General features: G+C 67.5%; 213 protein-coding genes, 6 tRNA genes and 1 other RNA gene. 77 read left to right on the top strand and 143 right to left on the bottom strand.

The annotated features are described in order from the left end of the window. The 32 genes from C5E07_RS06215 to C5E07_RS06060 all read right to left on the bottom strand — a co-directional run. A partial coding sequence (locus tag C5E07_RS06215) for a pyruvate kinase (protein WP_258063785.1) occupies positions 1–342 on the bottom strand: 342 nt, incomplete at its 3' end. Between the two features lie 56 nt (positions 343–398). Beyond that, positions 399–1,859 carry a glutamate synthase subunit beta gene (locus C5E07_RS06210; protein WP_104241252.1) on the bottom strand — a complete coding sequence of 487 codons (1,461 nt, stop codon included), beginning with the start codon at positions 1,857–1,859 and terminating at the stop codon, positions 399–401. Next, positions 1,852–6,420: a glutamate synthase large subunit gene (gene gltB / locus C5E07_RS06205; protein WP_219820061.1), complete on the bottom strand. Its 4,569-nt coding sequence runs from the start codon at positions 6,418–6,420 to the stop codon at positions 1,852–1,854. Before gltB ends, C5E07_RS06210 begins: the two co-directional genes overlap by 8 nt. Positions 6,421–6,608: 188 nt before the next feature. Next, entirely contained in the window at positions 6,609–7,667 is a 1,059-nt protein-coding gene (gene lgt, locus C5E07_RS06200; RefSeq protein WP_104298792.1) for a prolipoprotein diacylglyceryl transferase, read from the bottom strand. Further along, positions 7,664–8,518: a tryptophan synthase subunit alpha gene (gene trpA, locus C5E07_RS06195; protein WP_374953191.1), complete on the bottom strand. Its 855-nt coding sequence runs from the start codon at positions 8,516–8,518 to the stop codon at positions 7,664–7,666. The genes lgt and trpA overlap by 4 nt, the downstream gene beginning before the upstream one ends. Next, positions 8,515–9,759, bottom strand: a complete 1,245-nt coding sequence (gene trpB, locus C5E07_RS06190; protein WP_104298791.1) for a tryptophan synthase subunit beta — start codon at positions 9,757–9,759, stop codon at positions 8,515–8,517. Before trpB ends, trpA begins: the two co-directional genes overlap by 4 nt. After that, positions 9,756–10,529 (bottom strand): indole-3-glycerol phosphate synthase TrpC, encoded by a 774-nt coding sequence (gene trpC / locus C5E07_RS06185; RefSeq protein WP_104298790.1) that lies wholly within the window; start codon positions 10,527–10,529, stop codon positions 9,756–9,758. The genes trpB and trpC overlap by 4 nt, the downstream gene beginning before the upstream one ends. 1 nt (position 10,530) lies before the next feature. Continuing rightward, a complete protein-coding gene (locus C5E07_RS06180) occupies positions 10,531–10,809 on the bottom strand; it encodes an HGxxPAAW family protein (RefSeq protein WP_146080203.1) in 279 nt (92 codons plus the stop codon). Between the two features lie 34 nt (positions 10,810–10,843). After that, entirely contained in the window at positions 10,844–11,527 is a 684-nt protein-coding gene (locus C5E07_RS06175) for a Trp biosynthesis-associated membrane protein (RefSeq protein ID WP_181057840.1), read from the bottom strand. Beyond that, a complete protein-coding gene (gene hisI, locus C5E07_RS06170; RefSeq protein ID WP_104298818.1) occupies positions 11,514–11,903 on the bottom strand; it encodes a phosphoribosyl-AMP cyclohydrolase in 390 nt (129 codons plus the stop codon). The genes C5E07_RS06175 and hisI overlap by 14 nt, the downstream gene beginning before the upstream one ends. Further along, positions 11,900–12,703 carry an imidazole glycerol phosphate synthase subunit HisF gene (gene hisF, locus C5E07_RS06165; protein WP_104298788.1) on the bottom strand — a complete coding sequence of 268 codons (804 nt, stop codon included), beginning with the start codon at positions 12,701–12,703 and terminating at the stop codon, positions 11,900–11,902. Before hisF ends, hisI begins: the two co-directional genes overlap by 4 nt. Before the next feature lie 2 nt (positions 12,704–12,705). Next, positions 12,706–13,545 (bottom strand): ATP phosphoribosyltransferase, encoded by an 840-nt coding sequence (gene hisG / locus C5E07_RS06160; RefSeq protein WP_104241259.1) that lies wholly within the window; start codon positions 13,543–13,545, stop codon positions 12,706–12,708. Positions 13,546–13,665: 120 nt separating this feature from the next. Continuing rightward, a complete protein-coding gene (locus tag C5E07_RS06155; RefSeq protein ID WP_104241260.1) occupies positions 13,666–13,929 on the bottom strand; it encodes a phosphoribosyl-ATP diphosphatase in 264 nt (87 codons plus the stop codon). A gap of 24 nt (positions 13,930–13,953) precedes the next feature. Continuing rightward, positions 13,954–14,619, bottom strand: a complete 666-nt coding sequence (gene rpe / locus C5E07_RS06150) for a ribulose-phosphate 3-epimerase (protein ID WP_104241261.1) — start codon at positions 14,617–14,619, stop codon at positions 13,954–13,956. A gap of 9 nt (positions 14,620–14,628) precedes the next feature. After that, positions 14,629–16,005, bottom strand: a complete 1,377-nt coding sequence (locus tag C5E07_RS06145) for an RsmB/NOP family class I SAM-dependent RNA methyltransferase (protein ID WP_374953190.1) — start codon at positions 16,003–16,005, stop codon at positions 14,629–14,631. Between the two features lie 113 nt (positions 16,006–16,118). Then, positions 16,119–17,048: a methionyl-tRNA formyltransferase gene (locus C5E07_RS06140; RefSeq protein WP_104298786.1), complete on the bottom strand. Its 930-nt coding sequence runs from the start codon at positions 17,046–17,048 to the stop codon at positions 16,119–16,121. 47 nt (positions 17,049–17,095) lie between these two features. Continuing rightward, positions 17,096–19,147 carry a hypothetical protein gene (locus tag C5E07_RS06135; protein WP_104298785.1) on the bottom strand — a complete coding sequence of 684 codons (2,052 nt, stop codon included), beginning with the start codon at positions 19,145–19,147 and terminating at the stop codon, positions 17,096–17,098. Between the two features lie 14 nt (positions 19,148–19,161). Then, the gene (metK, locus tag C5E07_RS06130) at positions 19,162–20,355 is read right to left on the bottom strand and encodes a methionine adenosyltransferase (RefSeq protein WP_104241265.1); all 1,194 of its coding nucleotides are present in this window, start codon (positions 20,353–20,355) and stop codon (positions 19,162–19,164) included. A gap of 53 nt (positions 20,356–20,408) precedes the next feature. Continuing rightward, on the bottom strand, positions 20,409–21,626 hold the full coding sequence (coaBC, locus tag C5E07_RS06125) for a bifunctional phosphopantothenoylcysteine decarboxylase/phosphopantothenate--cysteine ligase CoaBC (RefSeq protein ID WP_104242053.1): 1,218 nt from the start codon (positions 21,624–21,626) through the stop codon (positions 20,409–20,411). A gap of 73 nt (positions 21,627–21,699) precedes the next feature. Next, entirely contained in the window at positions 21,700–22,026 is a 327-nt protein-coding gene (rpoZ, locus tag C5E07_RS06120; RefSeq protein WP_068484449.1) for a DNA-directed RNA polymerase subunit omega, read from the bottom strand. Next, positions 22,023–22,922, bottom strand: a complete 900-nt coding sequence (gmk, locus tag C5E07_RS06115; RefSeq protein WP_104298784.1) for a guanylate kinase — start codon at positions 22,920–22,922, stop codon at positions 22,023–22,025. Before gmk ends, rpoZ begins: the two co-directional genes overlap by 4 nt. Beyond that, entirely contained in the window at positions 22,919–23,797 is an 879-nt protein-coding gene (gene pyrF / locus C5E07_RS06110; protein ID WP_104241267.1) for an orotidine-5'-phosphate decarboxylase, read from the bottom strand. The genes gmk and pyrF overlap by 4 nt, the downstream gene beginning before the upstream one ends. A gap of 12 nt (positions 23,798–23,809) precedes the next feature. Next, positions 23,810–27,109 carry a carbamoyl-phosphate synthase large subunit gene (gene carB, locus C5E07_RS06105; RefSeq protein WP_104298783.1) on the bottom strand — a complete coding sequence of 1,100 codons (3,300 nt, stop codon included), beginning with the start codon at positions 27,107–27,109 and terminating at the stop codon, positions 23,810–23,812. A 2-nt stretch (positions 27,110–27,111) separates the two neighbouring features. Beyond that, positions 27,112–28,284, bottom strand: coding sequence for a glutamine-hydrolyzing carbamoyl-phosphate synthase small subunit (carA, locus tag C5E07_RS06100; protein WP_104241269.1), 1,173 nt, complete (start codon positions 28,282–28,284; stop codon positions 27,112–27,114). After that, entirely contained in the window at positions 28,281–28,823 is a 543-nt protein-coding gene (locus C5E07_RS06095; protein WP_104241270.1) for a hypothetical protein, read from the bottom strand. The genes carA and C5E07_RS06095 overlap by 4 nt, the downstream gene beginning before the upstream one ends. After that, positions 28,823–30,166 (bottom strand): dihydroorotase, encoded by a 1,344-nt coding sequence (locus tag C5E07_RS06090; protein WP_104298782.1) that lies wholly within the window; start codon positions 30,164–30,166, stop codon positions 28,823–28,825. The genes C5E07_RS06095 and C5E07_RS06090 overlap by 1 nt, the downstream gene beginning before the upstream one ends. Before the next feature lie 29 nt (positions 30,167–30,195). Next, on the bottom strand, positions 30,196–31,155 hold the full coding sequence (locus C5E07_RS06085) for an aspartate carbamoyltransferase catalytic subunit (RefSeq protein WP_104298781.1): 960 nt from the start codon (positions 31,153–31,155) through the stop codon (positions 30,196–30,198). Then, positions 31,152–31,715 (bottom strand): bifunctional pyr operon transcriptional regulator/uracil phosphoribosyltransferase PyrR, encoded by a 564-nt coding sequence (gene pyrR / locus C5E07_RS06080; protein ID WP_104241273.1) that lies wholly within the window; start codon positions 31,713–31,715, stop codon positions 31,152–31,154. The genes C5E07_RS06085 and pyrR overlap by 4 nt, the downstream gene beginning before the upstream one ends. 165 nt (positions 31,716–31,880) lie before the next feature. Beyond that, entirely contained in the window at positions 31,881–32,288 is a 408-nt protein-coding gene (gene nusB, locus C5E07_RS06075; protein ID WP_068484434.1) for a transcription antitermination factor NusB, read from the bottom strand. Further along, positions 32,288–32,851 (bottom strand): elongation factor P, encoded by a 564-nt coding sequence (gene efp / locus C5E07_RS06070; RefSeq protein WP_104241274.1) that lies wholly within the window; start codon positions 32,849–32,851, stop codon positions 32,288–32,290. Before efp ends, nusB begins: the two co-directional genes overlap by 1 nt. Positions 32,852–32,967: 116 nt before the next feature. Next, positions 32,968–33,435, bottom strand: a complete 468-nt coding sequence (gene aroQ / locus C5E07_RS06065) for a type II 3-dehydroquinate dehydratase (RefSeq protein ID WP_104298780.1) — start codon at positions 33,433–33,435, stop codon at positions 32,968–32,970. Positions 33,436–33,458: 23 nt separating this feature from the next. Next, positions 33,459–34,361, bottom strand: coding sequence for an HAD family hydrolase (locus C5E07_RS06060; RefSeq protein ID WP_104298779.1), 903 nt, complete (start codon positions 34,359–34,361; stop codon positions 33,459–33,461). A gap of 123 nt (positions 34,362–34,484) precedes the next feature. On the opposite strand from C5E07_RS06060, the gene C5E07_RS06055 reads away from it, so the two are divergent. Then, complete coding sequence (locus C5E07_RS06055; protein ID WP_181057838.1) at positions 34,485–35,303, top strand: GNAT family N-acetyltransferase; 819 nt, start codon at positions 34,485–34,487, stop codon at positions 35,301–35,303. 18 nt (positions 35,304–35,321) lie between these two features. Here C5E07_RS06055 and aroB read toward each other — a convergent pair whose 3' ends face one another. The 11 genes from aroB to C5E07_RS06000 form a co-directional block, all read right to left on the bottom strand. Further along, complete coding sequence (gene aroB, locus C5E07_RS06050; RefSeq protein ID WP_374953189.1) at positions 35,322–36,404, bottom strand: 3-dehydroquinate synthase; 1,083 nt, start codon at positions 36,402–36,404, stop codon at positions 35,322–35,324. After that, positions 36,397–36,912, bottom strand: coding sequence for a shikimate kinase (locus tag C5E07_RS06045; RefSeq protein ID WP_104241279.1), 516 nt, complete (start codon positions 36,910–36,912; stop codon positions 36,397–36,399). The genes aroB and C5E07_RS06045 overlap by 8 nt, the downstream gene beginning before the upstream one ends. Continuing rightward, positions 36,909–38,180 (bottom strand): chorismate synthase, encoded by a 1,272-nt coding sequence (gene aroC / locus C5E07_RS06040; RefSeq protein ID WP_104241280.1) that lies wholly within the window; start codon positions 38,178–38,180, stop codon positions 36,909–36,911. The genes C5E07_RS06045 and aroC overlap by 4 nt, the downstream gene beginning before the upstream one ends. 4 nt (positions 38,181–38,184) lie before the next feature. Further along, a complete protein-coding gene (locus C5E07_RS06035) occupies positions 38,185–39,051 on the bottom strand; it encodes a shikimate dehydrogenase (protein ID WP_104298777.1) in 867 nt (288 codons plus the stop codon). Then, positions 39,044–40,084, bottom strand: a complete 1,041-nt coding sequence (gene mltG / locus C5E07_RS06030; protein ID WP_181057852.1) for an endolytic transglycosylase MltG — start codon at positions 40,082–40,084, stop codon at positions 39,044–39,046. Before mltG ends, C5E07_RS06035 begins: the two co-directional genes overlap by 8 nt. Before the next feature lie 157 nt (positions 40,085–40,241). Next, positions 40,242–40,748 (bottom strand): Holliday junction resolvase RuvX, encoded by a 507-nt coding sequence (gene ruvX / locus C5E07_RS06025; protein WP_104298776.1) that lies wholly within the window; start codon positions 40,746–40,748, stop codon positions 40,242–40,244. Next, entirely contained in the window at positions 40,741–43,410 is a 2,670-nt protein-coding gene (gene alaS / locus C5E07_RS06020; protein ID WP_104298775.1) for an alanine--tRNA ligase, read from the bottom strand. The genes ruvX and alaS overlap by 8 nt, the downstream gene beginning before the upstream one ends. Positions 43,411–43,482: 72 nt before the next feature. After that, positions 43,483–43,677 carry a Na+ dependent nucleoside transporter N-terminal domain-containing protein gene (locus tag C5E07_RS06015; RefSeq protein WP_104241284.1) on the bottom strand — a complete coding sequence of 65 codons (195 nt, stop codon included), beginning with the start codon at positions 43,675–43,677 and terminating at the stop codon, positions 43,483–43,485. Between the two features lie 38 nt (positions 43,678–43,715). Then, positions 43,716–44,141: a DUF948 domain-containing protein gene (locus C5E07_RS06010; protein WP_104241285.1), complete on the bottom strand. Its 426-nt coding sequence runs from the start codon at positions 44,139–44,141 to the stop codon at positions 43,716–43,718. A 222-nt stretch (positions 44,142–44,363) separates the two neighbouring features. After that, complete coding sequence (gene rpsD, locus C5E07_RS06005) at positions 44,364–44,993, bottom strand: 30S ribosomal protein S4 (protein ID WP_104241286.1); 630 nt, start codon at positions 44,991–44,993, stop codon at positions 44,364–44,366. A 198-nt stretch (positions 44,994–45,191) separates the two neighbouring features. After that, positions 45,192–46,517 (bottom strand): replication-associated recombination protein A, encoded by a 1,326-nt coding sequence (locus C5E07_RS06000; protein WP_104241287.1) that lies wholly within the window; start codon positions 46,515–46,517, stop codon positions 45,192–45,194. A gap of 69 nt (positions 46,518–46,586) precedes the next feature. Here C5E07_RS06000 and C5E07_RS05995 point away from each other — a divergent pair, with 69 nt between their 5' ends. The 3 genes from C5E07_RS05995 to C5E07_RS05985 all read left to right on the top strand — a co-directional run bounded on the left by C5E07_RS05995 (position 46,587) and on the right by C5E07_RS05985 (position 49,351). Then, entirely contained in the window at positions 46,587–47,366 is a 780-nt protein-coding gene (locus C5E07_RS05995; RefSeq protein WP_104298774.1) for a peptidylprolyl isomerase, read from the top strand. Positions 47,367–47,502: 136 nt separating this feature from the next. Continuing rightward, the gene (locus C5E07_RS05990) at positions 47,503–48,735 is read left to right on the top strand and encodes a DUF349 domain-containing protein (RefSeq protein ID WP_104298773.1); all 1,233 of its coding nucleotides are present in this window, start codon (positions 47,503–47,505) and stop codon (positions 48,733–48,735) included. 70 nt (positions 48,736–48,805) lie between these two features. After that, positions 48,806–49,351: a hypothetical protein gene (locus tag C5E07_RS05985; protein ID WP_146080531.1), complete on the top strand. Its 546-nt coding sequence runs from the start codon at positions 48,806–48,808 to the stop codon at positions 49,349–49,351. Here C5E07_RS05985 and C5E07_RS05980 read toward each other — a convergent pair. From C5E07_RS05980 to C5E07_RS05915, 14 genes are all read right to left on the bottom strand, one after another. Then, positions 49,338–51,572, bottom strand: coding sequence for a bifunctional (p)ppGpp synthetase/guanosine-3',5'-bis(diphosphate) 3'-pyrophosphohydrolase (locus C5E07_RS05980; RefSeq protein WP_104241291.1), 2,235 nt, complete (start codon positions 51,570–51,572; stop codon positions 49,338–49,340). The genes C5E07_RS05985 and C5E07_RS05980 overlap by 14 nt on opposite strands. Before the next feature lie 85 nt (positions 51,573–51,657). Then, positions 51,658–52,728, bottom strand: coding sequence for a protein translocase subunit SecF (secF, locus tag C5E07_RS05975; protein ID WP_104241292.1), 1,071 nt, complete (start codon positions 52,726–52,728; stop codon positions 51,658–51,660). After that, positions 52,728–54,491: a protein translocase subunit SecD gene (secD, locus tag C5E07_RS05970; RefSeq protein WP_258063784.1), complete on the bottom strand. Its 1,764-nt coding sequence runs from the start codon at positions 54,489–54,491 to the stop codon at positions 52,728–52,730. The genes secF and secD overlap by 1 nt, the downstream gene beginning before the upstream one ends. Before the next feature lie 58 nt (positions 54,492–54,549). Continuing rightward, positions 54,550–54,945: a preprotein translocase subunit YajC gene (yajC, locus tag C5E07_RS05965; RefSeq protein WP_181057836.1), complete on the bottom strand. Its 396-nt coding sequence runs from the start codon at positions 54,943–54,945 to the stop codon at positions 54,550–54,552. Between the two features lie 125 nt (positions 54,946–55,070). Further along, on the bottom strand, positions 55,071–56,105 hold the full coding sequence (gene ruvB, locus C5E07_RS05960) for a Holliday junction branch migration DNA helicase RuvB (RefSeq protein ID WP_104298771.1): 1,035 nt from the start codon (positions 56,103–56,105) through the stop codon (positions 55,071–55,073). After that, the gene (gene ruvA / locus C5E07_RS05955; RefSeq protein ID WP_104298770.1) at positions 56,102–56,725 is read right to left on the bottom strand and encodes a Holliday junction branch migration protein RuvA; all 624 of its coding nucleotides are present in this window, start codon (positions 56,723–56,725) and stop codon (positions 56,102–56,104) included. Before ruvA ends, ruvB begins: the two co-directional genes overlap by 4 nt. 4 nt (positions 56,726–56,729) lie before the next feature. Beyond that, complete coding sequence (gene ruvC, locus C5E07_RS05950) at positions 56,730–57,356, bottom strand: crossover junction endodeoxyribonuclease RuvC (protein ID WP_104298769.1); 627 nt, start codon at positions 57,354–57,356, stop codon at positions 56,730–56,732. 5 nt (positions 57,357–57,361) lie between these two features. Then, a complete protein-coding gene (locus C5E07_RS05945) occupies positions 57,362–58,126 on the bottom strand; it encodes a YebC/PmpR family DNA-binding transcriptional regulator (protein ID WP_104241297.1) in 765 nt (254 codons plus the stop codon). A 128-nt stretch (positions 58,127–58,254) separates the two neighbouring features. Further along, positions 58,255–59,559 (bottom strand): M18 family aminopeptidase, encoded by a 1,305-nt coding sequence (locus C5E07_RS05940; RefSeq protein ID WP_104298768.1) that lies wholly within the window; start codon positions 59,557–59,559, stop codon positions 58,255–58,257. 46 nt (positions 59,560–59,605) lie between these two features. Further along, the gene (gene pdxT, locus C5E07_RS05935) at positions 59,606–60,202 is read right to left on the bottom strand and encodes a pyridoxal 5'-phosphate synthase glutaminase subunit PdxT (RefSeq protein ID WP_104298767.1); all 597 of its coding nucleotides are present in this window, start codon (positions 60,200–60,202) and stop codon (positions 59,606–59,608) included. A gap of 7 nt (positions 60,203–60,209) precedes the next feature. Continuing rightward, entirely contained in the window at positions 60,210–61,127 is a 918-nt protein-coding gene (gene pdxS / locus C5E07_RS05930) for a pyridoxal 5'-phosphate synthase lyase subunit PdxS (protein WP_104241300.1), read from the bottom strand. A gap of 118 nt (positions 61,128–61,245) precedes the next feature. Continuing rightward, positions 61,246–61,818, bottom strand: coding sequence for an HIT domain-containing protein (locus C5E07_RS05925; protein WP_104298766.1), 573 nt, complete (start codon positions 61,816–61,818; stop codon positions 61,246–61,248). Continuing rightward, the gene (gene thrS, locus C5E07_RS05920; protein WP_104298815.1) at positions 61,815–63,737 is read right to left on the bottom strand and encodes a threonine--tRNA ligase; all 1,923 of its coding nucleotides are present in this window, start codon (positions 63,735–63,737) and stop codon (positions 61,815–61,817) included. Before thrS ends, C5E07_RS05925 begins: the two co-directional genes overlap by 4 nt. A 200-nt stretch (positions 63,738–63,937) precedes the next feature. After that, positions 63,938–64,354 (bottom strand): hypothetical protein, encoded by a 417-nt coding sequence (locus C5E07_RS05915; RefSeq protein ID WP_104308677.1) that lies wholly within the window; start codon positions 64,352–64,354, stop codon positions 63,938–63,940. A 241-nt stretch (positions 64,355–64,595) separates the two neighbouring features. Here C5E07_RS05915 and C5E07_RS05910 point away from each other — a divergent pair, with 241 nt between their 5' ends. From C5E07_RS05910 to C5E07_RS05895, 4 genes are all read left to right on the top strand, one after another. Then, on the top strand, positions 64,596–65,675 hold the full coding sequence (locus tag C5E07_RS05910) for an acyl-CoA desaturase (RefSeq protein WP_258063790.1): 1,080 nt from the start codon (positions 64,596–64,598) through the stop codon (positions 65,673–65,675). A 115-nt stretch (positions 65,676–65,790) separates the two neighbouring features. Beyond that, entirely contained in the window at positions 65,791–66,633 is an 843-nt protein-coding gene (locus tag C5E07_RS05905) for a phosphoribosyltransferase family protein (protein WP_104298764.1), read from the top strand. 51 nt (positions 66,634–66,684) lie between these two features. Then, positions 66,685–68,166 (top strand): nicotinate phosphoribosyltransferase, encoded by a 1,482-nt coding sequence (locus tag C5E07_RS05900; protein WP_104298763.1) that lies wholly within the window; start codon positions 66,685–66,687, stop codon positions 68,164–68,166. Then, positions 68,163–68,792, top strand: coding sequence for an NUDIX hydrolase (locus C5E07_RS05895; protein WP_104298762.1), 630 nt, complete (start codon positions 68,163–68,165; stop codon positions 68,790–68,792). The genes C5E07_RS05900 and C5E07_RS05895 overlap by 4 nt, the downstream gene beginning before the upstream one ends. Before the next feature lie 88 nt (positions 68,793–68,880). On the opposite strand, the gene C5E07_RS05890 is transcribed toward C5E07_RS05895, so the two are convergent. The 4 genes from C5E07_RS05890 to C5E07_RS05875 form a co-directional block, all read right to left on the bottom strand. After that, the gene (locus tag C5E07_RS05890) at positions 68,881–69,798 is read right to left on the bottom strand and encodes a methyltransferase domain-containing protein (protein WP_146080530.1); all 918 of its coding nucleotides are present in this window, start codon (positions 69,796–69,798) and stop codon (positions 68,881–68,883) included. A 76-nt stretch (positions 69,799–69,874) separates the two neighbouring features. Further along, positions 69,875–69,949: transfer RNA gene (locus tag C5E07_RS05885), tRNA-Val, on the bottom strand. Between the two features lie 6 nt (positions 69,950–69,955). After that, positions 69,956–70,026: transfer RNA gene (locus C5E07_RS05880), tRNA-Cys, on the bottom strand. Between the two features lie 64 nt (positions 70,027–70,090). Further along, a tRNA-Gly gene (locus C5E07_RS05875) sits at positions 70,091–70,162 on the bottom strand. Between the two features lie 308 nt (positions 70,163–70,470). Here C5E07_RS05875 and C5E07_RS05870 point away from each other — a divergent pair. The 3 genes from C5E07_RS05870 to C5E07_RS05860 all read left to right on the top strand — a co-directional run bounded on the left by C5E07_RS05870 (position 70,471) and on the right by C5E07_RS05860 (position 73,026). After that, positions 70,471–70,543, top strand: a tRNA-Val gene (locus tag C5E07_RS05870). Between the two features lie 311 nt (positions 70,544–70,854). After that, entirely contained in the window at positions 70,855–71,208 is a 354-nt protein-coding gene (locus tag C5E07_RS05865) for a hypothetical protein (RefSeq protein WP_146080529.1), read from the top strand. A gap of 84 nt (positions 71,209–71,292) precedes the next feature. Further along, positions 71,293–73,026, top strand: coding sequence for a hypothetical protein (locus C5E07_RS05860; protein WP_104298760.1), 1,734 nt, complete (start codon positions 71,293–71,295; stop codon positions 73,024–73,026). 112 nt (positions 73,027–73,138) lie between these two features. On the opposite strand, the gene C5E07_RS05855 is transcribed toward C5E07_RS05860, so the two are convergent. From C5E07_RS05855 to C5E07_RS05830, 7 genes are all read right to left on the bottom strand, one after another. Continuing rightward, the gene (locus tag C5E07_RS05855; protein WP_258063124.1) at positions 73,139–73,621 is read right to left on the bottom strand and encodes a hypothetical protein; all 483 of its coding nucleotides are present in this window, start codon (positions 73,619–73,621) and stop codon (positions 73,139–73,141) included. Positions 73,622–73,626: 5 nt separating this feature from the next. Continuing rightward, complete coding sequence (locus C5E07_RS05850; protein WP_104298759.1) at positions 73,627–73,986, bottom strand: hypothetical protein; 360 nt, start codon at positions 73,984–73,986, stop codon at positions 73,627–73,629. Next, a complete protein-coding gene (locus C5E07_RS05845) occupies positions 73,976–74,431 on the bottom strand; it encodes a hypothetical protein (protein WP_146080528.1) in 456 nt (151 codons plus the stop codon). The genes C5E07_RS05850 and C5E07_RS05845 overlap by 11 nt, the downstream gene beginning before the upstream one ends. Before the next feature lie 5 nt (positions 74,432–74,436). Further along, positions 74,437–75,246 (bottom strand): N-acetylmuramoyl-L-alanine amidase, encoded by an 810-nt coding sequence (locus tag C5E07_RS05840; protein ID WP_104241311.1) that lies wholly within the window; start codon positions 75,244–75,246, stop codon positions 74,437–74,439. Positions 75,247–75,327: 81 nt separating this feature from the next. Beyond that, a complete protein-coding gene (locus tag C5E07_RS05835; RefSeq protein WP_146080527.1) occupies positions 75,328–77,481 on the bottom strand; it encodes a hypothetical protein in 2,154 nt (717 codons plus the stop codon). Positions 77,482–77,750: 269 nt separating this feature from the next. Next, complete coding sequence (locus C5E07_RS19450) at positions 77,751–77,912, bottom strand: hypothetical protein (RefSeq protein ID WP_181057834.1); 162 nt, start codon at positions 77,910–77,912, stop codon at positions 77,751–77,753. A gap of 8 nt (positions 77,913–77,920) precedes the next feature. Continuing rightward, positions 77,921–78,883 (bottom strand): hypothetical protein, encoded by a 963-nt coding sequence (locus C5E07_RS05830; RefSeq protein ID WP_104298758.1) that lies wholly within the window; start codon positions 78,881–78,883, stop codon positions 77,921–77,923. Between the two features lie 508 nt (positions 78,884–79,391). On the opposite strand from C5E07_RS05830, the gene C5E07_RS05825 reads away from it, so the two are divergent. Continuing rightward, positions 79,392–79,988: a hypothetical protein gene (locus tag C5E07_RS05825; protein ID WP_146080526.1), complete on the top strand. Its 597-nt coding sequence runs from the start codon at positions 79,392–79,394 to the stop codon at positions 79,986–79,988. Positions 79,989–80,370: 382 nt separating this feature from the next. Here the strand turns inward: C5E07_RS05825 and C5E07_RS05815 are convergent, their stop codons facing one another. Both C5E07_RS05815 and C5E07_RS19445 read right to left on the bottom strand, forming a co-directional pair. Further along, positions 80,371–81,039 carry an alpha/beta fold hydrolase gene (locus tag C5E07_RS05815; protein WP_146080525.1) on the bottom strand — a complete coding sequence of 223 codons (669 nt, stop codon included), beginning with the start codon at positions 81,037–81,039 and terminating at the stop codon, positions 80,371–80,373. A 48-nt stretch (positions 81,040–81,087) separates the two neighbouring features. After that, the gene (locus C5E07_RS19445; protein ID WP_181057833.1) at positions 81,088–81,228 is read right to left on the bottom strand and encodes a hypothetical protein; all 141 of its coding nucleotides are present in this window, start codon (positions 81,226–81,228) and stop codon (positions 81,088–81,090) included. Between the two features lie 9 nt (positions 81,229–81,237). Between C5E07_RS19445 and C5E07_RS05810 the strand changes: the two genes are divergently transcribed. Beyond that, on the top strand, positions 81,238–81,867 hold the full coding sequence (locus tag C5E07_RS05810) for a site-specific integrase (RefSeq protein ID WP_104298755.1): 630 nt from the start codon (positions 81,238–81,240) through the stop codon (positions 81,865–81,867). Between the two features lie 620 nt (positions 81,868–82,487). On the opposite strand, the gene C5E07_RS19975 is transcribed toward C5E07_RS05810, so the two are convergent. From C5E07_RS19975 to C5E07_RS19165, 4 genes are all read right to left on the bottom strand, one after another. Continuing rightward, complete coding sequence (locus tag C5E07_RS19975; protein ID WP_181057831.1) at positions 82,488–82,733, bottom strand: helix-turn-helix domain-containing protein; 246 nt, start codon at positions 82,731–82,733, stop codon at positions 82,488–82,490. After that, positions 82,634–83,416 (bottom strand): hypothetical protein, encoded by a 783-nt coding sequence (locus C5E07_RS19435; protein ID WP_181057850.1) that lies wholly within the window; start codon positions 83,414–83,416, stop codon positions 82,634–82,636. Before C5E07_RS19435 ends, C5E07_RS19975 begins: the two co-directional genes overlap by 100 nt. Before the next feature lie 300 nt (positions 83,417–83,716). After that, entirely contained in the window at positions 83,717–85,516 is a 1,800-nt protein-coding gene (locus C5E07_RS05800; RefSeq protein ID WP_104298753.1) for an HSP90 family protein, read from the bottom strand. Next, the gene (locus tag C5E07_RS19165; protein ID WP_146080524.1) at positions 85,513–86,373 is read right to left on the bottom strand and encodes a hypothetical protein; all 861 of its coding nucleotides are present in this window, start codon (positions 86,371–86,373) and stop codon (positions 85,513–85,515) included. Before C5E07_RS19165 ends, C5E07_RS05800 begins: the two co-directional genes overlap by 4 nt. Before the next feature lie 339 nt (positions 86,374–86,712). Here C5E07_RS19165 and C5E07_RS19160 point away from each other — a divergent pair, with 339 nt between their 5' ends. The 4 genes from C5E07_RS19160 (at position 86,713) to C5E07_RS05780 (ending at position 90,797) form a co-directional block, all read left to right on the top strand. Next, a complete protein-coding gene (locus C5E07_RS19160) occupies positions 86,713–87,945 on the top strand; it encodes a hypothetical protein (protein WP_146080523.1) in 1,233 nt (410 codons plus the stop codon). 247 nt (positions 87,946–88,192) lie between these two features. Beyond that, the gene (locus C5E07_RS05790) at positions 88,193–89,311 is read left to right on the top strand and encodes an MFS transporter (protein WP_181057829.1); all 1,119 of its coding nucleotides are present in this window, start codon (positions 88,193–88,195) and stop codon (positions 89,309–89,311) included. A gap of 171 nt (positions 89,312–89,482) precedes the next feature. Further along, complete coding sequence (locus C5E07_RS05785) at positions 89,483–90,466, top strand: HNH endonuclease family protein (RefSeq protein WP_104298750.1); 984 nt, start codon at positions 89,483–89,485, stop codon at positions 90,464–90,466. 79 nt (positions 90,467–90,545) lie between these two features. After that, positions 90,546–90,797 carry a hypothetical protein gene (locus C5E07_RS05780; RefSeq protein ID WP_104298749.1) on the top strand — a complete coding sequence of 84 codons (252 nt, stop codon included), beginning with the start codon at positions 90,546–90,548 and terminating at the stop codon, positions 90,795–90,797. A 220-nt stretch (positions 90,798–91,017) separates the two neighbouring features. Here the strand turns inward: C5E07_RS05780 and C5E07_RS19155 are convergent, their stop codons facing one another. Both C5E07_RS19155 and C5E07_RS05770 read right to left on the bottom strand, forming a co-directional pair. Next, a complete protein-coding gene (locus C5E07_RS19155) occupies positions 91,018–91,602 on the bottom strand; it encodes a hypothetical protein (protein WP_146080522.1) in 585 nt (194 codons plus the stop codon). A 550-nt stretch (positions 91,603–92,152) separates the two neighbouring features. After that, the gene (locus tag C5E07_RS05770) at positions 92,153–92,842 is read right to left on the bottom strand and encodes a hypothetical protein (RefSeq protein WP_104298747.1); all 690 of its coding nucleotides are present in this window, start codon (positions 92,840–92,842) and stop codon (positions 92,153–92,155) included. 87 nt (positions 92,843–92,929) lie between these two features. On the opposite strand from C5E07_RS05770, the gene C5E07_RS05765 reads away from it, so the two are divergent. Further along, positions 92,930–93,136, top strand: coding sequence for a hypothetical protein (locus C5E07_RS05765; protein WP_104298746.1), 207 nt, complete (start codon positions 92,930–92,932; stop codon positions 93,134–93,136). A gap of 19 nt (positions 93,137–93,155) precedes the next feature. Here the strand turns inward: C5E07_RS05765 and C5E07_RS05760 are convergent, their stop codons facing one another. Continuing rightward, entirely contained in the window at positions 93,156–93,482 is a 327-nt protein-coding gene (locus tag C5E07_RS05760; RefSeq protein WP_104298745.1) for a hypothetical protein, read from the bottom strand. A 68-nt stretch (positions 93,483–93,550) separates the two neighbouring features. Further along, on the bottom strand, positions 93,551–93,793 hold the full coding sequence (locus tag C5E07_RS05755; RefSeq protein WP_104298744.1) for a hypothetical protein: 243 nt from the start codon (positions 93,791–93,793) through the stop codon (positions 93,551–93,553). Here C5E07_RS05755 and C5E07_RS19635 point away from each other — a divergent pair. Further along, positions 93,708–94,157, top strand: a complete 450-nt coding sequence (locus tag C5E07_RS19635; protein ID WP_308471353.1) for a DUF5996 family protein — start codon at positions 93,708–93,710, stop codon at positions 94,155–94,157. The two genes, C5E07_RS05755 and C5E07_RS19635, sit on opposite strands and share 86 nt — an antisense overlap. 42 nt (positions 94,158–94,199) lie before the next feature. On the opposite strand, the gene C5E07_RS05750 is transcribed toward C5E07_RS19635, so the two are convergent. Together C5E07_RS05750 and C5E07_RS05745 are read right to left on the bottom strand one after the other, a co-directional pair. Next, the gene (locus tag C5E07_RS05750; RefSeq protein ID WP_181057827.1) at positions 94,200–94,418 is read right to left on the bottom strand and encodes a DUF3263 domain-containing protein; all 219 of its coding nucleotides are present in this window, start codon (positions 94,416–94,418) and stop codon (positions 94,200–94,202) included. 87 nt (positions 94,419–94,505) lie between these two features. Continuing rightward, positions 94,506–95,069, bottom strand: coding sequence for a hypothetical protein (locus C5E07_RS05745; protein ID WP_104298742.1), 564 nt, complete (start codon positions 95,067–95,069; stop codon positions 94,506–94,508). A gap of 143 nt (positions 95,070–95,212) precedes the next feature. Here C5E07_RS05745 and C5E07_RS05740 point away from each other — a divergent pair, with 143 nt between their 5' ends. Then, entirely contained in the window at positions 95,213–95,416 is a 204-nt protein-coding gene (locus C5E07_RS05740) for a hypothetical protein (protein ID WP_104328134.1), read from the top strand. 77 nt (positions 95,417–95,493) lie between these two features. On the opposite strand, the gene C5E07_RS05735 is transcribed toward C5E07_RS05740, so the two are convergent. Continuing rightward, positions 95,494–97,908: an ATP-dependent DNA ligase gene (locus C5E07_RS05735; RefSeq protein ID WP_104298740.1), complete on the bottom strand. Its 2,415-nt coding sequence runs from the start codon at positions 97,906–97,908 to the stop codon at positions 95,494–95,496. A 93-nt stretch (positions 97,909–98,001) separates the two neighbouring features. On the opposite strand from C5E07_RS05735, the gene C5E07_RS05730 reads away from it, so the two are divergent. Both C5E07_RS05730 and C5E07_RS05725 read left to right on the top strand, forming a co-directional pair. Beyond that, positions 98,002–99,009: a Ku protein gene (locus C5E07_RS05730; protein WP_104298739.1), complete on the top strand. Its 1,008-nt coding sequence runs from the start codon at positions 98,002–98,004 to the stop codon at positions 99,007–99,009. Between the two features lie 106 nt (positions 99,010–99,115). Next, the gene (locus C5E07_RS05725) at positions 99,116–101,974 is read left to right on the top strand and encodes an ExeM/NucH family extracellular endonuclease (protein WP_181057825.1); all 2,859 of its coding nucleotides are present in this window, start codon (positions 99,116–99,118) and stop codon (positions 101,972–101,974) included. Between the two features lie 104 nt (positions 101,975–102,078). Here C5E07_RS05725 and C5E07_RS05720 read toward each other — a convergent pair whose 3' ends face one another. The 4 genes from C5E07_RS05720 to zapE form a co-directional block, all read right to left on the bottom strand. Next, the gene (locus C5E07_RS05720; protein WP_104298737.1) at positions 102,079–102,957 is read right to left on the bottom strand and encodes a hypothetical protein; all 879 of its coding nucleotides are present in this window, start codon (positions 102,955–102,957) and stop codon (positions 102,079–102,081) included. Positions 102,958–103,069: 112 nt separating this feature from the next. Beyond that, positions 103,070–103,570: a DUF456 domain-containing protein gene (locus C5E07_RS05715; RefSeq protein ID WP_104298736.1), complete on the bottom strand. Its 501-nt coding sequence runs from the start codon at positions 103,568–103,570 to the stop codon at positions 103,070–103,072. A 123-nt stretch (positions 103,571–103,693) separates the two neighbouring features. Further along, the gene (locus C5E07_RS05710) at positions 103,694–104,926 is read right to left on the bottom strand and encodes an ammonium transporter (RefSeq protein ID WP_104298735.1); all 1,233 of its coding nucleotides are present in this window, start codon (positions 104,924–104,926) and stop codon (positions 103,694–103,696) included. A gap of 205 nt (positions 104,927–105,131) precedes the next feature. Continuing rightward, a complete protein-coding gene (zapE, locus tag C5E07_RS05705) occupies positions 105,132–106,118 on the bottom strand; it encodes a cell division protein ZapE (protein WP_104298813.1) in 987 nt (328 codons plus the stop codon). A 169-nt stretch (positions 106,119–106,287) separates the two neighbouring features. Between zapE and C5E07_RS05700 the strand changes: the two genes are divergently transcribed. After that, positions 106,288–106,731, top strand: a complete 444-nt coding sequence (locus tag C5E07_RS05700; RefSeq protein WP_104241337.1) for a SufE family protein — start codon at positions 106,288–106,290, stop codon at positions 106,729–106,731. Here the strand turns inward: C5E07_RS05700 and C5E07_RS05695 are convergent. Beyond that, positions 106,728–107,909, bottom strand: a complete 1,182-nt coding sequence (locus C5E07_RS05695) for an alpha/beta hydrolase (protein WP_104298734.1) — start codon at positions 107,907–107,909, stop codon at positions 106,728–106,730. The genes C5E07_RS05700 and C5E07_RS05695 overlap by 4 nt on opposite strands. A 104-nt stretch (positions 107,910–108,013) precedes the next feature. Here C5E07_RS05695 and C5E07_RS05690 point away from each other — a divergent pair, with 104 nt between their 5' ends. From C5E07_RS05690 to C5E07_RS05675, 4 genes are all read left to right on the top strand, one after another. After that, positions 108,014–108,619 (top strand): DUF3000 domain-containing protein, encoded by a 606-nt coding sequence (locus C5E07_RS05690; protein ID WP_104241339.1) that lies wholly within the window; start codon positions 108,014–108,016, stop codon positions 108,617–108,619. After that, a complete protein-coding gene (locus C5E07_RS05685; RefSeq protein WP_104298733.1) occupies positions 108,609–109,835 on the top strand; it encodes an HRDC domain-containing protein in 1,227 nt (408 codons plus the stop codon). The genes C5E07_RS05690 and C5E07_RS05685 overlap by 11 nt, the downstream gene beginning before the upstream one ends. Before the next feature lie 75 nt (positions 109,836–109,910). Beyond that, on the top strand, positions 109,911–111,137 hold the full coding sequence (locus C5E07_RS05680; protein WP_258063782.1) for a thiolase family protein: 1,227 nt from the start codon (positions 109,911–109,913) through the stop codon (positions 111,135–111,137). 5 nt (positions 111,138–111,142) lie between these two features. Further along, on the top strand, positions 111,143–113,284 hold the full coding sequence (locus tag C5E07_RS05675; protein WP_104298732.1) for a 3-hydroxyacyl-CoA dehydrogenase NAD-binding domain-containing protein: 2,142 nt from the start codon (positions 111,143–111,145) through the stop codon (positions 113,282–113,284). A 77-nt stretch (positions 113,285–113,361) separates the two neighbouring features. On the opposite strand, the gene C5E07_RS05670 is transcribed toward C5E07_RS05675, so the two are convergent. From C5E07_RS05670 to dut, 5 genes are all read right to left on the bottom strand, one after another. Then, on the bottom strand, positions 113,362–114,513 hold the full coding sequence (locus tag C5E07_RS05670; RefSeq protein ID WP_104298731.1) for a glycerol dehydrogenase: 1,152 nt from the start codon (positions 114,511–114,513) through the stop codon (positions 113,362–113,364). 153 nt (positions 114,514–114,666) lie between these two features. After that, positions 114,667–117,483 carry an aconitate hydratase AcnA gene (gene acnA, locus C5E07_RS05665; protein WP_104241344.1) on the bottom strand — a complete coding sequence of 939 codons (2,817 nt, stop codon included), beginning with the start codon at positions 117,481–117,483 and terminating at the stop codon, positions 114,667–114,669. Between the two features lie 119 nt (positions 117,484–117,602). Next, positions 117,603–118,352 (bottom strand): DUF3159 domain-containing protein, encoded by a 750-nt coding sequence (locus tag C5E07_RS05660; RefSeq protein WP_104241345.1) that lies wholly within the window; start codon positions 118,350–118,352, stop codon positions 117,603–117,605. Continuing rightward, positions 118,349–119,104, bottom strand: a complete 756-nt coding sequence (locus tag C5E07_RS05655; protein WP_104298730.1) for a DUF3710 domain-containing protein — start codon at positions 119,102–119,104, stop codon at positions 118,349–118,351. Before C5E07_RS05655 ends, C5E07_RS05660 begins: the two co-directional genes overlap by 4 nt. After that, positions 119,091–119,552, bottom strand: a complete 462-nt coding sequence (gene dut, locus C5E07_RS05650) for a dUTP diphosphatase (protein ID WP_201297641.1) — start codon at positions 119,550–119,552, stop codon at positions 119,091–119,093. The genes C5E07_RS05655 and dut overlap by 14 nt, the downstream gene beginning before the upstream one ends. Positions 119,553–119,627: 75 nt before the next feature. Between dut and C5E07_RS05645 the strand changes: the two genes are divergently transcribed. After that, on the top strand, positions 119,628–120,092 hold the full coding sequence (locus C5E07_RS05645; protein WP_104241347.1) for a DUF3093 domain-containing protein: 465 nt from the start codon (positions 119,628–119,630) through the stop codon (positions 120,090–120,092). 113 nt (positions 120,093–120,205) lie between these two features. Here the strand turns inward: C5E07_RS05645 and C5E07_RS05640 are convergent, their stop codons facing one another. Further along, positions 120,206–120,502, bottom strand: coding sequence for a DUF4193 domain-containing protein (locus C5E07_RS05640; protein ID WP_104241348.1), 297 nt, complete (start codon positions 120,500–120,502; stop codon positions 120,206–120,208). Positions 120,503–120,716: 214 nt separating this feature from the next. Between C5E07_RS05640 and sepH the strand changes: the two genes are divergently transcribed. Then, positions 120,717–121,817 carry a septation protein SepH gene (gene sepH / locus C5E07_RS05635; protein WP_104298729.1) on the top strand — a complete coding sequence of 367 codons (1,101 nt, stop codon included), beginning with the start codon at positions 120,717–120,719 and terminating at the stop codon, positions 121,815–121,817. A gap of 9 nt (positions 121,818–121,826) precedes the next feature. On the opposite strand, the gene C5E07_RS05630 is transcribed toward sepH, so the two are convergent. Continuing rightward, positions 121,827–122,975 carry an alkaline phosphatase family protein gene (locus C5E07_RS05630; RefSeq protein WP_104298728.1) on the bottom strand — a complete coding sequence of 383 codons (1,149 nt, stop codon included), beginning with the start codon at positions 122,973–122,975 and terminating at the stop codon, positions 121,827–121,829. 51 nt (positions 122,976–123,026) lie between these two features. Between C5E07_RS05630 and C5E07_RS05625 the strand changes: the two genes are divergently transcribed. Further along, positions 123,027–125,564 (top strand): DNA topoisomerase (ATP-hydrolyzing) subunit A, encoded by a 2,538-nt coding sequence (locus C5E07_RS05625; protein WP_258063781.1) that lies wholly within the window; start codon positions 123,027–123,029, stop codon positions 125,562–125,564. 85 nt (positions 125,565–125,649) lie between these two features. On the opposite strand, the gene C5E07_RS05620 is transcribed toward C5E07_RS05625, so the two are convergent. Continuing rightward, a complete protein-coding gene (locus tag C5E07_RS05620) occupies positions 125,650–127,749 on the bottom strand; it encodes a type IIA DNA topoisomerase subunit B (protein WP_104298727.1) in 2,100 nt (699 codons plus the stop codon). 218 nt (positions 127,750–127,967) lie between these two features. Here C5E07_RS05620 and C5E07_RS19630 point away from each other — a divergent pair, with 218 nt between their 5' ends. Next, entirely contained in the window at positions 127,968–128,648 is a 681-nt protein-coding gene (locus C5E07_RS19630; RefSeq protein ID WP_219819482.1) for an alanine racemase C-terminal domain-containing protein, read from the top strand. Beyond that, the gene (locus C5E07_RS05610; RefSeq protein WP_104298726.1) at positions 128,645–129,697 is read left to right on the top strand and encodes an alanine racemase; all 1,053 of its coding nucleotides are present in this window, start codon (positions 128,645–128,647) and stop codon (positions 129,695–129,697) included. Before C5E07_RS19630 ends, C5E07_RS05610 begins: the two co-directional genes overlap by 4 nt. 69 nt (positions 129,698–129,766) lie before the next feature. Here C5E07_RS05610 and C5E07_RS05605 read toward each other — a convergent pair whose 3' ends face one another. Both C5E07_RS05605 and C5E07_RS05600 read right to left on the bottom strand, forming a co-directional pair. Continuing rightward, positions 129,767–130,525, bottom strand: a complete 759-nt coding sequence (locus C5E07_RS05605; protein WP_104298725.1) for a type 1 glutamine amidotransferase — start codon at positions 130,523–130,525, stop codon at positions 129,767–129,769. Further along, entirely contained in the window at positions 130,522–131,805 is a 1,284-nt protein-coding gene (locus C5E07_RS05600; protein WP_228496586.1) for a Mur ligase family protein, read from the bottom strand. Before C5E07_RS05600 ends, C5E07_RS05605 begins: the two co-directional genes overlap by 4 nt. A gap of 228 nt (positions 131,806–132,033) precedes the next feature. Here C5E07_RS05600 and C5E07_RS05595 point away from each other — a divergent pair, with 228 nt between their 5' ends. Beyond that, positions 132,034–132,273 carry a hypothetical protein gene (locus tag C5E07_RS05595; RefSeq protein WP_104241354.1) on the top strand — a complete coding sequence of 80 codons (240 nt, stop codon included), beginning with the start codon at positions 132,034–132,036 and terminating at the stop codon, positions 132,271–132,273. An 87-nt stretch (positions 132,274–132,360) separates the two neighbouring features. Here C5E07_RS05595 and C5E07_RS05590 read toward each other — a convergent pair whose 3' ends face one another. The 3 genes from C5E07_RS05590 to C5E07_RS05580 all read right to left on the bottom strand — a co-directional run bounded on the left by C5E07_RS05590 (position 132,361) and on the right by C5E07_RS05580 (position 136,231). Continuing rightward, on the bottom strand, positions 132,361–133,767 hold the full coding sequence (locus C5E07_RS05590) for an RNA polymerase sigma factor (protein WP_104298724.1): 1,407 nt from the start codon (positions 133,765–133,767) through the stop codon (positions 132,361–132,363). 131 nt (positions 133,768–133,898) lie between these two features. Continuing rightward, a complete protein-coding gene (locus tag C5E07_RS05585) occupies positions 133,899–135,215 on the bottom strand; it encodes a nitrate/nitrite transporter (protein ID WP_104298723.1) in 1,317 nt (438 codons plus the stop codon). A gap of 101 nt (positions 135,216–135,316) precedes the next feature. Beyond that, complete coding sequence (locus C5E07_RS05580; RefSeq protein ID WP_104298722.1) at positions 135,317–136,231, bottom strand: proteasome assembly chaperone family protein; 915 nt, start codon at positions 136,229–136,231, stop codon at positions 135,317–135,319. 102 nt (positions 136,232–136,333) lie between these two features. On the opposite strand from C5E07_RS05580, the gene C5E07_RS05575 reads away from it, so the two are divergent. The 3 genes from C5E07_RS05575 (at position 136,334) to sucB (ending at position 140,806) form a co-directional block, all read left to right on the top strand. Then, positions 136,334–137,800 carry a leucyl aminopeptidase gene (locus C5E07_RS05575; RefSeq protein ID WP_104298811.1) on the top strand — a complete coding sequence of 489 codons (1,467 nt, stop codon included), beginning with the start codon at positions 136,334–136,336 and terminating at the stop codon, positions 137,798–137,800. A gap of 118 nt (positions 137,801–137,918) precedes the next feature. Further along, on the top strand, positions 137,919–139,292 hold the full coding sequence (lpdA, locus tag C5E07_RS05570; protein ID WP_104298721.1) for a dihydrolipoyl dehydrogenase: 1,374 nt from the start codon (positions 137,919–137,921) through the stop codon (positions 139,290–139,292). A gap of 32 nt (positions 139,293–139,324) precedes the next feature. Next, a complete protein-coding gene (gene sucB / locus C5E07_RS05565; protein ID WP_104241359.1) occupies positions 139,325–140,806 on the top strand; it encodes a 2-oxoglutarate dehydrogenase, E2 component, dihydrolipoamide succinyltransferase in 1,482 nt (493 codons plus the stop codon). 5 nt (positions 140,807–140,811) lie between these two features. Here the strand turns inward: sucB and C5E07_RS05560 are convergent, their stop codons facing one another. Then, the gene (locus tag C5E07_RS05560; RefSeq protein WP_104298720.1) at positions 140,812–142,539 is read right to left on the bottom strand and encodes a hypothetical protein; all 1,728 of its coding nucleotides are present in this window, start codon (positions 142,537–142,539) and stop codon (positions 140,812–140,814) included. Between the two features lie 116 nt (positions 142,540–142,655). On the opposite strand from C5E07_RS05560, the gene C5E07_RS05555 reads away from it, so the two are divergent. Beyond that, entirely contained in the window at positions 142,656–143,375 is a 720-nt protein-coding gene (locus tag C5E07_RS05555; protein ID WP_104298719.1) for a DUF4191 domain-containing protein, read from the top strand. Between the two features lie 36 nt (positions 143,376–143,411). On the opposite strand, the gene C5E07_RS05550 is transcribed toward C5E07_RS05555, so the two are convergent. Further along, positions 143,412–143,837 (bottom strand): RDD family protein, encoded by a 426-nt coding sequence (locus C5E07_RS05550; RefSeq protein WP_104241362.1) that lies wholly within the window; start codon positions 143,835–143,837, stop codon positions 143,412–143,414. Positions 143,838–144,006: 169 nt separating this feature from the next. Between C5E07_RS05550 and glnA (C5E07_RS05545) the strand changes: the two genes are divergently transcribed. Then, positions 144,007–145,431: a type I glutamate--ammonia ligase gene (gene glnA / locus C5E07_RS05545; RefSeq protein WP_068492563.1), complete on the top strand. Its 1,425-nt coding sequence runs from the start codon at positions 144,007–144,009 to the stop codon at positions 145,429–145,431. 134 nt (positions 145,432–145,565) lie between these two features. Further along, positions 145,566–145,892: a hypothetical protein gene (locus C5E07_RS05540; protein WP_104298718.1), complete on the top strand. Its 327-nt coding sequence runs from the start codon at positions 145,566–145,568 to the stop codon at positions 145,890–145,892. 58 nt (positions 145,893–145,950) lie between these two features. On the opposite strand, the gene C5E07_RS05535 is transcribed toward C5E07_RS05540, so the two are convergent. Next, a complete protein-coding gene (locus tag C5E07_RS05535) occupies positions 145,951–148,968 on the bottom strand; it encodes a bifunctional [glutamine synthetase] adenylyltransferase/[glutamine synthetase]-adenylyl-L-tyrosine phosphorylase (RefSeq protein WP_104298717.1) in 3,018 nt (1,005 codons plus the stop codon). Positions 148,969–148,971: 3 nt separating this feature from the next. Beyond that, positions 148,972–150,309, bottom strand: a complete 1,338-nt coding sequence (gene glnA / locus C5E07_RS05530) for a type I glutamate--ammonia ligase (protein WP_104241365.1) — start codon at positions 150,307–150,309, stop codon at positions 148,972–148,974. A gap of 75 nt (positions 150,310–150,384) precedes the next feature. Between glnA (C5E07_RS05530) and panB the strand changes: the two genes are divergently transcribed. After that, on the top strand, positions 150,385–151,212 hold the full coding sequence (gene panB, locus C5E07_RS05525) for a 3-methyl-2-oxobutanoate hydroxymethyltransferase (protein ID WP_228496594.1): 828 nt from the start codon (positions 150,385–150,387) through the stop codon (positions 151,210–151,212). Between the two features lie 33 nt (positions 151,213–151,245). Here panB and C5E07_RS05520 read toward each other — a convergent pair whose 3' ends face one another. Beyond that, positions 151,246–151,434: a hypothetical protein gene (locus C5E07_RS05520; protein ID WP_104241367.1), complete on the bottom strand. Its 189-nt coding sequence runs from the start codon at positions 151,432–151,434 to the stop codon at positions 151,246–151,248. A 12-nt stretch (positions 151,435–151,446) separates the two neighbouring features. Here C5E07_RS05520 and map (C5E07_RS05515) point away from each other — a divergent pair, with 12 nt between their 5' ends. Together map (C5E07_RS05515) and ppgK are read left to right on the top strand one after the other, a co-directional pair. Beyond that, positions 151,447–152,319 carry a type I methionyl aminopeptidase gene (gene map, locus C5E07_RS05515; protein WP_104298716.1) on the top strand — a complete coding sequence of 291 codons (873 nt, stop codon included), beginning with the start codon at positions 151,447–151,449 and terminating at the stop codon, positions 152,317–152,319. A 40-nt stretch (positions 152,320–152,359) separates the two neighbouring features. After that, on the top strand, positions 152,360–153,142 hold the full coding sequence (ppgK, locus tag C5E07_RS05510) for a polyphosphate--glucose phosphotransferase (protein ID WP_104242077.1): 783 nt from the start codon (positions 152,360–152,362) through the stop codon (positions 153,140–153,142). Positions 153,143–153,231: 89 nt separating this feature from the next. Here the strand turns inward: ppgK and rnpB are convergent. Further along, positions 153,232–153,598, bottom strand: an RNA gene (rnpB, locus tag C5E07_RS05505) — RNase P RNA component class A. Between the two features lie 322 nt (positions 153,599–153,920). On the opposite strand from rnpB, the gene C5E07_RS05500 reads away from it, so the two are divergent. The 3 genes from C5E07_RS05500 (at position 153,921) to C5E07_RS05490 (ending at position 157,438) form a co-directional block, all read left to right on the top strand. Beyond that, positions 153,921–155,237, top strand: a complete 1,317-nt coding sequence (locus C5E07_RS05500; RefSeq protein ID WP_104241369.1) for an ABC transporter substrate-binding protein — start codon at positions 153,921–153,923, stop codon at positions 155,235–155,237. 111 nt (positions 155,238–155,348) lie between these two features. Next, positions 155,349–156,479 carry a carbohydrate ABC transporter permease gene (locus tag C5E07_RS05495; RefSeq protein WP_104241370.1) on the top strand — a complete coding sequence of 377 codons (1,131 nt, stop codon included), beginning with the start codon at positions 155,349–155,351 and terminating at the stop codon, positions 156,477–156,479. Further along, complete coding sequence (locus tag C5E07_RS05490; RefSeq protein WP_104241371.1) at positions 156,476–157,438, top strand: carbohydrate ABC transporter permease; 963 nt, start codon at positions 156,476–156,478, stop codon at positions 157,436–157,438. The genes C5E07_RS05495 and C5E07_RS05490 overlap by 4 nt, the downstream gene beginning before the upstream one ends. 199 nt (positions 157,439–157,637) lie before the next feature. Here the strand turns inward: C5E07_RS05490 and C5E07_RS05485 are convergent, their stop codons facing one another. From C5E07_RS05485 to C5E07_RS05475, 3 genes are all read right to left on the bottom strand, one after another. After that, complete coding sequence (locus C5E07_RS05485) at positions 157,638–158,786, bottom strand: ABC transporter ATP-binding protein (protein WP_104241372.1); 1,149 nt, start codon at positions 158,784–158,786, stop codon at positions 157,638–157,640. Positions 158,787–158,935: 149 nt separating this feature from the next. Continuing rightward, positions 158,936–159,670 carry a zinc ribbon domain-containing protein gene (locus tag C5E07_RS05480; protein ID WP_104298715.1) on the bottom strand — a complete coding sequence of 245 codons (735 nt, stop codon included), beginning with the start codon at positions 159,668–159,670 and terminating at the stop codon, positions 158,936–158,938. A 101-nt stretch (positions 159,671–159,771) separates the two neighbouring features. Further along, complete coding sequence (locus tag C5E07_RS05475; RefSeq protein WP_104298714.1) at positions 159,772–160,596, bottom strand: Nif3-like dinuclear metal center hexameric protein; 825 nt, start codon at positions 160,594–160,596, stop codon at positions 159,772–159,774. A gap of 174 nt (positions 160,597–160,770) precedes the next feature. On the opposite strand from C5E07_RS05475, the gene C5E07_RS05470 reads away from it, so the two are divergent. Further along, complete coding sequence (locus tag C5E07_RS05470) at positions 160,771–161,757, top strand: LacI family DNA-binding transcriptional regulator (protein ID WP_181057823.1); 987 nt, start codon at positions 160,771–160,773, stop codon at positions 161,755–161,757. Positions 161,758–161,759: 2 nt separating this feature from the next. Here the strand turns inward: C5E07_RS05470 and C5E07_RS05465 are convergent, their stop codons facing one another. From C5E07_RS05465 to C5E07_RS05440, 6 genes are read right to left on the bottom strand one after another with little or no spacing between them, the layout of a single operon-like run. Continuing rightward, positions 161,760–162,698 carry an aldose 1-epimerase family protein gene (locus tag C5E07_RS05465; protein ID WP_104298712.1) on the bottom strand — a complete coding sequence of 313 codons (939 nt, stop codon included), beginning with the start codon at positions 162,696–162,698 and terminating at the stop codon, positions 161,760–161,762. A gap of 30 nt (positions 162,699–162,728) precedes the next feature. After that, positions 162,729–164,156 (bottom strand): NAD(P)/FAD-dependent oxidoreductase, encoded by a 1,428-nt coding sequence (locus tag C5E07_RS05460; RefSeq protein ID WP_104298711.1) that lies wholly within the window; start codon positions 164,154–164,156, stop codon positions 162,729–162,731. Further along, entirely contained in the window at positions 164,153–164,680 is a 528-nt protein-coding gene (locus C5E07_RS05455) for a hypothetical protein (protein WP_104298710.1), read from the bottom strand. The genes C5E07_RS05460 and C5E07_RS05455 overlap by 4 nt, the downstream gene beginning before the upstream one ends. Then, a complete protein-coding gene (locus C5E07_RS05450) occupies positions 164,677–165,507 on the bottom strand; it encodes a glycosyltransferase family 2 protein (RefSeq protein WP_104298709.1) in 831 nt (276 codons plus the stop codon). The genes C5E07_RS05455 and C5E07_RS05450 overlap by 4 nt, the downstream gene beginning before the upstream one ends. After that, complete coding sequence (locus C5E07_RS05445; protein ID WP_104298708.1) at positions 165,504–166,991, bottom strand: bifunctional PIG-L family deacetylase/class I SAM-dependent methyltransferase; 1,488 nt, start codon at positions 166,989–166,991, stop codon at positions 165,504–165,506. Before C5E07_RS05445 ends, C5E07_RS05450 begins: the two co-directional genes overlap by 4 nt. Then, positions 166,988–168,058 (bottom strand): acyl-CoA dehydrogenase family protein, encoded by a 1,071-nt coding sequence (locus tag C5E07_RS05440; RefSeq protein WP_104298707.1) that lies wholly within the window; start codon positions 168,056–168,058, stop codon positions 166,988–166,990. Before C5E07_RS05440 ends, C5E07_RS05445 begins: the two co-directional genes overlap by 4 nt. Positions 168,059–168,268: 210 nt before the next feature. On the opposite strand from C5E07_RS05440, the gene C5E07_RS05435 reads away from it, so the two are divergent. From C5E07_RS05435 to C5E07_RS05420, 4 genes are all read left to right on the top strand, one after another. Continuing rightward, positions 168,269–170,077 carry a glycoside hydrolase family 15 protein gene (locus C5E07_RS05435; RefSeq protein ID WP_104298810.1) on the top strand — a complete coding sequence of 603 codons (1,809 nt, stop codon included), beginning with the start codon at positions 168,269–168,271 and terminating at the stop codon, positions 170,075–170,077. After that, a complete protein-coding gene (locus C5E07_RS05430; protein WP_104298706.1) occupies positions 170,067–170,957 on the top strand; it encodes an SMP-30/gluconolactonase/LRE family protein in 891 nt (296 codons plus the stop codon). The genes C5E07_RS05435 and C5E07_RS05430 overlap by 11 nt, the downstream gene beginning before the upstream one ends. Before the next feature lie 61 nt (positions 170,958–171,018). Beyond that, complete coding sequence (locus tag C5E07_RS05425) at positions 171,019–171,819, top strand: SDR family NAD(P)-dependent oxidoreductase (protein WP_104298705.1); 801 nt, start codon at positions 171,019–171,021, stop codon at positions 171,817–171,819. 52 nt (positions 171,820–171,871) lie between these two features. After that, positions 171,872–172,765: an SDR family oxidoreductase gene (locus C5E07_RS05420; RefSeq protein WP_104298704.1), complete on the top strand. Its 894-nt coding sequence runs from the start codon at positions 171,872–171,874 to the stop codon at positions 172,763–172,765. Positions 172,766–172,800: 35 nt separating this feature from the next. Here the strand turns inward: C5E07_RS05420 and C5E07_RS05415 are convergent, their stop codons facing one another. Further along, entirely contained in the window at positions 172,801–173,832 is a 1,032-nt protein-coding gene (locus C5E07_RS05415) for a sensor histidine kinase (RefSeq protein WP_104298703.1), read from the bottom strand. Between the two features lie 64 nt (positions 173,833–173,896). On the opposite strand from C5E07_RS05415, the gene C5E07_RS05410 reads away from it, so the two are divergent. Continuing rightward, positions 173,897–174,547, top strand: a complete 651-nt coding sequence (locus C5E07_RS05410; RefSeq protein WP_104298702.1) for a Pr6Pr family membrane protein — start codon at positions 173,897–173,899, stop codon at positions 174,545–174,547. A gap of 149 nt (positions 174,548–174,696) precedes the next feature. After that, positions 174,697–175,926: a hypothetical protein gene (locus C5E07_RS05405; protein WP_104298701.1), complete on the top strand. Its 1,230-nt coding sequence runs from the start codon at positions 174,697–174,699 to the stop codon at positions 175,924–175,926. Positions 175,927–175,948: 22 nt separating this feature from the next. On the opposite strand, the gene C5E07_RS19145 is transcribed toward C5E07_RS05405, so the two are convergent. Further along, positions 175,949–176,155, bottom strand: a complete 207-nt coding sequence (locus C5E07_RS19145) for a hypothetical protein (RefSeq protein WP_146080214.1) — start codon at positions 176,153–176,155, stop codon at positions 175,949–175,951. 480 nt (positions 176,156–176,635) lie between these two features. Between C5E07_RS19145 and C5E07_RS05395 the strand changes: the two genes are divergently transcribed. From C5E07_RS05395 to C5E07_RS05370, 6 genes are all read left to right on the top strand, one after another. Continuing rightward, on the top strand, positions 176,636–177,094 hold the full coding sequence (locus C5E07_RS05395; RefSeq protein ID WP_181057819.1) for a MarR family winged helix-turn-helix transcriptional regulator: 459 nt from the start codon (positions 176,636–176,638) through the stop codon (positions 177,092–177,094). Between the two features lie 2 nt (positions 177,095–177,096). After that, positions 177,097–177,519 (top strand): organic hydroperoxide resistance protein, encoded by a 423-nt coding sequence (locus C5E07_RS05390; RefSeq protein WP_104298698.1) that lies wholly within the window; start codon positions 177,097–177,099, stop codon positions 177,517–177,519. Between the two features lie 2 nt (positions 177,520–177,521). Further along, on the top strand, positions 177,522–178,499 hold the full coding sequence (locus C5E07_RS05385; RefSeq protein WP_104298697.1) for a zinc-binding dehydrogenase: 978 nt from the start codon (positions 177,522–177,524) through the stop codon (positions 178,497–178,499). 109 nt (positions 178,500–178,608) lie between these two features. Further along, the gene (locus tag C5E07_RS19425; RefSeq protein WP_181057818.1) at positions 178,609–179,655 is read left to right on the top strand and encodes a hypothetical protein; all 1,047 of its coding nucleotides are present in this window, start codon (positions 178,609–178,611) and stop codon (positions 179,653–179,655) included. A 6-nt stretch (positions 179,656–179,661) separates the two neighbouring features. Further along, positions 179,662–180,162 carry a DUF1990 family protein gene (locus C5E07_RS05375; RefSeq protein WP_104298696.1) on the top strand — a complete coding sequence of 167 codons (501 nt, stop codon included), beginning with the start codon at positions 179,662–179,664 and terminating at the stop codon, positions 180,160–180,162. Between the two features lie 12 nt (positions 180,163–180,174). Continuing rightward, positions 180,175–180,594 carry a hypothetical protein gene (locus C5E07_RS05370; RefSeq protein WP_104298695.1) on the top strand — a complete coding sequence of 140 codons (420 nt, stop codon included), beginning with the start codon at positions 180,175–180,177 and terminating at the stop codon, positions 180,592–180,594. Positions 180,595–180,679: 85 nt separating this feature from the next. On the opposite strand, the gene C5E07_RS05365 is transcribed toward C5E07_RS05370, so the two are convergent. Next, the gene (locus C5E07_RS05365; RefSeq protein WP_104298694.1) at positions 180,680–181,219 is read right to left on the bottom strand and encodes a hypothetical protein; all 540 of its coding nucleotides are present in this window, start codon (positions 181,217–181,219) and stop codon (positions 180,680–180,682) included. Positions 181,220–181,530: 311 nt separating this feature from the next. Between C5E07_RS05365 and C5E07_RS05360 the strand changes: the two genes are divergently transcribed. After that, positions 181,531–182,145 (top strand): hypothetical protein, encoded by a 615-nt coding sequence (locus tag C5E07_RS05360; protein WP_104298693.1) that lies wholly within the window; start codon positions 181,531–181,533, stop codon positions 182,143–182,145. A gap of 23 nt (positions 182,146–182,168) precedes the next feature. Continuing rightward, a complete protein-coding gene (locus C5E07_RS05355; protein WP_104298692.1) occupies positions 182,169–182,639 on the top strand; it encodes a GNAT family N-acetyltransferase in 471 nt (156 codons plus the stop codon). Positions 182,640–182,665: 26 nt separating this feature from the next. On the opposite strand, the gene C5E07_RS05350 is transcribed toward C5E07_RS05355, so the two are convergent. Together C5E07_RS05350 and C5E07_RS05345 are read right to left on the bottom strand one after the other, a co-directional pair. After that, a complete protein-coding gene (locus C5E07_RS05350; RefSeq protein WP_104298691.1) occupies positions 182,666–183,187 on the bottom strand; it encodes a hypothetical protein in 522 nt (173 codons plus the stop codon). Positions 183,188–183,239: 52 nt separating this feature from the next. After that, complete coding sequence (locus C5E07_RS05345; protein WP_146080520.1) at positions 183,240–183,770, bottom strand: hypothetical protein; 531 nt, start codon at positions 183,768–183,770, stop codon at positions 183,240–183,242. 158 nt (positions 183,771–183,928) lie between these two features. Here C5E07_RS05345 and C5E07_RS05340 point away from each other — a divergent pair, with 158 nt between their 5' ends. Together C5E07_RS05340 and C5E07_RS05335 are read left to right on the top strand one after the other, a co-directional pair. Then, entirely contained in the window at positions 183,929–184,075 is a 147-nt protein-coding gene (locus C5E07_RS05340) for a hypothetical protein (protein ID WP_181057814.1), read from the top strand. A gap of 172 nt (positions 184,076–184,247) precedes the next feature. Next, positions 184,248–185,372, top strand: coding sequence for a hypothetical protein (locus tag C5E07_RS05335; protein ID WP_146080519.1), 1,125 nt, complete (start codon positions 184,248–184,250; stop codon positions 185,370–185,372). Positions 185,373–185,465: 93 nt separating this feature from the next. Here the strand turns inward: C5E07_RS05335 and C5E07_RS05330 are convergent, their stop codons facing one another. Further along, a complete protein-coding gene (locus C5E07_RS05330; protein WP_104298688.1) occupies positions 185,466–186,149 on the bottom strand; it encodes a hypothetical protein in 684 nt (227 codons plus the stop codon). Positions 186,150–186,749: 600 nt separating this feature from the next. After that, a complete protein-coding gene (locus C5E07_RS19140) occupies positions 186,750–187,109 on the bottom strand; it encodes a hypothetical protein (RefSeq protein WP_146080518.1) in 360 nt (119 codons plus the stop codon). Positions 187,110–187,342: 233 nt separating this feature from the next. On the opposite strand from C5E07_RS19140, the gene C5E07_RS05320 reads away from it, so the two are divergent. Next, on the top strand, positions 187,343–187,600 hold the full coding sequence (locus C5E07_RS05320; protein WP_104298686.1) for a hypothetical protein: 258 nt from the start codon (positions 187,343–187,345) through the stop codon (positions 187,598–187,600). A 214-nt stretch (positions 187,601–187,814) separates the two neighbouring features. On the opposite strand, the gene C5E07_RS05315 is transcribed toward C5E07_RS05320, so the two are convergent. Both C5E07_RS05315 and C5E07_RS05310 read right to left on the bottom strand, forming a co-directional pair. Beyond that, a tRNA-Val gene (locus tag C5E07_RS05315) sits at positions 187,815–187,890 on the bottom strand. Next, a complete protein-coding gene (locus C5E07_RS05310; RefSeq protein WP_146080517.1) occupies positions 187,881–188,423 on the bottom strand; it encodes a redoxin domain-containing protein in 543 nt (180 codons plus the stop codon). Before C5E07_RS05310 ends, C5E07_RS05315 begins: the two co-directional genes overlap by 10 nt. A gap of 120 nt (positions 188,424–188,543) precedes the next feature. On the opposite strand from C5E07_RS05310, the gene aceE reads away from it, so the two are divergent. The 6 genes from aceE (at position 188,544) to C5E07_RS05280 (ending at position 196,292) form a co-directional block, all read left to right on the top strand. Beyond that, on the top strand, positions 188,544–191,288 hold the full coding sequence (aceE, locus tag C5E07_RS05305; RefSeq protein ID WP_104242081.1) for a pyruvate dehydrogenase (acetyl-transferring), homodimeric type: 2,745 nt from the start codon (positions 188,544–188,546) through the stop codon (positions 191,286–191,288). Between the two features lie 40 nt (positions 191,289–191,328). Next, the gene (locus C5E07_RS05300; RefSeq protein ID WP_104241405.1) at positions 191,329–192,573 is read left to right on the top strand and encodes a CdaR family transcriptional regulator; all 1,245 of its coding nucleotides are present in this window, start codon (positions 191,329–191,331) and stop codon (positions 192,571–192,573) included. A gap of 78 nt (positions 192,574–192,651) precedes the next feature. Further along, on the top strand, positions 192,652–193,575 hold the full coding sequence (locus tag C5E07_RS05295) for an ACP S-malonyltransferase (RefSeq protein WP_104298684.1): 924 nt from the start codon (positions 192,652–192,654) through the stop codon (positions 193,573–193,575). Positions 193,576–193,614: 39 nt separating this feature from the next. Continuing rightward, positions 193,615–194,625, top strand: coding sequence for a beta-ketoacyl-ACP synthase III (locus C5E07_RS05290; RefSeq protein ID WP_104241407.1), 1,011 nt, complete (start codon positions 193,615–193,617; stop codon positions 194,623–194,625). An 89-nt stretch (positions 194,626–194,714) separates the two neighbouring features. Then, positions 194,715–194,960 carry an acyl carrier protein gene (locus tag C5E07_RS05285; RefSeq protein ID WP_068479114.1) on the top strand — a complete coding sequence of 82 codons (246 nt, stop codon included), beginning with the start codon at positions 194,715–194,717 and terminating at the stop codon, positions 194,958–194,960. Positions 194,961–195,050: 90 nt separating this feature from the next. Continuing rightward, positions 195,051–196,292 carry a beta-ketoacyl synthase gene (locus tag C5E07_RS05280; protein WP_104241408.1) on the top strand — a complete coding sequence of 414 codons (1,242 nt, stop codon included), beginning with the start codon at positions 195,051–195,053 and terminating at the stop codon, positions 196,290–196,292. A gap of 140 nt (positions 196,293–196,432) precedes the next feature. Here the strand turns inward: C5E07_RS05280 and C5E07_RS05275 are convergent, their stop codons facing one another. The 7 genes from C5E07_RS05275 to C5E07_RS05245 form a co-directional block, all read right to left on the bottom strand. Continuing rightward, positions 196,433–196,939 carry a DUF3145 domain-containing protein gene (locus C5E07_RS05275; protein ID WP_104241409.1) on the bottom strand — a complete coding sequence of 169 codons (507 nt, stop codon included), beginning with the start codon at positions 196,937–196,939 and terminating at the stop codon, positions 196,433–196,435. 177 nt (positions 196,940–197,116) lie between these two features. Beyond that, positions 197,117–199,666, bottom strand: a complete 2,550-nt coding sequence (gene glgP / locus C5E07_RS05270) for an alpha-glucan family phosphorylase (protein WP_104298683.1) — start codon at positions 199,664–199,666, stop codon at positions 197,117–197,119. A gap of 52 nt (positions 199,667–199,718) precedes the next feature. Beyond that, positions 199,719–200,189 (bottom strand): hypothetical protein, encoded by a 471-nt coding sequence (locus tag C5E07_RS05265; RefSeq protein WP_104241411.1) that lies wholly within the window; start codon positions 200,187–200,189, stop codon positions 199,719–199,721. Positions 200,190–200,283: 94 nt separating this feature from the next. Continuing rightward, complete coding sequence (locus tag C5E07_RS05260; RefSeq protein WP_104298682.1) at positions 200,284–201,603, bottom strand: glutamate-5-semialdehyde dehydrogenase; 1,320 nt, start codon at positions 201,601–201,603, stop codon at positions 200,284–200,286. Between the two features lie 32 nt (positions 201,604–201,635). Continuing rightward, complete coding sequence (gene proB, locus C5E07_RS05255; RefSeq protein WP_104241413.1) at positions 201,636–202,781, bottom strand: glutamate 5-kinase; 1,146 nt, start codon at positions 202,779–202,781, stop codon at positions 201,636–201,638. Between the two features lie 103 nt (positions 202,782–202,884). Next, on the bottom strand, positions 202,885–206,610 hold the full coding sequence (locus C5E07_RS05250; RefSeq protein ID WP_258063780.1) for an efflux RND transporter permease subunit: 3,726 nt from the start codon (positions 206,608–206,610) through the stop codon (positions 202,885–202,887). A 188-nt stretch (positions 206,611–206,798) separates the two neighbouring features. Next, the gene (locus tag C5E07_RS05245; RefSeq protein ID WP_181057812.1) at positions 206,799–207,410 is read right to left on the bottom strand and encodes a ScbR family autoregulator-binding transcription factor; all 612 of its coding nucleotides are present in this window, start codon (positions 207,408–207,410) and stop codon (positions 206,799–206,801) included. A 130-nt stretch (positions 207,411–207,540) separates the two neighbouring features. Between C5E07_RS05245 and C5E07_RS05240 the strand changes: the two genes are divergently transcribed. Further along, positions 207,541–207,615: transfer RNA gene (locus C5E07_RS05240), tRNA-Ile, on the top strand. 54 nt (positions 207,616–207,669) lie between these two features. Next, positions 207,670–208,014 carry a thiamine-binding protein gene (locus tag C5E07_RS05235; protein ID WP_104298809.1) on the top strand — a complete coding sequence of 115 codons (345 nt, stop codon included), beginning with the start codon at positions 207,670–207,672 and terminating at the stop codon, positions 208,012–208,014. A gap of 6 nt (positions 208,015–208,020) precedes the next feature. On the opposite strand, the gene C5E07_RS05230 is transcribed toward C5E07_RS05235, so the two are convergent. Next, positions 208,021–208,317 (bottom strand): helix-turn-helix transcriptional regulator, encoded by a 297-nt coding sequence (locus C5E07_RS05230; RefSeq protein WP_104241421.1) that lies wholly within the window; start codon positions 208,315–208,317, stop codon positions 208,021–208,023. Between the two features lie 76 nt (positions 208,318–208,393). Here C5E07_RS05230 and map (C5E07_RS05225) point away from each other — a divergent pair, with 76 nt between their 5' ends. Beyond that, positions 208,394–209,194, top strand: a complete 801-nt coding sequence (gene map, locus C5E07_RS05225; protein WP_104298679.1) for a type I methionyl aminopeptidase — start codon at positions 208,394–208,396, stop codon at positions 209,192–209,194. A 39-nt stretch (positions 209,195–209,233) separates the two neighbouring features. Here the strand turns inward: map (C5E07_RS05225) and C5E07_RS05220 are convergent, their stop codons facing one another. Both C5E07_RS05220 and C5E07_RS05215 read right to left on the bottom strand, forming a co-directional pair. Then, positions 209,234–210,487, bottom strand: coding sequence for a glycosyltransferase (locus tag C5E07_RS05220; protein WP_258063130.1), 1,254 nt, complete (start codon positions 210,485–210,487; stop codon positions 209,234–209,236). Positions 210,488–210,606: 119 nt separating this feature from the next. Then, a complete protein-coding gene (locus C5E07_RS05215; RefSeq protein WP_104298678.1) occupies positions 210,607–211,710 on the bottom strand; it encodes a DMT family transporter in 1,104 nt (367 codons plus the stop codon). Between the two features lie 65 nt (positions 211,711–211,775). On the opposite strand from C5E07_RS05215, the gene def reads away from it, so the two are divergent. Further along, complete coding sequence (gene def / locus C5E07_RS05210; protein ID WP_104298677.1) at positions 211,776–212,351, top strand: peptide deformylase; 576 nt, start codon at positions 211,776–211,778, stop codon at positions 212,349–212,351. 41 nt (positions 212,352–212,392) lie between these two features. Further along, entirely contained in the window at positions 212,393–212,671 is a 279-nt protein-coding gene (locus C5E07_RS05205) for a hypothetical protein (protein WP_104298676.1), read from the top strand. Between the two features lie 32 nt (positions 212,672–212,703). Here C5E07_RS05205 and hutI read toward each other — a convergent pair whose 3' ends face one another. From hutI to C5E07_RS05160, 9 genes are all read right to left on the bottom strand, one after another. Next, a complete protein-coding gene (gene hutI, locus C5E07_RS05200) occupies positions 212,704–213,861 on the bottom strand; it encodes an imidazolonepropionase (protein ID WP_104298675.1) in 1,158 nt (385 codons plus the stop codon). Next, the gene (locus tag C5E07_RS05195) at positions 213,858–215,216 is read right to left on the bottom strand and encodes a formimidoylglutamate deiminase (protein ID WP_104298674.1); all 1,359 of its coding nucleotides are present in this window, start codon (positions 215,214–215,216) and stop codon (positions 213,858–213,860) included. The genes hutI and C5E07_RS05195 overlap by 4 nt, the downstream gene beginning before the upstream one ends. A 67-nt stretch (positions 215,217–215,283) precedes the next feature. Next, complete coding sequence (gene hutU / locus C5E07_RS05190) at positions 215,284–216,942, bottom strand: urocanate hydratase (RefSeq protein WP_104298673.1); 1,659 nt, start codon at positions 216,940–216,942, stop codon at positions 215,284–215,286. Between the two features lie 63 nt (positions 216,943–217,005). Beyond that, positions 217,006–217,680 (bottom strand): IclR family transcriptional regulator, encoded by a 675-nt coding sequence (locus tag C5E07_RS05185; protein ID WP_104298672.1) that lies wholly within the window; start codon positions 217,678–217,680, stop codon positions 217,006–217,008. Positions 217,681–217,787: 107 nt separating this feature from the next. Continuing rightward, entirely contained in the window at positions 217,788–218,321 is a 534-nt protein-coding gene (locus C5E07_RS05180; protein WP_104298671.1) for a HutD family protein, read from the bottom strand. Between the two features lie 38 nt (positions 218,322–218,359). Then, a complete protein-coding gene (locus tag C5E07_RS05175) occupies positions 218,360–218,962 on the bottom strand; it encodes a hypothetical protein (RefSeq protein ID WP_104298670.1) in 603 nt (200 codons plus the stop codon). Further along, positions 218,959–220,164: a glutathionylspermidine synthase family protein gene (locus C5E07_RS05170; protein ID WP_219819630.1), complete on the bottom strand. Its 1,206-nt coding sequence runs from the start codon at positions 220,162–220,164 to the stop codon at positions 218,959–218,961. Before C5E07_RS05170 ends, C5E07_RS05175 begins: the two co-directional genes overlap by 4 nt. Positions 220,165–220,319: 155 nt before the next feature. Next, on the bottom strand, positions 220,320–221,420 hold the full coding sequence (locus tag C5E07_RS05165) for a M23 family metallopeptidase (RefSeq protein ID WP_104241432.1): 1,101 nt from the start codon (positions 221,418–221,420) through the stop codon (positions 220,320–220,322). A 152-nt stretch (positions 221,421–221,572) separates the two neighbouring features. Further along, the gene (locus tag C5E07_RS05160; protein ID WP_181057810.1) at positions 221,573–222,799 is read right to left on the bottom strand and encodes a D-arabinono-1,4-lactone oxidase; all 1,227 of its coding nucleotides are present in this window, start codon (positions 222,797–222,799) and stop codon (positions 221,573–221,575) included. A gap of 1,058 nt (positions 222,800–223,857) precedes the next feature. Here C5E07_RS05160 and C5E07_RS05150 point away from each other — a divergent pair. Both C5E07_RS05150 and C5E07_RS19135 read left to right on the top strand, forming a co-directional pair. Further along, positions 223,858–224,091 (top strand): hypothetical protein, encoded by a 234-nt coding sequence (locus C5E07_RS05150; protein WP_104298668.1) that lies wholly within the window; start codon positions 223,858–223,860, stop codon positions 224,089–224,091. 86 nt (positions 224,092–224,177) lie between these two features. Next, the gene (locus C5E07_RS19135; protein WP_146080516.1) at positions 224,178–224,813 is read left to right on the top strand and encodes an AraC family transcriptional regulator; all 636 of its coding nucleotides are present in this window, start codon (positions 224,178–224,180) and stop codon (positions 224,811–224,813) included. Between the two features lie 316 nt (positions 224,814–225,129). Here C5E07_RS19135 and C5E07_RS05145 read toward each other — a convergent pair whose 3' ends face one another. After that, positions 225,130–225,972, bottom strand: a complete 843-nt coding sequence (locus C5E07_RS05145) for a hypothetical protein (protein WP_146080515.1) — start codon at positions 225,970–225,972, stop codon at positions 225,130–225,132. Positions 225,973–226,499: 527 nt separating this feature from the next. Here C5E07_RS05145 and C5E07_RS19715 point away from each other — a divergent pair. After that, the gene (locus C5E07_RS19715; protein ID WP_258063779.1) at positions 226,500–226,631 is read left to right on the top strand and encodes a hypothetical protein; all 132 of its coding nucleotides are present in this window, start codon (positions 226,500–226,502) and stop codon (positions 226,629–226,631) included. The last annotated feature ends 129 nt before the right edge of the window (positions 226,632–226,760 follow it).

Below are 226,760 nucleotides of genomic sequence, written 5' to 3'. Positions count from 1 at the left end.
GGTGGGCAGGCCCTTGTAGGTCGTGCCGACGAGGTCCTTCGTGCCGGGTACGTCCTGGGAGGTGATCTTGAAGATGTCCCCGACCGCGAGGTGGTGGGGGCCGTCCTCGAACTTCTCGAGACGGATCTTCGGTCCCTGCAGGTCGACCAGGATCGCGACGGGAACGCCGAGCTCCTCGGCGGCGTCCCGGACGAGGGTGTAGTTCTCGGTGTGCACGGCGTGGTCGCCGTGGCTGAGGTTGAAGCGCGTGACGTTGACGCCGGCGCCGATGAGGGCGCGGATCCCTTCAGGGGTGTTGACGGCTGGACCGAGGGTGGCGACGATCTTCGCTCTACGGCTCATGCATTAACTCCGGTTCGTCGAAACTGTGGTGCGCCGAGAGGCGCGTGGTGGCGGATTCAGAGGGAGATCGCGCGCTCGGTGGCGAGGATCGGCTCCGGAAGCTCCGTCGACTGTTCAAGATACCGGTCGACGGAGGCGGCTGCCGCACGTCCCTCGGCGATCGCCCAGACGATGAGCGACTGGCCGCGGCCCGCGTCGCCCGCGACGAACACTCCAGGAAGCTCCGTCTCGTACTCGGCGGTGCGGTCGAGGGCCCCCCGTGAGGTGAACGGGAGCTGCAGCTGAGGTTCGATCGTGTGCCGCTCCGGGCCCGTGAAGCCCATGGCCAGCAGCACCAGGTCGGCGGGAAGCTCGCGCTCCGTGCCCGCCTTCGGGCCGCGGGAGCCGTCGGCGCGGAACTCGGTCTCAGCGAGGCGGATCGCGCGGACTCGACCGGACTCGTCGCCGATGAACTCGACCGTGGACGCCTGGAAGGCGCGCTCGCCGCCCTCCTCGTGCGAGGTCGAGACCTCGAAGAGGGTCGGCGTCGTCGGCCACGGCTGATGCGCGGGACGCTCGGTCGGCGGCTCCTTGCCGATGGCGAGGTTCGTCACCGAGGCTGCGCCCTGGCGGTGCGAGGTGCCGATGCAGTCTGCACCGGTGTCTCCACCGCCGATGACGATGACGTGCTTGTCCTCGGCGTGGATCTGCGAGGCGAGGTCGTCGCCCGCGACCACGCGGTTCGACTGCGTCAGGAAGTCCATCGCGTAGTGGACGCCCTTGAGCTCGCGGCCCGGCACGGGGAGATCGCGCGGGACCAGCGCTCCGGTGGCGACCACGACGGCGTCGTAGCGCTGTCGGAGGTTGTCCCACGTGATGTCGCGACCGATCTCGATGCCGGTGCGGAAGCGAGTGCCCTCGGCGCGCATCTGCGAGAGACGAGCATCGAGTACGGACTTCTCCATCTTGAAGTCCGGGATGCCGTAGCGCAGCAGCCCGCCGATGCGGTCGTCACGCTCGAACACCGCGACCGTGTGGCCGGCGCGGGTCAGCTGCTGGGCGGCGGCGAGGCCCGCTGGCCCCGATCCGACGACGGCGACCGTCTTGCCCGTGAGGCGCTCTGGCGGGTGCGGACGGACGTTGCCCTCGGCGAAGGCGGTGTCCGCGATGGACTGCTCGACGCGCTTGATCGTGACGGCCGGCTGGTTGATGCCGAGCACGCACGACGACTCGCACGGGGCCGGGCACAGGCGTCCCGTGAACTCCGGGAAGTTGTTCGTGGCGTGCAGGCGCTCGCTCGCGCCCGCCATGTCACCGCGGAACGTCAGGTCGTTCCACTCGGGGATGATGTTGCCGAGCGGGCAGCCCTGGTGACAGAACGGAACACCGCAGTCCATGCAGCGTCCGGCCTGCCGGCGCAGCTGGGTGGGCTCCTGCGGGTCGTAGACCTCGCTGAAGTCCATGATGCGCACGGGAACGGGCCGACGCTTGGGGAGCTCGCGTTCGCGATTGGTGAGGAATCCTCTCGGGTCAGCCACGGGTTGCCTCCAGAATCTCGTGCCAGGTCGTGCTGTCATCGGGGTCGCCACCGCGTTCGATGGCGGCGTTGCGGATCTCGGTGACCTTGGCGTAGTCACGCGGGAGCACCTTCGTGAACTCCTTCGACACCGCGTCGAAGTCCTCGAGCATCTCGCGAGCGAGCTGCGAGTCGGTCTCCGCGTAGTGGCGTTCGAGGATGTCGCGCAGGATGTCGGCATCGGCGCTGGTCAGCGTCGTCAGGCCGAGCTCCCCCGTCGAGACCATGTCGGGGTTGACGAGCTTCGGGTCGAGCTTGTGCACGTAGGCGATGCCACCGGACATGCCCGCACCGAAGTTCTTGCCCGTCTCCCCCAGGATCACGGCGAGTCCGCCGGTCATGTACTCGAGCGCGTGGTCGCCGACGGCCTCCGCCACCGCAGTGGCGCCGGAGTTGCGGACGAGGAAGCGCTCGCCGACGACGCCGCTCAGGAACATGGTTCCGCTCGTCGCGCCGTAGCCGATGACGTTGCCCGCGATGACGTTCTCGTGCGACTTGAACGGCGCACGCTCGTCGGGCCTGAGGATGATCTCGCCACCGCTGAGTCCCTTGCCGACGTAGTCGTTCGAGTCGCCGACGAGCCGGATGCGGATGCCGTTCGGCAGGAACGCGCCAAGCGACTGCCCTGCGGTCCCCCGCAGTTCGATGTCGATCGTGCCTGCTGGCAGGCCGTGCTCACCGTGCTTGAGGGTCACGTGGTGCCCGAGCATCGTGCCGACGGCGCGATCGGTGTTGATGACGTCCATCGACACCTTGACGGACTCGCCGCGCTCGAGCGCCTGCTCGGCGAGCGTGAGCAGCTGCTGGTCGAAGTGCTGGTCGAGCTCGTGCTCCTGGGTGACAAGGCTCCGAGTCGGCGCATCGCCGAACTCGTGGCCGGTGAGCACGCGCGAGAGGTCGAGCCCCTCGGTCTTCCAGTGATGCATCGCCTCGTCGACTTCGAGGAGCTCGCGCTTCCCGATGATCTCGTCCAGTGAGCGCACGCCGAGCTCCGCGAGGTACTCGCGGACCTCCTGCGCGACGAACTCGAAGAAGTTCACGACGTGGTCGGCCTGGCCCGTGTAGCGGGCGCGCAGCTCAGGGTTCTGCGTGGCGACGCCGACCGGGCACGTGTCGAGGTGGCAGACGCGCATCATGATGCAGCCGGAGACGACGAGCGCCGCGGTAGCGAAGCCGAACTCCTCGGCGCCGAGCAGGGCGCCGACGATGACGTCGCGGCCCGTCTTGAGCTGACCGTCCACCTGCACGACCACGCGGTCGCGCAGCCCGTTGAGCATGAGCGTCTGCTGCGTCTCGGCAAGGCCGAGCTCCCACGGGGTTCCCGCGTGCTTGAGGGAGTTGAGGGGCGAGGCGCCGGTGCCGCCGTCGTGGCCTGAGACCAGGACGACGTCGGCAAGCGCCTTCGTCACACCGGCCGCGACTGCGCCGATGCCGTTCTCGCTCACGAGCTTCACGTGGATGCGCGCCGACGGGTTCGCGCGCTTGAGGTCGAAGATCAGCTGCTTGAGATCCTCGATGGAGTAGATGTCGTGGTGAGGGGGCGGGGAGATCAGTCCGACGCCGGGTGTCGCGTGGCGCGTCCGAGCCACCCAGGGGTAGACCTTCGTCGGAGGCAGCTGCCCGCCCTCGCCCGGCTTCGCGCCCTGCGCCAGCTTGATCTGGATGTCATCCGCGTGGGTCAGGTACATGCTCGTGACGCCGAACCGGCCCGAGGCGACCTGCTTGATGGCGCTGCGTCGCTCGGGATCGAGGAGGCGCTCGACGTCCTCGCCACCCTCGCCCGTGTTCGACTTGCCGCCGATGCGGTTCATCGCGATGGCGAGCGTCTCGTGCGCTTCCTTCGAGATGGAGCCGTAGCTCATGGCACCGGTCTGGAAGCGCTTGAGAATCTCGGAAGCCGGCTCGACCTCGTCGATCGGGATCGGAGTCCGGTCGCCCACCTTGAGCTTGAAGAGCCCACGCAGCGTCATCGTCTCCGCGGCCTGGTCGTCGACGAGCTTCGTGTACTCCTTGAAGATGTCGTAGCGGCCCTCGCGCGTCGAGTGCTGCAGACGGAAGATCGTGTTCGGGTTGAAGAGGTGCGGTGGCCCCTCACGGCGCCACTGGTACTCGCCGCCGATGTCGAGGGGGCGGTGCGACGCGGGAGCAGCCTGGGCCGGGTACGCGTGGCGGTGGCGGAGCTGGTTCTCGCGGGCGATGCCCTCCAGCCCCATTCCGGAGATCTTGCTCGCCGTGCCCGTGAAGTACTCGCTGACGAGCTCGTTCGAGAGGCCGACGGCCTCGAAGCACTGCGCGCCCGCGTAGGAGGAGACCGCGGAGATGCCCATCTTCGACATGATCTTCAGGACGCCCTTGCCGAGCGCCTTGATGAGGTTGGCGACCGCCTTCTCCTCGGAGACTCCGGTGAGCTTGCCCTGACGGACCATGTCCTCGCAGGATTCCATCGCCAGGTACGGGTTGACGGCGGAAGCGCCGTAGCCGAGCAGCACTGCGACGTGGTGCACCTCGCGGACATCGCCCGCCTCGATGACCAGGCCGACGCGCATCCTGCGTTCCGTGCGGATCAGGTGGTGGTGCACGGCACTCGTCATGAGCAGCGAGGGGATGGGCGCGTAGTCGCGGTTCGAGTCGCGGTCGGAGAGCACGATGAAGCCGGCGCCGGCGTCGATCGCGCGGTCGGCCTCCTCGCACAGCTCCTCGAGCCGCTTGCGCAGCCCCTCGACGCCGTCGTCGACCCGGTAGCAGCCGCGGAGCGTCTCCGCCGCGTCGATACCGGGGCGCTGCTCGATGTGCTGGATCTTCGCGAGCTGGTCGTTGTCGATGACCGGGAAGTCCAGCACGACCTGACGCGCGTGCTCAGGGCCGGCGCTGAGGAGGTTCTCCTGCGGCCCGATGCTCGTCGTGAGGCTCGTCACGACCTCCTCGCGGATCGAGTCGAGCGGCGGGTTCGTCACCTGCGCGAAGTTCTGCGTGAAGTAGTCGAAGACGAGCCGCGGTCGGTCCGTGAGGATCGCGATGGGCGTGTCCGTGCCCATGGCTCCGATCGGCTCAGCACCGTTCTTCGCCATCGGAGCGAGCAGGATGCGCAGCTCCTCCTCGGTGTAGCCGAAGGTGCGCTGGCGGCGTTCGACGGAGGCCGGAGTGTGCGTGACGTGCTCGCGCTCCGGGAGCTCGGCGAGGTTGATGCGACCCTCGTCGAGCCAGTCCCCCCACGGCTGCAGCTCCGCGAGGTCGTGCTTGACCTCATCGTCTTCGATGAGGCGGCCGACCTCGGTGTCCACGAGGAGCACCTGTCCTGGGCGCAGACGCCCCTTGCGGATGACGGTCGCGGGGTCGAGGCTGGCGACCCCGACCTCGGAGCCCAGCACGATGAGGCCGTCGGCTGTCTGCACGAAGCGGCCGGGGCGAAGTCCGTTCCGGTCGAGCGTCGCGCACACGTAGCGGCCGTCGGTGAAGGCCATCGCCGCGGGCCCGTCCCAGGGCTCCATGATGAGCGAGTGGTACTCGTAGAAGTCACGCACCTCGGCGCTCAGGTCCTCTGCGGTCTCCCACGCTGCCGGCACCATCATGTGCACGGCGTGCGCGAGGGAGCGGCCCGAGAGGGTGAGCAGCTCCAGCACCTCGTCGAAGGATGCCGAGTCGCTGGCGCCCTCGGTCACGATCGGGAACAGGTCTGCGACGTCGCCGAGGATCTCGGAGCGCAGCTGCGACTGCCGGGCGCGCATCCAGTTGCGGTTGCCGCGAACCGTGTTGATCTCGCCGTTGTGCGCCATCATGCGCATCGGCTGCGCGAGCTGCCACGACGGGAACGTGTTCGTCGAGTAGCGCGAGTGCACGATCGCGAGCTTGGAGGCGAAGCGCTCATCGCTCAGGTCCGGGTAGAACGGCTCCAGCTGCAGGGTCGTGACCATGCCCTTGTAGGTGATCGAGCGGCACGAGAGCGACATGAAGTACACGCCGAGCGAATGCTCGGCGCGCTTGCGCATCCGGTAGCACTGCCGGTCGAGGGACGCGCCCTTGCGCGGATTCCCTCGGAAGTTCTGGCGCTCGCTGCGCACGAAGAGCTGCTCGATGACGGGCATCGCGGCCCGAGCCAGCTTGCCGAGCTCGTCCGGCTGCACGGGAACCTCGCGCCAGCCGATGACGCGGAGGTCCTCTTCTGCCGCGAGCTTGGCGATGCCAGCCTTGACCCTGGCCCGCTCGTCGGCGTCCACGGGAAGGTAGGCGTTGCCGACCGCGTAGCGGCCATCGGCAGGCAGGTCGAAGCCACTGACCGCGCGGAAGAAGTCGTCCGGGATCGCCGTCAGGATGCCAGCGCCGTCTCCGGTGCCCGCATCCGAGCCGACAGCGCCGCGGTGCTCCATGTGGCGGAGCGCGTCGAGCGCGTGGTCGATGATGTCGTGACCCGGCGTGCCACGCAGGGTGGCGACCATCGCGAGCCCACAGGCATCGCGTTCGTTGGCAGGGTCGTACAGACCGGCTGCTGCTGGGTAGCCATTCGTTGGAAAGGCGGCGGAGGTCATAACTCGTCCCCTCGTCGGTGGTGCCATGGGTCGCTTGGCGGACTCGACAGAAGACTGATGTTGACGGAGCCCGTTCGGGGCGGGTGCCTACAGGCGTCCGTCGGTCCATTCAGCAGATTACGACCGCTGTGTTACTTCTGTGTTTCGAGGTGCACGAGCAAGCCCCGAGAGGGGTGGGCTGTTTCGCCTCAGCTCTTCGAGGGCGTGGAGACTTCTTCGCTCTCATCAGGGGTATTTTCCACGTCGCCCGAGTTAGGCTTGGCTTCGGAAGTTTCCTCGTCGTGAACCGAAGATTGCGTGGAGGTTTCCTCCTCGGCGTCGAGCTCGTCGTCGCCGTCGAGTTCGTCGGCCTCAGCACCATCAGCGCCCTCAGTGGCCCTGGCTGCCTCGGACTCCGGATCGCGCCCGGGAAGGTAGATGCTCGTGCTCAGCTGCGAGACCGGCAGGCGTGAGACGTAGATGAAGAGCGCGATGCCGACGATGACGAGGCACAGGGCCCCGAAGACGTTCGAGCGCATCCCGAGGATCACCTCGGAGTAGTCGACGCGAATGGACTCGATCCAGATGCGTCCCGTTCCGTACCAGATGAGGTAGGCGGCGAGCGTCTTGCCCGTGCGCCACCGGAACATGCGCTCGAGGAGCACGATGAGGGCGATGCCCGCGAGGTTCCAGAGCATCTCGTACAGGAACGTCGGGTGGAAGAGCGTGCCCTCAGGCAAGCCGACGGGGAAGGCTGGATTGCTCGCCTCGATCTGCAGGCCCCACGGCAGGTCGGTGGGCCAGCCGTAGAGCTCATGGTTGAAGTAGTTGCCGAGGCGCCCGACGGCCTGTGCCAGGAGGAGGCCGGGGATGAGCGCGTCCGAGAACGCGAGCATGCGGATGCCCGTCATCCGGCTCGCGATGAAGATGCCGATCGCTCCGCCGATGAGGGAGCCGATGATGGCGTTGCCGCCCTCCCAGATGAAGAAGATGCGCCAGAAGTTGGCGCCCTCGAAGAAGTAGTCGGCGGGATGCGTGAAGACGTGGTACAGACGCGCGCCAAGCAGCCCGAGCAGCACGGCCCAGATGGCGAAGTCGACCGTGATCCACTTCTCACCGCCACGCGCGGTGAGCCGTCGGTCCGTCCACAGCACGGCGAGGATCATGCCCGCCACGATGAAGAGCGCGTAGAGGTGCACCGTGAGCGGCCCGACCTCGAAGCTCGCCCACTCGAGGGGCGGGCTGGGGATTCCGGTCAGTGGCGTCATGCCTGTTCCTTCGAAGATGAAGCGTCGAGAGCGGTTCCGGTCGCGAGCTGGGCGGCGACCTCGGCGACAGCGGGCACGCCGCCGGCGGCGAGGGCCTTGACCAGCGCGGATCCGACGATGGCGCCCTCCGCATACGCGAGCACCTCGCGGACCTGCTCTGCGGTCGAGATGCCGAGGCCGACGCAGGCTCGTGTGCAGCCGTGCGCGTGGAGTCGGTCCGCGAGCGAGCGAGCGGCCTGGTCGACGTCCGCCCGGGCTCCCGTGATGCCCATGGTCGAGACCGTGTACACGAAGCCGCTGCTGGAGTTGATGACCAGGTCGAGGCGCGCGTCGCTCGAGCTGGGGGCCGCGAGGAAGACGCGGTCAAGCTCGTGCGCCTGCGAGGCGGCAATCCACTCCCCACCCTCGTCGGGGACGAGGTCGGGGGTGATGAGTCCGTTGCCACCCGCTGCCGCGAGGTCGCGGGCGAACGCGTCGACGCCGTACTGCATGACGAGGTTCCAGTAGGTCATGACGACGATCGGCGCATCCACCTCGGCGCGGATCTGGCGGATGGCCTCGAAGACGTGCTCCGTGCGGAAGCCGCCCTCGAGCGCCTGAACAGCTGCGGCCTGGATGACGGGGCCGTCCATGACAGGGTCCGAGTACGGCATGCCGAGCTCGATGACGTCGACGCCCGCCTTGACGACCTCGATAGCCGCGGCCACTGACGTGTCGAAGTCGGGGAATCCGACAGGCAGGTAGGCGACGAGCGCGCCCCTGCGGTCCCGATTCGCCGTGTCGATGACCTGCTCGAGGGCGGATGTCGCGGACGGGATCGGGGAAGCCGCGGTGGTCGATGCTGAGGTCACTTGACTTCTCCCTCGGTGCGGTCCGGGTTGCCGAGGCCGAAGTACTCGGCTGCGGTCTCCATGTCCTTGTCGCCGCGCCCCGAGAGCGAGACGAGGATCGTCGCGTCCGGACCGAGCTCCTTGCCGAGCTCGAGCGCGCCGGCGAGGCCGTGGCTGGACTCGATGGCCGGGATGATGCCCTCGGTGCGCGAGAGCAGCCGGAAGGCCTCCATCGCCGCCGCATCCGTCACTGGGAGGTACGTTGCGCGGCCGATGGCGGCGAGGTGGGCGTGCTCTGGTCCGACGCCGGGATAGTCGAGGCCCGCCGAGATCGAGTGCGACTCGATGGTCTGCCCGTCGACGTCCTGCAGGAGCAGGGTGCGAGCGCCGTGGAGCACGCCAGGGCGACCGGCGCCGATCGTCGCCGCGTGACGTGGCGTTTCGACGCCGTCGCCAGCGGCTTCGTAGCCGTAGAGCGCCACCGAGGGGTCATCGAGGAACGCGCTGAAGATGCCGATCGCGTTGGAGCCGCCGCCGACGCACGCGACGACGGCGTCGGGCAGAGCACCGGTCAGGTCGAGCACCTGCTGGCGCGCCTCCTCGCCGATGATGGCCTGGAGGTCGCGCACCAGCGCGGGGAACGGGTGCGGGCCCGCCGCAGTGCCGAACACGTAGTTCGTCGTGTCGACGGACGCGACCCAGTCGCGCATGGCGTCGTTGATCGCATCCTTGAGCGTCGCCGAGCCGGACTCGACGGCCACGACCTCTGCGCCCAGGAGTCGCATCCGCGCGACGTTGAGTGCCTGGCGAGCCGTGTCGACGGCACCCATGTAGATCGTGCAGTCGAGCCCGAAGAGCGCCGCAGCAGTCGCGGTCGCGACGCCGTGCTGGCCTGCGCCGGTCTCGGCGATGACTCGCGTCTTTCCGATGCGCTTCGTCAGCAGGGCCTGACCGAGCACGTTGTTGATCTTGTGCGAACCCGTGTGGTTGAGGTCTTCGCGCTTGAGGATGATGCGGGCGCCGCCAGCGTGCGCTGCGAACCGCGCCGCCTCGGTGATGATCGAGGGGCGACCGGAGTAGTCGCGGTGCAGCCGGGAGAGCTCAGCCCAGAATTCATCGTCGGCTTTCGCCGCCTCCCAGGCGCTCGACAGCTCGTCGAGAGCCGCCATGAGGCTCTCCGGGACGAAACGGCCGCCGAACTCCCCGTAGTAGGGGCCAGAGGCGTTCCGCAGCGATGTGGTGTCTGGGGGCAAGGTGCTCATGCGAGGTGGAAAGTCTCCAAAATAGATTCCGGGTTGCCGCCCGTCACGAGCGCCTCCCCGATGAGAACGGCGTCTGCGCCAGCGTCGCGGTAGCGACGCACGTGAGCTGGCTCGAGGACCGCCGATTCGGCGACCTTGACGACATCGTTCGGGTAGAGGGGAGCAAGCTCCCCGAAGAGCTCCGGGTGGAGCTCGAAGGTCGCGAGGTTGCGAGCGTTGACGCCGAGGATCCTTGCGCCGGCGTCGAGACCGCGCAGCAGCTCGTCCTTCGAATGCGCCTCGACGAGCGCCGTCATGCCGAGCTGCTCGGTGAACTCGGCGAGGCGGACGAGCGTCGACTGGTCGAGCCCCGCGACGATGAGCAGGGCCAGGTCGGCCCCGCACGCGCGGGCCTCCAGCAGCTGGTACTCCTCTGCGATGAACTCCTTGCGGAGCACGGGGACGGCGACCGTGTCGCGCACCGCGCGGAGGTCGTCGAGCGAACCGAGGAACTTGCGCTGCTCGGTGAGCACGGAGATCGCGGCTGCACCCCCACGTTCGTAGGATGCCGCCAGCACAGCGGGGTCGGGGATGTCGGCGAGGCGACCCCGAGAGGGGCTGGCTCGCTTGACCTCCGCGATGATGTTGACGCGCTCCGAGCGGGCGAGCGCCCCGTACGCATCGAGCGCAGGGGCGACGTCGGAGATTCGAGCCTCGAGAACGCTCGAGGGAGTGCGCTCCCGCCGTTCAGCCGCGTCCTCGAGAGCGCCGTGGTACAGCGACTCGAGCAAGCTAGTGCGCCTTCGGACCGAAGCCGAGACGAGCGAGCAGCGGCCAGGCGATGGCCCCGATCACGATCGCGACGACGCCGACCCAGGTGACGATGTTCTGGTCGAACCAGATGCCGAGCGTGCCGACGGTGAAGCCGACGAGCATGATGAGGACTCCGGTCCACGCGGCAACCGAGTGGCCGTGGCTCTCGTGAGGCTCCTGCAGCGGCGCCTCCTGGACCTCTTCGGCCTCTTCGATGCTCGTGGGTTCGTGGGACGTCTTCGCGGCCAGTTCAGTCATGAGGGTGCTCCTTGTCACGTGCGCTGGGGTAAGTCTAGCTGGATGCTCGCGAGCCACCCGCGTCGGTGGGGTCGTCGCCGTGGCTCAGCGCATCCCACTGCTCGACACGCTGATCGCTGCCCGCCGGGGCGTCCGCACGAACGTCACCCGACGGCTGTCCATTCTCGGGCATCTCGTCGGCCGCTTCCAGTGAAGTCGTCGAGAAGCGCCGTCCACTCGTCGGCCACCGGCGGGCCGTGACGATCGCGAGCACGCCGGCGAAGGCGAGGACGGCGCCGGCGACGACGGCCAGCCATGGCCAGAATCCGACGGAGACCGCTCCGGCGGCGACCGCATCCGCGATCGTCTGCTCGCCCGCGAGTCCCGATGCTGCCGTCACCTCCGGTGCGATGGCCGGGGCCGGGTTGCCGACCGCGACGAAGGACTGCAGCACCAGGACCGCGCCGACGAGCGTGAGCAGCCCGCCGAGCACGTATCTGAACACGACTCCCGCCAGGGCCAGCGCCGCGAGGACGGCGAGGGCAGCCAGAGCGAGCGCCATGACGGCCGGGGCTGCGACGTCTCCGCGGACCTCGCCCGCGAACGTCTGCGCCCCGAGGGACACCTCGAACGAGAACCACACCTGCGACCAGGCGAGGATCGCCAGACCCGCGCCGACGACGATTGCGAGGAGCGTGCCGCGCTTGCCGCGCTTGCCCGCAGCGTCAGGCGACGTCATGGGCCGGGAACTCGAGCGCGAGGTCGTCGCCGTCGAAGCAGGTTCTGGTACCGGTGTGGCAGGCGGGGCCGTGCTGGTCGACGCCCAGGAGGATCGTGTCGGCATCGCAGTCGAGCGCGAAGCTCACGAGGCGCTGCGTATTGCCGGAGGTGTCGCCCTTGCGCCACAGCTCCGAACGAGAGCGCGACCAGTAGACGACCCGCCCCCCGGTCAGGGTCATGCGCAGCGACTCCGCGTTCAACCAGGCGAGCATGAGCACCTCGCGGGTGTCGTGCTGGGTCACGACTGCCGGAACCAGGCCGCGGTCGTCGAACGAGACGCGCGAGAGGATGTCGTCGATCTGCCGAGCGGCAACGGGGAACGTGGATGCCGTCATCGGACGCTCCGCCTGACGGTGACTCCTGCTTCGGCCAGGGAGTCCTTCACCTGGCCGATCGTGAACTGCCGGTGGTGGAAGACGCTCGCGGCCAGCACGGCGTCCGCGCCGGCCTCGACGGCGGGAGCGAAGTGCTCGAGCGCACCCGCTCCGCCGGACGCGATGACGGGGACCGTCGCCAGCTCGCGGACGAGGCGGGTCAGCTCCAGATCGAAGCCGGCCTTCGTGCCATCAGCGTCCATGGAGTTGACGAGGAGCTCCCCCGCGCCGCGCTCGATGGCATCGCGGGCCCAGCTGAGCGCGTCGATCCCAGTGTCTGTTCGCCCACCGTGGGACGTCACGACGAACCCGGACTCGGTCGATGCCGAGCGCTTCACATCCAGCGAGAGGACGAGGACCTGGTTGCCGAACGTCGACGAGATCTCATCGAGCAGCGCCGGCCGTGCGATCGCCGCAGAGTTCACGCCGACCTTGTCGGCGCCGCACGCGAGCAGCACGCGAACGTCCTCGATGCTGCGCACCCCACCGCCGACGGTGAGCGGGATGAAGACCTGCTCCGCCGTCCGCGTAACGAGGTCGTAGGTGGTCCCCCGTCCCTCGCTCGAGGCGGTCACGTCGAGGAAGGTGAGCTCGTCCGCACCCTGCTCGGCGTAGAGCGCCGCGAGCTCGACGGGGTCGCCCGCATCCTGCAGATCCAGGAAGTTGACGCCCTTGACGACACGCCCCTCGGCCACATCGAGGCAGGGGATGACGCGCATTGCGAGCCCCGTGGACTTCGGGGCGGATGAGGAGACGGTCATCATCACACCCGGACGGCTTGCAGCGCCGTCACGATGATGGCCTTGGCCCCGGCATCCTGGAGCTGGTCCATGACCTGGTTGAGCTCGTTCTGCGGGACCATGGAGCGCACCGCGACCCACTCCGAGTCGCGCAACGGGGAGATCGTCGGCGACTGGAAGCCGGGTGTGATCGCCAGAGCCGCGTCGAGCTTCGACGACTCGATGTCGTAGTCCATGATCGCGTAGCGTCGCGCGACGAGCACACCGTCGAGGCGGCCGAGGAGGCGACGCGCAGCGTGCTCCTTCTCCGGCGTCGAGATGAGGACCGCCGTGGATTCGAGGATGACCGGCCCGAAGACCTCGAGGCCCGCCTTGCGCAGCGTGCCACCCGTGGAGACGACGTCGGCCACGGCATCCGCGACGCCGAGCCTGATGGCCGACTCGACCGCCCCCTCCAGGGGCACCAGCTCAGCTTCGATGCCCGCCCGGGCGAACCAGGAGCCGAGCAGGCCCGTGTAGCTCGTCGCCACGCGCTTGCCCTGCAACTGGCTGACATCGGTGAACTCGCCGGCGGGGCCCGCGAATCGGAAGGTGGAGTCGCCGAAGTCCAGCGCACGGACCTCCTTGGCGGCCGACTCGGTGTTCAAGAGGAAGTCGCGGCCCGTGATGCCAGCGTCGAGGACACCCGAGCCCACGTAGGTCGCGATGTCACGAGGCCGGAGGTAGAAGAACTCGACGTCGTTGATCGGGTCGATGGCGACGAGCTCACGGCTGTCGCCGCGGCCGCGGTAGCCGGCCTCCTGCAGCATTTCGTTGGCCGTCTCGGCGAGCATGCCCTTATTTGGCACGGCGATGCGAAGCATTGTTGGAACGTCCTTGGTTCTGGGAGTCGTGAATCGGGGTGGGTGCGCGCTGACCGGTGAGGTCACCGGCGTCTGCGCACGTCTCGCGCGGGGCAGTCGAGAGCGGCGAGCTCGTGCCTGCTAGAGGTTGCGGTAGACGTCGTCGAGCGTGAGGCCCTTGGCGAGCATGAGGACCTGCAGATGGTAGAGCAGCTGCGAGATCTCCTCAGCCGTCTCCTCGTCGCTCTCGTATTCGGCGGCCATCCAGACCTCAGCGGCCTCCTCGACGATCTTCTTCCCGATCGTATGCACGCCCGCGTCGAACTCTCGGACCGTGCCTGAACCCTCTGGTCGGGAGGCGATCTTCTCGGAGAGCTCTGCGAACAGCGTGTCGAAGGATTTCACAGGCACAGCGTAGTCGCTTGGCGCCTAGTGCGCGTGCCGGGCATCCGCTGCAGCGGCGCGCAGCGCCGCGATCTGCTCACCGGGATCACCGCGGAACACGGCCGATCCGGCGACGAAGGTATCGGCGCCGTTCGCTGCCGCGAGCTCGATCGTGTCGAGCGAGATCCCGCCGTCGACCTGGAGCCAGGTCTCGAGGCCGTGCGACTTCCTGAGCCTGTCGGCCCTCGCCAGCTTCGGCATCATGTCCGCCATGAAGGACTGACCGCCGAAGCCGGGCTCGACAGTCATGATGAGCAGCTGGTCGAAGTGGGGCAGGATCTCCTCGACGGCGCTGAGGGGCGTCGCCGGGTTGATGGCGATGCCAGCGCGCGCGCCTCGCTCCTTCAACCGCTTGGCGAGGGTCACGGGACTCGTCGCGGCCTCCGCATGGAAGGTCACCGAGAACACGCCCATCTCCGCGAACTGGGGAGCCCAGCGGTCCGGGTCCTCGATCATGAGGTGCAGGTCGAGCGGCACGGGGCTGATCTCCTGCAGACGCTCCACCATCGGCTGCCCGAACGTGAGGTTCGGCACGAAGTGGTTGTCCATGACGTCGACGTGCGCCGCATCGGCTGAGGCGATGCGTCCGAGATCTCGCTCGAAGTTGGCGAAGTCGGCGGCCAGGATGCTGGGGTTGATGCGCGCGTTCACGGGGCGATCCTACGGGGTCGGGGTCTCCTGCTGAGCGGGTGCTCGGCGCAGGAGTGCGAGGAACATGGCGTCGGTGCCGTGGCGGTGGGGCCAGAGCTGCACGAGCGTGCCGTCGCCGAGGAGGCGTTCGCCGAGGTCCAGTTCACCGGTCGTCGAGGCACGGCTCACGATCGCGGCCGCGTCCAGCACCTCAGCGCCCGACAGCCGAACCGCGCGGCGCACGACGCCGGTCGTCTCGGCCTGGTGGGGCGAGCAGGTGACGTAGGCCACGATGCCGCCTGGCTTCACGGTGGCGAGCGCCGCCTCGAGCAGCTGCTCCTGCAGCTGGACGAGCTCGCTCACGTCGCTGCTCTGCTTCCGCCAGCGAGCCTCCGGCCTGCGCCGCAGCGCGCCGAGGCCCGTGCAGGGGGCGTCGAGGAGGACTCGATCGAACTCCCCAGGGTGGCTCTCGGCGAATGAGCGTCCGTCCTCGTTGGTGACGGAGACGGGAGCCGCGAGCGGGGCGAGCGCCGTGCGGACGAGCCCGGCGCGAGCCGGCACGAGCTCGTTGGCGGTGAGCTTGGCGCCGAGCTCGGTAGCGCTGGCGGCGAGCAGCGCAGCCTTGCCCCCGGGGCCGGCGCACATGTCGAGCCAGCGCTCGCCGGCGAGGACCGGCGCCGCCTCGAGCAGCGCGAGCGTGACCAGCTGCGAGCCCTCGTCCTGGACGCGTGCCCTGCCCGCCTTGACCTGAGGGACCCAGGACGGGTCGCCAGAGGCGAGCGTCAGCCCGCGAGGCGAGACTCGGCCTGGCCCGAGGAGATCGGGGTTCGTCTCGATGAGCTCGCCGGGCGTGTCGAAGCCGGGGAGGGACACGATGCTGACGGCTGGCGACACATTGTCGGCGGCGAGTGTCGCGGCGAGCTCGTCGCCGCGCTCTTCCGCCGCGAGCGAGTCGCGCAGTGCGCGCACGATCCAGTCCGGATGCGAGTGGCGCACCGCGAGAGCCTGCTCCTCGCTCTGCCCAGTCGTGATCTCGTCGAGCCACTCGTCGAGTCCGGTGCGCGAGATCTTCCGAAGGATGGCGTTGACGAACCCGGAGGCGCCTCGGGACGCGATGCGGGCGGCCTGCTCGACCGACTCGTTGACCGCAGCGTGCCTCGGCGTGCGCATGCTCAGCAGCTGGTGCGCGCCCAGCCGGAGGACATCGAGGATCGGCGGGTCGATATCGCGGACGTCGCGTCCGGAGGCCTCGGCGATGATCGCGTCGTACGTGCCTCGACGACGCAGCGTGCCGTAGGTCAGCTCGGTCGCAAGGCCCGCATCCGACGGGGAGAGCCGTGCCGCCGAGATCCGGTGCGGAAGCAGGAGGTTGGCGTAGGCGTCGTCCTCGTCGACAGCTCTGAGCACCTCGAACGCCACCTGGCGTGAGCGAGTGACCGAGCGACCGGCGGTCGGCTGATCAGGGCGCCGCCTGCCCTCCGAGGGGCGGTTCCCGCGGCGTCCCCCTGCACCGGCCGGGCTCATACGAGCACCAGCGTCTCGGCATCGCGCCTGCCGCGGAGCCAGTCTCGCGCTGGCATCGACTTTTTCCCGGCGGGCTGGACCGTGACGAGCTGGAGGGGCTGCGTTCCCGTGCCGACGAAGACGTCCTGGCCGACGACGGCGAGCTGCCCCGGTGCAAGCGGCGGCACGTCGATGGCCTCGCTCGGGCGTGCGATGCGCAGGATGCGCAACGGCTGTCCGTCGACGTGCGCCACCGCGCCCGGCTCCGGAGTCACGCCGCGGATGTGCGCATCCACGCTCACGAGCGGAGCCGCCCAGTCGACCGCGGAATCCTGCTTCCGCAGCTTCGCCGCGGTGGTGGGTTCGCCGACCTGCGGCTTGGCGATCAGCGCGTCTTCGCTGATCCCCTGCACCGTCTCCGCGAGGAAGGCCGCTCCCTCCCCCGCCAGGCGCTCGAGGAGCTCCCCCGAGGTCTCGGTCTCGCCGATCGGCGAAGCCTTGGTCGCGAAGACCGGCCCCTCGTCGAGGCCGACCGTCAGCTGGAAGATGGTCATGCCCGTCGACGAGTCGCCACGCATGACGGCACGCTGGGCCGGGGCGGCGCCGCGCAGGTCGGGGAGCAACGAGAAGTGCAGGTTGATCCAGCCGCGCCCGGGCGCATCGAGCGTCGCGGCGTCGATGAGCGCCCCGTAGGCGACGATGACGCCGAGCTCGGCGTCGAGGCTCGCGAGCTCAGCGGTCACGTCCGGGGACATGCGGTTGCTCTTGATCACCCGAAGGCCGAGCTCCGCCGCGCGGGCCGCCACCGGGGATGGCGTGAGCGCCCTCGCGCGACCCACCTTGGCATCGTCGCGAGTGAGGACCGCCGCGATCTCGTGACCGTCGTCCACGAGCGCCTCAAGGCTGGGGACGGCGGTGGATGGGGTGCCGGCGAAGACGAGCCGCATAGCTGGTGCCTCTCGAGGTTGGTGCGAGTGTGGTGCTGGAGCGCGGGTCAGAAGATGCCCGGCGGGTCAAATCGTACGCGCAGGGTCGAGGCGTGCCCGCCGCCGCGACCCGCGACGCGCGGGCGCCGGCTTGTTGCTGCTCGGACGAGCTCGCTCTTCAGCAGCTTCGCCAGCGGGGCGCCGAGCGAGTAGCTGAACTTCAGAACTGCTCGGCTTCCGACCTCCTGGGGCGTCGGTCCGAGGATCTGCATGGCCCCAGCCTGCTTGAGCTCGGCGGAGGCCTCGACGGTCGCGATGGCGTGGCGGACTTCCTCGTCGCTCCCGGAGATGGCGGCGACGCGAATCGCCGGTGGAAAGTGGAGATCGCGCCGTTCCTCGAGCTCGCGCGTCGAGAAGGCTGGCTGCTGCCAGGTGCGGAGCGCGTGCGCTGCCGGATTGTGGGCTCCGACGATGACGACCTTGGCGCCGCCCGACGCCAGCGCCGCGGCGTTCGACCATCCGCGGAGCGCGTCGACGCCAGCGTCGAGGCGCTCCTGAGCGAGCGAGCGCTCCGTGTCGAGCAGGACGATGCCGGCGTAGCCGGAGCTCGGAACCGGCTCGGCGCCGCGCGTTGCCACGACGAGACAGGGGCGGTCGTCGATCGTCACGGTCTCTGAGGCTCCATCGGCCACGACGACACGAGTGCCGGGGAAGGCGCGTCCGAGCTCCTCTGCGGTCCGCTCCGCGCCGAGTGACGTGTTCCGGAGGCGCCGGTCGCCGCACTCGGGACACTGCCACTCGGGATGCAGGGCGTCGCACACCCTGCAGGAAGGGGGCGCTCCCGGACGCGAGTACTCGAGGGCTCCGCCGCAGACCGTGCAGCGAGCTGGCGTGCGACACCTGGCGCAGCTGAGGCTCGGGATGTAGCCGGCACGCACGACCTGGAGCAGCACCGGCCCGTGCTCGAGCGCGCGCCTCGCCTCCTGCCAGGCGAGCGCTGGGATGCGCGCGTGCGCCGCCGGCGTCTCCGCGGCGAGAGCCTGGCTGCCCGAGATGACCTTGGGAGCCTCCGGTCGCGCGAGCGGCACCGGAGTGAGCCACCGCATGCCCACGAGGCGGGCGACCTCCAGGCTCGGGGTGTGCGCCGCGAAGATGAGCGTGAGCGACTCGCGCTCAGCGCGGAGCAGGGCGACATCGCGGGTGCTGGCGTATGGCGCGAGCTGCTCGGTGAAGCTCTCGTCGCCGTCGTCCCAGACGAGTACGGCCCCGAGGTTCGAGGCTGGAGCGTAGATGACGCTCCTCGTGCCGACGACGACACCCGGTGTCTCGTCGAGGCAGGCGAGGAACGCCGCGTAGCGGTCGGCGGGCTTGGCGCGGGTGTCGAGGCGGCGGACCCGCCCGGCATCGAGGAACCTGCCGAGCGCGCGCAGGGCCAGCTCGACGTCGCGGTAGTCGGGGACCGCCAGGATGACGGACTGCCCGGCGGCGACGCGAACCGCTGAGATCGCTGCGAGGGCGAGGAGCGAGCGGGGAACTCCCCCGTCGACGCCGACCGGGGCGTCGACCGCGAACCTCGCCGCCGGACCCCGTCCGAGCAGTTCGGCTGCCTCTGCCCCGTACATGGGAGCGAGCGTCGCCTCCGGGGCATCGTGGAGCTCGTCCGCTATGGACGCGGGCTCGTCGGCATCGCTCGACGGCGCGTCCTCGCCGCCAGGAGCTTCCGCCGTCGCTGGAGCTGCCTGGGCGCGTGCCTCCAGCCAGCGCTGCTCGACGCGCACGGACCTCGCCGGGATGGCGAGGCGCAGCACGTCCGCCGCGCATCCGGCCTGCCGGTCGGCGACGGCCCGGGCGAGGCCGGCGATCTCGGGCGTGAGTACCCTGGCAGTCGAGACGAGCTCGATGATCGGCGCGAGCTTGCCCGTGTACTCGGCGACTCGCTCGACGGCCACGACGAACCCCTGCAACTGGCGGTTCGAGGTGCGAAGCGGAACCGCAACCCGCATTCCGACGCCGATGCTCCCGCGCAGCTCGACGGGGATCTCGTACTCGAGCTCCCGGTCGAGCTGCGGAAGCGGGGAGGCGACGACGACGCGCGCGACCCTCGGCAGGGTGTCGTCCACAGCTGGCTCTGCGATCAGAGACCAGCGGCTCGGCGGAGCTCCTCGGCCCGGTCGGTGCGCTCCCACGTGAAGTCGGGCAGCTCGCGACCGAAGTGGCCGTAGGCGGAGGTCTGGGCGTAGATCGGGCGACGCAGGTCGAGGTCCTCGACGAGCGCACCTGGGCGGAGATCGAACGTCGAGAGGATCGCCTCGATGATCGTGGCGTCCGCCACCGTGCCGGTGCCGAAGCTCTCGACGTAGAGGCCGACCGGCTCAGCCTTGCCGATGGCGTACGCGATCTGCACTTCGAGGCGATCGGCGAGTCCAGCCGCGACGGCGTTCTTCGCCACCCATCGCATGGCGTACGCGGCCGAGCGGTCGACCTTCGAGGGGTCCTTGCCGCTGAAGGCGCCGCCACCGTGGCGCGCCATGCCGCCGTACGTGTCGACGATGATCTTGCGTCCGGTCAGGCCAGCGTCGGCGCGGGGCCCTCCGTCGATGAAGCTGCCTGACGGGTTGACGAGGAAGGTGGGCTCGGCGTCAGCGAAGCCGTTGCGCTCCAGTACCGGGCGGACGACGTGCCTGATGACGTCTTCGCGGATCTGCGCCTGCTCGAGACCAGGGTCGTGCTGCGTGGAGACCACGACGGTCTCGATGGAGCGGGGCACACTCCCCTCGTAGCCGACGGTGACCTGCGTCTTGCCGTCTGGGCGCAGGTAGGCGACCTCGCCGGACTTCCGGACGGCCGCGAGCTGCTGCGCGAGCTGGTGCGCGAGGTGGATCGGCAACGGCATGAGGGCTTCGGTCTCTCGGGTCGCGTAGCCGAACATGATGCCCTGGTCTCCCGCGCCCTGCTTGGCGATCGCGTCTTCCGAGCTCTCGGAGCGGTGCTCCAACGAGGTCGTCACGCCCTCGCCGATCTCGGGAGACTGCTCTCCGACCGAGATCGAGACGCCGCACGAGGAGCCGTCGAAGCCGACGTCGCTCGACGTGTAGCCGATCTCGCTGATGGTGCGTCTGACGATGCCGGCGATGTCGGAGTACGCCTTGGTCGTGACCTCACCGGCGACGTGCACCTGGCCCGTCGTCACGAGCGTCTCGACGGCGACGCGGGACGCCGGGTCCTGGGTCAGGAGGTCGTCGAGGATGCGGTCGGAGATCTGGTCGCAGATCTTGTCGGGGTGACCCTCGGTGACCGACTCAGAGGTGAACAGGCGAAGAGAAGACAAGAAGAACCCCTTGCGGTGAGTGTTGCGGCTGCTGGTTGGCGACGCCGGCGTGACTAGACGTTGGCGAGCAGATCCAGGATGACATCGGCCACCGACATCTTGTCGCCAGTGTGACGCGAGACAACGTCGCCAGACGCTGCGAGGATGAAGACCGAGTTGTCGTCCGACTGGAAGCCGAGGCTCCAGCCGACCCTGTTGACGACGAGGTAGTCGCATCCCTTCCTCGCGATCTTGGCCCGACCGAGCTCGAGGAGCGCAGCGTCGTCGGTCTCCGTCTCGGCCGCGAAGCCGATGATGACCTGATCGGCACCACGTGACGCGGACAGATCCTGCAGGATGTCGGGATTGCGGGTGAAGGTGAGCGTCAGCTCCTCGCCCGCCTGCTCCTTCTTGATCTTGCCCTCGGCGACGGTCAGTGGCCGGTAGTCCGCGACCGCCGCGGCCATGATGACGACATCGTGACGTGGGGCGATCTCGGCGCAGGCCTGCGCGAGCTGCTGCGCGCTCGAGACGGTGACGAGCTTGACCCCGTCGGGTGGCCGGACCTCCGCGTTGGCGGCGACGAGGGTGACCTCAGCGCCACGCGCGAGGGCACGCTCAGCGAGAGCGAAGCCCTGCCTCCCGCTCGATCGGTTGCCGATGAACCGCACGGGGTCGAGCGGCTCGCGGGTGCCTCCTGCAGTGATGAGGACGCGCCTCCCGCGGAGGTCGCTCACCAGTTCCGCCTCGCGGCGGCGTCGACGTTCGCCGCGTCCGGCGCTCAGGATCGTCGCAACGATCTCGGAGGGCTCCGCCAGGCGACCTGGCCCGGAGTCGTTGCCGGTCAGCTGTCCGTCGGCCGGACCGACGAGCACCACTCCACGTGCGTCGAGACGGGCCGCGTTGGCCTGCGTCGCCGGGTTGAGCCACATCTCCGTGTGCATGGCTGGCGCGAGGATGAGCGGGGCCGTCGACGCCAGGATCGTCGTGCCGAGCAGATCGTCGGAGAGACCGGCGGCGATCTTCGCCATGGAGTTCGCGGTCGTCGGCACGACGGCGATGACATCAGCCTGCTGGCCGAGCGCGACGTGCCGAACCTCAGCGACGTCGTCGAAGACGTCGGTTCGAACGGGATTGCGCGAGATGGCCTCGAACGTCGGACGGCCCACGAACCGCAGCGCGGACTCCGTGGGCACGACGTCGACGTGATGGCCGAGGAGAACGAGATCGCGGATGACCTGCACCGCCTTGTAGGCGGCGATGCCGCCCGTCACGCCGATGACGACGCGCATCGGCTGCCCGTCAGACGCATCGGTCTGGCGGGCGGCAGCCGGATGCGCGCCAGCGATCTCGCTCACGGTCGTGCTAGGCCTGCGGTGCGTCGTCTTCGAAGTTGATCTCGTCGTCGAAGACGATGACGTCGTCCGGCGTCTCGAGCGGACGCGCCTCGACCATGACGATCTTCTGCTCGTTGATCTCGTGCAGCGCGATCGAGAGCGGCTTGTCGTCGATCGAGGAGTCGATCAGCGGGCCGACGTTCTGGTAGATCGCACCGTCGTGCAGGTCGGAGTAGTAGTCGTTGATCTGACGCGCGCGACGCGATGCGAAGATGACCAGCTGGTACTTGTTGTCGACGCGCTGCAGCAGCTCGTCCATGGGCGGGTCAATGATGCCCTTGGGCTTCTCAATCATGCGTGCTCCTTGTTCAGTCCCAGATGTTCGACTACGCGTGCCGCAGCCTCAGGCACGGAGTCGTTGACGACCAGTGCATCGAACTCGTCCTGGGCGGCGAGTTCGATCTTCGCGGTTTCGAGGCGCCGAGCCTGTTCTTCGGGTGATTCCGTGCCGCGCCCCACGAGGCGCCGCACGAGCTCGTCCCAGCTCGGAGGCAACAAAAATACCAGTCTAGCCTCAGGCATGCGCGATCTGACCTGTCTGGCGCCCTGAATGTCGATTTCGAGGAGGACGGATCGGCCGGAGGAGATGGCTTCGTCGATGGGGCCGCGCGGAGTGCCGTACCTGAAGGCGTTGTGGACGGTCGCGTACTCGAGCAGCTGCTCCTGGTCGACGAGCCGGTCGAAGCCGGCGTCGTCGGTGAAGTGGTAGTTGACGCCGTCGACCTCGCCGGGCCGGGGTGAGCGCGTCGTGGCGGAGACGGAGAGCTCCACTTCTGGGTAGTGCTCGCGGATGTAGTTGGCGACCGTGCCCTTGCCGACTGCCGTGGGGCCAGCCAGGACCACGAGGCGATTCCCGGTGCTCTGCGCACCGAGTCGTTCCTCCAGGAAGGCGCGGAGGCGGATGCGCTGGTTGCGGCCGAGCCCCCCGAGGCGCTTGGACGGCGAGATGGCCAGCTCCTCGAGGATGCGGGCCTGCTTGGTGGCTCCGATGTGCGGGATGCTCAGCAGGAACTGGGTCACGCGCAGCGAGTGCTCGGCTGCGTGTTCCGGGGACTGGCTCGCGTCGAGCACCGAGATGGGGCTGCGAGCGCCGGTCGCGAGCGCTCGCTTGACCTCCGCCCGGGCCTGGCGGGCGAGGACCGCGGCCCTGGAAGCGGCGACGCGGTCGACGGGGGGTGGCACCTGGGTCATGAGAGGGCGTTCTCCAGCTCTGCGGTCTGCTGGTCGATGGCGCCGGCGATGCCATCGGGTCCTGCAGCCAGGACGCTCCGGGAGACGTTCACGATGAGTGATTCGGTGGCTGCACCGAACGTGCTTCTGATCTGCGCGAACTCGGCCCCCTGGTGCCCGAAGCCCGGAGCGAGGATCGGGGTACGGGGTGCGCCGCCGAGGGCGGGGAGGTCGACGCCGAGGGTGTCGAAGTCGACGGTGCCGCCGAGGACGACCCCGACCGAGCCGAGGTCACCGCTCGCGTGCTGCGCGTTCCAGGCGACCGCACGATTGGCGATGCCTCCCGCGACGGTCTCACCGCGCTGCGTTCCACGATCACGGCGAGCCGTCTGGATCGAGGTCGACTCTGGGTTCGACGTCGCAGCGAGCACGAACAGCCCCTTCCCGAGCCGCTCGGCGAGCTCGAGCGCCGCGGCGAGCGAGTCGAAGCCCTGGTAGGGGTTCACCGTCATCGCGTCGGCCTCGAGCGGAGACCCCGCTTCGAGCCAGGCCTTCGCGTAGGCCTCGAGGGTCGTGCCGACGTCGCCGCGCTTGACGTCGGCGATCACGAGCAGGCCCGCGTCCCGAGCCGCCGCGAGGACGGACTCGAGCGCCGAGAACCCCGCAGAGCCGAAGCGCTCGAAGAAGGCGATCTGCGGTTTGACGACGCCGACGCGTCCGGCAGCGGCCTCGACGACGCGAAGGCCGAACTCCTCCGCTCCGGTCGCGGTGTCGGGCAGCCCCCACGAGGCGAGCAGGAACTCATGCGGATCGATGCCGACGCAGAGTCGGCCCCGCTCCTCCACGGCGTGCTGGAGTCGCGGGCCGAACCCGCCCACTCCAGCACGCGACGCCATCGCTGCAGTCAACTAGCTTTCCCCCCTCTGGGTGTTGTACTCCTGCAGGCTCGTGACGGTGAATCCGCTGCGGAGAGCGGAGAGGGAGCCGACGGCGGCGGAGAGCTCCGAGATCGTCGTGAAGATCGGCAGGTCGGCGGAGACCGCAGCCATGCGGATCTCGTAGCCATCGGCTCGAGACGCCCGGCCGGATGGGGTGTTGATGACCATGTCGACCTCTCCCCCGTGGATCATGTCCACGATGTTGCGGTCCTGGCCCGGCGTCGTTCCATCCGGAGAGTCCGGGGTGAACTTGCCGACGACCTTCGCCGAGATGCCGTGGCGGGCGAGGACCGCTGCGGTGCCCTCGGTGGCGGCGATCGAGAACCCGAGTTCCACGAACTTCGCGACGGGCAGGACGATGGCGCGCTTGTCGCGGTCGGAGACGGATACGAAGACCGTGCCCGACTTCGGGAGGCCACCGTAGGCGGCGAGCTGGCTCTTCGCGAAGGCGGTCGGGAAGTCCGTGTCGATGCCCATGACCTCGCCGGTCGAGCGCATCTCCGGGGAGAGTAGCGAGTCGACGATGCGGCCGTCCTTCGTGCGGAAGCGCTTGAACGGGAGCACTGCTTCCTTCACCGCGACGGGACTCGACGCAGGCTGGTGCGTGCCGTCCTGCTCGCGCAGGAGGCCTTCCGCCTTGAGCTCCGCGATGCTCACGCCGGTCATGACGCGTGCGGCGGCCTTGGCGAGCTGGGTTCCGAGCGCCTTGGAGACGAAGGGCACGGTCCGGGAGGCACGCGGGTTGGCCTCGAGCACGTAGAGCTTTCCTCCGGAGAGGGCGAACTGGACGTTGAGCAGGCCGCGCACCCCGACGCCCTCCGCGATGGCCAGTGTCGCGTCGCGGACGTTGTTGAGGACGGCGCTCGAGAGCGTGACGGGAGGCAGCGTGCAGGCCGAGTCGCCCGAGTGGATGCCCGCCTCCTCGATGTGCTCCATGATGCCGCCGATGTACAGCTCGTCGCCGTCGAACAGCGCGTCGACGTCGATCTCGGTCGCCTCGTCGAGGAAGCGGTCGACGAGCAGCGGGTGGGCGGGACCGACGATCGCCTGGCCCTCGATGCGCGAGAAGTAGTCACGCATCTGCTCGGCGTCGTAGACGATCTCCATGCCTCGGCCACCGAGCACGAAGCTCGGGCGGACGAGGACCGGGTAGCCGATGCCGGTGGCCACTTCGAGCGCGCCCTCGAGGTCGGTCGCCGTGCCGTTCTCCGGGGAGATCAGGCCAGCGCGGTCGAGGACACCCGAGAACAGGCCGCGTTCCTCCGCGAGGTCGATGGCGGCGGGGCTGGTGCCGAGGATCGGCACGCCAGCGGCCTCGAGGCCCTTCGCGAGGCCGAGTGCCGTCTGACCGCCGAGCTGCACGACGACGCCGAGCAGCTCGCCTGCTCCGCGCTCGACCTCGACGATCTCCAGCACATCCTCGAGCGTGAGCGGCTCGAAGTACAGCCGGTCGCTCGTGTCGTAGTCGGTTGAGACCGTCTCCGGGTTGCAGTTGATCATGATGGTCTCGAAGCCGGCGTCCGAGAGTGCGAACGACGCGTGCACACACGAGTAGTCGAACTCGATGCCCTGGCCGATCCGGTTCGGGCCGGAGCCGAGGATGATGACCTTCCGACGGTCGCTCGGGGTGACCTCCGACTCCTGGTCGTAGCTGGAGTAGTGGTAGGGCGTGAATGCGGGGAACTCGCCGGCGCACGTGTCGACCGTCTTGAAGACCGGGCGCACGCCGAAGTTGTGGCGGATGGCGCGGACCTCGTCCTCGCTGAGCCCGCGAAGCTCGGCGATCTGCGCGTCCGAGAACCCGTGTCGCTTGGCGTTGCGGAGGAGCCGCGCGTCGACGACGTCGGCGGAGGCGATCTGATCGGCCACCTCGTTGATGAGCACGATCTGGTCGATGAACCAGGGGTCGATCGCCGTGGACTCGAAGACCTGCTCCGGCGTCGCACCCTTCCAGAGCGCGCGCTGGACGTTGACGATTCGGCCGTCGGTCGGGACCTTGATGATCTCGAGCAGTTCCTCGACGGAGGCCTCGTCGGCAGTCCAGGTGAAGGAGGACCCTCGCTTCTCCAGCGACCGCAGCGCCTTCTGCAGCGCCGTCGAGAAGTTGCGGCCGATGGCCATGGCCTCGCCGACCGACTTCATGGTCGTCGTCAGCGTCGTGTCGGCGGCGGGGAACTTCTCGAAGTTGAAGCGGGGCACCTTGACGACCACGTAGTCGAGCGTCGGCTCGAAGCTGGCGGGCGTCACCTTCGTGATGTCGTTCGGGATCTCGTCGAGGCGGTAGCCGATCGCCAGCTTGGCGGCGATCTTCGCGATCGGGAAGCCCGTGGCCTTCGAGGCGAGCGCCGACGAGCGGGAGACGCGCGGGTTCATCTCGATGACGATGATGCGGCCGTTCGAGGGGTCGATGGCGAACTGGATGTTGCATCCGCCCGTGTCGACGCCGACGAGGCGGATGATCGCGATGCCGATGTCGCGAAGGCGCTGGTACTCGCGGTCGGTGAGCGTGAGCGCCGGGGCGACCGTGATGGAGTCGCCCGTGTGGACGCCCACCGGGTCGACGTTCTCGATGGAGCAGACGACGACCGTGTTGTCGGCCGTGTCGCGCATGAGCTCGAGCTCGTATTCCTTCCAGCCGAGGATCGACTCCTCGAGGAGCACCTCGCCGGTCGGGCTCGACTGGACTCCGTCGGCGACGAAGCGGATCAGGTCCTCTTCGTTGTAGGCGAAGCCCGAACCGAGGCCGCCCATCGTGAAGGACGGCCGTACGACGAGCGGGTAGCCGAGGTCCTCGGCGAAGCCGATGGCCTGCTCGACGCTCGTCGCGATGTGCGAGCGCGCGACCTCTGCGCCGGCCTCGATGACGAGGTCCTTGAAGATCTGGCGGTCCTCGCCGCGGCGGATGGCCTCGACCTTGGCGCCGATGAGCTCGACACCGTGGCGCTCGAGGATGCCCTGCTCGTGGAGGGCGATGGCGGCGTTGAGCGCCGTCTGTCCGCCGAGGGTGGGGAGGATCGCGTCGGGGCGTTCCTTGATGATGATCGACTCGATGATGTCGGGGGTGATCGGCTCGACGTAGGTGGCGTCTGCGAAGTCCGGGTCGGTCATGATCGTCGCGGGGTTCGAGTTCACGAGGATGACGCGGACGCCCTCCTCGCGGAGCACTCGGCAGGCCTGCGTGCCCGAGTAGTCGAACTCGGCAGCCTGGCCGATGACGATGGGGCCGGAGCCGATGACGAGGACGCTTGAGATATCTGAGCGCTTTGGCATGCTTACGCGTTCTCCTGGCCGTTGGTGTGGGTGGATGGGGAGGCGAGGTGCTCGAGCACCATCTCCCTGAACTGGTCGAAGAGCGGCGCGGAGTCGTGGGGGCCCGCCGCCGCCTCTGGGTGGAACTGCACGCTGAACGCCGGGATGTCGAGGCAGCGGAGGCCTTCGACGACCTGGTCGTTCAGTCCGATGTGGCTCACCTGGGCGCGCCCGAAGCCTGCTGGCGTCTCGACGGGCCCGTCGAGGGGCGCCTGGACTGCGAAGCCGTGGTTCTGCGCGGTGATCTCGATGCGTCCCGAGAACGTGTCCACGACGGGCTGGTTGATGCCGCGGTGCCCGAAGGGGAGCTTGTAGGTGTCGAACCCGAGTGCGCGGCCGAGCAGCTGGTTGCCGAAGCAGATGCCGAAGAAGGGCGTCCCGTCGCGGAGGACGTTGCGGAGCAGCTCGACGTGAGCCTCGCTCGAGGCAGGGTCTCCCGGTCCGTTCGAGTAGAAGACGGCGGTCGGTGCGAGCTCGCGGAGCTGCTCGATCGTCGTGGCGTGCGGGAGCACGTGCACGTCGAAGCCGCGTTCGGCGAGCGCTTTGATCGTCGCGGTCTTGATGCCGAGGTCGATGATCGCGACGGATCCGATGCGCTCGGCTCCCGTGGAGGGGTGCACGACGGCCTTCGGCGTGGAGACGAGGTCGCTGAGGTTGCGTCCCGCCATGGTCGGCTGGGAGCGCACCTTCTCGAGCAGGGTGTCGTCGTCGGTCGCGGCCGCGTCTCCCGAGAAGATGCCGCCTCGCATCGAGCCTTCGCTGCGGATGCGGCGCGTGAGCGCCCGAGTGTCGACACCGGAGATGCCGACGATGCTCGTCGACGTCAGCGCGTTCTCGAGGGTGTCCTCTGCGCGCCAGTTGGAGACGACGCGGGAGGGGTCGCGCACGACGTAGCCGTCGACCCAGATCTGGCGCGACTCCATGTCCTCGTCGTTGACGCCGGTGTTGCCGATGTGCGGAGCCGTCTGCACGACGATCTGGCCCGCGTAGCTCGGGTCGGTCAGGGTCTCCTGGTAGCCGGTCATGCCTGTCGAGAAGACGACCTCGCCAAGCGTCTCGCCGACGGCGCCGTAGGCGTCGCCCTCGTATCGCGTGCCGTCCTCCAGAACGAGCACGGCGGGAATTGGTGGCGTCATGAGGACTCCTCGGTCGTGGGGGCTGGTGTCAGCTGCAGCGAGTGCAGCGCGGTCTTGAGCTGTTCGCGCGCCGTGGCGTCGACAACTCGGAGTGAAGTCTCGACGCTCACGCGCGGGTTCGCGTGCTCGTCGGCGGGCAGGAGCCATCGGATGATCGTCAGGCCGCCGTTCTCGACCACGCGGTCGATCGTGACGGTGCCGTCGATCGTCGCCTCGATGTCTCCCGCTGGGATGAAGAAGGCGCGTTCGCCGGCGATCCGGACGACTGGCCCCTCACGGAGCACGGTGACCTCCGCTCGTCCTCGGAAGCCGAGCGGGGGCACGACGATCCGGTCAAGCGCATCGCCAGTGCGGCTTGTCGAGACGTAGTGGACGTCGTGCCAGTGTCCGAGCGGCTGCTGCGTCGAGTGCGGCGCCTCGAGGGGCGACGAGATGCCGGCCTGCCCTCGCACGCGGCGTCGCCAGCCGAGCCACATGAGCACGACGATGATGAGGAAGGCGACGATCGTCAGCGTCGCTGGGAGTACGCGATCGTCCATCAGGCGAGGTCCTTCGCTCTGGCCTTGGCGGCGTCAGCGGCACCCTCGGCCGACAGCAGCGCGCCATCGTCCAAGGTGCGTGTGCCCCGGTAGACCGTGTGCACGACCCGGCCGGGCAGCGGCATGCCGAGGAAGGGCGAGTTGATGCTCTTCCCGCCGAGCGAGTCCGTCGTGAAGTCGGCGGTGGGAGCGGGGTCGTAGAAGACGAGGTTGGCGAGCTCGCCGGCCGCGACGGGGCGGCCTGAGATGGCATCGCCGCCGATTCGGGCTGGGGTCTCCGACATGATCCGGGCGACGTCCGCCCACGTGAGCGCGCCGGTGTCGAGCATGGTGTGCTGCACGACGCGCAGGGCTGACTCGAGGCCCACCATGCCCATCGCAGCCTGATCCCACTCAGTCTCCTTGGCGTCAACCGGGTGCGGTGCGTGGTCGGTTGCGACGATGTCGATCGTGCCGTCGGCGAGCGCCTCGCGCACGGCGATCACGTCATCCTGGGTGCGCAGCGGCGGGTTGACCTTGAACCTCGCGTCGTAGCCGCGGACGAGCTCCTCGGTCAGCAGGAGGTGGTGAGGCGTGACCTCCGCAGTGATGTCGATGCCTCGTGACTTGGCCCAGCGGACGACGTCGACGCCCTCCCTGGTCGAGACGTGGCAGACGTGGAGGCGCGACCCGACGTGGTCGGCGAGGAGCGCGTCGCGCGCGATGATCGACGATTCGGCGACGGCGGGCCACCCGCCGAGACCGAGCTCTGCGGAGAGGGCGCCCTCGTTCATCTGCGCGCCGGCCGTGAGGCGCGGGTCCTGCGCGTGCTGTGCGACGACGCCGCCGAAGGCCTTCACGTATTCGAGTGCGCGGCGCATGATCAGGGGGTCGAAGACGCACTTGCCGTCGTCCGAGAACACCCGGACCTCGGCGTTCGACTGGGCCATCGCCCCGATCTCCGAGAGCTGCTCTCCCCCGAGCCCGACCGTGACGGCGCCGATCGGTCGCACGTCGGCGTAGCCGGCGGATCGGCCGAGCGCCGCTACCGCCTCGACGACGCCGGCGGTGTCCTGCACCGGTGAGGTGTTCGCCATTGCGAACACCGTCGTGTAGCCGCCGAAGGCCGCTGCGCGTGTGCCGGTCAGGACGGTCTCGCTCGACTCGAAGCCCGGCTCGCGCAGGTGGGTGTGGAGGTCGACGAGCCCGGGGAGCAGGACGAGTCCCTCGACATCGATCACGCTCTCCACGCTCTCGACGCCGATCGTGCCGGCCGGCGCGACCTCGGTGATCGTCGTCCCGCTGACGAGGACGTCGACGGGGTCGACGCCAAGCAGCTGGGCGCCTCGGTACAGCGTGGTCATGGTGCCTCTCTCGTTTCCTTGGCCCTGGTTCACGAGCCGCTCCCCGCACGTTCGCCTGAGCAGAGCACGTAGAGCGCTGCCATGCGGACGGCGACGCCGTTCGCGACCTGCTCGAGCACTGTCGACTGCGGTGAGTCGGCGGCGATGGAGGATATCTCCAGGCCTCGGTTCATCGGGCCCGGATGCATGACCATCGTAGTCTCGGGCAGGCCTCGGAAGCGGGCCTCGCCGAGGCCCCAATTCTTCGCGTACTCCCTGGTGTTCGGGAAGAACGCGTCGTGCATCCGCTCAGCCTGGATGCGCAGGAGCATGACCGCGGTTGGCTTGGTCGCGAGCGCGCCGTCGAGGTCGCTCGTGATGGTCGCTGGCCAGGCCTCCGTGCGGACCGGGACGAGCGTCGGGGGTCCGACGAGCGTGACCTCGGCGCCGAGCGTGGTCAGGAGCCAGACATTCGACCTGGCGACACGGGAGTGCAGGATGTCGCCGACGATCACGACGTGGCAGCCGTCGAGGCCCTTGCCGCGTGCCGCAGCGCGCCCGTGGACACGTCGGCGCAGCGTGAAGGCGTCGAGCAGGGCCTGCGTCGGATGCTCGTGCATGCCGTCGCCGGCGTTGAGGATGGGGGCGTCGATCCAGTCGCGCTCGGCCAGCAGCTGCGGGGCCCCGCTCGAGGGGTGCCGGATGACGACGGCGTCGGCGCCGATGGCCTTGAGGGTCTGGGCCGTGTCCTTGAGCGATTCTCCCTTCGAGACGCTCGAGCCCTTGGCCCCGAAGTTGATGACATCGGCGGACAGGCGCTTCTCGGCTGCCTCGAAGGAGATCCGCGTGCGCGTCGAGTCCTCGTAGAACAGGTTGACGACGGTGATACCGCGCAGGGCGGGGAGCTTCTTCACCTCGCGGTCGCCGACGTCGGACATGTCCTCGGCCATGTCGAGGAGCATGATGGCGTCGTCGCGCGACATGCCCTTCGTGGAGAGCAGGTGCTTCATGCGCGAGCTCCGTCCGTGATGACCACGCGGTCGCCGCCGTCGAGCTCGGTGAGCTCCACGCCGATTCGCTCGCTCCGTGCGGAGGGCAGGTTCTTGCCCACGTAGTCGGCGCGGATGGGCAGCTCCCGGTGGCCTCGGTCGACGAGCACGGCCAGCTGCACGGCGCGCGGGCGGCCTGTATCGCTCAGCGCGTCGAGCGCAGCGCGCACGGTCCGACCCGAGAAGAGCACGTCGTCGACGAGCACGATCGTCTTGCCGTCGATGCCGCCGACGGGGATGTGCGTCGGCTGCGAGACGCGCGCCGGGCCCCTCCGCAGGTCGTCGCGGTACATCGTGACGTCGAGAGCACCGGCGATATCGCCGGCTTCGACGTGGGTTCCGTTCGAGGCCTCGAAGCCAGCGATGAGGCTGGCGAGGCGCTTCGCGAGAGGAACTCCGCGGCTCGGGATGCCGAGCAGGAGCAGGTCCTTCGACCCGCGGTTCTGCTCGAGGATCTGGTGCGCGATGCGCACGAGGGCTCTGTGAACGTCGTCGTGATTCAGCACGGTTCGCTGGGACACGTCGACCTCCTTCCCCGCCTCACTGGACGGTGTTAAAGGATGTCTGGACTGGAGCCACCGGGACTGCAGGCGAGCTGCAGGGGATCCGGTCGGCCGGAACCCGACTGGGGCCTGGGCCTCCACCGCTCTCGCGGCATCGACCCAGGCCACCAGCCTATCACCGGGCTACTGCTCGCTGATGCGGCCGAGCACTCCGTGGATGAACTTGCCCGAGGCATCCGTCGAGTACTCGCCAGCTGCGCTGACCGCCTCGGTGATGGCGACCGCAGCGGGGATCTCGTCGTTGTACTTGAGCTCCCAGATGGCGACCCTGAGGATCGACCTGTCGAGGGCCGGCATGCGCTCGAGCGTCCAGTCTCGGGCCGTCTCGACGATGTAGCCGTCGATCTCGTCGGCGTGCTCGATGACGCCGAGCACGATCTCCCTGGCGTAGCGCCAGCTCGCGGCGCGGTCGGGCTCGTCTGCTGCCCGTTCTGCTTCTTGTCCGAGGAGCTCCGGAATCGGGGTCCCCCGCACATCCGACGCGAACAGGATGTCCATGGCGCGCTTGCGCGCCTTCGTGCGCGCGCTCACTAGTCGTTGACGCGGCCCAGGTAGTCGCCCGTGCGGGTGTCGATCTTGACCTTGGTGCCGGCGTTCAGGAAGAGCGGGACCTGGATCTCGGCACCCGTCTCGACGGTCGCAGGCTTGGTGCCGGCGTTCGAGCGGTCGCCCTGGAGGCCCGGCTCCGTGTACGTGATCTCGAGGACCACGGACGGCGGGAGCTCGATGTAGAGCGGCTCGCCCTCGTTGAGCGCGATCTGCACGCTCTGCTGCTCGAGCATGTACTTCGCGGCGTCGCCCACGATCTTCTCGTCGAGCGTGATCTGGTCGTAGTCGCTCTGGTCCATGAAGACGTAGCCGTCTCCGTCGCGGTAGAGGTACTGGAAGTCGCGCCGGTCGACGGTCGCGGTCTCGATCTTGGCGCCAGCGTTGAACGTGCGGTCGACGGTCTTGCCGCTGACGACCTGCTTGAGCTTGGTGCGCACGAACGCACCACCCTTGCCGGGCTTCACGTGCTGGAAGTCGATGACCTGCCAGAGCTGTTTCTCGATGAGGAGTACAACGCCGTTCTTGATGTCTGCCGTAGTTGCCATGGAAGTTTCTCCGTGTCCATCCCGCGGTGCTGCGGGATTCTTCAGTTATTGGCACCTGGTTGAGGTACGCGCGAGCTGTCGGCGCGAGGCGTTTGCCCCAGCGGCCCCGGAGAAGTCTAGTGCAGGGTCTCTGGAGAGGGCCTCGTCGCCTCGCTCATCGCCCGAATGCCCTCGAGCGCGGCGAGGTACGAACCTGCGCCGAGCCCTGCGACGACGCCGGTCGCGACCGGCGAGATGACACTCCTGTGACGGAAGACCTCACGAGCGTGGGGGTTCGAGAGGTGCACCTCGATGAGCGGGGTGCCGGTCTCCGTCACGATGGAGACCGCATCGCGCAACGCGATCGAGTAGTGCGTGAGGGCTGCGGGATTCAGGATGACCGGGGTGCGTGCGTCGGCCGCCTCGTGCAGCCACTCGACGAGCTGCCCCTCGAAGTTCGACTGGCGGGCATCGATCTCGACGCCGCTCCCCGCTCGCTCGCGGAGGAGTTCGATGATGTCGTCCAGGGTCTGGGTGCCGTAGGTCTGGGGCTCGCGGGTGCCGAGCCGGTTGAGGTTCGGGCCGCCGAGGACGAGGATGCGCATGCCGGCCAGTCTAGCGATCGGCCTCAGGCGTACGCGGCGGTCGGCGCCACCGAGGCGTCTGCGGTGATCAGGCCGTTGCTGACGAACGCGTTCCACACCCCGTTGTCGTCGACGCCCGTCGTGACCTGGTCGGCGTGGGCCTTGATGGCGTCCGGGGCGTTGCCCATGGCGATGCCGATGCCCGTGACCTGGAGCATCTCGACGTCATTGATGCTGTCGCCGATGCCGATCGTGTCAGCCGGGTCGAGATCCAGGATCCTGCAGACCTCGAGAATCGCGCTCCCCTTGTTGACGCCGAGCTGCAGGAGCTCCCCGCTTTGGGGACCGAGAGCCGGCACGGTGGCGTTGATGACGTCGAAGCGCCCCGCGAAAGCGGCGCGGATCTCGGCGATCGACGTGGCCGCGCTCAGGAAGCACATCTTGCCGATGTCGTCGCGCAGCACCTCGCCTCCATCGTCGAAGAACTTCTCGAACTGCAGCTCGCCGTCAGACTCGACGCGGTTCGAGTCGGCGACCTCGGCCGCGAGGAGTTGGCGCAGATGTGCGCGGAACCCCGGGCTGGCGACGACGGCGGCGTCGCTCTGCACGTAGAAGTCGATGCCGGCGCCCGTGAAGAAGTCGATGGCGAACGCGGCGTCATCGAGGGACATGGTCCGCGAGACGCGGGTCTCGCCGTCGAGCCAGACGAAGCTCCCGCCGGCGCTCACGATCCCATCGAAGCCGAGGTCGAGGATCTGCGGGTAGATCTCGCCGCGGGACCGGCCGGTGCAGATGAAGAGCAGGTGTCCCGCGTCCCGGGCTCGGGACACGGCTTCGACGGTCGAGGGCTGGATGTGCTCCCGCTCGTCGATGAGCGTGCCGTCGATGTCGAGGAAGACGATGCGCCTGGTCAACTGTGGATCCTCCTGCTCGATGGATGCGGTCACTGCGTCTGCGTCCCGCGCGAGCGCGGCATGCCGTCAGGTCCGCCGTTCAGGCTAGACGATGTCGCGAGCGGTCCCGGCCGAGCATGCTGGCGCGGCTGCTCGCCTGCCCGTAGCCTCGAATCCATGACCGCGGAACCTGGACCAGCCACCGAGGAGCCGGCGCTGCTGCCGACGGTCGCGCAGGCCACCTCCGCGCTGATGGCGAGCTGGCCCGCTCTGGATGAGCGGCGAATCGGCGGATGGCGCCTCGGATTCGCAGAGGGATTCACGAGGCGCGCGAACAGCGTGTGGATGCTCGGCCCCGCCGAGGAGACGCAGCTCGCGCTCGGCGCCGTCGAGGAGGCATACCGCGTTCGTGGGCTCCCCAGCCAGTTCCTCGCGACGGGGTCGGCGGATCCCCGCGACGTCGCCGCCCTCGAGGCGTTCGGCTACTCCCCCACGCTGACGGGCAGGATCCTCTGCCGCTCGCTTCGCGGTGGAGAACCGGCAGCTCTCGAGGGCGGGTCGGGCGGCGACCTCATCCCGGTCACGCGGGCTGGTCCCGAACTCCCTCCGGACTGGCTCGACGCCTGGCTCAGCTGGAGCGACCGCAGACTGGCGCGCGACCGGCGCCTCGCCCCGCGCATCCTCAGCTCAGGAGCGTCGAGCTTCCTCGGCGTCCGGCAGGAGGGAACGCTCGTGGCGCTCGCTCGGGTCACCGTGGTCGACGGCACCGGGGTCATCGACTGCCTGGTCACTCAGAGCGCACACCGAGGGCGAGGCCACGGTCGGCTGCTCCTGCGCCTTGCCCAGCAGGAAGCGGCTCAGCGCGGCGCGACTTCCTGCCTCGCGATGGTGGTCGAGAGCAACGCCGTCTCCCGGCGGCTGTTCCACCGAGCAGGCTTCACAGCCCTGAGCTCCTTCACCTACCTGCAGGCGCCGGAGCGCGTGAGCTGCTGCTGACCGGTGGCTGGCGCCGATCTAGCTGGCGATCTCCTGGTACGCGGCGAACAGCAGGCTCTCGTCCGGCGCCTGCATGATCGTGGGACGGCCGAGCCCGTCGAGCACGACGAAGCGCAGCATGGCTCCGCGAGCCTTCTTGTCCCGACGCATCGTCGCGAGGAGCGTCTTCCAGCGGCCGGCCGGGTAGCTCGTGGGCAGGCCGAGCAATTCGAGGATGGACTTGTGTCGATCCGCCGTGGCGTCGTCGAGGCGCCCCGAGAGGCGGGCCAGCTCGGCGACGAACGCCATGCCGATGGAGATGGCGGCGCCATGACGCCATTGGTACCGTTCCGCGTTCTCGATGGCGTGGCCGAGCGTGTGCCCGTAGTTGAGGATCTCGCGCAGGCCCTGCTCGGTGAAGTCCTCGCCGACGACCCTCGCCTTGACGCGGATCGCGAGCTCGAGCACCCGCAGGAACTCGGGCGTGGTCGGGTCGGTCGCGCGCTCCGGGTCGCGCTCGATGATGTCGAGGATCTCGGGCTCGGCGATGAAGCCGGCCTTCACGACCTCGGCGAAGCCGGCCAGCAGCTCGTTGCGAGGGAGTCCGGCCAGGATCTCCGGGTCGATGACGACCCCCGCCGGCGGGTGGAAGGAGCCGACGAGGTTCTTGCCCTCGTTGGTGTTGAGGCCCGTCTTGCCGCCGATGGCCGCGTCGACCATGGCGAGCACCGTCGTCGGCATGTGCACGACCTTGACACCCCGGAGCCACGTCGCGGCGATGAAGCCGCCGATGTCGCTCGTCGCTCCCCCGCCGATCGTGATGACCGCGTCGGACCTCGTGAAGTCGGCCTGGCCCAGGATCTGCCAGCAGAACGCCGCGACCTCGATGCGCTTCGCTCCCTCGGCATCCGGGATCTCCGCGATGAGCACCTGGTTGTACTCGCCGACAAGCTGCTCGCGCACCCGCTCGGCGACATCCGCCAGGTGGGGCGCGTGCACGATCAGGACCTTGGCGACGCCCTCCCCGAGGAGGCCGGGGATGACCGCAGCCGCCTCGCGGAACTGACCAGCCCCGATGATGATGTCGCCGTGGGCGCCGGGAACCTCGATGATCTCAGGCAACGTCGCTTGGTCCTTCCTTGGTCTGCTGCTCCAGCCACTCCGCGATGTCTTCGACGACGCGGACCATGGGCCGGAATGAAGTGTCGAACGTCGCATCCGCGAGACGTTCGTAGGTCTCGCGGCGTGCTTCGTAGATCTGGGTCCAGCTCTCGATGCCCGTGATGAGCGGGCGCTTCGCGTTGCCGGTGATGCGCTCGGCGATAGCGGCGGGAGTCGCCGTCAGGAGGATGACGGTGTGCCCGCCGAGGCGGGACTGGGTCTGCGCATCCATCACGGCACCACCACCGAGCGACAGGACCTCGGTGGTCTCGAGGTGCTCGGCGATGACGTCCCGCTCGAGACGCCGGAACTCGGCCTCCCCGTGCTCGACGAAGATCTCGGGGATCGCGCCGTGGCGCGCGACGATCACCTTGTCGGTGTCGACGTAGCTCACGTCCAGCACCTTGGCCAGGCGTCGGCCCGCCCTCGACTTGCCCGCGGCAGGCGGGCCGATGAGCACGACGCTCATACGCGCCACTCGCTGAGCGAGTCCCCCATCGGCGTCTCGTCGACGGGACCGGCCTGCAGCTCGGCCTCGGAGACGGACTCGCTCGACGTGCGCAGCAGCGGCGGGATGCTCGCGAGGTAGCTCTCGATGTTTCGCTTCGTCTCGCCGACGGAGTCGCCCCCGAACTTCTCGAGGATGGAGTCGGCGATCGTGAGGGCCACCATCGCCTCGACGACGACACCGGACGCTGGGACCGCGCAGACGTCGGAACGCTGGTGGTGCGCAGCCGCATCCGCGCCCGTCGCCACGTCGACGGTGTGGAGGGCCTTCGGGACGGTCGCGATCGGCTTCATGCCGGCCCGGACTCGGAGCACCGTGCCGGTCGCCATGCCGCCCTCGATGCCACCCGCACGGTCGCTGGAGCGGACGATGGAGCCGTCGCGGACGTACAGCGGGTCGTGCGCCGCGGTGCCTGGACGACGTGTGGTCTCGAAGCCGTCGCCGACCTCAACCCCCTTGATCGCCTGAACGCTCATGAGCGCCTTCGCGAGTCGCGCGTCGAGGCGGCGATCCCAGTGCACGTAGGAGCCGATGCCTGGCGGCAGGCCCCAGACGAGCACCTCGGTCACGCCACCGAGCGTGTCGCCGCTCTTGCGGACCTCATCGATGAGGGCGACTGCGGCAGCGGAGGTCTCCTCGTCGAACACGCGAACCGGATCCGCGTCGATGGCGGCCAGGTCGCCGTAGGCGGGCAGCGGCGCGTCCTCGGGCACACGGACCGTCCCGATGGCGAGTGTGTGGCTCAACGTCGTGATCCCGAGCTCCGAGAGGAAGCGCTTCGCGATCGCGCCGAGCGCGACACGCGCCGCCGTCTCGCGTGCACTCGCGCGCTCGAGGACCGGGCGCGCCTCGTCGAAGCCGTGCTTCTGCATGCCGATGAGGTCGGCGTGCCCCGGTCGCGGGCGCGTGAGCTTCGCACCGCGTCCCGTGTCGAACACAGCCGCGTCGACCGGCTCGGGGCTCATGACCTCGACCCACTTGGGCCACTCGGTGTTGCCGATGCGGATGCCGATCGGCGACCCCATCGTGAAACCGTGCCTGACGCCGGCGGACAGCGTGAGCTCGTCCTGCTCGAACTTCATTCGTGCGCCTCTGCCGTGGCCGAGCTTTCGGCGGGCGAGGTCGGTGCGGAGATCGTCGAGGGAAAGCGGGACGCCAGCTGGGAGTCCCTCGAGGATCGCAAGGAGTTCTGGGCCGTGGGATTCCCCGGCCGTGAGCCATCGAAGCATTGGACTATTCTGACACGCGCAGCGCGGCGGTTCGCATCGCCGAGCGAACCTCGGCCTCCCTGGGGAGGACTTCCGACTCATCGCGGCCGGTGAAGAGCCGAACCTGCACGAGTGCCTGGGCCAGGAGGAGCTCGAGTCCCGAGACCACCTGACCACCGGCGGACTGCCAGCGCGTCGCGAGCTTCGTGGGCCACGGGTCGTAGAGCACGTCGAAGAGCACCGCCCTCTGCACCCACGATGCGTCGATGCCGACGTGGTCCCGGTCCCCCGGCACGGTGTTGACGACGAGCTCCGCGGCGCGCGCCTCGGGGGGAAGCGCGTCGAATTCAGCGAAGGTCAGCACCTCGACCTCGACCCCCAGCGAGCGGGCGAGCGCCGCCATGCCCTGCGCTCGTTCCGGCGCTCGGACGACGATGGAGAGCTCGGTCGCCGCCAGCGAGGGCAGCGCTGCGATGACGGCGGCCGCCGTGCCGCCAGCGCCGAGCAGCCGCACCCGAGGAGCCGAGAGGACACCCGCCTCGTTGAGCGCCGCGACGAAGCCCGTCACATCCGTGTTCCACCCTCGAGCCGGGGCGCCCGCGTCCGCAGCGTCGAAGACCAGCGTGTTGACGGCGCCGATCTCCGATGCGGGGGGCGCGAGCGTCGAGGCGAACGCGCGAGCCTCGTGCTTCAGGGGCATGGTCACGGAGAACCCGCGCCATCCCTGCCCCCTCGACGCAAGGAAACCCGCCAGCCCACCCTGCGGCACGTCGAAGCGCTCGTAGCTCCAGTCGAGACCGAGGACCTCGTACGCTGCCGAGTGGATCGCTGGAGACTTCGAGTGCCCGATGGGAGACCCCAGGACGGCGAGCCTCGTCGAAGCCTCACCCATATTCGGGGTGCTCGGCCATCCACGCCAGCCACTTGGCGACCGCGACCTCGTGCTCCTCGAACGTCTCGGAGAAGATGGTCTCCCCCGTGTCGAGGTTCCAGGTCACGAAGTACACCCAGGGGCCGTCCGCAGGGTTCACCGCCGCGTCGATCGCGATGTCGCCGGGGTTCGAGATGGGGCCGACCACCATCCCGGGATGCACATAGGTGTTGTAGGCGTTCGCCGCGTCGGCGCGCTCGGCATCGCTCGTCGAGACCCGGTGCGTGTTGCCCGTTCCGTAGGCCACCGTGGCGTCCGACTGGAGGAGCATGCCCATGTCGAGTCGGTTCAGGAAGACCCTCGAGACCTTGTAGTAGTCCTCTCTGAGCCCGGCTTCCTTCTGGATGAGCGAGGCGAGGCGCACCGTGTCCCAGCGGGCTTCCGGAGCGACTCCGTGCTCGTCGAGCGACTGGAACATGCGGTCCACCAGGGTCTTGAGCACCGTCGTGGCGTCGACGCCAGGATCGAAGCTGTAGGTCGCCGGGAACAGGAAACCCTCGAGGGTCGTGGCTTCGGCAGGGAGGCCGAAGTTCGCGGGAACCGCGGCGGCCTCGAGGTCGGCGACGGGGATGCCGACGCCGCCCTCGATGAGGGCGTAGACGTCCTGGAGGGCGGTCCCTTCCGGGATCACGACCGTCGACTCCTGACGGTTCGCGGGGTCGAGGAGCGACACGAGCGCTGATTCTGCGCTCATCTCCTCCTGCATGCCGTAGCTGCCCGGGATGAACACCGGGTCCTCGGGCTGAGCCAGCACCTCATCCACGAAGGCACCGGAGGTCTTCACGATGCCCACGTCGGCGAGGCGCTCTCCGATCGAGGTCCCGGTGTCGCCGGACTCGATCGTGAAGGCGAGCTCCGTGCCGTTTCCCGACCCCTCGAAGTCGGCGGAGGCGGCGCCGCCGCCGAAGATGCTGCGCAGCTGCGAGCCGAACCCGAACCACACGACCGCCGCGCTCACGGCGACGACGACCACGAGCACGAGGATGACGAGCAAACTCCGCTTGCCACGGCGTGCCGCGGTCGACTCGCGGCGTCGGCTGCCGCCTGCCCTCCGCGGGCTGGCAGCACCGGTATCCGTTGCCGGGGCCGCCTCGTCGGAGAAGAGATCGCCGAATGGGTCGTCAGGTGTGAAGCGCTTTCGTCCGTCGTGGCTACTGGGGGTCTGGTTGTCCGACAGAGTCCTGATCCTTTCGGGAGAGGAGCTCACCCGGTGCACGTCCGGATTGGCGCTCCGCGTCGAGCGAGGTTTGCAAGATGACCACCGCGGCCATCTGATCGATGATGTGCCGAGACCTGGAGGCCTTCCGGCCGACGTCTCGGAGCTGGCGGCTTGCACTCACCGTCGTCAGACGCTCGTCCACCAACCTGAGTGGCACCGGAGAGCTCGACGCGATCTGCTCTGCGACGGCCCTCGCGTCGGCGGTCGAGGCGGTCTCCGCACCTGACAGCGACAGGGGCAGCCCGACGATGATCTCGATGGCGTCGTACTCGGCGACGAGTTCCGCGATGCGCCTGGCGTGCGCGTCGCCCTTGGCGCCGTCGCGCGGCACGGTCTCGAGAGGGGTGGCGAGCATGCCGTGCGGATCACTCCGGCTGACGCCGACGCGGGCCTTGCCCACGTCGACGCCGAGTCGGGTGCCGATCCGGAACTCAGTCATTCGCCAGTGCTGAGCGGATGGCGGCAAGCGCGTCGTCGAGCCGTTCGACGTCGGTGCCGCCGCCCTGGGCGACATCCGGCTTGCCGCCGCCGCCGCCACCGAGGATCGGGGCGGCGATACGGACCAGAGCGCCTGCCGCTGCACCGGTGTCCCGGGCGGCGGCGTTGGTCGCGACGAGCACGATCGGCTTGCCGTTCGAGGCGGCCCCGAGGGCGACGACGGCCGGGCGCTCACCGAGCTGCTCGCGGACGGCGAGCGCCAGCGAGCGGAGCTCATCGGCACTCCGAACCTCACCGAGGTGCTTCGCGACGAGCACGACGCCCCCCGCGGTGCTCGCCTCGGCGGCAAGAGCCGGTACGCGCTGCATGGCTTCCGCCGCCTCGAGCTCCGCGATGCGCTTCTGCGCGGTCTTGAGGCTCGCGGCGAGGTCCTGCACGCGATCGGCAAGCTGCTCCCGCGGCGCCTTCAGGCTGCTCGTGAGCTGCGAGACGATGGCGCGCTCGACGGCGAAGTCCGCGAAGGCGTCGCGGCCGACGAGTGATTCGATGCGCCGGTTGCTGGAACCGACGGATGACTCGCCGATGAGGTTCACGATCCCCACCTCGGAAGAGCTGCCCACGTGGGTGCCGCCGCAGAGCTCGCGCGACCACGGTCCGCCGATGTCCACCATCCGCACGCGGCTGCCGTACTTCTCGCCGAACAGGGCGCGAGCCCCCAGAGATTTCGCTTCGTCGAGGTCCATCTCCCGGGTCGAGACGACATGGTTGGCGCGGATGGCGTCGTTCACGATGCCCTCGAGCTCGGCTCTCGTGACGACCGTGAGCGCCTGGCTCCAGGAGAAGTCGAGCCGCAGGTAGCCGGCCTTGTTGTAGGAGCCGGACTGGTGGGCGTCTGGCCCGAGGACGTCGCGCAGCGCGGCGTGCAGCAGGTGCGTCGCCGTGTGAGCCTGGTTGGCGCTGCGTCGGTAGGCGGGGTCGACGATCGTCTCCACTCGGTCGCCGACCGCGACCTCGCCGGAGACGACGGCGACGGTGTGGCTGACGAGTCCGGCGATGGGCCGCTGGACGTCGACGACGTCGGCAACGAGTCCGCGGGCCGCGGAGGTGATCTGGCCGGAGTCGGCCTCCTGTCCCCCGGACTCCGCGTAGAGCGCGGTGCTCGCGAGGATGATCTCCACCTGCTGACCGGCGCCTGCGCTGGCGGCGGGGACGCCGTTGACGATGAGACCGAGGACCTCGCTCTCGTGGGCGAGATCGGTGTAGCCCACGAATGTCGTCTCGCCGAGCGAGCGGAACTCGCTGTAGACCGAGACGTCGGCGAGGGCCGAGCGCTTGGACTTGGCATCCGCCTTCGCCCGCGTGCGCTGCTCGCTCATGAGGCGCTCGAAGGCCTCGCGGTTGACGCTGACCCCTGCCTCCTCGGCGATCTCGACGGTCAGGTCGATGGGGAAGCCGAAGGTGTCGTGCAGCTTGAACGCGGTCTCACCGGAGAGGTGCTGCACGCCGCTGGCCCGCGTCTCGGTGACCGCGGTGTCGAGGATCGCGGTGCCAGCCGTGAGCGTCCGGAGGAAGGTCTCCTCCTCGGCGTACGCGAGGCGCGAGATGCGCGGGAACTCATCGACGAGCTCCGGGTAGGCGTCCTGCATGGCGTCCTTGGACGCTGGGAGCAGCTGCGGCAGGCTCGCCCCCTCGAACCCGAGGAGGCGCATGGCGCGAACGACTCGACGGAGCAGGCGACGCAGGATGTAGCCACGTCCTTCGTTGCCCGGCTCCACGCGGTCGGCCATGAGCATGAGCGACGAGCGCACGTGGTCGGCGACGACGCGCATCCGCACATCGTCGGTGTGCACCGCGCCGTATCGCTTGCCGGAGATCTCGGCGGCCTTGTCGAGCACGGGCCGAACCTGGTCGATCTCGTACATGTTGTCGACGCCCTGCTTGATGAACGCGATGCGCTCGAGACCCATGCCCGTGTCGATGTTCTGCTTGGGGAGGTCGGCGACGATCTCGTAGTCGTCCTTCGTCGTGCCTGCGCCTCGCTCGTACTGCATGAAGACGAGGTTCCAGATCTCGACGTAGCGGTCGTCATCGGTGGCGGGGCCGCCGTCGACGCCGTACTCGGGGCCACGGTCGAAGAAGATCTCCGAGCAGGGGCCAGCGGGGCTGCCTGGGCCTCCGGCCGACCAGAAGTTGTCCTTCATCCCGAGGCCCTGGATGCGGTCGTCGCTGAAGCCCGTCACCTCGCGCCAGATGCCGCGAGCGACGTCGTCCTTCTCGTACACTGTGATCCAGAGGTCTTCCGGCTTGAAGCCGAGACCGCCGGAGCTCTCCGGGGAGGTGAGGAGCTCCCAGGCGAACTCGATCGCGCCCTGCTTGAAGTAGTCGCCGAACGAGAAGTTGCCGCACATCTGGAAGAAGGTTCCGTGCCGAGGCGTCTTCCCGACCTCTTCGATGTCGTTGGTCCTGATGCACTTCTGCACGCTGACGGCGCGATCGAACGGAGGCGGCACGATCCCGGTGAAGTACGGGATGAACGGCACCATGCCGGCGATCGTGAACATGATCGTCGGGTCGTCGCTGACGAGGGGCGCGGAAGGGACGACGGTGTGCCCGCGCTTCTCGAAGAAGTCGAGGTAGCGGCGACGGATCTCAGCGGTTTGCATCGTGCGGTGTGGCTCTTTCTCTGGCGACGGGCGACGAAGGTCGCCCAGGCGACGGGGGATGTGCTGGTCGCGCTACTTGATGTCGGCGATGGCCGCGGAGAGGTCCTGCGTGCGGGCCCGGTAGCCCTCGGCGACGGCCTCGGTGAACTCGTCGACGCGACCGTTCACGCCGGCGAAGAACTTGCGCCCTGCCGGAGTCGAGTTGACGAGGTGAGCGAGGGCGAACCCTGCGGCGATGCCGCCGATGATGCTGAGTGCTGTGCGCATGCGAACTCCTGTGAAGAGGGGTGAGGGGGTCGGACTGGTCAGCGCGTAGCGCGCGGCTTCGGCTTCTTCGGGGTGCTCTTCGGCGTGGACTTGACCTTGGACTTGGTCGGCCCGTCGCTCTTGAAGCTCGAGATGCCGGCGCGGACTGCCGCGGAGAACCCGGCGAGCTTGATGAGGGGGCCGCCGACGCTGGCGGCGGTGAGCGCGACGAGGCTGGAGACGTTGCTCGTCGTCTCGGACACGTGGGTGGTGATGCTGTCGATCTTCGCGAGCTGCTTGTTGGCCTCGAGGACGGTGACCTGCGTCTCGGCGAGCGTCGGGGTGATCGCATCGACGGACTCGCGGATGCCGCTGCGCACCTCGTCGAGGACGCCGCCGAGCTTCAGCAGAGGTACCGCGAGCAGAAGGACGAGGACGAGGAAGACTCCGGCCGCGATGAGGCCGGCGATGTCGCCACCAGACATGGTGCTCCTTACTGAGTGCAGCGAGCTGCCGCACGGATAGACGAACGGGGCTGCCGCACGGATAGACGAACGGGGCTGCCGCACGCGTAGACGAGCGGCACAGTGCCGCAGGACAGACAAAGGGGCGGGCCATCTTGCGATGACCCGCCCCTATGCTAGTTGGCTCTCGCGGCTCGGACTGTCCCGAACTGCCAGTTCCGGCGAACCGGAGCGCCTGCTTGGCTAGCGAGCAGCGTAGTACTCGACGACGAGCTGGACTTCACACGTCACCGGCACCTCGACGCGCTTCGGACGGCGCACGAGGCGCGCCTGGAGCGTTGCGAGGTCGACATCGAGGTACGCGGGGACCTTGGGGAGGACGTCCGCGTGGCCACCGGCTGCGGCGACCTGGAAGACCTCGAGGGCCTCCGAGCGCTGCTTGACCTGGACGAGCTGTCCCGGCTTCACGCGGAAGCTGGGGCGGTCGACGAGCTTGCCGTCGACGAGGATGTGGCGGTGCACGACGAGCTGACGAGCCTGTGCCGTGGTGCGGGCGAAGCCCGAACGCAGGACAAGCGCGTCGAGGCGCATCTCGAGCAGCTCGACGAGGTTCTCACCCGTCAGGCCTGCCGCGCGACGCGACTCTTCGAAGACGATGCGAAGCTGCTTCTCGCGGAGCCCGTACTGGGCGCGCAGACGCTGCTTCTCGCGCAGACGGACGGCGTAGTCGCTGTCGGTCTTGCGACGCGTGCGGCCGTGCTCTCCCGGTGCGTACGGGCGCTTCTCGAGCGCGCGCTCTGCCTTCGGGGTGAGTGCGATGCCGAGTGCGCGGCTGAGGCGCACCTTGCTGCGTGAACGTGAGGTCTTGGACACAATTGCCTTTCGAGCGAAGTTTGGCGCGCGTGAGCGCGCAGAAATGAAGTTGCTCTCCGCCAAGGCCATGCCCCGGCGTCAAACTTGAGCAGTGTCGCGCGTGCGTCGGCTACAAACTGCACGCCTTGCTCTCGGACGCGCAGCCGCACGCAACCCCGGGAGGTAGACCGAGAAAGACTAGCACAGCCGCAGCCGCACTCAGAGTCCTGGCTTCGTGATGGCCCGCAGCTTCTCGAGCCTCGCGGCGATCTCCCGCTCTTCTCCGAACCGGGTCGGCGAGTAGTACTCGCGCTGGCTCAGCTCGTCGGGGAGGTACTGCTGCTCGGAGACCCCCCGTGCGTCGTCATGCGGATACCGGTAGCCCTTGCCGTGGCCGAGGCGCTTCGCCCCGGCGTAGTGCGCGTCCCTGAGGTGCTTCGGCACGCGGCCGATGCCGCCCGCCTTGACGTCGGCGATCGCCGCGTTGATCCCCGAGTAGGCAGCGTTCGACTTCGGGGCAGTCGCCAGGAAGACGGTCGCCTGCGCGAGCGGGATGCGTCCCTCCGGCATGCCGATGAGCTGGACGGCGTCGGCCGCGGCCACGGCCATCTCGAGCCCCCGCGGCTCTGCGAGGCCGATATCCTCGCTCGCGAGCACGATGAGCCTGCGGGCGATGAAACGCGGGTCCTCCCCCGCGACGATCATGCGAGCCAGGTAGTGGAGTGCCGCATCAGGATCGCTGCCTCGCACCGACTTGATGAAGGCGCTGATGACGTCGTAGTGCTCATCGCCGTCCCGGTCGTAGCGGAGCAGCGCCTGGTCAGAGGCACTCGAGACGATCTCGGCATCGATCGTCGTCTGCTCGGAGGCCTGAGCGGCGGCCGCCGCCGCTTCCAAGGTCGTGAGCGCTCGTCGTGCGTCGCCGGAGGAGAACTGCACGATCGCGCGCTTGGCGTCATCCGCCACCTCGAAGGCGCCGCCGAGGCCGCGCTTGTCAGTGGTCGCGCGGTCGAGCAGCTCGATGAGGTCTGCCTCGTCGAGCGGCTGCAGGGTGAGCAGCAGGCTCCTGGAGAGCAGCGGACTGATGACCGAGAACGAGGGGTTCTCCGTGGTCGCCGCGACGAGCGTGACCCAGCCGTTCTCCACGCCGGGAAGCAGCGCATCCTGCTGCGCCTTGGTGAACCTGTGGATCTCGTCGAGGAACAGCACCGACTGGATGCCGTACAGGTCACGTTGGGTGAGGGCCTCATCCATCACCTGCCGCACGTCCTTCACGCCGGCGGAGATGGCGGAGAGCTGCGTGAATCGCTTGCCGGAGGTGTGCGCGATGGCCTGGGCGAGGGTCGTCTTGCCCGTGCCGGGTGGCCCCCAGAGGATCACGGACGTTCCCGCACGCGTGTCCTGCTCGGGTGAGGCGAGGGCGCGCAGGGGTGAGCCGGGGCGCAGCAGGTGCCGCTGACCCACGACCTCGTCGAGGGATCTCGGGCGCATCCGCACCGCGAGGGGCGCAGTTGTGCCCGCAAGGCTTGGCGCGTCACCTGTCATGAAGCCCGATGTTAGTAAACTCCCCTCTGGTGCCTGCACGGCATGCTGAAGACAAGCGAATGAGGCACAGTGGCAACTTCGGACAAGAACTCCCGCGAACAGCGTCGACGGACCCGCGAGTACGAGGCGCGCGTCGCCGTCCACGAGCGCGGCGTCCGGCGCCGCAGCCGAGACAACCGCACATGGACGATCGCTCTTGTCGTGGTCGCCCTCGTCGTCGGCGCACTGCAGGTCTTCTACTTCACGGGCGGTCCAGGAGCCCCAGCCCCCGCCGCGGACGAGACGACGTCCCCTGCGGCCACGCCGTCCGGCGAGGTACCGGACCCGGCCCTGGCCGAGGGACGCACCTGGACGGGCGAGATGACCTTCAACGGCGACCTCACGCTGGGCATCGAGCTCGATGGCGCAGCCGCCCCGCAGGCAGTGGCGAACATGGTCTCGCTCAACGGCCAGAACTACTTCACCGACACCTCCTGCCACCGACTCACGACCGAGGGGCTCTTCGTCCTGCAGTGCGGCGACCCGACTGGATCGGGGACCGGCGGGCCCGGCTACAGCTGGGGTCCCATTGAGAATGCGCCGGAAGACGGCGTCTACCCCGCAGGCACGATCGCCATGGCTCGCCAGGGCGGCAACGCCGAGAGCATGGGCAGCCAGTTCTTCATCGTCTACGAGGACACCATCCTCCCGGGCGACGCCGCAGGCGGCTACACCGTCATGGGAAAGGTCACGGGCGGCCTGGACGAGTTCATCGCGGGGATCGTCGAGCCGGGTGTCGACCCGGCTTCCGGCGGCGGCGACGGCGCTCCCGTGGCGCCCGCCGTCATCACCTCCCTCTCCCTGCAGTAGCGGATCGAGCGGGCCGCCTGCCGGAGCGGGACGGCGAGACTGGGCATGCCCTGGTGAACGAAGCGCCCGCAGTGTCCTAGCATGGGGAGTCAGTCGCGCAAGCTGCGCAAACGCCTACCGTGAGGGAATACTCGCCATGTCTGCACTCCCCCAGAATCCGTGGGGCCGCGTCGAAGAAGACGGCACCGTGTACGTGATCGAAGATGGAACTGAGCGCAAGGTCGGCCAGTACCCCGATGGCACGACAGAGGAAGCCCTCGCGTACTTCGTTCGCAAGTTCTCCGACCTCGAAGGCCAGGTGTCTCTCCTCGAGCAGCGCGTCAAGAACGGAGCCCCGGCCTCTGACATCGCCAAGTCCGCCAAGCACCTCAGCGCACAGCTGAGCGACGCGAACGCGGTCGGCGACCTCGCCGCCCTCCGTTCGCGCCTCGAAGCGCTCGGCGGCACCGTCAGCGAGCTCACCGAGCAGCAGCGCGAGGCGCAGCAGGAAGAGATCGCCGGGGCGCTCCAGGAGCGCGAGGCGATCGTGGTCGAGGCTGAGCGCCTCGCCGCCCAGCCTCCTGCTTCCATCCAGTGGAAGCAGACGACGGCCAGCATCGACGAGCTCTTCGCGAAGTGGAAGACCCACCAGCAGGACGGCCCCCGGCTCCCGAAGGCCGAGGCCAACGCGCTCTGGAAGCGATTCCGTGGCGCGCGCAGCACGCTCGAGCGCGAGCGCCGGGCCTTCTTCGCGGAGCTCGACGCGAGCCACAAGACGGCTCGCGATGCCAAGACGAAGATCCTGGAGCGGGCTGAGGCGCTTGCCCCCCGCGGCGCCGACGGTGTCGCTGAGTACCGCAGGCTCCTCGACGAGTGGAAGGCAGCGGGCCGTGCGGGCCGCAAGTACGACGACGCGCTCTGGAACCAGTTCAAGGCAGCCGGAGATGTGCTCTTCCAGGCCAAGGGCGAGGTCGACGCAGCAGAGAGCGTCGAGTACTCCGCCAACTTCGAGGCCAAGGCTGCTCTTCTCGAAGAGGCGACCCCGATCCTCCAGCTGACCGACCGCCGGGCGGCGCGAGAGAAGCTCGCCGACATCCAGCGTCGGTGGGATGAGATCGGGCGTGTGCCCCGCGAGAACTTCAAGGCCACGGAAGACCGCCTTCGTGCCATCGAGCAGCATGTGCGCAAGCTCGACGACGATCACTGGCAGAAGTCCAACCCCGAGCGTCAGGCCCGGAGCCAGGGCATGCACAGCCAGCTCACCGAGGCCATCGAGAAGCTCGAGGCCGAGCGCGCCGACGCTGAGGCGCGGGGAGACAAGCGGGCGGTCAAGGAGGCCGAAGAGGCCCTTGAAGCCCGCCGCGTCTGGCTCGCCGCCATCGGCAGCTGAGGCTGAGCGTCACTCCACGGCAGTCGAGACCGTCTGCCGTGTGAACCATGAAGTGGGGCAGGATGCGAGCGTGCATCCTGCCCCACTTCGTCTTCTGCCCTTCGCCGAGCTCCAGGTCATGGAGCGGGACGGTGAGATCTTCCGCTTCGGCCACGCGTGTGCCGTGGGGTACGCGTCGATCGCCGGGCAGCTCACCTCGGCGGACCGGGCTTCGACGCTCGCGCGCCTCGTGACCGGCAGCTGCGCCGTGGGTGGCGCGTCAGCGATCTGGGTGCATGCGGGCGGCCCTGCGCCGCAGCAGGTCACGCTGGCGTCCCCGCGTGGTGCGCGACCGCCGAGGCGGCAACGTGCGGGTGTGAGGTACAGGTCCACTGCTCCGCCGCCGGAGGCCGTTGTGCTCGTCGGTGGCGTCCGGGTCGTCCGAACCGATCTCGCGCTCCTGGATCTCCTGCACGACCCGGAGAGCAGCCAGGCGTCGATCGATCACGCGGTGCGGCTGCTCGCCAGGGACCCGGTGGAGCTCCTCGCTGACTATCCCAGCCACCGGAGGCCGTTCGTCTCCCTCGCGAGGGACCGCGCGACGCTGGCCCGCTGTGCGAGCGCTACTGCGTCTTGACCCGGTACACGTCGTAGACGCCGTCGATCCTGCGGACGGCGTTGAGCACGCGGTCGAGGTGCGTCGTGTCGCCCATCTGGAACGAGAACTTGCTGATGGCGAGGCGAGCCTTCGAGGTGTGCACGGTTGCGGAGAGGATGTTGACGTGGTGCTCGCTCAGCACGCGCGTCACGTCGCTGAGGAGTCCCGAGCGGTCGAGCGCCTCGACCTGGATGTTCACGAGGAACACGCTCGATGAGCTGGGGGCCCACTGGACCTCGATCATGCGCTCGGGCTCGCGCCGGAGGCTCGCGACGTTGTTGCAGTCCGCGCGGTGCACGGAGACGCCCTGGCCGCGTGTGACGAAGCCCAGGATGTCGTCACCGGGCACGGGGGTGCAGCACTTGGCGACCTTGACGAGGATGTCCGGTGCACCCCGGACGAGGACGCCGGAGTCGCTCGTGGTCGGGATCGTCGTGCCGGGGGTGAACTGCGGCGCCTCATCCGCGGCGGGGACGTCCTGCTCCTGGCGGAGGGCTGCCTGCAGCTTCTCCATGACCGACTGGGTCGAGACGTGCCCGTCGCCGACTGCGGCGTAGAGGGCGGTCACGTCGAGGTAGCGGAGGTTCGACGCGACCGAGGAGAACGCCTCCTGAACGTGGTCCTTGTTCAGCGGGAGACCGGCCTTCCGCAGCGCCTTGGCGACGGAGTCCTTCCCCTGCTCGATGGCCTCGTCTCGGCGCTCCTTCGAGAACCACTGCCTGATCTTGTTCTTGGCTCGGGCGCTGGCGACGAAGGTCAGCCAGTCCTGCTTCGGCCCGGCATCCGGGTTCTTCGAGGTGAAGACCTCGACGACGTCGCCGTTCTGCAGCTTCGAGTCGAGGGGCAGAAGACGCCCGTTGACCTTCGCGCCCATGGTCCTGTGGCCGACGTCGGTGTGGATCGAGTACGCGAAGTCGACGGGAGTGGCCCCCGCGCTCAACCCGATGACCTTGCCCTGGGGCGTGAAGACGTAGACCTCCTTCGCGCCGAGGTCGAAGCGGAGGGAGTCGAGGAACTCTCCAGGGTCGGTGGTCTCCTGCTGCCAGTCGCTCAGGTGCTTGAGCCACGCCATCTCGGTGCGGGTCTCGTCAGCCTTGTCCTGCTTGCCGGACTGGGCGTTCTGCTTGTACATCCAGTGCGCCGCGACGCCGAACTCTGCGCGGCGGTGCATCTCGATCGTGCGGATCTGGATCTCAACGGGTTTGCCGTCCGGTCCGATCACCGTGGTGTGCAGCGACTGGTAGAGGTTGAACTTGGGTGTCGCGATGTAGTCCTTGAATCGCCCTGGCATGGGTGTCCACCTGGCATGGATGGCTCCGAGGACGCCGTAGCAGTCGCGCACCGAGTCGACGATGAGGCGGATCGCCGTGAGGTCGTAGATCTCGTCGAAGTCGCGGCCCCGCACGATCATCTTCTGGTAGATCGAGTACAGCTCCTTGGGGCGCCCGTAGACGTCGCCCCGCATCTTCAGCTGCCGGAGGTCCGACTGCACCTCGGCGATGACCCGCTGTACGTACTTCTCGCGCTCGGGCTGCCGGTGGGCGACGAGGTTCTTGATCTCGGAATAGATCTTGGGATTGATGACGGCGAAGGAGAGATCCTCGAGCTCGTTCTTCATCGCCTGGATACCCATGCGGTGCGCCAGGGGCGCGTAGATCTCCAGCGTCTCCTTGGCCTTGCTCTTCGCCTTCTCCGGGGACATGAAGCCCCACGTTCGAGCGTTGTGCAGACGGTCGGCGAGCTTGATGACGAGGACGCGGATGTCCTTCGACATCGCCACGACCATCTTGCGGACGGTCTCTGCCTGCGCGTTGTCGCCGTACTTGACCTTGTCGAGCTTCGTCACGCCGTCGACGAGCATCGCGATCTCGTCGCCGAAGTCGGATCGAAGCTCGTCGAGCGTGTAGTCGGTGTCTTCGACGGTGTCGTGGAGGAGCGCGGCCGCCACGGTGATCGAGCCGATGCCGAGATCGGCGAGGATCTTCGCGACGGCGACCGGGTGCGTGATGTAGGGCTCGCCGCTGCGGCGGAACTGCCCCTCGTGGGCGTCCTTCGCCACCTCGTAGGCCCGCTGCACGAGTGCCGTGTTCGCTCGAGGATCGTGCTTTCTGAGCGACTTGAGAATCGGCTCGAGGACGTGCACCGGCTGCTTCGCGAACATTCGCGGCATTCGCCAGCGCAACGAGGAGACTTCACTCATGCAGCACCTCCATATGCATCATCACCCTGGCCTGCGTGGGTACGCGGACCAGGGTGATGACAAGTTATCACCGTGCGGGGTGTCTTCAGGACGCGGAGGCCTTGGGCGCCGGCTCGGACTCCGAGGCGGCTGCCGCTTCGTCGTCTTCGGCGTCCGCATCGGCCTCGTCGCGCTCCTTGAGCGTGCGCGCGCGCGCCGCGAGGATGCGCTTGTCCGTGCGTGCGATCTCCGGCTCGCGTGAGCGCAGCGCCGCGTAGAGCGGGCCCGCGACGAAGATCGTGGAGAGCGCTCCGACGAAGATTCCGATGAACAGTGCGAGGGCGATGTCCCGCAGCGTGCCCGCGCCCATGAGGAAGGCGCCGATGAACAGGATCGCTCCGACCGGGAGCAGCGCCACGACCGAGGTGTTGATCGAGCGCACGAGGGTCTGGTTGATGGCCAGGTTCACGAGCTCGCCGAAGGTCCGGGAGGACTCCGCGTTGTAGTCCTCGGCGTTCTCACGGATCTTGTCGAAGACCACGACGGTGTCGTAGAGGGAGTAGCCGAGGATGGTGAGGAAGCCGATGACGGCCGCAGGAGTCACCTCGACGCCGGTGACGGCGTAGACGCCCGCCGTCACGACGAGGTCATGGGCGAGGGCGACGAGCGCCGCGATCGACATCTTCCAAGTGCGGAAGTACAGCGACATGAGGATGGCGGCGATCGCCACGAAGACGCCGAGGCCGATCACCATCTGACGCGTGATGTCCTGCCCCCACGATGGCCCGATCGTGGACAGGTTGACGTCCTCGACAGGCACGGAGTACGCCTCGGCGAGCTGCGCGCGAAGCTCTGTGTTGGCGTCCTCGGAGAGGGCGTCGGTCTGCACGCGGATTCCGCCGTCGCCGAGGACCGCGACCTTCGCGGGGGTCGCCGTGAACTCGGCGGCGGCCGCGATGGCCGGCTCCTGCTCGTCGGTCGCCGGCTGCGAGACCAGGAACTCGGAGCCACCGGTGAACTCGATGCCGAGCTCGAGGCCTCCGCGGAGGATCGGCACGAGGATCGAGATGAGGACTGCGATTCCCGCGATGGAGAACCAGATCTTCCGTCTGCCGACGAAGTTGAACGAGCGCTCCCCCGTGTACAGGTCGTTGCCCAGGGTCTGGAACTTGCTCATCAGGCCTTCTCCCCATTGCTCGTGGTCGACGTCTGATCGGCATTGGCCGATCCGGCCGCCACGAGGTCATCGCCGCCGGCCTTCTTGGCGGCTTCTGCCTTGCGCTCGGCGAGCGTCTGTCGGCGCTCGGCCTCGCGTGTTGCGCCGCGCTTCTTCTGCTCCGGGGTGCGGAACGTGCCGCGGCCGCGGTACACCGCGCCGAGCGATCTGGGATCGAGGCCCGAGGCGGGGTGTCCGTCCGCGAAGAACGGTGTCCGAGCGAGCAGGCGCATGAGGGGGTGGGTGAAGAGGGTGACCACGATGATGTCGATGATCGTCGTGATGCCGAGTGTCAGCGCGAAGCCGCGCACGTTGCCGACGGCCACGAACAGGAGCACGATGGCCACGAGGAAGTTGACGGCGTCCGATGCGAGGATCGTTCGGATGGCGCGTGTCCAGCCGCCCTCGACGGCCGAGACCAGCCCCTTGCCGTCTCTCAGCTCATCCTTGATGCGCTCGAAGTAGACGATGAACGAGTCGGCCGTGATGCCGATGGCGACGATGAGGCCCGCGACACCCGCCAGCGAGAGCCTGTACCCCTCTTGGTTGGAGAGATACGTGACGACGATGTAGGTCAGGGCCGCGGCGATGACCAGCGACGCGACGGTCACGAGTCCGAGCGTGCGGTACTGGAACAGCGAGTAGACGACGACGGCCGCGAGCCCGATGAGACCGGCGATGAGGCCGTTCACAAGCTGCGAGCTGCCCAGGGTCGCCGAGATGGTGGAGGTCGACTGCGCGACGAAGTTGAAGGGCAGCGCGCCGAACTTCAGCTGGTCGGCGAGGGCCTTGGCGCTCTCCTCGTTGAAGTTTCCTGAGATCTGCGGCTTGCCGTCGGTGATCGCCGCGTTGGTGGTCGGAGCCACGATGACCTGGTTGTCGAGCGTGACGGCGAAGCGGTTCTGGTTCTCCGTCAACCCGACGAGTCGCTCGGTCACGGCAGCGAACTCCTGCGTGCCCTGCGCATCGAACTCGATGTTCACGGCCCACTGGTTGGTGGTCGCGCCGGTGCTCGTGGTCGTGAGACCGCTCGAGGCGTCCGCGATGCGCTCACCGGTCACCTCGACCGGCCCCAGGACGTACTTCTCCGTCCCGCTGTCGTCGCAGGTGATGAGCGGCTGGGTCGGGTCGATGTCCGCAGCGGGTGCGAGGTCGGCGCAGTTGAACTGCAGGAAGTCGACGTACATCTGCTCGGTGACCCAGTTGAGGTCGCTCGCGTTCGTCGGCTCCGCGGTGGGCGTCGTCGAGAGCTCCTCTGGCAGCTGGTCGGCCGGGATGGCCTGGCTGTTCGCGGCCTGGTCCGCGACGAGCACGGCACGGAACTCGAGCTTGGCCGAGTTCTCGATGCGGTCTCGCGTGAGCTGGTCCATCTCACCTGGGACGGAGACGACGATGTTCCGACCGCCCTGGGTGGTGATCTCCGCCTCGGAGACGCCGGACGCGTCGATGCGCTGGCGGATGATCGAGACCGCCTGCTGCATCTGCTCGGACGACGGGTCTGCCTGGCCCTCCGGCAGCTGCGCCGCGAGCACGACCTGGGTACCACCCTCGAGGTCGAGCGCGAGGCGAGGCGTCCACTGACCGCCTTGCGTGGCGACGGCCAGCCAGTTGAGGCCCACGAGGGCAAGGATGAGGATCAAGAGCCACGTGAGCGTGCGCCAGGCGCGCTGGACGATGCCAGCACCCCGACCACGACGCGCCGATGACGTTGTCGACTTCGCCAAGAGAGTTCTGCCTTCTGACCTCAAGACGAGGCCCGTGCGTGAGAGGTGAGGGAGTCGCCTACGCCTTGTTGATGTTCGGTCCGGACTCGGACCCGTTGTCGCTGTCGCGACGCTCGGACTCAGCCTCGGCCTCGAGCTCGGGACGCTCTTCGACGGCCTCGTGCTCGGAGAGCGCGGAAGCGTCGTCCGGGACGGCCGGTGTGAGGATGTTCGCGACGGTCATCGAGTGGACGCGAAGGCGAGTGCCCGGCTCCGACTCGATCGTCGTGATGTTGTTCTCCTCGTCGATGTCGACGATCGTGCCGTAGACGCCGCTCTGCGTCATGACATCCGCGCCGATGACCGCGCTGCTGCGCATCTCCTGCTGCTGCTGGGACCTCTTCTTGTTGCTGCGCCACATGAAGAAGATCATGACGCCGAGGAGGACGAGGGGAAGGAGAAGCGTGAGATCCATTGTGGGTGCCTTTCTGGCAGTCCGTACTACGACTATGCACGCCCGGAACGACGGCAAACGCATCTAGTGTACGTCGCGGTCGTCCGGATGTCGCTCAGCAAGAGCTGGAGGGGTGAAGCTGGTTCCTAGATGTCGAGAGCTGACCGCTGGGGTGCTCCCCCGCCAGGGAGGGTGCGCCCGAGGTGCGCGTAGGCCTGCTGCGTTGCGACGCGGCCCCTCTGCGTGCGGGTGACGAGGCCGGTCCGGACGAGGAAGGGTTCGACCACGCTCTCGACGGTCTCCGCCTCCTCGCCGACGGAGACGGCCAGCGATCTCACGCCGACCGGTCCCCCGGCGAAGCGATCGATGAGCGCTTGCAGGACGGCGCGGTCGAGGCGGTCGAGGCCGAGCGCGTCCACGTCGTAGACCAGGAGTGCGTGCTGCACGGCCTGCTCGTTGGCGTCGGTCTCGTGGACGAGGGCGTAGTCGCGCACTCGCCGGAGGAGTCGGTTCGCGATTCGCGGTGTGCCCCGGCTCCGGGTCGCGATCTCGGCGAGCGCCGCGTCGTCGACGCGGAGGTCGAGCAGGCGGGCCGCACGGGCGAGGACCCGTTCCAGCTCGGCGTCCTCGTAGAACTCGAGGTGCGCGGTGAAGCCGAAGCGGTCGCGAAGTGGGTTCGGGAGGAGGCCCGCCCGGGTGGTGGCGCCGATGACGGTGAAGGGGGCCAGCTCGAGCGGAACGCTCGTGGCGCCAGCGCCCTTGCCGACCATGATGTCGATGCGGTAGTCCTCCATGGCGAGGTACAGCATCTCCTCGGCCGTGCGCGCCATGCGGTGGATCTCGTCGATGAACAGCAGCTCACCCGGCACCAGACTGGAGAGGACGGCCGCCAGGTCGCCCGCGTGCTGCAGCGCCGGACCGCTCGTGAGCCGAATGGGCTGCCCCGTCTCCTCGGCGACGATGAGAGCCAGCGTCGTCTTTCCGAGGCCAGGGGGGCCCGCGAGCAGGATGTGGTCTGGGGTGCGACTCTGCAGGGCGGCTGCCTTGAGGAGCAGCTCCAACTGCACTCGCACCTTCGCCTGGCCGACGAACTCGGCGAGGTTCGCCGGTCTGAGGGCTCCCTCGAAGGCGATCTCCGCCTCGGACTCGGGTGCTTCCGGGATGTGCGAGGCGTCGGTCACGATCGGCTCCCGGCCGGCCCGAGCAGCTTGAGTGTGGCCCGCAGCAGCTTCGCGACGTCCTGCTCTTCACCCTCGAGCGCCTTCGCGGCGTCCTCGACCGCGGGCGAAGCCTGCCGTTCTGCGTAGCCGAGGCCGAGCAGCGCTTCGACCACGTCGCGGCGCACCGCCGCCGCTCCGCTGTCGGAGGACGGCTCCCCCGTGGTCGTGCCCGGGGCAGGCGCGAGAGCGATCTTGCCCGCGAGCGAGAGGATGATGAGCTTGGCGGTCTTGGGGCCGATGCCGCTCACTGCCGTGAAGGCCTTGACGTCCTCTTCGCTGACCGCACGGGCGACCTGTTCCGGCTCGAGATGAGCGAGCACGCCGAGCGCGGACTTGGGACCGACTCCGGTGACCGTGATGAGGTGCTCGAAGATCTCGAGTTCCTCGGGTCGCTGGAACCCGTACAGGGTCCAGGCGTCTTCGCGGACGACGAGGTGCGTGCGCAGCAGCACCTCGGTGTCGAGGCGGAGCTGCAGGGCATGCGCTGGGGTCACGAAGACCTGGTAGCCGACACCCGCGGCCTCGATCGTGACCGTTGTGGCGGTCCGGTACAGCACCTGGCCGCGGAGGGAAGCAATCACCGGTCTACCGTACGCGGCGGCCGCGGGATTTCGCGGCACGCTCGGCGGCGAGCCACGCGCTCTGCGCGGTTGTCGGCGCGTCCGCAGGCCGCCCGGCTGACGCGACGGCTCGCTGCGCTGGCGTCTGGCCCCTCGCTGACTTGAAGGCGTCGAGCGGGGATTTCCAAGCCGAGCAGATAGCGAGCGCCAACGCGTCGGCGGCGTCGGCCGGCTTGGGGATGTCGTCGAGTCGCAGGATGCGCTGCACCATCGTGCCGACCTGCTTCTTCTCGGCTGAGCCGTAGCCGGTGACGGCGGCCTTGACCTCCGACGGGGTGTGCAGGACAGCGGCGATGCCCCGACGTTCCGCCGCGACGAGGATCACTCCAGAGATCTGGGCGACCCCCATGACGCTCGGCAGGTTCTGCTGGGCGAAGACGCGCTCCAGGGCGATGGCATCCGGCTTGAACTCGTCGAGCACGGCCTCGATGCCGTCTGCGAGGAGTCGGAGGCGCCGCTGCAGCTCATCTCCGGGAGCTGACGTGACCACCGAGACGTGCACGAACTCGACACGCTGTCGGCCGTGCGCGTCGACGATGCCGAGGCCGCAGCGCGTGAGGCCGGGGTCGATGCCCAGGATTCGCCGCGGCACTCGGACTACTCGTCGTCTTCGGAGAGCTGCTGCTGCACCTCGGCGGAGACGTCGATGTTCGTGAAGATGTTCTGCACGTCGTCGCTGTCCTCGAGCGCGTCGATGAGGCGGAACACCTTGCGAGCGGTGTCGGCGTCGGCCTCGACCTTGACGTTCGGCACGAACTCGGCGTCGGCGGAGTCGTAGTCGATGCCAGCGGCCTGCAGGGCCGTGCGTGCGCCGACCATCTCGCTGGCCTCCGTGCGGATCTCGAACACGTGCCCGTGGTCGATGACCTCCTCGGCGCCGGCGTCGAGGACGACCTCGAGCACGTCGTCCTCGGTGGGGGTCTCCTCGTGAGGGACGACGATGACGCCCTTGCGCTCGAAGTTGAAGGCAACGGAGCCCGGGTCCGCCATGTTGCCGCCGTTGCGGCTCATTGCCGTCCGCACCTCGGCCGCCGCGCGGTTCTTGTTGTCGGTGAGGCACTCGATGAGCAGCGCGATGCCACCGGGGCCGTATCCCTCGTACATGATCGTGGTGTAGTCGATCGACTCACCCGTGAGGCCCGCGCCGCGCTTGACGGCCCGGTTGATGTTGTCGATCGGGACGCTGGTCTTCTTCGCCTTCTGGATGGCGTCAGCCAGTGTGGGGTTGCCAGCGATGTCGGCGCCGCCGATCTTCGCCGCGACCTCGATGTTCTTGATGAGCTTGGCGAACGACTTCGCGCGACGCGAGTCGATGATGGCCTTCTTGTGCTTGGTCGTCGCCCACTTGGAGTGTCCGGACATCTGTTCTCCGTTGTTCTAGCGCGTCTCACCTGCGGTGGGCGCCTGCTGCTGTTCGTGTGCACGCTGACACCGTGGCCCGAGAAGTGGACGCCACTGGTCGCCGTCGGCGAGCGGTCTCTTCGTCTAGTTTACGCGTGCTCCGGCCAAGCACCCGCGAGGAACACAGCGAGTGCGCGTTCGAGGGCCTCGATGTCGGCGATCGCGGCCAGCTCGCGGGCCGAGTGCATGGAGAGGATGGGGATGCCGACGTCGACGGTCGAGATGCCAAGCTCGGTGGACGCGATCGGGCCGATCGTCGAACCGCACGGAAGCGAGTTGCTCGACACGAAGGCCTGCACGGCCACGCCGGCGTTCTGACAGACGCCGGTCCAGAGTGCGCTCCCGCGCGCATCCGTCGCGTAGCGCTGGTTCGCGTTCAGCTTGAGGAGGGTCCCTCGGCCCGCGATGGGCCGGGTCTCGTCGTCGTGCTTCTCCGGGTAGTTCGGGTGCACGCTGTGGCCCAGGTCGCTCGAGACGAGCCATGACGCGGCGAGCGCGCGACGCTGCTGGGCAGGTCCCGCACCGAGGCCCTCCTGGATGCGAGCGAGCACGTCGCCGAGGAACGGGCCGGCCGCGCCTGAACGGCTCGCGGAACCCACCTCTTCGTGGTCGAAGGCCGCGATGACGGGGATCACGCCACTCGGCACAGTCTCGACGAGTGCCGTCGTCGCGGCGTGGACGCTGACGAGGTTGTCGAGGCGAGCCCCGGCGAACAGCGCCTCGCCGTGTCCGAAGAGCTGGGCGTCCTGGGCATCTGCGAGGAAGAGGTCGAAGCCCGTGATCGAATCCGGGTCGACCCCGGCGTCGGATGCGAGCGCCGCCACGACGCCTCCCGCCGCCTCGAGACCGAGGACGGGGTGGGTGTGGCGCTGCGGGTCGAGGACGAGTCCGCGCTCGTTGACGCCACGGTCGAGATGGATCGCAAGCTGCGGGATGCGCGCGATGGGTCCTGAGGCGGCGAGCACGGTGGTGCCGTCAGCGAGGGCGAGACGGCCCGCGACGCGCAGCTCGCGGTCGAGCCAGGAGTTCAGCAGTGGCCCGCCGTAGACCTCGACCTCGAGGCGCTGCCAGCCCTGCGATGTCGACTCCGGGTTCGGCTTGAGCTTGAACCCAGGCGAGTCGGTGTGCGCTCCGACGATCGCGAACGGCGTGATCGGCGACGTGGACTCCGGCACTCGCCACGCGATGACCGCTCCGTCGCGGACGACGACGTAGCCGCCGGCCTCCTGCGGCCACTCATCGCGCTCGTCGAGTGACGTGAAGCCGGCATCCTCGAGCCGCCGTGCGACCTCAGCTGCCGCGTGGTAGGAGGAGGGGGCTTCGCGGATGAAGGCCGCGAGGGAATCGCTGACCTGCTTGCTCCTGGCTGCCTTGCTCGGACGGCGTCTCGCCATGTTCTGCTCCTGGTTCTCTGTCGAATCGGTCGGTGCGTGGCGTCGTTCAGCCGGCGTGCTCGGCGACCCGGTCGAGGAAGTACCTGTGGAACCGGGTCTCGCCGTTCATCTCGGGGTGGAACGACGTCCCGAGGAGGTTGCCCTGCGCGACGGCGACCACTCGACCGTCCGGGAGTGCCGCCATGACGCGGGCGCGGCTCCCGACGGCATCCACGACGGGGCCGCGGATGAAGGTGGCGTGCACGGCCGGCTCGCCCAGCTCCGGAACCTCGATGTGCGTCTCGAACGACTGGTTCTGCGAGCCGAAGGCGTTCCGTCGCACCGACACATCGAGGCCGCCGAAGCTCTGCTGCCCCCTGATCGCGTCGACGACGGTGTCGGCGAGCATGATCAGGCCGGCGCATGTGCCGAAGACCGGCATCCCTGCTGCGATTCGATCCTGGATGGGCTGGGCGATGTCGAAGATCCGAGACAGCTTGTCGATGACACTCGATTCGCCTCCGGGGATCACGAGCCCCGAGACCGCGTCGAGCTGCGCCGGGGTCCGCACGAGCACCACCTCGGCGCAGAGGTCCGTGAGCACCTGCTGGTGCTCACGGACGTCGCCCTGCAGGGCGAGGACGCCGACTACGGGAGTCGCCAACGCCTCGCTACCAGCCGCGTTCAGCGAGACGGTGCGGGGCCGCGAGGTCGGAGACGTTGATGCCGACCATGGCCTCGCCGAGTCCGCGCGATGCGGCAGCGATCACAGCAGGGTCGTCGAACGCGGTGGTCGCCTTCACGATGGCGGCGGCGCGCTGGGCCGGGTTGCCCGACTTGAAGATGCCGGAGCCGACGAAGACACCGTCTGCGCCGAGCTGCATCATCATCGCGGCGTCGGCCGGGGTCGCGACGCCACCCGCGGTGAAGAGCACGACGGGCAGCTTGCCGGTCTCGGCGATCTCGCGCACGAGCTCGTAGGGAGCCTGGAGCTCCTTCGCGGCGACGTAGAGTTCGTCGCGGGTCATGGACGTGAGGGCGGCGACCTCCCCGCGGATCTTGCGGATGTGCTTGGTCGCCTCCGATACGTCGCCCGTGCCGGCCTCGCCCTTCGAGCGAATCATGGCGGCGCCCTCGTTGATACGTCGCAGCGCCTCACCGAGGTTCGTGGCGCCGCAGACGAACGGCGTCGTGAACTGCCACTTGTCGATGTGGTTGACGTAGTCGGCGGGGCTCAGCACCTCGGACTCGTCGATGTAGTCGACGTCGAGCGCCTGCAGCACCTGCGCCTCGACGAAGTGCCCGATGCGAGCCTTCGCCATGACGGGGATGGAGACCTCGGCGATGATGCTCTCGATGAGGTCGGGGTCGCTCATGCGGGCGACGCCGCCCTGCGCGCGGATGTCGGCCGGGACGCGCTCGAGGGCCATGACGGCGACAGCGCCGGCATCTTCGGCGATGCGCGCCTGCTCTGCGGTGACGACGTCCATGATCACGCCGCCCTTGAGCATCTCCGCGAGGCCGCGCTTGACCCGGTTGGAGCCTACGGTCCCGTCGGCGGCGACGAGGGGGGCAGTGCTTTCGCTCATGATGTCCTTACTTTCCGCGTGCAGAGAGTGCATGGCGGTTCGGAGGTGAATTGGCTCAAGTGTAGACGCGCGTGCGTCCCGGCTTGATTGGGCGACTGCCCAATCAAATCGCGGTTGATCAGGCCTTCGGCCAGGCGTCGGCGAGGGCCTGGCGGGTCTCGCCGAGCAGCGTTGGGAACGCCTTCGTCTTCGCGATGATCGGGAAGAAGTTGGCGTCGAACTGCCAGCGAGGCACGATGTGCTGATGCAGGTGCCCGGCGATGCCAGCTCCGGCCAGACGACCCTGGTTCATCCCGATGTTGAAGCCGTCGACGTTCGAGACGGCGCGGAGCACACGCATCGCGGTCTGCGTCAGATGCGCGATCTCGAGCACCTCGGCCTCGGAGGCCTCGTCGTACATCGCTACGTGCCGGTACGGGCACACGAGCAGGTGACCGGAGTTGTACGGATAGAGGTTCATGACCACGAACGCGTGCTCGCCCCGGGCCACGATGAGCGACTTCTCGTCGTCCATCGTGGGCCCGACGCAGAACGGGCAGGCATCCTGAGCGGGGTCCTGACCATCCTGGATGTACGCCATCCGGTGCGGCGTCCAGAGCCGCTGGAAGGAGTCGGGCACCCCGGCGAAGTCAGCCGAGCGCTCGATGTCGAGGCCGTCGAGCTCGCCTTCGGGGAACCCGAGCGCGCTCATGCCAGGTCTTCTGCCGTGTTCACGAGCAGGTGCTCGTCGACGGCGCCGCGGACGAGGCGGATCGCGTCCTCGATCGGAACGCCGTTGCGCTGGGTTCCATCGCGGAAGCGGAAGGAGACCGTCTTCGCGGCGCGGTCGTCCTCGCCGGCGATGAGCTGGAACGGCACCTTCGCCTTCGTGTGGTTACGGATCTTCTTCGGCATGCGATCGTCGGACGCGTCGAGCTCGGCTCGCACGCCGTGGGATCGCAGCTCGTCGACAATGCCCTGGAGGTAGTCGCCGTACTGCTCCGCAACCGGGATGGCGACGAGTTGCACGGGCGACAGCCAGACCGGGAAGGCACCGGCGTAATGCTCGACGAGCACGCCGAAGAAGCGCTCGATCGAGCCGAAGAGGGCTCGGTGGATCATGACGGGACGCTGGCGCGTGCCATCCGGAGCCGCGTACTCCATGTCGAAGAGCTCTGGCAGGTTGAAGTCGAGCTGGATGGTCGACATCTGCCAGGTGCGGCCGATCGCGTCGCGCGCCTGCACGGAGATCTTCGGACCGTAGAACGCGGCTCCGCCCGGATCGGGGACCAGGTCGAGACCGGACTCGGTGGCGACCTCCTCGAGCGTGCGCGTCGCCTCCTCCCACGTTGCGTCGTCGCCGACGAACTTCTCGGGGTTCTTCGTCGACAGCTCGAGGTAGAAGTCGTCGAGGCCGTAGTCCTTGAGCAGCGAGAGCACGAACTTGAGGGTGCGGGTCAGCTCGTCCCGCATCTGGTCGCGTGTGCAGTAGATGTGGGCATCGTCCTGGGTGAAGCCGCGTGCGCGGGTCAGGCCGTGCACGACGCCGGACTTCTCCATGCGGTAGACCGTGCCGAACTCGAACATCCGCAGTGGCAGCTCACGGTAGGAGTGCGCGCCCTGGTTGTAGATCAGGTTGTGCATCGGGCAGTTCATGGGCTTCAGGTAGTAGTCCTGGCCCTGCTTGGTGACGTTGCCCGCCTCGTCCACTTCCTCGTCGATGCGCATCGGCGGATACATGCCGTCTCGGTACCAGTCGAGGTGCCCGGAGATCTCGTAGAGACGCCCCTTCGTGATGTGCGGGGTCGAGACGAAGCTGTACCCCTCCTGCACGTGGCGCTTTCGCGAGTGCTCTTCCATCTCGAGCTTGATGATCCCGCCCCTGGGATGGAACACCGGCAGCCCGGATCCGAGCTCGTCCGGGAAGCTGAACAGGTCGAGCTCGCGGCCGAGGCGACGGTGGTCGCGCTTCATGGCCTCCTCGATGCGCTCCTTGTAGGCCCGCAGCTCGTCCTTCGTCGGCCAGGCCGTTCCGTAGATGCGCTGGAGCTGCGGGTTCTTCTCGGACCCGCGCCAGTAGGCGGCCGCAGAGCGAAGGATCGAGAAGCCATTGCTGAGCATTCGGGTCGAGGGGATGTGTGGCCCCCGGCAGAGGTCCTTCCAGTAGACCTCTCCCGTCTTCGCGTCGACGTTGTCGTAGATGGTGAGCTCACCAGCGCCCACCTCGACCGACTCGTTGTCGGCGTTCGCGCCGCTGCCCTTGAGCCCGATCAGCTCGAGCTTGTAGGGCTCGTCGGCGAGTTCGGCCCGTGCCTCATCGTCAGTCACAACCCGACGCACGAAGCGCTGCCCCTGTCGCTGGATGCGCTGGGCTTCCTTCTCGATGGCCTTGAGGTCTTCCGGCGTGAACGGGGTCTCGACGTCGAAGTCGTAGTAGAAGCCGTCGGTGATGGGCGGTCCGATGCCGAGCCGCGCATCCGGGTTGATCTTCTGCACGGCCTGCGCGATGACGTGCGCGGCCGAGTGGCGGAGGATGTTGAGTCCGTCGGCGCTGTCGATCGTCACCGGTTCCGCGATCGCCCCGTCCGGCACCACGGTGGCGAGGTCGACGAGCACACCGTCGAGCTTCATCGCGACGACGGAGCGGTCTGTGAAGAGCTCGAATCCGGTGGTCGTCGCGCCGCCGTTCTCGTGCGGGCGGGTTTCGGTCTCGAGGTCAACGGGATCGCTGGTCACGATGCTCCTTGTCGTTAGGCATGAACAAGCGACCACTTTATCGCGCGACTGCCTCCACACGACGCACGGAACCCGCTCCCTGAGGAGCGGGACGCCTAGTTCTTCCGACGCCCCTCGCGGGGCGTGAACGTGCCGATGTCCTCGGGCGCGTCAGAATCGGAGGGTGTCGCCGAGGGACGGGGGCCTCCACTTGCCGACTTCGCGTCACCGGCGCCGGCTGAGGCCTTGGCTTCCGACTCGGCCTTGCCATCCTTGCCGAGCGTGTCGACCAGGCTGTTCAGGGCCAGGAGCGCCAGGCGGATCTTCTGGTGGTGTCGGCCCTCGGTCTTGACGTCGAGCTTCTCGGCGAGCTTCACCGCCTGATTCTTGATGACGCTCTCTCGTCCGGTCACGACCTTCTTCAGGCCCGTGTGGACGGCCTGGACGCGCGCGCCAGAGTTTGCAGACTCCCGCATCCGCTCACCCCTCGCTGAACCCGTGGTGTCGCCTGCGCCGCTGCCCGTCGAAGCCATGATTCCTCCAAGTGCGCCGACCGGCGCGATCCGTGATTGCATCAAGATACGCGCAATCGCGATACATCGCGTGTGAAGACGCTGGGTGACGACTCGCACAGATACACAGCCAACAAGGCAGCTCCTCCCGCTAGCCTGAAGTCAGCGATCGGCGCACTGCCTTTGGCGAACGAAACAACCAAAGGTTGCCGACCGAGGGGATCCTCACATTACGACTTCATCTTCTGCGCTCCCCCAGGGCATCGGCCGGATCCGTACCACCAAGCCCCGCACCCCGGGAGCGAAATCCGTCACGCAGAGCTACAGCGCCGTGTCGAAGGTCATCCGCGAGATGGGCCTCCTCAAGCGCACTCGCTGGTTCTACGGGATGCTGGCCGCTGGTCTCCTCCTCGCACTGGGCGGAGCGATCACCGGGTTCATCCTGCTCGGCGACAGCTGGTTCCAGCTGCTCATCGCTGCCGCCCTCGGCGTCATCTTCACGCAGTTCGCCTTCATCGCCCACGAGGCGTCGCACCGACAGGTGCTCGAGTCCGGCCCGGGCAATGACCGCCTCGGTCGTTTCCTCGCTGCTGGTGTCGTCGGCATGAGCTACAGCTGGTGGATGACGAAGCACACGAAGCACCACGTGAACCCGAACAAGATGGGCAAAGACCCTGACATCGACTTCGACACGATCTCCTTCACGGAGGAGGACGCTCGGAAGCAGACCGGCCTCCTCGCACTGATCACGCGGAAGCAGGGCTACCTGTTCTTCCCGCTGCTCACCTTCGAGGGCTACAACCTGCACTTCCGCTCGATCAAGTCGCTCTTCACTCGCCAGCCCATCAAGGGACGCTGGATGGAGTTCACGATGATCACGGTCCGCTTCGCGATCTACCTCGGAGCCATCTTCTGGCTGCTCCCCCTCGGCATGGCGTTCGCCTTCATCGCCGTGCAGATGGCCGTCTTCGGCGTCTACATGGGCGCATCGTTCGCCCCGAACCACAAGGGCATGCCGATCATCCCGGCCGACGTGAAGATGGACTTCTTCAGCAAGCAGGTCCTCACCTCGCGGAACGTGAGCGGCGGCTGGTGGGCGAGCGCGCTCATGGGCGGCCTCAACTACCAGGTCGAGCACCACCTCTTCCCGAGCATGCCGCGCCCGCACCTCGCCAGGGCTCGCGAGATCATTCGCGAGCACTGCCAGAACCTCGAGGTCCCGTACACCGAGACGACGCTCATCAAGTCGTACGGCATCGTGATCGACTACCTCAACAGGGTCGGCCTCCAGGCTCGCGACCCCTTCGACTGCCCGCTGGTCAATCAGTTCCGCCGCGTCTGATCTGACGCGTGCGCAAAGGCCCACCCGGTTCATCCGGGTGGGCCTTTCTGCGTGTTGCCTGCGTCTCCCGGAGAGAGCTATTCGTAAATCTACGAATAGCTGGTACGGTCGAAGCATGAGCATCCACTTCCAAGCACAGATGCCTTCCGGCTGGAAGGCCACAAGCGCCATCCGAGTCCTGCGATTTCCCGGCGGCGAGATGACCCTCGTCGTCCCCGCGGATCTCGAAGAGAAGCCCGCCTACGCGACCGTCACGGGCGCCGATCCGAGCGACCTCATCACCCTTGGGCTCTGGGCCGACTACGCGCGTCGGCTCGGACAGCGGGCAGTCGCGGTCCTCCCCTATCTTCCGGCGGCTCGTGCCGACCGGGGCGTCCCCTTCGGGGCGAAGGTCTACGCCGAGCTGATCAACAGCTTCGGGCTCGATCAGGTGATCGTCTTCGACCCCCACTCCTCGGTCGCTCCCGGCCTGATCGACAACGTCAAGATCGTCGGCTCGGCGCCCTACGTGCGGCGAGCGACGATCGGACGCGTCGGAGCCGCGCACGACTACGTCGGCGTCATCGCACCGGATGCAGGTGCCGTCGGCCGAGCACAGGCCGCTGCGTCCGCACTGCACCTCCCGCTCTTCCGCGCCGAGAAGCACCGTGACTTCGAGACCGGGAAGCTCTCCGGCTTCAGCTGCGAGGCTCTCCCCCGCCACGGGCGCCTCCTCGTGGTCGACGACATCTGCGACGGAGGCGGCACCTTCAGGGGCTTGGCAGAGGCCACTGGACTGCCCAAGGAGCGCCTGACGCTCTTCGTGAGCCACGGGGTTTTCTCGGGCGACGCCCCCGCTCTCAGACAGCACTTCGGCGAGATCATCACCACCGACTCGCACCCCGGCTCCGCACGCGAGGGCGTCGCGACCAAAGTGCTCTCGATCCGGAACATCCTCGCCCCCTACGTCGAGTACTGAGTCGCGGCAGACGCGACCTCGACGCTACAAGCTCCCCCGAAAGGAAAGACCATGGACTACACACCTGTTGCTCCCCTCTTCCAGACCGATGCCTACAAGCTCGGCCACCTCCAGCAGTACGGCCTCGCCGGCGACGTCACCGGCGTCTACTCCAACTACACCAACCGCGGTTCCCGCATCCCGGACATCGGCGCGGTCGTGCACTTCGGACTCCAGGCGTTCCTCGAGCGATACGCGGATAGCTTCCGCGTCTTCTTCGAGGCCGACGAGGATCGGGTCTGCCAGGCCTACGAGGCTCGTCTCGCGAGCATCCTCGGGCCGAACACGATCGGCAGCGCCCACATCCGCGCGCTGCACCGCCTCGGCTTCCTCCCCCTGCGGTTCTGTGCCGTGCCGGAGGGCACAGCAGTGCCGCTCCGCGTTCCGAGCTTCACGATCGAGAACACGCACCCCGACTTCTTCTGGCTCACCAACTACATCGAGACGGTGCTGAGCGCGGAGATCTGGCAGGCATCGACGACCGCGACGATCGCCAAGGCGATGCGCGAGACGCTCGAGACCGCGGCGAGGAGAACAGGGACGCCCCTGGCTGCTGTCGACTGGCAGGGGCACGACTTCTCCTACCGAGGGATGTCCTCCAACGAGACCGCCGCGATGAGCGGCGCCGCGCACCTGCTCAGCTTCACAGGCACCGACTCACTCGTCTCCATCGACTGGATCGAGCGTCACTACGGCGGAGCGTTCGTCGCTGGCAGCGTACCAGCCACGGAGCACTCGGTCATGTGCGCGGGTATCGCGACGGTCGGCGAGCGTGAGCTCTTCGAGGGGCTGCTCGGCCTCTACCCGAGCGGCATCGTCTCCGTCGTCTCCGACACCTTCGATCTCTGGCGAGTGCTCACCGAGTACCTGCCGGCGCTCCGAGAAGAGGTGCTCGCCCGGGACGGGAAGCTGGTCATCCGGCCAGACTCCGGGAACCCCGTCGACATCCTCTGTGGAGTGGAGGAGGGAGACCCAGACGCTGGCGCGGCTGAGCGGAAGGGCGTCATCGAACTACTCTGGGACACGTTCGGCGGAACCGTGAACGAGGCCGGCTACAAAGAGCTCGACCCACACATCGGGGCCATCTACGGTGACTCCATCACCCGCGAGCGGGCGGTGCTGATCACCGAGCGGCTGGCCGCGAAGGGCTTCGCTTCTGGCAACGTCGTCTTCGGCATGGGAAGCTTCGGGTACCAGTACCAGACCAGGGACACGTTCATGTCGGCGATCAAGGCGACGTGGATCCAGGTCGATGGTCGCGGCGTCGACATCCGGAAGGACCCTGTGACGGACAGCGGAACGAAGAAGAGCGCGACTGGCCGCCTGGCGGTGGTGACGGACGCCGACGGCCGCATGCGTCTGATCGAGCGGGCCACGCCTGCCGAGGAGGCGGAGTCCCTGCTGCAGCCCATCTGGGAGGACGGCGCCTTCGTGCGGCGGCAGACGTTCCCGGAGGTTCGGGCGGTGCTCGCGAAGCAGACGGTGCTGCGTTGACCGAGTCCTACGACCAGCCGCTCGTCGCGATGGATGCACTCGCTGTGCGCTATCGCGACGAGCGGCTGGAGTTCGGCGTCGCGGTGCGCGAGAACGCGCCGCACGCCGGGGTGGAGGCCATCCCCGGCGTCCTGCTGCTGTCCGGGGAGCACGGGGCTGGCCCCGTGCTGCGTGCACTGCGGACGAAGGCTGGGATACCGGACGATGATGTGCGGCTGACGCGCCAGCTCGGCTGGTTCGACGGCACGATGCGCGACCCACGCAGCGCCACGATCTCGCTCGCCAGCCTCGTCTTCCTGTGCGCGGAGGCGCGCGACGGGCTGCTGCGCTGGCATCCGCTCGACAGCGTGCCCCACCTCCCCTTCGACCACGCGCAGATCGTCGAGGCGGCTCGTGTGCGCCTCGGTGAGGTCGTCTGGCGCGACTGGGCCGTCACCCGAGCCCTGCTCGGCGAGAAGTTCACGTCGGGGATGGCTCTGGCGCTCGGGGCGGCGCTCGATGCTGAGCCCTTCGACCGACCGAACTTCCGCCGGTGGCTGGAGGGGACGGGGGTCGTGCGTGTCACCACCAACACCACTGGGGTGAAGATCCGAGGTCGGACGACGGTCTGGGAGTGGAAGGACTGAGGTTCGGCCGCGCTCGAGGGGCCGTCGGGGACGAAGCGATGACCGCGACCCGAATCGCTTCACGCGGACTGAACCACCGTGGTCACGATCATGCGCGTGTCGAGGGCGGCGAGGCCGCCTTCTCGAAGACCCAGATGGCTTTCGTCTCCGGGAACCACGGGGTGCCGTCCTGCTCGAGTACGGACCAGGCGGCCAGGTGCTGTCGGTACCCCGGCTGCACCCAGGCCTCCCGGTGCACCAGCCGCAGTCCGGCACCAAGCGCTTCGACGGCGTCGACGAGCTCGTCCAGCTCGAACTGACAGTACTGCTCCTGTGTCTCGCGCGGCAACGACTCGGCGCCCCAGTTCACGGTCAGCAGCGCCTCAGCCACCACGCGAGCTGAGCCGACGAAGCGGTGCTGGCCGAGGCTCTCGAGGCGCCTCAGCTCGGGGAGCGGAACGCGCTCCAAGTAGGCGCTGAGGAGCTCGTCGCCATCGTGGCCGGGGGTGACGAGCGTCGTCAGGCGATCCGGTCGAGCGGGTGTCACGAAGTCACGGATGACGAGGACGCCGCCCGGGCTGAGCGCCTTCGCGATGATCGTGAGGTTCGCCATGACGGCCTGACGCCCGTTCTCCGGCCCGTTCGGGCCGTACGACGCGATCTCGTGCAGGACCGAGCTCATCACGATGCCGTCCAGGTCACGCAGACCGAGCACCTCCAGTTGGTCCGCGGAGCCTGAGCGCACCGTGATGCCGGGCATCTGCTCGAGATGCGCGATCGCATCGGCGGAGTCGTCGAGTGCGATGGTCTCTTCGATGTCAGGGAGCACTGCGATTCTCGCCGCGAGCTCTCCTCCCCCGGCACCGATGTCGAGGACCCGACCGCCGCGCAGCCAGTCCGTGAGCTGAGTTTTCTCGTCAAGGGCGGCAGCCATGCGGCGGAAGTAGCGTTCCTCGAGTTCGGGGCGGGCAGTGCTGGTGCCGGCCGCCGAGAGCACCCGGGTCTCTGCGTGTTCGGGATTCGTCACGGGCCTCACGCCTTCCGATCAGGACTTCGACGAGACACGAAGAAGGCCCCTGATTTCTCAGGGGCCTTCTCCTCAATGGTGGGCGATACTGGGATCGAACCAGTGACCTCTTCCGTGTCAGGGAAGCGCGCTACCGCTGCGCCAATCGCCCATTGCGAGGTGACGACGGGATTCGAACCCGTGTGGACGGCTTTGCAGGCCGCTGCCTCGCCTCTCGGCCACGTCACCGTGTTGTGGGTTGAAACCCGTGCAAACTCCTTCTGGCGTTTACCACCAGACTGAGTCACACTCGAGCGGATGACGAGATTCGAACTCGCGACCCTCACCTTGGCAAGGTGATGCGCTACCACTGCGCCACATCCGCATCGCGCTTGTCTCGGGAACTTCCGTTCCGGCTTGACCAGCGCGAGAATGACTCTATAGGAACTCGGGCCGCGATACAAAATCCACCGGTGTAATTCGAGGAAAGACCTGGTCAGAGCGGCAGGTCGCGATCGCGAACACAGAGCGATGCCCACTCTCGCACTGCCTGCACGACGGGGCGAACGTCGTCGTGAGGCGTCACGAGCTTGCCGTGCGGGTCAGAGCCTGCGGGAGTGGCGACACGAAACCCCCTTGCGCACGTGGTGATCATCCACAGCCCGAATCTGTGGCATGATTAGTCCTCGTCGCGGGTGATTGGCGCAGTTGGTAGCGCGCTTCCTTCACACGGAAGAGGTCGTGGGTTCGAGTCCCGCATCACCCACTAGGAAAAGCCCCGATCTGACGCCCTAACGTCAGATCGGGGCTTTTCTCTTGCTTGGGTAGTTGGCGCAGAGTTGGCGCTAACCTGTTTTGTGCTCAGCCCGCGAGCTCGTTCCGCACTCGGTCGGACGCGCTCTCGATGCGCTCGGAGAGTTCACTGTCGGGGGCCCGTGGCACACTCCCGCGCATGAACGAACTAGCCGTACAGGTCACCGCCAAGTCGCCCTCGAGTCGCTGGTGCTGCGGTGCGAGACGGCCCGGGAGCGGGTGGACTCGAAGTGGACGAAGCGCATCGTGTGTTGGCGCCCGGTGGTGACGAGGCCTGTCGATGGCATGTCGTGGCTCCTGTGGGGTGACTCTCCCCCGGTGCGGGACGTCGACGGCGACACGTACGAGCCGATCTTGTTCGAACCGCTCGAGGTGTTCGACGCGTGGCTCGAGATGCTGCAGTGGGTGACCGAGGGTGGCGTGCGCGCCGAGGTGCGCCAGGCGCTTGAGGTCGGGACGATGAGCGAGAAGGAGTGGGCGATATCTCACGGCAACGCGCAGATCCGCGGGACCGTCATCCTCGAGGGCGACGCCCTCGCCGCGCAGAGCCTCGCGTCTGAGCTCTCGGTCGCGCTGCTCTGCATGGATCAGCGGGCCAGGAAGAAGAAAGTGTGGTGAGTTCTGCATGACGTGGCTGTCTTCCCAGTCGCGTGGTCGCATCAGTAGTCTGGCTCCATCCCCCGGCTCTCTCATCGGAGACATATGAAGAAACTTCTGGCTTTCCTTTGCGCTTGCACCGCGGTGCTGCTCTTTGCGACAACTGCAGCCGCCGCCCCTGGAGTCTTGGCGAACGAGTACAACGAGTTTGACGTCGGGCCGGAACTCTTGAGCGCCGAGATCGTAACGCCGACGACAGTAGGAGGCGGTGACACCGTCCGCATCAACTGGAGTGTGCGCAGCACCCGTGACATCGCATACAGCGCGGTCGACCTCGCGAACGGCACGGTCTTCTCTCCGGAAACCAGGAAAATCCTCGGACACTACGACATGGAGATTACGGGGCGCGAAGGGGACATCGTTTTCGGCACCACGTCCTTTTCCCCCAACGGACCGGAGTGGGCGCCTGGTGAATGGCGCGTGCAAGGCCTGGGCTTCTTCGACGAGTTGGGCGTGCACGGGGGTGCGGACGAGGCATACAGCCCAGTTATCCAAGCTCTTCCGAAGCTCCAAATCGACGTGGGCACAGACGGCGACCAAGAAGCACCAGAGCTCATCGACCTGCAAGTGGACGCACCGGCAGAGGTACGTCAGAGCGACGTCATTTGGTTCAACTGGACGATGCGCGAGTCCAGCCGCGTCAAGTCTCTGCTGCTGACTATCACCGGCCCGGATGGCCGGTCGTACACGGCTGAGGGCTTCGACATGCTGACTGCGACCAGGGAAGGCGATCGTGTCTCGGGAGCACTGCACCTCACAGTGAACAACTTCACGTGGGCGCTCGGCGAGTATCGAGTTACCCAGCTCACCACATGGGACGAACACGAGAACCGACTCATCCAGGCCACGCCAGCTGACAACGCCGCACTGGCCTCCGCCGCGGCGTTCACGGTTGTCGATTCCGGAGGACCAGACGTCACGGCTCCAGAACTGCTCTCAGCAGGATTCGAGCAGTCCACGGTTCGCATGGGTGACGAACCGGATATCAACTGGACCATCCGGGATGAGAGCGACATGGACGATGTCAGGTTCTACCTCAAAAACTACCGGGGGACGATCTACACCATGCGTGGGGACGGTGGCGACCGCCTGGGCGAAGTTCTTACCGGCGCGTCCGGAGCATGGCTGACTGTCACCCCCTACGAAGAGGACATACCCAAGTGGGGAGGAGGTGTCTACGAAGTTGTGGGCGCCGAGCTCGTCGACGACTACGGCAATGTGACCACACTGACGTCCGATCATCCGATCATCTCAGGCCTGCCAGACATGACCGTCCTGCCCCGCGACGCCCCAATCCCGTCCCGAACGCCCTCCCCGACCATCACCGCCACCCCCTCGCCAACAGCAACCGAGACCCCGACAGCAAGCTCCACACCGACAGAGACACCAACGGGTGTTCCTTCGCCGACGACGCCGGACCCCACCGGTTCGGCCGCACCGTCCCCCACGGAGACCGCAGTCTCGACAGCGTCACCGACAGTCACCGACTCCCCCACGAGCACGATCACCGCATCACCGACTCCGATTGGGACGACAAGCGCACCGCTTCCCCCCATACCAGCCTCTTCGACCGCTACCGCTGAAAGCGACCCATCTGCACCTTCCATGTCAGCCGCATCAGCCCCCGCGGGACACCCCACCCCACCACACAGCGAACAACCTCACGCGCTTGCATCCACCGGGACAGACACGCTTGCCCCCCTGGGCCTCCTCACGAGCTCGCTGCTCGCCCTCGGTGTCACGCTTCTCCTCGCTCGAAAGCGCGCGGCCAAACCGTAGCGCCGGCCAAGCCAAAACTCAGCTCAACGACGAAACACGCCCCTCCCGCGCAGCGTCACCCTGGGTGTCCAGGGTCGCTACCGCGAGAGGGGCGGAGTCGTGCTCAGCGGGGTCAGGCGGCGTGCTTGCCGCCGACCTTCTGCAAGGCGGTGCTGGTGCCGGTCGGCTTCCAGATGCCGTAGTGCATCCCGACGGCGATGAGGAACGTCGGGAGCGCCAGCAGGAGGCCCGTGCCGATGTCGTATATACCCCCTGCCTGCCACGCGGAGATCGCCTCGGCGAGCAACGCCGTGAGGAGCGAGAGTCCGACCAGGAGCCACGCCTTCGTGCTTGACGAGGTGACTCGGGTCGTGACGAGGCCGACGAGCAGCGGCAGGACGACGGCGAGCACGAGCTGGCCGACGAGGATTGGGTCGAGCGTGAACGCGACCTGCGGCGCTCCGGCAGCTGCGGTGACCTCGGCGGCCTGCGCGAACGGTGCGAGCATCGCGGCGAGCACGAGGGTCGCGAAGATGAGCGCGAAGGCCAGGACGAAGCGGGCGGCGCGGGCGCGCGCGGTCAGCGACTCCCGGTCGGGGGTGCGGATGAGGGACATGTGGGTTACTCCTTCGAGAGCGGGCCCATATGCAGGGCCGAGGATGGGTAGGGCGGGATGGCTGATGCAGGCACGCCCGCGTCGATCGCGATGCGCCGCACCTCCGACGCGTGCTCTTGAGAGATGCGGCGGGCGGTGCGCTCCTGGTTGCGGGCATGCTCGACGCGGTCAAGAGCGGCCTCTGCGAGCGTGACCTTCGCTTCGGCGTCCTTGACCTGCTCGTGAGCTCGGTCGATCTCTCCCCGGAGAGCGGCGTCCTTGCCGGTGAAGCGCGCCCAGATGCGCTTCCCGAACGCGAGGCCCGTGGAGGATGCGAGGAACGCGAAGATGCCCGCGACGATTGCCTTGGTGAGTTCAGTGTCCACACGGCGCCTTCCGCCTGTGCCCGCGCGGGGCGTACGTGTGCTTGCGGATCGCGACCCAGCGGAACCAGTACGCAGACAGGGCAATGAAGATCACCGACAGCTGAGTCAGCCTGGACGCGCCGGGCGGTGCGGAGGCGTGGAGGCTGCCGACGACGAACGCGTACACGAAGAGCCCGCCGACCGCGGCGATGGAGAGCGCGATCTTCTCGAGCCACATGTGCGGCGTGAACATGGTGCCGAGCCCAATGAGCCCGCCGCCGATCATGCACGCCGCCCAGATCGTCGCGAGCGTCGACCCGATCGCCCCCTCGATAGTCGTCGGTGGGAAGGCGTACGTGACGACGCCCATGACGACCGTCGCCACGTACGCGAAGAGCACGGGCTGCCATGTCGCGTCCGGGTCGGTGAGCAGCTGCCAGACGCGGAGCACGTGGCGACGAGTCATCACGGTCAGCTCGCGATGCCGAGCTTCTTGGCGAGCGCCTGGATCTCCTTGCCGGTGGAGGAGTCATCCTTGGTACCCGCGTTCACGTTCGACCAGATGCCGTAGAACTCCGGGAAGGGCAGCACGACGACCGGCTTGCTGATCTTCTCGAGGCCCGCAATGGTGTACTTCGCGGTCGCGTGGGGCAGGTCGACGATCTTGCGCACGTAGGTGGGCGTGATGAGGGCGTGGCCGAAGTCGGCGACAAAGACGGGGTACATGGTCTCCTCCTGGAGGGGTTTGGGTGCTGCGGGTGTGGCGGTGGCGGGGTCGCCACCGGCCTGGTACTCGAGGGCCATCGCGACGAGCCGGTCGAGGTTGATGCCGCCCGGGCAGGCGGTCGAGTAGGAAGCGCCGTAGCGCGTGTAGAGCTCCCGGTGCCCGATGACGGTGTCGCGGTTGAGGGGGAAGCCGTACCGGGTGGAGCAGTCCGCGATGAGGCGGGCGAGCGACTGGCAGGAGGTTTCGGAGATGGGCCACCCGGACGCGTCGCCCGTCGCTGAGTTGCAGGTCTCGACGGTGATCGCGCGGCCGTCCCATGCGGCGGACCCGGAGGTCCACGCTCGCTTCTCTTCGGGCACGACTCCGAGAATCTGCTCGTCCTTGATGACGTAATTCGAGGAGACCTGGCGGGAGCCGGTGCTCATCATGGAGAGCACGGCGGACAGCGACGCGGTCGCTGCGTGATGGACGATGAACCGATCGACGCGAGCCGATCGATTCGAGAATTGGCCACCGTTGCCGGACGTGCCGGTGGCAGTGTTGGAGAACGTCATGCAGTGCCTCCTGGGGCATGAGGGAGGCCCTGCGCGGTGCGCGCAGGGCCTCGGAGCTCGGGAACGGATGTGGCGAGACGATCAGGCCACGGGAGTGACCTGCTTCCAGACGCCGCCTGGGATAGCGACTAGCAGCATCGACTGGCCAGGTGTCAGCGATTTGCCTGTGTTGCCGATCAGAGCTCGCCGGGCAGCAGTTGATGTGTCGTGCGAGATCGACACGGTGTTCGAGGACCCGTAGTGGATGATCGCGAGCCGTTGCCCGTCGAACTGTGGAGCGGGAAGACCAGCCAGGGATCCGTTGCCGCCGCTTGGGTCGATGAGTGCTGTCAGGTCCGACTTCATGCTTCGACCCAGTGGAGCTAGAGCACCCGCAGACGCCATCGACGTAGTCCCCAACAGCACGCCAGCGGATGACCTCGAGTTCGCTTCTGACGACCAGTCGAGGTAGCTGTTCGATGTCGGTGCATTCGCAATGATGAGGTCGGGTGCCTGAGTCATTGACTGCTCGCGGACACGGACGAGGTCATTCCCGGCCGAGCTGATGTAGGCGGCGACACGGCTCGGAGTGGACGCGGGGTGCCGGTACTTGGCGGGCCCGGACTCGAACACAGAGAACCAAGTGGTGTTGAGCTCGATGACGCTGAGCGCCGCACCTGAGACGTTGAGGGAGAAGTCGTGCTCGATTGCGCCGTCGATGGAGATGCGGCTGTTTCGCATCGTCATCGAACACCCACCGCCGATCATGTCCGAGGCTGCCGAGAACCGGTAGTTCATGAGCCGGACCGAGGCATTTCTGAGAAGTAGTCCGCGTCGTCGCGTGTTCCGAGTCGTGAAACCATCGACCACAAACCATTTGTCCTGTCGTTGCTCCGCCAAGGGGTGCCCTGGAGGACGCAGCATGAACTCGAAGTCGGTCAGGCAGTTATCGCTCTCCCAGTTCATGATGGTCGAGTCGTACGTCTCACCGCCGACTGTCTGCTCGAACGCGCGGCCGCCGACGGTGCAGAACGAAGCGCGGGCATTGACAAGTCGCCCCATGCGTCCGCGTAGCTGGAACCCGAAATAGGAATCGCGCGCTGAGCAGCCGTGGAACTCAGCGCCGTAGGAAGCGTGGTGCGTGTCGAAGGGCGCGGCGCTGGAACCCTGGCCGGTGCTGTCGATGATCTTGGCAAACATCGTGGCACCGTAGGCGTGCGTGTTCACCGAGTTCGCCGCTATGGCTGACGTGTCGTCGGTGTAGAGATGCCGGAGGTTCCGGCCGTGCGCATTGAGGATGCGGGTGTAGGCGGACGCCTTGTCAACGATGCCGTAGGAGAAGTTGCTGTCCCCCGGGTTGTCGATGCCGTAGTCGATGTTCACGTTCTCGAACGTAGACCGGTAGCAACCCTCGTTTGTAATCATGGCGCTGGGCGCCGCCCGCACGTTGAGCCCGTCAAGCCTCGCGTTCACGAGGTTGCGCAAGATGACCGAGTTACGAGGTGATTTGCTCGACATGATCGCTTCGGAGAACGTCAGCTTGCCGCACTTCATGGAGATCTCGATTGACTCGTCGAGCTTGCAGAGGCGCACGTTGTCCGTGAACGAATCGATGAGGGTGCCGATGACGCGGATGCTCGAACCAGAAACGCTGTGGAACACGAGGAACTCGCCGACACGGGCTTGGTTCGTGCCAGGAGCTGGACCAGGTTCTGAGCCTGGGATCACGTTGTTCGCGATGACCTTGATGACGTCACCGCGCTGCCATTCTGCAGCGATGCTCACGTCGGCCACTTCGAATGCTGTGCCCGGGACGACGAGATCGTTTTCCATCGTGAGGTTTACGACGGTGTGGGAGATCACCGCGTGCTGCTCCGGAGTTTTCGCGACGAAGGTGAAGGGCGCCTGAGTGGAGTCGGAGATGATCTCAGCACCCGACCAGTCAAAGGACAAGCTCGTGAGCGAGTCGTCGGGTGCGCGGTTCATGATCGAAGCTGTACCCCCGATGTAGTACTTCCCTCCGGGAAGATGAAGGGTAGAGCCCTTCGGGGTGTCACGAATCGCCTGCTGAAGCGCAGCGCGACTGTCGCCAACGCCAGTCGGGTCGAGGCCGGGGTAACGAGCAGTCGTCGCCCAAACGTCAGAGACGTAATCTTCAACGCTGCCGCTTGCCGCGACGCTGCTCGATTCCGGAGGCGTGGACTGGATTTTCGAGCTTTCAGCCTGTGCTTCTGGGGTTGTTGTGTTCTCGGTCATGATGGGCCTTTCCTAGTGGACTGTTCGCATCCGAGGGGCGTGTGACTCTCGTGAAGTTCGTACTTATGTACGAGAAAAGACTCGCGCTGGCCACCGACATTGGTGACTTCAGGCCCCTCGGTTCGCGCTCGTCCCAGGCGTGTCACGGCGTGTCGAACATGGATAACTGACAGGGGGCAGGCGCTGCCAAGGTCGGGGTCCGCGATTCAGTCCCGGGGCATGTGGAAGGCCCCGCACGGTAAGTGCAGGGCCGAGGGTGTGAGGTGGGGCTAGGGCAGGTCGACGGGGTCTCCGCCGCCGTCGAGGAACGTCTGCTTGAGCGCAGCGATCTGCGCGGGGATCGCGGCGAGGTTCGCGCGCCGCTCCTGCTCCGTTTGAACGGCCACGCGAGCCGCTTCGAGCTCTTCGTCCGTGAGGTTCGTGTAGTCCATGGGCTTCCTCAGGTCGGCCCGATCGCACCAGGGAGTGGCGCTGCCGGGTATGCGGATGGGCTGGCGGGGAAGTTCTTGAACTCGCGGAGGCGCCTGGTCGCGCTGACAGTGCGCAGCGTCCAGTACGAGCCGTACGCGTCAACTCGGATGCCCGCCCCTCCGGCGACCGCTCCCCCGGCTTGGGCGAAGATCATGCCGGGGTAGACGGACCCGATGCGGAACCCCTCGGGAATGTCGAAGCGGATTTCGACGGTGCCGGAGGCGATGCCTCCGAACACGAGGTCGTCCAAGCCGAAGCGCACGACGTCGTTGATGCGGCGGACCATCATGCGCCCCGAGGTGACGAATCCGGGGTTGGTGGCGAGGTGCGTGGCGAACGCGGTCGGCGTGATGATCCGCCACTCCGTGTCCGCGGACAGCACGCGCCATCCCGTATTGCCGGTGCCGGTGCGCTTAATCCACGAGGATGCGCCAGCGGTTGCGGCGGTGTCCGTGTACCGCTGACCGACCGTGCCGACGACGGCGCCCTCGGGTGAACCGGTTCCCGGCGCGAGGTCCAGGCCGCTGCCTGCGGGTGCACGGAATACACCGTCGCCGTGCAGGACCGTCGACGCAGAAGCGGTGCCCGTGCCGAGCTGTGCCGGCGTCGCGCGCCCGTCCATGTCCGAGAACGCATGCCGATGGGTGAGCGGAGCTCTGCCAGCGATCGCGGCTGCCTGGGCCACGCTGACGGGCTTCTGAGCATCTCTGGTGTTGTCGACGCTGCCGAGCCCCACGAGAGTCGCGTTGAGGCCCACGAGCGATGCAGCGTCGCGCCTGTGCCCGACCGACGATGCGCCGACGTCGCCCGCGGTGAGTACGACGTCGCCAGTCTTGGTGTTCACGGACTTCACGGCGCCCCCACCGAATGGCTGCGTCATGCTCGCGGTGTACGCCGGCTGCGGCTGAACCTCGGCTTTGTACTCGGTCACGGGGTGCCTTCCTTCGTGACGTCGTCGCGGACGCGGAACGTGCCTTCGATCCAGGTCGTCGGCTCGACGTCGTCAGCTCGCGTCGCCTCGGCGTCGTACGAGCCGGTGACGCTCTCGGACGACCCGAGGAGCTCGCGAGTCTGCGCGCCCGTCAGGGTGATCTCGAGGACACCTTGGGCGAGCCGCTCAGTGCCGATCTGAGCGGCGATGACCTTCGTCCCGGCCTTCCACCAGCACCGCCAGCCAGTCTACTCCGAGAGGTCGACCGCGGCCCCCTCCACGGTGGTGACAGGGATGGTGATCGGGTCCACGCGGTCACCCGCGAGGAGCACGACCGTTTCGGATACGACAGCGCGAGCCATGAGGCCTCCAAATCAGGGTGCGCCCACCGGAGGGGGCGCGAAGGTCACGAGAGTTCTGCAAGCTGAGTAAGCCGGAAGCGTGAGGAGAAGGGCGGTTGGTGATCTTCGCGAACTTCCGGATGCGACGGTGGCCATATGCTTCGCTCGTGACCAAGCACGTGCCACCCACAGTCGTGAACCTCGGCAAGGCGTTCGCTGCCACGGTCGGATTCATCGGCAGCGTCTACGCGATCGTTGAAGGCTGGGGCACGGAAACGCTGAGCATCACCCTCGTCGTCTCGGGCGTGGTCGGCCTCATCATCACGTCGACCATCCTGGTGAAGCCCGCATGGCAGGCCTTCAAGAGGTACCGTTTCCGATTGCGCGCCGCGCTCCACCGCAGACGGTTCCACCGACGCGAACACCTGCTGCGCGGCGCCGTGACCGACTGGTCCGCGCTAGCACGCATCAGCGAATCGGGCGACTGCCACTACTGGGTCATGCATTTTTCCTGGGCAACCGGAGACCCGGAAGTTCATCGAATCGTCGCGTATCAACGCGGTCAAGTTCAGTGGGAAGCGCACTCTGCCGAGTCACGAGTTCTGGGGTCGGCATTCGAGCCCTTGAACATCCCGGACCGTCTGATGATCACCTGGCGCGACGCGAATGGGTGGAATTGCACGTTCATCGACGGAGCGGTCCCCGCGCAGAAAGCCGCGATGGCTCTGCCTCTGGCAGAACGACGTCCGATCGAGCTCGTCTGACTCGTCCAGGTTGGCCAATGTTGGGTGCTGCTCCCGGTAGTGCTCAGCGACGTCCCTCGCAACACGAATGCTCTGGCGCAGACACGCCCGGCGGTCTACTCTGATCGCGACGAAAAGAGATTCACATGACCGGCACCGCCCTCTTGGCCCGCATTCGCTCCGCCTTCGCAGGCGCAGACGACACGAAGTGCCGCGCCAGCGTTGACGCCGGCACTCGCACCTGCGGGAAGCAGACGGACCCCGTCGCGGCGCGCAGCGCTGGGCATGCAGGGTTCTGCTCCCACGAATGCGCCATCGAGGACCTTGACAACTCCCCAATGTGAGGTATGGCCGGAGCTCAGGCTGATCTGAGGTCACCCTCGACGCCGGCCAGCTCCCGAGATCAGACGAACACCTGCACAGGTGTCGGCTCGCCGTCGGCGATCACCCAGACTCGGCGGACGACGAACCCGACTCCGGTAGGTGGGCGCTCTGCGGTCAGGAAGCTCGTCATGGCGTCCATCTGCAGGTAGGAGCCGTTGTCCCACCCGTGATCGCCGTTCGCGCGGACGTCAACGACCGTCGCCTTGGTGTGCGCGCCGTACTTCGTGACCCACGCCTGACCGTGAGCCTCGGGAACGACCGTGGTGTCGGCGCTGCCCCACAGCTGCAGGACTCGCTTGTCTGCCCAGATACCTGTTGGAAACTGCATCGGGTCGTGTCCGACCGCCGCGGCAGCGAAGGCCGCTTCGTTCTTGTCCGTGGTGGGTGCGACCCCGTACGCGGCGTTCATCGCTCGCATGTCCGACCCCGACGACGCCGCGTAGCGCGCGATGAGGTCCGTCGTCCCCGAGTTGATGATCAGATTCCGAACCAGCGGAGAGAACTCGGAGTAGGTCGCCAGCCAGTAGGCGACCAGGCTGCCCATGGACCGTCCGAGCACCGTGACGTCGGCGATCGGGACGAGCGTCATCGCCCAAGCCGCGGCCTGCTCGTAGGAGAGCCGGGAGGCGTCGCCGCCCCACCCATTTCCTGCGCCGCTCGATTCCACAACGGCCCAGTCGTTCTCCATGAACCAGCGCCGCATTTCCGCCCATGGGGCGATCTGCGCGAACTGATCTTAGGAGCCGTCATTGCCGTGCGTGTAGACGACGACCTTCGTGGCCGAGTACGACACGGGCACCATGAGCGAGGCCCTGTCCCCCATGGGGAGCGTCGTCTCGATGGCCTCGAATACGGTTCCGCCTGGGGTCGTGGGCACTATGCGGCCATGCTCGTCGCCGCCGTGCCCGACCGCCGCGACCAGGCGGTACTCGGCTTCCTCGTCGGCACCGGCATCCGCTGGGGTGAGGTCGCCGGCCTCCACCTCGACGCCTCGAACCTCTCCGAGGGCATGCTCACAGTCCGCGATGTGTGGGACGGGCAATCATCCATCAAGCCATACCCGAAAGGCCGCAGGCAGCGCCACGTGCCCGTCCTGCAGCGGGTCGTCGATCGCCTCGAGCTACACCCTGCTCCGACATGCGGACTCCCCCACAGGGCAGGCAGCGCCTGCCGGTCAGCGCTGGCCTTCCCCTCATACGACGGTGGTGTCCGCGACGACCGCAACTTCACGCAGCGCGTCCTCGCGCCAGCGTTGAAGGAAGCCGGGCTGGCCCACCTGGGCGCCAGCCTCCACGACCTGCGCCACACCTACGCGTCCTGGCTCGTGCAGGACGGTGTCTCCTTGTCACGCGTCGCCGAGCTGCTCGGGCATGCGAGCACGTCGACGACGGAGATCTACGCGCACCTCGCGCCAGTCACGAAGAAGGACGTCGAGTCCGCCCTGCCCGATCCGAGTGGCGCAAATCTGGCGCAAACTCCCGTGCTGGCGCGTGTCACGATGTTGCGCCGCGTATGACGTAATCGTCCCTCGATCAGGCCTTATGTTGCATCTGGTGTGACGACGATTCACCCCGTTTCATGCGTCAGGCCCGTTCACACGGAAGAGGTCGTGGGTTCGAGTCCCGCATCACCCACCGCGAGAAACCCCCGGCCGGCGAGGCAATGCCTCGTTCTGGTCCGGGGGTTTTTGCTTCCCCTGCGACCGTTCCGACTGGCACGATCCGCAACGGTCGGCGCACCGGTCGCACCACTCCCCCGCATCGGCTTCCGCGGAGGAGATGGCCTTAGCCTCGAAGACGAAGGTGTTCGCCTAGAGGTTCCCAGCGGGTGCTCGCATACGAACGTTGCAAACAGCACCGCCAGTCACTGGCCGACGCAGACCTGGCCGGCGGAAGCGATGCCATTCCCTTGGGCAGCTTCGCATCGGACTGGTGCCGTTCTCGTGGGTGTCGACTCCGGAGTCGGAGCGAGAGCTGGCTGCGATCTTGCTGCAGTACACCCGGACGTGAACACCGACAGGGTGTTCGTGAGCATTCAGAATCATGGGCACCCCAGACGGTCGCCCCTCAAGGCCCACTTGGCCTCTCTGCTGGGCACTTCCGTCTCTGCAGCCCCCACCGGCACTCGTGTCTGGATTCAGTCCCCGGCAGGCTTGCGTTCTGCGGATTCCTGGCTCAAAAGGCGACGCATGGTTCGCAGGGACCTGAATCCGGTTTCTTGCGCGATTCTGTAACGGTCCGATTTCGAATTATCGCTTGACCGGAGAAGCGTCCGCGCCCGGTCTACGCGCAAGCGGCGAATAAGCACTCCGACTGAATTGCCTTCATCTGCGAAAATTCGGTGCAGCTGCGAAAGGGAGATGTTGAGGTCACGGGCCAGCACCCGAACGAAAAGGCTGGATCTCGGAAATTCTCCTCGATCAGGTGGTGCGCGCGAGCGAGACGCAGATCTCGTGGCGGCTGACAGTTCGTACCCTGCTGCACCTTCGTGTCGGCGAGCGTTGCAAGGAGCAGGTCCTCGACCCCGCGCCTCCAGGAGTGGAAGCCAACCTGCCCCTCTTTGATTTGCGATTCGAAGGAGGCGTTCAAGGACGCAATGAGGACCTTTCGAAAACGGCTGGTCGTCAGGAAGGGACCTGGCGCCTGACTCTCGACCCACGCAAGCTCAACGTAACGCTCCCTTGGTATCCCTAGAAACAGACACGAGTAGGGCTCTACAGCCGAGATGCGCACCGGTCGACGCGCTGAATACGTGAAGAAGTACGGCGCAGGTACTTCTTCTGTCGTTTCTCCTCCGGCCTGGAGAAGGAGACAGCCCTTCACAACAAAACACACATGGACAAGATCGGGATCATACGAGTCCGCGTCGGTGCTGACGGCCGTTGTCGTTTGCCAGTTGCGTCGCACCAAGAACGTTCGGGTCCCGATGAAGTCCACATGGGCACGAACTGACGCTTCATCATCTTGAACACCCCAGCCCTGTTCGTGCAGCCACTGCAGGGCTTCACCATCCTTGAGACCCTGAGCATATGCAGCGAGCACTGTCACCCCGATCGTCGCGCTCAATCCACGCGCCAGACCTTCAACGAGGAGTTTGACGCCAGTCAGACCCTAGACGGCTGAACTTGTTCGGGGACGTGTGGTTGTGGAATTGGAAGCAGATTTGTATGCTGTGGCCGGTTCGTTCAGCACCTTCTCCCATAACGAGAAATCGCAGGAAGATACCGAGGTCATGGTGGGCACGACACCTGCGTGTGACCGAAGCACGACCACACTGGCCTCCTTCACGTCGTGGATCCAATGTGCACTGAACTGCAGGATGCTCGCACGGTGCGCCGAGGTGAGGATGCCGCCGCGGCGGGTTGTTCACTCGGTCTCGGTATCTCCCGCCGCCGTCATCAGCGCCTGCAGGGCCCGGTTGAGGAGCACCGCATCTTGTGGCTGGAGGCGCTCCCCCGCGGTGAGCCTGCCGATGACGTAGAGGCCGGCGATCGCCTCCTCTCGGACGTAGCGATCCTTGATCGTCCCGAAGGCGCGCACAGAAGTGCTTCCGACGTTGACGACCAGGCGCGGGCCGCGCGGCGCAGACGACTCAGATGGTGTGACGAGATCGCTGAGGAGGTCGCCCCAGGCGTCATCGCCGTCAGCTTCGTCGTCGCTGACCGCGTCGAACTCAGCGTCCCCGGAGGCGCCGAGGAAAAGCACCGGCACCGTGACGGGCGAGAACTCCCGCAGGTCGAGTGCGACCCCGAGTTGTTGCAGCACCGGGCGCGCCTGCTCCTCAAGTAACCGAGCCGCGGTGTCTCCGGCAAGCGGACGCTGAAGCTCATCGATGAAGCGCGCCGCATCGAAGGCTCGCAGCCGTGCCCCTCGAAGCGGACGCTCGACCAGACGTCGCAGGATCTCACGTCCGTAGACATAGGAGGCGTTCACGAGGGGTGTCCCGCGCGCGGCGAGAATCGGAGCGAAAGCCGTGAAGTCAGTCATCGAGGTCGTATAGAGCACCACCTCCGCGCGGCGCCGCATCTGCGCCAGGGTCTGGTAGCCCTCGTTGGTCTCCCATTTCACGCTCTGCGACACGAGATCGAGCATGTCGTCGTCGCTGACCGCCATCGCCATCAGGCCTTTGGCGTGGACATCCAGGAATCTGGAGAACCCAGCGGGATCGTTCTCAGCGAAACGCTCGATGCCTTCCCGGACCTGTAGGCCCACCTGCTCTTTGACGGCGTCGATGGTGACCGAATCTTGAAGTGCCTCGCGGGATGCAGTGAGCGGCAGATCACCGGCTTCCACGACGAGGCGTACGAAGTACGCCCAGGATGGAACCAGTTGCACGCTGCTGTCGGTGACGAACATGCCCTTCGAGTAGACAGTGTCACCGCGACGCGTGCCCACCTGACCGGGGCTATCAGCGATGAACGCGAGCCCGCGCACCCCAGCGCCGGGCACAGCGACCGGGAGGATTGCGAGTGGCCGGAATCCCAGCTCCTGGTGCGCCCAGTCCTCCATCTCCTGTGCGCTGCCCCGCCAGGGCTGTGTCCGCTGGCTGACGATCTCAGCGGGCAAGACGGGTCCGCGATGGAGGGCGACGGGCAGCTCGAGCAGTCCCGCAAAGCGCTCTGCCAGCAGTCGCACTCGATGCGGTTGGGTCCATTCCCACTCGTCGGGTCGGGCCTCTACGCGCACCTCCGTGCCTGGCTCAGCGAGGGGTTCGGTGGCGGGGCTTATCGTGAACGTGCCGTCCGCGCTACCCACCCAGCTGATCGTGGCCGCATCTGCAGTCCTGGCGCTGCGAGAACGTACCTCGATGCGGTCCGCGATCAGGAAGCAGGACAGCAGCCCGATGCCGAACTGTCCGAGATACTTGCGCCGGGTCCGAGCGAAGTCTTCTCGCTTGCTCGACGCGCCGATCGTCGCGAGCACGTCGCGCATTTCCTGTTCGGTGAGGCCAATGCCCTGGTCTCGGACGATCACCGCCCCGGAAGCCTCGTCGACGGTGATGCTGATCTGCTCTGGTGAGTCAGGATCGATCTCGTGCCGTGCGACCACCGCATCCCGCGCGTTCTGTATGAGCTCACGCAGGTAGACCCTCGGGCTGGAGTACAAGTGATGGGACAGGATGTCGACGAGTCCGCGGAGGTCGACGAGGAAGCGCTCGTCCCTCATGCTCGCGCCCCGAAGACCCGGTCCTCGTTCAGCCAACGGTCGTGAAGATGCGTGCTCCACCCGTTGTGGCCGTTGCGCTCGTCGAGACGGCGTGCGGTTCTCTCGACCTCATTCCTCAGTTCCACTCCCCGCGGGTCGTTCGGGGCTCGGTCTTGCAGCACTCGGCTCGCGGCCGCGAAGAGTTCGATTTCCGTGCAGTCACCCGCGACTGCCTCGGTGAGGAGCGCATCCACTACCGGGACGAGATCGACATCTGCGTCGGTCAACGCCTCGAGCATCGCCCAGCCGGGCAACTGCTCGATCTCCTCGGTGGCACCACCGACCGACTCGAGCAGCGCAGCCAGCTCGGTGCCGCCGGAAGGGTCACCGTCGCGCACCCGCATCCAGCACAACCAGCCTGCCGCACCGCGCCGTTGCAGCTCGTTGCCTGCTTCCGCGACGCGGATGGCCGCCTTCCGGGCGATGTCGGGGAGGGTCAGCGCCGTCTGCCGGACTGCGACGAGGTCGAGGATGTTCCGATCAAAGGGCTCCTCACCGGCAGCGAGGCTGGCGAACATGCGGTCGGTGCGTTCGCGCAGCTCCGCCAGGTCACCGTTGTGGGCGGCGATCTCCGCTCGAGCGAAATGGACTCGAGCCTCAGAGCCGCCTGTCCACGTCCGGAGCTGATCCTCGACGTCGATGACCGCCTCGACCTGCGCCCACGGCACGCTGGGCGTGGAGACACCGTCGAGGAGCGCGAGGAGGAAGGCCGAGGGCGCGAACCCGCGGTACGTGGCGTTCACCGCCGTCGGGTCGGTCGCCAGGGAGCGCTGCGCACGCTGGTAGAGGTCGACGACCTGGCCGTTGGCGCCGAGCATCGACGATTGGAGTGAGTGAAAAAGCGGGACGCAGAAGCGTGTGGTTGCGCAGCGGAGACGTTCTCCCTCAGCTTCGAGCTCGGCAGCGAGGGCATTCGTCTCTTCCATACTCGCTGTTGCCATGAGCTCACGGAATCTGTCGAACAGCGCCGTGTATCTCTCCCACAGGGACACGGGGATGCGGTCTTCGCGCACCGAGCCTGTTCTTGTGAGCCACCCAGCGGAGAGGATCAGCAGCGCACGCTCACTTGGGTCTCCCCAGGTCTCGTCGTCGTGGACCGCACTCGGCGCGGGCCGGGACTCAAGGCCCGCCCACCAGAAGTCTGCAAGCTCACGGACGTGCACGTCGGTCGCACCGCGCCGGTCGAGAGCGGCTGCGGCCTGCTGCGCGAGAACTCGGATCAAGCCACCCTCGTCCCCATCAGGGTCGGCGAGGAGCCGATTTCGAGCCACCGCGGCCAAGGTCTCCGCGTCGCTCTCGTCCAACGAAAGGTTGCGCAAGACATCGTCGACAACGAAGAGGGCCGCGTCGGGACGATGCTCCAGGATGGGGATGAGCTGGCAGGCCACGGCCTCGCGGACGAGGACTTCGATGCCCACGCCATCGAGCAGTTGATCGGCGATGGCGCGGGCCTCGGCGACCTTGCCGGAGCGGAGATGGAAGAACGCGAGCATAGCGAGCACAGGAATCGCTTCGATGCGCTGCTGAAGGTCGAGTCGACCACGGTCGATGCCCACCATCCGAAGTCGCTGCTCGAGTGTCTCGGTGGCGCGCTTCAGGTCGAAACTCGCGATGAGCGGCAACTCGATTTGGATGACACCGAGATCGTCGGCTCGCCATTCCTCACTCGCTTCGGAACGCCACCGCTCGATCCAGTCGGCTGTTTCGCGGCCATCGCCGCGGGCCGAGGCAATTGCAGCCCTGGCGACCAGGACGCCAACCGGGTCGGTGCTTCGCCTGCGAACTTGAGCTTCGACCAGATCGATGACTCGCGTGAGCTGCTCGAGTGGCAGTGTCGGGTCGTTCAGCATGGTGAGGGTACTCGTGGCCACTGCGTTGAGCATGCGGGTGACGTTGCTTGGATGAACCAGGTCGCCGTAGCGGTCGAGGTGACGCATGAGTCGAGCGAAAGCTGTCAGCGCTTCGCGAGTGAGACCGCCGTCACCGTAGGTGACGTGCAGGTCGAAGAGCGCGCTGGCGATGAGGGGCGGCAACTGCGCACGTTCACAGTCACCGATGAACTCCTCAAGCGCGTCAATCTTGCCCATATCGTTCGGGAGAGCCCAGAGGCGATGACTGCGATCGTAAAGCGCCTGGATGCGCTCGCGCTGCTCCCCCTGAAGATCCTGCAGGTCTGCGTAACCGATCATGTGGTCCTCCGAGTACGAGTACGTTTCGACGCGTTCCTTGAGCCGAATGAGATGCCTCGGATCAACCTAGCCGCTGTCGACGAGGCCGCTCGTCATGCGATACCGGTCGGCCAATCCTCACGAATCGTCGAGCGGTCACGCGACCTTCGGGGGCTCGACCACGGACGGCCCCCGAGGCGCCATGTCGACCTCGAGTCATGAGGGCAAGGGCGGTGGTGCGAGAACGGCGGGGCGCTGGCATGACGCTGCAGGCGGACCGCAAGGATCGACTGCTCGCGGGCGATTGCCAACGTCGATCTGCGATTCTCGGAACCATGTCGAGCAGCAGGCGGCCCCACGCACGCATGACTCCCCCACGACGATGAGTGCGTCCTCGGGCGCGGAGCATCGGCAGATCTATCGCGGATTGATGCGAGACCGGCGAGTGGCCGGACACCTTCTTTCGGTCTTGATCTCAACCGTGCCCCTGGGAATGCTCCCTGTCGCCGTGGTCCTGACCGTGCACGCCTGGACCGGGTCCTTCGTCATCGCGGGGTGGACGAGCGCGGCATTCACGTGCGGCACCGCAGTCGGCCTGATCGCCCAGGGGTATCTCATCGATCGGATCGGAACACGCACGACCATCACCGCCGCAGCTGCGACGTTCCTCATCGCGATCCTCACGCTCGTCCTCTCTGGCCGCTCCGCTTCTTCCTCGACGGCGGCGTTGCTCATCGCAGCCCTTGTCGCAGGGGTCTCACTCCCGGAGGTCACGACGGCGGTCCGAGTCTGGCTCGCAAGATCCTCGCTCGGCCCAAGAGAACGCGTCGCGAGCTACTCGCTCCTCGGAGCCTGCTTCCAAACGGGCCTGGTTCTCGGGCCGCTCCTCGTGAGCATGGTCGTCCTCGTCGCCAGCCCAGACGTCATCATCCTGATGATTGGGGGTATCGGGGTGCTCAGCGCTGGGTTCTTCCTGCGCATCGCTCGTCGCGGTGACGCTACTCCAGCGGCCGTTCAACCACGTGAACCCGTGAGGTGGCTCCGGGGTCCGATGCTGTCGGTTCTCGCCCTCGCCGCAGTTACGGGAACCGTCGGTGGAGTCGCAGTTCTTGTTGTCCCCCGCGTCGCCGAAGCGAACGACGCCATCGACGCCTCTGGTCTTCTGTTCGCAGCTCTCGCACTTGGTGAGGTGCTCGGTGCGATCGCCTACGGCGCCATCCGATGGTCCGCCTCTCCAAGCCTGCAGCTGGTCTCGGCTCTCGCCTTCACGGGTACTGCGCTCGCACTCTCGGCATTGACGTTGAAGAGCCTGTGGCTGTTCGGGCTGCTCCTCTTCTGCGTGGGTGCGGCAGCCGGCCCCATCGCCGTACTCCTGGCGTCAGCGACGGAGAACGCGGCCGACCCAGGCTCCATCGGAAGAGCCTCCGGTCTCCGGATCAGTGTCTCGCTCGTGGCTTCAGCCGCAGGTAGCGCGTTCGCTGGTGGCACCAGCGCGGCGCTCACGACGCCCAGCGTGCTGCTCGCTCTCGCGCTGCTCCTGGCCGTCTCTGCGCCGCTCCCGCTCCTCGCGCGACGGGTCTCTGGGTAGATCAAGGCCGTTGAGGGGCACCACTCGGCGCCCAACACGGAACACGGACGCTCCTCATAACAGGGTGACGCCCGCATCGAGATCTCCGAGCTGCCTCGGCACCTCCTCTTCCGCTTCCCGCGCGCGCCCGCCGAAAAGGGCAGTCGCCTCGTTCTAGCCTTGCAGACACGCATGTCCTCCTCCCTCCTCCGCACTCGCGCCGCTAGCGCGTTCCTTGCGATCGCAGTCACTACCGCCGTCCCCTCCCCTGCTCTGGCCGAACCGGACACCGCGCACGTTCCGATCGCACTCGACGTGGCGAAGAGCAACGTCGCGCCGCTGATCGACGCCGGATTCGCATCTCAGGTGGACGGCGCCTGGTCCGTCGACGGTGCCGCGGTCGCAGCTGCCGCTGAGGGGCTGCGGACGATCAACTCGTCCGCGACGGGCTACGACCGCGACCTCTTCAAGCACTGGTCCGACCCGGACGAAAACGGGTGCGATGCCCGCAATGACATGCTGCAGCGGGACCTCACGAACGTCGTACTCCGCGATGGAAGCGACTGCATCGTGGAACGAGGCATCCTCGATGACCCGTACACGGGCGAAGCAGTCCCCTTCACCCGTGGTGTCGCGACGTCCGGTGCCGTCCAGATCGACCACATCGTCCCGCTCGCCGCGGCCTGGACCGGTGGGGCGAACACGTGGGACGCGGCCCAGCGTGAGGCCTTCGCGAACGACCCTGTGAACCTGCAGGCCGTCGAGGGTCGCGCGAACTCCGCGAAGGGCATGCGCCTCGCCTCTGAGTGGATGCCGACCAATACCGCGTTCCACTGCACCTACCTGGCGCAGATGACGATCGTCCTCACGAGCTACGACCTCGCGGTCACCCCCATCGACCAGGACGCGATCCTCAACGGCGGCACGATCAACGGTGTCCCCTTCGCTGGCGCCGCGTCGTGCGCACTCCCAGCGGGTGCAGTCCTGGCGGAACCGAGCACGGTGGCGTCGGAAGAGCCCGCGCAGACGGTCGAGGTTATCGGCGCCCCGGAACCTCCGGACTCGACCGAGAACGCGACGACCGGCGCATCTGCGCTGCCGTGGATTCTGGGGCTCGCTGGTGTCGCCCTCGCCGCACTCGCGGCGGCTGTTCTGCAGCACCGCCGCAGGGCCTAGTCACCAGAGCTCTCAAATACTCCGTCTGCACGGCTTGAAACGTCGCGGAGAAGGCGGACGTGGCCGATACCGTGGACGTGTGAGCTTCAACTACCGGTCCTCCAATCTGCTTGCTGCCGTTCGGTGCTGGCTGGCGGCCGTGCTCCTCATCGCCGTACCGCCACTCGTCGGAGGACTCACAGTCTGGTTTCACGTCACTTCGCTGGTGATCGGACTCGCCCTCGTGGTCCCCGGCTGGCTCTACTTTGTCCGGTTCCTCAGGAACCGCCGCCAGCGCCGTCGTCTGGAACGCGCTCAGCGGATGTCCAAGCTGGCCGGACTCGACGAGTAGGCCGTTCGGCCCGCGGGACCTGTCAGCGTCGACGTTCGTCCCGGTGTTCTTGTCAGCGGGTGGGATGCTCTCCCCACGCTGTGTGCGGCGAAAGACAGTAACCGGGCCGCTCTCGCAAGATTCGCGATGGCGGCCCGGTCATGGTGTTCGATTGATGAGCGGACGTTCGTCATGTCGACGGCCCGCCGCAGCATTCGGGCGCAGTAGCCGTGAGCTGTCGTCAGCAAGCTCCCGGGGCGGTGAAGGAGAGAACGCTGATCGTCACGTACTGCCATCCATACGGCGTGCCACCCACGTAATCCAACCTTGTTCCCGAAGCGGGGACCGCACCGAGGTCGAAGGTGTCGCGGTAGAACGTCGTGGGGCTCCCCGCTGGGGCACCATTCGTATTCGCCCGGCGGAACGGATTCGCGACCGTCCCAGTCCCCGACAAGTTGCCGTAGCTCGCAACCACGGTCGCAGGTGCGTCCACGAACGCGATCACATCATCGTGGTTCGCGGTCTTATTGATGTCGTCGAGCGTGATGCGGAAGTTCGTGACATCCACCGCAACACCAGCAGCGTTGATGATCTCGAACCGGACGCGCTGGTACACCAGGTTTGCGGTACTCCCCGCCGGGAGTCGTTGGTTCAGGATGAGTTGACCGGCGGGTCCAGGAATTGTTGCGAGCTGGTCATTGTTTACCCAAGCCCGGGCGCTCTGAGACAAGTTGTAGAAGCTGGAGGCAACCCCGTGCTGCGCGTTCACGGAATTCGTCTGCGTGACGCGAACGCGGTATGCCGGTGTTCCGGTTGCGAGCGTCACGCTGCTGACAGCCGACGGGAAACCCGTCGAAGAGTTCGTGCCATTCGTCGCAACCGTGTTGAAGTCGACGCTTGCGCTGCACAGCTGGCTCGCCGAGGCATGGGGAGCTGCGACTGCGACCGCGATGACAGGCACTGACCATGCCATGCTCCCGACTACCGTTCGGCGGGGGATCTGGTTCGAAGATGTTTCGTGCACGATTTCCTTCTCGGGTGGGCAAAGCGGGGGGGGGTGGGTAATCCTTGCACCCAGGTCAAAACGTGGCACTTGGTATGAAGTGCCGCTCAGAGAGTAGGAAATTAACCGGATTTGCGGGCAAATTAGTGGCACGTTTTCGTTTATTGGCACGTAGCTGTCGCGAAACGGTAGGCCGGAGTGTGCGCAGGGTGATGACTCGGATGTGACGACGGGATTCGCGCCCCAGCGCTGCCCGGGCCTTGTATCGCGGCAGCTCATCGGAGGCTGCGAGCGGAGGACGCGAGGATCGAGCTCTTCCTCCGCGCGCTCAACCACGCACTGCGGCAGCCTCGCCCGTGCCACCCGACGAGCGTCAGGTGAGCCCCTGGAGGATCCTCACGAGCAGCAAGACGAGCGTCACGATCGTCCCGAGCACGGACACACTCGCTGCGGCGATACCCAGGCGGCGCCCACGACCGCGCGGCACGATCGCGAACACCGCCATGATCGACGCGGCGAGCTGGAACGGCCAGCCGAGGATGAACACCGGCGGAATGCAGCTGAAGTAGAGGCCGGTCAACGCCAGGAAGAGCGCGGCCAGCGCGAGGCGGGTTCGGTCCGGGCCGGTGTCTCGCCTGGCAGTCGCGGGTTCGCCTCTCGCTGCATCCGAGACCGGGAGGTGAGTCGGGTAGGGATTGCCGGGCCGAAGGGCTTGCAGGGTGCGGATTCGATCGGCGTCGAGGGTGCCATCACGTGCCCGCGCAGCATCGCTCATCGCGAGTGCGTCGTTTCCGTGTCCTGCTGCCTCGTGCTGCATGATCGCCCAGGCGAAGAGAGCTCGCTCCAGCGGGGTCGACCGTGTCGCCGTGTCGACGGTCCACGCGAAGGTGGTGAGGAGCGCGATGCCGATGAGTGCGATGAGGAGCGCGCCGCCCGGCTCATCCGGTTTGACGACGAGGAGGACGTAGCTGGCTGCAACGCTCCCGGCCCCGAGCAGCGCGGTCACGACGATCTGCGTGCCCCAGTACCCGTTGCCCGATCGGGGGCCCGCGACTTTGGTCATGGCGCGATCCTAGGCGGCTGACGCGGAGGGGCAGCTTTGCGGCCGCGCTCACAGGCACCAGGATCGTCGCCGAGCCAAGATACGTGGATGACCTTCCCGTTGTTCGGCCTCGTGCTCGGCGCCGTGGTGCTCGCGAGCGGTGTCCTGCTCCTCACCCCGCTCGGACGACGGCGTCGAACTGTTGTGGCGGTCGCGATCATCCTGTTGGCCGCGGGAGCCCTCGCCGGCCTGGAGATCACGACGATGCTCCTCGACATCGTCTTCACCTCGGATTGGCTTCCCGATCAGAATTAGCGCGTGACAGCGGCGAGACCTAGAACACTGGGCGGTCTGCCGCAGACACAACGACGGCTGCGACCACGGCGAGAACGGAGACTGCGCCAGACGCAGCCCAGGTCCACCGCGGCACGGTGCGCCGTGCGGCGACCAGGACCTGCGCGAGAAGCGCGAGTGCGGCGAGGGCGGTCACCACGGTCCCGACGATCGCTGGTTCGAACACCGCGGTCTGCTCCGTGGCGACTCCGCTGGCGCCAGGCGCGGAGTACCACGTCATGCCGATCTGGCTCGCCACGACCACCAGCGCAAGCGCAGCGGTCAGCAGCAAGCCGGACGCGAGAATGATGCGCTGAACGCGGGGCATGGCCTCAGTATGCAGATCTCTGTGGTCAGCGTGCAACGGCGCGCAGGGATCGACGTGAGCGCGTTCGCTCAGGCGCCGGCGTCTGCACGAGCGTCTCCTTCACCGTCCGGGCTAGCTCTGCCTCGGACCGCGAGGAACCAGACAATTCCGATGAGGATGCCGGCCAGAACCCCGATGCCCAGTCCGATGGCCCAGCTGTCGAGGATCAGTGCGAGGGTGACGCCGATGAGGAGCCCGAGGGACATGCCGACGCTCATCTGCGTTGATCCGTTCGCGCCACTCCTGTTGCTTCCGCGTTCTGCGTTGTCCATGTCGTATCCCTTCGTCGCTCTCCAAGCTATGCGCTCCTCGCCAGCGTGCCTTCGCCTGCGAGGGGGAGATTGCTCAGCCCTCTGCCGGAGACGCTGCTCACCCACGAGACGGAGGTCAGTCGCACGCATCTGGCCGCGGCGAGGGCGCGTACTACTCGTATGCGTACCCTCACCAGCAGGCTTTGCCGAGGCGCAGGTTCCGGACGGCGCGTACTGGGACGATGCGCTCGGCGAATTCCTCCTGCCCTACGAAGCGGTTCGAGCGTCCGCTGAACCGGATGCACTTGTTCATGGCTTTTTGACCGCCACGTACCACGCTGCGACCACGCTCGCCGACTGGGAGAGCGTCAACCAGAAAACGTAACGTCGGGCGCCAAAGCGCCGTAGCACGGGCCAGTTGAGGAGCTCAGCGGCGGGATGCCTGCGCGCGCCGCTGGTTCCAGTAGCGATAGACGAGCTCGGGATACTCGGCCATGACGTCGACGTCGGCGACCAGCTGTCCGAGCCGCGCCTCGTAGCCATCAGGGGTCAGGCCGAGCCCTCGGATCTTCTCCAGCTTCGAGACGCTGCGCTCAGGATTCGCGGTCTCGAAGTCGAGGAGCGCCCTTGCTCGTGCGGTGATCATCTCCGCAGGATAGGTGACGACATAATCAAGGCTCCAGCTCTTGATTTCCGCCACCGTTTCGTGCATGCCGGGAACCGGCATTCAGCCCTAGCCGGATACGGGACGGACGCCGACGAACTGCATCCGGTCTTCGCCGTAGAAGCATGACTGCAGCGCGAAATCACCCTGCAACCCGATGAGCGCCTCGGTCGTCTCCCAGTGCTTCGCCGTGTGCCGCACGTCGACGACCTCGAACGTGCCTGGTTGCCCTTCGACCTCGAACTGCGTGCCCACCTCCCAGTTCAAGACGATGTCGCCCCCGCAGTTGTTGTGCGCCGCGTAGACGGCTGGTACGCCGACGGTGTTCCGGTACGAGGTCATCTCGATGAAGGCCCCGTCGCACACGTCGAGTTCAGCTTGTCCGCCCTCGACGCCGAGTCGCACCGCAGGCAGCTGCACCTCAGCCGCAACATCGTTCACTGCAGCTTTGACCTGACCGTATCCGCGTTCAACCGTCGTCGGCGCGAAGAGCGACGCCGCGAGCACAGCCGCTCCAGCGAAGTTGAGGGCCGTGCCGAGCACGCCAAGAACGACATTGCCGAGTGAGCGTCGCCGGCGTCGCTGCGGCGTCGCTCGTGCGTGGGCAGGCGGCGCGGGCCGGGTGCTCGTCATGGACAGCAGTCTCCTCAAGGTCGGGCGATGCCGATTCTCCACCAGCACCTTATGGTCTCCGTGTGAACGGATGCGCGACCAGCCCGGGAGGGGCCCGTCACGCACTCATCTTCGTCTCGGCTGGTATGCGTACGGTCGTTGTCATGTCAGATCAGCACGCGAACCCAGAGTCCGAGAACGACGCCGCCCTCGACGAGACCAACGAGCGGCTCGAAGCCGAGTCGATCCAGGGCCTCGGCACCGGCGAACCGAACCAGGAACGACCCGACCAGCCGCCGACGCAGGTCCGCGAGGACGCAGCCCAGCACCGCGACGACACGATTCCGCCCGCCGGCGTCAACGGCTGAACGGTCTCACGCAAGGCCGGGTCCGCCATGGCGGGCCCGGCCTTCGTCGTCCTCAGCCCAGGTGTCACCGGTCGGCTTCACGCTCGGAGCTCAGGCCCCGGAGGCTCCACGTCGGCGGGCGATTTGTCCGGCCTCCATCCTCGCCAGCTCGGTTGCCGGAGCCTTCCGCCAGCGGTCCACTCCGCGAATTCGACCTCCCCGACGAACACCGGACCCACCCAGACGGCACCCTTCGCGTCTGACGCCGGTATGTCCTCGAACGGCGAGGTCCCCCTCGTCTCCAACTCGAGCTTGCCGAGCGCGCGCTCCAGCTCTCGGTCGCTGAAGCCGGTGCCGACCCGGCCGACGTAGCGAAGCCCCTCTGCCCCTGGCACCCCCAGGAGCAGCGAACCGATCGCACCCGCCCGGCGTCCACGGCCCGGCCTCCACCCGCCGACGATCACCTCCTGGGACCTGTGGTGCTTGACCTTGACCCAGCTGTCCGAGCGCCGTCCCGGCCGGTAGACGCTCTCGAGACGCTTCGCCATGATGCCCTCGAGCCCGAGCTCCGCACTGCTGGATAGGGCAAGTCGGGCGTCGCCCGTGATCGCCGGTGGCACCCGCAGGCCATGCGCTTCCCGCACGACCTCATCGAGCAGGGCACGGCGCTCGACGTATGGCCGACCAAGCAGGCTCTGGGAGTCGACCTCGAGCAAGTCGAACGCGAAGTACTCGACCGGCACGTCCTTCACGCCCTGTGCCACGTCCCGAGGCGCCCGCAGGCCCATCCTCGCCTGCAGCCGACCGAAGTCCGGCCGTGCCCTGCGGTCGAGCGCCACGACCTCGCCATCCACGACCACCGACCGGCCCGCCGTGCTCGCCCGAAGCGCTTCGACGACCTCCGGGTAGACCGCCGTCACGTCGTTGCCGTTCCTCGTGCGCAGACGAATGTCGTCCGGCTGCACGGTGGCGACGATTCGGAGGCCGTCCCACTTCATCTCGAACGCCCACTCCTCCTCATCTTCGAAGATGCCCTCCTCGCGAGGCGTTGCGAGCATGGGCGCTATCGAGCTCCCGGCGCCGCCTTCCTGCCCGGGGCCGTGGCGCTTCGTCTTCGGCGTCTTCGTCGAAGGGCTTCCTCGCTCCATCCGGTGCAGCAGCCAGGTGTCCTTCGCGTCGCTGCTCCCCCGTGTACGGATGAGGGCCACCCGTGTCGGCTGGCCGAGTCCGCCCGAGGCCGCACCGTGGAGCGTGACGATGACCTCCTCGCCGTCCCGCCACTTCTCGAGCTCGTAGGTGCCGGAGTCCCAGAGATGCACCTCGCCCGCCCCGTACTCGCCGCCCGGGATCGTCCCCTCGAACGTCGCGTATTCGAGCGGGTGGTCCTCGGTCTGCACCGCGAGGTGGTTCCGCGTGGTCTCGGGGGGCATGCCCTTCGGGACTGCCCAGGACACCAGCACGCCGTCGCGCTCGAGGCGGACGTCGTAGTGGAGCCGCCGCGCGTGGTGCTCCTGGATGACGAAGCTCCGCCCGTGCGAGGGGCGTGGGGCGGCCTCGGGCACGGGCTCGGTCGTCCTCGTGGCATCGCGCATCGATCGGTAGCGCAGTAGCCTGTCCTCCTGGCCCGCCTCGGCAACGGGTGCGAGTGGATCCGCGTGTGTGCGCATCCGCTCCAGCACCTCGGCGAACTCGAGCTGCCGAAGCCTGTTGGAGGCGAGCTCTCGCCACGTGCGCGGAGCGGCGACGGTCGGACGCGCGCGCCCGCGAAGCGAGTAGGGAGCGATCGTGGTCTTCGCGGCGCTGTTCTGGCTCCAGTCCACGAGCACCTTGCCTGTTCTCAGGGCCGTTCTCATCTCGCTCACGACGAGCTCGGGGTGGTCGGCCTCCAGGGCTCTCGCGAGCTCGTGCGCGACCTGCGATACCTGCTCGGAGGTGTGGGTTCCGTCGAGGGCCGTGTACAGGTGGATGCCCTTGCTGCCGCTGGTCACCGGGACCGGGTCGAGCCCCATGTCCCTCAGGATGCGGCGCGCGAGCCGCGCAACCTCGGCGCACTCCAGGAGCCCAGCGCCCTCCCCCGGATCCAGGTCGAGCACCATCCGGTCCGGATTCAGAGCGGCGCCGTGAGCCGAGAAGCGCCACTGCGGCACGTGGAGCTCCAGCGCCGCGACCTGGGCGAGCCACGTCAGCGTCGCGACATCACGGACGATCGGATATTCGTTCCTGTGGTCCCGGTGATCGATCCCCTCCCGCGGCACCCAGTCCGGCGCGCTCGCCTCGAGATCCTTCTGGAAGAAGACCTTCCCGGGATGCTCTGCCGTGCCGACGCCGTCCACCCACCGCTTCCGGGTCACCGGCCGCTGCCGGATGTGCGGAAGCATGAAGGGCGCGATCTCCGCGTAGTACGAGAGCACCTCCGCTTTTGTCGTGCCCGCCTCGGGGTACAGCACCTTGTCGAGGTTCGTCAGGGTCACCCGGTGCCCCTCGACCACCACCGTCTGCTGGGACGTCGCCATCGGCCCAGGATGCACCCGACTCCTGAGTCGTGGAACGGCGAATACACAGCCTCGGTCCGGTTTACGACGTGACTGGTCGGCTGTACTGGGCGCATGAGATCCATCTGGAAAGGCTCGATCGCCTTCGGCCTCGTCAATGTGCCCGTGAAGCTGTACAGCGCCACCGAGGACCACGACGTGCACCTGCACCAGGTCCATGACAAGGATGGCGGGCGCATCCGCTACCAGCGACGTTGCGAGGTCTGCGGGAAGGTCGTCGACTTCGAGCACATCGACAAGGCCTACGCCGAGGAGGACAGGACCGTCGTACTCACGGAGGAGGACCTGAGCTCACTGCCGGAAGAGCGCAGTCGTGAGATCGACGTCGTCGAGTTCGTGCCGAGCAGGCAGCTCGACCCGATCATGTTCGACCGCAGCTACTTCCTCGAACCCGATTCGAAGTCGGCGAAGGCGTACGTGCTGCTGCGCAAGACACTGGAGAAGACCGACAGGACCGCCATCGTGCACTTCTCGCTGCGGCAGAAGTCGCGGCTGGGCGCGCTTCGGACCCGAGGCGACGTGCTCATGCTGCAGTCCCTGCTCTGGGACGACGAGGTGCGCGAGGCGAAGTTCCCGGCCCTCGACGAACGCGTGAGGATCTCGGCGAAGGAGCTGAAGATGTCGGCGTCGCTGGTCGACTCGTTCGCGGCCGACTTCGCGCCGGATCGCTTCACCGACGACTACCAGGAGCAGCTGCAGCAGCTCATCGACGCGAAGCTCGCGGAGGGGGACGCCCTCGACACGGCGGCGACCTTCGGCGAATCCGAGGATTCTGAACCAGGCGGCGAGGTGATCGACCTCATGGAGGCGCTTCGCAGGAGCATCGACAAGGGGAAGACGACACCTGCGAAGAAGGGCGTCGCGAAGAAGACGAGGTCGAGCGCCGGAGCTCAGGGCAGGAGCGGCAAGAAGAAGGCGGGCGCGAAGAAGAACGCTGCCAGCAAGACGACTCCGAAGAAGTCCGCTCCCGCGAAGCAGGGAAAGACCAAGGCTGCGCCGAAGGCCGATGCCTCAGCCAAGCGCTCGAAGGCCGGCTCAGCGACGCGCTCGAAGGCCGGGTAGACGGGCTGCCCCGTTCACCGGGTGTTCACGTGCGCGAAGTCGCTGGGCGAGACCGTGGCGATACGGTGACCGCGACCCGTCACAGACGCACGCCCAGGAGGACACCGTGACTCGAACTTGGCAGAAGCTCCTTGCGGTGGGAACCGCGTCGACCCTTGCCGGAGGCGGCCTGCTCGTTGCCGCCGCGCCCCCGACTTTCGCGGCTCCCAGCGGCACCGAGCTCGTCATCAACGAGGCGTACGGCGGCGGTGGCAACACGGGGTCGAGCTTCTCGAACGACTTCGTCGAGCTCTACAACCCGAGCGCTTCGGCGGTGAGCATCGAAGGCTGGTCCGTCCAGTACTTCTCCGCGAGCGGCAACCTCGGCGGAGTCGCCGAACTCTCGGGCGATGTGGCACCTGGGAGTCACTATCTCCTCGCGCTGGCAGCCGGCAGCGCCAGCACCGGCGAGCTGCCGACCCCTGATTCGAGCGGCGACATCGCCATGGGCGCGCGTGGTGGCATCGTGGCTCTCGCGAGCACGACCGACGTGATCAGCCCTCCCGGAGCGGACGGCACAGGCGCGGCTGCAGTCGTTGATCTTGTCGGCTATGGCGCCGCGAGCGTCTTCGAGGGCTCAGCTCCTGCGCCGGAACTCGACAATGCTCTGAGCACGCAGCGCGCGACGACGGGGGTCGACACCGACCAGAACTCCGCCGATTTCGTCGCCTCGGCGCCGACCCCCGAGAGCTCCGCGAACGGCTCGACCACCACCCCCGAGCCCACGGCGAGCTCGACCCCGACGGTGCCGCCAAGCACGGAGCTCGCGTCGATCGCGGAGATCCAGGGCACGGGCTCGGCGTCGCCCATGGTCGACCAGACGGTGACGACCGAGGGCATCGTCACCGCGGTCTACGCGGAAGGCGGACTCGGCGGCTTCAACATCCAGACCCGAGGCGCGACCGACCCGACCGCGCACACCGCCTCGACCGGCATCTTCGTCTACGGCCCGGCAGCCGCCGCCAACGTCAGGATCGGCGATCGAGTCGCGGTCACCGGACGGGTCGCTGAGCGGTTCGCGTCGACGCAGATCAGCGCAAGCGCTGTCGAGCAGCTCGAGCGCGGGCCTGCGGACGTCGTGGAGCCCCTCTCGATCGAGTGGCCGGAGACGGACGAGGAGCGGGAGCGCTTCGAGGGAATGCTCCTCGCCCCAGCTGGCACCTACCGAGTGGCAGACAACTACGCGCTCAACCAGTACGGAGAGATCGGGCTCTCCGTCGGCGAACGTCTGCTCGTGACGCCGACGGAGGCTGGGGCACCGGGCAGCCCCGAGGCGGTCGCGCAGGCGGAGTACAACGCCGCCAACAGCGTCATCCTCGATGACGGCGCATCGACTGACTTCCTCCGTCGAGAAGGTGGCGGCCTCATCAACGCCGACATCCCGCTCCCCTACCTGAGCATCGAGTCGCCCGTCACGATCGGTGCGACAGCGAACTTCACGCAGCCAGTCGTCGTGCACTACTCCTTCGACAGCTACCGCTTCCAGCCCACATCGACGCTCACGGGCAGCAACGGCGCACCAGCCACCTTCTCCGATGCCCGCGAGCCCGCTCCCGAGCTGGTCGGCGGCAGCCTCCAGCTGGGCACGTTCAACGTGCTCAACTACTTCACGAGCCTCGGCGTCGACTTCTGCGACCCGAGTGAGAGCTACACCGATCGGGATGGCAAGCCGGTGAGCGCCAACGGATGCCTCCCGCGCGGCGCTTGGGACGAGGCGAACCTCGCGAGGCAGGAAGCGAAGATCGTGGCCGCGATCAATCAGCTCGACGCCGACATCGTCGCGCTCGAGGAGATCGAGGACTCGTCGGACTTCGGCAAGGACCGCGACGCGGCGCTCGTCGATCTCGTCACGGCGCTCAACGCGGCGGCAGGCTCGGAGCGGTGGGCCCACGTTCCATCCCCCGCAGAGGTGCCGTCCACGGGCGACGACGTCATCCGCACGGCGTTCATCTACCAGCCAGCCTCCGTCGAGGTGAGCCACCCCTCGAGCATCCTCGACGACCGGGCCTTCGCGAACGGTCGCGCGCCCCTCGCCCAGGCGTTCTCTGACCCAGCGACGGACACGGAGTTCGTCGTGGTCGCGAACCACTTCAAGTCGAAGGGCGGTTCAGGCGACGGCGACAATGCCAACGACGACGACGCCGTCGGACCCGCAGCAGCCGTCGGTGGCTGGAACGGCGACCGAACACGGCAGGCGCAGGCCCTCGTCCGCTTCACGGAGGCACAGCGCGCGGAGCACGGCACCGATCTGGTCTTCCTGACCGGTGACTTCAACAGCTACTCCCACGAGGCCCCCATGCGCGTGCTCGCGGATGCGGGCTTCACGAACCTGGGGGATGCGCGCAACCGCGCCGCTGGAGTGCCCGGCTCACCGGGTACCGAGTATTCGTACAGCTTCGGCGGCGCTGTCGGGTCGCTCGACCACATCCTGGCGAGCAACGCAGCGGAGGACGCGGTCACGGGCGCCGACGTCTGGACGATCAACGCCTACGAGCAGGTCGGCACGGAGTACAGCCGAAACAACTACAACCGCACACAGCTCTACTCGGGCGATGTGTACCGCTCCTCCGATCACAACCCGTTCCTCATCGGACTGGACTTCGCCGAAGAGCCGTCGCCGCAGCCGACGGCGACGGCGGATCCGACGAGCACGCCGGTCCCCTCCGAGCCGCAGTCGACCCCGACTCCGACTCCGACTCCGACTCCGAGCGATGCTGGTGGACCCGGTGCGTTCGAGACGCCCGGCGCAGGTCCCACGGCCCCAGGCGCACACGGGGACAGCTCGGACGATGGCCCAGGCGCGGAAGCCGAGCAGCTCGCGAGCACCGGGGCCGATCTCGGCGCACTCCTGGCTGTCGGCGGTGGGGCGAGCCTGCTCGCGGGAGCATTCGCGCTGCTCCTGAGGCGGCGCAGGGCACGAGCCTGACCTGACAGACGGGGGCCTACACGGTCGGGCTCAGCACAAGAACCGGCCGCAGTGCAGGGATGCACTGCGGCCGGCTCTCTGATGTCCGGGCCAACGCCCGAGCGTCAGGTGCTCGGTGTACTGCCCGATTCGGCGGTGGGCGTCGGCTCCCCGGTCGGCTGCGGCTCGTTGGGACCCTCGGTCGGCTCCGGGACGGGGGGATCCGTCGGCGCCGGTGTCTGTTCGGGCTCCGTCGGAGGCGTGCTGGCACCAGGACCGTCCGGGACAGGCTGGGCCGTCAGTGCCGGCGGTACCGGCTCCGACGGGCTGGGGGCCTGGGTGGGCTCGTCGTCTCCGGAATCATCCAGTGGAGGCTCCGGCGCGTTGGGGTCCTCGCCCTGCTGGGAATTGACGGCGGCGCTGTGGGAGCTCTGAGCGGCGGTGCCCTGGCGCACGACGGATGCGATGCCGCTCGTGCGCGCACGGTCATCGGCGGCGTCATCCAGTTCGATGAGCGCAGCATCGTAGGCCGTGAGGATGTCCGCCGATGCGAGCGTCACCTGCAGGCGATGCTCACGACCCAGCGCGAGCGTGCTCGTGGCCATACCGCCCACTGCGTTCTGGAGCGCCGTATACGCCGTCTGCAGCGAATCTGCCTCCGACGCTGTCGCACTGAGTGCGTCCTTGACCTGCTTGAGGGCATCCTCCAGCGCAGTCTTCTGCGCAGATCCCACCCGCTCAGCAGGCAGGCTGGCGAGCGGCTGCGCGAGCATGTGCAGGTTCACGACGTCACTCGAGTTCGCCGTCGATGCGGCAACGCTCGTCGTCTCCGGGGCGGCAACCGTGTCGATCGGCTCGGCGACCTTGGCGCCCTGACCGCTCGAGACCGTCAGCGCAGCGACCACGGCACCCACGGCGATGACGCTCATGGTCGCCGCAGCGAGCTCACCAGGGCGCTTCTTCACGAACGCCAGTACGGCGTTCGAGGTCTCCCCGTTCGACATACGGCTCCTCCGAACACGATCTGCTCTCGCGCACAGAACGCGGACAGCTCCACCCAGGGTATGGGGATCTGCGCAAAAGTCGAAGTCAGACCTGCCCGCGAGTTCAGGAAACTCAGAGCCAGATGAAGTGGACGAAGATCGAGATCGCGAGAATCGTCGTGGCGACGAGCGCGCACATGAGCTCGATGACCATGCCGAGGCCCAGCGCCTTCACTGCGGTCCAACTCGAGTCGAGAGCTGCGCGGAACTCCCGAACCCTCACGTACTCCGAGGCCACGAGACCGACGGCGAAGCCGATCGGCAGCCCGAACGCCGGCAGCACGAACAGCCCGACGATGCCGACGCCGAGCCCGATGAGCACGGAGCGATTCGGGACCTGTTTCTTGCGCAGGCCACGCCCCGTGAGCACCCAGCCGATGATCATGCCCGTGATGAGCAGAACGGCGCCGATCGCGAACGCAACCCAGACGGGCCACGAGCCGGCGAAGATCGCCCAGACGAGGAAGCCGATGACGATCGTGATGCTGCCTGGCAGCACGGGAACGATGATGCCGACGATGCCGATGATGGCGAGGACCACGGCGACGATTGCTGCGATCACAGGTGCGCTCATGCCCTCAACCGTACCGGGTTGCCGAGTCCCACCCCTTGGGAGGGCGCGCCCGGGTGAGGAACGAGAACGGGGGCCGTGCATCCACAGGTGTGGATGCACGGCCCCCGAAGGCCGTCCGCGTGATCAGCGGGACAGCGCGTAGCCGGTCTCGCCGTGCACGACCACGTCGACGCCGGCCACTTCGTCCTCGTGGCGCACCCGGAAGCCGATGGTCTTCTGGATGACCCAGGCCACGAGGAAGCTCACTCCGAACGAGTAGAGGAGCACACCGAGGGAAGCGATGAGCTGGACGATGAGCTGCTCGAACCCACCACCGGTGAAGAGACCGGTGTCGAAGGCGAACAGGCCGGGCCAGATGGAGCCGACGAGGCCGCCGACGAGGTGCAGGCCCACGACGTCGAGCGAGTCGTCGAAGCCGAGCTTGAACTTCAGCTCGATCGCGAAGGCGCACAGGACACCGGACACGAGGCCGAGCAGCAGCGCCCAGCCGGGCGTCAGCACGGCGCAGGCCGGTGTGATCGCGACCAGGCCGGCGATCGCGCCCGACGCGGCACCGATCGAGGTCGCCTTGCCGTTGCGCAGCTTCTCGACGATGATCCAGCCGAGGATACCCGCGGCGGGAGCCGCGATGGTGTTGATGAAGAGCAGTCCGGGTCCCGGGAACTCGGTGCCCTCGAGGTCTCCCCAAGCCGCTCCGACGTTGAAGCCGAACCAGCCGAACCAGAGGATCGCGGTTCCGAGGAGGACAAGAGGAACGTTGTGGGGCTGCGTGATGCCCTTGCCGAAGCCGACGCGCTTGCCGAGGACAAGAGCGAGGGCCAGCGCGGCCGCTCCGGCGTTGATGTGCACCGCCGTGCCACCCGCGTAGTCGATGACCTCGACGCCCTGGAAGCCGAGCTGCGCGCCGAGCTGCATGATCCAGCCACCGCCCCAGACCCAGGCAGCGACGGGGAAGTACACGAACGTCGCGAAGATGCCGGCGAAGAGCATCCAGGCACCGAACTTGGCTCGGTCTGCGATGGCTCCCGAGATGAGGGCAGTGGTGATGATGGCGAAGGTGCCCCCGTACGCCGCACCGGCGGTCGCGTTGCTGTCCTGGATCAGGTTGGTGAGCGCGAAGTCGGAGAGGGGGTCTCCCGCGAACTGGAAGAAGGAATCTCCCGAGACGGCCGACATGTTGTAGCCGTAGAGGATCCAGAGCACTGCGACGAGGCCGAGGGCCCCGAACGAGAGCATCATCATGCTCACGACGCTCTTTTCCTTCACCATGCCGCCGTAGAAGAGGGCGAGTCCTGGTGTCATGAAGAGCACAAGCGCTGCGCTGATCATCAGCCAGGCGGTTCCACCGGTATCCATTGCATCCTCGCTTTCGCCACCCGTGCTGCGACCTGGAGGCCGCGTCGTCGTGACACGGAGTGGGGAGATGCAATGAGTCTGCGCAAGGCGCGTGTCAGCGATGGGGCGGGACCGTTTCCATCATGTTTCGGAGCGGCCCGGTGTGTTACGAGTCTGTGTCGCGAGCGTCATCGCGCCACCGGAGGCGTGGCACGGGACGCGCCCGTCACACGGAGGCTGTCTGCTCCTGTGCGGTCGAGGCGATGAGCCTGGAGACGCAGCGCAGGTACTTCTTGCGGTAGCCGCCGTCGATCATCCCGCCGCCGAAGATCCGGTCGAGGGCGAGCCCAGATGCCGCGATGGGGATCTGCGCGTCATAGACGCGGTCGATGAAGGCGACGAAGCGGAGGGCCTCAGCCTGGTCGGTCAGCTCGTGCACATCGCTGAGTGCGAGGAGGTCGATGTCCTCGACGAGCCGGACGTACTTGGACGGATGCACGGTGGCGAGGTGCTGCACGAGGTCGTCGAAGCCGTCGTAAGCGACGGACCTGCCGTCGGCGACCGCGTCTTCCACCAGCGAGCCGAGGCGCTCCGGCGGCGTGACGGCGGCGTGGCCGGACATGTCGCGGCGCCGGTAGTCGGTGCCGTCGATGCGCAGGGTGTCGAAGACGTCGGCCAGCTTCGTGATCTCGCGGAGGAAGTCCGAGGCCGCGAAGCGACCCTCGCCTAGTGCGTTCGGCGGGGTGTTGCTCGTCGCGGCGATGCTCGTACCCGAGTCGACGAGCTCACCGAGGAGTCTGGACATGACCATCGTGTCGCCCGGGTCGTCGAGCTCGAACTCGTCGATGGCGATGAGGCTGGTGCCCCGGAGTGAGCGGACCGCCTCGGCATAGCCGAGGGCGCCCACGAGCGCGGTGTACTCGATGAAGGTGCCGAAGTACTTGCGTCCCGGGTGTGCGTGCCAGATCGAGGCGAGCAGGTGCGTCTTGCCGACGCCGAAGCCGCCGTCGAGATAGATGCCGGGCTTGACGGGCGGTGCCTTCTTGAGGAAGCCGAAGAGGCCCTTGCTCCCGGACGCGGGAGCTGCCTTCACTCCGGCGAAGCGCTCCCCCGCCTCAACGGCGGCGGCCTGGGACGGGTACTCGGGATCGGGCCGGTACGTGGCGAACTTGGCGGCGTCGAACTGCCTGGGAGGCACGAGGTCCTTCACCATCTCTGCCGCCGTGACGGTCGGTGAGAGTTCGGTCAGGTGCAGCAAGCGGCCTACGCCCACGGAGTCCTCGTACTTTCCAGTGAGTAATGCCCGGTGCGGGCTCCTGCAGATCCTACCGCCAGCCGCTCAGCTGCGCGTCGTCAGGGCACCTGCCCGGTACCGTGGTGGCATGCACGACGTCACGCTTCCGGAATCCCTCGATCTGCTTCGCGAGGAGCTGCTCGAGGTATCGCCCCGCGACCGCCTCGAGCTCCTCGCCGAGATCGGTGCAGAGCTCCCCGGCGTCGACCCGGGCGACACAGCGTCGTTCGAGCGCGTCATCGAGTGTCAGTCGCCCGTCTTCTTCGACGTCTCGTTGACCCCGGAGCGGCGTGTGCGCCTGCGCATCTCCGTTCCACCCGGCGCGCCGATGACACGGGGCTTCGCGGCTGCGCTTGTCCAGGGCGTGGATGGGCAGCAACCGGAGGCTCTCCTGGGGCTTCCCGAGGATCTCCCGGGCGCCCTCGGGCTCACGGATCTGGTCTCACCGCTGCGACGAAGCGGCATGGTGGCCCTGCAGGCGCGGGCGAAGCGCCAGCTGCTCGAGCTCCTCTCGGCGGACGGACGTTCCTAGAAGGTCGCCAGCCACTCGTCCAGCGACTGCTCCCATCTCCCGCTGTCGACGTTCCAGAGCCGCGTGTGCAGTGCCCGTTCGAACTCCCGATAGGTGACGAGGTCCGGGCGCCGCCTGGCGAGCTCCCGGCTCGCATCGACCGGCACAACCGTGTCGCCACTCGAGTGGAAGAGCAGGATGGGCACCGTCAGCTCGGCGAGCCGATCGAGGATCTCCAGCTTCGAGAGCGGAATCGGCGCTTCCAGGCCGAGGAGGGGCCGGGCGAGCGGGCTGCCGATGAGCCAGATGCCGAGTGCGGTCACGATTCGAGGGAGCCGCATGGCCGATCCCTGATAACGAAGGATCGATCGCCAGCTCAACGCCGGAGACTCGAGGAAGATGCCCGCGATGAGCTCCCGGTGTCGCGCGTTGAGGGCCGCCTGTATGACCGTGCCCCCGCCCATCGACCACCCAACGAGGATGATGCGCCGAGCACCCCTGGACACGGCCCAGTCCATCGCCGACTCGACGTCGCGCCACTCCGTGGCTCCCAGACCGAACTTGCCGTCTGGCGAGGGCGGCGCCAGAGCGTCGTTGCGGTAGCTCACGACGAGCGAGTTCCAGCCTCGACCGCGGAAGAGCGGAACGGCCCGGAGGGGCTCCGTCATGACCGCACCGCGACCGTGGACGTGGATCGCCCACGAGTCGCTGGCCTGAGCCGCGGGGATGAGCCAGGCTGGCATCGCACCGAGTGGCGTCTGCACATCGACCCAGCGCCAGGGCAGGTTGAGGTCCCGAACCCACAGCTGCGGCGCGGATGCCAGGCGCACGGACCGCACCCGCTCGAGCTGCGCGCCCTGCTCCCCCCAGAAGCGCCTCGTGACGGTGCGCTCTGACTCGTCGACCACTGCACCCACGTTGGCGCGACCCGTCTCTGCCGCGAAGACGAGGCTGTAGTGCCCGGGAGCGGCCGTCTCCGGCGTGCGCGCGAGCGTGACGGTGCCCGCCTGCTTGTCGACGCCGAGCAGGCGGACCGGATCCTTGCGGCGTCGCGGCGGGGTGACGACTGCGCGCGCGACCATGGTCGAGGCGGTCGCGACGACGGCCCCGAGTCCCACGACGAGAGCGCCGAGCGAGGCTGCGGCGAATTTCGTCGCCGACGACGACGACTCGGTTGAGGCACGTTTTGCGGCACACATCACGTCGATGATGACGCAACCCGGCCGTGAACACGCCGGACGAGCGACGTTCCGACACGGCGCGCCTGATCTGCGGAGCCCAGGGCCAGGCCTAGTCTCGTCGCGTGGTTGTCCCGTTGCATCGATCCGCCCCGGAGTTCGAGGCCGCCGTAGAGGCGGTCCGTGCGGCCGAGTTCCGCTCTGCCCTCACGGTGAGCGAGATCCGCCCCCCGGCGAACCTGGCCCCCGAGTCGCTCGCCCTCTCCGGAGACGTGCGGCCTACTGCTCACGCAAGCGATTCCGAACTCGGAACCGGCAGGTTCATCCTGCTGCACGACGAGAGCGAGCCAGAAGCCTGGCGCGGCGCCTTCCGCGTCGTGTGCTTCGCCCAGGCTCCGCTCGAACCCGAGATCGGCGTCGACCCCTTCCTCGCGCCCGTTGCCTGGTCGTGGCTCATGGATGCCCTCGAGTCCAGAGGCGCGGCCTTCGAGCACCCGTCCGGCACGGCGACGACCATCAACGGTCGAGGCTTCGGCGAGCTCGAAGACCAGGGCGAGGGCGCCCAGATCGAACTCAGAGCATCCTGGACCCCACGGGAGACGGACCTCGCGGCTCACGCGGAAGCCTGGGGCGAGTTGCTCTGCCTGCTGGCGGGCATGCCCCCGGAGACCGAGGCCGACGACGGAGTCCAGGTTCTCCAGCACTTGAGGAAGGCGAAAGATGGGGCTTGATGCCGACCGTCTGAAAGCTGGCGGACTGGAGGTGATCGAGACCGAAACGCAGTTGCAGGCGGCACTCGATCGTCTCGCCGCCGGCACGGGACCCGTAGCCGTGGATGCGGAGCGCGCATCCGGATACCGATACTCGGAGCGCGCCTACCTGGTGCAGCTCTACCGGCGAGGGAGCGGCACGCTCCTCATCGATCCCATCGCGACTGGATCGCTCGCGCGGCTGCAGGAGATCATCGGCGACGAGGAGTGGATCTTCCACGCGGCGACACAGGATCTTCCGTGCCTCCGCGAGCTCGATCTCGACCCGAGCCTCATCTTCGACACCGAGCTCGCGGCGAGGCTCCTCGGGTACGAGCGAGTCGGGCTCGGCGCCGTCATCGAGCGCCTGCTCGGCATCTCGCTCGAGAAGGCGCACTCAGCCGCCGACTGGTCGACTCGCCCGCTGCCGGAAACCTGGCTCGCGTACGCTGCGCTCGACGTGGAGCTACTCATCGACGTCAGGGACCAGCTCCACCAGGAGCTCATCGACGCCGAGAAGCTCGATGCCGCCCGCGAGGAGTTCGCGGACATCCTCACTCGCGAGCTGGGGGTCAAGAAGCCGGACCCGTGGCGTCGGATCGGCGGCATCAGCCGGCTCCGCAGCCCGAGGGCCCTCGCTGTTGCGAGGGAGCTCTGGCTCTCTCGCGACGAGGCGGCGCGCAGTACCGACACCGCCCCCGGGCGACTCTTCCCCGACCGGGCGCTCGCAGCGGTCGCGACAGCCATGCCCCGCACTCGAGGCGAGCTGGCACGCCTGAAGGAATTCACCGGACGCGCATCCCGAACCCAGCTCGACCGCTGGTGGGGTGCCGTCGAGCGCGGACTCACGACCGAGGAGCTGCCTCCGCAGGCGCCACGGGACCCGGACCGCATGCCGCACCACCGCCAGTGGGAGCAGCGCTCCCCCGAGGCGGACCGTCGGCTGAAGCTCGCGCGCGAGTTCCTCGTCGCCCACGCTGAGACCCTCCACATGCCGGTTGAGAACCTGCTCACTCCGGAGCTGCTGCGGCGAGCCGCCTGGGTCCCGCGTCAGCCTGTCTCCGCCGACGCCGTCGCCGAGCACCTGCGCGAGCTCGGCGCACGGGCGTGGCAGACCAGCGAGGTTGCACAGGGAATCGCCTCGGCTTTTGTAGAAGCTGACCAATTGACTTCCGTGCAGAACGACGAGGATTCGTAGCTTCACACGACGCATTGGCTTCCGATCAGGCGAGCATCCATAGGATGACCGAGTCAATAGATGCTTGGAGGCAGTGTGGCCAATCGAGAAGTGTTGTTCATCGACGGCGTTCGAACCCCATTCGGACGTGCGGGCGAGAAGGGCATGTACTGGAAGACCCGTGCGGATGACCTCGCAGTCAAGGCGATCAAGGGTCTCCTCGACCGGAACCCGCAGATCCCGCACGAACGCTACGACGACGTCGCCATCGCCGCGACGACCCAGCAGGGCGACCAGGGACTGACGCTCGGCCGATCCACGGCGATCCTCGCTGGACTTCCGAACACCGTTCCCGGCCTCGCCATCGACCGCATGTGCGCTGGCGCCATGACGGCCGTCACCACCATGGGGTCCGGCATCGGCTTCGGGGCCTACGACGTCACCATCGCCGGCGGCGTCGAGCACATGGGCAGGCACCCGCTCGGCATCGGCGCAGACCCCAACCCGCGCTTCGTCGCCGAGCAGCTCGTCAGCGGTGACGCCCTGAACATGGGCAAGACCGCCGAGCGACTCCACGATCGATTCCCGCAGCTCACACGCGAACGCAGCGACCGCTACGCGATGCGCAGCCAGCAGAAGGCCGCTGCCGCCTACGAGAACGGCCAGCTGCAGCCGGACCTCATCCCCGTCGCCATCGAATCCGAAGCGGGCTGGGGCCTCGCGACCCGCGACGAGACGCTCCGACCAGAGACGAACATGGCGACGCTCTCGACGCTGAAGACCCCGTTCCGCCCGCACGGCCGAGTGACGGCCGGAAATGCCAGCGGGCTCAACGACGGGGCCACGGCCGCCATCCTGGCCTCGAGCGCCGCCGCGAAGGAGTTCGGCCTCGCCCCGAAGATGCGCATGGTGACGTTCGCGTTCGCCGGAGTGCAGCCCGAGGTCATGGGTCTCGGGCCCGTGCCCTCGACCGAGAAGGCCCTCGACCGCGCCGGCATGACGATCGACGACATCGGACTCTTCGAGCTCAACGAGGCCTTCGCCGTCCAGGTGCTGTCGTTCCTCGACCACTACGGCATCGACGACGACGACCCCTCGGTCAACCCGTACGGTGGAGCCATTGCCATCGGGCATCCCCTTGCATCCTCAGGTGTCCGCCTCATGACGCAGCTCGCGAAGCAGTTCGAGGAGCACCCGGAAGTTCGCTTCGGCCTGACCGCGATGTGCGTCGGACTCGGACAGGGCGGCACGGTCATCTGGGAGAACCCGAACTGGAACGGCAAGTCGCACGCACGCCGAGGCTTCGGCAAGAAGGGACGCTGAGCACCATGGCAACCGATCTTCGAGCACGCTACGCTCCCCTGCTCGCCATGAGCACCGACGAGGTCGTGACGCACTCGCTCGTCCGTGACGTCACGCTGCCGAGCGGCCGCACGCTGGCCCTCATCACCCTCGACAACGGCCACGACTACACGCGCCCGAACACGCTCGGACCGGAGACGCTCGCCCAACTCGGCGAGGTCCTCTCCGGCCTGCGCGCCCGCGCCTCCTCCCATGACATCCATGCGGTTGCGATCACGGGCAAGCGCTTCAACTTCGCAGCCGGAGCTGATCTCTCCAACGTGGGATCGATCCCGAGCCGAGAGGTCGCGTTCCTCCTCGCGAGGCTCGGCCATGAGGTGCTCGGCTCCCTCGGCAAGCTCGGAGTACCCAGCTTCACGTTCTACAACGGACTCGCGCTCGGAGGCGGCGTCGAGATCGGGCTCAACTCCGACTACCGCACGGTCGACGCGACCGTTCCGGCATTCGCCCTGCCCGAGACCTTCCTCGGTCTCGTTCCGGGCTGGGGAGGCGCGAGCATCCTCCCGAATCTCATCGGCATCGAGAACGCCCTCAAGGTCATCATCGAGAATCCGCTCAAGCAGAACCGGATGCTCAAGGGACCCCAGGTGGCGGAGCTCGGCATCGCCGACGCGATCTTCCCGAGCTTGAACTTCCTGGAGGACTCGCTGGCCTGGGCCGACAAGGTCATCGGCGGAGACATCGAGGTCAAGCGGCCGAACGCTCCCGGACGCCTCGAGCGCCTCGCGAAGTGGGATCTCGCGATCAGCATCGCGAGGAAGTCGCTCGAGGAGAAGCTCGGCACCGTCGCGCTCGCTCCCTACCGCGCACTCGAGCTGCTGAAGCTCGCGAAGGGCGACGACCGGGAGAAGGGCTTCGCCGCGGAGGACGAGGCCCTGGCCGACCTCATCTCCGGGGACCAGTTCGTGGCCTCGATCTACGCCTTCAACCTGGTGCAGAAGCGTGCGAAGCGCCCCGCAGGCGCCCCGGACAAGGCCCTCGCTCGCCGCATCGACAAGGTCGGCGTCATCGGTGCCGGCCTCATGGCGACACAGTTCGCGACGCTCTTCGTGCGCCGTCTGAAGGTGCCGGTCGTCATCACCGATCTCGACCAGGCTCGCGTCGACACGGGAGTCGCGGCCATCCGACGCGAGCTCGAGAAGCTCCACGAGAAGGGGCGGATCGAGAGCGACGAGTACGGCCGACTGATCGGCCTCGTCCACGGCACGACCGACCGGAGCGAGTTCGCGGACTGCGACTGGGTCATCGAGGCGGTCTTCGAGGAGCTGGGCGTCAAGCAGCAGGTCTTCGCGGACTTCGAGAAGATCGTGGGACCCGAGACCGTTCTCGCCACGAACACCTCCTCGCTCTCGGTCGCGGAGATCGGCGCTCAGCTCGAACACCCGGAGCGCCTCGTGGGCTTCCACTTCTTCAACCCCGTCGCGCAGATGCCGCTCATCGAGGTCGTGCGGACCGACAGCACCGACGACGCGACCTTGGCGACGGCGATGGCAACCGCGAAGAACCTCAAGAAGACCGCCGTCATCACCAGGGATGCGCCAGGATTCGTCGTGAACCGCGTCCTCGCCAAGGTCCTTGGCGAGGCCATGAACGCGGTCGACACCGGCACCTCGTTCGAGACCGTCGACCACGCGCTCGACAGGATCGGTCTCCCGATGACACCGTTCGAGCTGCTCGAGCTGGTGGGGCTCAAGGTCGGCGCCCACGTGCTCGACACGCATCACAAGGCGTTCCCTGACCGGTTCTTCGAGTCAGAGAACCTCCACAGGCTGGCCGACTACGGCAAGCTGTACGACCGTGACGGCAAGGGCCGCGTGAAGGGCTTCGACAAGAAGGCCGTGCAGATCGTCGCAGGGGGCAAGACGCCGATGACCGCCGCCTCATTCGCCGACCGCGTCGAGGTCGGCCTCGCCGACGAGATCAAGCGGATGCTCGACGAGCAGGTCGTTGCGGGGCCGGAGGACATCGATCTGTGCCTCATCCTGGGAGCTGGCTACCCGTTCCAGGCGGGAGGCATCACGCCCTACCTCGACCGGGTCGGAGCCTCCCAGAAGGCGTTCGGAGGCACCTTCCATACGCCGCCGATCCGCGGAGCCGCGTCGCACTGACCCCGTCAGCTGACAACGAAGGCGCCTCCTAACCCGGAGCTCGGGTGAGGAGGCGCCTTCGTGTCGTGGGGTCGTCGTCAGTGCTTGGCGTGGTACTTGACAGGCTCTGGGAGCCCGGCCTCGGCGCGGATACGGCGCGAGAGCCGCTCGAGCGAGGTGAGCGCGGCGATGACATCGTCGGACGTCACCGCGAACGGCATGTTGTGGATCGTCTCCCCCGCCACGGTCGCGGCCTCGGCGACGAGCCGCAGCTCGTGCTTGTCGTCGGTGGAGAGCCCGATCTCCGTGAGCGTCGTCGGAAGTCCGAGCTTCGTGGTGAAGACGATGAAATCGCGGATCTCCTCCGCGGGAGCCCCCTCCAGGATGAGCTGAGCGATCGATCCGATGTTGACCTTCTCGCCGTGCTGCAGGCCATGCGTCTGCGGGGCGGCTGTCAGCCCGTTGTGGATCGCGTGGGCGGCAGCGAGCCCACCTGACTCGAAGCCGAGTCCCGAGAGCAGCGTGTTCGCCTCGATGGCGCGCTCGAGAGCCGGCGTCACCACGCCGTCCTCGACGGCGTCCAGCGCGCTCGCCGCGTTCTCCCAGAGGACGTCCCAGCTGAGCTTCGCGAGGGCCGTTCCGGTCTGCGTGGGCAGCCCACCCGCCATCGTGCTCGCGTTGGAGCGGCTCGTCGCACGGGCCTCGAGCCAAGTGGCCAGCGCATCACCGAAACCAGCCACGAGGAACCGTGCGGGTGCATCCGCCACGAGCTGGGAGTCGATGAGCACGAGGTCGGGGTTGCGCGGGAAGAAGCGGTACTCCTCGAACTCCCCTGCCTCCGTGTAGATGACGGCGAGCGCCGAGGTCGGCGCGTCGGTGGATGCGACTGTGGGGACACTCACCCATCGGACGCCAGCGAGGTGGCCCGCGGCCTTCGCGGCGTCGATCGTGCTGCCTCCACCGACGGCGACGATCACGTCGCTGCCGCTCGCCGTGATGACCTCGACGATGCGGTCGATCTCTCCCGAGGAGGCGACGCCGTTGAAGCGCTCGCGCGGGACCTCGGCCTCTCCCCCGGTGAACGAGGTCGAGAGGCGCTCCCCGAGGAGGTCCCAGACGAAGTCGTCCGCGAGCAGCAGCGGGGTGGACCCGATCTGCGCGACGAACTCCCCGAGCCGTGCAAGTGCGCCCTTGCCCTGCACATAGCGGCCTGGGCTCAGTACGGTACGGATGGGAATCTCAGTGCTCATGCGGAACTCCTTCGTCGTGGGAAATCGCTCCAACGGTATCGACCGGAGATGCACGCGCACAGCGCCCGTACTCAGCGAGTGAGGGCGCGAATCGTGTACGACGCCGAAGGGCGGAGCCTCTCGGCTCCGCCCTTCGGTTCTGCGCTGCGCCCGCTACGCCGTGGCGAGCTGGCGGAGCACGTACTGCAGGATTCCGCCGTTGCGGTAGTAGTCGGCTTCACCGGGGGTGTCGATGCGGACGACAGCATCGAACTCGATCGTCTGCTTGCCCTCGGGCGAGTCAGAGGTGGGCTCAGCGATGACGTGCACCGTCTTGGGCGTGGAGCCCTCGTTGAGCTTCTCGATGCCCTCGATCGAGATCGACTCCGTGCCATCGAGGCCGAGCGATGCCCAGCTCTCGCCTGCCGGGAACTGCAGCGGGACGACACCCATGCCGATGAGGTTCGAGCGGTGGATGCGCTCGAAGCTCTCGACGATGACGGCGCGGACGCCGAGCAGGCTCGTGCCCTTGGCAGCCCAGTCGCGAGAAGAGCCGGAGCCGTACTCCTTGCCACCGAGGACGACCAGCGGCGTGCCGGACTCCGCGTAGTTCTGCGCGGCGTCGTAGATGAACGACTGCGGGCCGTCGGGCTGCGTGAAGTCACGCGTGTAGCCGCCCTCGACGCCGTCGAGGAGCTGGTTCTTGAGGCGGATGTTCGCGAACGTTCCACGGATCATGATCTCGTGGTTGCCGCGACGCGAGCCGTAGGAGTTGAAGTCCTTGCGGCCGACGCCGTGCTCCGTCAGGTACTTTCCGGCGGGGCTGTCTGCCTTGATCGATCCAGCAGGGCTGATGTGGTCGGTCGTGACCGAGTCGCCGAGCTTGGCGAGCACACGCGCGCTCTTGATGTCGGTGACCGGCGTGAGCTCCATGACCATGCCATCGAAGTACGGGGGCTTCCGGACGTACGTCGACTGGTCATCCCACTCGAACGTGGCGCCGGTGGGCGTGGGGAGCGAACGCCAGCGCTCGTCGCCGTCGAAGACCGCGCCGTACTCGCGCGTGAACATGTCCGTGTCGATGGACGTGTCGATCGTGGACTGCACCTCGTCTGCGGTCGGCCAGATCTCGCTGAGGAAGACGTCCTTGCCGTCGGAGTCCTTGCCGAGCGCCTGCGTCTCGAAGTCGAAGTCCATCGTTCCGGCGAGCGCGTAGGCGATGACCAGCGGCGGCGAAGCCAGGTAGTTCATCTTCACGTCGGGGTTGATGCGACCCTCGAAGTTGCGGTTTCCGGAGAGGACAGCGGTGACGGCGAGGTCGTTGTCGTTGATCGCCTCGGAGATCTCCTCGTTGAGGGGACCAGAGTTGCCGATGCACGTCGTGCAGCCGTATCCGACCGTGTAGAAGCCGAGCGCCTCGAGCGAGTCGGTGAGTCCGGCCTTCTCGTAGTAGTTCGTGACGACCTTCGAACCGGGGGCGAGCGTGGTCTTGACCCACGGCTTCGCCTTCAGACCGCGCTCGCTCGCCTTCTTGGCGAGGAGACCCGCCGCGAGCATGACCGACGGGTTGGAGGTGTTGGTGCAGCTCGTGATGGCTGCGATGGCGACCGAGCCGTGGTCGATCGTGTAGCTCTGGCCGTCAGCGCCCTGCACCTGGACCGGCTTGCGGTCGTGCGAGAAGGTCGGCGCCGTCTGCTGCTCGCGGACGTCGGAGTCCTCGGAGGTGGGCGTGAGCTTGGCGGGGTCTGACGCCGGGAAGCTGTCCTCTCCGGCGACGTCGACGAGTCCGAAGTCTTCCGCCGTGTAGTCGTTGAGGTCGGCGCCGAACTGGCCCTTGGCCTTGGACAGCTCGATGCGGTCCTGCGGGCGGCGGGGGCCGGCGATCGACGGGACGACGGTCGAGAGGTCGAGCTCGAGGTACTCCGAGTAGGAGAGCTCCTTGCTCGGGTCGTGCCAGAGGTGCTGCTCCTTGGCGTACGCCTCGACGAGCTTGACCTGCTCCTCGCTGCGGCCCGTGAGGCGCAGGTAGCTGAGCGTCTCGTCGTCGATCGGGAACATGGCGGCCGTCGAGCCGAACTCGGGGCTCATGTTGCCGATCGTGGCGCGGTTGGCGAGCGGCACTGCGCCGACACCTTCGCCGTAGAACTCGACGAACTTGCCGACGACGCCGTGCTTGCGCAGGAGGTCGGTGATCGTGAGGACGACGTCGGTCGCGGTGACGCCCATGGGGATCTGGCCCTTGAGCTTGAAGCCGACGACCTTCGGGATGAGCATCGACACGGGCTGGCCGAGCATGGCCGCCTCTGCCTCGATGCCGCCGACGCCCCAGCCGAGCACGCCGAGTCCGTTGACCATCGTGGTGTGGGAGTCGGTGCCGACGAGGGTGTCCGGGTAGGCCTGCAGCACGCCGCCAACCTCGCGGACGAAGGTGACGCGCGCCAGGTACTCGATGTTGACCTGGTGGACGATGCCCGTTCCCGGGGGGACGACCTTGAAGTCCTCGAAGGCGGTCTGGCCCCAGCGGAGGAACTGGTAGCGCTCGCCGTTGCGCTGGTACTCGATCTCGACGTTGCGCTCGAGCGCGTCGGCCTGACCGAAGAGGTCGGCGATGACCGAGTGGTCGATGACGAGTTCAGCGGGAGCGAGCGGGTTGACCTTCTCGGGGTCACCGCCCAGCTGGGTCACGGCCTCGCGCATGGTGGCGAGGTCGACGATGCAGGGAACACCGGTGAAGTCCTGGAGGACGACACGCGCTGGCGAGAACTGGATCTCGGTGTCCGGGTCTGCCGAAGGCACCCACGAACCGAGCTTCTGGATCTGCTCTGCGGTCACGTTCGCGCCGTCTTCGGTGCGGAGGAGGTTCTCGAGGAGAACCTTGAGGCTGAAGGGGAGTTTCTCGAACCCCTCAACCTTGTCGATGCGGAAGATCTCGTACTCGGTGCCGTCGACACTGAGCGTGTCTTTGGCTCCGAAGCTGTTGACTGCGGTCACGTCTCGGCTCCTTCTTTGCAACTCTGGGTGCGCGGCCCGCGCCCAGCAATCATCTCGCGTCTCGCCGTGGCTTGCCTCGAAGGTGATCCTGAGTTGATCGAGACGCTTTTATCTTGACATCAAGATACTTTACCTGGTTCACTCTGCTCTCCCGACCGGGACGCACTCAGGAGCGCCCGGACGAAGAGCACCGTCACGACCAGGACGACGGCATACATGGGGGTGCCCATGAGCAGCCGGGCGAGTCCGAGCGCCTCGACGTTGCCGGCGAAGTAGAGCGGCAGCTGCACGACGAGTCGAAGCGCGAAGAAGCCGACCCACACGAGCGTGATGACGGACATCCACCGCAGCATCGCGCGGTCCTGGCGCCAGCTCGACCCCTGCCCGGTGATGAGCCCCGTGACCAACCCGATGACGGGCCAGCGGACGAGGACCGAGACGAGCAGAGCCGCACCGTAGGCGGCGTTGGTGTAGAACCCGACGAGGTAGAAGTTCTCGCCCCTGCCTGTCGTCATCGCGAGGATGCCGGAGATCAGGAGCGCGACGAGGCCCGAGATCGCGGGGACGACGGGCTCCTTCTGCACTGCGCGGACCACGATGAAGAGGAGACCGAGGACCGCCGGCGCGAGGACGGCGATCCACAGCTCGGTGCCGAGGGTGAACAGCACGAGGAACACGATGCCAGGAAGCAGTGTCTCGACCAGGCCGCGAACACCGCCCATGGCAGCCAGGAGCGACGCGCCGGAGATGCCGCCCTCCGTGAGCCTGCCGAGCGACGACGACTTCGCGGCGTCTTCCAGCTTGCGCCTGTTGGGCGCGTCGGCGGAGGGCTCTGCCTGCTCGGGCCGTTCGTCCTCGGGCAGCGTCATGCCTGCTCTGCCTCCCCGGATGCGGCGTCCTCGGTTGCCGTCTTCGACGTCGGGTCGGCCATGGCCTTCGGGACGACGAGCGTCAGGAGCTCACGTGGCGGCAGCGGGGCATCGCCGCGGACGACGACGACACTCCTGAACAGCTCGACGAGCTCGACGCGGGTGGCCTCGTCGCGCAACGCCTTGCCCGTCAGGACGCCTCGGAGGAACCAGCGAGGACCATCGACGCCGAAGAAGCGCGCGGACCTGGTCTGGTTCGACGCAGCACCCTTGATGACGACCGGGATCTTCGTGTCGAGGACGGGGCCGAGGATGCCCTCCACCTCTTCCGCCGTTCCGCCCTGCTTGCGGACCTGCTCGGCGAGCTGGGCCATGATCGAGTGCCAGAGGCCGGTGGACCGTGGCGCTGCGAACGCCTGGATCTGCATGGTCGACTCCTTGTAGTCGAGGGCGACGGCAACGAGTCGCTTCGTCTTCTCCTCGACCTCGAGCCGGAGACCGAGCCCTTCGCGAGCCGGGATGCGCAGCGCGCCCAGGTCCACGTAGCGCTTCGCGGGGCTCGCCTCGGAGATGTCGAACGGCCCGCGGGTCTCGCGATCGTCAGGCGCGGACTTCGCGTCCATGTCCTCGTCGTCTTCGAGGTCAACCGCGTCGTCGAGTTCTTCCTCGTCGATGCCGTCATCGTCGACGGTGAGCTTGTCGGCCTTCTCAGGCTTCTCTTCTTCCTTCTTGAGGAAATCAAACAGTCCCATTGGGTGCCTCCTGGTCAGACGAATAGCCGGTGGAGCCGAAGCCGCCCTCTCCACGCTGCGAGGCGGAGAGCTGCTCGGTCTGGATGAAACGCACTGGCGCGAGCTGCATGACCACGAGCTGCGCGATCCGGTCGCCTGCCGCGATGGCGTAGCTCTCGGACGAATCGGTGTTGAGCATGATCACCTTCACCTCACCCCGGTAGCCGGAGTCGATGGTGCCAGGCGCGTTGACGAGCGTTATGCCGTGCTTCGCCGCCAGCCCCGAGCGCGGCATCACGAAGCCGACGGTTCCCGCCGGAAGCTCGAGTCGAACTCCCGTGCCCACGACGGCGCGCTGGCCGGGGGCGAGAGTGACGGATTCGGTCGCGATCAGGTCGGCCCCGGCGTCGCCTGGCTGGGCGAACGTGGGGAGGACGCCCGAGACGGGCACATCTATGGCAATGCTCACCGTACGAGCCTAGCCGAGGCGTGACCGGATCGTGATCTGACAGCGGCGCACGACAAAGCGTGATGCAATATCTCCATGCCTGTCTTCCACGAGCGCTTGTGGCCAGCCGCGTGGGTGTACGCCGTCGGCTTCCTCATGGTGCCCGCCGTCATCCTCGTGTTCACGCCGATCAACTTCTGGATCGGTGCGGCCATCGCAGTGACGCTCTACGCCGCGTTCCTCACGCTCGTCCTCGCCTACTCGCCCATCATCGAGGTCACGGCGACCCAGGTCCGGGTCGCGGGCGCCCACGTGCCACTGAGCTTCACCGGGCAGTGCCTCCCCCACACGACCCGTGAGCGTGCTCGTCTCGCCGCGGGCCCCCAGCTGGACCTGCGTGCCTGGCTGTGCATCCGCGGCTGGATCCCGACCTCGCTCACGATCGAGATCACCGACGACGCGGACCCGGTCCCCTACTGGCTCATCTCGACGCGTCGGCCCACCGAGCTCGCGGCTGCCATCACCGAGGCTCGGGCTGTGAACAGGCGTCAGACGAGCTGATGCAGCGGGACGCGCCCGTCGCTCGACACTGAGCCGCGTTCCCCTGTCTCACCGACAGACGACCGAAGCCGCATCCCTGAGGATGCGGCTTCGGTCGTGTGCTCTGCCTTCGATCAGGCGGTTGCGCAGTCGTGGCAGATCGGCCCGAGGGCCGAGCTCTTCTCGAGCTGCGAGCGGTGCTTGACGAGGAAGCACTCGACGCAGGTGAACTCGTCGGCCTGCGGCGGGATCACCACGGTCTCGAGTTCAACGTCTGCGAGGTCTGCTGCAGAGAGGTCGAAGCTGCCGGGGTTGTCCGCATCTTCGGCGTCAACGCTGCCGGAGAGACGATCCGGCACTCGCTCCTTCAGCGCCTCGATGGACTCTGCGTCATCGTCGGTCTTGCGAGGTGCGTCGTAGTCGGTCGCCATACCTATCCAAATCTCTTCAATGGGGGGGAACTCCCCCAGGCGCGGCAATTGTGCACGACTCAGGGGTGAAACTCAAACCGAAGTGAGCAGTGTTCGCGCGGAGCGAGATCGAATACTCGCCTGAGTTGGACGGCGCGCCCCGGGGCTCCCCGATTCCGCCCTCGTCGCGTGTGATGCTGTGGCGCAGGAATCGGCAACGCCAAGGAGTACGAGCATGCATGAGCTCAGATTCATCGACCTGGATGAAGGTGCCCTCGTCGTGTCCGGAGATGACGGCCAGCGCTTCCGCGTCGTGATCGACGAAGCGCTCCGCGACGCGCTGCGCCCGCGCATCTCCACTCGCGTCGACGCGCCGAAGGTGCCTCCGCGGGCCATCCAGCAGCTCATCCGCGCCGGGAAGACGATCGACGAGGTCATCGAGCTCACTGGGGCAGCCCGTGAGGACGTGGTCCGCTTCGAGGGACCGGTTCGCGCCGAGCGAGACTACCTCGTGCGCCAGGCGCGCGCGGTCACCGTTCGGCTGAAGACCGACACCGACCCCCTCGGCCAGGACGGCACGAGCTTCGGCGAGGTCATCGACGACCGCCTCGAGGCATCCTCGGCGGCCGCAATCATCTGGGATGCCTGGAAGGACGACGAAGAGGGCTGGAGAATCGGCCTGTCGTTCGCCGTGGACGAGATCTCGCGAGAAGCGCTGTGGGGCTTCGAGCCGAAGACGCAGGCGCTCACCCCTCTGAACCCGACGGCGACGATGCTCTCGCAGCAGGGCGAGCCCGCGTCGCTCGGCAGCCCCCGGCTCCGCGCCGTCATGGAGTCCCCGCAGCGTGAAGCCTCACCGGCACCCTCCGTGGACCCGGTGAGCAAGGAGCCGGTCTCGTGGATCGGTGCCGCGGCGTCACGACTCGAGCGAGCGACCGAGCAGCAGCACCACGAGACGGCGGATCTCCTCGAGGCCCTCCGGCGACGTCGCGGGGAGCGCGTCCCGCAGTCCTTCGAGGACGACGCCGAGGACGGCGATGATCAGGACTCAGGGCGCGAGAGTGACGATGCTCACTCGACAGCGTCCGAGCAGACGCCCGTCAAGCTCTTCACTCCCCGAGTTCGGGACGAGGACAGCTTCGAGACGGAGACCATCGAGCCGAGCGATCTCGGCTCAGGTGGTGTGCGGGCAGTCGACGTCCCGCTCGACGGACTCGATGACCCCAAGCACGAGGCGCACGAACCCGCACCGTCGAAGCACTCGTCGAAGCGCACTGGGCGCGCCGCGATGCCGAGCTGGGACGAGATCGTCTTCGGGACCCGCAGCGACGAGTAGCGGCGCGTCTCAGCGCGTGAAGGCCCCCGCGCGGATGAGCGGGACGATCGTCTCTTCCGGGGTGATCGATCCATGCTGGCCGACGACGAGCCTTGCACCTGACTGCATCGAAGCGGCGTAGAACGTGACTCCCTTCGTCGCCGCGACGACGACATCGCCGATGCGCTCTGCAGCGACGGGGTCGACATTCGGTCCGTACCACCCGTCGGAGACCGCCTCCTGCCGCGTGACGATCGTTGCGCGCGCACCCTGGGATGCGATCCACCTGTCGCGCAGGTCTCCCGCCGCGTCCGCCGGCGCTCCCGGCTCGAGGTAGAGGTGGCGAAGCCGTGGCTCGCCCGCCATGGCGAGCACGCCGTCGAAGAGCGGGTCGTCGTCGTCGACATCGATCTGGCGATGCCTGGGGATGTCGATCATGCCGTGGTCGGCAGTGACGAGGATGCCGGTGCCGGCATCCACTCCCCTGGCGAGTCCGTCGAAGGCCGCGTCGAGCTCCTCCAGGCGTGCCAGCCAGGCGTCCGACTCCCAGCCATGGGCGTGCCCCGCCTGGTCGAGCTCCGCGTTGTACAGGTAGATGAGCGCGCGAGGGTGGTCGTCGAGTGCCCGCAGCGTGACCTCGACCCGCTCCTGCATCGTGCCGCCCTCAAGGTAGAGGGCACCACGGAGGGAGGCGTGCGTGAGGCCGGAGTCGCGGTACTGCGGCATGCCCACGACGATGCTCTGCACGTCGGAGCCCCCGTCACGCAGCTCCTCGAAGATCGTGCGGCGCAGCTGCCAGGTTGCGGGGTCCATCCCGTCCCCCCAGCCCGAGAGCTGGTTGCGGATGACCCCAGCAGCGCGGTCGAAGAGGGAGTAGCCGAGCAGCCCGTGCTCACCGGCTCGAGTCGCCGTCGTGAGCGAGGTGATCCCCGCGACGGTGGTCGACGGGAACGAGAAGGCGGTGTCCTTCTTGCGCCAGTCCGCCGTGAGGCGCCTGGCGTGCCCCGTGCGGGCGCGGAGCATCGAGGCTCCGAGCCCGTCGACGAGCATGACCACGACCGAGCGGGTCTCCGGCAGCCCGAGGGACCCGGTCTCACCCCGCAGAGAAGCGAGCGAATTCGGCAACACGTCGGAGAGCGTCGGGCGACCGCTCGCCGCGCTGAATAGCATGGACGACATCCGTCCCAGTCTCCCACAGGGGCGCCGAGCACGACCCTCCCGACAGGTGACATGAGTACAACACGCAACGACGACTCCGCTTCGATGAGCGAGCAGCGCATCGAGGACATCGACGTCTCGACAGAGATGCAGTCCTCTTTCCTCGAGTACGCGTACTCGGTCATCTACGCGAGAGCGCTTCCAGATGCGCGCGACGGCCTGAAGCCGGTCCAGCGGCGCATCCTCTACCAGATGGCCGAGATGGGGCTCCGACCCGACCGGGGGCACGTCAAGTCGGCGCGCGTCGTGGGCGAGGTCATGGGACGCCTCCACCCCCACGGAGACACCGCCATCTACGATGCGCTCGTGCGCATGGCCCAGGGCTTCGTGCAGCGCGTGCCGACGATCGATGGGCACGGCAACTTCGGATCGCTCGATGACGGCCCGGCAGCCCCGCGCTACACGGAGGCTCGCCTCGATGCCGCCGCTCTGGCGCTCACCGCGGAGCTCGACGAGGACGTCGTCGACTTCGTGCCGAACTACGACAACTCGACCACGCAGCCCGAAGTGCTTCCTGCTGCCTGGCCGCATCTCCTCGTCAACGGAGCGAGTGGCATCGCGGTGGGCATGGCCACGAACATGGCGCCGCACAACCTCGGAGAGGTGATCGCGGGGGCGCTGCACCTGCTCGAGAACCCCGGTGCGACGCTCGAGGAGATCATGCAGTTCATCCCGGGCCCGGACCTGCCGTCCGGCGCGCGGATCACGGGCCTCGACGGCATCAGGGATGCGTACGCGGGAGGTCGCGGATCATTCCGGACGCGTGCCACAGCAAGCGTGGAACGGGTGACGGCCCGCAAGTCGGGCATCGTCGTGACCGAACTCCCCTACATGGTCGGACCCGAGAAGGTCATCGAGAAGATCAAGGACGGCGTCCAGGCGAAGAAGCTCGCCGGCATCAGCGACGTCGCCGATCTCACCGACCGCAAGCACGGCCTGCGCCTCGTCATCGAGATCAAGACCGGATTCGACCCAGACGCCGTGCTCGAGCAGCTGTACCGGCACACGCCCCTCGAGGACATGTTCCACATCAACAACGTGGCGCTGGTCAACGGGGGTCCGCAGACGCTCGGGCTCATCGAGCTGCTCCGCGTGTACCTCGACCACCGCATCCAGGTGGTGCGCAGGCGAAGCGCCTTCCGGCTCGCGCGGAGGCTCGAGCGCCTGCACCTCGTCGAGGGCCTCCTGGTCGCGATCCTCGACATCGACGAGGTCATCCAGATCATCCGGTCGAGCGACGACGCCTCGGCGGCCGGCGAGCGGCTGCGCATCGTCTTCGATCTCTCGGAGCTGCAGTCGGACTACATCCTGGAGCTGCGCCTGCGCCGCCTCACGAAGTTCTCGCGCATCGAGCTCGAGTCGGAGCGCGACCAGCTCAAGCAGGAGATCGCCGAGCTCGAGCGTCTGCTCGGCGACGAGAAGCTGCTGCGCGCGCGGGTCGGCTCCGAGCTCCAGGAGACCAGCGACCGCTTCGCGACGCCGCGACGCACGCTGCTCACCGAGGGCCAGGGCACCCCGCCGAAGCGTGGCAAGGCGATCGAGACCACGCAGCTGCAGCTCGCGGACTCGCCCACCCAGGTGCTGCTCTCGACCACGGGGCGGCTCCTCAGGGTCGACACGGCTGACGCGGATGCGCGCCTCCAGCAGCCGTCGAGGCGCAGCAAGCACGACGCTGTGCGCTCCCACGTCACCACGACGGTCCAGGGCGAGCTCGGCGCCGTCACGAACCTCGGGCGGCTGATCCGCGTGCCCGTCGTGGCCCTCCCCTCCAGCCCCCAGGGGTCGGTGCTGCTCTCGGCCGGAGTCAAGGCACACGACTTCATCGGGCTCACGAGCCCCAAGGAGCAGGTCGTCGCGCTCGTGCCCATCGACCAGGAGACGCCGATCGCGCTCGGGACGAAGCTGGGCGTCGTCAAGCGGGTGACGGGCATCGACTTCGGCAAGAACCGAGAGCTCGAGATCATGACGCTCAAGGCCGGGGACGAGGTCGTCGGGGCCGCCCTCGCCTCAGACGAGGATGAGCTGGTCTTCGTGACGGATGACGCGCAGCTGCTGCGCTTCTCGGGGAAGCTCGTTCGTCCGCAGGGCCGTTCCGCGGCCGGCATGGCCGGCATGAAGGTCTCCGACGGCGCCGTGGTCCTCGCGTTCTCCGTCGTCGCGGCGGCCAACGTCGAGATCTGCGAGGTCGCGAGCGTCGCGCGAAACGAGGACGCCCTCGAGGGCACCGACTCGGGCACGGCGAAGGTGTCCAGCCTCAGCGAGTTCCCGGCGAAGGGGCGCGCGACCGGCGGCGTCCGGGCCCAGCGGCTCCTGCGCGGGGAGCGACGCCTCAGCGCCGCCTGGGTCGGCCCGGGCGCCCCGTTCGGCAACGCGCGCGATGGTGCCATCCGCGCCCTCCCGACGGGCGGCGCGAAGCGCGACGCGTCTGGCACGCCACTCGACCAGGTCGTCGACCTCATCGGACGCGGCATCGGAGACCCGACACCACTCGCCGACGACGCCGACGCGTCGTCAGCCGAGAGCAGCCCTGAGACACCGGCGACAGACTGAGCTGCTGCGCGCAGCATGCCAGAGGCCGGCCCCCGATCGGGAGCCGGCCTCTTGCGTCCGGCGTCCTGGCCGCCGAGTTGTGCAGCTAGACGTCGATGTCCGCCCGAGCCACGTGCTCGGATCCTTCGATGATGAACTCCTTGCGAGGTGCGACCTCGCTGCCCATGAGCAGATCGAACACGCGCTCGGCGTTGTGCGCGTCCGCGTTCGTGACGCGCCTGAGCAGGCGCGCGCTCGGGTCCATGGTCGTGTTCCAGAGCTGGTCCTCATCCATCTCGCCGAGGCCCTTGTAGCGCTGGATCGGATCCTGGTACCGCTTCCCCTGCTTCTCGAGCTTCGAGAGCAGCGTGTGCAGTTCGTTCTCGGAGTAGGTGTAGACGGTCTCGTTGGGCTTCCTGCCCGCATGCATGATGACCACCCTGTGCAGGGGCGGCACGGCCGCGAAGACACGACCCGCGTCGAGCATGGGCCTCATGTAGCGGAAGAAGAGCGTGAGCAGCAGCGTCCTGATGTGCGCGCCGTCGACGTCGGCGTCGCTCATCAGGATGACCTTGCCGTAGCGAGCCTGGCCGATGTCGAAGCTGCGCCCCGACCCTGCGCCGACGACCTGGATGATCGACGCGCACTCCGAGTTGGAGAGCATGTCGGAGACCGAGGCCTTCTGCACGTTGAGGATCTTGCCGCGGATGGGGAGGAGCGCCTGGAACTCCGAGTTCCTCGCCGGCTTCGCGGTGCCGAGCGCGGAGTCACCCTCGACGATGAAGAGCTCGCTCTGCGCCACATCGTTCGATCGGCAGTCGACGAGCTTCGTCGGCAGCGAGGAGCTCTCGAGTGCGTTCTTGCGTCGCTGCGTCTCCTTGTGGGCGCGAGCGGAGAGGCGCGACTTCATCTCCTGCACGACCTTGTCGAGCAGGAGGTTGGCCTCCGCTTTGTCCTGGCGCTTGGTCGACGAGAACTTCTCGGTCAGGCCTGCCGTCACGGCCTTCTGGACGATCGCCCTGGCCGCTGGCGTTCCCAGGACCTCCTTCGTCTGCCCCTCGAACTGGGGCTCCGGGATGCGGACCGTCACGACGGCGGTGAGGCCCGCCAGGACATCGTCCTTGTCGAGCTTGTCGTTGCCGACCTTGAGGCGTCTGGCATTCTTCTCGACCTCTGCCCGGAAGAACCGGAGCATCCCCTGCTCGAACCCGGCGAGGTGAGAGCCGCCCTTGGGCGTCGAGATGATGTTCACGAAGCTCTTCACGGTCGTCTCGTAGCCGGTGCCCCAGCGCAGCGCGAGATCGACGTGCATCGTGCGCGCGACTTCCTTCGTCACGAGCTGGAGGCCCTCGTCGTCGAGCACCGGGATGGTCTCCGTGAACTCCCCGCTCCCCTCGATGCGCCAGGTGTCCGTCGTCGGAGCGTCCGGTGCCAGGAAGTCGGCGAATTCCGTGATCCCGCCGTCGAAGCGGAACTGCTGCGTCGTGGGCGCGACCGACTCGTCACGGGCATCCTCGATGACCATCTCGAGGCCTGGCACCAGGAACGCCGTCTGCCTCGCGCGCTCGGCGAGGTCGTTGGTCTGGAAGCTCGCCTCGCGGATGAACACCTGCGGGTCAGCCCAATAGCGAACCCGTGTGCCGGTGACGCCGCGCTTCGCTTTGCCCACGACGCGGAGCTCGCTCGTATCCGTGAAGGGGACGAAGTTCGATGTCGGGCTGGGCCCGCCGGCACCATCCTCGAAGATGCCTGGCTCGCCGCGCCGGAAGCTCATCGCGTAGGTCTTCCCGCCCCGGTCGACCTCGACGTCGAGGCGCGCGGAGAGCGCGTTCACCACCGAGGCGCCGACACCGTGGAGGCCTCCCGCCGACCCGTAGTTGCTTGCGCCGAACTTGCCACCCGCGTGGAGCTTGGTGAAGACGACCTCGACGCCGCTGAGACCGGTCTTCGGCTCGATGTCGACGGGGACGCCTCGCCCGTCGTCATCGACGCTGACGGATCCATCGCTGTGCAGCTGGACTCGGATGCGTGAGCCGTGACCGGCAAGGGCCTCGTCGACCGAGTTGTCGATGATCTCCCACAGGCAGTGCATGAGGCCACGCGAGTCGGTCGAGCCGATGTACATGCCCGGCCGCTTCCGGACCGCATCGAGCCCGTCGAGCACCGAGAGGTGTCTGGCTGAGTATGCGTCTCCGGAATTCGCCACCGAGGTCCTCGTCCTTCTTCTGCGTCATCGTGCCTGTGATCTCGGCCAACCGCGTTCAGCGGCAGGCCACCTTCGAGCGTAGACCGGATGCGGGCTTTCTCGCGGCTCCCACACCACAGCGCCCACACGCGCGCCTCAGCGGGCCCCCGAACCGCCGGTGCTAGCCTGACCACGCCAGCGACGACCAGAGAGGGCACAACGTGCAGACTCCCGAGCCGGTGCGCAGACGCATCCACATCGACCTCCGCGCGATCCGCGAGAACTCGACCCGACTCCTCGGTTCGGAGACGGCCAGCTACGCCGACCTGCGCGCAGACGCCTACGGCCATGGCGCTCTCCGCGTCGCAGAAGCACTCGACAGCGAGGGATACGACGGCTTCATCGTCTCCCCTGGGCTCGAGCGCGCCTCCCTGTCGCATCTGAGCACGAAGCTGCTCGACGCGGACTCCGTGAACTCCGACAGGATCACGGGCGGCTCCCTGTTCGGGCTCACGGATCGCGCCTACCGGCCCGCGATGCGCGTGAGCGCCGAGATCCTGGCCGTGAAGGATGTCGGAGCCGGCGAGGGCGTGTCCTACGGGTACAGCTACGTCACGACGGAAGCGACGCAGCTCGCACTCGTCGGCGTCGGCTACGCCCACGGGGTTGTCCGCCGTGCCTCGAACACCGCATCCGTGCTCATCGGCGGGAAGACGCGCACCATCGTCGGCGCCATCTCGATGGACCAGTTCTCCGTCGACCTACTCGGCGCAGAAGCGCAGCCGGGCGAGCTGGCGACCCTCTTCGGCGACCCGGCCGTCGGCGAGCCGAGCATCCTCGACTGGCAGCATGCGACCGGCCTGCGAGCTGCGGCCATCGCGAGCCGGATGAGTCCCCGATTCGAACGGAGCTACACATGAGCCGCGCAACGGCGCACGTCGATCTCGAGGCCATCAGCCACAACATCAGCGCCCTGAAGGAGCTTGCCTCCGGCTCGCAGTTCATGCTTGCCGTCAAGTCGAACGCCTATGGGCACGGCCTGCACGAGGTCGTGCGCACGGGGCTGGAGGCTGGGGTCTCCTCCTTCGGCGTTCTGGAGTCGACCGCGGGGATCGATCTCCGCGCTGCAGGCGTGGAGGTGCCCCTCTTCGCCTGGATGCATGGCCAGGACACCGACTTCGCGGCCGCGGCAGAAGCGCGAGTCGACCTCGGCGTGCAGACGTTCTGGCAGCTGGAGGCGATTGCGGCGAGCGACGCGGCGCGTACACCACGAGTGCACCTCAAGATCGACACCGGCCTGCACCGCGGGGGCGCCGACCAGCCGCGCTGGGCCGAGTTCGTGACGGAGGCCCTCAGGCTGCAGTCGCTCGGCAAGCTCGAGGTCGTCGCCGCGTGGAGCCATCTCTCCGACACCTCGCACAGTGCCGACCTCGCATCGACGGCCCTGTTCGAGGCCGCCGTCGACGAAGCCAGAAGCCTCGGCGCGGAGTTCGAGCTCCTCCATCTCGGAGCGAGCGCGGCCGTCATCGATCTGCCCGAGGCGCACTTCGACCTCGTGAGGGTCGGCATCGCCGCCTACGGCATCTCGCCGTTCGGCGATCGAAGCGCGGCGGACCTCGGGCTGAGGCCGGCCATGCAGCTGCGAGCCCCGGTCCTGGATGCACGCCACGGCCTCGCGAGCATCGCCGTGGGCTTCGGCGACGGTATCCAGTCCGACCCCGACTCAGGCGCCTACGTGGTTGTCGATGGACACGTCGCACCGGTCGTCGAGGTGGGCGTCGACGAGACGGTCGTCGCGCTCCCGAGCAATGCTGATGGCATCTCGGCGGGCGCACCCTGCATCGTCTTCGGCGACGGCTCGCAGGGAGAGGCGACCGCGGAGCAATGGGCGGTGTGGGGCGACACCGTCGGCGACGAGATCGTGACGGGACTCACCTCCCGCGTCCCGCGGAGCTTCAGCCGCCGCTGAGCGACGCGCTGGCGTGCGCTGAAGCACGCCAGCGCGTCGCTCAGACGGTCAGACCGTCAGACTTCTGGGTCAGACTGCTGGAGCGGACACGCCGATTCTCCGCATCAACGCGTGGCGTGCGTTCTGCGACCAGCCGTCGAGTCGTTCCAGCTCCGCTCCGCCGTCTCCGAGCGTGCGGTCAGCATCGTGACGATGCACGGCCTGCTGGAGGAGCTGGTCTGCCAGCGTGGGGTTCAAGGCGAGGATGGGGCCGTGCAGGTGCGTCCCGATCGCGCCCAGGCGCTGCACGCCCTCGGCTCCGCTGTTCTCCGCAGCTGAGCCGCCGTTGCCGAACCCACGGACAACCTCGCCGAGCGGCTCCGACCCCGCGTCGAGGGAGGTGACGGCATTGTGGTTCGCGAACCCCGCGAGGAGTCCACCCGGGGTGCGCACGACCGTCTCCGCGACGCTCTGCGCCGGCTCCCGGACAGCCCTGGAGGAGAAGACGCCGAGACCGGTGAGCTCGCCGTCATCGTGGGTGATGCTCGATCCGAGCAGCTCCCACCCTCCGCCGATCGCGAGCAGCGGCAGGCCAGCCGCGACGAGGTCGCGGAGCTGCTCAGCGTGCTGCAGCGCGTCAGCCTGCACCGTCTGCACGGCAGCAAGAGGGCCGGAGCCGACGTGCAGCAGGTCGATGTCACCGGGCAGCGAGGCCGCCCCACGTCCGACGTTCACCACCTCGACATCGAAGCCGCGCACGCGCGCACGCTTCGCGAGCACCGTGACGTTGCCGACATCTCCGTTGATCCCGAGCTCCACCGGGTAGAGGTGAGCGATTCGCAGCTTCATGAGTTGACCTTCCCCTCGATACCCGATTGCCCGAGTCGCCGGCGAATCGACATCATCTGCTCGTAGTTGACGATCATGGTCTTCATGCCGCGGCTGGGCTTGGGCAGTGCCAGGAACTTCTCGAGCGCCTCCCCGAGGCTGGGCTCCACGAGACCGACCGGAATGTCGCCGTAGCCGAGCCTCGTCGCGATCTGCCAAGCCTTCGTGCCGGAGACAACGTCGACGTGCTCGAGGCGGCTGAGATCGGCACCGAAGATCCAGGACGGGTCGGGGGTTCCCTCGTCGACGGAGACGAACACCTGCTCCGGAGCCTCCTCGAGCGCATCGAGGTTCATCTGCAGGCTCGGCGGGTTCTTCATCATGATGATCTCGATGTCCTCCCCGCGGACGCTCATCACCTCACCACGCCCGTACACGGTCTGCGACTCGCCGAGCGCCTCCGCGACAAGCGCGGGAACGAAGGAATCGCCGAGGATGCGCTGAGCAGTCGCCGCTGCACCAGCAGCATCGAGCGCGTAGTGCAGGCCACGCGCGGGGAGACGGATCTCCAGCTCCTCGTCGCCGATCCGCAGCGTCGCATCGCGCCCCTGCAGTGCCACGACCTGCACGGCGCGCTCGCCTGCGGCGACCTCGACGCTCGCGGCTGAGATGTCATCGAAGTTCGAGAGACCATTCGGGGACTGCTCGATGAGCTCAGGGGCGACCCCGAACCAGGTCACCGGCGCATCCAGCGAGACGGGAAGTCCGCGAAGCGATGCGTCATCGGCGTTCAGGACGCTGAAGTCGCCGCACGCGGCCGCGATGGTCCTGAGGAACTCAGTGACCCGAGACGGGTCGTAGAAGCGGTTCAGCTGATCGACCTGCACGTTGAGGAGCAGCACCCCGCGTGGATGCAGGTGCGGGAGCAGGCGGGGCCCGTAGGCCTCGTCGACCTCGAGGACAGCGATGTCCGCTCGCAGGTTGCCGTTGACGTCGACATCCGGGAGCATCGACGACGCGATGCCCTGCGGGAGGTTGCCGCCGGAGGAGTTCGTGAACACCCGGAGCCCGTGCCGCCGAAGCATGCGGGTCAGGAAGTGCGTCGTCGTCGACTTGCCGTTCGACCCGGAGACGAAGATGACGCCGAGCGGGAGCTTCGCCACGGCCGTCTCGAGGAAGTCCGGGGAGATGGCGAGCGCCACTCTGCCGGGGACTGCTGAGCCGCCTCCGCGGAGACGCATCGCTCCGCGCGCGCTCCGTCCGAGACCGACGGCGATCATCCGCCGCAGCTTGCCACCCATGCACACTCCTCATCCTGCGCAACCACGTGCGCGTCAGCGTCTGCGGCGAGAATCCCCCGGCTCGCCGACCGCGGCCAGTATCTCACGCGCCCACGACGGACCCCGGGTCGTCACGCGGGTGAAACACTGCTACGCGCAGGGCGAACCTGACCGCCGAAAGCACACGGGAATCCGGTGCCCGTGCTCTAATTGTCCTGATCGGCAGATCACTGAAGCTTTGGAGGCATCATGACGGAAAGCACAACGGCCCTGCGCACCGACTCGGCGCCAATTGCCGCAACAGACCGTTGCGACGCGTGTGGAGCTCAGGCCTACGTCCGCGTCCAGCTGAGCGCCGGCGAACTCCTCTTCTGCGCGCACCACGCGACGCGCCACGAAGAGAAGCTCCGCAAGCAGGCGGTCGCCTGGCACGACGAGACCTCGCGCCTGCACGGCGAGAAGGCTGCGGCTGGCCAGCCGGCGGAGTAGCCGCCACCGAGACACCACCGCGGTTCGACCGCGTACGACGAAGGCCCGGATGCAAGCATCCGGGCCTTCGTCGTACTGGATTCGTGCCTACTCGAGGTAGTCGCGCAGCGACTGCGAGCGTGACGGGTGACGCAGCTTCGCCATCGTCTTCGACTCGATCTGGCGGATACGCTCGCGGGTCACGCCGAACGTGTCGCCGATCTGGTCAAGCGTCTTGGGCATGCCGTCTCCGAGGCCGAAGCGCATGCGGATGACGCCGGCTTCGCGCTCTGCAAGCGAGTCGAGCAGCGACTCGAGCTGACGCTGCAGCATCGTGAAGCTCACTGCGTCGGCTGGAACGACAGCCTCGGTGTCCTCGATGAGGTCACCGAACTCGCTGTCGCCGTCTTCACCGAGCGGCGTGTGGAGCGAGATCGGCTCGCGACCGTACTTCTGCACCTCGACGACCTTCTCGGGCGTCATGTCGAGCTCCTTGGCGAGCTCCTCAGGCGTGGGCTCGCGACCGAGGTCCTGCAGCATCTGGCGCTGAACGCGAGCCAGCTTGTTGATGACCTCGACCATGTGCACCGGGATGCGGATCGTGCGCGCCTGGTCGGCCATTGCGCGCGTGATCGCCTGACGGATCCACCAGGTGGCGTACGTCGAGAACTTGAAGCCCTTCGTGTAGTCGAACTTCTCGACCGCACGGATGAGGCCCATGTTTCCCTCCTGGATCAGATCCAGGAACTGCATGCCGCGCCCCGTGTACCGCTTGGCGAGGCTCACGACTAGTCGGAGGTTGGCGCCGAGGAGGTGGCTCTTCGCGCGATCGCCGTCACGGGAGACCCACTTGAGCTCGCGAACGAGCTGCTTGTCGAGCTCGCCTTCCTGCTCCTTGAGCTTCTCGGCGGCGAACAAGCCCGCCTCGATGCGCATGGCGAGGTCGACCTCTTCGGCCGCGTTCAGCAGCGCGACCTTTCCGATCTGCTTCAGGTAGTCCTTGACGGGGTCGGCCGTAGCGCCGGTGATCGCAGCGGAGTAGACCGGGGTCTCTTCCTCGTCGTCACTCGGCGTGAGCACGATGGCTCCCTTGACGCGCGCCTTCTCGGAGTCCGCCTTCGCGTCCTTCGGGTCGGCCGGCTTGACCGAGTCGTCGTCGGAGTCGACGGCATCGGACGCATCCGCGTCGACATCGACCTCTTCGATCTCGCCTTCTTCGACGCCGTCTTCCGGCTCGTCGCCTTCAGCCTTCTTCTTCGTCGCCGCCCGCTTGCGGGGCGCAGCCTTGGCTGGCGCGCCCTCCGAGGCAGTCACTGCCTTGCGCTTCGCGGGTGCGCGCTTCGCGGCAGGCTTCTTGGTGCCCGCTGCTTCGTCAGCTGCGCTCTCGGTCTCGACAGCGGCACTCGATTCGGCGCTCGCCTTCTTGACCGGCGCTGCGCGCTTGCGCGCTGGCGCCTTCTTGATGTCCTCGGTTGCTTCTGCAGTAGCCGTGGTAGCTCCCGTGCGTGTCGCCATGTTCAGACCCCTCTCGTCACGGTGCGGGCATAAGGAAGGCCCTTGTCAAGTCTGCGCAGAGGCAGACCCGCAGGGTCCATCCGTTGATTATGGCACGGTTTCGGGAGAAACCTTGGATTCACGCGTGAGATTCACATCCCACGCCTACCCGACCCGAACCATCTCCTGCCTATTGCAACCCAGAGCGGGTCGATGATTATTCCCTCATCGCGCGCCATGCGGCCCCTCGTGCGTCGTCTGCTGAGCAGCAGGCCGCTCAGCCCGATGAGCATGATGCCGGGGATCACCCAGAACGCGAGCTTGTACTGCTGCCAGTCCACTGCTCCCGCCACGCCGATGCCGAGCCCGTCCAGCGAGATGCCGATCAGGAACATGGTCGTGAAGCTCGCGACGAAACCCCCGACGTTCACGATGCCGGACGCCGATCCGAGGCTCGAAGCGGGGTTGAAGGTGCGGGCGTAGTCGAAGCCGATCGCCGAGCCCGAGCCGCCGATGCCCATCACGACGAGGAGCACGACCAGGAGCCAGAGCGGCGGCAGGCCGGGCCACAGGAGCATCGCCACCCAGACGCCCAAGATGAGCAGGGCGCAGATCAGCACGAGGTTGGACCGCCGGAGCGGGTATCGCCCCGTGAGCACCCCGAGGAATGGGCCGAGGACCATTCCCGCGAGCACGATCACGGGGAGCAGCGACGAGGCAAGGGCCGGCTCCAGCCCCATGCCCTGCGTCATGAGCGGGAACCCCCACAGCAGGCCGAAGACCGTTCCAGGGAACTGCGTCGTGAAGTGCGCCCAGAAGCCGAGCCTCGTTCCCGGTCGGCGCGCGGCCTGGGCGACTTTCCCCATGACGCCACGGATGCTGATCGCCTCGCCGGCTCTGCGCAGCTCCGGGCTGTCCCGCAGGAACACCGCGACCGCGACCGAGGTGATCAGCGCAAGGCTCGCGACGGAGAGGAACGCCGGCGTCCAGGACGTGGACCGCAGCAGGAAGCCGAACGGGACAGCAGAGAGCACCTGTCCCAGCTGGCCGAGGTTGCCGTACCACTGCACGTAGACCGGCACCCGCCGCGGCGGGAACCACGCGGCGATGATCCGGAGCCCTGAGACGAAGGTCGTCGCGTCCCCGGCACCGACGAGCATCCGGCCCATGACCGCGACACCGAGTTCCGGCGCAAGCGCCACGATCAGCTGCCCTCCGGACATGAGCAGCGCCCCGACGAGGATGAGCCTCGACGGCCCGAATCGGTCGAGCAGCATGCCGACCGGAATCTGCAGAGCGGCATAGACCGCCAGCTGCGCGACGGCCAGCGTCGACAGCGCAGCGGCCCCGACCTCGAAACGCTCGCTGGCGAGCACGCCGGCGACCCCGAGTGACGATCGCTGCGTGACGGCGACCATGTAGGCGATCGCCGTGATGGCGAACATCGCGGGAGCAAGGCGGCGGTTCATCTGAACTATTGTCTCGCGTCCCGCCACCGGGACACGCCACACGGCGCAGACGAGAAGGCCGTCATACCGAAACGGCCACCGGGACGAGCCCGGGCAGGACCTCAGGCGTCGTCGTCGCGTCCGAGCGCCAGATAGCGCTCGATCTCCGCGGCGAGCTGGTCTGCAGAGGGCAGCTCGCCGGCCGCGTCCTCGAAGTCGTTGGTCACCGCGAGATTCTGCAGGTAGGCGTCGTGCTGCGTCTCGAGGGCGTGGATGAGCTTCTGCCCGTCCGGATTGGACTCGAGCTCGGCATCGACGCCAGCGCGGAACGTGCGATCCCGCTCACGCAACGCCTCGGTGGCGATCATGCGACCGGTCGCGCTTCCCAGAGCGGACAGCGCCGCGACTGCCCCTGCCGGCACCGAGGAGTCGGCGACGTAGTGCGGAATCAGCATCGCGAGGCTCAGAACGGGATGGCCGAGCTCCTCAGCCCGCACCTGGAAGTACTGCATGACGTGAGCCGGCGCCTCGGTCGTCGGGTTCCACACGGAGAGGGAATCCACGAGCTCCTCGCGATTGCCGGTCGCCGCGATGCGGATGGGACGCGTGTGGGGAACCGGCATGGGCACGGCGTGCACCCAGGTCGTCGAGGAGACCTCGAGCGCGTCGACAGCATCCACGAGCGCCTCGCTGAACAGCCGCCACCGGTAGTCCGGTTCGAAGCCAGAGAGGAATAGGAACTCCTGGCCGAGCTCGTCGGCGACGAGCCTGAGGTCGAGACGAGGTGACGACACGGACTTCACTCGACCGTTCGAGACGGACACGATCGGGCGTCGCGCGCGGTAGTCGTAGAGCTCGTCGACATCGAACTCCGCGACGATCCGGGCGTCCTCGTCGAGACCGATGATCTCGTCGGAGACCTGCGCCGCCACGGCTCCGGCGTCGTGACCACCACGCAGCGCGACGATGAGGGGCAGGCCTGCAGGGACGTCATGCCATGCGGCAGCCACTCGGAAGATGCGCTCAGTCTCGCTCATGGCTCCAATGCTAGGTCGGAAGGCTGACGTTGGTACGGGCGTTCGCGCTTGGCGCACGAGACGGCAGCCGTGGCTCCGCGCGCTCGCAATATGCTGGCCTGCATGACGCTTGCCACCCTGGAACTCGCCGAATCCGCTCCCGATGCACAGCTGCTGGTGCTCCCCGTGATCCGACTGGAGGAATCGCTCACCGTCTCGGCTCCCGCCGGGCTGCCGGATCTCGAGCCGTATCTCGAGGCCACGGGCTTCCTCGGCAAGAGCGGCGAGACGCAGAAGATCGCCATCCCGGTCGAGGGCGGCGTCCGGGCGGCCATCGCCCTCGGTCTCGGCGACGCGAGCGACGAGGAGCAGGCGAGGCGAGCAGGAGGTGCCCTCGCTCGCGCGGTCACCACCTCGGCCATCTCCATCGATGTCGACGCCCTCGACCCCGCGATCCGCGAGGCAGTCCTCCTCGGCGCCGTCCTTGCCAGCTACCGCTTCACGCCTTACAAGTCCGAGGAAGATGACGCCGCGCTGGCGACGATCAGTGTCGTGACTGCCGATGAGGCTCGCGCGTCCGCCGAGATCGCCAGGGTGAGCGCCATCGCGTCGTCCGTCGCTCTGGTCCAGGATGCCGTCAACACGCCACCGAACGACCTCCCTCCGGCCGCCCTCGCCGATATCGCGGTGCGCGTCGCAGAGTCGAAGGGCATCGAGTCCCGGGTCTGGGACGCCGAGCAGCTGCGCGATGGGGGCTTCGGCGGCCTGACGGCCGTCGGACAGGGCTCCTCGCGCGGCCCACGTCTCGTCCGTCTCGACTACCGGCCGGAGGGCGCGCAGCTGCACGTCGCGCTCGTCGGGAAGGGCATCACCTTCGACACGGGCGGGCTCTCGCTCAAGCCAGCCGGCTCCATGGTCGGCATGAAGTTCGACATGGCCGGAGCGGCGACGATCGTCGGCGTTCTCCAGGCCGCGGTCGAGCTCGACATCAAGGTCGCCATCACGGGCTGGCTCTGCATCGCCGAGAACATGCCTTCGAGCACGGCCACACGCCCCGACGACGTCGTGACGATCTACGGCGGCAAGACCGTCGAGATCACCAACACCGACGCAGAGGGCCGCATCGTCATGGCCGACGGCATCGCCGCAGCCAGCGAGGAGCACCCCGACCTCATCATCGACATCGCGACGCTGACCGGCGCCCAGATCGTGGCCCTCGGCGACCGCACCACCGCGGTCATGGGCAACGACGACGCCTGGATCAGCAGCGTCATCGAGGCATCGCGCTCGATCGGCGAGCCCTCCTGGGCGATGCCCATCCCGGAGGAGGTCGGCGAAACGCTCAAGTCCCCCGTGGCTGACCTCGCCAACATGCGCTCCGGCAACCGCTCGGCCGGCATGCTCGTCGCGGCCGCGTTCCTCGAGCGCTTCGTCGGCGAACGAGCCGACGGCGAAGGCACCATCCCCTGGGTGCACCTCGACATCGCGGGCCCCTCGAACAACACCTCGACCGCCTACGGCTACGTCCCCAAGGGCGCCACCGGCGTCATGGTGCGAACGCTCATCGCACTGCTCGAGTCCCGTTCCTGAGCTGGTTATTCCTGCCAGTTCGACGCGTGTAGGCTTGCCTGAGGGGTAATTTCGCCGCGCGTGGCGACCAGAAACCGGCCGCCGCTTCTCTATGAATTCCATTGAGGGAGTTTTCCGGGTGTCAGAACACAATTTCGACCTCGTCGTCCTTGGCGGAGGAAGTGCGGGATACGCCGCAGCTATCCGCGCCGTTCAGCTGGGCTCAACCGTCGCTCTGGTTGAGAAGGACAAGCTCGGAGGCACCTGCCTCCACCGTGGCTGCGTGCCTACCAAGGCCATGCTCCACGCGGCAGAGCTTGCGGACAACGCACACGAGGCATCATCGGTCGGCGTGCTCACCGAGTTCCAGGGCGTCGACATCGTGAAGGTCAACGCCTTCCGCGAGGGCATCGTCGCCAGCAAGTTCAAGGGCCTCCAGGGCCTCCTGAAGGCCAAGGGCGTCACCATCTTCCAGGGAGAGGGCAAGCTCGTCTCCCCCACGAACGTCCAGGTCGGGGACGACACGCTCACGGGCAAGAACGTCGTCCTCGCAACCGGGTCCTTCTCGCGTTCGCTGCCGGGCCTCGAGATCTCGGGCAACGTCATCACGAGCGAGCAGGCGCTCGAGCTCGAGTGGCTCCCGAACCGCGTCGTCATCCTCGGCGGCGGCGTCATCGGCCTGGAGTTCGCCAGCGTCTGGCGCTCGTTCGGCGTCGAGGTCACGATCGTCGAGGGCCTCAAGCACCTCGCTCCCGCTGAAGAGGAGTCCGTCTCCAAGCAGCTCGAGCGCGCGTACAAGAAGCGCGGCATCGACTTCAAGCTCGGCGTCCGCTTCAAGGGCGTCACGCAGGACGAGTACGGCGTGCACGTCGAGCTCGAGTCGGGCGACGTGCTCGACGCCGACCTGCTCCTCGTCGCGGTCGGTCGCGGCCCCGTGACCGACGGCATCGGCCTCGAAGAGGTCGGCGTCACGACGGACCGCGGCTTCGTGCCCGTCGACGAGACGCTGCAGACCAACGTCCCCGGCGTCTACGCCATCGGCGACATCGTTCCCGGCCTCCAGCTCGCGCACCGCAGCTACCAGCACGGCATCTTCGTCGCCGAGCAGATCGCCGGCCTCAACCCCGTGCAGGTCGAGGACATCAACATCCCGAAGATCACGTACTCCGACCCGGAGATCGCATCTGTCGGCTACTCCGAGGCGAAGGCGAAGGAGAAGTTCGGCGACGACGCCATCTCCACGGCCGAGTACAACCTCGCGGGCAACGCGAAGAGCTCGATCCTCGGCACGAGCGGCACCGTCAAGCTCGTGCGCGTCAACGACGGCCCGATCGTCGGTGTCCACATGATCGGCGGCCGCGTCGGCGAGCTCGTGAGCGAAGCTCAGCTCATCGTCAACTGGGAGGCCTACCCAGAGGACGTCGCGCACCTCATCCACGCCCACCCGACGCAGGGTGAGACGATCGGCGAGGCAGCGCGTCTGCTCGCCGGAGTCCCGCTGCACGCCCTCTGACCAGCCAGAACCACTCAAGGAGAACCCACATCATGAGCGAAGACGTAACGCTCCCGGCACTCGGCGAGAGTGTCACCGAAGGAACCGTCACCCGCTGGCTGAAGAGCGTCGGCGACACCGTCGAGGTCGACGAGCCACTGCTCGAGGTCTCGACGGACAAGGTCGACACCGAGATCCCGTCGCCCATCGCCGGCGTCCTCGAGGAGATCCTCGTTGGCGAAGACGAGACCGTCGAGGTCGGCGCAGTGCTCGCTCGCCTCGGCGACGGCTCCGGCGCGTCGTCCTCCGACGACAGCGCTCCTGCGGCCGAAGAGGCTCAGGCCGAGCCCGAGGTCGAGGAAGCAGCCGAGTCGACCTCGCAGCCCGCCGCGGCTCCCGAGGCCGAAGAGGCCCCTGCAGACAAGGAAGACGAGGGCTACGCAGAGCCGGCTCCCGAGAAGGAGACGACGTCTGAGGCTCCCGCCAAGCAGGCAGCGACCCCTGCCGCGCAGACGGCGCAGCAGTCCGCTTCCGCTCCGAAGCCGCCGGCGCAGCCCAAGCAGCCTTCGCAGCCCAAGCAGGCTGGTGAGACGGCGCAGGCCGCCTCGAGCTCCGACCCCCGCTACGTCACGCCGCTCGTTCGCAAGCTCGCGGCAGACGCTGGCGTCGACCTCTCTAAGGTCCAGGGCACCGGAGTCGGCGGGCGCATCCGCAAGGAAGACGTCGTCGCCTTCGCTGAGTCGAGCAAGTCCGCAGCTCCGGCAGCGGCAGCCTCGGCCGGCACCCCCGGCGAGCCCACCCCGTTCGAGGTCTCCGAGCTGCGTGGCACGACGGCGAAGATGTCGCGTCTCCGCAAGGTCGTTGCCGAGCGTGCTGTCGCTTCGATGAACTCGACGGCCCAGCTCACGACGGTCGTCGAGGTCGACGTGACTCGCATCGCGCAGCTGCGTGACCGCGTCAAGGGCGACTTCCACGCGAAGACGGGCAACAAGCTCTCGTTCCTGCCGTTCTTCACCCTCGCGGCGGCAGAAGCGCTCCAGAGCTTCCCGATCATCAACTCCACGGTCGACGGAGACTCCATCGTCTACCCGGAGTCCGAGAACATCGCCATGGCGGTCGACACCGAGCGCGGCCTGCTCACGCCGGTCATCAAGAAGGCGTCGCAGTTCGACATCGCCGGCCTCGCAGGCCAGATCGCTGACCTCGCCGAGCGCACGCGTGACAACAAGCTGCTCCCGGACGAGCTTGCCGGCGGAACGTTCACGGTCACGAACACGGGCTCGCGCGGCGCGCTGTTCGACACGCCCGTCGTCTTCCTCCCGCAGAGCGCGATCCTCGGGACCGGGATCGTCGCGAAGCGTCCGGCTGTCGTGAAGACGGCAGACGGCCAGGAGTCCATCGCGATTCGCTCGCTGGTCTTCCTCGCGCTGAGCTACGACCACCGCATCATCGACGGTGCCGACGCTGCTCGCTTCCTCTCGCAGGTGAAGAACCGCCTCGAAGAGGGCGCGTTCGAAGGACAGCTCGGACTCTAGAGCCGTCACTGAGGAGCTGCCGCTCCTCGGACATCCCGCAGACGCCAGCCGGCCTCCCCACGAGCAATCGTGAGGGAGGCCGGTGGTGTCTCTGCGGCCTGGATCGCGTCCGCCGGCCACAGATCCACCACGACGAGGTCGCCGTAGCGATCCCTGAGTGTCGCCGCTGTCAGTCCCGCGAGCTGGTCTGCTGCGCCCCCACCGCGGGCGAGGTCCGCGTGCAGGCCCGGCGCGTCACTCTGGTACACCTCCTCGAGACAACCGGCGGTCTCGCTGGCAAGGCACTCGGCCCGCCGCTCGACCAGGGCCAGCACGGCGACGGTCGGATCGTCCGCCATGGCGCGTGCGCGCCAGTCAGGGGCTCCAGCTGAGTCGGCGACGGGCATCGTCTCGTTCACCGGCGGGTTCCCGGAGCTCGGAGGGCCCGACTCAGCGGTGTGTGCGGGCCCGGCATCGCTCGCTCGCACGCTCGGAGCCGGATCCTCTCCCCCACCAGGTACCTCACCGAGCAGCCCCAGCGCCGCGGCGCAGATGCACAGGACCACTGCGGCAGCTGCCGCGATGCGAAAAGGCAGCCTGATGGTGCCCAGCGTGCGGCGCAGGAAACCGGGCTGCCGACGCGCCCGCTGCCGCCTCCTGCTCCGCCCACCGCGAGACGCCCGCTGATCGGCGGCCTCGGGGCGATCTCGACGTCTGGCTTCCCCTCGGGCCCGCACGGAGTGCTCGAGGCGGACGTCTCTGCCTGCAGCGCCTGCCTCGGCGAAGTCCCCGCCTGCGTCGTCGTCATCGCCGTCGAGCAGCGAACTGGTCAAGCGGCGTGTGTCGGCACCCGCAGGATCGAAGTCATCGTGCCCGCCGGTAGCCGGAACCACGTGCGGCAGCGTCGACTCATGCGCCAGCAAGGCCCGACGTGGAGAGCGCTCTCCCGCAGCCGGGTCCTGGATGTCACTGGCATCGTGCCAGGCGAAGAGCGCGTCGAGCAGGCGCTCGGGCAGCTCAGCATCCACATCACCGCTCAAGCACCTGTCGAGTTCGCGCTCGAGTGCCGCCGGCAGCTCGAGCTCGGTCGGCAGCTGCGCGAGGACCAGATCGGCGAAGCCCTCGAAGGCCTTCCAGTCGCGGACGATGCCGGGCTGCAGCCGGTCGTCGAACCCCTCGAGGCGTGACAGCGTGTCCCACCTCTTGACGACGGGTCGCCCCTGAGCGGTGAGCCGAACGTCCTCGAGGCCCAAGCCGCCGAGAGCGAGGCCCGCTCGGTGAAGCTCGGCGAGCGTCTCGGCGAGCGGGGCGAGGATCGTCACGATCTCACCGGTCGCGAGGGGGTATGGCCGGTCGAGCAGCTCCCCCACGCTGGATCCGATCGTCGCCTCGAGGACCGCCACGGCCTCTCGGCGATCCGTCAGACCAATGTCGAGCAGCACGGGGATGCTCGGGGCGCTGACCTCGTCGAAGACCTCGCAGAGCTCGGTGAGCGTCGGTCCCCCGCTCGCCTCGACCTCCACGACAAGCTCAACCGTGCCGTTGAGAGCTGCGGCAGGAAGCTGCGGTTGCGAGACGTCTGCTGCCCCGGAGAGCCATTCCTCCTCATCCGGTGCCGCCTGCTCCCTCGACACCGCCAGGAGGCGATGCCAGGCGCCGGTATCGTCGAGCACCTCGACGACCCGCCAGCCCACGACGTCGAAGTACTCGGGGCGGTCGAGGCGGTCGGTTCCCGGCAGATTTCTGGCTCGCACAACGGGAGTCTGACGGTCCCCACATCAGCGGAGTGCACCAGCTTCATCGTCTGTGGAGAAGTCGTCACGAGTCCGAATGTGAATACGGGGTGAAGTGCCGGTATTCTGGATGCACTATGGCGAACTCTCCACAAGCCAGCGCAGCAGCGGAAAAAGAACCAGGTCGCTTCAAGCAGATCTGGCAAGTCCTCAAGATGACGGTCAAGTACGACAAGACCGCACCTTGGATCATGGCCGCTGCCGTGCTCGTCCCCCTGATCATCGCAGCGCTCGTGAGCATCTTCCTGCCTGGATCGAACGCGCTCATCTGGATCCTCACGATGATCCTCGGCCTCATGGTCGGCGTGCTCCTCTTCATGTTCACGCTGAACTGGCGCGCCGAGCGGGTGGCCTTCGGGCAACTCGAAGGGCGCGCCGGTGCAACCGGCCAGGTGCTCACCAGCGCCATGCGCGGAACCTGGCAAACCAGCGAGATGCCGGTCGCCTTCAACGCGAAGACGCAGGATGCGGTCTACCGTGCGATCGGCAAGCCCGGCGTTGTCATCCTCACCGAGGGCAGCAAGTCCGGCACCAAGCGACTGCTCGACGACGAGCGCCGCAAGACCGCGCGAATCCTGCCGAACGTGCCCATCCACCACTTCCACGTGGGGACGGGCGCCGACGACGTGAAGCTCGTCAAGGTCCGCAAGACCCTCAACAAGCTCCCGAAGAAGCTCACCAAGCCGGAGATCGTCGCCGTGACGAGCCGACTCAAGGCGCTCGGCAGCAACGCGCTCCCGATCCCCAAGGGCATTGACCCGATGCGGATGCGCTCGTCGCGTTCGCAGATGCGCTGATCCGCAGCATCCCCGCCAGAGACTCGCCCTGTCGCTCTACACGAGCCGCAGGGCGAGTTTTGTCATGATGTCGTGGCCGCCGCGCTGGTCGCTGTCCCAGACGAGCATGGGCAGCACGAGCGTCACGAGGAGCTGGCGGATGAGGGGACGCACGTAGCCGGGAGCTGAGCCATCGAGTCTGGTCACGCGCATCCGGAACAGCAGGTGTCCCGCCGAACCCCCGAAGAGCATGATGCCCACAGAGCTCATGGAGAAGAAGAGGAGCAGGATCGCGATCGACTCGTAGTCGAAGAAGAGGAACGCGACGCCGGCAGCGAGGGCGTAGTCCACGATGAGGGCGGGGATGCGTCGACGCATGGGCCCTATCGAGCCTCGCCCTTCCTCGGGGTAGCCGAGGCGGTAGCCCGGGTAGCGGTTGTTCTCCGGGCGTGCGAACTCCGGACTGCTTGACTGTGCGGGCATCCGGACAGCTTACCTTCGCCATCCGAGCCTCCTCGGTGCCCGATCGCCCCTGCATATCACGCTCTGCGTAACGTGCACGAAACATAACAGTGACCAAGGGGCAACAGCGAGTGGTTAGCTTGTGACAGGACCCCGTCCGCCAACACCTTCGACACGACCCGGAGAAGCCATGTTCAAAGAACCGTCTGAAGTCCTCGCCTATATCGCCGATAACGATGTCAAGTTCCTCGACATCCGCTTCACCGACCTCCCGGGTGTGCAGCAGCACTTCAACATCCCCGCGTCGACCGTCGACGAGGAGTTCTTCTCCGTCGGCCAGCTCTTCGACGGCTCCTCGATCCGCGGTTTCGCGTCGATCCACGAGTCGGACATGCAGCTCATCCCCGACGTGACGACCGCGTACCTCGACCCGTTCCGCGACGCCAAGACCCTGATCATGGTCTTCGACATCTACAACCCGCGCACCGGTGAGATCTACCACCGCGACCCGCGCCAGGTCGCGAAGAAGGCTGTCGACTACCTGTCCTCGACGGGCATCGCTGACACGGCGTTCTTCGCTCCAGAGGCCGAGTTCTACATCTTCGACGACGTGCGCTACTCCGTGACGTCGAACCAGAGCTTCTACTCGGTCGACTCCGAAGAGGGCGCCTGGAACTCCGGCCGCGAAGAAGAGGGCGGCAACCTCGGCAACAAGACGCCGTTCAAGGGTGGCTACTTCCCCGTCTCCCCCGTCGACAAGACGGCAGACCTGCGCGACGACATCACGCTCAAGCTCATCGAGGCTGGTTTCATCCTCGAGCGCTCGCACCACGAGGTGGGCACCGGCGGGCAGCAGGAGATCAACTACCGCTTCGACACGATGGTCAGCGCTGCAGATGACATCCTGAAGTTCAAGTACATCGTCAAGAACACCGCTGAGCAGTGGGGCAAGTCGGCCACGTTCATGCCGAAGCCGCTCTACAACGACAACGGCTCGGGCATGCACACGCACCAGTCGCTCTGGAAGGACGGCGAGCCGCTCTTCTACGACGAGGCCGGCTACGGTTCGCTCTCCGACACGGCTCGCTGGTACATCGGCGGTCTGCTTGCGCACGCCAACTCGCTCGCGGCGTTCACCAACCCGACGACGAACTCCTACCACCGCCTGGTGAAGGGCTTCGAGGCTCCCATCAACCTGGTCTACTCGGCAGGAAACCGCTCGGCTGCGATCCGCATCCCGATCACGGGCTCCAACCCGAAGGCGAAGCGCATCGAGTTCCGTGCACCGGACGCCTCGGCCAACCCGTACCTCGCGTTCGCGGCCCAGCTCATGGCAGGCCTCGACGGTATCCAGAACCGCATCGAGCCGCACGAGCCCGTCGACAAGGACCTCTACGAGCTTCCCCCGGAAGAGGCGAAGAGCATCCCGCAGCTCGCCACCTCGCTGCCTGAGGCGCTCGCAGCTCTCGAGGCTGACCACGAGTACCTCACCAAGGGCAACGTCTTCACGCCGGAGCTCATCGAGAACTGGATCAACTACAAGACGGTCAACGAAGTGCAGCCGCTCGCGCAGCGTCCGCACCCGTACGAGTTCGAGCTCTACTACGGCGTCTAACTCGTCGCGGTAGCTCCACGCCCGGCCCGTCTCGCAAGCTGCGAGGCGGGCCGGGCGTTTTGCGCGTGGCGATGTGCACGCCGGCACCTCCGTGCCGTCCAGGTAGGCGCTGGACGGCATGGCAGGCTGGGTGGATGGATGAAGCAGAACTCCACGAGCAGGCTCTGGCCGCGATCGACCACCACAAGCGGCTCGCCGCGAGCATCCACGCCGCGGCCGTCCGTCGGCTCTCGTCCGAGCCGCAGAGCGAGGACTGGCACCGGCACAACGCGGACGTCGACAGCGCCATCGACGAGCTCCTCGCCCACGAGTTCACGACGCCGAAGTCCGCGTTGCAGGCACTCGCCTCGCACGAGGCCCAGCACGCCGTCGGCATCGGCAAGCAGTCCGGCCTCGACGCGGTCCTGATCGCCGACAGCCTCGAGCGCGCCATCATCGAGCAGCAGTCCGCGCAGTCCTAGGTCCTAGGCTCTCAATCCTCGTGCCTCGTCCGCGTCTGACGGAGCATGGAGCGGGCGGCTACTCGCCGTAGAAGAGTCGCTCGAACACGCGACGAGCGCGGCGGGTCTCGCCGAGGTAGTCGTCCTCCAGATGTGGGCCAGAGCCCGGCGAATAGCCCAGCGCACGTGCGACCGCATCGAGCGTCGGACCGTCCTGGGGCAGCAGGTCGGACTGCTTGTTCGTCGCCAGGTACAGCGCCGAGCGCACCCGCGAGGCCAGCAGCCAGGCGTCGCGCAGCTGATTGGCGTCGGTCGGCGTGAGCAGTTCCTCGTCCTGTGCGGCGTCGATGGTGCCGAGCGTCGACGTCGTCCGAAGGGATGTGCGGTGCGTCGCGTGCTGCAGCTGCAGGGTCTGGGCGAGCCACTCGACGTCGCTCAGCGAGCCGCGCCCGAGCTTGAGGTGTCGCGTCGGGTCCGCTCCCTGCGGCAGCCGCTCGTTCTCGACTCTCGCCTTGATGCGCCGCACCTCGCGAAGGCCGTCCTCGGACAGCTCCTTGCCGTACCGGACCTCGTCGACGAGGTCCATGAAGCGGTCACGCACGTTGGCATCCCCGACGACGTCGTGGGCACGCAGCAGCGCCTGGGTCTCCCAGCCGAGCGACCAGCGGGCGTAGTAGCTGCGGTAGGCGGACAGCGACCGGACGAGGGGCCCGGACTTGCCCTCAGGGCGGAGCCCCGCATCCAGGTCGATCGGCATGCGCGGGTCGGCCGTGAACTCCACGATCCGGTGCACGAGCGACAGGGCTCGCCGACTCGCCAGGTCGGGGTTCTCGAAGTCGCCCTTCTCGAAGACGTAGAGGACGTCGAGATCCGAGCCGAAGCCGAGCTCGCGACCGCCGTAGCGGCCCATGGCGATGATCGCGAACGGAGGGTACTCGACCTTGTCGATGCGTCGGACCGCGTCGTATGCACCCTGGAGCGTCGCCGTCGCGATGTCGGAGAGACCGGCTCCCGTCTGCTTGATGTCGATGAGGCTGAGGAGACCGCCGATGGCCAGGCGCAGGACCTCGCGTCGACGGAACGTGCGAAGGGCCCTCCGAAGGGCAACCTCGTCGTCGTGGCGGCGGATCGTGGTGGCGACCTCGTCGAGCAGCGCGGTGAGGGTGCGAGGCTTCAGCTGGGCGTCGTCGTCCAGCCACTTCACCGCCTCCGGGTAGAGCTCGAAGAACTCTGCTGCGAACTTCGAGCCGGAGAGCAGCTGCGTGAGCCGCTTGGCCGCCGCCGAGCTGTCGCGCAGGAGCCTCAGGTACCACGCGGTGTCGCCGAGCCGCTCCGAGAGCTTCCTGAAGGCGAGGAATCCGCTGTCGGGGTCGCTGCCCTGCGAGAACCAGTCGATGAGCACCGGCAGCAGCGTGCGCTGCATGATCGCTCTGCGGGACACCCCCTTCACGAGCGCAGTGATGTGCGCGAGCGCGCCCCGCGGGTCGAGGAATCCGATGGCGCGCAGGCGAGCCTCCGCCTGGTCCGAGCTCAGCGCGAACCCCTCCGTGGGCAGCGCCGCGACCGCGGAGAGCAGTGGGCGATAGAAGACCTTCTCGTGCAGACCGCGGACACGGAGCTTCACCCGCTGCCACTCGTCGGTGAGCTCGCGTGAGTTCGCGAAGCTCGCCGAGCGAGCCAGGACGGCACGTTCGATGTCGCTCGTCGGCATGAGGTGCGTGCGCCGCAGGGCACGCAGCTGGATCCGGTGCTCGAGCAGGCGAAGGAACTCGTAGTCGGAGGAGAACTGATTCGCGTCGTCGCGCCCGATGTAACCGCCCTCGCTGAGCGCCTCGAGCGCCGCGAGCGTCGACCGTTCCCTCACGGTCTCGTCATGCTGACCATGCACGAGCTGCAGGAGCTGGACGGTGAACTCGATATCGCGGAGCCCGCCAGGTCCGAGCTTGATCTGCAGATCGACTTCCTCTGCAGGGATGTGCTCGGTCACGCGCTCGCGCATCGCCCGTACCTGGTCGACGAAGTCCGCGCGGCTGGCGCTCGCCCAGATCAGCGGCTCGACGCGGCGCTCGAATTCCTCTCCGAGCCTCAGGTCGCCCGCCATGGCCCTGGATTTGATGAGTGCCTGGAACTCCCAGTTCTTCGCCCACCGCTCGTAGTAGCGGGCGTACGAGTCGATCGTGCGCACGAGCGCACCGTCCTTGCCCTCCGGCCTGAGGTTCGCATCCACCTCCCAGAGCGCTGGCTCGATGTCCGTCGAGTCGATGACGCGCATCGTGAGGCTGGCGAGCCTCGTGCCGATCTCGACGGCCTTCGGGACAGCGACGCGCTCCGGATCGGACGATTCGGCGACGAACATGATGTCGACGTCGCTGATGTAGTTGAGCTCCTCGGCGCCGGCCTTGCCCATGCCGATCACCGAGAGGCGAACGCACTCGACGTCCTCGGCTGGGAAGCGTCCGAATCCGCTCGGCGGCGCCTGGGTCTCTGCACGGGCGACCATGATCGCGGCATCCAGCGTCTCTCCCGCGAGGTCGGCAAGAGCACGACTCACCTCGCGGACGCATCCGCGCTGGTCGTCCTGGGCCAGGTCGAAGGCGGTGATGCGGGCCAGTTCGGTGCGGTAGCGGATGCGGAGCGAGCGAATCGCCTCAGAGCCTGTGATCTGCGCGACGGCCATGCCGAATCCGCCGTCGGCATCTGCCTGGTCGGCGTCGACGCCGACACTCGCCGCCATCCGGCGCTGCAGCTCGGCACGGGTCGGCAGCTCGGACTCGCCGGACTGCACGACCTCCATCGTGCGCGGGTGGCGCAGGAAGAACTCGGCCAGGCCTGTCGACGCCCCGAGCAGACGGACGACCGTCTTGGCGTTCGGTCGCTCCGCGAACAGCGAGTCGACGGCACTCGGGTGCTGCCGCGCGAGATACACGAGCCACTGGAGCGCCTGGTCCGGATCGGCGACGCGCTCGTCGACGACGGAGAACACGTCGTCTGCACGCACCCCGGTCAGCTCGGCGAGCTCCACAAGGCGCGGCTCGGCTTCGCTGGGCGCAGCGAAACCCGCCCTCGCGAGGCGCGTTCGCAGACCGTCAGAGCGCACGGCTTACAAGGAGTGCAGGTTCGAGGCGAGCTCGAAGGGCGTCACCTGAGCGCGGTACTGCTTCCATTCCGCACGCTTGTTCGCGAGGAAGTAGGCGAAGACCTGCTCTCCGAGCGTCTCGGCGACAAGCTCCGAGTTCTCCATGATGGCGATGGCCTCGTTGAGGCTCGACGGCAGTGGATCGAAGCCGAGCACGCTGCGCTCACGCGGCGACATCTCCCAGATGTCTCCCTCGATCTCGGCGGGAAGCTCGTACTCCTCCGACACGCCCTTGAGGCCGGCCGAAAGCAGGACCGCGTACGCGAGGTACGGGTTGGCCGCGGAGTCGATGCCGCGGTACTCGACCCGAGCCGAGCCGCCCTTGTTGGGCTTGTAGGTCGGGATGCGCACGAGCGCAGAGCTGTTGTTGTGGCCCCAGCACGCGTAGCTCGGGGCCTCGTCTCCGCCCCAGATGCGCTTGTAGGAGTTGACGAACTGGTTCGTCACAGCCGTGATCTCCGGCGCGTGCTTGAGGAGACCCGCGACGAAGTGCCTGCCGATCTTCGACAGCTGGTACTCGGCGCCCGGCTCGTGGAACACGTTCGTGTCGCCCTCGAAGAGCGAGACGTGCGTGTGCATGCCGCTGCCAGGGTGCTGCCACATCGGCTTGGGCATGAACGTGGCGTACACGCCCTGCTCGATGGCGACTTCCTTGACCACGGTGCGGAACGTCATGACGTTGTCGGCCGTGTTGAGCGCATCCGAGAACCTGAGGTCGATCTCGTTCTGGCCTGGGCCAGCCTCGTGGTGGCTGTACTCGACCGAGATGCCCAGGTCTTCCAGGATGCGCACTGCGCGACGACGGAAGTCGTGAGCGGTTCCGCCTGGCACGTTGTCGAAGTAGCCAGCGTTGTCTGCCGGCACCGGCTCGCCGCTGAGCGCCTCGTCGGACTTCAGCAGGTAGAACTCGATCTCGGGGTGCACGTAGAAGGTGAAGCCCTGCGCCGACGCCACGTCCAGCGCGCGGCGAAGCACGCGGCGCGGGTCGGTGACCGAGGGCTGCCCGTCCGGAGTGGAGATGTCGCAGAACATCCGAGCGGTCGGGTCGATCTCACCGCGCCACGGGAGCATCTGGAACGTCGACGGATCCGGGTGCAGGAGCATGTCGGCCTCAGACCGCCTCGTGAACCCCTCGACGGCTGAGCCGTCGAGTCCGATGCCCTCGTTGAAGGCACCCTCCACCTCCGCCGGTGCGATTGCCACGGACTTCAGTGTTCCGAGAACATCCGTAAACCACAGGCGGATGAACTTGATCCCGCGCTCCTCGATCTGGCGGAGTACGAAGTCCTGCTGCTTGTCCACTCGGGCTCCAATTCTTGTTGTGCGCCTCCCCCTAGGCTACTGGGCCTGAGGCCGCCCCGCCGTATGATGGCCTGCATGTCTCAGGCCAGTGCACCGAAGCGAGTCCGAATTCGACACTTTCAGACGGCCAAGGCCGCCGGCGAGCGCATCACCGCGCTCACGAGCTACGACGCCATGACCGCTGCAGTGTTTGACGAGGCAGGCATCGACGTGCTCCTCGTCGGAGACTCCGCGGCCACCACGGTGCTCGGTGAGACCTCGACGCTGCCCGTCACGGTCGATGAGCTGATTCCCATGGCACGCTCCGTCGCACGCGGCGTGTCGCGAGCCCTCGTCGTCGCAGATCTTCCGTTCGGCAGCTACGAGCGCGGACCGGAGCAGGCTCTGGACACCGCGGTCAGGTTCATGAAGGAGGCCGGCGTGCAGGCGGTGAAGCTCGAGGGCGGCGTGCGTTCGCAGGCCACTATCAAGCGCATCGTCGAAGCCGGGATCCCCGTGATGGCCCACATCGGCTACACCCCGCAGAGCGAGCACGGCCTCGGCGGGCACGTCGTGCAGGGCCGAGGCGACGCGGCGGAGCGAGTTCGAGCAGACGCTCGGGCGGTGCAGGAGGCCGGCGCGTTCAGCGTGGTCCTCGAGATGGTCCCAGCCGTCCTGGCCGCGGAGATCACGCGGGAGCTCGTCATCCCGACCATCGGCATCGGCGCCGGTGCCGAGTGCGACGGCCAGATCCTCGTGTGGACCGACGCGATGGGCCTCGGCACCGGTCGCATGCCGCGCTTCGTGCGCAAGTACGCCGACCTGCGCGGCATCCTCCTCGACGCCGCATCGAGCTACCGCGACGAGGTCAAGTCAGGCGCGTTCCCCTCGGAGGCGGAGAGCTTCGAGGACCAGTCCGGCTAGGGCCGCCTCGAGAACGAGGAGGGACGCCGAAGGTCAGCGGTCCTCTTCGGCCTCTTCCTCAGCCCAGGCCTTCGCGCGCTCCTGAAGCTTCTCAGGGGCGCGCTTCGCCTCTGCCTCGGATGCGAACGGGCCGACGAGCTCGGAGCCGAGGGACTGCCGTCCGACCTCGACCTCGCCCGTGCGCGAGTTGTACCAGAATTCCTGTGCATGCGTATCGGTCATAGGCTCAAGCGTATGCCGAAAGACCCGAACACAGGACTCCTCATCCCCGGCCGCAGCGCCCCGGCCAGATCCGTCCCAGCCGCCATCGCCCGCCCGCCGTACGTCGGCAAGCAGGCTCCGGACACGTGGACGGGCGGGGACGTCTACACGCCGGAGGAGATCGCCCGGATCGAACGGGCATCCGCCATCGCCGCCGATGCCCTCGAGCACCTCGAGCAGTTCGCCGTCCCAGGCGTCACCACCGATGAGCTCGACAGCATCGCGCACGACTTCGTGACCGCGCGAGGCGCCTATCCGTCGACGCTCGGCTACCGCGGGTTCCCGAAATCGAGCTGCACCTCGCTCAACGAGGTGATCTGCCACGGGATCCCAGACGACACGATGCTCGAATCCGGAGACATCCTCAACGTCGACATCACTGCCTACTTTGAGGGCATGCACGGAGACACGAACCGCATGTACCTCGTCGGCGACGTCGCCGACGAGTCGCGGCTGCTCGTCGAGCGCACGCACGAGGCCATGATGCGCGGCATAGCCGCAGCCAAGCCCGGACGGCAGGTCAACGTCATCGGGCGCGTCATCGAGAAGTACGCGAGCAGGTTCGGCTACGGGGTCGTGCGCGACTACACGGGCCACGGTGTCGGTGGGGCATTCCACTCCGGCCTGATCATTCCGCACTACGACTCCCCGCAGCACACCACGGTCATCGAAGAGGGAATGGTCTTCACCGTCGAGCCGATGCTCACGCTCGGAACCTCGGACTGGCGCCTCTGGGATGACGGCTGGACCGTCGTGACCTCCGACGGCTCTCGGTGCGCGCAGTGGGAGCACACCGTCGTCGTCACCTCAGACGGCCCGCGGCTCCTGACCGTGCCATCGGCCTGACGGCGCGAACGGGCACCCCGCTCCCGATATGCTCACACGCATGGGCAAGAGCAGAGCCACCAAGGCCATCGGCATCGACATCGGCGGCACCGGCATCAAGGGGGCGCTCGTCGACCTCCGCACAGGCGAGCTGCTCTCCAAGCGGCGCAAGGTGCCGACGCCGGTCGGCGGTGACCCGCGCGAGGTCATCGACGCGACCATGGAGATCGTCCGCAAGATCTGGGACAAGGACCTCGACGGCGACACGGACGTCCCGGTGGGCATCAGCGTTCCCGCGATCGTCAAGCACGGGGTGACGCGCTCCGCGGCCAACATCTCGCCGCGCTGGATCGACTTCGCCGCCAGGGCGGCCTTCTCCGAGGCGGTCGGGCGCGAAGTGGCGCTCGCGAACGATGCAGACGCGGCCGGCATCGCGGAGGTGCGCTTCGGCGTGGCGCACGGGCGACTCGACAGCGTCATCATGACGACGCTCGGCACGGGCATCGGGACGGCCATGTTCTACGGGGGCCACCTGTTCCCGAACTCCGAGCTCGGGCATATCAGCATCGGCGACCACAGCGACTACGAGAAGTTCGCCTCGTCGAAGGTGCGCGAGCGCGATGAGCTGTCGTTCTCGGAATGGGGTTCGCGACTCACTCCCTATTACCGTCAGCTCGAGGCGCTCTTCTCCCCCGACGTCTTCATCGTCTCGGGCGGCATCTCCAAGCAGGCAGACGAGTTCCTGCACTACATCGACGTCGAGACCCCCATCGTCGTCGCCGAGTTCATGAACAACGCTGGCATCGTCGGCTCAGCATGCCTCGCAGCCGAGCACTGGGTCTGATCCCCGACCCTCGACACGCGCTGAATCGAACGGCGGAGGCCGGGCCGGAAGCCAGAACAGCTTCAAGCCCGGCACCGCGACCAAGAGAGTGAGCAGGCCGACCGATACGCCGGGTTCTGTCCCGATGTGAATCGGGGGCGGCCATCTCTCTCGCGCACACGTTGCCGCGTGCATCTAGCGGCCTACCCGGGGACTCGGCGAGCAGCGTCGTCATCCCCTGTATGGCCTTGCTCCGGACGAGGTTTACCTTGCGGCGCCTGTCACCAGGCGCCCGGTGGGCTCTTACCCCACCCTTTCACCCTTACCCCTGCATCCCGAAGGACGCGGCGGGGCGGTCTGCTTTCTGTGGCACTGTCTCGCGGGTTTCCCCGGGTGGGCGTTACCCACCGTCCTGCTCTGCGGAGCCCGGACGTTCCTCGGCATGGCTTCCCATGACGCGACCGCCTGGTCGACCTGCTCACGCACCATCGTAGTGCCTGGAGAACGCTCCGGAAATTGTCCAGACAACCTGACCCAGCGTGAGCGAATGATGCTTCCATGAGCAGGGGTCAGAGCGAGGAACGTGCCATATTCGCCGCAGCTGGACATCCCTTCATAACGACTTAGTGAACGGCGTGGATCAACTGAGGAGTTCGTGTACGCTCCAAAAGCGCACGGCATTTCCACACGCAGCTCTCAGGAATGCCGTAGCCGAACCGACGAGCTCTTGCAGCAAATCTGGGCAATGACTGCCCGGAACGGCGGTTCGCTCGCAGTCAAGGACTTAAGGAGGAGTTCAATGACAACATCCACGAAGCGACGTGCCGCAACATCGGTTGCCGCACTCGCAGTCGCCGGTCTCGCCCTGACCGCCTGTTCCGGTGGCCCCGGCGTGCAGGACAGCTCGGGCGGCCCAAGCGACAACAAGGTCACGATCTACGGCACGATCGTCGACGCCGAAGCCGAGCTCCTCGAGGAATCGTGGGCCGGCTGGGCGGAAGAGAACGGCATCGAGATCGTCTACGAAGGCTCCAAGGAGTTCGAGACGCAGATCTCCGTTCGAGCCCAGGGCGGTACCCCGCCGGACATCGCAATCTTCCCGCAGCCCGGCCTCATGGGCGACCTCGCCAGTGGTGGCCTGCTCACGGAGGCACCGGAAGGCGTCGTCAGCAACCTCGAGCAGTACTGGTCGGAAGACTGGAAGACGTACTCCTCGTACGACGGCACGGTCTACGGGGCGCCACTCATGGCGAACCTCAAGGGCTTCGTCTGGTACTCGCCGAAGTTCTTCAAGGACAACGGATACGAAGTGCCGAAGACCTGGGAAGAGCTCATCACGCTCACCGGCGAGATCCAGGCCAAGACCGGAACCGCGCCCTGGTGCGCCGGCTTCGGCTCAGACGCCGCAACCGGCTGGCCGGGCACCGACTGGATCGAAGACCTGGTCATCCGCCAGCAGGGACCAGAGGTCTACGACCAGTGGGTCGCGAACGAGATTCCCTTCACCGACCCGCGCATCCAGGCCGCGTTCGATGAAGCAGGCAAGATCCTCACGAACCCCGACTACGTCAACGCAGGCTTCGGCGACGTGCGCTCCATCAACTCGACCGCATTCGGCGACCCAGCCGCGAAGCTCGTCGACGGCACGTGCGCGCTGCACCACCAGGCTTCCTTCTACGACGGCTTCATCACCGAAGCGGGCGGCACGGTCGGTGAGGACGGCGACGTCTGGGCCTTCATGACCCCGCCCGTCGAGGGCAAGGAACTCGCCGTCACGGGCGGCGGCGAGATCGTGGGATCGTTCAACGCGGACGAGGACACGGTCAAGGTCCAGGAGTACCTCTCCAGCCCTGAGTGGGCGAACAGCCGCGTCTCCCTCGGAGGCGTGATCAGCGCAAACACCGGTCTCGACCCGGCAAGCGCGTCCAGCCCCATCCTGCAGGAGTCCATCGCGATCCTCCAGGACCCGGCGACGACCTTCCGCTTCGACGGATCTGACCTCATGCCCTCGGCAGTGGGAGCAGGAACGTTCTGGAAGGGCATCATCGACTGGATCAACGGCACGGACGTCAACACCGTGACCACCCAGATCGAATCAGGCTGGCCCTCCAGCTAAGCACCGTGTTGTGGAGCACTCGGCGTCGCGCCGGGTGCTCCACACGCATTCCACCGCACGGACGACGACGTCCCCCGCGCACGTGCTTGTCTGCCACCCTGGAAGGTCACAATGGCAAGTTTCTTCACGTGGCTGGCCCAACTGCCGCCACTCCTGCAAGTCCCGATCGTCATCATCGCGTTCCTCGCGGTGGTTGCGCTCATCGTCTACTTCGTCGAGCTCGCCCCTCGACCCGGCAAGAAATACACGATCCTGCGGCTCGTCGTCTGCATCGCAGTCCCAGTCGCACTCGTGTTCATCCTCGGCACCTACACCTGGGCGGCAATCGTCGCCATCCTGCTCGGTGCGCTGCTCTTCTGGTTCGACCAGCGGTCGCGTGAAGGCGCCGGCTACCTGATCGGCCTCATCGGCTTCCTCGCACCTGCGCTGATCCTGGTGATCATCGGACTCATCGTCCCGAGCATCCAGACCACCGGCCAGGCGTTCACGAACAAGTCCGGCGACTTCGTCGGCCTCGAGAACTTCATCTGGATCTTCACGCAGCCAAGCGGAATCCGGACCGTCCTCAACACGATCATCTGGGTCGTCGTGACGCCGATCCTGTCGACAGTCGCGGGCCTCGCCTACGCCGTGTTCATCGACAAGTCGCGTGGTGAGAAGTTCCTGAAGGCGCTCGTCTTCATGCCCATGGCGATCTCGTTCGTGGGCGCGTCCATCATCTTCCGGTTCATGTACACGGCACGACCAGCCGATCAGGACCAGATCGGCCTCCTCAACCAGATCATCGTCTGGTTCGGCGGGCAGCCATACGATTTCCTCGCCGAGTCGCCACTGAACACGTTCTTCCTCATCATCGTGCTCATCTGGGTGCAGACCGGTTTCGCCATGGTCGTGCTCTCGGCCGCCATCAAGGGCGTTCCGATGGACCAGATCGAAGCCGCGTCCCTCGACGGTGCCAACCCGTGGCAGCGATTCATCAACGTCACGGTCCCCGGCATCCGTTCCTCGCTCGTCGTCGTCGTCACGACGATCTCCATCGCCTCGCTCAAGGTCTTCGACATCGTTCGCACGATGACCGCGGGCGCGAACGACACGAGCGTCATCGCGAACGAGATGTACACGCAGTTCAAGACCTTCGAGACCGGACGATCGGCCGCCTTCGCGGTCGTGCTGTTCATCCTCGTGCTGCCGATCATCATCTACAACGCGAACCAGATGAAGAAGCAGAGGGAGATCCGATGAGCGCCATCGTTCCAGTCGAACTGCCCGTCGACACGAAGACGGCGGAACAGCTCGCACGAGGCGAGAAGAGCACAAGCGGCAAGGTGAAGAAGAACCTCACCAGCCGCTGGGCCACCATCGCTGCGATCACGATCGCCGTGGTGTGGACCATCCCGACCTTCGGGCTCTTCGTCTCCTCGTTCCGGCCCAAGGCGGAGGTCGTCAGTACCGGCTGGTGGACGATCTTCCAGAACTGGGGCCTGACCTTCGACAACTACGTCGAGGTGCTCGCCTCCGGCAATACGCAGCTCACGATGGCGCAGGCGTTCCTGAACTCCATCGTCATCGCGCTCCCCGCGACGGTCATCCCGCTCGCGATCGCGTTGCTCGCCGCGTACGCGTTCGCGTGGATGGACTTCAAGGGCAAGAACTGGCTGTTCATCCTCGTCTTCGCCCTCCAGGTCGTGCCGATCCAGATGGCACTCGTGCCGCTGCTGCAGCTCTTCGCCCGCGGTGAGATCTTCGGTGTCCCCGTGATCGCCGCGTTCGGAGCAGATGCTGGCTTCGCACAGGTGTGGATCGCTCACTCGATCTTCGCCATGCCGCTCGCCATTTTCCTGCTGCACAACTTCATCTCGGAGATCCCGCGTGAGGTCATCGAGGCAGCTCGCGTCGACGGTGCGAGCCACGGCCAGATCTTCTTCCGCATCATCGTGCCGCTGACGCTGCCCGCCGTGGCCTCGTTCGGCATCTTCCAGTTCCTCTGGGTCTGGAACGATCTGCTGGTCGCGCTCGTCTTCGCGGACGGTGCGGTGGCCCCCATGACGAAGCTGCTTGCCGAGATCACGGGTTCGCGTGGTCAGGAATGGCCGCTCCTCACGGCTGGTGCGTTCCTCTCCATCCTCGTGCCCCTCATCGTGTTCTTCTCGCTGCAGCGCTACTTCGTCCGCGGCCTGCTGGCAGGATCCACGAAGGGCTAGTCCCGTCGGCGCCTCGGGCGCTCGCATCACACGACTGAGGGGGAGCCAGCCGGCTCCCCCTCAGTCGTGCGCTGACGCAGCAGTTCGTGGTGCCCGCTCCCTCGCTCCCCCATACCGACGCATCTCCTCGGTCGCGCAGCAGAACGCCCTCCCCAGATCTGTGATCTGGGGAGGGCGTTCGCCGCTCTGGAGAAGCGTGCTAGTTGGCGGCTCCGCTCGCGAGAGCGTCGTTCGCCTCCTGCAGGCGGATGGCCTCCGTGAGCGCACCGCTGATGCGCTGCTCGGTCTCCGGGTCGAAGATGTGGATGTGGTCGTTGTCCGTGGTGACGTAGATCGTCTCGCCCACCTCAGGGTGGCTGCGGCCGTCGACGCGAGCGACGATGTCCGTGCGCGTTCCGTCGATGATCGAGTGGCCGTAGAGGTAGCCCTCCGCGCCCAGCTCCTCGACGAGGTCGACCTCGACCTTGAGGCCCGGCTTCTCCTCGCGCGAGATGATGATGTCGTCGGGGCGGACTCCGACCGTGGCGGTACCGGACTTGAGCTTTGCCAGCGTGGCGCGCTCGAGCGGGATGACGTCGGTTCCGAAGCGAACGCCCTCTGAGGTGAGGTCGGCACCGAAGATGTTCATCGACGGGCTGCCGATGAAGCCGGCGACGAAGACGTTCTTCGGCTTCGCGTAGAGCTCGCGCGGCGTTCCGACCTGCTGGAGGACCCCGTCCTTGAGGACCGCGATGCGGTCACCCATCGTGAGGGCCTCGGTCTGGTCGTGCGTGACGTAGACCGTGGTGACGCCGAGGCGGCGGGTGAGGCTCGCGATCTGCGTACGCGTCTGCACACGGAGCTTCGCGTCGAGGTTGGAGAGCGGCTCATCCATGAGGAAGACCTGGGGGCTGCGCACGATGGCGCGACCCATGGCGACACGCTGACGCTGACCACCGGAGAGCGCCTTCGGCTTGCGGTCGAGGTACGGCTCGAGGTCGAGGATCTTGGCGGCCTCGAGGACACGCTTGGCGCGCTCTTCCTTGTTGATGCCAGCGATCTTGAGCGCGAAGCCCATGTTCTCGCCGACCGTCATGTGCGGGTAGAGCGCGTAGCTCTGGAACACCATGGCGATATCGCGGTCCTTGGGCGGGAGGTGCGTGACGTCGCGGTCGCCGATCAGGATGCGGCCGTGATTCACCTCTTCGAGCCCTGCCAGCATGCGCAGCGATGTCGACTTGCCGCAGCCGGATGGTCCGACGAGGACGAGGAACTCTCCGTCGTCGATCTCGAGATCCAGGCTGTCGACCGCGGGACGAGCGCCCTCGGTGTAGACGCGCGAGGCGCTTTCAAAGGTCACAGTTGCCATAGGAGTACTCCCTCATTACCGGCAGGTACGTGCCGGACGATCCGTAGTAATAGGTGAGGAGCAACGATGCGTTTCACTTCAAGCGACGCCGTCGGCGCTCCGCCACTGAGTATGTCAGAACTCAGCGGCGGGCGCTCGACTTTCTCAGATCAGAGCGCGGACTTCTCCGTGCGGACCAGGACGGCGCCAGAGTCCGGGCAGATCACGACGTCATCCGGCGCGGCGCGGCGGATCTTCTCGAGCTCGGGCCGGTCGAGAGCCACGTTGGTTCCGGTCGTGATGTTGCCGATGAGCTCGGCCGCGCCGACGCCGTAGCGCTCACGCTGCTTCTCGTACAGCGCGACGAGGTCAGCCGGCAGGCTCGCGAGGACGCTCGCCCGCTGCTCGGAGAGGACACGGTACTCGCCCTTGAGGTTGTCGCGAGCGGCGTCGCGCAGCACCGTGAGCTCCCGCGCGCGGTCTTCGACGCTTCGCTGCGATTCGAGCGCGCCCTCGTGCGCCGCGGTCTGCTCCTCCACGCGCTGCATGACCACGAGCTCGCCGTCCTCGAGAATCGTCCGGCGCCGCTGGAGCACCTCGATCTCGCGCTGCAGCGCCTCGATGTCCTTCCGGCTCGACGCACCCTGCAGCCGGTCGTTGTCGCGCTTCAGACGCGCCTCGACGGTCTCCACATCCGACTCGATCTTCTTGAGTTCGCTGCGCGAGTCCTCGAGCTGCCCGAGCAGCTGCACGACCTCAGCGCGGTGCTTCGTCCGCACCTCGTCGAGGGCGTTCAGGTGGTGCTGCTCTGGCAGGTTCTTCGCGACGTGCTGCACACGGCGGCGCTTGGTGTCGACCTCGGCCAGGTCGAGCAGACGGCGCTGGTCTGCTTCGCTGGCCTTCATGCCCGGCCCCGGTTCATGTCTTGGTTGTCGTTCATAGTTCCCTCATTCTGTCGTGAAGTCGTGTGCCGCCCGCGCAGGGCGCGCACGTGGCCCGCCGCGCACTACTGGGGAATGGCGAACTCCCACGGGTCGGTGCGGAGCTCGGACACCTCGACGTCGAGTTGCGGGAATTCCGCGCGCAGCTCACGAGCAGCATGGTCGAGCCACAGCCACTCGCTCGCCCAGTGCGAGGTGTCGATGAGTGCGGGCCCCCGACCGCGTGCGAGTGTCTGCTCGAGCGACTCCGAGGCCGGGTGGTGGCGAAGATCGCTCGTGATGTAGACGTCGGCCCCGACGACCTTCGGGTCCTCGAGCAGCGAGTCGCCGGCTCCGCCGCACAGCGCGACGGTCTCGACGAGGCGGTCGAAGGAGCCCGCTGCTCGGATCCCCGTCGCGGTTGCCGGCAGTATGCCCGCGAGAGCCCGTGCGAGCGCCCCGAGCGTCATGGGCTGCGGGAGGACGCCGACGCGTCCGAGGCCGCGGTCGGGGTTGTCTGCGGACGGCACGATCGGCGTGACCTGCTCGAGCCGGAGCGCAGCGGCGAGTGCCGCCGACGTGCCGGTCTCCACGACGTCGGCGTTCGTGTGCGCTGCGAGAAGCGCGCAGTCCGCGCGGATGAGCTGCGCGAGGAGCGAGCCCTTCGCGCTCGACTCCGCCACGGTCGTGACGCCGCGCAGAAGCAGCGGATGATGCACGAGCAGGAGGTCGGCGGATGTGTCGACGGCTTCGCTCACGGTCAGCTGGGCGGCATCGACTGCGAGGAGGATGCGGCCCACCTCAGCGTCGAGCGCGCCGGAGACGAGACCGACCGAGTCCCAGGACTCCGCTCCTGACGAGGGCCAGTTCCGCTCTCCGAAAATGAGCACGTCGCGCAGTCGGGTCACCATGGGGCGATTCTACCGGCGGTGCTGCCGTCCGGTGCCGCACTTTCCGCGTAGTGTTAGCACTCCGAAGCTCCCTCCCCCGGAGCCCTTCTCCCAGAGTTTCCCCCAGGAGACCTCTTGTCAGAGCAACAGCGTCGTGCTGTCCCAAATCCCGCAAAGCGTCCTACGATTCGCGACGTGGCGGCGGTTGCCGGCGTGTCCAAGTCGCTCGTCTCGCTCGTGTACAGCGATCCGGAGAAGGTCAGCGAGGCGCGGAAGAGCCGTGTGCTCGCAGCCGCCGACGAGCTGGGGTTCCGACCGAATCTGCTGGCCAGGTCGCTGGCGACCAACATGAGCGACTTCATCGGGATTCTCGTGGCAGACCCGATCAACCCCGTGTTCGCGGAGATCATCGACGCGGCGAGCCTGGAATTCGACCGGGCGGGTCGGCGCGGGCTGATGACGACCGCCGTGCTGCCCGAGTCGGGGACCGTGCGCCAGCTCGACGAGGGCACGATCGCGACGCTCAGCGATCTTCGGCCGAGGAGCGTCCTCATCGCCGGCTCCCTTCCTGATGCCGCCTCGCTCGGTGCTCTCGCGGAGGATCGTCCCGTCGTCGTGGCATCCGGCCTTGCCGAAGGGCTGCCGAACGCGGGCTGCGTGCGAACCGACGACCGCAAGGGCCTCGCGCTCCTGGTCGAGCATCTGACCTCCCTCGGCCACCGCGACATCGCGCATCTCGGAGGGCTTGCCGCCGCCGGCCGCAGCCGGGCGGAAGCCTACGAGGAAGCGATGACGGCGCACGGACTCGCCGGACACGTGCAGGTCCAGGAGAGCGACTTCACCGAGCTCGGAGGCTACGTCGCGGCGACGAGCCTGCTGTCCCGTGCGACCCCGCCGACCGCGATCATCGCACCAAACGACCTCGCCGCCCTCGGCGTGCAACGTGCGCTCGAGGAGCGCGGCCTGACGACGGACGACGTGGCGCTCACAGGCTACGACAACTCGTTCCTCGCATCCATCGCCGGTGTCTCGCTCACCTCCGTCGACCCGCACAACGGGGTCATCGGACGTGAGGCCGCGAGGTGGCTCATCGAGGCCGAGGCGGGCAACGAATCGCTGCCGCAGGAACTGCTCGTCGAACCGCGGCTCGTCGTCCGCCGTTCTTCGGGCAAGGGCGTCTGAGCTCAGCTCTCGTCTGCCGGTGAGAAGCGAACTCCCCACGAACTGCTCCAGACCTGCGCGACGTCGAGCTCGATGAGGTCGACGCCCGAATTGAGGGCGTCCGGTGGTGACGTCATCGGCTCCGCGGCGAACGCAAGGCCAGTGCCTCCGTGGTGCTCGTCGGGGCGGGGGAAGTCGGCGGGCGTGTAGAGCTGGAGGTGCCGGAAGTCGGCGTCGCCCCAGAGCTCGAGGCGGGCCCCGGCCGCGGACTCGACGCTCAGCAGCGTGCGGTCACCGGAAGGGCGGACGCGGAAGGCGTAGTTGAGGTCGAGATCGCCCACCCTGCGACCCGCACGAAGGTCGAACGTTCCTCCCGACACGACGGGCTCGGTTCCGACCGGGAGCAGTCGATCATCGAGCAGCACGCGCTCGACGAGGTCGGCGCTGACGACGAGATCGGCGATCGGCTCCTCTCCGACGCGGAAGTACGGGTGAGCACCGACCGCGAAGAGCGCCTTCTGCGTGCCGAGATTGGCGACCGTGTGCGTGACGACGAGGCCGTCGTCGACGGCCTCGTACCGCACCGTGTGGCGGAGCGTGAAGGGCCAGCCGTGCTGCGGGAACACCGTCGCGGAGAGTTCGAGGCCCGAGCCTGTCTCTCCGACGACCGCGTACTCCGTGTTGCGCAGGAGACCGTGCGAGGCGTTGCCCTTGCTTGGCTCCGTGATGTCGAGCTGCTGCGTCTTCCCGTCGTGCGCCCATCGGCCATCCCTGACCCTGTTCGGCCAGGGGAACAGCGTCAGGCCAGCGCCGAAGGGTGGGAGCACATCGTCGCCGAAGTCCTCGACGAGCTGCACGCCGCCGACCTCGAGGGAACGGAGCACCGCAGCGACCCGGCCGACCTTGACGCGGACTCGTCCGCTCACAACCTCGTGCTGGGGACCGGTGACTGGTGGATGCATGCGTCCACCGTAGCGGGACGCGCCGACGGCTCAGTCGCGGCGTGCCCAATCGCGCATCACGGCGCGTGCAGCGTGCAGACCCGGCATGCCGTGGACCCCGCCCCCGGGCGGCGTCGACGACGAGCACACGTAGAGTCCCCGTCGTCCGGCGCGGTAGGGATGCAGCGAGGGCGCCGGCCGGAACAGCTGCTGCGTGCCCGCCATCGAACCGCCGCCGATGTCACCGCCGACCAGGTTCGGGTTCCACGCTTCGAGCGCGCTCGGCGACCACTCTCGACGTTCGAGGACCACGTCTGCGAAGCCGGGCGCGAAGCGTTCGATCTGTGCTTCGAGAGCTGGGCGCACGTCGAGCGCTGTCCCGTTCGGGACGTGCGCGTACGACCAGAGGACCTGCCTGCCATCGTGTGTCCTGCTCGCGTCCGCAGCAGATTGCTGCGTGACCATGACAAACGGCCTCTCCGGCATGCGCCCGCGGTTGATGTCGCGTTCGGCCTCGATGATCTGCCGGAACTCCCCGCCGACGTGCACGGTGCCGGCGGACGCGACCCGCGCGTCCTCCCACGGCACGGGTCCGTCGAGCAGGTAGTCGATCTTGTGCACGCCAGCCCCGTACTTCCATCGTGCGAGGTGAGCGGCATAGCGCGACTCCAGCTGCTCCGGGGCGATGCGGAGGATCTGCTTCGGCGTGAGGTCGAGGAGGACGGCGTCAGCCCGCGGGAGGTCGCGGAGGTCGGTGACCTCTGCGTTGGTCTCGATGCGGCCGCCGTTGGCGAGGAGCACCCTGGCGAGCGCATCCGTAATGCTCGCCGAGCCGCCCTTCGCCACGGGCCACCCGGTGCTGTGGCCGAGGGCGCCGAAGGCGATGCCGAACGCCGATGTCAGAGGCCGCGTGAGCGGCAGCGTCGCGTGCGCCGAGGAGCCGCCGAGGAGTGCCTTGGCCGCGCCGCTTCGGAAGACGAGGTTCGCGAGCGTCGCCGCCGGCAGGGCCCCCAAGACCCCGAGTCGCACCATGTCGACGGGATGCGGGGGAATTCGCAGGAGCGGACCCATCGCGTTCTCCACCGTCTCGAAGGGATGGTGCGAGAAGTGCTCGTGCAGGCGTCGCCAGTTGGGGCCGTCGACGCCGAGCTCCTGGGCCGTGCGTTCGATGTCCCTGTGCAGCATCGCCGCGCGGCCGCCTGGCAGCGGGTGCGCCATCGGGATCTCGGGCTGCACCCATTCGAGCCCGTTCTGCTCGAGCTCAAGCTCGCGAAACGCCGGGCTCGCGACGCCGAAGGGATGCGCCGCAGCCCCGAGGTCGCTCACGAAACCGGGCCCGAACAGCTCGGCGGACCTCGCCGCTCCTCCGATCTGGGGGTCCCGCTCGTACACGGTGACCTCGACGCCGCGCCTCGCAAGGAGCGCTGCAGCTGTGAGTCCGTTCGGACCCGCCCCGACGACAACCGCTCGGCGGCTCACCGCCCTGCGCCCGCCCGTGGGTCCTGCTCGAGGAATCGTTCCTCGACGGAGTCGCGGCTGATGCTCTGGATGAGCTCGATCTGGGTGTGCGCACGGGCTTCGAGTTCCTGCAAGCCGGAGAGCACGAGTCGCGGGTCCCGGGGCTGCACTGCGATGAGCGCCTCCCACATGGAGAGCTTGGCGCGCACCATGCCGGTGAGGGTGTCGAGTTCGAGCTGCGTGCTCGGGCGCTGCCTGAGGCGCAGGATGTTCACCGGGTTGAACGTGCCCGCCACGCGCGCCGCGTTCGTGAGCCAGAGCTTCAGGAGCGACTCGCGGTAGCCGAGCTGATCGATGAGCGACGCCAGGTCGCGGCGGTCGGCCGCGATGTGGGTGATGAGCAACCGCATCGTCGGCTCGTGCGGCGATCCGGCCCACGTCGCCTTGGCCGACTTGAATGCGCGCAGCCCCGCCTCCGAGGCCAGGAGGTGCGCGTTGAGATATCCCGCGTACACGTCGTGGTCGAATCCTCGTGCCGTTGTCATGCCCTGCTCCTCTCGCTTGCCGTATCCCGATTGTCTCGTGGCTCGAGATTCGGGGCGCACAGGTCTTCCAGGTAGCCAGCGAAGCCGCCCGGCGTGCGTCCGCGTTGCCGTCCCGATGTCAGGACGGGTGAGCTAGCCGTCGAATGCACGGTGAAGCCGCACGCGCTGACCGCGGCGGCAAGGCCGGTGTCCTCCTGTTCCCGGATCGGAGGGAACCCACCGGCGGCGAGATAGGCCGAGGCCCGGACGCCGAGGTTCGCACCGTGGATGTGCGGGTGCCCTTCGACGCTCGAGTAGTCCCGACGCCACCTGGCCTCGATGTGCGGAGCATCTGCCTGGGGTTCGACGTTCACCGTCCCCAGCAAGAGGTCGATGCCTGCGTCGGCGAACTCGAGGTGTGTGAGCAGCCAGCCCCGCGGCACGGCGGAGTCGGCATCGGTGGAGGCGATCCACGTCGAGGTCGGGTCGACGGTTGTCGGGTCGCCCCCGGAGCTGAGGCTGAGGGCGGCCCTCACCCCCGCACGTCTGGCTTCGCCGACAGAGCCGTGCAGGCCCTCGATCACGCGGATGCGCTCGTCCCGCTCGGAGGCTCGGGCCGCGATCCGCGCGCTCGCGTCGCGGCAGCTGTCGAGGACGAGGACAAGCTGCACCCGAACACCTGCGCTCGCGCAGCGGATCGAGTCCATCGCGACCGTCAACGCGGCGAGGCACTCGGCCAGCGTCTCCGCTTCGTCGCGGGCGGGCACCACGATCCGCAGATCGCGGATGGGGGTGCTCGAGCTCCCCGCACCGGTCGCCGGACCGCTCACCGGGCTCGTCACCGTCATCCGGCCGCGCTCGCAGACTGTTGAGCATCAGAGGCTGCGGCCGAGGCGAAGCAGGAGCCCCCGCTCGGCGGCATCCCGTTCTCGTAGATATCGATGAGGGTCTCGTCCTGCACGTAGGAGGCGAGGCTGCGCATGCCGAGTCGTGCTGCGAGGGCGTGCACTCGGTCGCCGTCGAGCGGCCAGCCGTCGATCGGACCGCGCCAGTGGCAGAGCACGAGCACGCCGGTCGGCGAGAGGGCTCGGCGGGAGTTGGCGAGGAGCTCGCAGAGCTCGTCCTCCGCCAGGTAGTAGCCGGTCTCGGAGACGATGACGAGATCGAGCTGACCGGGTCCGAGACCGAGACTGTCCCAGTCGTGCGGCAGGGTTGCCTTGGCCAGATCGACGCCGGTGAGATCGGCGAGTCTCGCCGCGGCGAGGCCAAGGGCGGTGGCACTCGCGTCGACGGCGAGCAGGTGATCGCACCGCTCTGCGAGCGCTGCGGTGCTCTCGCCGATGGAGCAGCCGATCTCGAGGGCGCGCCCGTACGTCTCGTCGGGCAGCATCCCGACCATGAGGGCGAGCTTGCGCCGCTCGTACCAGCTGGATCGAAGGTCCCAAGGGTCGTCCGCGTCTGCATGGACGCCATCGAACGTGTGACTCGCCGAGCCGGCGTCGCGCGTCGCGCTCGCCGTCACCCGGAAGACCTCGAAGCTCCTCGAGAAGTGCTCGACCTGGCTGGCCCCGAGCACCGTCTCATCGCCGATCTCGTCGGAGAGCGCGTGCAGCTGCGAGGCGTGCGCGTCGAGGGCGGCCGCCTTGTCGTCGGTCTCACCCGGTGAGAGCGGGAGCCGCATCCAGTGACGCCACTCGCTGTCGCGCGCGGGGTGTGCCCAGTGCCAGAACCAGATCGGGAACTCGAGGAGCAGCGCGCCGGACTCGGCGGCGGCCCGCGCGAGCGCGGCACCGACGGTGTCGTGGTCCGTGTGTCCGTCTCTCCGGTAGGGCGCGGCGATGACGACACGCTGTGCCGGCGAATTCCGGACCATCTTCGCTGCGGCCTCTGCGATGAGGTCGGTGGACTGCGAGAGCTGGCCGTCGCCGAGGCCGAGCTCGACCGACTCGATGGAGCCCGACTGGCCGCCGGTGGCCCCGGACCCCGCTGACGGACTCGTGCGGAGCCGTCTGAGTGCCTCGTGGAACTCTGCTCGTCGCAGCTCGGCGAGCGCCGGTGGCTGGACGCTCGGCGAAGCTGGGTGCGAGGCCTCGCCCCAGGTGCACAGCAGGACGCGCACGGCGGCTCCGGCCGCGAGTGCCCTGCGGATGAGGCCAGCGGCGCCGAGGCACTCGTCGTCGGGGTGCGCGGCTCCGACGATGAGCAGCGTCTCCGGACCGAGTGCATCTTCCAGCGCGAGGGTCGGAAGGTGCTCGATACCGGCTTCCCGCCAGGCTGCCTCTGGTGTCCCCGTGTCCAGATGCGTGAACTCCACCGATGCGGCGCCGATCACGAGTCGTCCCCCGAGATCGATGGGGCTTCGGAGGAGCGGTGCAGCGCGGCCGCGAGCTGCTGCCCGTGAGCTGCGTCGTCGCGGGCTCCGTGATGCTGGCTGAGGTACATGGTGAGGTCGGCGACCCGTCGTGCGTGCGTGGCGTCGAAGGCGAGGGGGCCAGGCCCCATGGCTTCTCCGCAGAGTGCCAGCAGGCGCCAGCAGGCGGAGGCGGTGTTCCCGCGCACCCGTTGGGCAAGAGCCCAGTCGGCGCTTCCTGCGTCGATGCGGTCGGCGGCGTCGTCGAGCTGGACCTGGACGCCGTGCAGCAGACGATCCGCCTCACCGAGCCAGGCGAGACCGAGCTGGTCCGGTTCCCTGCCGCCCACAGCGCGTTCGAGCGCACGCCCGAGGGCCACCGCTCCCCCGAACCACACGGCGGCGACCGCGATCCCACCCCAGGCGAACCCCGGACGCGAGGTGTACCAGTCGGCGACATCCCCCACGGCTCTCGCAGTCGCCGAGTGGAGATCGACCGGCCCGCTCGGCACTCCACGGAGGCCGGTCAAGGGTGCCCCGCCTTCACGCGGCACCACCGCCGCCTGCCGGAGGTCGACCACGAACATCCACTCCCCCGTCGAATCCGACGCGGTGACGAGTGCACGATCGAGTTTCGCTGCGAGCGAGCACCAGCGCTTGGTGCCGGTCAGCTCCGCGTCCGGAGCCTCGGCGACGCTGTGCGAGTCCGTTCCCGAAAGCCAGCGGACAGCCACCGGCGACGCAGAAGCGAAGACGCCCCAGGCTTCACCGCCTCCGACTTCTGCCCCCGCCTGCGCGAGGATCGCAGCGGCGTCGAAGTGCGGCTCGACGACACGGGCGGCGGTGAGATCGATCGCAGCGATGCTCGACAGCAGATGCAGCAGCGAGCGAGTGCGACCGCGTCCAGGCACTGGGACAGGAGGGAGCTCGCGCAGGACGCCGAGCATCTGCGGGGCGTCCCCTGCGCACTCCTCGGCGGCCTCGAGGAGCCGGGCGCTGCCGTCCCAGAAGTCGGCGTCGACCCCGATCCTGCCCATGAACTCGAGCACCCTGTTCTCCCTCCAGCCATACCCAACGGCGGGACGCTGCACTCCCCGGTCCACAGCACGCTACGCACGCCGACCGTGAGGGCACAGGAGGGTTGACACCAGGTGAGCGACCCGATAATCATGCGCGCTCCCGAGTAGCGGCAGGCGCTCAGGCACGCGGAGGAAACTCCCACGGAGCGGACCGAGCCTTCCCGTAGCGTCGTGACCCTCATGACGCAGACTCCCCCCGGATTCCCCCTTCGCGACTACGCCGCCATCGGCGACGGGCGCACCATCGCCCTCGTCACGCCCGACGGGCGAATCGACTGGCTGCCGCTGCCCAACCTCGACTCGCTCCCGGTCTTCGCGCGCCTCCTCGACGACGAGACAGGCGGGTACGTCGAGCTGACCCCCGCGGGCGACTTCACGTCCACGAGGCGCTACATCGAGCAGACCAACGTGCTCGAGACCACCTACACGAGCGGGAGCGGTGTGGCACGCGTCACCGACGCCATGGTCACGGGCGTCGCCGGGCGCCTGCCCTGGGCCGAGCTCGCCCGACGAATCGACGGCATCGACGGCAGCGTCGAGTTCACCTGGCGCGTCGTACCCGGCACGATGCTCGGCACCAGGTCCCCGTGGCTCGACCGCGTCGGCCAGCACACCATCATCCGGTGCGGCGAGCTCTCCCTCGCCGTCGTCGGCAGCGAGCACGGCCCCGAGAGCGCCGACCCGCGCAGCGGAGCGGAGGAGGCCGAACTCCGCGGCGGGTTCACGACCGCACCCGATTCGCGACACCTGCTGGTCCTGACCGCCACCGAGGGCGAGCCCCTCCGCGTTCCCGAGCCAGAGAACGTCGACAAGGGCATCGACCGAACCATCGAGAGCTGGCTGAGCTGGTCCGAGGAGTTCTCCTACGACGGCCCATGGTCCAAGCAGGTGCAGCGCAGCGCGCTGGCGCTGAAGCTCCTCATCTACAGTCCCACGGGTGCTATCGCCGCGGCGGGAACGTCGTCGCTGCCCGAGAACCCGGCAGGCGGCAAGAACTGGGACTATCGGTTCGCCTGGATCCGCGACCTCGCCTACACCGCGCACGCCCTCGTCTGGTTCGGCCTCAGGGAGGAGACGCACGCGGCGATCTCCTGGCTGCTGCGCACCATCCGCGAGCAGGGCCCGGACATCTACGTCATGTACTCGCTCAACGGCGAGACGTGCGCGGGCGTCGAGAAGTACGACGTCCCCGGGTGGCGCGGCAACGGCCCCGTCGTGACGGGAAACCCCGCGCAAGGGCAGCTGCAGCTCGGCATCTACGGCGACCTCATCGCCATCAGCCGCACCTACGTCGACGACGGCAACCTCCTCGACGTCGAAACCGCACGACTCCTCGCCAAGGTGGCCGACAAGGCCTGCGACGACTGGCGCAAGCGAGACGCAGGAATGTGGGAGCTCGGCGAAGAACAGCACTACACCTCCTCCAAGATGGGGTGCTGGCAGGCGCTCAACGACGCGATCGCGCTCGCAGAGGGCGCGCACATCGAAGGAGACGTCGACCGCTGGCGAGCGGAACGGGACCGCATCCGAGCGTGGACGCTGGAGCACTGCTGGTCTGAGGAGCTCGGCAGCTACGTCATGCATCCCGGCTCGGATCGCCTCGACGCCTCCGTGCTGCTCCACGCGCCGAGCGGCTTCGATCGCGGTGAGCGCATGTCGTCCACCATCGACGCCCTGAGCAGGGAACTCGGCCGCGGCGCTCTCCTCTACCGGTACTCGGGAGTCGCCAGCGAAGAGCACACCTTCGTCGCCTGCGCCTTCTGGCGGGTCTCGGCGCTCGCCTGCGTCGGCCGTTCCTCGGAGGCGATCGCGGCAATGGACGAGCTCGTCGAGCAGACCAACGACGTCGGGCTGCTCGCCGAGATGATCGCCACCGGCGACGGTGCCTTCTGGGGCAACCTCCCGCAGGGACTCAGCCACCTCGCGCTCATCAACGCCGCCCTCCTGATCAGACAGCTCGCACCGGAAGAAGCCACAGATGACCAGTGAACCGACCGTCTTCCGCGAGCTGCGCTCGGTGCTCGTCGAGAGCATCTGGTGGGATGCTCGCACCTCCGAACTCGCCTGGGTCGACATCACGATGGGCACCTTCCATCGGGCGAGGCTCGACGGGGCTCGCGACGGCAGCGACGACCGAGTCTCCGTTCTCCCCGCCCCGGTCAGCGCCGTGCAGCCAGCTGCCGGGGGTGGCTTCGTGGCGTCGCTCCAGGACCGCATCGTCGTGCTCGGGCCGGACGGTGAGCTGCAGAAGACCATCGCCTCCGTCGTCCACTCCCACGGTGGCATCCGCTTCAACGAGGGCAAGGTCGACCCGTTCGGCCGCTTCGTCGTCGGGTCGATGAACACCACCTCGCCCGCGGCGGATGGAGCACTGTACACCTTCGACGCCGACGGCACCGTCCGCCTGCTCCTCGGTGGGTTCCACACGACGAACGGCCTCGAATGGAGCGACTCCGGCGACACGATCTTCGTGACCGACACGTCGACGCAGACCATCTACCGGGCGAGCTACGGCCCTGGCCCCGACGACCTCGGCGAGCTGGAGCCGTTCATCCACGGGCGCAACTCGGACGGGCTGGCCAGGGACATCGACGGCTCGTTCTGGAACGGCATCTACGGGGCTGGACGCGTGGCGCACTGGGACCCCAGCGCGTCGCCGTTGGGTGACCTCACCCTTCCGGCGCCGAACGTCACGTCGGTCGCCTTCGGCGGCGACGGGCTCTCGACGCTGTTCGTCGGAACGGCGCGAGAGAACCTCACCGAGAGCGACCTCGTCGACGCACCCCTCAGCGGCTCGATCTTCGCCATCGAGGGCGTCGGGCACGGTCGCCCCGCCAACGTCTTCGGGGCATCCGCGAGCCCGCAGTGACCCCCTCGTTCTTCTCTTCCCCACGCACGTCACTTCTCGAACCAAGACTGGAGACACGCACATGGATCTCGGCATCACCGGCAAGAAGGCACTCATCACCGGAGGGGACTCCGGCATCGGCTGGGAGACCGCCAGGCAGCTGCTCGACGAGGGCGCGATCGTCGTCCTGAGCGACAAGGACCCGGACGCACTCGCGGAGGCGGCCGCCAAGCTCGAGGCGCCGGACGGCAGGCTGTTCGCGCACGCGGCCGACATCACCCGACTCGATGAGCTCGCCGAACTGCACGGCTTCGTGCAGGAGCACGTGGGCGACATCGACATCCTCGTGCAGTCCGCGGGGATCACCGGGGCGCAGGGGCTATTCCACGAGATCGACGACGAGGGATGGACGAAGACCGTCGAGATCGACCTGCTCGGTCCCGTCCGGCTCGTCCGGCAGTTCCTCCCCTCGCTCCGCAAGGGCGGTTGGGGCAGGATCGTGTTCCTCGCCTCTGAGGATGCGGTGCAGCCCTACGACGACGAGCTTCCCTACTGCGCGGCGAAGGCCGGCATCCTCGCGCTCTCCAAAGGACTCTCACGCAGCTACGCGTCGGAGGGACTGCTCGTGAACGCGGTCTCCCCGGCCTTCATCTCGACGCCGATGACCGACGCGATGATGGAGAAGCGCGCCAAGGAGCTCGGCACGGACGTCGACGAGGCGATCGAGTCGTTCCTCGACGAGGAGCGACCGTACATGGAGCTGGGCCGCCGCGGCGAGCCGAGCGAGGTCGCCTCCGTCATCACCTTCCTCTGCTCAGACCGGGCCTCGTTCGTGAACGGCTCGAACTACCGGGTCGACTCGGGCTCGGTCGTGACGATCTAGCCGCCGCTCGGCGCCCGCACACCACCACAGACACCACGTACAGGAGACGAACATGGCAAATCAGTACACCTTCACCGACCCCACCAAGCTCTACAGCGAGATCACGCCGAACTCCGACGACCAGACCGAGCCGGGCCTCGACGCGAAGCTCCGTGACACGGCGGACCTGGGCGAGAGCACCTACGAGGGATCCGGGCGCCTCAAGGGGCGTCGCGCACTCGTGACCGGCGGTGACTCCGGCATCGGCGCCGCCACGGTCATCGCGTTCGCCCGCGAAGGCGCCGACGTCGCGCTCGCCTACCTGCCCGAGGAGCAGGAGGACGCCGACCGGATCACCGCCATCGCCCAGGACGCGGGCGTCAACGTGGTGCAGCTCCCCGGCGACCTGACCGACGACAAGTACGTGAAGGGCCTCGCGGATGCGGCGGTCGCGAAGCTCGGCGGACTCGACATCCTCGTCAACAACGCGGGCAAGCAGATCTTCAACGAAGACCTCACGACGCTCACGAGCGAGCAGTTCGACGAGACGTTCAAGGTCAACGTCTACGCGATGTTCGAGATCTCCAAGGCCGCGATCCCCCACCTCCCGCCGGGTTCGACGATCATCAACACGACGTCCATCCAGGCCTACTCGCCCGCGGCCATCCTCGTCGACTACGCGTCGACGAAGGCGACCATCAACGCCTTCACGAAGGCGCTCGCCCAGCAGCTCGCGCCCAAGGGCATCCGCGTGAACGCCGTCGCCCCCGGACCGATCTGGACGCCCCTGCAGGTCACCGACGGTCAGCCGCCGGAGAAGGTCGAGGAGTTCGGCGAGGACACGCCGCTCGGCCGCATGGGTCAGCCGGCTGAGCTTGCACCCGCGTACGTTTTCCTCGCGTCGCCCGAGTCGAGCTATGTGCTCGGCGAGACACTGAACGTGAACGGCGGCATGCCGACACCGTAGGGCTCCCCTGTCCCACGGAAGCGGGCGCCCGGGCCTCAGGCTCGGGCGTCCGCGCTCGTTTCCGGGGTCGTCTCCGGATCAGCCGTCGTCGGGCAGGTGATGGTCACGGTCGTTCCGGTCTCGTCCGTCTCGAAGCGGATGCGGGCGTGCACCAGCGCTGCGCGCTGACGCATGGATCCGACCCCGAACGTGGTCGCCGCGAGCTGCTCGAGGGGCGCTGCGGCGCCGGTGCCGTCATCGGTGACCGTGAGCACCAGCGTGGAGGGCCGCCAGAGCACGACCACGTCGATGCGGCTCGCCCCTGCATGCCGCCGGGCGTTCCGGATCGCCTCGACGGCGATCGCGTGGAGCTCTTCGGCGGCTGGTGCCGATACCGCGCCCCTCGTCCCGATCTCCGTGACCTCGACGGGAGCCGCGCCCGCCAGCTCGTGTGCGGCGTAGTCCATGAGGGCATCCGGGAAGCCTGCGGGGGCGGGACGCTCCAGATCCCAGGCCATCGCCTCCACGAGGGCAGCGTCATCGCCGGCAAGCGAGGGCAGCACGGTCTCGCGAAGCTGGCGAGCCAGCCTGAGCTCGGCCACTCGCTGGACGCCGGAGAGCTGGGTGCGCAGCGTCTCGGCGTAGGCGAGCGCACCGGGGACGAACCTGCCGAAGACGCTCGCGTGCAGGACGAGCGCGACGGTCACAGTCGGCACAGGAAGGCGACCCGCGAAGACGGGGAGCGCGGTCTCGAACAGGAGGTTCGCCGAGACGAGGGGCTGCGCTGGGTGCAATCCCTGCGACAGGAGGACATCGGCGGTCGCCTGCATGAGGCCCAGATCCATCGCGGCGGGCGCTTGCAGGTGCCCGTAGTCGCGGAGACCGGCCAACCTCGTCCACGCCTCCGTGAGGATGCCGACGACGTGGGCTCGGAACACCGGATCAAGCTGCCCGTCCTCGACGGCGGCGTCGCCACGCTCGAGGAGCAGCGTCGTCGCGGTCTCGAGGACCTCATCGATGGCATCGGCCAACCCGGCTTCGGGCGAGTCGGGAGCTGCTTGGTCGCGAAGGAGGGAGTCGTCGGTCACGGTCCCGATCGTAGATGGGCCGGTCGCAGTCACGTGTCAGCCGCGCGGCCCTAGTCTGACGCAGGTGACGAGCACTCCGAAGACGACGACCGCGAGGGCGCCTGCCCCTGTCGCTGCGCTGCGGATCGCCGTCGGGCTGGGCACCATCGGGCTGCTCGGGTTCACCTACGCGGGCCGAATCGAGGTCGGCGACGACAACCCGTTCGACTTCTTCGGCTACTTCACGAATCAGACGAGCCTGTTCACGAGTCTGCTCCTCATCGTCGCAGGCGTCCTCGCTGTCCGCGGGCGCACAGCACCAAATTGGCTCACCCTACTGCGCGCGATCGCCACGAGCTGCATGATCATCGTCGGGGTGATCTACAACACCCTCGTCCCCGGAACTGGCTCCGCTCCTCCCTGGGCCAGCGCCATCCTCCACGTGGTCTTCCCCGCCTACGTGGTCCTCGACTGGCTGCTCGTCGGAGATCGCCGCCCACTCCCGTGGCGTGGGCTCTGGCTCGTGCTCCCCTACCCGCTCCTGTGGATGCTCGTCGTGCTGCTGCGAGGCGCGACTGACGGGTGGGTTCCATACGGCTTCCTGCTGCCGGAGCGCGGCATTGCTCTCCTGGCGCTCCACGTCGTGGGCCTCCTCGTCGCCCTCATCGCGGCCGCGTCGCTCGTCTGGTGGGCCTCGCGATTCCGCGGCCTGCCTCGGGCGACGGTTCAGCACTGAGTCGCGGCGACGATCCGTGCTGGGCTCTGATCTACGGGTTCTCCGTCACGAATGTCATCCGCTCGTCGCTTTCCGGTCATCCTCTGGACCGAGTCAGATGGTTCCAGAGCGGGTCGTAGCGGGCACCTTCAGCTGACAGCTTTGAACCCATGCCAACTTCTCTCGAGCGCCCCGCGGCTGCCCCTGGGCCAGCTGCCTCGCAGCAGCGCCTCTTCGCATTCGACACCGCACGTTTCATTGCCATCGTCGGAATGGTGGCCTCGCACGTCAGCCTGATTCCTGTGCCAGGTCTGAATCTGCTCATCGACGGGCCACCTTCGACACTGTTCGCCGTCCTCGGCGGGGCCAGCGCCGTTCTCGCATCACGAGGCCGCGTCTCGCATTCCGGTCGACTCGGCGCCGCCACCGCCCTTGTCGTTCGCGGCCTGCTCCTCCTGACTCTCGGGTTCGTGCTGCAGTTCGTGTCAGGGCCGATCGTGGTGGTGCTCGTCCCGTTCGGAGTGACTCTGGTCCTGCTCGCACCACTGCTATGGGTGCCGACCCGATGGCTCCTGAGCATCACCGTCGGACTCGCGGTGGCCGGTCCGATCGCGAACCATGCTCTTCGCTCAGCGCTTGCACTCGAGTCCGTCGGGGAGCTCTCCTTCGACTCGCCGTGGGCATTCCTGCACTCCGTCACGTTCACGGGGACGTATCCGGTTGTCACCTGGCTCACGTACGCGCTCATCGGGGTCGTCGGAGCGCGGGCCATACTCGCTGCGCGCGCGGCGGGGACCAGTGCTGCACTCGGGCGGAGGCTCGCTGTCTGGGGCATCGGTGCCTCCGTCGCCGCGACCGTGATCTCACCCCTCGCGGTACAGCTCCTCACGGTGCCGCGCCTCGGCGAACTGGGCATGGACGCCCTGACCGTCCAGCTGTTCGGCCTGAGCTCAGGCTACGGTGCCCCCATCGGCGGCGGCCTTGAGGCGATCTTGACCGCGGCGCCGCACAGCGGCTCGACGGGCGACATAGTGCGCACGGCCGGTCTCGCGCTCGCCGTCGTGGGGCTCCTGGTCCGTCGAGAGGCGATGGCCGGTGTGTCAGCAAGTCTCCCCGCGCGCATCATCCGGGCCGGCGGTGCCGCGCCCCTGACGCTGTACGTTGCCCACATCCTGTCGATCGGGCTTCTGTATGCGATCACGATGGGCGCTGCCGCTGCAGACAGCGGTGCCACCTGGCTGGTCGTTGGACTTCCCGCTTTCGCTCTCCAGCTTGCGATCCTCGGCACCATCAGCTTCGTGCTGGCGGCCTCGGCTCGCCGCGGTCCGCTCGAGACCTGCCTTTCGACCGTGTCGCTTCGCGTCGCAAGCGCCACCCTCGCGGTTGCAAGCGGCCGGTGAGCGAGCGGGAGACCGCGGTCGGTCAGAGCAGCCGAGCCACGGCGTCGACCATCGCCTGGCCGAGACCCACGAGGCGGGTCCCGAACTGGATGCACTGCTCGAGGGTGCGCAGAGCGACGTCGGGGACGAAGAGCAACAGGATTCCGAACGTGGCCGCGAGCGTGACGGCGGTGACGGCCAGCAGGAAGCCGGCCGCGGCGAGGCGGGGATAGCGCAGCGACGAGGTCACGGTCGTCGGCTGCGTCCACCAGGGAGTCGCGCGGCGCGAGCTCGGCGAGCGCTTCGCACGCGTCGCAGTCCGCGCGGACGAGGTCTGTCGTCGGGGCGGCTGGCTCCGCTTCGCTGTGGTCGAGCCGACACGGGGTGCGCGGGCCTTCCCGCGACCTGCCCGCGGGGTCGTTCGGACGCGCTTCGCGCCGCCCGCTCCGGGGCTGCGACGCTTGTTCGACGACGGGCGGGCCACAGGCGCTCCTCCGTGTTGGGGAGCCATCAATCTATCCCCTCGGATCGGCCCGAACGGCTACGTTCAGGTCACGGTTCCCAGGCCGCGCAGTTGGCCCTGTCGTCGTCGTGCCGAGGCCCGGCGTGCACGGCTCTGCCAGACCAGACCAGACCAGACCGGGCCAGGTCTGAGCCGCCACTTGGCAATGCGCTGATCCCCCTCTCAGATTAAGTTGTGCACAACTCAATTGTGTGCAATGCTTGGCGCATGCCGGTAACCGATGAGATGATCTGCTTCTCCCTCTACGCCGCAAGCCGCGCCACGACGCAGGCCTACCGCAAGCTGCTCGAGCCAGTCGGCATCACGTATCCGCAGTACCTCGTGCTCGTGATCCTCTGGAACGACGGCGAGCAATCGGTGAGCTCCCTCGGGGAGCTCCTGCAGCTCGACTCCGGCACCCTCTCACCGCTCCTGAAGCGCATGGCGGATGCAGGACTCGTCACCCGCGAGCGACGTCGAGGTGACGAACGAGTCGTCGTGGTCGCACTCGCCGAGCGCGGCACCGCATTGCGCGGACAGCTCTCGCACATCCCGGCCCGCATCGCCGCGGGGACCGGCCTCGACAGCCAGGAATCGGCGGCGGCGCTCCTGCGCACGCTGCAGCACCTGACTGAGACCATGCAAACCACCGCCGCACAGGCGGAATCACAAGGAAAGAAGGACTAGCTGTGGACGTGCTCTACACCGCGGAAGCGCTCTCGACCGGCCAGGGACGAGACGGTCGCGTCGTCACGAGCGACGGCACCGTCGACCTCACGATGGCCATCCCCAAGGAGATGGGCGGGCCAGGCGGCGGCGCGAACCCCGAGCAGCTCTTCGCCGCGGGATACGCGGCCTGCTTCCACTCGGCACTGCACGCCGTCGCCAGAGGCAAGAAGGTCGACGTTCGAGACTCGAGCGTCGGCGGCCGGGTGCACATCGGGCCGAACGGCGAAGAAGGATTCCAGCTCGCCGTGCTGCTGGAAGTCGTGATCCCGAACCTGGGACATGACGAAGCACAGGCACTCGCCGACGCCGCCCACCAGGTCTGCCCCTACTCGAACGCCACCCGCGGCAACATCGACGTCACGATCACAGTCTCGGAGGACTGAACATGCGCACCATCACCCACTCCACTTTCGGAGAACCCCAGGACGTCCTGACCGTCGAGGATCACGAGCTTCCGCAGCCCGGCCCCGGCGAGGTGCGCCTGCGGATCCTGCTCTCCACCATCCACAACCACGACCTCTGGACCGTGCGTGGAACCTACGGCTTCGAGCCGGAGCTGCCGGCGCGGGCCGGAACCGAGGCCGTCGGCATCGTCGACGCGCTCGGCGCCGGGGTCGATTCGCTGGCTGTCGGTCAGCGGGTCGCCACTGGCGGGTCGTTCGGCGCTTGGGCCGAGTACGTGACCACCCCGGCTGCAGGCCTTGTCCCCGTGCCGGATTCCGTCCCGGACGAAGCGGCCGCGCAGCTCGTCGCGATGCCCTTCAGCGCCATCAGCCTGCTCGAGTCGCTTGGCCTCGAGCGCGGCGACTGGCTTGTGCAGAACGCCGCGAATGGCGCGGTCGGCCGCATGATCGCGCAGCTCGGAGCCGCGCGAGGCGTGAACGTCGTCGGCCTCGTGCGCCGCGATGAGGGCGTCGAGGAGCTGCGCGAGCAGGGCATCGAGCGCATCGTCGCGACCAGCTCCGAGGGCTGGCGGGACCGGGTCGCCGAGATCACGGGCGGCGCACCCATCAAGGTCGGCATCGAGTCGGTGGGCGGCAAGTCCGCCGGCGAGGTGCTCTCGCTCCTCGCCGAGAACGGCGAGCTCGTCGTCTTCGGCGCCATGGCGTCCCCCACGCTCGAGCTGTCCTCCGGTGACGTCATCTTCAAGCAGGCCACGGTGCGCGGATTCTGGGGCAGCAAGGTCAGCCAGTCCATCGACGCCGGCCTCAAGCAGCGCCTGTTCGGGGAGCTGCTCCAGCACCTCGGATCTGGTCAGCTGACGGTTCCTGTAGCCGAGGTGTTCCCATTCGAGAAGATCACGGATGCGGTCGAGGCGAGCCTCACCTCCGGCCGTGTCGGCAAGGTGCTGCTCCGCCCGTAGCTGCAGCCGACCCCCTGCCCCGTCCCACGAAGTGTGGGGCGGGGCTCTCGTCGTCCGGACGCAGCTTCACTCTCCGGACTCATTCAAACGACGCAGGCATGCTTGAGCCATGTCGAAACTCTCACAGCTCCTCGCACCGAAGCTCCCGCCGGGGATGAGCATCCCGGAGCCCCTCGAACGGGCCTGGACGTGGATGGAGGCTCAGGGGTGGGGGTTCGAGAACAAGCACGGCTACTTCCTGACTCCGTACGCCGGAACGGCAGAGCTCGGCATCACCTTCTCCCCCACCGAGACGCTCACCGGCTGGTTCGAGCCAGGAGAGAACGGACACGACCGACTGTTCCCCCTCGGCCAGACCGACGGAACCGGAGGCTTCGCGGCGCTCTGGCGAGACCCTTCCGACGAGGTGCGCGTGGTCGTCCTCGGCTCCGAGGGCGAGCGACTCTTCGTCGCTGACGACGCCGTCGACTTCCTCCGCCTCCTGGCCATCGGCTACCTGGAGCTGAACAGCTCCTCCATCGGCGAAGCACCCACCGACGAAGACGCCGAATCGGTGGCTGCCCTCGCAGAGTTCCGCGCCTGGGTCGAGCAGGAGTTCGATGTCTCCGCGCCACCGGAGTGGTCGGTCCGCGAGCCGGACCCCTTCGACGCCTGGGTCGGTGAGGTCAAGGGCGAGGAGCTGGAAGTCCCGGCCGGGGGTCCCGCACCGGAGCCGGACACCACTCCGTTCGTCCTGCCGGCCGTGGACATCGGTGCGGTCGTCTCGGCCTGCAGGAAGCTGCTCCACGAACCGCGTATCGACGGCATCCGCTTCCGTCGACTCGATGGACTGCGGTTGACAACCGCAGCCTGGGGGCACGAGCTGGAGATCATCACGGGGCGGGAGCCGACCGGGCTCGACGAAGAGACGACCCTTGCCAGCCTGATGAGTGACGTGCGGTCCGCGTTCATCGCGGCATGGGGCGCCCCGCGGGCTGAAGCGCCAGCGAAGGACTCCTGGGTGGCAAACAAGCTGGTGGTGACGTCGATCGAGCACGTCGACCTCTGGCCAGTGGGCGACGACCTGTTCGTGGCGTTGTTCACGAGCGCAACAGAGGGCATGCAGATCGCCGCGGTCGTCTCTGCGTCCGCGGTCGACGAGCCCGCGAACTACTGACGCCCGATGTCCGAGCTCACTTACGCGGAGGTCGGCGCAACCGCCGAGAAGAGGCTGCCGAGCGGCTACCACCACGTCCGCGAGTCGCTCGTCATCGGGCACGGGCGCGGCACGTTCGAGCGGGCAGCCACCGAGCTGCTCGAAGGACAGGCGCAGCGCCGAGCAGGAGCCGAGGTTCAGCTCTCCGATGTCCCGCTTCGCGAGGGCACGCGCGTGGTCATGCGGTTGCGAATCGGGCCGCTGCGGTTCCGAATCCCCTGCCTCGTCGTCTGGGCCGAGCGCACCTCGACCTCCTGTGGCTTCGCATATGGGACGCTGCCCGGGCATCCGGAACGAGGTGAGGAACGGTTCGAGGTCCGCTTGACCGAAACAGATGAGGTCGTGTTCAGCATCGTCGCGTTCTCGGCTCCGGGTCGCTGGTTCACGCGCATCGGCGGTCCGATCGCCCGGCGCGTGCAGACGGGGATGACTCGGCGGTACCTCGAGGCACTGAGGAGTCGCCCGTGACAGCATGGGGAGATGTCACGCACTCCGAAGGCGCTCACCCTCGCTGGCGCTGCAGTCCTGCTCGGAGCGACCTCCGCGTGCTCAGCCGCAGCATCCACCTACGCGGACCTCGACGAGGCCCCGCAAGCTGGCAAGGTTCTACCCGCCGACCTCCCCGAGTACGCCCTGGATGAGTTCGACGCCGACACCGTTCGATGGGTCGGAGACTACGCCGGTACCGACCTCTGGTTGAGCGCCGGATCCGACGACCTCGCAGTCTGCCTGCTCGCCTACGCGAACGCTGACGACTGGGTCGGCGGATGCGCTGGGCCCGGCGGCACGATGACAACAGGTACCGGAGGCGGACCCACGTTCTTCGTCGTCCCGGACGGGCACGATGCGCCGAGCCACGCGACCCAGGTCTCGAACAACGTCTACGCGGTCGGAGGCTGAGACGAGAAACGCGCATCCTGCCACCTGACGAAGCCCGGACTCCTGCGAGAACGGCTGGTCTCTCCGGTCGCGGCGTCAGTGGCCCTCACTGATCCTGCGGAATCCCCAAGCGCTCCCTCACCTCCGGAAGGTGCCACGGAGTGCTCGCGATCTCGTCACGCAGCGTCTTCCGTGGTCTCCCCTTGCGGTTGACGAGTACCTCGAGGTCGATCGTCGTCGACTCGGTGATCGCGTCGATGACAGCGCCTATCCCGGCAAGCGACGCCATCCCTGAGTCGATCATGACGAGCAGTGGCGGCCCCTGGCGTTTCGACACCGCATTCGGGTCGGCACCGCCCGCGATGAGTCGGCCGACGAGCACCGCTTCCCTACCGAGGTCGTGCTCTCGGTTCGAGAAGAGCAGGTGCAAGGCGTTGAGCCCCGAACCGAGCGTGACCGCGGCATCCGCGCCGTCGTCGAGGAGCCGTTCCGCGATGCCGACACGGGCGAGCAGATCGGCATTCAGCATCGCTCGAAGGAGCGGAGTGTCGCCGGTAGACAACGCGAACTTCGCCTCGACGGGGGTGTAATCCGCGAGGAAGTCGGCGAGCGATTCCTCCTCTGCGCGGTGTGCTCGATTCGGCATGATCTTCTCCTGAGCGGTCGCTGCCCATGCAGCTCGATGCCACCCTAGCGAAGGCCGGGAAGCAAGGACTGAGGGTGAGCCGACGATTCTTGGGCGCAAGCAGACCCCTCGCCATGATGCTCCATCTTCTCTAGGCTCAGAGCATGCGCCGAAGTCCAGAAGCGAGTTCTCGACGAAGCGCCGGAGCACGCCCTCATCTCTTGATCGCGTTGCTCGCAGCGGCCGTTGTGCTGACCGGATGCTCGTCGGTGGCGCCCCCTGAGAATCAGGAAACAGACTCCGCACCTCCGCCACCGTCCTCGCTCACTCCCGTGGCCGACTCCGGGGAGTGGGCTTCCGAGACCTTCGGAACATTCGATGAGTACACGTCGAGCGGCACCGGCGAGCTGCGCGTCGAGCTGCCCGCCGAGGTCTCCAAGGCACGTTCCGGCATCATCGACATCGCCTATGACGGCAGCGCACCCCTGACGCTGTGGTCCGAGGACTCCGAGGGTGAGCTCGGGATGATCCTGCTCGACACGAGCATCGAGGGCTATACAGCAGACCCGACTTCCTTCGCCGGCCAGACGATGTGGTGGGCAGCGAACGAGCCGCCCTCGGCACTGCTCGTCGACGCCGACGGAGCCTGGGAGGTCACCGTTCGTCCCATCGACTCTGCGCCCCAGCTCCCCGAATCCGGGACGGGGTACGGCGCGTATCTCTACGACGGTCCGGGCGGCGCGTTCACGGGCGTGAAGCCGGACACCGGGGTCGGCATGTCGATCACGGAGTACCGCTCGGGCGCAGACGGCACCGGCGGTGGAGAGACACCGTCCGAGGCGGTCAGTGAGCAGCGCAGGGATGCCGACTTCCGAGGAGAGCTCGCGGCCGGTCCTTCACTGATCTTCGTCTCCCAGCGGGGCGAGTGGGAACTCGACCTGCCCTGATCTGACCGCGATAGAGTCCGCCCATGCTTGAGGCGCTGACTCTTCGTGAAATCCAAGTGAGTGATCGAGTCGCCTGGTCGGAGATGTTTGACTCGTACCGACAGACGGCCGGCTACTCTCCGGACGCCAGCATCAACGAAGTCGTGTGGTCCTGGATCCACGCCGACCTAGCGTTGCAGGCAATCGTGGTCGAGGACGATGAAGGGCTCCTCGGGTTCGCGCACTACCGCCGCTTCCCTCGCCCGATCCTCGGCGACGCGGGCATCTACCTGGACGATCTCTTCACCCGCCCTGAGGCAAGAGGACGCGGCGTCGCGCGAATGATGCTGAGCCACCTCGCGGCGCAGCTGGAGACGGGGGCGTTCTCGGTGCTCCGGTGGACGACAAAGCCAGGAAACGACCCAGCGCGACGCCTCTACGAGCAGTTCGGAGCGCTCTCGGAATCGATCACCTACAACGCGAATCCGCACAGTGGTGAGGCGACACCAAGCTAGGTGTCGCACAAGGGCGTCCGGCGGCGCTACCCGAGGAACGCTTGGATGATGAGCGCGATCGCCGCGCCAAGGATGCACAGACCGACGACCCCGCCAGCCGTCCAGAGCCCGATCAGGACCGACCTGCTCAACCCCGGCTTCAGACCGAGCTCCTGCCCGATCCCTCTGATACGAGCCCGTTCCTCCTCGGGACTGAACGCCACCTCGAACCCACCAGGCGCGACGCCGAGCTGGATCACGCGACCGTACTTGACCCGACCCGACTGGTAGGACATCGAGAAACCGAGTCGAGGGACCATTCCGGACACCCCGGCGCTCCAGCTGATGCGACGCAGGGTGTCGTTGATGCTGAACTTCCCCGCGTGCTCGTTCACTCGAACGTTGTACGTGATTCTGTCGCGAACGTCGTTGACCGCGAGGATGCCCACCCACCGGGCATCGGCGAGTGCGAAGCCGACGTCAAAGCCACCTGGTACTCGGACGACCGCGAAGGGCTTGTCGGCAAGTTCGGCTTCGACGAGCCCCGCGAAACGTTCGGTGATGTGCACCGGCTCAGCATAGGCCTGACGGCGTCACCGCACGGGGCAGCGCTGGGGTCCGTCAGAGCGTGATGATGAGGACCGTGATGACGGTGACGAGCAGCACCGCGGCGATGCCGGCTCCGCATCCGATCGCTGCGATCGCCCCGTACCCGAGCCGTGAGACGCGCGCTCCTGACTGTCGTGCGGCATCGAGGAACTGCGGACCTCCGCCCACATTCCACGAGTTGGCAGCCGAGATCTGGTTCCGGAGGGCTCCGACGTCGGCTGCGGCTCCCGCAACCGGGCGGTCGAGGACGGCCGCGACGGCCCCGGCCGTGCTGTACCCGAGCGCGCGAATCACGGCATCGGGGTCAGCGAGGAGCAGGTACTGCCGTCCGCCGACGGAGAGGCGGATCTTCTGCGCGGTCGACCTGACGCTCACCTCTGGCGCTGGCGCACGAACCACGACCGTCCACCCGTCTGGCGTGAGTGCCCAGAGCGTCACCCAACCGTCGCTGACCTCCACGTTTCCTGGCACGTACCCGTTTCCTGCCGGGTTGACGAGGGCGCCGGAGAACGTGGCTCGAATGAACGGCATCTGAGAGGTCATGCCCACATGTTAGTTACTGGGCACTCACAGCTGACAGTGCCCCGCGGCGCGCGCACCACGGTTCTGCTCCCGTGAACTCGGGCACACGATGAGGCGAGCGATGCCCGGTCGAGCCCCTCGTGGTGCTGTTCGACTGGATGGAGGACAAGGAGGCCAAGATGGCGGACCCGAACCTCAGCGTGTACTCCGCCGAGAGCGGTCCGCTCGGGTGCCTGTTCACGACACCGAACCGCACTGACATCAACTCACGCGCCTCTGTCTACAGCTCTTCGGTGACGCACTCGCTCGAAGTCCCCACGGAATGACAAAGCAGCGTGCGGGGCATTTTGCGCAAGAAATCGTCGCTTATCTGCAGTCAGGACATCACCCGTCGCATTCCCGCGCAGATCTCCCCAGGATGAGCAGCAGTTCCGAATGCGCACGTGCCGCTCTCACGCGAGCCGCGTCCCCCACGACTCGAGAAATGCGACAGAACACATGACAGGTGATGCAAAAAACCATGGCCGGCGCAGCATTCTGCGCGGGGCGGCATGGAGCCTGCCCGTACTGGCAACAGCAACGGCAGTTCCAGTCGCGGCGGCATCGACGTGCACGACGGCCAGCCAGGTCTTCAGTACCGCCGGACAGCTGACCACCTTCACGGTGCCGGCTGGGGCGAGGGACGTCGATTTCGTTGTGCGCGGTGCCGGGGGCGGTGCGGGCTCCACCGTCGCTGGCGGCCAGGGGGCGAATTCCAGCGGGCGCATCACGCTGCCCACCAACGCCACGGTCGCCCAGCGTACCTTCGGGATCGTGGTCGGGCAGGGCGGCGAGGTGAAGACAGACGGCACCACGGCCGTAGGCGGAACTGGGTACGGCAGTGGGGGAAACTCGACGCCCGGGCCCCGCGACAACCCTGGTGGCCCTGCGGGTGCCGGTGGTGGCGGCAGCGCACTCCTGCTCGGATCGCTCGGTGGAACTCCGCTCGTGGTCTCCGGCGGAGGAGGCGGTTCCGCCGTACGAGAGACCGTTCAAGGCTCGACGCAGCAGACGACCGTGTATCAGGCACCGGACGCGACGACTGGATTCAACTACGGGACAGCCAACGCCGGTAGCTCCGCCCCCAACGGGCGTGTCGGCGCGGTCGGCAGCGTGAACACCACCGCTCCGGGACTCGCGGTGAACCCTGCCACCGCCGCGAATAACTCTGTCGGCGGCACGCGCGGTGGCACGGCCCAGTATCGGGTCGCCAATGGCAACTGGGGACCGCCGACCAGGGTCGAGGGGTCGAACGGTCAGAACTTCGGGCTCGGCTCCAACGGCGGCGGCAATGACGGCAACGGTGCCGCCCGGTTGAACAACGGCGGGGGCTCCTTCGCCGCTTCCGCCGGTGGCGGGGGCGGCGGCTACGCAGGGGGCGGAGGCGGAGGAATGGTCGGGTCGCAGTTCACCGGCACCACCCGTCTCACCATCTCCACCGGCACTGGAGTCGCTGGCTCTTCGTACCGCGCGGCGACTGCCCTCGGCACTCCCATCAGCAACGACGCGCTTGCACCTTCCGGTCTCCTGTCGGGGGCCGCTCGTGGGCACGCGGGCCACATCTCACTGAGCTGGTGCGTCTGAGGTGGCAGGGCGAGCAACCGCACGCGACAGGGTTCGAAAACATCCCGTCCAACATGGTGTGGTGCGCCCACGAGCCCGGTCTTGTGGGCAACCTCAGTCGGGGAGTTCGGCGAGTGCGCGTCGCAGGCCCCGAGCGGACGCGAACCCCGACCTCGAGGCGACGACCGATGCGGCGAGGGAGGGCTCCTGTTGCCAGATGCTGCGCGCGATGACCGCCCGGCTTCGTCTGATGGCGGAGACGACAGTGTCGCCTTCCTGGTTGTAGCGAACCTGCAGCTTGCGCGTCGAGACCTTGAACCGATCTGCGAGAGAGACGGGGGTGAGGCTGGCGTCTGCAGCATGCAGACGGATGTGCCTCAAGGATGCCAGGTAGAGGTCGGGCTCCTGTAGGTGAGCCATGCGCGCCAGCAGGCCTCGGGCGAGGGTTGCGGCAGCGTGTTCAATCGTGTCCGCGGTCGCTTTGGACACTGGCGTGGGTGCCTGCGCGAGGCCGTAGCAGGCTGTGAAGACGAACGTGTTGAGCGTTGGGTCGACGAGCCGCGTGATGCCTTCCATGGGAGAAGCAGAATCGCCGCGACCGGCAACCGGCAAGTCGATGCTGAACAGGATGACCTCGGTCCGCTCACCCGCAGCGATGAGCTCGATGGTTGAGCTCCCCGGGGCGACTGCAGACACCTCCCCGCGGGCGAGCGACACCGTCTGCCCGTCCAACCCGACGCGGACCTGACCGGCGTTCGCGAAGACGAACAAGGTCCGCGACTCGATCGACGTTCCCATCCGGTGCACTTGGTAGCTCGATGCGGGGACGCTCGCCCACGCACAGATGAAGGATGGGCCTCGGAGCGCTGAGATGCTGTAGCTCTCGGCATGTTCCGTGTCGACCAGCGTGATGCCGGTGCTGTTGAGTAACGCGGCAAAGTGAACGCTGTCTTTGGATTCCCGAGCCTGGAGACGGGCATACCCGAGTGGGGATGATTGGGGCACGTGGAACTCGTTTCACTCTCTTGTGCAGAGTCCAGCACGCGCGAAGATTCCTCAGGTCGCCTTGGCGCAGGATAGAACCTCGCTGTCGCGGGATCGACGGCCAAGGCCTTCACCGCAGACCGGCACTGGAAAGTGAATCACCAGCTGATGCGCGTTCCGTTTCTTCCCCCAGCTCGATCCGCAGGTGCTCCTCCATCCCCGAGCGCCACGGGTGACATCGGAAGCATGATGAAGGCCTCGCGGTGTCGTGCACCCAGATGTGCGCGGCCTCCATCGATACGCGCCCTAGGACCTGTCTCTCAGCAACCTGCGAGGGCCCCCGGCCCTCACCGCCGAAGCGTGCGCGATCACCGGCAACGGACGTGCTCTTCTGCACACCGCTCAGGGCTAGGTCTACTGCTCGTCCACCCGGTTCCTGGAGTCTCTGACGATCGCCCATCGGGTGATCCCGACTGCGAGGAAGAACGGCACGGCGCAGAGGGCGAAGACCAGCACTTTCATCCACCAGTCCTCGACGAGCGGCACGAGAAAGATGACTGCCAGCACGGTCACCAGGGCGACAGCACGGAAAATCCCGGCGCGGCGCCCGTTCAACAAGAGGCCCATTCCGTGGCGTTCCGGGACTCGCTCCCAGGCGTGAACTCCGGCCCTCCAGACGATGCCTGACGAGTCGGTGCGCTCTGTCCCCACCGGCACTGAAGAGCGAGGTGGAAGGCCTGGGACCGCGTTCTCATCCCCCGCCTCGAGATTCATGCTTCGACGGTACAGGTCGGACGCCCGAAGCGAGCGCGGGTGCACCCATGAGTGTTCCCCGTCGGGGGCCATGTATATGTGTGCGCCGCTGTCACGGCCGGTCACGGGGTGTCCCAGAACTCGAGTCAGACTCCGGGCGAGTCCCCAGCGGAACGGGCAGAACTTCCCTGGCGACGGATCGCTGGGCGCCGATATGGTCGTGGCACCAGGACAGAGCGGAGTGGGGAGACACCATGGGTTCCACAACGAAGAAGATCGTCGGCGGGGTCGTTGGAGCGATCATGCTCGCCGCTGGCGCAGTCACCGCCGCGGCGCCCGCGCAGGCCGGAGTCGCATACGCCTACGTGACGGGCCCCTCGTTCCAGCTGTGCGAGCACTACGCCGACCGCTACATGGCCCGCCAGGGCGGCAACGGCTATGACGCCGCGTTCCGATCGACCTGCGCCAAGAGCGGCAGTGTCTGGAAGTCCAAGGTCACGCTGTCCTATTAGTCGACAAGATCACGACCGCGCCGCTGCCTCTCATCTGTCGAGCCAGCGGCGCTTTCGTATGGACTGCGCCGGGGCCCTGGTCGTCCGGGGCGCACTCTTCTGGGGCGTGAAGTCGATGTCAGGTTCCTTGACCGAAGACACGTTCCCGCTGGGAACCACCGCTGCGCGCCTGAAGTGGACGGAAACGCAGATGGCCCTGACCAGGGATACGGAGTGGTGGGCCCTGCCGGGATCGAACCGACGACATCCACGGTGTAAACGTGGCGCTCTACCAGCTGAGCTAAAGGCCCTCGGCGAGCAAGTGTAGCGCGGCCGCGTGGTCCGATCGAACGCGGGCCTCACCGGGGCGCGCGGATGCGGCAACCCGGTGGCTGCCGTCGGCCCTGACGAGGAATGAGCGTCGCATCGCGGTGCCAGCGGCCTCGTCGAACGCACCATACGCACGGGCAGCCAAACCGTGCGGCCAGAAGTCGCTGCAGCCGGTGAGGAGTGCATCCGCGCCGAGCTCGACGAGCCACGCTCGCAGCGCAGCTGAGCTGTCGGTCGAGACGACGAGCACCTCGGGAGCCTCGAGCGCGGAGCCCCACTCGGGCCGATTCCGGGCTTCACTCACCAGCTGGGCGAGGTCGGAGATCTCGTCGGCGCACACGGGCGTGAAGGCCATGGGAACGAACACGACGAGCCGCGATGACGGTGCCGGCCCGGCCACCACGCCCATCCCACCCCGGTGGTCGACCAGAGAAATGGGCTCAAGCGGCGGCGCGAATTCGCTCACGATCAGGCCCTCTCCGACGGCGATGTTCGGTTGTGCGCGCTTCGACAAGGATTCACGCCAACCTGCGTGTGCATCGCACAAACCAAAGATAGGCTAGCCGGTGGACTGCGCGTCATAACCTGGCGCGCGCCATAGACGTGACGAACCCGGAACGAAATGAGGTCGACGGTGGCTGTTAACAACCAGGATCCGTACTCAGAGCATTACGTTGACAGCGACCCCGAGGAGACCGCCGAATGGCGCGAATCGCTCGATGCGGTCGTAGACGCGCAGGGACACCAGCGCGGACGAGACATCATGCTCAGCCTTCTTGAGCGGTCTCGGGAGCGCCACCTCGGCGTTCCCATGGTTCCAACCACCGATTACGTGAACTCGATTGCGCCCGAGGACGAGCCAGAGTTCCCAGGTGACGAGTCGCTGGAGCGCACCTACCGCTCATGGATCCGCTGGAACGCGGCCATGACGGTGCAGCGCGCCCAGCGCGAAGGGGTCGCCGTCGGCGGCCACATCTCCTCCTACGCCTCGCAGGCGACCCTCTACGAAGTGGGTCTGAACCACTTCTTCAAGGGCTACGACCACGCGGATGGGCCCGACCAGGTCTTCTTCCAGGGGCACGCCTCCCCCGGCAACTACTCGCGCGCCTTCCTGCAGGGACAGATCAGCGCCGAGCAGCTCGACGGCTTCCGCCAGGAGCAGTCCGCTGCCCCGCACGGCATGCCGTCGTACCCGCACCCCCGCCTCATGAAGGACTTCTGGCAGTTCCCGACGGTCTCGATGGGCATCGGGCCGCTCAACGCGATCTGGCAGGCGCAGTTCAACAAGTACCTCACCAACCGCGGCATGAAGGACGCCTCCGGCTCACACGTCTGGGCCTACCTCGGCGACGGCGAGATGGATGAGGTCGAGTCGCGCGGACAGCTGCAGGTCGCAGCCAACCAGAACCTCGACAACCTCACCTTCGTCGTCAACTGCAACCTGCAGCGCCTCGACGGCCCGGTTCGCGGCAACGGCAAGATCATCCAGGAGCTCGAGAGCTTCTTCCGCGGCGCCGGCTGGCACGTCATCAAGGTCGTCTGGGGTCGAGAGTGGGACTCGCTCCTCGAGCGCGACGACAAGGGCGCGCTGCGCACCCTGATGAACGAAACGCCCGATGGCGACTTCCAGACGTACAAGACCGAGTCGGGCGGATTCGTTCGCGAGAACTTCTTCGGACGCGACCCCGAGGCGCTCAAGCTCGTCGAGAACTACAGCGACGACGAGATCTGGGGCCTGAAGCGAGGCGGCCACGACTACCGCAAGGTCTACGCGGCGTACAAGGCGGCGACCGAGCACAAGGGACAGCCGACCGTCATCCTCGCGCACACCATCAAGGGCTACGGTCTCGGACCGCACTTCGAGGGCCGCAACGCGACGCACCAGATGAAGAAGCTCACGCTTCCCGACCTGAAGGCGTTCCGCGACCAGCTGCACATCCCGATCTCGGATGCAGCACTCGAGGCCGACGTCTACCAGCCCCCGTACTACAACCCTGGTCCCGACAACGAGGCGATCCAGTACATGCAGGAGCGTCGCCGCGAGCTCGGCGGGTTCGTGCCGGAGCGTCGCTCGAAGTTCACGCAGATCGCCGTGCCGGACGACAAGACCTACGCGTCCATCAAGAAGGGCTCCGGCACGCAGGAGATCGCCTCGACGATGGCGTTCGTCCGCCTCCTCAAGGACCTCATGCGGTCCAAGGACTTCGGGTCGCGCATCGTCCCGATCATCCCGGACGAGGCCCGCACCTTCGGCGTCGACGCGTTCTTCCCGACCGCGAAGATCTACAACCCGAACGGCCAGCACTACATGTCGGTCGACCGCGAGCTGCTCCTCGCCTACCGCGAGAGCGAGCAGGGGCAGATCAACCACGTCGGCATCAACGAGGCCGGCGCCATGGGCGCGTTCACGGCAGCCGGTTCGTCGTACTCGACGCACGGCGAGGCGATGATCCCGATCTACATGTACTACTCCATGTTCGGGTTCCAGCGCACCGCCGACGCCATGTGGGCGGCGGCAGACCAGCTCACGCGCGGCTTCCTCATCGGAGCCACGGCCGGGCGCACGACGCTCGCCGGCGAGGGCCTGCAGCACATGGACGGCCACTCGCCGATCATCGCAGCCACCAACCCGGCAGTCGTCACCTACGACCCCGCCTTCGCCTACGAGCTCGCACACATCATGCAAGCGGGTATCGAGCGGATGTACGGCCCGGATTCCCAGTCGGAGAACCCCAAGCAGGACCCGAACGTCATGTACTACCTCACGGTGTACAACGAGCCGATGGCTCAGCCAGCTGAGCCGGAGAACGTGGACGTCGAGGGCATCCTCAAGGGCATCTACTACCTCAAGGGAACCGAAGCGCAGGGACCGCGCGTCCAGCTGCTCGCCTCGGGTGTCGGTGTGCCGTGGATCCTCGAAGCGCAGGAGCTCCTGGAGAAGGACTGGGGTGTTGCGGCTGAAGTCTGGTCGGTCACGTCCTGGAACGAGCTCCGTCGCGACGGCCTCCGTGCCGAGGAGTACAACTGGACGCACCCGAACGAGGAGCCCAAGGTTCCCTTCGTCACGGACAAGCTCCAGGCGTCGGAAGGCCCCGTCATCGCCGTGAGCGACTTCTCGCACGCGGTTCAGGACCAGATTCGTCCGTTCGTGAAGAATGACTTCACGACGCTCGGTGCCGACGACTTCGGCATCTCCGACACGCGTCCCGCCGCACGTCGGTACTACCTGATCGACAGCCACTCCGTCGTCGTTCGTGCTCTCGAGCGCCTCGCGACGCAGGGCAAGATCGACCGTTCGGTCGTGCAGGAGGCCATCGACAAGTACGACCTCCACAACCCGAAGGCCGGCACGAGCGGCAGCGCGGGCGGAGACGCCTAACAGCGCTCCTCCCCTGCTCGCCTCCTCACAGTTCGGAATCATGCCCGCTCCACGCACGAAGGAACAGACGCTCAACTGGCTGCGATCGATCTCGGGAGAGCTCTCGACCGCAACGGTGAAGCGCTTGGAAGACACCCTTCCCTGGTTCGGTGACATGCCCCCTGGGCGACGTAGTGCCGTAGGCCTCGTCGCCCAGTCGGGCATCTCATCCTTCATCGCCTGGTTCGAAGACCCGACTGCCACCCCATGGGTGGCGGCCGACGTGTTCGACTCGGCACCTCGAGAGCTCCTCCGCTCGGTGAGCCTGCAGCAGACGCTGCAGCTCATCCGGGTTGTCGTGGAGGTCGTCGAGGAGCGCACGAAGCTGACCGACGGCGACGTGCGTGAAGCGGTGCTGAAGTACTCGCGAGATATCGCGTTCGCCGCGGCCGATGTGTACGCACGCGCGGCCGAGGCCAGGGGCCTGTGGGATGCGCGCCTCGAGGCGCTCGTCGTCGACTCGATCCTCACCGGCGAGCACGACGACGAGCTCCCGAGCCGTATCGCCGCGCTCGGCTGGCACGGGCACGGCGAGGTCAGCGTGCTCGTCGGGACGACCCCGAGGATCCTCGAGGTCGACCAGATCCGCCGGACGGCGCGCCACAACAAGGTCGACCTCCTCGTCGGCGTGCAGGGAGGTCGGCTGGTGCTCGTCATCGGTCGAGCCCACCCCACCGGTGAAGGCGACGAAGGCGAGCAGGTGCCCTTCATGGAGATCGCCGAGCGGCTCGAGCCCAGCTTCGGCGACGGCCGCCTCGTCCTCGGCCCGCCCGTGCCGAGCGTGGTCGAGGCCTCTCGCAGCGCCCGCGCCGCGCTCGCCGGCTTCGCAGTGGCGGGTGCGTGGAGGAAGGCGCAGCGCCCCATGCTGGCCGACGAGCTCCTCCCCGAACGTGCCCTCGCGGGCGACCCGCTCGCACGGCAGACGCTCGTCGCGAGGGTCTTCAGGCCACTCGCCGACCACCAGAGCGACCTGCTGACGACGCTCTGGTGCTACCTCGACAACGGACGTTCGCTCGAGGCGACGGCCCGCGAGCTCTTCGTGCACCCCAACACGGTCCGCTACCGCCTCAAGCGCGTCAGCGAGGTCATCGGCTGGGACGCCACCGGACCGCGAGAGGCCCTCATCCTCCAGTGCGCGCTGATCCTCGGGAACATCGCCGAGCCGAAGCAGCCAGAACCCCGCCGCCAGTCGGGCGGAACCCCCGCAAGCAACGTGGCTCGACGCAGCCGCCGCACTTCGCACTAGAAAACCTCTAATGATCTTTCGAGTTCTTGGGACTGTTGCTACAGGGCTGAACGCTCAGGTGCTGTCATGATGGAATCCATGATTGTCGTCACCTGCCCAGGCCAGGGTTCCCAGACTCCAGGCTTCCTGCTCCCCTGGATCGAAGACACCAGGAACCGAGACACCCTCGAGCAGCTGTCCGCCTCGTCCGGCATCGACCTCGTGAAGCACGGCACGGAGTCTGACGCCGACACGATCCGCGACACCGCAGTCGCACAGCCCCTCATCGTCGCCGCCGGCATCCTCGCCTGGAACTCCCTCATGGAGATCCCCGGCGCGGCAGCGGCGATCGGTGGGGTCGCCGGCCACTCCGTCGGCGAGATCACGGCCGCCTACGCGGCGGGAATCTTCGACGCCGACACTGCGATGCGGTTCGTCGCGCGCCGTTCGCAGCTGATGGCACAGGACGCCGCCGCGACTCCCACCAGCATGAGCGCTGTTCTCGGCGGTGACGAGGACGTGGTTCTCGCACGCCTCGCGGAACTCGACCTCACCCCCGCCAACTTCAACGGCGGCGGACAGATCGTCGCGGCCGGCGCACCCGAGGCACTCGCGACGCTCCGCAGCGAGCCCGCACCAGGAACACGCGTGATCCCGCTCAAGGTGGCAGGCGCCTTCCACACCCGCTACATGGAGCAGGCGCGCACGACGCTGGCCGCGGATGCTGAGCACTTCGAGGTCCGTGACCCCGTCCGCACGATCTGGTCGAACGAGACCGGCTCGGTCGTGACCGACGGAGTGGAGTTCCGTGCGGCCCTCATCCGCCAGCTCGCGCAGCCAGTGCGCTGGGACGCCTGCATGCGCTCCTTCGCCGACGCCGGAGTCACCTCGCTCATCGAGCTCGCCCCGGCCGGCACCCTGAGCGGACTCGCGAAGCGAGCACTCAAGGGAACCCCGACCCTCGCACTCTCCACTCCCGCAGACCTCGACGTGGCACGCGAACGCATCGCGGCCGACGCCTGAGCACACCGAACTGCCAAGAGCATCCTCGAGAGGACTCGCATGACCACAGCAACACCGACCCTTGTGCAGTCGACGGGCGCGCAGTACACGCGCATCCTCGCCATGGGCGCCGCCCGCGGCGAGCGCGTCGTCCCGAACTCGGAGATCATCGAGCCGATCAACTCGTCTGACGAGTGGATCCGCCAGCGCACGGGAGTCATCACCCGCGTCCGAGCGAACGAGGAGACGAGCGCGCTCGATCTCGCCGTCGATGCCTCACGCGAGGCCATCGAACGCTCAGGCATCGACCCGAGCCGCATCGGCGCCGTCATCGTCGCGACCATCAGCAACGAGATGCAGACCCCGTCGCTCGCTGCGCGCCTCGCCGACCTCGTCGGTGCGACGCCGGCTGCTGCCTACGACCTCAACGCCGCGTGCGCCGGCTACTGCTACGCCGTCGCGCAGGCGGATGCGCTGGTTCGCACTGGAGTCGCCGAGCATGTCCTGGTCGTCGGCACCGAGAAGCTGTCGGACCTCATCGACCCCACGGACCGCACGATCTCCTTCCTGCTCGGCGACGGCGCGGGGGCTGCGATCATCGGCCCGAGCGACGCTCCCGGCATCTCCAAGTCGATCCTCGGCTCCGATGGGTCCCGGTGGGAAGCCGTCTCCATGAACGCGAGCCTGCAGGACTACCGCCAGGGCGGCTCCGAGTGGCCGACACTGCGCCAAGACGGGCCGAGCGTCTTCCGCTGGGCCGTCTGGGACATGGCGAAGGTCGCGCGCCGCGCACTGGAAGAGGCAGGCGTCACCGCCGATCAGCTCTCCGCGTTCATCCCACACCAGGCGAACATGCGCATCGTCGACGAGTTCGCCAAGCAGCTCGCGCTGCCCGACCACGTCATCATCGCCCGCGACATCGCAACGACCGGCAACACGTCGGCCGCTTCCGTCCCCCTCGCAACGCATCGCCTGCTCGAGGAGAACCCCGAGCTGTCGGGCGGACTCGCCCTCCAGATCGGCTTCGGCGCGGGCCTCGTGTACGGCGCCCAGGTCGTCGTCCTGCCCTAACGGGCCCCAGAAGTCACCGCACGCCTCCCCCACGCACCCCCGCCGACCAATACACTTGGCTCGGTCATTGACAATCAAGGAGAAACACCATGGCACTTACCAACGACGAAGTTCTCGCGGGACTCGCTGAGCTCGTAAACGACGAGACCGGAATCGCGGCTGACACGGTCACCGTTGAGAAGTCTTTCACCGACGACCTCGACATCGACTCGATCTCCATGATGACGATCGTCGTCAACGCTGAAGAGAAGTTCGACGTCAAGATCCCGGACGACGAGGTCGCAAACCTCAAGACCGTGGGCGACGCCGTCAACTTCATCGTCGCAGCGTCCTAAGGACGATCCCTCACTTCGAGTGGGCGGCTTCTGCCGCCCACTCTTAGTGACTGTCTCACCTTCGCCCCAGTTCATTCAGGAGCAGTTGTCATGACCAAGAAAATCGTCGTCACCGGCATCGGTGCGACTTCCCCGCTGGGCGGCACCGCCCGCAGCACCTGGGAAGCGCTCCTCGCCGGTGAATCAGGAGCTCGCACACTCGAGGCCGAATGGGTCGCGAAGTACGAGATCCCCATCGAATTCGCCGCGACCGCAAAGGTCCCGGCAAGCGAGGTACTCCCCCGCCACGAGGCCAAGCGCCTCGACCCCTCAAGCCAGTTCGCGCTCATCGCGGGCCGTGAGGCCTTCGCCGATGCAGGCCTCACCGTCGGCGATATCCCCGCCGAACGCCTCCTCGTCGACTGGGCAACCGGCATCGGCGGAGTCTGGACGCTCCTCGACGCCTGGGACACGCTCCGCGAGAAGGGCCCGCGCCGGGTCATGCCGCTCACCGTCCCCATGCTCATGCCGAACGGCCCAGGAGCAGCGATCGGCATGGACATCAAGGCCCGCGCCGGTGTTCGCACGGTCGTCTCAGCATGCGCATCCAGCACGGAAGCCATTGCAGACGCCTACGAGCACCTCCAGCAGGGCCTCGCCGATGTCGTCGTCGCCGGTGGCTCCGAGGCGGCAATCCACCCGCTCCCTGTCGCCTCCTTCGCGGCGATGCAGGCCCTGTCGAAGCGCAACGACGACCCATCGCACGCGTCACGTCCCTACGACGTGAGCCGAGACGGCTTCGTCCTGGGCGAGGGTGCTGCGGCGCTCGTGCTCGAGACCGAGGAGCACGCGCTCGCGCGCGGTGCGCGCATCTACGCTGAGCTCATCGGCGGGGGCGTCACGGCGGATGCACACCACATCACGGCACCGGACCCAGAGGGCACCGGAGCGGCACGAGCGATCACCGCCGCACTGGGCCAGGCCGGTGTGTCCGTCGAGGACGTCACGCACATCAACGCACACGCCACCTCGACGCCCGTCGGCGACATCGCTGAGTTCACGGCGCTGAAGTCGGTCTTCGGCGAGCACCTCGCCTCCATTCCCGTCTCCGCGACCAAGGCGTCCACAGGCCACCTGCTCGGCGGCGCGGGAGCCCTCGAGGCCATGTTCACCGTGCTTGCTCTCTCGGAGGGGACATTGCCCCCGACGATCAACCTGAACGAGCAGGACCCCGCGATCCACCTCGACGTCGTCACCGAGCCGCGTCCCTTCGATGCACCGGGCAAGGTCGCCATCTCGACCTCGTTCGGCTTCGGCGGGCACAACGCCGTCGTCGCGTTCCGCGGAGTGTAGATCCTCCCCCCTCTGCCGACCGCCTCGACGTCCGGCAGCAAGAACTGTGGCCCCTCAGGTGAGAACCTGAGGGGCCACAGTCTTGGAGTGTCGAGAACAGCTTCCGGTCCGCCTCTCAGCGGACCATCCGCTTGGCGGGCCTAGCCGACTCGGTGGTGCATCCACACGACGGGACTCTCGTCGCCGGCGATGCGGAAAGGCTCCAACTCGTCGTCCCAAGCCTGCCCAAGCGCGAGGCGCAGCTCGCGGTGGAGCTCGGAGGCGTTGCCGCCAGCGATCTCCATCGCGTACCGAACGCGATCTTCCGGAACCACGACGCCGCCAGAGGCATCCGTCTGGGCGTAGTAGATACCAAGCTCAGGCGTGTGCATCCAACGACCGCCATCGACGCCAGGACGCGCGTCCTCGGTGACTTCGAAGCGAAGGTGGGCCCAGCCGCGCAGGTGCGACGCGATGGCCGCCCCAGCGCCAGGCTCGCCTTCCCAGGTGAACTCCGCACGCAACTGCCCTGGAATGACCGGTTGGTCGATCCAGGGAAGGTTGACGGCGTACCCGAGGGCGCGACCGACACCCCACTCGACGTGCTGGCAAAGCGCCTTAGGAGAGGAGTGCACGTAGAGCACCCCTCCTGCGTTCGGTGCAACCATGAGTTCTCCTCCATTCGTTTGGTGATTCGTCTTCCCCAACGATCACGTGATGAATGGATGCGAACTGCATCGTTTACCAGACGTCGACATTTCTGTCGTCACTTGAATTATGCCCGACGACGACGCCGAATGACAAGCCTGTCATTACTTTCGGCGCCGCCGCCCAGGAGCGATCTCCTACGCGGGGAGACGGACCAGTCCCAGCTCGGCCGAAGCCTGCAGGAACGCGTGTCTCGGCTGCACCCGGACGGTGTAGCCGAGCAGTCCAGGCTCGTCGATCGGGACGTCGACGACAAACGTCGATCCCCCCTCGTGGGCAGGCCGCATCTCGACGATCCGAGTGCTCTGCAGCTCACCCTCGGCGTCGGGGGCACCCACGACGGCTTCGACGAGGACGTCGTCAGTGCTCAGCCCGCCGAGTTCGACTCTTGCCGAGAGACGGACGCTCTCCCCCGCCTTCGGCTCGCGGTTCTCCGCGACCACGGACTCGACGCGGACGCCCCGCCAGGCTGCCCGCACGTCGCCGAGCCAAGTCGCGAACGAGCGTGTAGCGACGAGGTCTGAGGCAACGCGTGCCGAACGGCCCGCAGGCAGGTAGAGGTCGGTGACGTAGTCCCGCACCATGCGCTCGGCGGCGACCTTCGGGCCGACGACCGACACGGAACGGCGGACCTTCTCTACCCACTCGACAGGAAGGCCCCGCTCATCGCGCGCGTAGAACAGCGGCGCGATCTCGTGCTCGAGGATGTCGTAGAGCGCACCGGCCTCAAGAGCGTCACGCGTGCGCTCATCGACTCCGCTGGTGTCAGGAATCGTCCACCCGACAGCGTCGTCCGCCATCTCATCCCACCAGCCATCTGAGATCGAGAACGTCAGGCACCCGTTCATGACGGCCTTCATGCCCGAGGTGCCGGATGCCTCCTGTGGACGCACGGGGTTGTTCAGCCACACATCGCTGCCGGCCACGAGGTGCTTCGCGATCGTGACGTTGTAGTCGGGGAGGAACACGATGCGGTCGCGAACCCCCGCCTCATCGGCGAAGTTCACCAGCTCCTGCAAGAGCTGCTTGCCGCCCATATCGGCGGGATGCGCCTTGCCGGCGATGACGAACTGGACGGGACGATCGGGATTGTTGAGGATGCGAGCGAGCCGATCTCGGTCCTGCAGCATGAGGGTGAGGCGCTTGTAGGTCGAGACTCGACGAGCGAAGCCGATCGTGAGCCGCTCGGGATCCAGCACGTCTCGGATCCAGCCGAGTTCCGCGTCCTGTGCGCCTCGCGCCTGCCACGAGGCACGAACCGATTCGCGGGCCCGTCTGACGAGCTCGGCCCGCAGCTCACCGCGGATGCGCCAGAGCTCCTCGGCGCCGACAGCCTCCGGGTGGTTCCACGTGCCGGACGTCGCGAGCTCGCGTCCGCCGTTCATGGCTTCGATGACCCGGAGCATCGACGGGCGGGTCCAGCTCGGGATGTGGACGCCGTTGGTGATCGAGCCGATCGGGACTTCCTCTGCGGCCACACCCGGATACAGCTTGGCGAACATGCCTCGGGACACGACGCCATGCAGCTTCGCGACGCCGTTGGCGTACTGCGCGAGGCGGAGACCGAGGTGCGCCATGTTGAAGCGGCCAGGGTCGTCTTCCGCCCCGAGCTCCATGATGCGTGCCAGCGGAACGTCAGGCACCAAAGTCAGACCGCCGGACGAGCCGAGGTAGCGCTGCACGAGATGTGCGTCGAAGCGGTCGATGCCGGCGGGAACCGGCGTGTGCGTCGTGAAGACGGTGCTCGACCGCACTGCGGCGAGCGCGGTTTCGAACGTCTCGCCGCCAGCCATCAGCTGACCGATGCGCTCGACGCCCGAGAAGCCCGCGTGCCCCTCGTTGAGGTGGAAGACGGTCGGCTGCCGGCGTCCGTTGAGTTCCGCGTACGCCTGCACGGCTCGTACTCCGCCGACGCCGAGCACCAGCTCCTGCCGGATGCGGTGCTCGGCGTCGCCACCGTAGAGCCGATCCGTGATCGCACGGAGGTCCTCGGGGTTCTTTGGCAGGTTCGTGTCGAGGAGCAGCAGCGGCACAGTGCCGACCTGGGCCTCCCAGAGTGCGATCTCGAGCGTCCGCCCGTCCGGGAAGGCAAGCGAGACGCGGGACTGGGCACCCGACGCGTCCAACACGGGATCGACGGCGAGGTCCTTCGGCGGATGCTCCGAGTAGGCCTCCTGCTGCCATCCCTCGCGGGACAAGGTCTGCGAGAAGTACCCGTAGGTGTAGAGGAGGCCGACGCCGATGATCGGCGCCCCGAGGTCGCTTGCGCTCTTGAGATGGTCGCCCGCGAGCACACCGAGACCGCCGGAGTAGACGGGGAGCGACTCCGTGATCCCGAACTCCATCGAGAAGTAGGCAACGCTCGTCGCCTCGTCCGCGGTACCCCGCGTGTGCTTGTGGAACCAGCGGTCGCTGTCGAGGTAGGCCGAGAGATCCTCGGCTTCGTGACCGAGCCGCGCGACGAACTCGGGATCTGCCGCGAGCTCGGCGACGCGGGATGCCGGAAGTGAGCGAAGCATCACGATGGGATTGCGGCCGCACGCTCGCCACAGCTGCTCGTCGATGCCAGCGAAGAGCCGTTCGGCGCTCGAGCGCCAGGACCAGCGCAGATTCTTGGCGAGAGTGCGCAGCGGCGCGAGCTCAGGAGGGAGAACAGTGGATACGGACAGCGAGTCGTAGGCCTTCACGCGCTCCAGCGTAGCGCCGAAACACGGCGCCACCGCGTCGCCGAGATGAACGTCAGCGAACGGTGGAAGTTACCGACGCGATGAGCTCCCGCGCGGCGGCCGCACGGCCCTGGAGGTCCTGCCAGATCCAGGCGGCGGAGCGCGCATCAACCGGCACGAAGCTCGTGAGCGTCCCCGTCGGATTCGAGATGCGGACCTCGTATCCGCCGACGACGCGATCCTCCTTCACCAGCAGGAACAGGAGGCTGAAGATCGTCAGGACGAAGAACCCGGCGATCGCGACGATGATCGCCCACGTCGGGATGGCACGCTCGACGCGCGACATGTTCGTGACGAACACGGTCGAGCCCTCCGTCGGGAGGGAGCCGTACGGACCCGAGATGCGATCTCGGGACACCTCGAGCTCACCGAGGAAGACTCGGTCGAGGCCCTGGGGGCGTTCCGTGCTCGGCGCCTGGGCGAAGGCGTCGTGCTGGTCGAAGTTCGACGGCTGGTTCTCGATGGGCAGTGGGGTGCTGGTCATGATCGTCCCTTCAACGTCTCCGATCAGGCTACGCGGCGAGCCTGACGGAACGCGTCATCACCTGGACTGATCTTCGCGCGGGAGGTGCCGCAGCTCAGGCGCGGATCTGGCCGTCGCCCGTGACAACCCACTTCGTCGTCGTGAGCTCTTCGAGCCCCATCGGCCCGCGAGCGTGCAGCTTCTGGGTCGAGATGCCCAGCTCGGCGCCGAGCCCGAACTGGCCGCCATCCGTGAAGCGCGTCGACGCGTTCACGATGACGGCTGCGGCGTCGACCTCAGCGGTGAAGCGCTCTGCGGCCTGCAGCGAGCTCGTGACGATCGCCTCGGTGTGGCCGGTGCTGAACTCGCGGATGTGCACAAGCGCCTGATCGAAGTCGTCGACGACTCGCACTGCGATCTCGTAGTCGAGGTACTCCGTCGCCCAGTCATCGTGTGTCGCCTCGAGCACCTCGACACCCTGAGGCGCCACGGCCCTCGTGCGGTCGTCGCCATGGATGCGGACCCCGCGCTCAGCAAGCGCCGCGAGGGCGCCGGGGAGAAACGCCTCTGCCGCATCCGAGTGCACCAGCAGGGTCTCTGCCGCGTTGCAGACGCCGACTCGGTGCGTCTTCGAATTGATGAGGATCTCGAGCGCCATGTCGAGCTCGGCGGTGCTGTCGACGAAGACGTGGCAGTTGCCGACTCCCGTCTCGATGACGGGAACTCGAGACTCGCGGACGACCGTCTGGATGAGACCGGCACCGCCACGAGGGACGACGAGGTCGACGTGCCCGCGGGCTCGCATGAGTGCGCGGGCTCCGGGGCGGCCGTACTCGTCGATCGACTGCACGAGATCGGCGGGCAGCCCGTACGCATCCAGTGCCGAACGAAGCGTGCCGATGATGGCCGAATTGGAGTGCTCCGCGGCGGATCCGCCGCGGAGGAGCACAGCGTTGCCGCTCTTCAGCGCGAGCCCGGCGACGTCGACGGTGACGTTGGGACGTGCCTCGTAGATGACACCGATGACCCCCATCGGAACACGCAGCTGGCGGAGTCGGAGCCCATTGGCCAGGGTCGATCCTCGGACGACTGCACCGACGGGGTCGGGCAGCGCCGCGACCTCGAGCAGGGAGTCGGCGATCGCTCGAATGCGGGACTCGTCCAGCGCGAGACGGTCGAGGAGACCTTCGGACATGCCCGAGCCGCGCCCGCGCTCGAGGTCCTGCGCATTGCCGGCGAGGATCTCGGGCGTCGCACGCACGAGGGCCTCCGCGAGGGCGACGAGCGCCCCGTCCTTCTGCGCACGCGTCGATCGAGCCAGCACGCGCGATGCCGCCCGTGCCCGCCCGGCGAGCTCGATGATGGCGGTGCTCGCCAGCTCGTCCGCGTCGCCCTGGTCCGCCGTGTCCGCGCGCTCACCCTGCAAGATCGTCATGACAGAGCATTCTACGCCGCGAGCGGTCGCCCTCAGCCGACGCGGATCCCCTTCGGGCGCACGAGCACCAGGTCGTCGCGATGGATGACCTCGCGGTCGTACCCGGTCCCTAGCGACTCGCGCAGCGAACTCGACGACTGCCCGAGCATGTCGGGGATCTCGACGGCATCGAAGCCGCTGAGGCCTCGTGCGATGACGACGCCCTCCTTCGAGACCAGCTCGACCGGGTCGCCGGCGACGAACTCGCCCTCGACGCCCACGATTCCGGCAGCCAGCAGCGAGGCTCGCCCACCGAGCACGGCGTCGACGGCGCCGTCGTCGAGCACGATCTTGCCCTGCACCCGCGCGGCGTGGGCGATCCAGAGGCGCTTGCGCGACGATCGCTTCCCGGTCGGGGCGAACCACGTGCCGACACGCTCCCCGTCGATGGCCGCGCGCGCGTTCTCCGCCTTCGTCAACACGACGGGCATGCCCGATCCCGTGGCGATGGAGACCGACTCGAGCTTGGTGAGCATGCCACCCGTTCCGACGTCGCTGCCCCTGCCGGAGACCTCGATGCCTTCAAGATCGCTCGGGCCGAGCACCTCGGAGATGCGCCGTGTGCCCTCGCGGCTGGGCGGGCCGTCGTACAGGCCGTCGACGTCCGTGAGCAGGACAAGCGCGTCGGCCCCGACGAGCTGGGCGACCAGCGCGGCGAGCCGGTCGTTGTCGCCGAAGCGGAGCTCATCGGTCACGACCGCGTCGTTCTCGTTCACGATCGGCACGACCGCGAGCCTGAACAGGCGCTCGAGCGATCGCTGCGCGTTCTTGTAGCGGGTGCGCCGCACGGTGTCCTCTGCCGTGAGCAGGATCTGCCCGACGGTGATGGCTCGATCCGCGAACGCCTCTGCGTACCGGGCCACGAGCATCCCCTGCCCGACGGAGGCGGCAGCCTGGGCAGTCGCCACGTCGCGCGGCCTCGATGGGAGACCGAGGGGCCCGATGCCGGCGGCGACCGCACCCGAGGTGACGAGGAGGGTCTGGAGTCCCTTGTCGTGGCGATCCGCGATGACCTGCACGAGCGAGCGCAGGGCTTCGAGGTTCAGGTGCCCGTCGGCGCCCGTGAGCGATGAGGAGCCGATCTTGACCACGATGCGGTGGGCGGTCGCGAGCTGGGCACGGGCGGCTATCGGATGCATCCGGCTATTCTCTCCCGATCGTCGGAGCTTGCCGAATTCTGCCGCCGACTCGCGTCACATCGGCTCAGGGTGGCGCCGCGCTGCTGCGCGGCACCACCCTGCGTCAGCTTCCGGCGGGAGCCGCAGCGATTGCCGTCTTCTCGGCGGCCGCCTCGGCGTTGCGCTCCCTGCGAGCCGCGCGCTTGGCAGCCCGTCGATCGTTCCGGCGCTCGACGCTGGAGTAGAGGACGGGGACCAGCACCAGCGTGAGCAGCGTCGAGCTGATCAGGCCGCCGATCACGACGATGGCGAGCGGCTTGGAGATGAACACGCCACCCCCGGTCAGGCCGAGCGACATCGGCACGAGCGCGAAGATCGTCGCCGCAGCGGTCATGAGGATCGGACGGAGGCGCAGCCTCGCCCCGTGCACGATCGCGTCGTGCACGCTCGAACCACGTTCCCTGATGTGGTTGATGAGGTCGATGAGCACGATTGCGTTCGTGACCACGATCCCGATCAGCATGAGGAGTCCGATGAGCGACGGCAGGCCGAGCGGCGTATCCGTGAGCAGGAGCAGTGCCACCGCTCCCGTGGCGGCGAACGGCACCGAGACGAGCAGGATGAGCGGCTGCATCAGGCTGCGGAAGGTCGCGACCATGATGAGGAAGACGAGCACGATGGCGAGGAGCATCGCCATGCCGAGCTGCTGGAACGACTCGTCCTGGTCGGCGGACGCACCTCCGACGACGAACGTGACACCGGCGGGAAGCTCGAGACCGTCGGTCGCCGCGTAGACGGCCTGCGTGACGGTTCCCAACTGCCCCTCGGCCGGAGTGACCGAGACCGTGACCTGGCGCGCGCCGTCGTTGCGGGTGATCGCGCCAGGGGTCGCCTCCTCGCGGACCTCTGCGATGTCTCCGAGCCGGATGGGCGTCGCCTTCGTGTCGGCGAGCCCTTCCTGCCTGGCCTGCAGCTCCTTTGCCTCGAGCGACTGAGCCGCCATGTCCTCCTGAGCCTTGACGGCCGCGTCGACACCGGCGTTGGCCTGCTCGATGCCCGATTCTGCCTGCTCGATCGCTTCGGTCAGGGCGGCGATCTGCGCGTCCCGTTCCGCCTGCGCCGCCTGCTCCGGGGTCATGCTGGAGCCGGCGTCGGGAACCGCTGGGGTCAGCGGCGCCGTCTGCAGCGTCGCGAGCTGGGTCTGCAGCTCGCCGAGCTGCGCGGACACCGTGTCCCGAGCCTCGACGGCGTCGTCGACGGTCTCCTGCATCTGCTCGACCGCCTCAGCCTCCTGCTCCTCGGCCTTCGTCTCCTGTTCCTCCGTGAACGCGTCCGTCGCGTCGGTGATGGCACGCTGCTGCTGCACCGCCGTCACGGGAAGCTGCATGAGGGCGAGCTGGTCGAGAGCGACTGGCCCCTGCGTCGGCGCGATCACGATGTCGCGGTCGACGCCCTCGAGGCGCACCGTGCCGAGCGGGGTCCCGGTCAGCGCGGCGGAGACCGCCTGGCCGACGGTCGCCTGCGTGTAGCCGTAGCCCGCCGCCTTGCTGCGGTCGACGTCGACCATGACCACGTTGCCGCCCGTGCTGAGGTCGTTCGAGACCGCCGTCACGCCGGGGAGGTCCTTGACGGCATCGCCGAGCTGCGTGGCCGCCTGGCTCAGCGAGTCCGCGTCGTTGCCCTGGATTGCGAGTTGAACGTCCGATGCCAGAGCTGAGGAAGCCGCAGTGGTCACGGTCACCTCGCCGACATCGCTGAGCCCGCCGAAGTCCGAGCGCAGACTGTTGGCGACCGTCTCCGCATCCTGCCCCTCTGCGGGGATCACGGTGATCGAGGTGCTGTCTGCGCCACCGCCCCCGAATCCGCCAGCACCGCCGGCCCCGATGGAGCTCACGAACGTCTCGACGTTCCCCTTCGTGGCGAGGACGGCCTCGAGCTTCTCGGCGCCCGCCAAGCTCTCGTCGATGGTCGTGCCCTGCGGGAGCTTCTGCTCGACGAGGACCGTCTCATCGCCCATGCTGCCGAGGAAGTCGCTGCGGAGCGCGGTTGCGCCGATGCCGGTGAGCAGCAGCAGGGCGAGCGCGGCCGCGATCGTGCGGCGTGGGTGCCGCAGGGTCGCGTCGAGGATGGGCACGAAGGCTCGCTGCAGTCCGTCGTACGGCGATCCCTCCTCACCATCGCCCCGTGCCGCGACGACACCGGGGGCGGCGGTGGGGACCGGCAGCGCTGACTTCCCGCGCTGCTCCCGCTTCTCGTTCTTCGCCTCGAGCTTCGCCGACCGACGAGCCCAACGTCCCTCAGCTGCTTCCTCCTGGCGTGCGGTCCAGGCGGCCTGGGCTGCACGCGCACGGACGAACCGTTCGCGCTTCATGGGCTTCGAGGGGCGACGCAACATCCAGTACGCGAACACCGGGACGATCGTCAGCGCGACGACGAGGGACGCGACCAGCGCGATGGAGACCGTCACCGCGAACGGTCGGAAGAGCTGGCCGACGATGTCCCCGACGAACGCGATCGGGAGGAAGACCGCGACCGTCGTGAGCGTCGAGGCGGTGATGGCGCCAGCGACCTGACCGACGGAGCCCACGATCCCCTCGATCGTCAGGGCGCCGTCCCCCTGCCGACGCTTGATGTTCTCGATCACGACGATCGAGTCGTCCACGACTCGTCCGACCGCGATGGTGAGCGCTCCGAGGGTCAGGATGTTGAGCGAGTACTCCCCCACGTTCAGGCCCACCATCGTGATGAGCAGGGACATCGGGATCGAGATCGCCGCGACAATCGTCGACCGGAACGAGGCGAGGAACAGGAAGATGACGAGGACGGCGAAGATGAGGCCGAGCCCACCCTCGACCGAGAGGTCGTGGATCGACTGCTCGATGTACGGTGCCTGGTTCTCGATCTCCGTGAAGACGACGTTCGACGGGAGTCCGGGTGTGACCTCTGCGAGCTTCTCCGTGACGCCGTGCGCGACGGAGACCGTGCTCGCGTCGGACGCCTTCGTGACACTCAGCGTCAGGGTCTCCGCGCCGTTGACCCTGGAGATGGAGGTTGCGGGGATCACCTTGATGTCGACATCCGCGAACTGCGAGAGCAGCACGGTCGAGTCCTCCGTCGTGAACGGGAGGGCGCGGATGGCATCCAGGGAGCTGAGCTGCGACCCGACCTGCACGGAGATCTCCCCGGTGCCGCTCGTGACGTCTCCAGCGGGGAGCACGATGCCAGCGGCAGTGAGCGTCGGCTCGATCGACGCGGTGTCGATCTTGAGCGCTTCGACGTCCGCCTGGCGGAGGCTGATCTCCACTCGCTCCTCGCGGGTGCCGGAGACTTCGACGTTCTGCACTCCGTCGACCTGCGAGAGAGCGGGCAGCACGGAGTCGGTGAGCGTCTTCGAGAGCGTCGCAGTGTCTGTGTCGGAGGATGCGCCGAGCGTCAGCACGGGGAGCGCGTCGAGCGAGAATGTGTTGAGCTCTGCCGTGGAGGACTCGGGGCGGAGCGACTTCGTCGACTCGACGGCGGATCGGAGCTCGGCCTCGACCTGCGTCTTGTCAGCGTCGAAGCTCCAGGAGACGACGATCTGGGCGAACCCCTCCGACGTCGTCGACGTCACGGACTGCACTTCCGAGACGCCACGGAGAGCGTTCTCGATGGGCTCGGTGACCTCGGTCACCATGACGTCGGGCGAGGCCCCGGTCAGTGTCGCCGTCACGAATCCCTGCGGGACCTCCACCGACGGCATGAGCTCCTGCTTGAGCTGCGCCGTCGAGATGATTCCGGCCGCCGCGATTGCAGCGGTCAGCAGTCCGATCAGAATTCGATACTTGAGACTCAGACGAGTGAGCACAGACACAGAGGGACCTTTCGACGCGACAGGGCGCCGGGTGACGACCCGACGCCCTCCCATACTGTCGACCGTGAAGATCCTCGGAATCACCCGAAAGGACTGGTTCCGGGAGTTTCATGCCCTACTAGAGACTGATCTTTGCTGGCATCGCAGTCTCCTCGCGACGAGGTCGGCGCCCCGTCTCGATCACATGTTCACGACGACGCGACGTCAGCCGTTCGGCCCGGGTTCGCGAGTGTCACGCGGTGGACCGCCCACATCTCTCGAACGCGCTCGACGATGCTCCTGCCGTCGTTCAGATCCTGCATGAGCATCTGGATGCCGACCAGGTTCGCGAGCACCTGCCAGGCGGCCGCGTCGACGTCGATGTCGTCGCGGAGCACCCCCGATTCCCGAGACGCCTGCAGCGCTTCCTTGGTCACTTCGAGCCAGGCGTCGAAAGGCCTCGGAAGCTCTTCCTCGATGAGCTCGCGCTCGCGCACCAGACGGATCGTGGCCCGCATGAGCGAATCGGACTGGAACCGCTCTGCGATCCGGATCATCAGTGACTCGAGCTCGTCGAGCGAGAGCCCGCGGTCGCGGGCGCGAGCGATCTCCGCATCCCACATCTCAGTCCAGGTCGCCGAGACGGCCTTGGCGAGGAGCGCCTTCGTCGGGAAGTGGAAGTAGACCGTTCCCTTGGTCATGCCGAGTCGGTCCGAGATATCACTGAGGACTGTGGCGGCATAGCCATTGGCCTCGAACTCGAGCGAAGCCGCTTCGAGCAGCGCCTGTCTCGTCTGCGCTCGCTGTTCAGCTCGCTTCATCATCCCCTGCTTTTCATGCATCCGAGGTCGGCTCCGACCCCGCTTCTGGGGCATCAGTCTAGACCTGCGCCCGTCGAGCCCGTCGCCCACCGCACGTGTGCGCGAATTCTGGATACAATCGACAGCGCTTGGGGCGGTAGCCAAGCTGGTTAAGGCATCCGGCTCATAACTGGACGATGCGTGGGTTCGAGTCCCACCCGCCCTACTCAGGTCTCGATTGCAGGCCACCTCGAGGCCCCCTCGTGGCACGATGGTCAGCATGATCGTTGCCTTCTCCGTCGCGCCAAGCGGCACCCCGAGTCCAGACGCCCCTTCCCCGGGAGAGGGCGACGCGTCTCTGCACAACGCGGTCGCCGCGGCGGTCGCCGTCGTGCGCGCCTCCGGCCTGCCGAACCGCACCGATTCGATGTTCACGACCATCGAGGGTGAGTGGGACGAGGTGTTCGCCGTCGTCAAGGCCGCAACCGAGGCCGTAGGGCAGTTCGGGAGCCGCGTCTCGTTGGTCCTGAAGGCCGACATCCGCCCGGGCCACAGCGGCGAGCTCGACGGCAAGGTCGAGCGTCTGGAATCCGCACTCGAAGCGCGTTCCGCACAGTCGAGCTAGGAGCCGTCAGCCGGCCGCGCGGATCTGCACCCCCGCGTCCGGTGCGTCGCCCGCGGCATCCGGCGCGCTGATCTGAGCCCAGACGTCGTCCAGCGAGACGCCGAGCACACCGGCTATCGCGGCGATCGTGGAGAACGCAGGCGTCGCGACTCGTCCTGACTCGATCTTCCTCAGCGTCTCGGGCGATACACCCGCGTCGAGCGCCACGCGCAGCATGGCGCGGTCGCCTCGTGATCGTCGGAGGAGGAGGCCGAGGCGTTCCCCTCGTTCGATCTCCTCGGGGCTGAGCGGGAGTCTGACCATGACCCGATACTAATCCGGTATATCTTTACCGGGATACTTATTGGCGTAGTCAGCACCTCCGGAAGGACGTCCCCCGATGATCGAGATCCTCAACGAGGCTGAAGTCGAGCGCGCCGCACGAACGGGCCGACTCGTCGGCACGATCCTGCAGGACCTGAAGGCTCGCGTCCGAGTCGGCACCGACCTGCTCGAGATCGACAGCTGGGCCAAGGCGATGATCCTCGACGCAGGCGCCACCTCCTGCTACGTCGACTATGAGCCGTCCTTCGGGCGTGGCCCGTTCGGGCACTACATCTGCACCGCGGTGAACGATGCGGTCCTCCACGGCAAGCCGTACCACTACCGCCTCGCAGACGGCGACCTCCTGACGCTCGACCTCGCGATCATCACCGAGGGTATCGCCGCGGATGCCGCGATCAGCTTCATCGTCGGGCCCACCCGCGACCCTCGCGATGAAGCCCTCATCGAGACGACCGAGCGCGCACTCGAGGCCGCCATCGCCGTCGCGAGACCTGATGCCCGCATGGGCGACATCTCGCACGCGATCGGCTCGGTGCTCACGAGCGCGGGCTACGCGATCAACATGGAGTTCGGCGGGCACGGAATCGGCTCGACGATGCACCAGGACCCGCACGTCGCGAACGACGGCCGCCCCGGCCGCGGCGTTCGCCTCCGCGCAGGAATGCTGCTCGCGATCGAACCCTGGGTCATGGCCGACACTCGCACGCTCGTCACCGACGACGATGGCTGGACGCTTCGCAGCGCGACAGGATGCCGCACCGCGCACACCGAGCACACCATCGCGATCACGGCGAGCGGGGCGCGCATCCTGACCCTGCCCGCGAAGCAAGAGGCCCCGGCGCCGGAAACGGCGTGAGGCAGGCGGGCGTCGACGGAAAGCAGCCGTCGCCCCGGGTCAGTCGAGCGAGTGGTCCTGCTCGTTGACGGAGTCGCGGGCGACGTCCTTGACCGAAGCTCCCCGGTAGAGGCGCTCGAAGAGTTCGAGCGTGCGGTCAATGTCGTGCATGCGCACGAGGTCGAGTCCGGCGCGACCCAGCTCTTCCCGCTCGGAGGAGGAGAGGGAGAGCACTTTCGAGAGCTTCTCCGCGAGGTCCCGCTTGTTGTTGGGCTCGAACAGGAAGCCGTTCTCGCCGTCGTGCACCAGGTGGGGCAGCGCCATCGCGTCGGCCGCGACGACCGGCAGCCCGGAGGCCATCGCCTCCATCGTCGCGATCGACTGCAGCTCGGCGATCGACGGCATCGCGAACACGGAGGCGCGCGTGTACATGCGGCGAAGCTCCTTGTCGCTCAAGTAGCCGTGGAATCTCACCCGGTCGGCGAGCCCGAGCTGCTTCGCGAGCGACTGCAGGTTCTTCTTCTGGTCGCCGCCTCCCACGATGTCGAGGTGCACGTCGCCAGGGAGCAGCGTGAGCGCACGCAGCAGCACATCGATCTTCTTCTCGCCGGTCACGCGACCGACGAAGAGGATGCGCTTCGCCTCACGCGGTGAGAAGTCGAAGGTGTAGTCGGAGGTTCGGATGCCGCACGAGATCGCGAGCACATCGGAGATGCCGCCGTTGGCCTCGAGGAAGTCCGCGGCGCGACGTGTCGGCGTCGTGATGGCCGTCGCACGTCCGAGCGTGGAACGCGCATCCTTCCACCAGATGCTCGCGGCAAGCCCGCGCAGAGCCTGCGGCAGGAGCGAATGATCGACGAGGTTCTCGATCATGAGGTGATTCGTGCCGATGATCCGGATGCCTCGCTTCTCAGCCTCGATCGCGACACCGCGGCCGATGATCACAGCCGACTGGAAGTGCACGACGTCGGGGCGCACCTCGTCGACAACACGCTGCGACTCTGCGCGGATGTGCCACGGCGGCGCGTAACGCAGCCAGTCGTGTGCCCACCAGCGGTGCGAACGGAGACGGTGGGCGGTGATGTTCTGACCGTCGTACTGCTCGGTCCACGTTCCGTGACGCCTGCTGGCGGCAGGGACCATGACGTGCACGTCGTGCCCTCGCGCGGCCATCCCGGAGGCGAGGTGCTCCGTGAACTTGGCGGCACCGTTGACATTGGGCGTGAAGGTGTCCCCCGCGATCAGGATCTTGAGCGGCCGCTCGCCATCTGCTGCGACGGCGGTGCTGCTTGGTGAACGACCTTCATTCGGCACGGGGTGGTGACCTCGATCTCATCTGGGCTCGCGACAGGTGGTGGTCGTCGCTCGCGGAATCTCACGTCATGGTACTGGCCGAGCGCTGAGGCGGAGCCGCAGCACACGCTGAAGCTCTGCTATTGGTCGATGGTGCGGGCGGGCCCGTGCTTCGAGGCGGCGCTGCGGCCCGGCGCCTCGATTCGCTGCTCGACTCGGTCCCCATCGTCGGACGGCGTGCCCGCAGCTCGGCCCTCGGCGTCGTGGCGGCGACCCTCGAGATCGAGTGCACCGCGCCCCTCCACTGCGCTCCGGCGCACCGCCTCGACCTCATCCTCGGTCTGCCCCCGCTCGAGCACGAAGACGCCCGTCACGGCGATGGCACCAGAGACGATGAACATCACGAAGGCGTACCACGGTGCAGCGCTCGCCTCGCCAAGCACGGCGATGGCGATGGCCACGGCGATGATCGGGTCGATGACCGTGAGTCCGGCGATGACCATGTCCGGCGGTCCCGAGGCGTAGGCGTTCTGGACGAAGTAGCCGCCGACGCCCGTCGCGACGAGCAGCGCGACGAGGCAGATGAGGGTGAGCCACTCGAAGTTGTCGTGCTGGATGCGGTTGATCGTGATCTTGGCCAGCGTCGCGACGAAGCCGTAGATGATGCCGGCGCCCAGCACGTAGATGAGGGCCTTGAAGCGCTTGCGAAGCAGGAAGAACGCCGTGCCGAAGACGACCACGACGATCGCGAGGAGGACGAGCACCGTCGAGACCTGCTCATCGGAGATCGCCCCCTCCTTCGCGAAGAGCGCCGCCACGGTGACAAACGCGCCGACGCCGATGATGCACAGCGCCACCGCGAAGATCTTCACGTTCGGGAGCCGCTGGCGGATCGCGCGGGCGGTCAGGAGCGTCGTGAGCAGCAGGGAGACGACTCCGAGCGGCTGCACCACGATGATCGGCGAGAAGACGAACGAAGCGAGTTGCATGACCACTGCGAGACCGAGCATCACGGTGCCGATGACCCAGGAGGGTCGGCTCAGCAGCGCCAGGAGGTGCTGCAGGTTGAGCCCGGCAGCACCGCTCGTGCCGCTCGCGGCCTCGACCTTGCTGACACCGCGGTGCTGGTACATGGCGCCCAGCGACATGAAGACCGCGCCGACGAGCGCGAGGGGAATGCCGATCATCTGGACCGGGGAGAGCCCCGGAAGCACTGCCAGATCACTGAGGGGTGCGATGGTCATGATGGGCAATCCTATTGTGCGGCGCGCGTCGTGAAGGGATGTTGCCGCGAAGATACGCTGATGGGATGACAACTCTCCCAATTCGCATCTACGGCGAGCCAGTCCTCCACGAAGCTGCCGCCCCGGTCGACGAGATCACCGATGAGATCCGCCAGCTCGTCGCGGACATGTTCGAGACCATGGATGCGGCCCCCGGTGTCGGCCTCGCGGGCCCCCAGGTCGGCGTCGGCAAGCGCCTCTTCGTCTACTCCTACGAGGAGGCGGATGGCACGATGCGCCGTGGCGTGGCCATCAACCCCGAGTTGTACGTGACGCCGGCCGAGCCCGAGTCCCTGCTCGAGCTGGACGACGAGCTCGAATCGGAGGGGTGCCTCTCGTTCCCGGGCGAGCGCTACCCCCTCCGCAGGTCCGAGCGCGCGCTGCTGCGCGCCTCCGACCTGGACGGCTCGCAGTACGAGATCGAGGCAGAGGGCTGGTTCGCGCGCATCCTGCAGCACGAGTACGACCACCTCAACGGCATCATCTACGCCGACCGCCTCGAGCATCCCTGGTACAAGGATGCGTTCAAGGTCATGCGCAAGCGCAGCTGGGGTGGGCCAGGAAAGAGCTGGATGCCAGGCGTGGACGACCTCGAGGGCTGAACGGCCCGGTCATTGTCGGTGGCTCCTGCGAGGGTTCCGACATGACCACAGCGCTTGACGACCCCATCGAGGTCGAACTCGTCGACGAGCTCCCATCCGTCTTCTGGTGGGAGCGCTTCGCCTACATCGTGCATGGCCTCCCGCAGTCGTTCTACCGGCGGGTCCAGCAGCGTTGGTGGGCGGGCGAGAGCGATCCGTCGCGCCTCGACACCGAGTTCTGGCGGGTCAGCGCGAGTCGCGACGGGCACGACGCAGACGCGTGCCTGTACGACCTGCGCAGAGACCCGGACGGCTGGCGGCTGGTGCTCCGATGGGAGTGAACCCTGTGCCCCATCGTGCGGAGCCGCGCAGCTCAGGCGAGACGGACCCCCGCCTGCCAGACCGCCTGCGTCAGCTGCATCCCCGGCCTATACGCCAGGTGCGTGACCGAGGGGGCGTCGAGCACCTGGAGGTCTGCGCGGAAGCCGGGCATGAGCCCTCCGATCGGCAGCTCACCCTCGTGCCGACGCAGCGCGACGGCACCGCCCATCGTGGCCGACCAGACCGCCTCTTCGACGCCCAGATGCATCTGCAGCACCGCCGTGGCGACGCAGAAGGCCATGGACGTCGTGTACGAGGTTCCCGGGTTGCAGTTGCTCGCCAGCGCAACCGTCGCCCCGGCATCGATGAGGCTCCGAGCCGGCGGGAACGGCTGGCGAGTCGACAGGTCGCAGGCGGGAAGCAGCGTGGCCACGGTGCTCGACGCTGCGAGCCGGTCGATGTCCTCGTCGTCAAGGAAATTGCAGTGGTCGACGCTCGCCGCCCCCAGCTCCACCGCCAGCCTCGCCCCGGGGCCGGGACCGAGCTGATTGCCGTGGACCCGCAGTCCGAGACCGGAGTCGAGGCCGGCCTGCAGTACCGCCCTCGACTGCGCCTCGTCGAAAGCACCGCGCTCGCAGAACACATCCATCCAGGCCACGTACGGACGAACCGCCTGCAGCATAGGGCCCGTCACGAGGGCCACGTAGTCGTCTGCGTCCCAGCCGTCCGGCACGACGTGCGCACCGAGGAACGTCACATCCTGACCGAACTCCGCCGCGAGGCGCGCGGAGCGCTCCTCGGTCTCGACACCGAGGCCGTATCCCGTCTTGGTCTCGAGCCACGTGGTGCCGTTGACGTTGGCGGTGCGGATGCGCTCGGCCATGAGCGAGCGCAACTCGTCACCGCTCGCTGCGCGCGTGCGTTCGACGGAGACCTTGATGCCGCCCGCCGTGTACGTCTCCCCCGCCATCCGCGCCGCGAACTCCGTCGACCGGTCCCCCGCGAAGGCGAGGTGGGTGTGGGAATCGACCCACCCAGGCAGCACGGCTCGGCCGCCCACGTCGATGCTGCTGTCGGCCGCTGGCGCATCCACGTCCGCGCCGACCCACACCACCCGCTGGCCGTCGAGCACAAGCGCCGCGTCGTGCAGCACCCCAAGGTCTCCGTTGGTCGTGAGCTCGCCGATGTTCCTGAAGACCGTCGCGCTCATGTGCTGCTCCCTGCTGAGATTCCGTCGGCGCTGGATGATGGGTCCGCCGAGAGCACGGCGAGCTCGGCGGCCGCCTGCGCCATCCGCGCCGAGTCACTCTCGCGGTCATAGACGACCCGGCCCGCGACCACCGTGCGGAGCACGTCGCTCGACGTTCCCGTGAGCACGAGCTGTGCGGGGTGCGAGCCCGCGGTCCGGACGGAGGCAGCGTCGACCTCGACGAGGTCGAACGGCCCGCCAAGCGTCGCGGGTGACGCGAAGCCGAGCGACGCGTACCCGGCCGTCGTGCCGATCTCGGTGAGCTCACCGGGCGAGAACCGTCCCCTCGTCTGCGAGCGGAGCCGTTCGCCGGCCTCGAGGCCGCGCAGTTCGAGGAGGGGATCGACGACCGCGTTCTGGTCCGAGCCGACGGCCAGCCGGGCGCCGGCGGCGGCGAGCTCCGTGCCGGGGCCGATGCCGTCTCCGAGATCGGCTTCCGTGGTCGGGCAGAAGACAGCGTGCACCCTGGCTGCGCCGAGGAGCGCGATGTCGTGCTCGCTCAGGTGCGTCGCGTGGACGACGCTCAGGCGGCGGGTGAGCGCTCCGGCGTCGGCGAGCAGCTCGGTGGGCGTGCGCCCGTGGGCTGCCAGGCTCTGCTCGTTCTCCGCGACCTGCTCTGACAGGTGGACGTGCAGGGGAACGTCGTCCGGGAGAGTGCGGGTGATCTCTGCGATCGCGGCCGTCGGCACAGCCCGCACGGAGTGGAGGGCAGCGCCGAGCACAACCTGCGGATGATCGGCCCTGAGGCGTTCCCCGAGTGAGAACCACCGCGCGATCCACCGCGCTGCGTGGCCATCTCCGAACCGAAGCTGCTGCGCTGAGAGCCCCGTTCCTATCGAGCCGGCGAGGTAGCACGTGTCGAGCAGGGTCAAGCGGATGCCAGCGGTCTCGGCGGCACGCGCGAGAGCCAGCTCCATGTCGTGGTCGGGGTAGGGCGTGCCGTCGGGCTGATGGTGGACGTAGTGGAACTCGCCAACGGCTCCCCATCCGCTCGCCATCATCTCGGTGAAGCAGGCCGTGGCGATCCGCTCCAGCGATTCGGGCGTGAGCCGGCCCGCGATGGCGTACATCTTGTCCCGCCAGGACCAGAAGTTCCCGCCGTCTGCGTGCGTTCGCCCGCGGAGCAGGCGGTGGAAGACGTGCGAGTGCGCGTTGCCGAAGGCGGGGAAGACGGTGCCGAGGACCAGGTCGCCTTCCGCGGCGGGCACCCCGAGCTGCTCTTCGACGACCTCCCCCGATTCGCAGCGGAGCCTGATAGCGCGCAGGACCACATCGCCGCGGACGAGGGTCTCGATCCAGACCCACTCCACGCTCATGGGCAGACCTCGCTGCGGGAGGACTCCTCGGTGATGGCGACCTCGAGGAGCGCGGTGCGCCGCTCGGTCATTGGCCCTCCCACATGGGCACCCGCAGCCCGCGTTCCCTCGCGACAACGGCGGCGTGCTCGTAGCCAGCGTCCACGTGCCGCATGACGCCCGTGCCGGGGTCGTTGGTGAGCACGCGCTCGATCTTCTGCGCGGCGAGGTCGGTGCCGTCGGCCACGATGACCTGACCGGAGTGGATCGACCTGCCGATCCCGACGCCGCCGCCGTGGTGGAGGGAGACCCAGGTGGCTCCCGAGGCGGTGTTGAGGAGCGCGTTCAGGAGAGGCCAGTCCGCGATCGCGTCCGAACCGTCCTTCATCGACTCGGTCTCGCGGTACGGCGAGGCGACCGAGCCGGAATCGAGGTGGTCCCGGCCGATGACGATGGGCGCGGAGAGCTCGCCGGTGGCGACCATCTCGTTGAACTTGAGCCCGGCGAGGTGCCGCTCCTGGTAGCCGAGCCAGCAGATCCTGGCCGGAAGGCCCTCGAAGTGCACCTTCTGGCTCGCGGCCGTGACCCAGCGGTGCAGTCGCTCGTCGTCGGGGAACAGCTCGAGAATCGCTCGGTCGGTCGCGGCGATGTCAGCGGGGTCGCCGGAGAGCGCCACCCATCGGAAGGGTCCGCGCCCCTCCTCGAACTGCGGGCGGATGTGCGCTGGCACGAATCCCGGGAACTCGAAGGCTCGCTCGTTCCCGCCGAGCTTCGCCTCGGCCCGGATGGAGTTGCCGTAATCGAAGACCTCGGCCCCGGCATCCTGGAACCCGACCATGGCCTCGACCTGCTTGGCCATGGAGGCGCGGGCGCGCTCCGTGAAGCCGACCGGGTCGCGCTCTGCCTCGGCCTTCCACTCCTCGACGCTCACACCCTCGGGGAGGTAGGCGAGTGGGTCGTGCGCGCTCGTCTGGTCGGTGACCATGTCGATGGGTACGCCATGCTGAAGGAGCAGGGGGAAGATCGTCGCCGCGTTGCCGACCACGCCGACGGAGCGAGGCTCGCGGGCCTCCTTCGCGGCAAGCACGCGCTCGATCGCGTCGTCGAGGTCGTGGGTCATCTCGTCGAGGTAGCCGTGCTCCACGCGGCGCTCGAGCCGGCTCGCGTCCACGTCGACGATGAGGACCACACCCTCGTTCATCGTGACGGCGAGCGGCTGCGCCCCGCCCATGCCACCCGCGCCACCCGTCAGCGTCAGGGTGCCCGCCAGCGTGCCGCCGAAGCGCTTCTCAGCGGCGGCCGCGAACGTCTCGTAAGTGCCCTGGAGGATGCCCTGCGTGCCGATGTAGATCCAGGAACCCGCCGTCATCTGGCCATACATCGTGAGGCCGGCAGCCTCGAGTCGTCGGAACTCGGGCCAGTTGGCCCAGTCTCCGACGAGGTTCGAGTTCGCGATGAGGACCCGAGGCGCCCACTCGTGGGTGCGGAAGACGCCGACCGGCTTCCCCGATTGGACGAGCAGCGTCTCGTCATCCTCCAGAGTCGTGAGGGTGCGGACAATCGCGTCGTACGCCTCCCAGTTGCGCGCCGCCTTGCCCGTGCCGCCGTAGACGACCAGGCTCTCCGGGTGCTCGGCCACTTCCGGATCGAGGTTGTTCATGAGCATGCGCAGCGGCGCCTCGGTCTGCCAGCTCTTCGCAGTGAGCTGCGACCCGCGTGGGGCCCTGATGTTCTCGTGTGCGTTCATGTGCGTGATCCCTTGGTGACCGGAAAGAGTTGAGGAAGGGGGACGAGTGTTGCCCGGGCCGGCTCAGGCAGGGCCGGGGCGCGCTGACGTGGTCGCGCTGAGTGAGTGCTCGATGCTGGCGGTCGCGCCGCTGAGGAGGGCGCCGTAGCGCTCGACCTTGCTCGGCGTGATGCGGTAGCTCGGAACCAGCACGCTGAGCGAGCCGATGACGCGCTCGTGGAGCACGATGGGGGCGGCAACCGCGGTGACGTCCTTCTCGACGCCGCTCTCGAGCGTGACGTAGCCGACGGCGGGCGTCTCACCACGAAGCACCCGTCCGGAAGCCGAGCCCTCGAGCGGAATAGTGCGTCCGACCCAGTTGGTGTGCCGCACCGACTGGGTGCCCTCATGGATGGCGATGTAGAGCGCCTGGTCCGCGTGACCGGGCACGCTGAGGTAGACCGACTCGCCGGTCGAATCGGCGATGTCGCGCATAGCCGGCGAGCAGAGCAGCACGAGGTTGTCGTTCGAGAGCGCTCGCGCCCCAAGCTGCACGATCCGGCTCCCGGCGTGGAAATCACCCGCTTCATCGCGGCTCACGAACCCCGAGGATTCGAGCGTGCGCAGCAGCCGGAGCGACGTACTGGGTGAGAGTTCCGCGAGGCGCGAGCTCTCGGCCAGGCTCAGGCTGCCGTGCTCGCAGACGATCGCGAGCAGGGAGAGCGCCCGTTCGACTGTTCGGGTTGACGGTTCGGCCATCGTGCCTCCTTCATTGCAGGCAACCGTAGACGTGGATCGTTACGCGGATCGACCGCGCTTGTTTCCACCTAGTAAAACGGTTCTGCCATCAAATGGCAATGCACCCTTCAGTTCCGCGCGGCTGCTCGAACGACCGCAAACAGCCCGCGCACGCCGGAGATCGACGGTCTGACGCTTCCCTCGAGCACCACCGTGTCGAAGCGGGCGAGGACAAGCGGCCCGCAGATCAGCTCGCCGTCGAGAACGACGACGGCCACGGAATCGAGTGGCAGCTCGCGAGCATCTCGGACCACGGCGACATCGAGAGCGGGAATCGCATCGGAGTACATGAGATTCAGCACCTGCGAGCTGCCAGCGACGGATGCCCCGACGACGTGCTGCGTGCCGGCGAACCGCGCCTGCTCCCCCGGGCCGAGCACCACCTCTCGGCCGTCGATCTCGAGACGCACCGCGTCGATCGCGAGCTGCACACGCTGAGTTTCCGGGATGAGCGAGAACTCGGCTCGCTGCTCGATCGTCGCGATACTCAGCGACCAGCCGCCCCCGGCCGGCATGGCTCTGATGGTGCGCGTCACCCCCAGACCGTTCTGCCAGGGCGCGGGCTGGAGGTCGTCGTAGCGGATCACGTCGGCGGAGGTCATGCCCCCATTCTCCAGCCCCGCGACCGGGCCGAGAGAGGTCAGCCGCCCGTCGAGCTGCCGCTGCCGCCGCCGCCCTTCACCGTCGAGCCGAACCCGGACTTCCCCGTCGCCCCGAAACCGCTCTTCAATGGTGCCCTCGAGCCGACGGTCGCTCCCGCTGGGGCCTTCTGGGCGACGTCGGAGTGAGCGGAGGAGCCGGGGGCCGCGAACCCGCCGGAGGTGACGGGTGCCCACGAGCTCACGCGAGTGCTGTTCCAGCGGGAGGACGCGAAGAGCACCGGCCCCAGCCAGAGTGCGGAGCTGTAGTGGGTTCCGTAGCTGCTGGACGACTCGCACAGCGACTCGGCGTCCCCCTCGACCTGCTCACCCTGCTGCTCGAGGAGCTGGATCTGCTCGTTCACATCGGCGAGGCAGTCCTCCTTCGACGTGTAGGTCGGGCGTTCCGCACCGTCGGGCAGCACGTAGTTCTCGCCGTCGGCGCCTTCGACCACGACCCCATCATCTGGGACGGTGCTGCAGCCAGCGAGGAACATCATGGCGGCCGCGACTCCCATCGCTCCGACGGTCTTCGGCGTCGACGGGCGGGCGATTCCGGACAGGGTCACGCCACGGCTGCGACGCAGCTTCGGTTCGTACGTCATGGTCGCTCCTCATGGTCGGTGATGTAGTGGGGCACGAACTCGGCGAGGTCGCCCGTGATGGGCCCACTGGTCTCCCGAACGTCGATACCGGCAGGCGTCTCACCCACGATCCAGGAACCCACGATGACCGTCTTGCCGTCGATGTTCGCGAGCGTGGCCCGCTCCTGGTACACGAAGCCCTCGGCGCCGTAGTCGCCGCCGTTCTCGGCCGTCTTGCGCCCCACGAGGTCGTACATCGTGACGTTGGCGCCCTCGCGTCCGAGCTTCGGCTTCTCGACGTACGCCCTGCCACGGAGTCGATCGGGAGTCGGGTAGGCCGCGAGCAGCAGCGGATGATCCGGGAAGAGCTCCCAGAGCACGACCAGGAGCTGCTTGTTGGAGAGCATCATCTTCCAGATCGGCTCGACCCAGGCGGTTGTCGCTCGCGTGGTCGGGAAGTACTGGGCGAACTCCTCACGCACCATCCACTCCCAGGGGTACAGCTTGAAGATGCGCTCGATGCGCTCACCGTCGCCGTCGATGAAGCCGTGGGCGTCCTCATCGAACTGCACATCCTCCATGAAGATCTGCTTCACCTCGAAACCCGCGAGACGCGCGGTCTCCGCCATGTAGCCAACGGTGTCGGCGTCCTCGACGATGAGCTGTCCGTCGCCGCTATCGTGCAGCGACGCGAGATGGAGGCGCGCGCCCTGCGGGAGGAACCAGCGCTGCACTCGGAGATGCACCCACTGCTCCACGAGCAGCTCGTGCAGGAGGTTGAACTGGTCGGCGCCGTCACCCCGTGTCTCGACGAGCCACTGCCATTGCGCGGCAGCGGACTCCACGAGCGACGTGGGCGTGTCCGCGTTGAATTCGAGGAGCTTGATCGTGCCTGCAGCGTCGTACGCGAGGTCGAATCGCCCGTACACGGTGGGATCGTCCTCGTCCCAGGACTTCTCGACGAGGTCCCAGAGCTCGACCGGGATGCCGAACTCCGCGAAGCGACGATCGCGCACGATGCGCTCGCAGGCCTCCATGCAGAGCCGGAACAGCTCAGCCGTCGCCTCCTCGAACGCATCGATCTCGGCCCCTGAGAAGCCGTAGGCCGCTTCCTCCTGCCAGTACGGCCGCCCGCCCTCGGACTCCATGTCGTAGAAGGTGAAGCCGATCGAGTCGAACCTCGCTCGCCAATCGGCGCGCGGAGCACTGTACGTGCGAATCACAGCTCGTCCATCCTCGGATCTCTCCACTCACCGGCTGAACTGCCGACGAGCATCCCCCAGCAACAGTAGGGCCAGGGGGTCGAGAATACCCGGAGAAATGGCGCTGAGAGGAGGCCGCGGCCTGGCCCTTCCAGAGCCGTGGCAGAGTTCCGTGCCTACGAACCCGTCGACGGGCCGGGTGCGGCCGACTCGGACTCCGCCGGCGGCGTCGGGGCCGCTGGCTCCTGCGACTGCGACGGAGCTGGGCTCGGAGACTCGGGCTCCTGGCTCGGCGACGTGGACGGCGGCGGCGTGGACGACTCGGTCTCCGTGGGAGACGGCGCCGGCGACGTCGTGTCCTTCGGGGGCGTCGAGGGCTGGGCGGGCTGCGCGGGCGTGTCAGGGACCTGGTCAGCCGGCGGCTTCGGCGTGTCCTCGCCCGGTTCCCAGTAGTCCTTCTCTGACGGATCGTTCGTCGGCGGGTTCCACGTCGGCGCCTCGCCGAAGATGTCCACGGCAGCCCCATCCGCGTACTTGTTGAGGAACTTCTGCGGGTCGACGTGGGTTCCATCGACGATTGTCTCGAGGTGCAGGTGCGGCCCGGTCGAGGCGCCGGTGTTGCCGAGCAGGCCCACGAGCTGTCCGGTCCTGACCTCGTCGCCGACCTTGACCGCTGGCGAACCTGCGACGAGGTGGGCGTACACGGAACGCACCTGCAGGCCGTCGATGCGGTGCTCGACGACGACGTGGGCGCCGAGACCGCCGCTGTCGGTCGGAACGGACTCGATCACGATGCCGTTGGCGATGGTCCCGACCCGCGTGCCCTGGGGGCCGGCCATATCGAGGCCGCGGTGGTTCGAGGAGCATCCCGAGCACGGTGAGTTGCGTGGTCCGAAGCCGTCGCTGATTCGCACGAGGCTCATGTCGACGGGCCACTGGACGCCCGGTGCCACCGTGCCACCGGCGGATCCGGCACCGGTTCCCTGCACGACAGGAATGTCGCGGGTGCCGATGAGCTGCCCCGGAACGCTGCCGGAGACGGTGTAGGTGACTCCGTCGTGCTCCTTCGAGGACACGACCGGCACCGTCGACTGGCCGTCGTCGACCGCACCCGTGACGGCAGCTGCGCCGATCGACGCGGCAGCGATGAGGCCGAGCGTCGCGGCGACGACGGGAACGGCGAGAAGCCTGGCGCGGCGGCGTTCTTTTGCTCTGCGCGCGCGCCGACCCGGGACGTCGAGGTGGGTGTCTGACGTGGCGGTGGATGACTTCGGCAAGGAGTCTCCTGCAATTCTGCAATTGGTGCTTCACGGGCAACGTGTCCGAGTCTAAAGACCCTCGCGCGAAAGCGGAAGTACTGATTCAGAGACTGGTGGCGTATCGCGCGCATTCCGGCACACTCTCGCGACAGTGCACGTTGCGATTCCCCTCAGATATCCAGAAGGCGCTCGCTGAACGGGGACACGAATTTCCGATCTGCATCCGCCTCGGAGACAAGGCGACGGAATGAGGGCAGGCGCGGATACAGTTCGTTGAATTCGTCGCGGCCGAGCGAGGTGAGCTTGCCCCAGTGGGGCCTCGCCTCGAACGGGCTGAGGCTGCGCTCGATGACGGACAGGAGCTCCAGGACGGGCGCTGCGAGCTTCTTCCACGTGAACGCCACGCAGAGCACGTCCTCACCCTGAGTCGGGCTGAGCCAGAGCTCATCCCCCGCCATCGTCCTGAGCTCGCAGACGTGCAGCAGCGGTTGCAGGCGAGCGGAATGCGCCCGGACCGCCTCGAGCGCGGCCGCCGCGTGCCGGAGCGGCACGAAGTGCTCACTCTGCAGCTCCGAGCCGACGCTCGGTGTGGAGGCGATCGGAAAGTGGGGAAGCCGATCCCACCAAGGTCCCACCGAGCCGTCCCGAGCGGTCACGCTTTCGGAGTCTGCCTCGCCCGGAAGGCGGGGCGATCCGAACAGATCATCCTCGACGTCGATGTCGTCCTCGTATTCTGGAATTCGGGACTTCACGAGCACCTCGCTGACGGCACCGTCGAAGGTCGTGAATGCGCTGACCGAATAGCCAGCCCGATGGACCTGATCAAGGTTCTCGAGATAGGTGCGCCAAGGCATTGGCCCGTAAGCGTCCTGTCGCATGCTGTAGCGCGGCTGGATATCCAAGGTGACCCGCGTGACTACCCCGAGCAGGCCGAGGTGGAGAACTGCGCCGAGGAATCCTTCGGAGCCCCGCTCGATGGTCCGGAGCGAACCGTCTGGACCGAGGATCTCGAGAGCACGCACCGCGGTGCTGAGGGAGCCGAGGGCAGTCCCGGATCCGTGTGTCCCGGTGGCGACAGCTCCGCCGACGGAGATATGCGGCAGGGAACCGGCGTTGTGGAGCGCAGAGCCTGCCTCATCGAGCTGCGGCGCTACTCGTCCGTACGGGACTGCTGCGCTCATGACCGCCGTCCCCGCGAGCCCGTCGATGACAAGATCCGTGGGCACTTGCCGCAGGCTCACCAGCACACCACTGGTGTCCGCGACGTCGCTGAAGGAGTGTCTCGTACCGAGGGCATGCACACGGCTGGCGCTCGCGATGACGCCCGCGGCCTCCCCGAACGACGTCGGCTCCACGATCTCCCGAGCAGAGAAGCGCAGCGAGCGCGCCCAGTTCATCCGGTCCTGACTCGACCCGCCTCTGCTCATTCGCTGCACGCCCTCGTGTCGAGATGGTCTGACCCCACTAGAGGATCACGAGTTGCCCGGAAACGAAAGAACCCCAGCGCATAAAGCGCTGGGGTTCTGCTTGCTCCCTGAGATGGACTCGAACCATCAACCTGCCGGTGAACAGCCGGCTGCTCTGCCATGACCGGCACGCCCTGACGCTGCGGTCCCAATCGGCCCTACTGACACGAACTATCCGGGTTCGCACGAACCGAAGCCGGGCCCAAATGGTTGTCCAACTTCCGCGGATGAAACCATCACTGCCCGCCACCGATCTCGGTGCCCGGTCCTCGGGTCGTCGGCCTTCTCAGGCTGGCGGCGATACTTGTTCACATCTGAACAGGCAGGAGTTGCCTGCCCCGACCGGGATTGACGGATCACGAAGAACGCCGCGTCGCCGATCTCGTCGCGCGTTGCGCTCGCTTTGGAACGCGCGGACTGAGGAGCTCACTGCTGCGCCAGATGTTGCTCGGCATCCGTGAAGTCACGAGAGTCCAGATCGCAAAGCCAGCTTCCCTGGAGCTTCCAGAGCGTGCAGACCGAAGAGAATGCAGCTGTGCTGCGCTATTTCCGGCCGGTCGTGGGTCATCAGTCGAGTGAAGGGGATGTCTCCCGCGTTGCGGCAGAGCATTCAAGCCAGGCCCCACTGGGGCCGGAAGCTACGTCTCATCTGTTTGTCCCGTCTCCCTGATCACTCGGCGACCTCAGAAGTGCCTGGTGGAGCCAGAGAGCGTAGCGCAGAGGAACATGCCCCCTCGCAGGTCCCGTCTTTGAGCCGGACTTGCAACCGCAGGGTCTGGATCCGCCGATTCCTGTGATGGGACCGTACCGAGTGAGAGAAGACGTTCGGACGCCGAGAACAGAGCATCAGGCCACGTGCACTCGCCTCGACCCCGGTTCGCGATCCGCCGGCTCTGCTGGCACCCGCCACATCCGGAGAACCCCGCTGATTCCTTTGTCCTGACATAAACTCGACGCCGGTTGACCCCTGCAATCGACGGACGTGACGGATGAGCCCTGACAAGAACACTGCGGACGTGGTTGAGAGAAACATCGCCTTGGAGGGTGAGGCAGCCGACGCATGGATCGAAGCGTTGGGCTGGAGCGCAACCGCCCCCAGCGGTCGCCTGCGGCTGTTTGCTGACCTCATCCGCGTCGACCCGTTTGCCATCGGTCGCATCCGGCATTCCCCCGCGACTTTCACCTTCGCTGGTCAGCGGCACTGGCACTGGGTGCGTTCATAGCGGTCCTTGGTCTCGAGGGGACACAGACGCTCGTCACTGAAGAGAGGCGAATCCAAGTAGAACCAGGCCAGATCTACGTTCAGTCGATGCGGAAGCCGTTCACCATCTCCTCCGAGGAGCCCGTCGCGCGAATCGTCTTGATGTCCGACTGGCCGTTCCCCGCTGGCATGTACGCCAAGACGCCTCGAATCGGCCTGTTCGAGTCGCACGATCCATACATGGCTGTTTTCCTCAACGCAGTCACCGCAGCACTGAACTCCGTGACATCGGAGTCCGGTTCCGGCCTTGCCGGTGTTCGTCACGCAATCGATCATCTCTTCATGAGCGCCCTGGTCGGAGATCAGGTGGCAGAAACAGGCGGTGAGTCGCAGCAGAACCCTGTGCTGAACAGGGCTACTCAGGCTATTCGCGCGCATGCTGGGGACCCAGCCTTTGATGTCGCCGCACTAGCCCGCGCGCTCCATCTTTCACCCGCCAGCCTCTACCGTGCGTACGAGGGGCTTCACTTGAGCCCATCAGCTCAACTGCGCGCAGCTCGGGTCGAACGCGCTCGTACTCTGCTGAATTCTGAGGTCGTAGACGCCAGCACCACTGACCTCAAGCGCATCGCTGGTTGGGCAGGGTTCGGTTCCGTGCGCGCGCTTCGACGAGCGTTGGCCGCTGCGAGTCCTGAGCTTGAAGCGCGTTCCGGGACGGGAATCGAGCCCGGGTTTCCGCACTGACTTCGCGCCCGGAGACCGCGCCCGCGGAGCACCAGCCTCGGAGAAGACAGGCGAAGAATGGCTCTCGCTACCGGTATAGCGGTCATGACTCCCGCCCAGAGGAGTCGCATCGCTCGTCCGCGGGACCAGAAAAGTGGCGGATCCACGAGCCCCGTGCTGCAGTTTGGATACGTCGATGTGACCCGGTCGCGGTCCCTTGAACAAGTCCACTCCCGCATACTCCGCACTCGGTTACAGCCGAGTTCTGGCTGGGCGTGCCGCTCAGACAGGACGGCCCATCTTCGTCGACAGCCATCGACTTGGCCGGAGAGCGTGCCTAACAAGCCACCTGAGCGTCGAAGCGGAGGCCGCTGATCGAGATGAAGTGCCAACCCTGGCGTCCACCAAGTTGGGTGTAGCGCAGGCTGCTGCCGGAGGGGAACGCGGCGAAGATGAAGCGATCGTTCCATGCGGTGGCGCCTGTGCTGAGGGTCCCGACGGAACGTGCGAACGGGCTGCCAATCGTTCCGGCCCCCGTGCCCTGGTCACTACCCGGGGTCGGGATGATCGACGTTGGAGGCACACTGAAACCGACTGCGTCCCAGTACGTGGCTCGCCACGCTGGTGAACTGTCTCCGGATGAGATGTCGAAGATGTCGAACTGCACGTCAGTGGGAGTGACGGTTGCCCCCGCACTGTCGAAGAACTCGAACGTCAGCTGCTGACCGTCAACAGAAGTCCCGGAGGGAGCGGTCGTGCCGGACTTACGTTGGCTGAGGACGAGTGCGTCCGTGGGGCCGAAGTTCGTGAACACGTAGTCTTGGCTGCCGTCGTTCGCGGCGCCGCCATTCCATCCCGAAGCGGTCTGAGACATGTTGAAGCTCATGCCATTCTGTGTGTCGATTGTCCCGGCATCGAGTGCGGACGTGATCCGGACCGTGTACACCTCTGCTGTGTCTGGACTGGTGGCCTGGAGCACGATGGGGTTACCTGTACCCTGGCCAGTCGTGAACTGGGTGGTGAAGGTGCCGGTCGAGCAGTTGCCCGACGCGGCCGCTGATGGGACAGCGCTGGCTAAGGCAATGACGGGGGTGGTCCAAGCTGCACCGATAACTATGGAGCGTCGGGCAACGCCATCTGAGTTCATTTGGGTGTTCAACCGGAGTGGTTTCTGAGGCACGTCTGCTCCTTCAATTGATAGCTGTGGTCAACATATAGCTATCGATCAGGCGAACATGAATCGTGTTCTACTTTGCGACGATTATTGCGTATTTTGCGACGTAATTTGCAACTCAACAGTCTTCGATGCCTTTCAACGCGCAACCGCGTACCGCATTCTCGGAAAAGTTCGCATGGACGCAGGCACAAAACTGGCGCTTTTGGAACGACAACGGTCCCCGCAAGCACCGCAGAGAAGAGCAGTCCGCTCGCCTCAGGGCGGAAGCTGCGCCGGTCGAGCTCTTCCGTGCTCCCCAGAGTCATGAACCGTGAGTCCCCAGCCCTCGCCACGATCAACACGGTCGCTAACGCCTCGTATGGTGCGGCCCCCTGCGAGGCCAGGCACGGATCGGGCGCTCTCTTTCTCCTTCGGCGTCGCGGCGTTCGGATGAGTTCGAGTCGGACCACATCATCCCGCTCACCGCGGAGAGTCCGAGGCGCGCGAGCAGACGGAGCGGGGAGAAACGCGAGGTGCTGGCGTGGAGACCAATGACCCTGCAAACCGTCCAAGCTGAAGCGAAAACTGTTGTCGAAAGGCGTCTCGCCTGCGATCGGATGCCGCCCGACACCGTGTTCGACTTAACGTGTCTGGCCGGCATGAACGGCGAGCATGCTCACTGATGAAGACCCGCGCGATTACCTCCATGCTCTGGCTGTTGTCTTAGACCAGGGCCGAGGCGGGATCCCTCCGTCCCGGGCCTAGCTCGAGAAGACGCGAGGAACGATCATGAGCTTGACCATGGTCACGCC

This window comes from Pseudoclavibacter sp. RFBJ3, assembly GCF_002931375.1.
Taxonomy (GTDB): Bacteria; Actinomycetota; Actinomycetes; order Actinomycetales; family Microbacteriaceae; genus Pseudoclavibacter.
Note: the sequence above shows the minus strand (reverse complement) of the source record. Positions and strands in the feature narration are given on the sequence as shown.

Coding starts and splice junctions, on each gene's coding strand:
- gltB (WP_219820061.1), bottom strand. CDS start 6,420: ATGACCTCCGCCGCCTTTCCAACGAATGGCTACCCAGCAGCAGCCGGT.
- lgt (WP_104298792.1), bottom strand. CDS start 7,667: ATGACGCCACTGACCGGAATCCCCAGCCCGCCCCTCGAGTGGGCGAGC.
- trpB (WP_104298791.1), bottom strand. CDS start 9,759: ATGAGCACCTTGCCCCCAGACACCACATCGCTGCGGAACGCCTCTGGC.
- C5E07_RS06180 (WP_146080203.1), bottom strand. CDS start 10,809: ATGACTGAACTGGCCGCGAAGACGTCCCACGAACCCACGAGCATCGAA.
- C5E07_RS06175 (WP_181057840.1), bottom strand. CDS start 11,527: ATGACGTCGCCTGACGCTGCGGGCAAGCGCGGCAAGCGCGGCACGCTC.
- hisI (WP_104298818.1), bottom strand. CDS start 11,903: ATGACGGCATCCACGTTCCCCGTTGCCGCTCGGCAGATCGACGACATC.
- hisF (WP_104298788.1), bottom strand. CDS start 12,703: ATGACCGTCTCCTCATCCGCCCCGAAGTCCACGGGGCTCGCAATGCGC.
- hisG (WP_104241259.1), bottom strand. CDS start 13,545: ATGCTTCGCATCGCCGTGCCAAATAAGGGCATGCTCGCCGAGACGGCC.
- C5E07_RS06140 (WP_104298786.1), bottom strand. CDS start 17,048: ATGCGGCTCGTCTTCGCCGGCACCCCATCCACCGCCGTCCCCAGCCTT.
- coaBC (WP_104242053.1), bottom strand. CDS start 21,626: ATGCGCGTCGTCATCGGCGTGACGGGCGGCATCGCCGCCTACAAGGCG.
- rpoZ (WP_068484449.1), bottom strand. CDS start 22,026: ATGATTGAGAAGCCCAAGGGCATCATTGACCCGCCCATGGACGAGCTG.
- gmk (WP_104298784.1), bottom strand. CDS start 22,922: ATGACCCAGGTGCCACCCCCCGTCGACCGCGTCGCCGCTTCCAGGGCC.
- pyrF (WP_104241267.1), bottom strand. CDS start 23,797: ATGGCGTCGCGTGCTGGAGTGGGCGGGTTCGGCCCGCGACTCCAGCAC.
- carB (WP_104298783.1), bottom strand. CDS start 27,109: ATGCCAAAGCGCTCAGATATCTCAAGCGTCCTCGTCATCGGCTCCGGC.
- carA (WP_104241269.1), bottom strand. CDS start 28,284: ATGACGCCACCAATTCCCGCCGTGCTCGTTCTGGAGGACGGCACGCGA.
- C5E07_RS06095 (WP_104241270.1), bottom strand. CDS start 28,823: ATGGACGATCGCGTACTCCCAGCGACGCTGACGATCGTCGCCTTCCTC.
- C5E07_RS06090 (WP_104298782.1), bottom strand. CDS start 30,166: ATGACCACGCTGTACCGAGGCGCCCAGCTGCTTGGCGTCGACCCCGTC.
- C5E07_RS06085 (WP_104298781.1), bottom strand. CDS start 31,155: ATGAAGCACCTGCTCTCCACGAAGGGCATGTCGCGCGACGACGCCATC.
- efp (WP_104241274.1), bottom strand. CDS start 32,851: ATGGCAACTACGGCAGACATCAAGAACGGCGTTGTACTCCTCATCGAG.
- aroQ (WP_104298780.1), bottom strand. CDS start 33,435: ATGCGCATCCTCGTCCTCGGCGGCCCGAACCTCAACCGGCTCGGCACC.
- C5E07_RS06055 (WP_181057838.1), top strand. CDS start 34,485: ATGACCGCGGAACCTGGACCAGCCACCGAGGAGCCGGCGCTGCTGCCG.
- C5E07_RS06045 (WP_104241279.1), bottom strand. CDS start 36,912: ATGAGCGTCGTGCTCATCGGCCCGCCTGCCGCGGGCAAGTCGAGGGCG.
- aroC (WP_104241280.1), bottom strand. CDS start 38,180: ATGCTTCGATGGCTCACGGCCGGGGAATCCCACGGCCCAGAACTCCTT.
- C5E07_RS06035 (WP_104298777.1), bottom strand. CDS start 39,051: ATGGGTGAGGCTTCGACGAGGCTCGCCGTCCTGGGGTCTCCCATCGGG.
- ruvX (WP_104298776.1), bottom strand. CDS start 40,748: ATGACTGAGTTCCGGATCGGCACCCGACTCGGCGTCGACGTGGGCAAG.
- alaS (WP_104298775.1), bottom strand. CDS start 43,410: ATGCAAACCGCTGAGATCCGTCGCCGCTACCTCGACTTCTTCGAGAAG.
- C5E07_RS06015 (WP_104241284.1), bottom strand. CDS start 43,677: ATGCGCACAGCACTCAGCATCATCGGCGGCATCGCCGCAGGGTTCGCC.
- C5E07_RS06010 (WP_104241285.1), bottom strand. CDS start 44,141: ATGTCTGGTGGCGACATCGCCGGCCTCATCGCGGCCGGAGTCTTCCTC.
- C5E07_RS06000 (WP_104241287.1), bottom strand. CDS start 46,517: ATGACAGGTGACGCGCCAAGCCTTGCGGGCACAACTGCGCCCCTCGCG.
- C5E07_RS05990 (WP_104298773.1), top strand. CDS start 47,503: ATGTCTGCACTCCCCCAGAATCCGTGGGGCCGCGTCGAAGAAGACGGC.
- C5E07_RS05980 (WP_104241291.1), bottom strand. CDS start 51,572: ATGAGTGAAGTCTCCTCGTTGCGCTGGCGAATGCCGCGAATGTTCGCG.
- secF (WP_104241292.1), bottom strand. CDS start 52,728: ATGAGCAAGTTCCAGACCCTGGGCAACGACCTGTACACGGGGGAGCGC.
- yajC (WP_181057836.1), bottom strand. CDS start 54,945: ATGGATCTCACGCTTCTCCTTCCCCTCGTCCTCCTCGGCGTCATGATC.
- C5E07_RS05945 (WP_104241297.1), bottom strand. CDS start 58,126: ATGTCCGGACACTCCAAGTGGGCGACGACCAAGCACAAGAAGGCCATC.
- C5E07_RS05940 (WP_104298768.1), bottom strand. CDS start 59,559: ATGGCGAGACGCCGTCCGAGCAAGGCAGCCAGGAGCAAGCAGGTCAGC.
- pdxS (WP_104241300.1), bottom strand. CDS start 61,127: ATGAGCGAAAGCACTGCCCCCCTCGTCGCCGCCGACGGGACCGTAGGC.
- C5E07_RS05925 (WP_104298766.1), bottom strand. CDS start 61,818: ATGAGCGCGCTCGGGTTCCCCGAAGGCGAGCTCGACGGCCTCGACATC.
- thrS (WP_104298815.1), bottom strand. CDS start 63,737: ATGAAGCTCGACGGTGTGCTCGTCGACCTCGCCACCGTGGTGCCGGAC.
- C5E07_RS05915 (WP_104308677.1), bottom strand. CDS start 64,354: ATGGCTTCGACGGGCAGCGGCGCAGGCGACACCACGGGTTCAGCGAGG.
- C5E07_RS05905 (WP_104298764.1), top strand. CDS start 65,791: ATGAGCATCCACTTCCAAGCACAGATGCCTTCCGGCTGGAAGGCCACA.
- C5E07_RS05900 (WP_104298763.1), top strand. CDS start 66,685: ATGGACTACACACCTGTTGCTCCCCTCTTCCAGACCGATGCCTACAAG.
- C5E07_RS05860 (WP_104298760.1), top strand. CDS start 71,293: ATGAAGAAACTTCTGGCTTTCCTTTGCGCTTGCACCGCGGTGCTGCTC.
- C5E07_RS05855 (WP_258063124.1), bottom strand. CDS start 73,621: ATGTCCCTCATCCGCACCCCCGACCGGGAGTCGCTGACCGCGCGCGCC.
- C5E07_RS05845 (WP_146080528.1), bottom strand. CDS start 74,431: ATGACTCGTCGCCACGTGCTCCGCGTCTGGCAGCTGCTCACCGACCCG.
- C5E07_RS05840 (WP_104241311.1), bottom strand. CDS start 75,246: ATGACGTTCTCCAACACTGCCACCGGCACGTCCGGCAACGGTGGCCAA.
- C5E07_RS05835 (WP_146080527.1), bottom strand. CDS start 77,481: ATGACCGAGAACACAACAACCCCAGAAGCACAGGCTGAAAGCTCGAAA.
- C5E07_RS19450 (WP_181057834.1), bottom strand. CDS start 77,912: ATGGACTACACGAACCTCACGGACGAAGAGCTCGAAGCGGCTCGCGTG.
- C5E07_RS05815 (WP_146080525.1), bottom strand. CDS start 81,039: ATGGAGAACGACTGGGCCGTTGTGGAATCGAGCGGCGCAGGAAATGGG.
- C5E07_RS05810 (WP_104298755.1), top strand. CDS start 81,238: ATGCTCGTCGCCGCCGTGCCCGACCGCCGCGACCAGGCGGTACTCGGC.
- C5E07_RS05800 (WP_104298753.1), bottom strand. CDS start 85,516: ATGAGGGACGAGCGCTTCCTCGTCGACCTCCGCGGACTCGTCGACATC.
- C5E07_RS19165 (WP_146080524.1), bottom strand. CDS start 86,373: ATGCTCGGCGCCAACGGCCAGGTCGTCGACCTCTACCAGCGTGCGCAG.
- C5E07_RS05785 (WP_104298750.1), top strand. CDS start 89,483: ATGTCCTCCTCCCTCCTCCGCACTCGCGCCGCTAGCGCGTTCCTTGCG.
- C5E07_RS05770 (WP_104298747.1), bottom strand. CDS start 92,842: ATGACCAAAGTCGCGGGCCCCCGATCGGGCAACGGGTACTGGGGCACG.
- C5E07_RS05765 (WP_104298746.1), top strand. CDS start 92,930: ATGACCTTCCCGTTGTTCGGCCTCGTGCTCGGCGCCGTGGTGCTCGCG.
- C5E07_RS05760 (WP_104298745.1), bottom strand. CDS start 93,482: ATGCCCCGCGTTCAGCGCATCATTCTCGCGTCCGGCTTGCTGCTGACC.
- C5E07_RS19635 (WP_308471353.1), top strand. CDS start 93,708: ATGAGGAGCCCGAGGGACATGCCGACGCTCATCTGCGTTGATCCGTTC.
- C5E07_RS05755 (WP_104298744.1), bottom strand. CDS start 93,793: ATGGACAACGCAGAACGCGGAAGCAACAGGAGTGGCGCGAACGGATCA.
- C5E07_RS05750 (WP_181057827.1), bottom strand. CDS start 94,418: ATGATCACCGCACGAGCAAGGGCGCTCCTCGACTTCGAGACCGCGAAT.
- C5E07_RS05745 (WP_104298742.1), bottom strand. CDS start 95,069: ATGACGAGCACCCGGCCCGCGCCGCCTGCCCACGCACGAGCGACGCCG.
- C5E07_RS05740 (WP_104328134.1), top strand. CDS start 95,213: ATGTCAGATCAGCACGCGAACCCAGAGTCCGAGAACGACGCCGCCCTC.
- C5E07_RS05735 (WP_104298740.1), bottom strand. CDS start 97,908: ATGGCGACGTCCCAGCAGACGGTGGTGGTCGAGGGGCACCGGGTGACC.
- C5E07_RS05730 (WP_104298739.1), top strand. CDS start 98,002: ATGAGATCCATCTGGAAAGGCTCGATCGCCTTCGGCCTCGTCAATGTG.
- C5E07_RS05720 (WP_104298737.1), bottom strand. CDS start 102,957: ATGTCGAACGGGGAGACCTCGAACGCCGTACTGGCGTTCGTGAAGAAG.
- C5E07_RS05715 (WP_104298736.1), bottom strand. CDS start 103,570: ATGAGCGCACCTGTGATCGCAGCAATCGTCGCCGTGGTCCTCGCCATC.
- C5E07_RS05710 (WP_104298735.1), bottom strand. CDS start 104,926: ATGGATACCGGTGGAACCGCCTGGCTGATGATCAGCGCAGCGCTTGTG.
- zapE (WP_104298813.1), bottom strand. CDS start 106,118: ATGGTGAAGGACCTCGTGCCTCCCAGGCAGTTCGACGCCGCCAAGTTC.
- C5E07_RS05700 (WP_104241337.1), top strand. CDS start 106,288: ATGCACGACGTCACGCTTCCGGAATCCCTCGATCTGCTTCGCGAGGAG.
- C5E07_RS05695 (WP_104298734.1), bottom strand. CDS start 107,909: ATGTGTGCCGCAAAACGTGCCTCAACCGAGTCGTCGTCGTCGGCGACG.
- C5E07_RS05685 (WP_104298733.1), top strand. CDS start 108,609: ATGGGGCTTGATGCCGACCGTCTGAAAGCTGGCGGACTGGAGGTGATC.
- C5E07_RS05675 (WP_104298732.1), top strand. CDS start 111,143: ATGGCAACCGATCTTCGAGCACGCTACGCTCCCCTGCTCGCCATGAGC.
- C5E07_RS05670 (WP_104298731.1), bottom strand. CDS start 114,513: ATGAGCACTGAGATTCCCATCCGTACCGTACTGAGCCCAGGCCGCTAT.
- C5E07_RS05660 (WP_104241345.1), bottom strand. CDS start 118,352: ATGACGCTGCCCGAGGACGAACGGCCCGAGCAGGCAGAGCCCTCCGCC.
- C5E07_RS05655 (WP_104298730.1), bottom strand. CDS start 119,104: ATGGGACTGTTTGATTTCCTCAAGAAGGAAGAAGAGAAGCCTGAGAAG.
- C5E07_RS05645 (WP_104241347.1), top strand. CDS start 119,628: ATGCCTGTCTTCCACGAGCGCTTGTGGCCAGCCGCGTGGGTGTACGCC.
- C5E07_RS05640 (WP_104241348.1), bottom strand. CDS start 120,502: ATGGCGACCGACTACGACGCACCTCGCAAGACCGACGATGACGCAGAG.
- sepH (WP_104298729.1), top strand. CDS start 120,717: ATGCATGAGCTCAGATTCATCGACCTGGATGAAGGTGCCCTCGTCGTG.
- C5E07_RS05630 (WP_104298728.1), bottom strand. CDS start 122,975: ATGTCGTCCATGCTATTCAGCGCGGCGAGCGGTCGCCCGACGCTCTCC.
- C5E07_RS05625 (WP_258063781.1), top strand. CDS start 123,027: ATGAGTACAACACGCAACGACGACTCCGCTTCGATGAGCGAGCAGCGC.
- C5E07_RS05610 (WP_104298726.1), top strand. CDS start 128,645: ATGAGCCGCGCAACGGCGCACGTCGATCTCGAGGCCATCAGCCACAAC.
- C5E07_RS05605 (WP_104298725.1), bottom strand. CDS start 130,525: ATGAAGCTGCGAATCGCTCACCTCTACCCGGTGGAGCTCGGGATCAAC.
- C5E07_RS05600 (WP_228496586.1), bottom strand. CDS start 131,805: ATGGGTGGCAAGCTGCGGCGGATGATCGCCGTCGGTCTCGGACGGAGC.
- C5E07_RS05595 (WP_104241354.1), top strand. CDS start 132,034: ATGACGGAAAGCACAACGGCCCTGCGCACCGACTCGGCGCCAATTGCC.
- C5E07_RS05590 (WP_104298724.1), bottom strand. CDS start 133,767: ATGGCGACACGCACGGGAGCTACCACGGCTACTGCAGAAGCAACCGAG.
- C5E07_RS05585 (WP_104298723.1), bottom strand. CDS start 135,215: ATGAACCGCCGCCTTGCTCCCGCGATGTTCGCCATCACGGCGATCGCC.
- C5E07_RS05580 (WP_104298722.1), bottom strand. CDS start 136,231: ATGAGCGAGACTGAGCGCATCTTCCGAGTGGCTGCCGCATGGCATGAC.
- C5E07_RS05575 (WP_104298811.1), top strand. CDS start 136,334: ATGACGCTTGCCACCCTGGAACTCGCCGAATCCGCTCCCGATGCACAG.
- sucB (WP_104241359.1), top strand. CDS start 139,325: ATGAGCGAAGACGTAACGCTCCCGGCACTCGGCGAGAGTGTCACCGAA.
- C5E07_RS05555 (WP_104298719.1), top strand. CDS start 142,656: ATGGCGAACTCTCCACAAGCCAGCGCAGCAGCGGAAAAAGAACCAGGT.
- C5E07_RS05550 (WP_104241362.1), bottom strand. CDS start 143,837: ATGCCCGCACAGTCAAGCAGTCCGGAGTTCGCACGCCCGGAGAACAAC.
- glnA (WP_068492563.1), top strand. CDS start 144,007: ATGTTCAAAGAACCGTCTGAAGTCCTCGCCTATATCGCCGATAACGAT.
- C5E07_RS05540 (WP_104298718.1), top strand. CDS start 145,566: ATGGATGAAGCAGAACTCCACGAGCAGGCTCTGGCCGCGATCGACCAC.
- panB (WP_228496594.1), top strand. CDS start 150,385: ATGTCTCAGGCCAGTGCACCGAAGCGAGTCCGAATTCGACACTTTCAG.
- C5E07_RS05520 (WP_104241367.1), bottom strand. CDS start 151,434: ATGACCGATACGCATGCACAGGAATTCTGGTACAACTCGCGCACGGGC.
- map (WP_104298716.1), top strand. CDS start 151,447: ATGCCGAAAGACCCGAACACAGGACTCCTCATCCCCGGCCGCAGCGCC.
- ppgK (WP_104242077.1), top strand. CDS start 152,360: ATGGGCAAGAGCAGAGCCACCAAGGCCATCGGCATCGACATCGGCGGC.
- C5E07_RS05500 (WP_104241369.1), top strand. CDS start 153,921: ATGACAACATCCACGAAGCGACGTGCCGCAACATCGGTTGCCGCACTC.
- C5E07_RS05495 (WP_104241370.1), top strand. CDS start 155,349: ATGGCAAGTTTCTTCACGTGGCTGGCCCAACTGCCGCCACTCCTGCAA.
- C5E07_RS05490 (WP_104241371.1), top strand. CDS start 156,476: ATGAGCGCCATCGTTCCAGTCGAACTGCCCGTCGACACGAAGACGGCG.
- C5E07_RS05485 (WP_104241372.1), bottom strand. CDS start 158,786: ATGGCAACTGTGACCTTTGAAAGCGCCTCGCGCGTCTACACCGAGGGC.
- C5E07_RS05480 (WP_104298715.1), bottom strand. CDS start 159,670: ATGAAGGCCAGCGAAGCAGACCAGCGCCGTCTGCTCGACCTGGCCGAG.
- C5E07_RS05475 (WP_104298714.1), bottom strand. CDS start 160,596: ATGGTGACCCGACTGCGCGACGTGCTCATTTTCGGAGAGCGGAACTGG.
- C5E07_RS05465 (WP_104298712.1), bottom strand. CDS start 162,698: ATGCATCCACCAGTCACCGGTCCCCAGCACGAGGTTGTGAGCGGACGA.
- C5E07_RS05455 (WP_104298710.1), bottom strand. CDS start 164,680: ATGACAACGGCACGAGGATTCGACCACGACGTGTACGCGGGATATCTC.
- C5E07_RS05450 (WP_104298709.1), bottom strand. CDS start 165,507: ATGACGGTGACGAGCCCGGTGAGCGGTCCGGCGACCGGTGCGGGGAGC.
- C5E07_RS05435 (WP_104298810.1), top strand. CDS start 168,269: ATGACGCAGACTCCCCCCGGATTCCCCCTTCGCGACTACGCCGCCATC.
- C5E07_RS05430 (WP_104298706.1), top strand. CDS start 170,067: ATGACCAGTGAACCGACCGTCTTCCGCGAGCTGCGCTCGGTGCTCGTC.
- C5E07_RS05425 (WP_104298705.1), top strand. CDS start 171,019: ATGGATCTCGGCATCACCGGCAAGAAGGCACTCATCACCGGAGGGGAC.
- C5E07_RS05420 (WP_104298704.1), top strand. CDS start 171,872: ATGGCAAATCAGTACACCTTCACCGACCCCACCAAGCTCTACAGCGAG.
- C5E07_RS05405 (WP_104298701.1), top strand. CDS start 174,697: ATGCCAACTTCTCTCGAGCGCCCCGCGGCTGCCCCTGGGCCAGCTGCC.
- C5E07_RS05395 (WP_181057819.1), top strand. CDS start 176,636: ATGCCGGTAACCGATGAGATGATCTGCTTCTCCCTCTACGCCGCAAGC.
- C5E07_RS05385 (WP_104298697.1), top strand. CDS start 177,522: ATGCGCACCATCACCCACTCCACTTTCGGAGAACCCCAGGACGTCCTG.
- C5E07_RS19425 (WP_181057818.1), top strand. CDS start 178,609: ATGTCGAAACTCTCACAGCTCCTCGCACCGAAGCTCCCGCCGGGGATG.
- C5E07_RS05375 (WP_104298696.1), top strand. CDS start 179,662: ATGTCCGAGCTCACTTACGCGGAGGTCGGCGCAACCGCCGAGAAGAGG.
- C5E07_RS05370 (WP_104298695.1), top strand. CDS start 180,175: ATGTCACGCACTCCGAAGGCGCTCACCCTCGCTGGCGCTGCAGTCCTG.
- C5E07_RS05365 (WP_104298694.1), bottom strand. CDS start 181,219: ATGCCGAATCGAGCACACCGCGCAGAGGAGGAATCGCTCGCCGACTTC.
- C5E07_RS05355 (WP_104298692.1), top strand. CDS start 182,169: ATGCTTGAGGCGCTGACTCTTCGTGAAATCCAAGTGAGTGATCGAGTC.
- C5E07_RS05345 (WP_146080520.1), bottom strand. CDS start 183,770: ATGACCTCTCAGATGCCGTTCATTCGAGCCACGTTCTCCGGCGCCCTC.
- C5E07_RS05340 (WP_181057814.1), top strand. CDS start 183,929: ATGGCGGACCCGAACCTCAGCGTGTACTCCGCCGAGAGCGGTCCGCTC.
- C5E07_RS05335 (WP_146080519.1), top strand. CDS start 184,248: ATGACAGGTGATGCAAAAAACCATGGCCGGCGCAGCATTCTGCGCGGG.
- C5E07_RS05330 (WP_104298688.1), bottom strand. CDS start 186,149: ATGGGAACGTCGATCGAGTCGCGGACCTTGTTCGTCTTCGCGAACGCC.
- C5E07_RS19140 (WP_146080518.1), bottom strand. CDS start 187,109: ATGAATCTCGAGGCGGGGGATGAGAACGCGGTCCCAGGCCTTCCACCT.
- C5E07_RS05320 (WP_104298686.1), top strand. CDS start 187,343: ATGGGTTCCACAACGAAGAAGATCGTCGGCGGGGTCGTTGGAGCGATC.
- C5E07_RS05300 (WP_104241405.1), top strand. CDS start 191,329: ATGCCCGCTCCACGCACGAAGGAACAGACGCTCAACTGGCTGCGATCG.
- C5E07_RS05295 (WP_104298684.1), top strand. CDS start 192,652: ATGATTGTCGTCACCTGCCCAGGCCAGGGTTCCCAGACTCCAGGCTTC.
- C5E07_RS05290 (WP_104241407.1), top strand. CDS start 193,615: ATGACCACAGCAACACCGACCCTTGTGCAGTCGACGGGCGCGCAGTAC.
- C5E07_RS05285 (WP_068479114.1), top strand. CDS start 194,715: ATGGCACTTACCAACGACGAAGTTCTCGCGGGACTCGCTGAGCTCGTA.
- C5E07_RS05280 (WP_104241408.1), top strand. CDS start 195,051: ATGACCAAGAAAATCGTCGTCACCGGCATCGGTGCGACTTCCCCGCTG.
- C5E07_RS05275 (WP_104241409.1), bottom strand. CDS start 196,939: ATGGTTGCACCGAACGCAGGAGGGGTGCTCTACGTGCACTCCTCTCCT.
- C5E07_RS05265 (WP_104241411.1), bottom strand. CDS start 200,189: ATGACCAGCACCCCACTGCCCATCGAGAACCAGCCGTCGAACTTCGAC.
- C5E07_RS05260 (WP_104298682.1), bottom strand. CDS start 201,603: ATGACGATCTTGCAGGGTGAGCGCGCGGACACGGCGGACCAGGGCGAC.
- proB (WP_104241413.1), bottom strand. CDS start 202,781: ATGCATCCGATAGCCGCCCGTGCCCAGCTCGCGACCGCCCACCGCATC.
- C5E07_RS05245 (WP_181057812.1), bottom strand. CDS start 207,410: ATGAAGCGAGCTGAACAGCGAGCGCAGACGAGACAGGCGCTGCTCGAA.
- C5E07_RS05235 (WP_104298809.1), top strand. CDS start 207,670: ATGATCGTTGCCTTCTCCGTCGCGCCAAGCGGCACCCCGAGTCCAGAC.
- C5E07_RS05230 (WP_104241421.1), bottom strand. CDS start 208,317: ATGGTCAGACTCCCGCTCAGCCCCGAGGAGATCGAACGAGGGGAACGC.
- map (WP_104298679.1), top strand. CDS start 208,394: ATGATCGAGATCCTCAACGAGGCTGAAGTCGAGCGCGCCGCACGAACG.
- C5E07_RS05215 (WP_104298678.1), bottom strand. CDS start 211,710: ATGACCATCGCACCCCTCAGTGATCTGGCAGTGCTTCCGGGGCTCTCC.
- def (WP_104298677.1), top strand. CDS start 211,776: ATGACAACTCTCCCAATTCGCATCTACGGCGAGCCAGTCCTCCACGAA.
- C5E07_RS05205 (WP_104298676.1), top strand. CDS start 212,393: ATGACCACAGCGCTTGACGACCCCATCGAGGTCGAACTCGTCGACGAG.
- hutI (WP_104298675.1), bottom strand. CDS start 213,861: ATGAGCGCGACGGTCTTCAGGAACATCGGCGAGCTCACGACCAACGGA.
- C5E07_RS05195 (WP_104298674.1), bottom strand. CDS start 215,216: ATGAGCGTGGAGTGGGTCTGGATCGAGACCCTCGTCCGCGGCGATGTG.
- hutU (WP_104298673.1), bottom strand. CDS start 216,942: ATGAACGCACACGAGAACATCAGGGCCCCACGCGGGTCGCAGCTCACT.
- C5E07_RS05185 (WP_104298672.1), bottom strand. CDS start 217,680: ATGGCCGAACCGTCAACCCGAACAGTCGAACGGGCGCTCTCCCTGCTC.
- C5E07_RS05180 (WP_104298671.1), bottom strand. CDS start 218,321: ATGACCTCCGCCGACGTGATCCGCTACGACGACCTCCAGCCCGCGCCC.
- C5E07_RS05175 (WP_104298670.1), bottom strand. CDS start 218,962: ATGACGTACGAACCGAAGCTGCGTCGCAGCCGTGGCGTGACCCTGTCC.
- C5E07_RS05160 (WP_181057810.1), bottom strand. CDS start 222,799: ATGAACTGGGCGCGCTCGCTGCGCTTCTCTGCTCGGGAGATCGTGGAG.
- C5E07_RS05150 (WP_104298668.1), top strand. CDS start 223,858: ATGAGCCCTGACAAGAACACTGCGGACGTGGTTGAGAGAAACATCGCC.
- C5E07_RS19135 (WP_146080516.1), top strand. CDS start 224,178: ATGCGGAAGCCGTTCACCATCTCCTCCGAGGAGCCCGTCGCGCGAATC.
- C5E07_RS19715 (WP_258063779.1), top strand. CDS start 226,500: ATGACCCTGCAAACCGTCCAAGCTGAAGCGAAAACTGTTGTCGAAAGG.